The 183212-nt window shown below is 67.6% G+C and carries 163 protein-coding genes, 4 tRNA genes and 3 pseudogenes; 118 read left to right on the top strand and 52 right to left on the bottom strand.

Annotated elements, in window-relative coordinates; all coding sequences use genetic code 11:
* The 3 genes and pseudogenes from LQD00_RS20480 to LQD00_RS20470 all read left to right on the top strand — a co-directional run.
* Nucleotides 1-312: pseudogene (locus tag LQD00_RS20480) on the top strand (serine/threonine protein kinase); the annotation flags it as partial.
* 421 nt (nucleotides 313-733) lie between these two features.
* Nucleotides 734-4276 (top strand): DNA polymerase III subunit alpha, encoded by a 3543-nt coding sequence (gene dnaE / locus LQD00_RS20475; RefSeq protein WP_232719157.1) that lies wholly within the window; start codon nucleotides 734-736, stop codon nucleotides 4274-4276.
* Between the two features lie 214 nt (nucleotides 4277-4490).
* Nucleotides 4491-4760, top strand: coding sequence for a hypothetical protein (locus LQD00_RS20470; RefSeq protein WP_154883628.1), 270 nt, complete (start codon nucleotides 4491-4493; stop codon nucleotides 4758-4760).
* Here LQD00_RS20470 and LQD00_RS20465 read toward each other — a convergent pair.
* A complete protein-coding gene (locus LQD00_RS20465; RefSeq protein WP_232719169.1) occupies nucleotides 4703-5611 on the bottom strand; it encodes an SMP-30/gluconolactonase/LRE family protein in 909 nt (302 codons plus the stop codon). The two genes, LQD00_RS20470 and LQD00_RS20465, sit on opposite strands and share 58 nt — an antisense overlap.
* A gap of 290 nt (nucleotides 5612-5901) precedes the next feature.
* Between LQD00_RS20465 and ilvA the strand changes: the two genes are divergently transcribed.
* Nucleotides 5902-7281: a threonine ammonia-lyase IlvA gene (gene ilvA, locus LQD00_RS20460; RefSeq protein WP_232719156.1), complete on the top strand. Its 1380-nt coding sequence runs from the start codon at nucleotides 5902-5904 to the stop codon at nucleotides 7279-7281.
* A 43-nt stretch (nucleotides 7282-7324) separates the two neighbouring features.
* Here ilvA and treZ read toward each other — a convergent pair whose 3' ends face one another.
* Entirely contained in the window at nucleotides 7325-9025 is a 1701-nt protein-coding gene (gene treZ / locus LQD00_RS20455; RefSeq protein ID WP_232719168.1) for a malto-oligosyltrehalose trehalohydrolase, read from the bottom strand.
* A 374-nt stretch (nucleotides 9026-9399) separates the two neighbouring features.
* Here treZ and LQD00_RS20450 point away from each other — a divergent pair, with 374 nt between their 5' ends.
* The 9 genes from LQD00_RS20450 to LQD00_RS20410 are packed head-to-tail and all read left to right on the top strand — an operon-like array spanning nucleotide 9400 to nucleotide 18714.
* Nucleotides 9400-10257 (top strand): MlaE family ABC transporter permease, encoded by an 858-nt coding sequence (locus tag LQD00_RS20450; RefSeq protein WP_006868314.1) that lies wholly within the window; start codon nucleotides 9400-9402, stop codon nucleotides 10255-10257.
* 1 nt (nucleotide 10258) lies between these two features.
* Nucleotides 10259-11125 carry an MlaE family ABC transporter permease gene (locus LQD00_RS20445; protein WP_005198851.1) on the top strand — a complete coding sequence of 289 codons (867 nt, stop codon included), beginning with the start codon at nucleotides 10259-10261 and terminating at the stop codon, nucleotides 11123-11125.
* A 10-nt stretch (nucleotides 11126-11135) separates the two neighbouring features.
* Nucleotides 11136-12458, top strand: coding sequence for an MlaD family protein (locus LQD00_RS20440; protein ID WP_232719155.1), 1323 nt, complete (start codon nucleotides 11136-11138; stop codon nucleotides 12456-12458).
* Complete coding sequence (locus LQD00_RS20435; protein WP_232719154.1) at nucleotides 12455-13489, top strand: MCE family protein; 1035 nt, start codon at nucleotides 12455-12457, stop codon at nucleotides 13487-13489. The genes LQD00_RS20440 and LQD00_RS20435 overlap by 4 nt, the downstream gene beginning before the upstream one ends.
* Nucleotides 13486-14475, top strand: coding sequence for an MCE family protein (locus LQD00_RS20430; RefSeq protein WP_232719153.1), 990 nt, complete (start codon nucleotides 13486-13488; stop codon nucleotides 14473-14475). The genes LQD00_RS20435 and LQD00_RS20430 overlap by 4 nt, the downstream gene beginning before the upstream one ends.
* Nucleotides 14469-15572, top strand: coding sequence for an MCE family protein (locus LQD00_RS20425; RefSeq protein ID WP_232719152.1), 1104 nt, complete (start codon nucleotides 14469-14471; stop codon nucleotides 15570-15572). The genes LQD00_RS20430 and LQD00_RS20425 overlap by 7 nt, the downstream gene beginning before the upstream one ends.
* Nucleotides 15569-16726 carry an MlaD family protein gene (locus LQD00_RS20420; protein WP_269785235.1) on the top strand — a complete coding sequence of 386 codons (1158 nt, stop codon included), beginning with the start codon at nucleotides 15569-15571 and terminating at the stop codon, nucleotides 16724-16726. Before LQD00_RS20425 ends, LQD00_RS20420 begins: the two co-directional genes overlap by 4 nt.
* Nucleotides 16723-17895, top strand: a complete 1173-nt coding sequence (locus tag LQD00_RS20415; protein WP_232719150.1) for an MlaD family protein — start codon at nucleotides 16723-16725, stop codon at nucleotides 17893-17895. The genes LQD00_RS20420 and LQD00_RS20415 overlap by 4 nt, the downstream gene beginning before the upstream one ends.
* A gap of 27 nt (nucleotides 17896-17922) precedes the next feature.
* The gene (locus tag LQD00_RS20410) at nucleotides 17923-18714 is read left to right on the top strand and encodes a hypothetical protein (RefSeq protein WP_232719149.1); all 792 of its coding nucleotides are present in this window, start codon (nucleotides 17923-17925) and stop codon (nucleotides 18712-18714) included.
* 6 nt (nucleotides 18715-18720) lie between these two features.
* On the opposite strand, the gene treY is transcribed toward LQD00_RS20410, so the two are convergent.
* The 4 genes from treY to LQD00_RS20390 all read right to left on the bottom strand — a co-directional run bounded on the left by treY (nucleotide 18721) and on the right by LQD00_RS20390 (nucleotide 26577).
* Nucleotides 18721-21027, bottom strand: a complete 2307-nt coding sequence (gene treY, locus LQD00_RS20405; protein WP_232719148.1) for a malto-oligosyltrehalose synthase — start codon at nucleotides 21025-21027, stop codon at nucleotides 18721-18723.
* Between the two features lie 20 nt (nucleotides 21028-21047).
* Nucleotides 21048-23492, bottom strand: a complete 2445-nt coding sequence (gene glgX / locus LQD00_RS20400) for a glycogen debranching protein GlgX (RefSeq protein ID WP_232719167.1) — start codon at nucleotides 23490-23492, stop codon at nucleotides 21048-21050.
* Nucleotides 23493-23700: 208 nt separating this feature from the next.
* Nucleotides 23701-25878, bottom strand: a complete 2178-nt coding sequence (locus LQD00_RS20395; protein ID WP_232719166.1) for an acyltransferase family protein — start codon at nucleotides 25876-25878, stop codon at nucleotides 23701-23703.
* A gap of 141 nt (nucleotides 25879-26019) precedes the next feature.
* Nucleotides 26020-26577: a TetR family transcriptional regulator gene (locus LQD00_RS20390; RefSeq protein WP_232719147.1), complete on the bottom strand. Its 558-nt coding sequence runs from the start codon at nucleotides 26575-26577 to the stop codon at nucleotides 26020-26022.
* A 137-nt stretch (nucleotides 26578-26714) separates the two neighbouring features.
* On the opposite strand from LQD00_RS20390, the gene LQD00_RS20385 reads away from it, so the two are divergent.
* Genes LQD00_RS20385 through LQD00_RS20360 form a run of 6 tightly spaced genes read left to right on the top strand, consistent with a single transcriptional unit; the run spans nucleotide 26715 to nucleotide 32008 of the window.
* Nucleotides 26715-28031 carry an adenosylmethionine--8-amino-7-oxononanoate transaminase gene (locus tag LQD00_RS20385; RefSeq protein WP_232719146.1) on the top strand — a complete coding sequence of 439 codons (1317 nt, stop codon included), beginning with the start codon at nucleotides 26715-26717 and terminating at the stop codon, nucleotides 28029-28031.
* Complete coding sequence (locus LQD00_RS20380; RefSeq protein ID WP_232719145.1) at nucleotides 28028-29242, top strand: 8-amino-7-oxononanoate synthase; 1215 nt, start codon at nucleotides 28028-28030, stop codon at nucleotides 29240-29242. Before LQD00_RS20385 ends, LQD00_RS20380 begins: the two co-directional genes overlap by 4 nt.
* Nucleotides 29239-30006 (top strand): dethiobiotin synthase, encoded by a 768-nt coding sequence (gene bioD, locus LQD00_RS20375; RefSeq protein ID WP_232719144.1) that lies wholly within the window; start codon nucleotides 29239-29241, stop codon nucleotides 30004-30006. Before LQD00_RS20380 ends, bioD begins: the two co-directional genes overlap by 4 nt.
* 52 nt (nucleotides 30007-30058) lie before the next feature.
* The gene (gene bioB / locus LQD00_RS20370; RefSeq protein WP_232719143.1) at nucleotides 30059-31096 is read left to right on the top strand and encodes a biotin synthase BioB; all 1038 of its coding nucleotides are present in this window, start codon (nucleotides 30059-30061) and stop codon (nucleotides 31094-31096) included.
* Nucleotides 31097-31145: 49 nt separating this feature from the next.
* Nucleotides 31146-31385 (top strand): biotin synthase auxiliary protein BsaP, encoded by a 240-nt coding sequence (gene bsaP, locus LQD00_RS20365; protein WP_005198868.1) that lies wholly within the window; start codon nucleotides 31146-31148, stop codon nucleotides 31383-31385.
* The gene (locus LQD00_RS20360) at nucleotides 31382-32008 is read left to right on the top strand and encodes a DUF2567 domain-containing protein (protein ID WP_232719142.1); all 627 of its coding nucleotides are present in this window, start codon (nucleotides 31382-31384) and stop codon (nucleotides 32006-32008) included. Before bsaP ends, LQD00_RS20360 begins: the two co-directional genes overlap by 4 nt.
* On the opposite strand, the gene LQD00_RS20355 is transcribed toward LQD00_RS20360, so the two are convergent.
* Together LQD00_RS20355 and map (LQD00_RS20350) are read right to left on the bottom strand one after the other, a co-directional pair.
* Nucleotides 31971-32723 carry an NUDIX hydrolase gene (locus LQD00_RS20355; RefSeq protein ID WP_232719141.1) on the bottom strand — a complete coding sequence of 251 codons (753 nt, stop codon included), beginning with the start codon at nucleotides 32721-32723 and terminating at the stop codon, nucleotides 31971-31973. The two genes, LQD00_RS20360 and LQD00_RS20355, sit on opposite strands and share 38 nt — an antisense overlap.
* Before the next feature lie 32 nt (nucleotides 32724-32755).
* Nucleotides 32756-33526 (bottom strand): type I methionyl aminopeptidase, encoded by a 771-nt coding sequence (map, locus tag LQD00_RS20350; protein ID WP_232719140.1) that lies wholly within the window; start codon nucleotides 33524-33526, stop codon nucleotides 32756-32758.
* 86 nt (nucleotides 33527-33612) lie between these two features.
* On the opposite strand from map (LQD00_RS20350), the gene LQD00_RS20345 reads away from it, so the two are divergent.
* From LQD00_RS20345 to nadC, 4 genes are all read left to right on the top strand, one after another.
* Nucleotides 33613-33888, top strand: a complete 276-nt coding sequence (locus tag LQD00_RS20345) for a helix-turn-helix domain-containing protein (RefSeq protein ID WP_232719139.1) — start codon at nucleotides 33613-33615, stop codon at nucleotides 33886-33888.
* Entirely contained in the window at nucleotides 33885-34406 is a 522-nt protein-coding gene (locus tag LQD00_RS20340; RefSeq protein ID WP_232719138.1) for a DUF1990 family protein, read from the top strand. Before LQD00_RS20345 ends, LQD00_RS20340 begins: the two co-directional genes overlap by 4 nt.
* A gap of 179 nt (nucleotides 34407-34585) precedes the next feature.
* The gene (gene nadA / locus LQD00_RS20335; RefSeq protein ID WP_232719137.1) at nucleotides 34586-35650 is read left to right on the top strand and encodes a quinolinate synthase NadA; all 1065 of its coding nucleotides are present in this window, start codon (nucleotides 34586-34588) and stop codon (nucleotides 35648-35650) included.
* 14 nt (nucleotides 35651-35664) lie between these two features.
* Nucleotides 35665-36567, top strand: a complete 903-nt coding sequence (nadC, locus tag LQD00_RS20330) for a carboxylating nicotinate-nucleotide diphosphorylase (RefSeq protein WP_232719136.1) — start codon at nucleotides 35665-35667, stop codon at nucleotides 36565-36567.
* 180 nt (nucleotides 36568-36747) lie between these two features.
* Here the strand turns inward: nadC and LQD00_RS20325 are convergent, their stop codons facing one another.
* Nucleotides 36748-38334, bottom strand: a complete 1587-nt coding sequence (locus LQD00_RS20325) for an HNH endonuclease signature motif containing protein (RefSeq protein ID WP_232719135.1) — start codon at nucleotides 38332-38334, stop codon at nucleotides 36748-36750.
* A gap of 168 nt (nucleotides 38335-38502) precedes the next feature.
* Between LQD00_RS20325 and LQD00_RS20320 the strand changes: the two genes are divergently transcribed.
* The 5 genes from LQD00_RS20320 (at nucleotide 38503) to LQD00_RS20300 (ending at nucleotide 46080) form a co-directional block, all read left to right on the top strand.
* A complete protein-coding gene (locus LQD00_RS20320) occupies nucleotides 38503-40554 on the top strand; it encodes a heavy metal translocating P-type ATPase (RefSeq protein ID WP_406567077.1) in 2052 nt (683 codons plus the stop codon).
* 687 nt (nucleotides 40555-41241) lie between these two features.
* Nucleotides 41242-42507 (top strand): cutinase family protein, encoded by a 1266-nt coding sequence (locus tag LQD00_RS20315; RefSeq protein ID WP_232719134.1) that lies wholly within the window; start codon nucleotides 41242-41244, stop codon nucleotides 42505-42507.
* Nucleotides 42508-42835: 328 nt separating this feature from the next.
* A complete protein-coding gene (locus LQD00_RS20310; protein ID WP_232719133.1) occupies nucleotides 42836-43468 on the top strand; it encodes a SipW-dependent-type signal peptide-containing protein in 633 nt (210 codons plus the stop codon).
* 131 nt (nucleotides 43469-43599) lie between these two features.
* Nucleotides 43600-44385 carry a signal peptidase I gene (locus LQD00_RS20305; RefSeq protein WP_232719132.1) on the top strand — a complete coding sequence of 262 codons (786 nt, stop codon included), beginning with the start codon at nucleotides 43600-43602 and terminating at the stop codon, nucleotides 44383-44385.
* 39 nt (nucleotides 44386-44424) lie between these two features.
* Entirely contained in the window at nucleotides 44425-46080 is a 1656-nt protein-coding gene (locus LQD00_RS20300) for a hypothetical protein (RefSeq protein WP_232719131.1), read from the top strand.
* Nucleotides 46081-46144: 64 nt separating this feature from the next.
* Here LQD00_RS20300 and LQD00_RS20295 read toward each other — a convergent pair whose 3' ends face one another.
* The 4 genes from LQD00_RS20295 to orn all read right to left on the bottom strand — a co-directional run bounded on the left by LQD00_RS20295 (nucleotide 46145) and on the right by orn (nucleotide 48704).
* Entirely contained in the window at nucleotides 46145-47437 is a 1293-nt protein-coding gene (locus LQD00_RS20295) for an RNA polymerase sigma factor (protein WP_232719130.1), read from the bottom strand.
* A gap of 3 nt (nucleotides 47438-47440) precedes the next feature.
* A complete protein-coding gene (locus LQD00_RS20290; RefSeq protein ID WP_232719129.1) occupies nucleotides 47441-47785 on the bottom strand; it encodes a YciI family protein in 345 nt (114 codons plus the stop codon).
* 144 nt (nucleotides 47786-47929) lie between these two features.
* Nucleotides 47930-48002: transfer RNA gene (locus tag LQD00_RS20285), tRNA-His, on the bottom strand.
* A gap of 102 nt (nucleotides 48003-48104) precedes the next feature.
* The gene (gene orn / locus LQD00_RS20280) at nucleotides 48105-48704 is read right to left on the bottom strand and encodes an oligoribonuclease (RefSeq protein WP_006866715.1); all 600 of its coding nucleotides are present in this window, start codon (nucleotides 48702-48704) and stop codon (nucleotides 48105-48107) included.
* Between the two features lie 70 nt (nucleotides 48705-48774).
* Here orn and LQD00_RS20275 point away from each other — a divergent pair, with 70 nt between their 5' ends.
* A complete protein-coding gene (locus LQD00_RS20275; protein ID WP_232719128.1) occupies nucleotides 48775-50361 on the top strand; it encodes a helicase HerA-like domain-containing protein in 1587 nt (528 codons plus the stop codon).
* A 19-nt stretch (nucleotides 50362-50380) separates the two neighbouring features.
* Here LQD00_RS20275 and cmrA read toward each other — a convergent pair whose 3' ends face one another.
* The 3 genes from cmrA to LQD00_RS20260 all read right to left on the bottom strand — a co-directional run bounded on the left by cmrA (nucleotide 50381) and on the right by LQD00_RS20260 (nucleotide 53965).
* Nucleotides 50381-51187, bottom strand: a complete 807-nt coding sequence (gene cmrA / locus LQD00_RS20270; protein ID WP_232719127.1) for a mycolate reductase — start codon at nucleotides 51185-51187, stop codon at nucleotides 50381-50383.
* Nucleotides 51188-51259: 72 nt separating this feature from the next.
* The gene (locus tag LQD00_RS20265; RefSeq protein ID WP_232719126.1) at nucleotides 51260-53323 is read right to left on the bottom strand and encodes an NADPH-dependent 2,4-dienoyl-CoA reductase; all 2064 of its coding nucleotides are present in this window, start codon (nucleotides 53321-53323) and stop codon (nucleotides 51260-51262) included.
* 93 nt (nucleotides 53324-53416) lie between these two features.
* Complete coding sequence (locus tag LQD00_RS20260) at nucleotides 53417-53965, bottom strand: PadR family transcriptional regulator (RefSeq protein WP_232719125.1); 549 nt, start codon at nucleotides 53963-53965, stop codon at nucleotides 53417-53419.
* Between the two features lie 126 nt (nucleotides 53966-54091).
* Between LQD00_RS20260 and LQD00_RS20255 the strand changes: the two genes are divergently transcribed.
* Nucleotides 54092-55390 carry a uracil-xanthine permease family protein gene (locus LQD00_RS20255; RefSeq protein ID WP_232719124.1) on the top strand — a complete coding sequence of 433 codons (1299 nt, stop codon included), beginning with the start codon at nucleotides 54092-54094 and terminating at the stop codon, nucleotides 55388-55390.
* 73 nt (nucleotides 55391-55463) lie between these two features.
* On the opposite strand, the gene LQD00_RS20250 is transcribed toward LQD00_RS20255, so the two are convergent.
* Both LQD00_RS20250 and LQD00_RS20245 read right to left on the bottom strand, forming a co-directional pair.
* Nucleotides 55464-57119, bottom strand: coding sequence for an alpha/beta hydrolase (locus LQD00_RS20250; protein ID WP_232719123.1), 1656 nt, complete (start codon nucleotides 57117-57119; stop codon nucleotides 55464-55466).
* Nucleotides 57119-57394, bottom strand: a complete 276-nt coding sequence (locus LQD00_RS20245; RefSeq protein WP_232719122.1) for a hypothetical protein — start codon at nucleotides 57392-57394, stop codon at nucleotides 57119-57121. The genes LQD00_RS20250 and LQD00_RS20245 overlap by 1 nt, the downstream gene beginning before the upstream one ends.
* A 255-nt stretch (nucleotides 57395-57649) precedes the next feature.
* On the opposite strand from LQD00_RS20245, the gene LQD00_RS20240 reads away from it, so the two are divergent.
* On the top strand, nucleotides 57650-58159 hold the full coding sequence (locus LQD00_RS20240; RefSeq protein ID WP_232719121.1) for a GNAT family N-acetyltransferase: 510 nt from the start codon (nucleotides 57650-57652) through the stop codon (nucleotides 58157-58159).
* A gap of 233 nt (nucleotides 58160-58392) precedes the next feature.
* Nucleotides 58393-58722, top strand: a complete 330-nt coding sequence (locus LQD00_RS20235; protein ID WP_308196026.1) for a nitroreductase/quinone reductase family protein — start codon at nucleotides 58393-58395, stop codon at nucleotides 58720-58722.
* Between the two features lie 67 nt (nucleotides 58723-58789).
* Here LQD00_RS20235 and LQD00_RS20230 read toward each other — a convergent pair.
* A tRNA-Arg gene (locus LQD00_RS20230) sits at nucleotides 58790-58863 on the bottom strand.
* 144 nt (nucleotides 58864-59007) lie between these two features.
* On the opposite strand from LQD00_RS20230, the gene LQD00_RS20225 reads away from it, so the two are divergent.
* A complete protein-coding gene (locus LQD00_RS20225; RefSeq protein WP_232719120.1) occupies nucleotides 59008-61032 on the top strand; it encodes a cytochrome c oxidase assembly protein in 2025 nt (674 codons plus the stop codon).
* Nucleotides 61033-61045: 13 nt separating this feature from the next.
* Here the strand turns inward: LQD00_RS20225 and LQD00_RS20220 are convergent, their stop codons facing one another.
* The gene (locus LQD00_RS20220; protein WP_232719119.1) at nucleotides 61046-61639 is read right to left on the bottom strand and encodes a chorismate mutase; all 594 of its coding nucleotides are present in this window, start codon (nucleotides 61637-61639) and stop codon (nucleotides 61046-61048) included.
* Nucleotides 61640-61797: 158 nt separating this feature from the next.
* Between LQD00_RS20220 and LQD00_RS20215 the strand changes: the two genes are divergently transcribed.
* The 6 genes from LQD00_RS20215 to LQD00_RS20190 all read left to right on the top strand — a co-directional run bounded on the left by LQD00_RS20215 (nucleotide 61798) and on the right by LQD00_RS20190 (nucleotide 72594).
* Entirely contained in the window at nucleotides 61798-62232 is a 435-nt protein-coding gene (locus tag LQD00_RS20215) for a single-stranded DNA-binding protein (RefSeq protein ID WP_232719118.1), read from the top strand.
* A 271-nt stretch (nucleotides 62233-62503) separates the two neighbouring features.
* Nucleotides 62504-64177 (top strand): energy-dependent translational throttle protein EttA, encoded by a 1674-nt coding sequence (ettA, locus tag LQD00_RS20210; RefSeq protein ID WP_232719117.1) that lies wholly within the window; start codon nucleotides 62504-62506, stop codon nucleotides 64175-64177.
* A 39-nt stretch (nucleotides 64178-64216) separates the two neighbouring features.
* Complete coding sequence (locus LQD00_RS20205) at nucleotides 64217-68959, top strand: NAD-glutamate dehydrogenase (protein WP_232719116.1); 4743 nt, start codon at nucleotides 64217-64219, stop codon at nucleotides 68957-68959.
* Nucleotides 68960-69038: 79 nt separating this feature from the next.
* On the top strand, nucleotides 69039-71321 hold the full coding sequence (locus LQD00_RS20200) for a molybdopterin-dependent oxidoreductase (RefSeq protein WP_232719115.1): 2283 nt from the start codon (nucleotides 69039-69041) through the stop codon (nucleotides 71319-71321).
* A 116-nt stretch (nucleotides 71322-71437) separates the two neighbouring features.
* Entirely contained in the window at nucleotides 71438-71908 is a 471-nt protein-coding gene (locus LQD00_RS20195; protein ID WP_232719114.1) for an acyl-CoA thioesterase, read from the top strand.
* Complete coding sequence (locus LQD00_RS20190; protein WP_232719113.1) at nucleotides 71908-72594, top strand: hypothetical protein; 687 nt, start codon at nucleotides 71908-71910, stop codon at nucleotides 72592-72594. Before LQD00_RS20195 ends, LQD00_RS20190 begins: the two co-directional genes overlap by 1 nt.
* A gap of 7 nt (nucleotides 72595-72601) precedes the next feature.
* On the opposite strand, the gene LQD00_RS20185 is transcribed toward LQD00_RS20190, so the two are convergent.
* Nucleotides 72602-74635 carry a glycoside hydrolase family 13 protein gene (locus tag LQD00_RS20185; protein ID WP_232719112.1) on the bottom strand — a complete coding sequence of 678 codons (2034 nt, stop codon included), beginning with the start codon at nucleotides 74633-74635 and terminating at the stop codon, nucleotides 72602-72604.
* Nucleotides 74636-74733: 98 nt separating this feature from the next.
* A complete protein-coding gene (locus LQD00_RS20180; protein WP_232719111.1) occupies nucleotides 74734-75162 on the bottom strand; it encodes a globin in 429 nt (142 codons plus the stop codon).
* A 150-nt stretch (nucleotides 75163-75312) separates the two neighbouring features.
* Here LQD00_RS20180 and LQD00_RS20175 point away from each other — a divergent pair, with 150 nt between their 5' ends.
* From LQD00_RS20175 to LQD00_RS20165, 3 genes are all read left to right on the top strand, one after another.
* A complete protein-coding gene (locus tag LQD00_RS20175) occupies nucleotides 75313-75912 on the top strand; it encodes an HNH endonuclease (RefSeq protein WP_232719110.1) in 600 nt (199 codons plus the stop codon).
* 152 nt (nucleotides 75913-76064) lie between these two features.
* On the top strand, nucleotides 76065-76313 hold the full coding sequence (gene ctaJ, locus LQD00_RS20170; RefSeq protein WP_232719109.1) for an aa3-type cytochrome oxidase subunit CtaJ: 249 nt from the start codon (nucleotides 76065-76067) through the stop codon (nucleotides 76311-76313).
* Complete coding sequence (locus tag LQD00_RS20165) at nucleotides 76300-76794, top strand: DUF5130 domain-containing protein (RefSeq protein ID WP_006866759.1); 495 nt, start codon at nucleotides 76300-76302, stop codon at nucleotides 76792-76794. The genes ctaJ and LQD00_RS20165 overlap by 14 nt, the downstream gene beginning before the upstream one ends.
* Nucleotides 76795-76885: 91 nt before the next feature.
* Here LQD00_RS20165 and LQD00_RS20160 read toward each other — a convergent pair whose 3' ends face one another.
* Nucleotides 76886-77950, bottom strand: a complete 1065-nt coding sequence (locus tag LQD00_RS20160; RefSeq protein ID WP_232719108.1) for a fatty acid desaturase family protein — start codon at nucleotides 77948-77950, stop codon at nucleotides 76886-76888.
* A gap of 193 nt (nucleotides 77951-78143) precedes the next feature.
* A complete protein-coding gene (locus LQD00_RS20155) occupies nucleotides 78144-79544 on the bottom strand; it encodes a cation:dicarboxylate symporter family transporter (RefSeq protein WP_232719107.1) in 1401 nt (466 codons plus the stop codon).
* Between the two features lie 177 nt (nucleotides 79545-79721).
* Between LQD00_RS20155 and LQD00_RS20150 the strand changes: the two genes are divergently transcribed.
* The 5 genes from LQD00_RS20150 to LQD00_RS20130 all read left to right on the top strand — a co-directional run bounded on the left by LQD00_RS20150 (nucleotide 79722) and on the right by LQD00_RS20130 (nucleotide 83723).
* A complete protein-coding gene (locus tag LQD00_RS20150; protein ID WP_232719106.1) occupies nucleotides 79722-81287 on the top strand; it encodes a sensor histidine kinase in 1566 nt (521 codons plus the stop codon).
* Nucleotides 81284-81970: a response regulator gene (locus tag LQD00_RS20145; protein WP_232719105.1), complete on the top strand. Its 687-nt coding sequence runs from the start codon at nucleotides 81284-81286 to the stop codon at nucleotides 81968-81970. Before LQD00_RS20150 ends, LQD00_RS20145 begins: the two co-directional genes overlap by 4 nt.
* Before the next feature lie 142 nt (nucleotides 81971-82112).
* The gene (locus LQD00_RS20140) at nucleotides 82113-82547 is read left to right on the top strand and encodes a hypothetical protein (RefSeq protein WP_232719104.1); all 435 of its coding nucleotides are present in this window, start codon (nucleotides 82113-82115) and stop codon (nucleotides 82545-82547) included.
* A gap of 280 nt (nucleotides 82548-82827) precedes the next feature.
* Complete coding sequence (locus LQD00_RS20135; RefSeq protein WP_005198919.1) at nucleotides 82828-83232, top strand: hypothetical protein; 405 nt, start codon at nucleotides 82828-82830, stop codon at nucleotides 83230-83232.
* Nucleotides 83229-83723: a DUF5994 family protein gene (locus LQD00_RS20130; RefSeq protein ID WP_232719103.1), complete on the top strand. Its 495-nt coding sequence runs from the start codon at nucleotides 83229-83231 to the stop codon at nucleotides 83721-83723. Before LQD00_RS20135 ends, LQD00_RS20130 begins: the two co-directional genes overlap by 4 nt.
* A 52-nt stretch (nucleotides 83724-83775) precedes the next feature.
* Here LQD00_RS20130 and pepN read toward each other — a convergent pair whose 3' ends face one another.
* Nucleotides 83776-86361 carry an aminopeptidase N gene (gene pepN, locus LQD00_RS20125; protein ID WP_232719102.1) on the bottom strand — a complete coding sequence of 862 codons (2586 nt, stop codon included), beginning with the start codon at nucleotides 86359-86361 and terminating at the stop codon, nucleotides 83776-83778.
* A gap of 29 nt (nucleotides 86362-86390) precedes the next feature.
* Nucleotides 86391-87626: a TetR/AcrR family transcriptional regulator gene (locus LQD00_RS20120; protein WP_232719101.1), complete on the bottom strand. Its 1236-nt coding sequence runs from the start codon at nucleotides 87624-87626 to the stop codon at nucleotides 86391-86393.
* A gap of 206 nt (nucleotides 87627-87832) precedes the next feature.
* On the opposite strand from LQD00_RS20120, the gene LQD00_RS20115 reads away from it, so the two are divergent.
* Nucleotides 87833-88456 (top strand): mycothiol-dependent nitroreductase Rv2466c family protein, encoded by a 624-nt coding sequence (locus LQD00_RS20115; protein WP_006866766.1) that lies wholly within the window; start codon nucleotides 87833-87835, stop codon nucleotides 88454-88456.
* A gap of 47 nt (nucleotides 88457-88503) precedes the next feature.
* Here the strand turns inward: LQD00_RS20115 and LQD00_RS20110 are convergent, their stop codons facing one another.
* Nucleotides 88504-89529, bottom strand: a complete 1026-nt coding sequence (locus LQD00_RS20110) for a M48 family metallopeptidase (protein ID WP_006866767.1) — start codon at nucleotides 89527-89529, stop codon at nucleotides 88504-88506.
* 22 nt (nucleotides 89530-89551) lie between these two features.
* Here LQD00_RS20110 and LQD00_RS20105 point away from each other — a divergent pair, with 22 nt between their 5' ends.
* From LQD00_RS20105 to LQD00_RS20090, 4 genes are all read left to right on the top strand, one after another.
* Nucleotides 89552-90031 (top strand): ribose-5-phosphate isomerase, encoded by a 480-nt coding sequence (locus LQD00_RS20105; RefSeq protein WP_040536043.1) that lies wholly within the window; start codon nucleotides 89552-89554, stop codon nucleotides 90029-90031.
* Nucleotides 90032-90034: 3 nt separating this feature from the next.
* Nucleotides 90035-90838, top strand: coding sequence for an Fpg/Nei family DNA glycosylase (locus LQD00_RS20100; protein ID WP_232719100.1), 804 nt, complete (start codon nucleotides 90035-90037; stop codon nucleotides 90836-90838).
* Nucleotides 90839-90932: 94 nt separating this feature from the next.
* Nucleotides 90933-91370: a cupin domain-containing protein gene (locus LQD00_RS20095; protein ID WP_232719099.1), complete on the top strand. Its 438-nt coding sequence runs from the start codon at nucleotides 90933-90935 to the stop codon at nucleotides 91368-91370.
* A gap of 83 nt (nucleotides 91371-91453) precedes the next feature.
* Nucleotides 91454-92416 carry a PE-PPE domain-containing protein gene (locus LQD00_RS20090; protein ID WP_232719098.1) on the top strand — a complete coding sequence of 321 codons (963 nt, stop codon included), beginning with the start codon at nucleotides 91454-91456 and terminating at the stop codon, nucleotides 92414-92416.
* Nucleotides 92417-92517: 101 nt separating this feature from the next.
* Here the strand turns inward: LQD00_RS20090 and LQD00_RS20085 are convergent, their stop codons facing one another.
* Both LQD00_RS20085 and LQD00_RS20080 read right to left on the bottom strand, forming a co-directional pair.
* The gene (locus LQD00_RS20085; protein ID WP_232719097.1) at nucleotides 92518-93216 is read right to left on the bottom strand and encodes a L,D-transpeptidase; all 699 of its coding nucleotides are present in this window, start codon (nucleotides 93214-93216) and stop codon (nucleotides 92518-92520) included.
* A gap of 289 nt (nucleotides 93217-93505) precedes the next feature.
* Entirely contained in the window at nucleotides 93506-93691 is a 186-nt protein-coding gene (locus LQD00_RS20080) for a hypothetical protein (protein ID WP_232719096.1), read from the bottom strand.
* Nucleotides 93692-93902: 211 nt separating this feature from the next.
* On the opposite strand from LQD00_RS20080, the gene LQD00_RS20075 reads away from it, so the two are divergent.
* Nucleotides 93903-94172: a hypothetical protein gene (locus tag LQD00_RS20075; protein ID WP_232719095.1), complete on the top strand. Its 270-nt coding sequence runs from the start codon at nucleotides 93903-93905 to the stop codon at nucleotides 94170-94172.
* 114 nt (nucleotides 94173-94286) lie between these two features.
* Here LQD00_RS20075 and LQD00_RS20070 read toward each other — a convergent pair.
* Nucleotides 94287-94360, bottom strand: a tRNA-Gly gene (locus tag LQD00_RS20070).
* 198 nt (nucleotides 94361-94558) lie between these two features.
* Here LQD00_RS20070 and LQD00_RS20065 point away from each other — a divergent pair.
* The 5 genes from LQD00_RS20065 (at nucleotide 94559) to clpX (ending at nucleotide 99169) form a co-directional block, all read left to right on the top strand.
* Nucleotides 94559-94632: transfer RNA gene (locus LQD00_RS20065), tRNA-Pro, on the top strand.
* Nucleotides 94633-94718: 86 nt separating this feature from the next.
* The gene (tig, locus tag LQD00_RS20060) at nucleotides 94719-96080 is read left to right on the top strand and encodes a trigger factor (RefSeq protein WP_232719094.1); all 1362 of its coding nucleotides are present in this window, start codon (nucleotides 94719-94721) and stop codon (nucleotides 96078-96080) included.
* A gap of 256 nt (nucleotides 96081-96336) precedes the next feature.
* Entirely contained in the window at nucleotides 96337-96936 is a 600-nt protein-coding gene (locus tag LQD00_RS20055) for an ATP-dependent Clp protease proteolytic subunit (RefSeq protein ID WP_006866776.1), read from the top strand.
* Nucleotides 96937-96991: 55 nt separating this feature from the next.
* On the top strand, nucleotides 96992-97690 hold the full coding sequence (locus LQD00_RS20050) for an ATP-dependent Clp protease proteolytic subunit (protein ID WP_006866777.1): 699 nt from the start codon (nucleotides 96992-96994) through the stop codon (nucleotides 97688-97690).
* 198 nt (nucleotides 97691-97888) lie between these two features.
* Nucleotides 97889-99169 (top strand): ATP-dependent Clp protease ATP-binding subunit ClpX, encoded by a 1281-nt coding sequence (gene clpX / locus LQD00_RS20045; protein WP_232719093.1) that lies wholly within the window; start codon nucleotides 97889-97891, stop codon nucleotides 99167-99169.
* Nucleotides 99170-99254: 85 nt separating this feature from the next.
* Here the strand turns inward: clpX and LQD00_RS20040 are convergent, their stop codons facing one another.
* The gene (locus LQD00_RS20040) at nucleotides 99255-101561 is read right to left on the bottom strand and encodes an FdhF/YdeP family oxidoreductase (protein ID WP_232719092.1); all 2307 of its coding nucleotides are present in this window, start codon (nucleotides 101559-101561) and stop codon (nucleotides 99255-99257) included.
* A gap of 49 nt (nucleotides 101562-101610) precedes the next feature.
* On the opposite strand from LQD00_RS20040, the gene mobA reads away from it, so the two are divergent.
* Nucleotides 101611-102258, top strand: a complete 648-nt coding sequence (mobA, locus tag LQD00_RS20035; RefSeq protein ID WP_232719088.1) for a molybdenum cofactor guanylyltransferase — start codon at nucleotides 101611-101613, stop codon at nucleotides 102256-102258.
* Nucleotides 102259-102283: 25 nt separating this feature from the next.
* Here the strand turns inward: mobA and LQD00_RS20030 are convergent, their stop codons facing one another.
* Nucleotides 102284-102928 carry a TetR/AcrR family transcriptional regulator gene (locus LQD00_RS20030; protein WP_232719086.1) on the bottom strand — a complete coding sequence of 215 codons (645 nt, stop codon included), beginning with the start codon at nucleotides 102926-102928 and terminating at the stop codon, nucleotides 102284-102286.
* A gap of 53 nt (nucleotides 102929-102981) precedes the next feature.
* Between LQD00_RS20030 and LQD00_RS20025 the strand changes: the two genes are divergently transcribed.
* From LQD00_RS20025 to proB, 11 genes are all read left to right on the top strand, one after another.
* Nucleotides 102982-103848 (top strand): SDR family oxidoreductase, encoded by an 867-nt coding sequence (locus LQD00_RS20025; protein ID WP_308196023.1) that lies wholly within the window; start codon nucleotides 102982-102984, stop codon nucleotides 103846-103848.
* Nucleotides 103849-103899: 51 nt separating this feature from the next.
* Nucleotides 103900-106572 carry a valine--tRNA ligase gene (locus LQD00_RS20020; protein ID WP_232719084.1) on the top strand — a complete coding sequence of 891 codons (2673 nt, stop codon included), beginning with the start codon at nucleotides 103900-103902 and terminating at the stop codon, nucleotides 106570-106572.
* Nucleotides 106569-108095, top strand: a complete 1527-nt coding sequence (gene folC, locus LQD00_RS20015) for a bifunctional tetrahydrofolate synthase/dihydrofolate synthase (RefSeq protein WP_308196022.1) — start codon at nucleotides 106569-106571, stop codon at nucleotides 108093-108095. Before LQD00_RS20020 ends, folC begins: the two co-directional genes overlap by 4 nt.
* Entirely contained in the window at nucleotides 108092-108481 is a 390-nt protein-coding gene (locus LQD00_RS20010) for a DUF4233 domain-containing protein (protein WP_232719074.1), read from the top strand. The genes folC and LQD00_RS20010 overlap by 4 nt, the downstream gene beginning before the upstream one ends.
* A gap of 206 nt (nucleotides 108482-108687) precedes the next feature.
* Nucleotides 108688-109164 (top strand): hypothetical protein, encoded by a 477-nt coding sequence (locus tag LQD00_RS20005; RefSeq protein ID WP_232719072.1) that lies wholly within the window; start codon nucleotides 108688-108690, stop codon nucleotides 109162-109164.
* A gap of 38 nt (nucleotides 109165-109202) precedes the next feature.
* Nucleotides 109203-109619 (top strand): nucleoside-diphosphate kinase, encoded by a 417-nt coding sequence (gene ndk, locus LQD00_RS20000; RefSeq protein ID WP_232719070.1) that lies wholly within the window; start codon nucleotides 109203-109205, stop codon nucleotides 109617-109619.
* A gap of 434 nt (nucleotides 109620-110053) precedes the next feature.
* Nucleotides 110054-113542 carry a translation initiation factor IF-2 N-terminal domain-containing protein gene (locus LQD00_RS19995; protein WP_232719069.1) on the top strand — a complete coding sequence of 1163 codons (3489 nt, stop codon included), beginning with the start codon at nucleotides 110054-110056 and terminating at the stop codon, nucleotides 113540-113542.
* Nucleotides 113543-113823: 281 nt separating this feature from the next.
* On the top strand, nucleotides 113824-114135 hold the full coding sequence (gene rplU, locus LQD00_RS19990; RefSeq protein WP_005198945.1) for a 50S ribosomal protein L21: 312 nt from the start codon (nucleotides 113824-113826) through the stop codon (nucleotides 114133-114135).
* 38 nt (nucleotides 114136-114173) lie between these two features.
* Nucleotides 114174-114437 carry a 50S ribosomal protein L27 gene (gene rpmA, locus LQD00_RS19985; protein ID WP_005198946.1) on the top strand — a complete coding sequence of 88 codons (264 nt, stop codon included), beginning with the start codon at nucleotides 114174-114176 and terminating at the stop codon, nucleotides 114435-114437.
* A gap of 95 nt (nucleotides 114438-114532) precedes the next feature.
* Complete coding sequence (gene obgE, locus LQD00_RS19980; protein ID WP_232719068.1) at nucleotides 114533-115999, top strand: GTPase ObgE; 1467 nt, start codon at nucleotides 114533-114535, stop codon at nucleotides 115997-115999.
* On the top strand, nucleotides 115996-117141 hold the full coding sequence (gene proB, locus LQD00_RS19975; protein ID WP_232719067.1) for a glutamate 5-kinase: 1146 nt from the start codon (nucleotides 115996-115998) through the stop codon (nucleotides 117139-117141). Before obgE ends, proB begins: the two co-directional genes overlap by 4 nt.
* A 36-nt stretch (nucleotides 117142-117177) precedes the next feature.
* On the opposite strand, the gene LQD00_RS19970 is transcribed toward proB, so the two are convergent.
* Nucleotides 117178-118056 carry an NAD-dependent protein deacetylase gene (locus LQD00_RS19970; protein WP_232719056.1) on the bottom strand — a complete coding sequence of 293 codons (879 nt, stop codon included), beginning with the start codon at nucleotides 118054-118056 and terminating at the stop codon, nucleotides 117178-117180.
* 21 nt (nucleotides 118057-118077) lie between these two features.
* Nucleotides 118078-118665: a TetR/AcrR family transcriptional regulator gene (locus tag LQD00_RS19965; RefSeq protein WP_232719054.1), complete on the bottom strand. Its 588-nt coding sequence runs from the start codon at nucleotides 118663-118665 to the stop codon at nucleotides 118078-118080.
* A gap of 120 nt (nucleotides 118666-118785) precedes the next feature.
* Between LQD00_RS19965 and LQD00_RS19960 the strand changes: the two genes are divergently transcribed.
* Nucleotides 118786-119637, top strand: a complete 852-nt coding sequence (locus tag LQD00_RS19960) for an alpha/beta fold hydrolase (protein WP_232719053.1) — start codon at nucleotides 118786-118788, stop codon at nucleotides 119635-119637.
* A gap of 49 nt (nucleotides 119638-119686) precedes the next feature.
* Here the strand turns inward: LQD00_RS19960 and LQD00_RS19955 are convergent, their stop codons facing one another.
* The 3 genes from LQD00_RS19955 to ectA all read right to left on the bottom strand — a co-directional run bounded on the left by LQD00_RS19955 (nucleotide 119687) and on the right by ectA (nucleotide 122109).
* Nucleotides 119687-120127, bottom strand: coding sequence for an ectoine synthase (locus LQD00_RS19955; protein ID WP_232719051.1), 441 nt, complete (start codon nucleotides 120125-120127; stop codon nucleotides 119687-119689).
* Nucleotides 120124-121395 (bottom strand): diaminobutyrate--2-oxoglutarate transaminase, encoded by a 1272-nt coding sequence (gene ectB / locus LQD00_RS19950; protein WP_232719049.1) that lies wholly within the window; start codon nucleotides 121393-121395, stop codon nucleotides 120124-120126. The genes LQD00_RS19955 and ectB overlap by 4 nt, the downstream gene beginning before the upstream one ends.
* A 186-nt stretch (nucleotides 121396-121581) precedes the next feature.
* A complete protein-coding gene (gene ectA, locus LQD00_RS19945; RefSeq protein ID WP_232719047.1) occupies nucleotides 121582-122109 on the bottom strand; it encodes a diaminobutyrate acetyltransferase in 528 nt (175 codons plus the stop codon).
* A gap of 164 nt (nucleotides 122110-122273) precedes the next feature.
* On the opposite strand from ectA, the gene rsmD reads away from it, so the two are divergent.
* The 28 genes and pseudogenes from rsmD (at nucleotide 122274) to LQD00_RS19800 (ending at nucleotide 147787) form a co-directional block, all read left to right on the top strand.
* The gene (gene rsmD / locus LQD00_RS19940; RefSeq protein WP_232719045.1) at nucleotides 122274-122834 is read left to right on the top strand and encodes a 16S rRNA (guanine(966)-N(2))-methyltransferase RsmD; all 561 of its coding nucleotides are present in this window, start codon (nucleotides 122274-122276) and stop codon (nucleotides 122832-122834) included.
* A 51-nt stretch (nucleotides 122835-122885) separates the two neighbouring features.
* Complete coding sequence (gene coaD, locus LQD00_RS19935; RefSeq protein WP_232719044.1) at nucleotides 122886-123374, top strand: pantetheine-phosphate adenylyltransferase; 489 nt, start codon at nucleotides 122886-122888, stop codon at nucleotides 123372-123374.
* A 123-nt stretch (nucleotides 123375-123497) separates the two neighbouring features.
* Nucleotides 123498-124346 (top strand): DivIVA domain-containing protein, encoded by an 849-nt coding sequence (locus LQD00_RS19930; RefSeq protein ID WP_232719042.1) that lies wholly within the window; start codon nucleotides 123498-123500, stop codon nucleotides 124344-124346.
* A 42-nt stretch (nucleotides 124347-124388) separates the two neighbouring features.
* Nucleotides 124389-125081 (top strand): YceD family protein, encoded by a 693-nt coding sequence (locus LQD00_RS19925; protein ID WP_232719041.1) that lies wholly within the window; start codon nucleotides 124389-124391, stop codon nucleotides 125079-125081.
* A complete protein-coding gene (gene rnc / locus LQD00_RS19920; protein ID WP_232719039.1) occupies nucleotides 125074-125802 on the top strand; it encodes a ribonuclease III in 729 nt (242 codons plus the stop codon). The genes LQD00_RS19925 and rnc overlap by 8 nt, the downstream gene beginning before the upstream one ends.
* Nucleotides 125803-125831: 29 nt before the next feature.
* Nucleotides 125832-126716: a bifunctional DNA-formamidopyrimidine glycosylase/DNA-(apurinic or apyrimidinic site) lyase gene (gene mutM / locus LQD00_RS19915; protein WP_232719037.1), complete on the top strand. Its 885-nt coding sequence runs from the start codon at nucleotides 125832-125834 to the stop codon at nucleotides 126714-126716.
* Nucleotides 126716-127392, top strand: a pseudogene (locus tag LQD00_RS22905) (HNH endonuclease); the annotation flags it as partial. The gene mutM and the pseudogene LQD00_RS22905, both read left to right, overlap by 1 nt.
* A 101-nt stretch (nucleotides 127393-127493) precedes the next feature.
* Nucleotides 127494-127952 (top strand): OsmC family protein, encoded by a 459-nt coding sequence (locus LQD00_RS19900; RefSeq protein WP_006866805.1) that lies wholly within the window; start codon nucleotides 127494-127496, stop codon nucleotides 127950-127952.
* A 4-nt stretch (nucleotides 127953-127956) separates the two neighbouring features.
* A complete protein-coding gene (locus tag LQD00_RS19895; protein WP_119032562.1) occupies nucleotides 127957-128238 on the top strand; it encodes an acylphosphatase in 282 nt (93 codons plus the stop codon).
* Nucleotides 128239-128282: 44 nt separating this feature from the next.
* The gene (smc, locus tag LQD00_RS19890) at nucleotides 128283-131891 is read left to right on the top strand and encodes a chromosome segregation protein SMC (RefSeq protein ID WP_232719033.1); all 3609 of its coding nucleotides are present in this window, start codon (nucleotides 128283-128285) and stop codon (nucleotides 131889-131891) included.
* The gene (gene ftsY, locus LQD00_RS19885; RefSeq protein ID WP_232719032.1) at nucleotides 131888-133444 is read left to right on the top strand and encodes a signal recognition particle-docking protein FtsY; all 1557 of its coding nucleotides are present in this window, start codon (nucleotides 131888-131890) and stop codon (nucleotides 133442-133444) included. Before smc ends, ftsY begins: the two co-directional genes overlap by 4 nt.
* Nucleotides 133445-133699: 255 nt before the next feature.
* Entirely contained in the window at nucleotides 133700-135034 is a 1335-nt protein-coding gene (locus LQD00_RS19880) for an ammonium transporter (protein ID WP_232719031.1), read from the top strand.
* 50 nt (nucleotides 135035-135084) lie between these two features.
* Nucleotides 135085-135423 (top strand): P-II family nitrogen regulator, encoded by a 339-nt coding sequence (locus LQD00_RS19875; RefSeq protein ID WP_005198965.1) that lies wholly within the window; start codon nucleotides 135085-135087, stop codon nucleotides 135421-135423.
* 115 nt (nucleotides 135424-135538) lie between these two features.
* Nucleotides 135539-138064, top strand: a complete 2526-nt coding sequence (locus tag LQD00_RS19870) for a [protein-PII] uridylyltransferase (RefSeq protein ID WP_232719162.1) — start codon at nucleotides 135539-135541, stop codon at nucleotides 138062-138064.
* 37 nt (nucleotides 138065-138101) lie between these two features.
* Nucleotides 138102-139661, top strand: a complete 1560-nt coding sequence (gene ffh, locus LQD00_RS19865) for a signal recognition particle protein (protein ID WP_154881893.1) — start codon at nucleotides 138102-138104, stop codon at nucleotides 139659-139661.
* A gap of 17 nt (nucleotides 139662-139678) precedes the next feature.
* Nucleotides 139679-140773 (top strand): amidohydrolase family protein, encoded by a 1095-nt coding sequence (locus LQD00_RS19860; protein WP_232719029.1) that lies wholly within the window; start codon nucleotides 139679-139681, stop codon nucleotides 140771-140773.
* 425 nt (nucleotides 140774-141198) lie between these two features.
* Entirely contained in the window at nucleotides 141199-141648 is a 450-nt protein-coding gene (gene rpsP / locus LQD00_RS19855; protein WP_232719027.1) for a 30S ribosomal protein S16, read from the top strand.
* A complete protein-coding gene (locus LQD00_RS19850) occupies nucleotides 141645-141887 on the top strand; it encodes an RNA-binding protein (RefSeq protein WP_004572301.1) in 243 nt (80 codons plus the stop codon). Before rpsP ends, LQD00_RS19850 begins: the two co-directional genes overlap by 4 nt.
* A 26-nt stretch (nucleotides 141888-141913) precedes the next feature.
* Nucleotides 141914-142447: a ribosome maturation factor RimM gene (rimM, locus tag LQD00_RS19845; protein WP_232719025.1), complete on the top strand. Its 534-nt coding sequence runs from the start codon at nucleotides 141914-141916 to the stop codon at nucleotides 142445-142447.
* Entirely contained in the window at nucleotides 142447-143166 is a 720-nt protein-coding gene (trmD, locus tag LQD00_RS19840) for a tRNA (guanosine(37)-N1)-methyltransferase TrmD (protein WP_232719023.1), read from the top strand. Before rimM ends, trmD begins: the two co-directional genes overlap by 1 nt.
* Before the next feature lie 32 nt (nucleotides 143167-143198).
* Nucleotides 143199-143552: a YbaB/EbfC family nucleoid-associated protein gene (locus LQD00_RS19835; protein WP_232719021.1), complete on the top strand. Its 354-nt coding sequence runs from the start codon at nucleotides 143199-143201 to the stop codon at nucleotides 143550-143552.
* Nucleotides 143549-143884: a hypothetical protein gene (locus LQD00_RS19830; protein WP_232719018.1), complete on the top strand. Its 336-nt coding sequence runs from the start codon at nucleotides 143549-143551 to the stop codon at nucleotides 143882-143884. The genes LQD00_RS19835 and LQD00_RS19830 overlap by 4 nt, the downstream gene beginning before the upstream one ends.
* Entirely contained in the window at nucleotides 143881-144873 is a 993-nt protein-coding gene (locus LQD00_RS19825) for a hypothetical protein (RefSeq protein ID WP_232719016.1), read from the top strand. The genes LQD00_RS19830 and LQD00_RS19825 overlap by 4 nt, the downstream gene beginning before the upstream one ends.
* A gap of 162 nt (nucleotides 144874-145035) precedes the next feature.
* Complete coding sequence (gene rplS, locus LQD00_RS19820; RefSeq protein WP_005198975.1) at nucleotides 145036-145377, top strand: 50S ribosomal protein L19; 342 nt, start codon at nucleotides 145036-145038, stop codon at nucleotides 145375-145377.
* Nucleotides 145378-145395: 18 nt separating this feature from the next.
* Complete coding sequence (gene lepB / locus LQD00_RS19815; protein WP_232719014.1) at nucleotides 145396-146247, top strand: signal peptidase I; 852 nt, start codon at nucleotides 145396-145398, stop codon at nucleotides 146245-146247.
* A 22-nt stretch (nucleotides 146248-146269) separates the two neighbouring features.
* Nucleotides 146270-146956: a ribonuclease HII gene (locus LQD00_RS19810; RefSeq protein WP_232719013.1), complete on the top strand. Its 687-nt coding sequence runs from the start codon at nucleotides 146270-146272 to the stop codon at nucleotides 146954-146956.
* On the top strand, nucleotides 146953-147264 hold the full coding sequence (locus LQD00_RS19805) for a DUF2469 domain-containing protein (protein ID WP_005198978.1): 312 nt from the start codon (nucleotides 146953-146955) through the stop codon (nucleotides 147262-147264). The genes LQD00_RS19810 and LQD00_RS19805 overlap by 4 nt, the downstream gene beginning before the upstream one ends.
* A gap of 130 nt (nucleotides 147265-147394) precedes the next feature.
* Complete coding sequence (locus LQD00_RS19800; protein ID WP_232719011.1) at nucleotides 147395-147787, top strand: YraN family protein; 393 nt, start codon at nucleotides 147395-147397, stop codon at nucleotides 147785-147787.
* A gap of 19 nt (nucleotides 147788-147806) precedes the next feature.
* On the opposite strand, the gene LQD00_RS19795 is transcribed toward LQD00_RS19800, so the two are convergent.
* From LQD00_RS19795 to LQD00_RS19775, 5 genes and pseudogenes are all read right to left on the bottom strand, one after another.
* Nucleotides 147807-149108, bottom strand: a complete 1302-nt coding sequence (locus LQD00_RS19795; RefSeq protein WP_232719009.1) for a DUF4185 domain-containing protein — start codon at nucleotides 149106-149108, stop codon at nucleotides 147807-147809.
* A 99-nt stretch (nucleotides 149109-149207) separates the two neighbouring features.
* Nucleotides 149208-149846, bottom strand: a complete 639-nt coding sequence (bluB, locus tag LQD00_RS19790) for a 5,6-dimethylbenzimidazole synthase (RefSeq protein WP_232719008.1) — start codon at nucleotides 149844-149846, stop codon at nucleotides 149208-149210.
* 29 nt (nucleotides 149847-149875) lie between these two features.
* Nucleotides 149876-150055: pseudogene (locus LQD00_RS19785) on the bottom strand (HNH endonuclease); the annotation flags it as partial.
* A gap of 240 nt (nucleotides 150056-150295) precedes the next feature.
* A complete protein-coding gene (locus LQD00_RS19780) occupies nucleotides 150296-151105 on the bottom strand; it encodes a hypothetical protein (protein WP_232719007.1) in 810 nt (269 codons plus the stop codon).
* A 46-nt stretch (nucleotides 151106-151151) separates the two neighbouring features.
* A complete protein-coding gene (locus LQD00_RS19775) occupies nucleotides 151152-152762 on the bottom strand; it encodes an HNH endonuclease signature motif containing protein (RefSeq protein ID WP_232719006.1) in 1611 nt (536 codons plus the stop codon).
* 370 nt (nucleotides 152763-153132) lie between these two features.
* On the opposite strand from LQD00_RS19775, the gene LQD00_RS19770 reads away from it, so the two are divergent.
* The gene (locus LQD00_RS19770; RefSeq protein ID WP_232719005.1) at nucleotides 153133-154641 is read left to right on the top strand and encodes a YifB family Mg chelatase-like AAA ATPase; all 1509 of its coding nucleotides are present in this window, start codon (nucleotides 153133-153135) and stop codon (nucleotides 154639-154641) included.
* Between the two features lie 20 nt (nucleotides 154642-154661).
* The gene (gene dprA / locus LQD00_RS19765; protein ID WP_232719161.1) at nucleotides 154662-155774 is read left to right on the top strand and encodes a DNA-processing protein DprA; all 1113 of its coding nucleotides are present in this window, start codon (nucleotides 154662-154664) and stop codon (nucleotides 155772-155774) included.
* Between the two features lies 1 nt (nucleotide 155775).
* Here dprA and LQD00_RS19760 read toward each other — a convergent pair whose 3' ends face one another.
* Nucleotides 155776-156369 carry a TetR/AcrR family transcriptional regulator gene (locus LQD00_RS19760; protein ID WP_232719003.1) on the bottom strand — a complete coding sequence of 198 codons (594 nt, stop codon included), beginning with the start codon at nucleotides 156367-156369 and terminating at the stop codon, nucleotides 155776-155778.
* Between the two features lie 182 nt (nucleotides 156370-156551).
* Between LQD00_RS19760 and LQD00_RS19755 the strand changes: the two genes are divergently transcribed.
* Together LQD00_RS19755 and LQD00_RS19750 are read left to right on the top strand one after the other, a co-directional pair.
* On the top strand, nucleotides 156552-157418 hold the full coding sequence (locus LQD00_RS19755; protein WP_232719002.1) for a siderophore-interacting protein: 867 nt from the start codon (nucleotides 156552-156554) through the stop codon (nucleotides 157416-157418).
* Between the two features lie 79 nt (nucleotides 157419-157497).
* Nucleotides 157498-158382: a tyrosine recombinase XerC gene (locus LQD00_RS19750; RefSeq protein WP_232719160.1), complete on the top strand. Its 885-nt coding sequence runs from the start codon at nucleotides 157498-157500 to the stop codon at nucleotides 158380-158382.
* Here the strand turns inward: LQD00_RS19750 and LQD00_RS19745 are convergent, their stop codons facing one another.
* Nucleotides 158383-158928, bottom strand: coding sequence for a M23 family metallopeptidase (locus LQD00_RS19745; protein ID WP_406567069.1), 546 nt, complete (start codon nucleotides 158926-158928; stop codon nucleotides 158383-158385).
* Between the two features lie 250 nt (nucleotides 158929-159178).
* Here LQD00_RS19745 and rpsB point away from each other — a divergent pair, with 250 nt between their 5' ends.
* The gene (rpsB, locus tag LQD00_RS19740; RefSeq protein ID WP_005198990.1) at nucleotides 159179-160000 is read left to right on the top strand and encodes a 30S ribosomal protein S2; all 822 of its coding nucleotides are present in this window, start codon (nucleotides 159179-159181) and stop codon (nucleotides 159998-160000) included.
* A 55-nt stretch (nucleotides 160001-160055) separates the two neighbouring features.
* Entirely contained in the window at nucleotides 160056-160880 is an 825-nt protein-coding gene (gene tsf, locus LQD00_RS19735) for a translation elongation factor Ts (RefSeq protein ID WP_232719000.1), read from the top strand.
* On the opposite strand, the gene LQD00_RS19730 is transcribed toward tsf, so the two are convergent.
* Both LQD00_RS19730 and LQD00_RS19725 read right to left on the bottom strand, forming a co-directional pair.
* Nucleotides 160852-162576: an MFS transporter gene (locus LQD00_RS19730; RefSeq protein WP_232718998.1), complete on the bottom strand. Its 1725-nt coding sequence runs from the start codon at nucleotides 162574-162576 to the stop codon at nucleotides 160852-160854. The genes tsf and LQD00_RS19730 overlap by 29 nt on opposite strands.
* Entirely contained in the window at nucleotides 162576-163997 is a 1422-nt protein-coding gene (locus LQD00_RS19725; protein ID WP_232718996.1) for a condensation domain-containing protein, read from the bottom strand. Before LQD00_RS19725 ends, LQD00_RS19730 begins: the two co-directional genes overlap by 1 nt.
* A 284-nt stretch (nucleotides 163998-164281) precedes the next feature.
* Here LQD00_RS19725 and LQD00_RS19720 point away from each other — a divergent pair, with 284 nt between their 5' ends.
* The 5 genes from LQD00_RS19720 to LQD00_RS19700 all read left to right on the top strand — a co-directional run bounded on the left by LQD00_RS19720 (nucleotide 164282) and on the right by LQD00_RS19700 (nucleotide 168366).
* A complete protein-coding gene (locus tag LQD00_RS19720) occupies nucleotides 164282-165307 on the top strand; it encodes an alpha/beta hydrolase (RefSeq protein WP_232718995.1) in 1026 nt (341 codons plus the stop codon).
* Entirely contained in the window at nucleotides 165304-166074 is a 771-nt protein-coding gene (locus LQD00_RS19715) for a glycosyltransferase family protein (RefSeq protein ID WP_232718994.1), read from the top strand. Before LQD00_RS19720 ends, LQD00_RS19715 begins: the two co-directional genes overlap by 4 nt.
* A gap of 33 nt (nucleotides 166075-166107) precedes the next feature.
* Nucleotides 166108-166863 (top strand): UMP kinase, encoded by a 756-nt coding sequence (gene pyrH, locus LQD00_RS19710; protein WP_232718993.1) that lies wholly within the window; start codon nucleotides 166108-166110, stop codon nucleotides 166861-166863.
* 82 nt (nucleotides 166864-166945) lie between these two features.
* Nucleotides 166946-167503: a ribosome recycling factor gene (gene frr, locus LQD00_RS19705; protein ID WP_232718991.1), complete on the top strand. Its 558-nt coding sequence runs from the start codon at nucleotides 166946-166948 to the stop codon at nucleotides 167501-167503.
* On the top strand, nucleotides 167500-168366 hold the full coding sequence (locus tag LQD00_RS19700) for a phosphatidate cytidylyltransferase (RefSeq protein WP_232718989.1): 867 nt from the start codon (nucleotides 167500-167502) through the stop codon (nucleotides 168364-168366). The genes frr and LQD00_RS19700 overlap by 4 nt, the downstream gene beginning before the upstream one ends.
* Nucleotides 168367-168375: 9 nt before the next feature.
* Here the strand turns inward: LQD00_RS19700 and LQD00_RS19695 are convergent, their stop codons facing one another.
* Nucleotides 168376-168822, bottom strand: a complete 447-nt coding sequence (locus LQD00_RS19695) for a LapA family protein (protein ID WP_232718988.1) — start codon at nucleotides 168820-168822, stop codon at nucleotides 168376-168378.
* A 30-nt stretch (nucleotides 168823-168852) separates the two neighbouring features.
* Here LQD00_RS19695 and rlmN point away from each other — a divergent pair, with 30 nt between their 5' ends.
* Entirely contained in the window at nucleotides 168853-169959 is a 1107-nt protein-coding gene (rlmN, locus tag LQD00_RS19690) for a 23S rRNA (adenine(2503)-C(2))-methyltransferase RlmN (protein ID WP_232718987.1), read from the top strand.
* Nucleotides 169960-170028: 69 nt separating this feature from the next.
* Here rlmN and LQD00_RS19685 read toward each other — a convergent pair whose 3' ends face one another.
* The gene (locus LQD00_RS19685; RefSeq protein WP_005199001.1) at nucleotides 170029-170310 is read right to left on the bottom strand and encodes a DUF2631 domain-containing protein; all 282 of its coding nucleotides are present in this window, start codon (nucleotides 170308-170310) and stop codon (nucleotides 170029-170031) included.
* A 114-nt stretch (nucleotides 170311-170424) separates the two neighbouring features.
* On the opposite strand from LQD00_RS19685, the gene puuE reads away from it, so the two are divergent.
* The 6 genes from puuE (at nucleotide 170425) to LQD00_RS19655 (ending at nucleotide 177924) form a co-directional block, all read left to right on the top strand.
* Complete coding sequence (puuE, locus tag LQD00_RS19680; RefSeq protein ID WP_232718985.1) at nucleotides 170425-171411, top strand: allantoinase PuuE; 987 nt, start codon at nucleotides 170425-170427, stop codon at nucleotides 171409-171411.
* A 12-nt stretch (nucleotides 171412-171423) separates the two neighbouring features.
* A complete protein-coding gene (gene dxr / locus LQD00_RS19675) occupies nucleotides 171424-172596 on the top strand; it encodes a 1-deoxy-D-xylulose-5-phosphate reductoisomerase (RefSeq protein WP_232718983.1) in 1173 nt (390 codons plus the stop codon).
* A gap of 34 nt (nucleotides 172597-172630) precedes the next feature.
* Nucleotides 172631-173857 carry a M50 family metallopeptidase gene (locus LQD00_RS19670; RefSeq protein ID WP_232718982.1) on the top strand — a complete coding sequence of 409 codons (1227 nt, stop codon included), beginning with the start codon at nucleotides 172631-172633 and terminating at the stop codon, nucleotides 173855-173857.
* 65 nt (nucleotides 173858-173922) lie between these two features.
* A complete protein-coding gene (gene ispG, locus LQD00_RS19665) occupies nucleotides 173923-175110 on the top strand; it encodes a flavodoxin-dependent (E)-4-hydroxy-3-methylbut-2-enyl-diphosphate synthase (RefSeq protein ID WP_006866855.1) in 1188 nt (395 codons plus the stop codon).
* A gap of 62 nt (nucleotides 175111-175172) precedes the next feature.
* Entirely contained in the window at nucleotides 175173-176009 is an 837-nt protein-coding gene (locus LQD00_RS19660) for a GNAT family N-acetyltransferase (RefSeq protein WP_232718980.1), read from the top strand.
* Nucleotides 176010-176091: 82 nt separating this feature from the next.
* On the top strand, nucleotides 176092-177924 hold the full coding sequence (locus tag LQD00_RS19655; RefSeq protein ID WP_232718979.1) for a penicillin-binding transpeptidase domain-containing protein: 1833 nt from the start codon (nucleotides 176092-176094) through the stop codon (nucleotides 177922-177924).
* A 6-nt stretch (nucleotides 177925-177930) separates the two neighbouring features.
* Here the strand turns inward: LQD00_RS19655 and LQD00_RS19650 are convergent, their stop codons facing one another.
* The 3 genes from LQD00_RS19650 to LQD00_RS19640 are packed head-to-tail and all read right to left on the bottom strand — an operon-like array spanning nucleotide 177931 to nucleotide 180835.
* A complete protein-coding gene (locus LQD00_RS19650) occupies nucleotides 177931-178728 on the bottom strand; it encodes a heme ABC transporter ATP-binding protein (RefSeq protein ID WP_232718978.1) in 798 nt (265 codons plus the stop codon).
* Complete coding sequence (locus LQD00_RS19645; RefSeq protein ID WP_232718977.1) at nucleotides 178725-179831, bottom strand: FecCD family ABC transporter permease; 1107 nt, start codon at nucleotides 179829-179831, stop codon at nucleotides 178725-178727. The genes LQD00_RS19650 and LQD00_RS19645 overlap by 4 nt, the downstream gene beginning before the upstream one ends.
* The gene (locus LQD00_RS19640) at nucleotides 179828-180835 is read right to left on the bottom strand and encodes a heme/hemin ABC transporter substrate-binding protein (RefSeq protein ID WP_232719158.1); all 1008 of its coding nucleotides are present in this window, start codon (nucleotides 180833-180835) and stop codon (nucleotides 179828-179830) included. The genes LQD00_RS19645 and LQD00_RS19640 overlap by 4 nt, the downstream gene beginning before the upstream one ends.
* 144 nt (nucleotides 180836-180979) lie before the next feature.
* Here LQD00_RS19640 and map (LQD00_RS19635) point away from each other — a divergent pair, with 144 nt between their 5' ends.
* The gene (map, locus tag LQD00_RS19635; protein ID WP_232718976.1) at nucleotides 180980-181843 is read left to right on the top strand and encodes a type I methionyl aminopeptidase; all 864 of its coding nucleotides are present in this window, start codon (nucleotides 180980-180982) and stop codon (nucleotides 181841-181843) included.
* Between the two features lie 25 nt (nucleotides 181844-181868).
* Here the strand turns inward: map (LQD00_RS19635) and LQD00_RS19630 are convergent.
* Nucleotides 181869-183212 (bottom strand): RCC1 domain-containing protein (locus LQD00_RS19630; protein ID WP_406567068.1); only part of this gene is annotated, 1344 nt, incomplete at its 5' end.

Raw genomic sequence — 183212 nt, 5'->3', positions numbered from 1 at the left:
CCGACCCCGGGCCGCACCGGCCCCGACAGCGCACGGCGCGAAGGGCAGGTGCCGTCGCGCCCGGCGACCGGCGCGGACCCCGCCGTGTGGCAGCACCCTCCGTCCGGGCCGCACCGCCAGACCAACGATCACCTCCGCGCCGCGGGGTCGGGTCCGATGGGCCGGCCCGCGGGCGTTCCACCGTTCCCGGGTGGGACCGTGTCCTCCGGCGGTCCCAGCCGGTCGAATCCGAACCGCCTGCCCGTGGTGCTGGCCGGGGTGGCGGCCGTGCTGCTGATCCTGATCGTTCTCGTGTTCGTCGTGGCCCTCTAGTGCCGGCGCGCTGAAATCCGCCCCTGAAAAGGACCCTGGACAGCGCCATCGACGACATATCGTCGCCGGCCGTCTCCTGGAGGGTGCATCACAGGGGCGGATTGCAGGGGCGGTTTTCGGGCACCGCGCGTCTGCCCTCGAGCTCACCCCCGACGTCGCGTTCGTCCGACGCTGTGGCCCGCCGTGTCCACGTTGCGAGGCGCACATGGTGTCACAGCCGCCCCATTGGTCACGGCCCGGAGTGCCTTCCGGTGGGTGTCGGTGCGCGCGCCTAAAGTAGACCCGGACTCGGCGACCGGCGCGCACACGATCAGCACAGGATCCGTGAGCACCCGAGCGCGAACCGGCGAGCGCATGACCGGCCGCAGAGCAGCACAAGCAACCAGCGAGCACAGCAACCAGCGAGCACAGAAGAGGCACAGTGACGGACTCGTTTGTTCACCTGCACAACCACACCGAGTACTCGATGCTCGACGGTGCGGCCAAGGTGTCACCGTTGTTCGCCGAGGCCAAGCGGCTGGGCATGACCGCCATCGGCATGACCGACCACGGAAACATGTTCGGTGCCAGCGAGTTCTACAACACCGCGATCAAGAACGACATCAAGCCGATCATCGGCATCGAGGCCTACATCGCGCCCGGTTCGCGGTTCGACACCAAACGTGTCCAGTGGGGTTCGCGCGAACAGAAGAGCGACGACGTCTCGGGTTCGGGTGCCTACACCCACATGACGATGGTCGCCGAGAACGCCACCGGTCTGCGCAACCTGTTCAAGCTGTCCTCGCTCGCGTCGATCGAGGGGCAGCTGGGCAAGTGGGCGCGTATGGACGCCGACCTGATCGCCCAGTACGCCGAGGGCATCATCGCGACCACCGGCTGCCCGTCGGGTGAGGTGCAGACCCGCCTGCGCCTGGGTCACGACCGCGAGGCACTCGAGGCCGCGGCGAAGTGGCAGGAGATCTTCGGCAAGGAGAACTTCTACCTCGAGCTGATGGAGCACGGCCTCGAGATCGAGCGCCGTGTGCGCGACGGTCTCCTCGACATCGGCCGCAAGCTCGGCATCAAGCCGATCGTCACGAACGACTGCCACTACGTCACCAAGGAACACGCCGCCGCCCATGAGGCGCTGCTGTGCGTGCAGACCGGCAAGACGCTGTCCGACCCGACCCGCTTCAAGTTCGACGGCGACGGCTATTACCTGAAGTCGGCTGCGGAGATGCGCGAGCAGTGGGACTCGGTGGTCCCGGGCGCATGTGACAACACGCTCGAGATCGGTGAGCGCGTCCAGTCCTACAAGGAAGTCTTCACCCATCGCGACCGCATGCCGGTGTTCCCGGTGCCCGACGGCGAGACCCAGCAGACCTTCCTGCGCAAGGAGGTCGCGAAGGGGCTCCGCGAGCGTCGTTTCGCCGGTACCGAGGTGCCGCAGGAGTACCTCGACCGGGCCAACTACGAGCTCGACGTCATCATCCAGATGGGGTTCCCCGCCTACTTCCTCGTCGTCGGCGACCTGATCCGGCACGCCCTCGAGGTCGGCATCCGCGTCGGCCCGGGCCGTGGTTCGGCGGCCGGTTCGCTGGTCGCCTGGGCGCTCGGCATCACCAACATCGACCCGATCCCGCACGGACTGCTGTTCGAGCGATTCCTCAACCCCGAGCGCGTCTCGATGCCCGATATCGACATCGACTTCGACGACCGTCGTCGAGGCGAGATGGTCCGATACGCGACCGAGCGGTGGGGCAGCGACAAGGTCGCCCAGGTCATCACCTTCGGCACGATCAAGACGAAGGCTGCCATCAAGGACTCCGCGCGAGTCCAGTTCGGCCAGCCGGGTTTCGCGATCGCCGACCGCATCACCAAGGCGCTGCCGCCGCCCATCATGGCCAAGGACATCCCGGTCTGGGGCATCACCAACCCCGAACACGAGCGCTACGGCGAGGCCACCGAGGTTCGCACGCTCATCGAGACCGACCCGGACGTCAAGAAGATCTACGACACGGCACTCGGACTCGAGGGCCTGATCCGCAACGCCGGCGTCCACGCCTGTGCCGTGATCATGTCGTCGGAGCCGCTGACCGACGCCATCCCGGTCTGGAAGCGCGCGCAGGACGGCGCGATCATCACCGGCTGGGACTACCCGTCGTGTGAGGCCATCGGCCTGCTGAAGATGGACTTCCTGGGTCTGCGCAACCTCACCGTCATCGGTGACGCCCTGGAGAACATCAAGCTCAACCGCGGGATCGACCTGGATCTCGACTCGTTGCCGCTCGAGGACGAGAAGACCTACGAGTTGCTCGCCCGCGGCGACACGCTCGGCGTGTTCCAGCTCGACGGCGCGGCCATGCGTGAACTCCTGAAGATGATGCAGCCCACCGGGTTCGAGGACATCGTCGCCGTCCTGGCGCTGTACCGGCCCGGTCCGATGGGTGTGAACGCCCACACCGACTACGCCAAGCGCAAGAACGGTCTCCAGGAGATCCGTCCGATCCATCCGGAACTCGAGGAGCCGCTGAAGGAGATCCTCTCCGAGACCTACGGTCTGATCGTCTACCAAGAGCAGATCATGCAGATCGCGCAGAAGGTCGCCGGGTACTCGCTCGGACAAGCAGACCTGCTCCGTCGCGCGATGGGCAAGAAGAAGAAGGAGATCCTCGACGAGGCCTACGACGGCTTCGCGGAGGGCATGCGCAACAACGGCTTCTCGCAGGCGGCGATCACCGCACTGTGGGACACGGTGTTGCCGTTCGCCGGTTACGCGTTCAACAAGTCGCACGCTGCGGGCTACGGTCTCGTCTCCTTCTGGACCGCCTACCTGAAGGCGAACTATCCCGCCGAGTACATGGCAGGTCTGCTCACCTCGGTCGGCGACGACAAGGACAAGGCGGCGATCTACCTCGCCGACTGCCGCAAGCTCGGCATCACCGTCCTGCCGCCCGACGTCAACGAGTCGCAGCGAAACTTCGCGGCCGTCGGCGCCGACATCCGCTTCGGTCTCGCCGCCATCCGCAACGTCGGTTCGGGTGTCGTCGGGTCGATCATCAACGCGCGTGAGGAGAAGGGGAAGTTCACCAGCTTCTCCGACTACCTCGGCAAGATCGACGTCACCGCCTGCAACAAGAAGGTGACGGAATCGCTGATCAAGGCCGGCGCCTTCGACTCCCTCGGCCATCCGCGCAAGGGTCTGTTCCTCGTGCACGCCGAGGCCGTCGAATCGGTCATCGGCACCAAGAAGGCCGAGGCGATCGGACAGTTCGATCTCTTCGGCGACGCCGGCGGGGCCGACGACTCGATGGCCGAGGTCTTCGCCGTCAAGGTTCCCGAGGAGGAATGGGACACCAAGCACAAGCTCGCGATCGAGCGGGAGATGCTGGGTCTCTACGTCTCCGGGCATCCGCTGGCCGGCGTCGAACACGCCATCGCCGCGCACACCGACACCTCGATCACGTCGCTGCTGGAAGGCAACATCTCCGACGGTGCGCAGATCACGATCGGCGGCATCATCTCGTCGGTGACGCGCCGGGTGAACAAGAAGGGTGAGCCGTGGGCTGCGGTCACCCTCGAGGACATGGTCGGTGGTGTCGAGGTCTACTTCTTCCCGCGCGCCTACGTCGCGTACGGGATGGACATCGTGGCCGACAACATCGTGCTGATCAAGGCCCGCGTGAACCTGCGCGAGGACAGCATGATGATCTCCGCCAACGACCTCGCCGTCCCCGACCTGGAGACCGCCGGCGCGACCAAACCGGTCGCGTTGACGCTGTCCGCCCGACTCTGCACCCCGGATCGGGTCCAGGCGCTCAAGCAGGTGCTGACGCGGCATCCGGGTATGGCCGACGTGCACGTGACCCTCGTCAGCGACAAGCGGCAGACGCAGCTCAAGCTGACCGAGTCCCTGCGGGTCGCGCCGAGTTCCGCGCTGATGGGCGACCTGAAAGCACTGCTCGGTCCCAGCTGCCTCGGCTGATCCCCGCTGCCTGATCCGAGGAGCGCTGGCGGCGTCCCCCGTTTGGCTGCCTGAGGTGCGAGGAGCGCAAGCGACGAGCCTCGAAGGCCTGGTGAGACGACGCTGACAGGTGACCCATCACAAATATTTCGGGCCCCCGAACATTTCTCTTCGATCGGCGCTATACTCGACGGCACGTCCAGTCACGCTCGGCCGTCGAGGGGAGTGTTCGCAGATGACCACGATGATCGGCATCAACGCGCACCGTCCGGTTCGGCGTGCGCAGCGCACGGTCGAGGTTTTCGGCATCGACTGGCCGGCCCACAAGGCCCATGCGGTTCTCGCGGGTCTCGCCACCGCCGTCGTGACCCTGCTGATCGTCGGATCGTTGCAGGCCACTGCGTGGGTGACGGCGGTGGCGGTTCTCGCGGTGTGGTGGGGTGAGCGCTACCTGCCCGGGAACGCGGCGGTCGCACCCCGATCGAATCCGCCCGGGATCTCGTAGATCCGTCCGTCGAATCCGGCCCGGTACAGGCGTCCGGCCGAGAATCCGCGGTCGCCGCGACCGTAGGAGAGCACGCTCGACGTCGGCAGTCCGCTCGCCAGCACGCAGTAGCGTCCGGGCGAGGTGATGCGGACGATCTCTCCGGTTGCGTTGAACGGCACGACCGGCCGGTCCCGGGAATCGAGTGTCAGTCCATCGGGGGTCGACGGTGCACCCACGCCGAGCAGACTCTGCACCACCCGCGGATTCGTCGTCGAGATCCGGCTGACGCCGGGGTTCACGAAGGTGCGCGAGACGTAGAGCCAGCGGTCGTCGCGGCTCAGGACCGCGCCGTTGGCGCTCGGCAGCGCGCCCCATGCGGCGTTCACCGCGCCGCCCGGTGAGACCCGTCCGATGAGATTCCCGAAGTCGTTGGTGGCGTAGACGTTTCCGCTCGCGGCCACATCCATTCCGTTCGCCGCGGACAGTCCGGTCACCCACGGTCGGAACGCCCGGGAGTTGACGTCCAGGCGGCCGATCGACGCATGGCGAAGGGCGTCGCCGACGAAGACGCGGGGATCGGCGCCGTAACCGACCAGCAGGGTTCCGCCCGGAGTCCAGGCGAGGGCGCCCGCACCGCTGCCACCGGGCACCCGCGCGATCGGGACCGCAGGCGCACCGGGGCCGTTCAGTCGGTAGACGCGACCGGAGACGAGATCGGTGGTGTAGAGCCGTCCACCGGCGTCGACCGTGAGGCCCTCGAGTGCGGCGCCGGGGACGACGCCGACGAGTCGGGCGGGGGCGGCACCCGGACACGACGGGGCGGCCGAGGCGGGCGCCGGACCGACTGCGGTGGAGAGACCCAACGCCATGGCCGCGGATGCCGCGCCGGCAGCGATCCGGGTGAAACGCGAGGTACGCCGGGACCGGCGCGGGGACGGATGGCGAGATGTCATGACTGCTCCCTGTTCAGGTGGCGGGTCGTACGTGCCTTCTCCTCGCGCGTTCGGTGCATACGGTCCGCGTGACGAGTGACGTCGCGGACATACCCACCTGCGGGGCGGGGCAACCCCGGAGTGAGGTCGACAGTAGGGGGCGAGCGCACCGATCTCGCCGAAATCGGTGTACCCGGGCTCCTCGAACGATCCCGTGCAGTGAGAACATGGCAGTCGTGAGTACGCACCACGCCCCCGTTCACCAGCACGATCCGGCACTGAGCCTCGACGCCATCGAGGCGGCGTCGGAGCGAATCGCCGACGCGGTGGCGCGTACCCCGCTCGAGGCCTGCCCGCGACTGTCGGGGTCGGGTGCCCAGATCTACCTCAAGCGCGAGGACCTGCAGACGGTCCGCTCCTACAAGATCCGCGGCGCGTACAACGTGATGGCCCAGCTCTCGGCCGAGGAGCTGTCCCGCGGTGTGGTGGCGGCCAGCGCCGGAAACCACGCGCAGGGCGTCGCTTTCGCGTGCAAGAGCATGAAGGTGCCCGGACGGATCTACGTCCCGACCACCACCCCGAAGCAGAAGCGTGACCGGATCGCCTGGCACGGCGGCGATTACGTCGAGTTGAAGGCCATCGGGGAGACCTACGACGCCGCCGCGGCCGCCGCGCAGGCCGATGTGATGAGCACCGGCTCCGCATGGATCCACGCCTTCGACGACCCGCGGACCGCGGCCGGGCAGGGAACCATCGCGCGCGAGATCGTCGAGCAGCTGGGCCGCGTTCCCGACGTCGTCGTCGCGCCCGTCGGTGGCGGCGGCTGTCTGGCCGGGATGGCCACGTATCTGCGCGGACTCTCCGACGAGGTGACGATCATCGGCATCGAACCGACGGGGGCCGTGTCGTTGAGTGCGGCATTGGTCAACGGCGGGCCGGTCACCCTCGACGAGATCGACCCCTTCGTCGACGGCGCGGCGGTGAAGCGGATCGGCACCATCGGTCACCGGGTGATGTCCGAACTCGGCGCGAGCGTCAGCGATCACCCGATTCTGGCCGACATCTCCGCGACGCCGGCGGTGCAGATCGTCCCCGACGGTCCGGTGTCGCCGACCCCGGGAACGGCGCACATCACGCATGTCGACGAGGGCGCGATCTGCTCGGCGATGCTGGAGCTGTACCAGAACGAGGGCATCATCGCCGAACCCGCCGGAGCGCTGTCGGTGGCCGCGTTGGACAAGCTGCGGCTGCCCGACGACGCGGTCGTCGTGTGCCTGGTGTCCGGCGGCAACAACGACGTCTCCCGATACGGCGAGATCATCGAACGTTCGTTGGTGCACCGGGGTCTGAAGCACTACTTCCTGGTCGACTTCCCGCAGGAGCCCGGCGCACTGCGTCGCTTCCTCGACGAGGTGCTCGGACCGGACGACGACATCACGCTCTTCGAGTACGTCAAGCGCAACAACCGTGAGACCGGTGCCGCTCTGGTGGGCGTCGAACTCGGCAGTCCGGAAGGCCTCGGCGCCCTGATGGAGCGGATGGCGCGCTCCCGTCTGCACTGCGAGCGTCTCGAGCCGGGCTCGCCGGCCTACGAGTACCTGACCTGATCTCTGACCCATGGCTCGAAGCCGCCCATGGCGCGGTGTCGAGCTATGGAACGCGGCGCCCGACGATCACGTTGTGTCCGGGCGAGATCCCGGCGTCGGGCTGCTCCCAGGCCAGCGCGACGTCGAGTGGCCAGGGGAGTGTCACCGGCGCGTCGCCGGGGACGCACACCACCGACCAGTCGCCGCGGTGCATCGCGAACCATCCTGCAGCGTCGTCGAATTCGGCGTCGACGGAGGCGAACGCCGGATCATGCAGCGGCGTTTCGGTTTTGCGGAGCGAGATGAGTGACCGGTAGAACTCGAGCATGCGGGCGTGGTCGGGCCGGGTCGGTTCCGACCAGTCCAGCTTCGACCGCTCGAAGGTCTCCGGGTCCTGCGGGTCGGGCACATCGTCGCTGTCCCAACCGTGTTCGGCGAACTCCGACTTACGGCCCTCCGCGGTCGCCCGGCCCAGTTCCGGCTCGGGGTGGGAGGTGAAGAACTGGAACGGGGTCGATGCCGCCCACTCCTCACCCATGAACAGCATCGGGGTGAAGGGGGACAACAGGATCAGGGCGGCCTTGATCGCGAGCTGCCCGCCGTCCAGGTTCGCGCTCGGCCGGTCGCCGATCGCGCGATTGCCCACCTGATCGTGGGTGCACGTGTAGGCCAGCAACGACGACGCGGGGACGCGATCGGTCGGGATCGGGCGGCCGTGGCGCCGCCGCCGGAACGACGAGTAGGTGCCGTCGTGGAAGAAGCCGCCCGTCAGGACCTTTGCGAGACAGTCGGAACTGCCGAAGTCGGCGTAGTAGCCCTGACGTTCACCCGAGACGAGGGTGTGGACGGCGTGATGGATGTCGTCGTCCCACTGGGCGGCCAGCCCCAGACCGCCGGCCGACCGCGGCAGGAACATCCGCGGATCGTTCAGATCGCTCTCCGCGATCAGCGACAGCGGACGCCCGAGTTCGGCCGACAGGGCGTCCGTCGCGGCGGCCAGTTCCTCGAGGATGTGGACCGCACGATGGTCGGCGAGGGCGTGGACGGCGTCGAGTCGCAGTCCGTCGATGTGGAATTCGGTGAACCAACGCAGTGCGGTGCCCGCGATGAAGGCGCGGACCACGTCGGAGTCGGGCCCTGACAGGTTGACCGACGATCCCCACGATGTCGTGCCCTCGCTGAGATACGGCCCGAAGTCCGGCAGATAGTTGCCCGACGGTCCCAGGTGGTTGTAGACGACGTCGAGGACGACGCCGAGTCCCTTGGCGTGGCAGGCGTCCACGAACCGGGCGAGTGCCGCCGGACCGCCGTAGGTTTCCTGCACGGCGTACCAACCGACCCCGTCGTACCCCCAGTTGTGGGTGCCGTTGAAGGCGTTGACCGGCATCAGTTCGACGAGATCGACGCCGAGATCGACCAGGTGGTCGAGCCTTTCGACGGCGGAGTCGAGAGTGCCCGCGGGGGTGAAGGTCCCGAGGTGCAGTTCGTAGATCACCGCGCCGTGCGCTTCGCGGCCGGTCCAGTCGGCGTCGGTCCACAGCGAGTCGTCGACGGTGAACAGCGCCGACATCTCGTGGACGCCTTCGGGTTGCCGCACCGAGCGAGGGTCGGGACGCACGGGCCCGCCGTCGATCGAGAACCCGTAGCGCACATCCGCGATCGGCGCATCGATCGAGCCGGGCTCCTCGTCGAGTTGCCACCAGCCGCCCGCGCGGCGGGTCATCGGGAACGACGCGGCAGGGGAGCCCACGACGCCGGCGGCCATCGACACGGAGTCGGCCGCAGGCGCCCACACACGGACCTCGCCGAGGGACCGCGGCGACACGAACGGCGCGACCGAGGATCGGAGCGGCAGGATTCCGCTCCATTGGTCGACCGTCCAAGTTAAAGTGCTCTGGTCATCAGCAGTAGTGCGGTCGCTCACACCTGCACGGTATGTCGAACCGGGCAGGGCCGCGACCGGCGCTACTGTGAGCCCACACACAACGGAGATCGGGAGCGGGGTATATTACGGCGACGCTCATGCCCAAGGGGGGCACCTCGAGCAGATCAGCCGAGCGGTGCGCGAGCTGGAGACAGCACGAACGCACGGCGACCTGACGGCCGGTGAACGGGTAAGCCGAGACGCAAGGGTAGGGATTGAGCACAGACGCAGTCACCTCGGATGACGAGGAGGTCGGTCGGAAGAGACCGGGTGCGGTTCGGTCGTGGTTCGACAAACATGTCGTCGCGTCCTTCGACACCTTCGGACGCCAGTTGGGCATGTTCGTCGAGGTGTTCCGCACACTCTTCGCCGACCTGTTCAAGCGGCGTTTCCCGTTCGGGGAATTCATCCGCCAGTGCGCCTTCATGGCGAGCACCTCGGTGTTCCCGACCCTGCTCGTCGCCATCCCGATCGGCGTCATCGTGTCGATTCAGGTGTCCAACATCGCCGGCCAGGTGGGCGCGACCTCGTTCTCCGGCGCGGCCACCGGCCTCGGCGTGATCCGCCAGGGCGCACCCCTGGTCACCTCGCTGCTCCTCGCGGGCGCGGTCGGTTCGGCCATCGCGGCCGACCTCGGTTCCCGCACGATCCGCGACGAGATCGATGCCATGAAGGTGATGGGCGTCAACCCCATCGAGCGCCTGATCTCGCCGCGCCTCCTCGCCACGATGGTGGTCAGCTTCCTGCTGTGCGGCTTCGTCTGCTTCGTCGGCTTCATCACCGGTTATGTCTTCAACGTGTACTTCCAGGGCGGTACGCCAGGTAGTTACACGGGCACCTTTGCGTCCTTTGCGACAACCGCGGACCTGATGTTCGCGTTGGCCAAAGCGGTGATATTCGGCGCGATCGTGGCGATCGTCGCCTGCGATCGCGGCCTCTCGACGAAGGGCGGTCCCGCCGGCGTCGCCAACTCGGTGAACGCCGCGGTGGTCAACTCCGTCCTGCTCCTGTTCACCGTGAACGTGATCCTCACGCAGTTGTTCGCGATCCTCTTCCCGGCGAAGGTGGTGTGAGATGACCGCGTCACGGTATGTGCCACCCGCGCTGAAACCCCTGGAGGCCGCCAAGGCCGTCTACCGCGGTCCGCGCGACGCCCTCGCGGCGATGGGGCATCTCATCACCTTCCTCGTCCGCTCGATCGGCGCGGTCCCGCTGGCCTTCCGGCACTACAGCAAGGAAGTCTGGCGTCTGCTCGCCGACGTCGCGTGGGGCAACGGCGCGATCGTCGTGGGCGGCGGCACGGTCGGCGTCATGGTGATCCTCGGGGTCATGGGTGGCGCGACCGTCGGCATCGAGGGTTACACCGCGCTGAACCTGCTCGGCATGTCACCGGTGACCGGTGGCCTGTCGGCGTTCGCGACGACGCGCGAGATCGCGCCGCTGCTCGCGGCGACGGCGTTCACCGCACAGTCGGGTTGCCGCTTCACGGCGCAGCTCGGTTCGATGCGGATCGCTGAGGAGATCGATGCGCTCGAGGCGATCGCCATCCGTCCGCTGCCGTACCTGGTCACCACTCGCATGCTGGCCGCGGTCATCGCGATCGTCCCGCTGTACTCGGTGTCGCTGGCCGCCAACTACCTTGCCTGCCAGTTCATGTTCATGCTGCAGAGCGGCCAGGGCGAGGGCACCTACCTGTACTACTTCAACCAGTTCATCGTGTCCTGGGACATGGTGTTCTCGTTCATCAAGGTGATCGTCTTCGTGCTGCTGACGACGTTCATCCAGTGCTACTACGGATACTTCGCCGCTGGGGGGCCCGAAGGTGTGGGCATTGCTGCCGGACATGCCATCCGACTCGCGATCATCGTCATCGTGTTCGCGAACCTGGTCATGACACTCGTCTTCTGGGGCACCTCGCCCGGAATCAAGATCTCGGGATGAGGGGGAGCCGGTGAACATCGCGACCGACGGGCGCAATCCCTCACTCCTGCAGTACGTGCTGCGCGGCGTCGCCTTCCTGCTGGTCCTGCTGGTGATTTTCGTCCTGCTGTTCATGCGGTACCAGGGCACCTTCAGCAAGACGGTGGGCGTGACCGCCGACCTCGTCGACGTCGGTGACGGACTGACCTCCGGCGCCGACGTCCGGTACAACGGGCTCATCGTCGGCGCGGTGAAGTCGATCTCGGTTGCCGACTCCGGCGACCAGGTGGACGCCGCGAAGGTCGTCAAGAAGGTCGAGATCGACATCGTGCCCGCGCAGGCCGAGGGCATCCCGGCATCGGTGACCGCGCGGACCGTGCCGTCGAACCTGTTCGGCGTCAACTCCGTCGAACTGGTCCGGCCCGCCGACCCGGGAACCGAACGACTCTCGACCGGTGACTCCATCCCCGCTGACAAGTCGCTCGAGACGATCAAACTGCAGGATGCGCAGAACGAGTTGAGCGCCATCCTCGACGCGGTGCCGCCGGAGGAGCTCGCCCAGGTGCTCGGCGTCGTCGCCGACGCCCTCAAGGGTGGCGGTTCGGTGTTCGGGTCGTTCGTCGGCGTGCTGCGCAACTACTTCGACTCGATCAACGCCCAGTTCCCGCCGGGGGCGCCTCCGGGCTTCGACAACTTCGACGCCGCGATCAGCGGTCTCGCCGAGTCCTCGCCGGAACTGCTCGACGCCCTGGGGCGCAGCGTGATCCCGGCGGTGACCATCGCCGAGAAGCAACGCGATCTCACGGCCCTGCTGTCCGGCAGCCAGGGGCTGCTCGACCAGACCCAGTTGATGTTCGCCCGCAACGGAAACGGCGGTCAGCGACTCGTCACCGACCTGAACCGCATGCTCGGGGCCACGGTTCTCGAACCGAACTCGCTGCCGCAGGCGGTCGTCGCGCTCAACAACCTGGCAGCTCGTGTCCTCACGGTCTTCACCGGCACCAACGGTCGCGTCCAGCTCAACATCGGCGTCAGCTTCGGTGCGTTCGTCCGCTACACCCGGCAGAACTGCCCGGTGTACAACGGCGGTCCGTACGGCACGCTGCGCGGACCGGGCTGTGTCGGGCCGGGAACCGGAACCGGACCGACGATGTCCGGTCCGTTGCAGATCTATCCGTCCGACGGCATGCGCAAGAACCGTCCGGTGGGCATGGTGACCACCCACTCCGACAACAAGACCCTCGGCGCGGTGCTGCGTCGGGAGCCGTCGGCCGCCGACACGATCATGCTCGGACCGCTGGTCCAGTCCATCGATGCACGTGATGCTGCCACCGACCAGGGAGGGGGACGATGAGCGCGGCCTCGGGTTCGATCCGCAAACCGTTGATCGGCTTCACGATCTTCGGTCTCGTCGCGTTGCTCGTGACGTACGTGATCTTCTCGACTCTCGAACGTTCGGTGTCGGGATCGACGAACAACTACACGACGTTCTTCACCGACGCCTCGGGCCTCGCCACCGGCGACGACGTCCGCATGGCCGGTGTCCGCGTCGGCCGCGTCCAGAAGATCGAACTCGACAACGGGCGTGCCCGAGTCGAATTCGAGGTGCAGAACGACCAGCAGGTGTACACCAACACCCGGGCGGCGATCCGCTATCAGAACCTCATCGGGCAGCGATACCTCAACCTGACCCTCGTCGACGGCCGCGACAGCAAGCCGCTGTCGCCCGGGTCGACGCTCGAACTGCCGTCCGAGGACTCCTTCGACGTCACCAAGCTGCTCGCCGGTTTCCAGCCGGTGTTCGAAACCCTCGATGCCGAGCAGGTCAACGCACTGTCGCAGGGTCTTCTCGAAGCATTCCAGGGCAATTCGGTCTCGCTGAGCTACACGGTCGCCGAGGTGGGCCGCCTCGCCGAGGACACCGCCAACCGCGACATCGTGATCGGTGCGATCATCAACAACCTGAGCACCGTCATGCGTGACCTCTCACGTCAGGGCGGTCAGCTCGGCACCGTCATCGAGTCGATGTCGAAACTGATCGCGAACCTCAACTCCAACTCGGCGGCGTTCGGCAGCGCGGTCTCCGACATCGGACGCACCGCAAGCGGTTTCGCCGACGTCCTGACCCGCAGCCGGGACAGTCTCGCCGCCGCCGCGACCGACGGGCGCATCGCCACCAACACGCTCATCCAGAACGGCTCCAAGCTCGACCGGATGGCCGTCGACGCGCCGATCTTCCTCGGTCACTTCCCGCTCGTACTCGGAGAGGGTGCGTACCTGAACATCTATGCCTGCGACCTCGACGTCGCGATCGGTGATGTCCTGCTGCCGCCGGGGATCTTCAACAAGATCGGTGGCACGAATCATTCGGTGGTGTGCCGATGAACTGGTTCCGCAAGAACTTCCGCAGCAACACCCGGATCTGGTACGGCGTGATCGGCGCGGTCGTCATCGTCGCCCTCCTGTTGGGCGTGACGGCATTGGCCGGAGCACATCTCGGGAAGCAGACGCTGACCGCGGATTTCGCCCAGGCCGGCGGGATCCGTCCGGGGGACAAGGTTCGGGTGGCCGGCGTCGACGTCGGTGAGGTCACCGGTACCGAGCTCGCCGGTCAGCATGTCGCGCTCACCATGAAGGTCGACAACGACGTCAAGGTGACGAAGAACGGCATGGCCGAGATCAAGATGTCGACGCTGCTCGGTCAGCGCTACGTCGATGTGTCGCTGGGGGATTCGCCCGAAGCGGCGCCCGACGGCCACATCGAGCGGACCGCGGTGCCCTACGACCTGAACCGCACCATCGAAGAAGGTGCGCCGATCCTGACCGGCATCGACGACCAGACCCTCTCGCAGAGCATCAGCACGCTCAACCGTCAGCTCGCCGGTGTCCCCGCGATCACCGAGCCGACGTTCGAGGCGCTGACACAGATGTCGGAGGTCATCACCAACCGCAAGGACCAGATCAACCAGCTGATCGCCGACACCAAGACGATCACCAACATCGTCAACGACAACCAGGCGCAGCTCGCGGTGATCGTCGGCCAGGGCCGCGACCTGACCCAGAAGATCGTCGCCCGTGAAGAACTGGTGACACGCCTGCTCGACGGCATCGCCGAACTGACCGAACAGGCCAGCGCGGTGGCGGGGGAGAACGCCAACCAGTTCGCGCCGATCATGGCCAACCTCAACACGATCACGCAGGGCCTCGAGAAGAACCGCAACAACCTGCGCAAGCTGCTGGAGATCCTGCCCGTGACGGCTCGAATGACCAACAACATCATCGGCGACGGTCCGTACGCGAACGGCTACCTGCCCTGGGGCATCTTCCCGGACAACTGGCTGTGCCTGGCCCGGGTGGTGGACGGATGCTGAACCCGCAGAAGCTGCGTCGCTCGACGCTCCTCGTGTGCATCTCGCTGCTCGGCGTCCTGGGCCTGTCCGGATGTTCGATGATCCCGGGCAGCTGGAAGGCCGCCTTCGGGCAGGCGATCGAGGTCACCGCGTACTTCGACAACGTCGCCGGCCTGTACGTCAGCAACGACGTCGCGGTGCTCGGCATGCCGGTCGGCCAGGTGACATCCGTGGAGCCGCAGGGTGATCGGGTCAAGGTCACCATGACCATCGACAACGACGTGCCGGTGCCCGCCGACGCGACGGCTGCCATCGTCAACACCTCCATCGTGACCACGCGTCACGTCGAGCTCACCCCCGCCTACGAGGGCGGACCCAAGCTCGAGGACGGTTCGGTGCTGAAGCAGACCAAGGCCCCGGTCTCGGTCGGCGAACTGTTCGACGCGATCGACGGTCTCGTCGTGGGCCTGAAGGGGGAGGGCCCGGGCCCGGGACCCCTCGCGGACATGATCGACATCACCTCGGGCATCGCCACGGGCAACGGCGAGGAGATCCGCGCCGCCCTCGACCAGCTGGGCCAGGCGTCGAACGTGATCTCGGGCAACAGCGATGCACTCGTCGACATCATCGAGACCATCGAGGCCCTGAGCACCACGCTGGTGAAGAACTACCCGAAGATGACGGCGTTTTCGAAGTCGGTCAACGAGGTGTCCGAGCTGCTCGGCGCGCAGTCGCCCGGTCTCGTGGCGACCATGCGCAACCTGAACCAGACGCTGCAGAACACCACCGCGTTCCTGCAGAACAACACCAACACGATCTCGGTCTCCTTCGACCGGCTCGCCGCACTGACCGCGAATCTGAGCGACTACTCGCGGCAGGTGGTCGAGACCATCGACGTCGGTCCGCTGCTCTTCCAGAACCTGAGCAACTCGATCTCCGCCGAGCAGGGCGCCTGGCGCGCACAGGTTCTGCTCGACAAGTCGCTCGTCGACAACGAACTGCTCGCCAAGTTCTGCGAGGCGATCAACCTGCAGAAGGACGGCTGCCGCACGGGCAAGCTGAAGGACTTCGGCCCGGACATGGGCATCTACTCCGCGATGCTGGAGCTGACGAAATGAGAGCGGTGACAAGCGCTTCCCTGCGCGGCACGGTCGCCGGACCGGCACGACGCCGCTCCCGCGCGCGACGTGGCGCGGTGACCGCGTTGCTGCTCAGCGCCCTGATGGGACTCACCGGCTGTGGCGTGCTGCCCGGTCTGACCGTCGAGCAGATCCCACTGCCTGCTCCCGGCGGCATCGGCGACTCCATCCGGCTGACGGCGAACTTCGACAACGCCCTGAACCTGCCGACCCGCGCCAAGGTGAAGCTCAACGGCACGGACGTCGGGCAGGTCGACACCATCGTCGCCAAGGACTACTCCGCCATCGTCACGATGGACGTCAGCAAGAAGACCAAGCTGCCGGTGGGCACGGGAGCCGAACTCCGCCAGGCGACCCCGCTCGGCGACGTGTTCGTGGCGCTGCTGCCGCCGCCGAACGCGCCGAAGGGATTCATGACCGACGGCGACACCCTGACCGGACCCACCTCCGCGGCGGCGACGGTCGAGGACCTGCTCATCGGCATGAGCGGTGTGGTCGACAGCGGTTCGCTGAACTCGCTCACCGTCATCCTCACCGAACTGAGCTCGGCGGTGGCGACCAATCCGTCGGACCTCAACGGCGCCATCCGCGGTCTGACCACCGGCATCCGCAAGCTCAACCAGAGCTCGGCACAGGTCGACCGGTCGCTGGCGAACACCCGCATCCTGACCGGCCAGTTGTCCGACGGACGGGCCCAGATCATGGCGTCGATCAACAAACTCGGCCCGGCGCTCGAGTCGCTGAACGGCCAGATCGGCTCGATCCTGACCACTCTGGACAAGACCCAGCAGGTGACCGCGGCGACCAACGACTTCCTCCGCACCGACCAGGACAACCTGGTCGAGATGCTCGGTCATCTGTCGACCGTTCTCGCCGGTCTGCGGCAGGCTGCGGGTCCGCTCGGTTCGCTGGCCGACAACCTGCACACACTGACCCCGAAGTGGATCAAGTCCACGCCGGGTAGTGCGGCCGCCCTGTCGGCGAAGGTGTACTGGCTCAACCCGGGCGTCGGATTCGACGCGGCGAGCAGGCTTCCCGAGCTCGAAGACGTCGATTCGGGTTCGGCTGCGCTCCAGCAGACCGTCGCCCGACTGCTGGCCCGACTCACCGGAACCAAGGGGTGCTGCGGATGAGCGGCGTATTCGGTTTCCTCCGCAAGCACTCGGTGCTCGTCGGCAACATCGGGCTCGTGCTCGTGATGGTCCTCGGCCTCGGCTACCTGTCGCTCGGCACGTTGCGCTGGGAACCGTTCGCGGGCAAGTACGGACTGACCATCGAGTTCCCGATCTCCGGCGGCCTGCAGGAGACCTCCGGGGTCACGCTGCGGGGGGCGCGGATCGGCGAGGTCGACACCATCCGGGTCGAACCCGAGTCGGTGACGGTGAAGGTGAAGGTCGACGACCGCTACAAGATCAACCGCGACACCACCGTTGCGGCGCTGGGACTGTCGGCGGCCGGCGAGCAGTACGTCGACTTCCAGCCGACCACCTCGGAGGGGCCGTATCTGAAGGACGGCGATGTGATCAAGGCCGGCCAGACCAAGGTCACCGTGCCGTTCTCCGATCTTCTCGAGTCCGCGCTGGAACTCATCCAGCAGATCGACCCGGCTCAACTCCGCTCGGCCGTGGACAATTTGAAGATCGCGCTCTACTCCGAGGACGGCACCAACGATCTCGAGGTCCTGTTCGACTCGGGCGGAACGATCTTCGCCCGGCTCTACACCGCGTTGCCCGAGACGACGAAGCTGATCCAGAACGCGGGCACCATCTTCAAGACGACCGCCGACATCCAGCCCGACTTCGGGACCACCGTGTCGGGGCTGAGCGACCTCATCAACGCCGCCGCAGCCTCCGACAAGGAGCTGCGCACGCTGCTCGATCGCGGTCCGTCGCAGATGACCAGCCTCGCCGGTTCGATCAATCAGCTGACCGATCCGGTGACCGATGTGATGAAGCAGTTCCTCGACATCGCCGAGCAGGGTGCGCTGCGTGCACCGGCCCTCGCGACGCTGATGCCGTCGATCCGGGACGCGAGCATCAAGAGCCTCACCATGTTCCACGACGGCGCCTGGTGGGCGTTCGGTTCGGTGTACCCGCGACCGAGTTGCAACTACCCGGTCACCCCGCGTCGGCCCACCCAAGTCCTCGAGCTGACCATCCCGACCAATCTGTACTGTGTGACCGAGGATCCGAACCAGCAGATCCGTGGCTCGGCCAACGCACCACGACCGCCGGGCGACGACACCGCAGGGCCGCCACCGGGTTACGACCCGAACGCCCGCACGGTGCCGCTCGACAAATGACGACCAGACAAGTTGCGTGACCTGTAGATGACAGACCCTGAGAAGCCAGATCTCGAGAAGAAGACCGATCTCGAGCCGACCGTGACCGACGACGAGACCAGCACCGAGAAGGCGGCCACCGGTGCCGCCGTGACCCCGCGCGGGAAGTCTGCGCGCCGCACCGGTTCCGGTGCCGTGGCGAACGAACCCGCTCCCGAACCGCAACCCGCGGCGGGGAAGAAGGAGTTCTCGCTGACGGTCACCGCGAGCGGGATCAAGCGGGCACTCGGCGCCCTCGTGATCGTCGCCCTGATCGCGGCCGTCGGATTCCTCGGCTGGCGGACCTACACCCTGCAGCGGGAGGACGCGGCCTTCGCCGACGCGAAGACCGCCTCGGCGGACTTCGTCACCAAGCTCGTGACAACCCTCAACGCCGACAACGCGGGCAACTCCAAGGAACTGCTCGGTCCGCTGTCGACCGGGGAGCTACGCAAGCGTCTCGAGCAGGAGCGCGCGGACACCGAGCAGAACGTCGAGGCCCTCAAGATCGAGGTGTCGTCGAAGATCAGCGTCGTCGCGGTGGAGACCGTCGACAAGGACTCCGCGAAGACGGTCGTGATGGCCGAGGTGACCGGCCGAAGCGTCAAACTGCCCACCGGCGGAACCAGTCTCATGGTGTTCCGGCTCGATCTGGACAAGGAAGACGGCAAGTGGCTGGTCTCCAAGGTCGACGGCCCGCCCGGTAGCCCCAGTGGTCAGATCGATCCGTCGCAGTCGTTGCCCGGTGCCGGTGGCGCACCCGCGCCGCAGCCGAGTCCGGCACCGGCGCCGGCAGGTTAGCCATCCTCAGTCGCGGACGAGGATCGCGACCGGGTGGTCGGCGCGCACGGCGTTCAGGTCGACCGTCGCGTCGTGGACTGTTCCGGTCCGGACATCGCGCCAACGAGCGCCGCGCGGCAGCTCGATGACGGTCTCGGCCGCCGATTCGGGCTTGAGGCTGTGGGTGAACCGTGCGGTGACCACGACGACCTCGGGTGCGTCCTCGGCCCCGCGGCTGAAGGCGATCGCGTGATCGGAGGCCGGACCGTCGACCGGCAGGCGGTCGTACGTACTCGCCGGACCGAAAGCCTCGGGATGCCCGGCGCGGACTCCGAGTGCGGTCCGCACGAGCTCGGCCTTCGGATGTTCCAGGGACCGACCGAAATCCACCGGCCGCCGGTTGTCCGGGTCGACGAGCGAGTCCTCCCACCATTCGGTGCCCTGATAGATGTCCGGGACGCCGGGTCCGAGAAGAGCGATGGCCTTGCGCGCGAGCGCTTCCTGCTCGAAGGCCGGGGTGGTCCGGTCGATCAGCTCGCGAACTGCGGTTGCGATCGGTTCGGTGGTGACCTGGTCTATCCACCGCTCGATGGCGTCTTCGAACTTCTCGTCGACCTCGGTCCACGTGGTCCTGAGTCCGGCCTCGCGGCAGGCCTTGCGTGCGTACTCGACGATGCGCGCACGCAGTTCGTCGGTGACCTCACCGTCGAGCGGCCACACGCCGAAGATGTTCTGCAGCAGGAAATAGCACGCCAGGTTGTCCGGGATGTCGGTCCCCAGCCAGACGCGTTCGATCAGGAGCGACCAGCGTTCGGGGACCTGGGAGAGGACGGCGATCCGGGCGCGGACGTCCTCGCCCCGCTTGGTGTCGTGCGTCGACGTCGCGGTCATCGCCAGCGGCCAGTGGCGGGCACGTTCGGCGTTGTGGTCGTGGAACTCGTTGAGCGACACCGCCGGGTTCGCCGGATCGCCGCCCACCTCCTGCGCCGACACCAGGCGGGCCGTGCGGTAGAACAGGCTGTCCTCGACGCTCTTCGCGGTCACCGCACCACAGGTCTGCGCCAGCCGTGAGGCCGCGGCACCGGGACTCCGGGTGGCGCGCATGATGGCATCGAGTGCTCGTGTCAGCGAGGGGTTCTCGGCGGCGATCCGCACGGCGGTCGTCTCCAGGCGCGACCGCAGGGACGGATAGTCGGCTCGGTAGACACCGAGCGCGGCGATGAGCTCGGCGCATGCATCGGCGATGGCATCGGAATCGGCCGCCGGGTCGGAATGGGTGATCGTCCGCACGAGTCGTCGGAGTTCGGTGGGGAAGGACTCGCGCAGCGTCGTCAGTTTGCGCTGATGTTCCACCGATGCGAACCACGTTGCGTCGCCGGTTTCCCCGGTGATGTGCTCGTTGAGCTCGGTAAGCTGGACGACGCCCGACGGTGCCACGAACAAACCGTCGATGATCCGCAGCTGGTCGTAGCCGGTGGTGCCCTCGACCGGCAGCGTCGGTTCGAGAGGCTCATCCGGGGCGAGGATCTTCTCGATGTAGATCAACCGGTCGTCGCCGACGTCGGTGCGCAGTGTGCGGAGGTACTGCTGGGGGTCCCAGAGTCCGTCCGGATGATCGACGCGCACACCGTCGATGAGGTCCTCGGCGATGAGCTCTCGCAGCCAACCGTGTGTGGCCTCGTAGACCGCGGGGTCCTCCTGCCGGAGGCCGGCGAGCTCGTTGACGGTGAAGAACCGGCGGTATCCGATGAGGCCGCTGTTCCACGGCACGAGCTTGTAGTGCTGGCGCGCATGGACTTCCGCGGGGCTCCCGTCACCGGTCCCGGGGGCGACGGGGAAGGCGTGATCGTAGTACCGCAGGTTGCCCTGCTCGTCGATCTTGAGTGGACTCAGGTCGCCGTCGGCGGCGACGACCGGTAATGCGATCTTGCCGTCGGCACCGTTGTCCGCGCTGAGATCGACGTCGAAGTACGACGCGTAGGGTGACCGGGCGCCGTGACGCAGCAGGTCCGCGAACCACGGGTTGGCGAGCGCATCCGCCACCCCGGTGTGGTTGGGAACGATGTCGACGATGATGCCGAGCCCGCGATCGGTTGCCGCCCGGCGTAGTTCACGCAGACCGTCGATGCCCCGGAGGACTTCGGAGACGGCGGGCGGCGGGAGCCAGTCGTAACCGTGGGTGGACCCGGCCGCGGCCGTGCCGATGGGGGACAGGTAGACGTGACTGACCCCGAGGTCGGCGAGGTGATCCAGTGTCGCGGTGACGTCGGTGAACCCGAAGTCGCCGTTGAGCTGGAAGCGGTAGGTGGCCCGCGGCGTCGGACGTGTGTTCATCGTGTCTGTGTCCGCTTCTCTCAGGATGTCGCCCGCAGCACGAGCACCGAGCGGCCGCCCACCGTCACCGAATCACCGGCTGCGGCAGTCAGATCCGAGTCACCGGTCGGGTGGGTCGTGTCGAGTTCGCCGACCCACTCGGAGCCGTACTGCTCCGGCGGTAGATGGAACTCGATGGGTTCGTAGTGGGCGTTGAAGCAGATGAAGAACGAGTCGTCGACGACCCACTCGCCCCGCTCGTCCTTCTCGCCGAGACCCTTCCCGTTGAAGAACACCGCGAGGCTCTTGCCGAAGCCGCTGTCCCAGTCCTCGGACGTCATCTCCACCCCGGCGGGGGTGAGCCACGCGATGTCCCGGGACTGATCGCCCCATCGGATCGGCTTGCCGCCGAAGAATCGTCGGCGACGGAACACCGGATGCGCGGTGCGCAGCGCGATGGCCTTGCGGGTGAACTCCAGCAGATCGGCGTTCTCTTCGGCGAGAGACCAGTCCACCCAGGACAATTCGGAGTCCTGGCAGTACACGTTGTTGTTGCCCTGCTGGGTGCGCCCGATCTCGTCACCGTGGGCCAGCATCGGCGTGCCCTGCGACAGGAACAGCGTCGCCAGGATGTTGCGCTGCTGCCGGGCACGCAGGGCGTTGATCTCGGGATCGTCGGTCGGGCCCTCGACGCCGCAGTTCCAGGAGCGGTTGTGGCTCTCGCCGTCGCGGTTGTCCTCGCCGTTGGCCTCGTTGTGTTTCTCGTTGTACGACACCAGGTCACGCAGGGTGAAACCGTCGTGGGCAATGACGAAGTTGATGCTCGCGAGCGGGCGCCGGCCGGTCGCCTCGTAGAGGTCCGACGATCCGGTGAGCCGGGAGGCGAACTCGCCCAGCGTCGACGGCTCGCCGCGCCAGTAGTCGCGCACGGTGTCGCGATACTTCCCGTTCCACTCGGTCCACAACGGCGGGAAGTTGCCGACCTGGTAACCGCCCTCGCCGATGTCCCACGGCTCGGCGATCAGCTTCACCTGGCTCACCACCGGATCCTGTTGCACCAGATCGAAGAACGCCGAGAGGCGGTCGACGTCGTGGAGCTCGCGGGCCAGGGTCGAGGCGAGATCGAAGCGGAAACCGTCGACGTGCATCTCCAGGATCCAGTAGCGCAACGAGTCCATGATGAGTTGCAGCGTGTGTGGATGCCGACCGTTGAGACTGTTGCCGGTACCCGTGTAGTCCATGTACATCTCGGGGTTGTCGTCCACGAGACGGTAGTAGGCGGCGTTGTCGATCCCGCGGAACGACACCGTCGGCCCGAGGTGGTTGCCCTCGGCGGTGTGGTTGTAGACCACGTCGAGGATGACCTCGATGCCGGCGTTGTGGAACTCGCGCACCATCGCCTTGAACTCGGTCACCGCACTCGCGGGCTGATCGGGATTCGACGAGTACTCGATGTGCGGGGCGAGGAAGCCGAAGGTGTTGTATCCCCAGTAGTTTCGTAGGCCCTGGTCGCGGAGGGTGAAGTCCTGCATGAACTGGTGCACCGGCATCAGTTCGATCGCCGTGATCCCCAGCGACTTCAGATGGTCGATGATCACCGGATGACAGAGGCCCGCATAGGTGCCGCGCAGGTTCTCCGGCACGCCGGGATGGGTGGCGGTCATGCCCTTGACGTGGGCCTCGTAGATGACCGTCTGGTGATAGGGACGGTTGGGCGACCGGTCGTTCTGCCAGTCGAAGTACGGGTTGATGACCACCGAGACCATCGTGTGTCCCAGCGAGTCGAGCCCGGGCATCGGGTACTCAGGGGCGGGCTCGATCTCCGGAAGAGGCTCGAGCTCAAGAGGTTCCGCATCATCGGTGGCTTCGGTGCCGGCGTCGTCGTCGGCGGCTGCATCGCCGGCGGAGGCAACGCTCGCGGCTTCGGTGTCGCCGGCTTCGGCGACCACCTCATCGGCGTCGGTGTCCTTGGGGTCGTTCTCGCTGGCCGCGTTGCCGCCCTCCGTATCGCCGCCCTCGGTTTCGCCGGTGTCCGCCGCAGGCTCTTCGCCGGAGTCCTCGGTCGAGGCCTCGGCGTCGTCTGGGGTCGGCAGCGGATAGGAGAACAGCGAGGCGTCGCCGTCGAAGTCGCCGTGGAAAGCTTTGCCGTACGGGTCGAGAAGCAGTTTGCTCGGGTCGCATCGCAGTCCCCGCGCAGGGTCGTAGGGGCCGTACACGCGGAAGCCGTAGAACTGTCCCGGCACCACGTTCGGCAGGTAGCAGTGCCAGCAGTAACCGTCGACCTCTTCGAGCCGGATACGCCGTTCCTTGCCGTCCCGATCGATGAGGCACAGCTCGACGGCCTCGGCGACCTCGGAGAACAGCGAGAAGTTCGTTCCCGCACCGTCGTATGTCGCTCCGAGCGGATACGGGGTACCCGGCCACACCGGGATGGGTGCGGGTTCGGGTTCGACGAGCGCATCGGCCTGGACCGGGTCGTCCGGCATGGGCACCGGCGGGGTGTCGGTCGTGCTCGGGTCCGGTTGTTCACCCTCGGTCGGCGAAGCGTTACTGCCCACCTGCGGAGACGACGTCATGGGTCGACCCTAGTCGTGTTGCGTCAGGCGGTCATCTCGGACAGCGATCATCCGCCCGAAACGGCCGGTTGGTGGGACGACTTATACGCGGGGCTGGACAGGTTGCGAAAGACGCAGGTCACGGTACCCGTGGGCCGGTCCAGGGCAGTTGGGCCTCCATCTGCCGGCCGAGCTCGTCGGTGAGACTCCGGACAAACGTTGCCGAGAGGTGATGCGGGTCCTTGTAGACGGTGATGTTGCCGACGATCGCGGGGCAGAAGTCGTCGGTGCAGATGCCCCTCGACATGTCCAGCGGATGGAAGTCCGGTCGGGTGGCGGCCAGCTCGAGCGCCGGGTCCTCGGGGGCGAGGACGGCGGCACGGCGCGAACCGCAGCTCTCCGCGTCGCCGCCGTCGGCGAGGCAGATGGGCGTGTCGATGGTGCCCTTGCGGTTCTTCGGCCACGGCGTGTCCCGCATGCCGAACACCGGGATGCCGGCGTCGAGGAAGCGGTCGAAGATCGGGGTGTAGTCCGGCGGTACCCAGTCGCCCGGCTGATAGTCGCGCGGGCGGGTCGAGTTGGTGAACACCGCGTCGGGCTTGTCGGCGATGACCTGTTCGATGACCCGCTGGCCCCAGTCGTAACACTCGGGGTAGGGGACGCCGCGCTGCTTGGGGACCTCGTTGGTCGACAGCGGGCAACCCATCTTCAGGTAGGTCTTGACCTTGAACCCGTTGCGCTTGCCGAGGGTGTCGAGCGCGGAGATCCACATCTCCGCGTGCGATCCGCCGGCCAGCGCGATCGTGCGGGTGGCGTTCGGGTCGCCGTACTCACCCACGTGGATCTCGTTGTCGGTGAAGTCGCTCATGTATCCGTCGGTGGAGGTCTCCGGGTAGTCCTGGATCACTTCCAGCGCGGACGGCTGCGGATCGAGCGCGGGGACCGGCCAGCCGTCGAGCAGTGCACGCGCCCCGGGGTACGACCGCGGGTCGAGGTTCTTGGTGTCGACGACGATGTTGTCGACGTGGTTCTCCCACACCTTGATGCCGACTCCCGCCACCACGCTGCCGAGCAGCAGGATCGCCGTCACCACCGAGGTGTAGGACAACCAACGGGAACGTCCTTCGCGGTTCCCCCGTGTGAGGGCCGCCCGGTCACCGCCGCGGAGCGGGTCCTCGACGTAGCGTTTGGTGAGCCATGCGACACCGATCGACACCGCGAGGATGCCGACTCCCTCGAGGAAGTTCGCGTGGTTCTTGTCCCGCCAGGTCAGATAGAAGATCAGCAGCGGCCAGTGCCACAGGTACAGCGAGTAGGCGATGGTGCCCAGCCACACCGGCCAGGTGCTCGCGAGCATGCGGTTGACGGACGGCATCTCGTCCGGCGCGGCGTGCGAGCCGTGCGGAGCCTTCTGTAGTGCGGTCGCGCCCGCCCAGATGATGAGCAGCGTCGCACCGACGGGGACGAGTGCCATCGGACCCGGGTACTCGTTGACGCCGTCGATCCACCAGCCGCAGCTGACGATGAGCGCGAGTCCGCCGATCGTGGCGAGGTTGCGCACCCAGTTGGGCACGCGCAGGCTCGGCAGCCAGATGGCGAGCAGGCCGCCGACCAGCGGTTCCCACAATCGCGAGATCGTCGAGTAGTAGTTGTAGGGCTGGTTGATCGCCATGCCGCGGTGGGCCCACCAGAACGACCCCAGCGCGACGACGAGGACCGCCGCGAAGACCAGGAACCGGATGACCCGCGGCTCGGCGAACGGGCGCGCGAAGCGTGCGAGGACCTTGAGGACGCCGGCGAACGCCAGGGCGACCAGCAGGGTCAGCAGGAAGAACTGTCCCTGCATCGACATCGACCAGATGTGCTGCAGGGGACTGTTGGCCGAACTCGCGGCCAGGTAGTCCTGCGAGTTCAGCGCCAGGTACCAGTTCTGGTAGTACAGAGCGCTCGCCACGACCTCGTGGCCGACGTTGGCCCAGCGGGTCTGCGGCAGGATGACGACGGTGAGCACCGTGACCGCGAGCAAGACGGTGATCAGGGCGGGCAGGAGTCGCTTGAGCAGTCGTTTCAGCCGCGGCCACGGGTTGAGGGTGTCGCGGAAGGTGACGTTCGGTTTCTGCGCGTAGATCGCATGCCGGAGGAGCGAACCGAGGAAGAAGTATCCCGACAGGGTGAGAAAGACGTCGACGCCGCCGGAGACTTTTCCGAACCACACGTGGAAGCAGGCCACGAGGGTGATCGCGATGCCGCGTAGACCGTCGAGGTCGGTGCGGTAGGCAGGGGTCGTCGGCGTCGAGGGGGCCGACTCCGGCTCCACTACTCGAGTCGTCGATGCCACAGAGAGGTCTTTCGGGTCGGGAACGGTTTCGGCCGGGTAGCAATGTACCCGCCGAAGCTGTGAATTCCTGAGTCGTGGGGGCTGCGACACCCGGTGGACTTGGTCACCGGGTTCGGGTCGTCAGCGACGTGCTCGGGTGCGGGCGCCGTCGAGGATGATCGTCAGCCCGTCGAAGAACTCGCCGGTGAAGTCGCGGCCCGACGGTTCGATGACGCCGAGGCGTTCCATCTGTGCGCGGGTCTGTTCCTCGATGGTCAGGCCGATGACGAGCTGACAGATCGCGACGCTGACGGCCTCCGCGTCCCGCAGCGAGAGCCCGCCGGCATGTCCGGCCGCGACGATGTCGGCGGCGATGGCCTTGGTGGACAGTCCGCTGGCCCAGCTCGACGACACGACCTCGGCGCTGTCGGGTACCTCCAGCAGGGCCGCGCGCATCCCGGTGGCGAGCAGGCGCAGCCGCTCGTCCCACGCCAGGTCGGTGGCCGGGATCGTGACCGCGCCGAGGATGTCGTCGGCCAGAGCGGCCAGCAGGGTCTGTTTGTTGGGGAAATGCCAGTAGAGGGCATTGGGGCGGACCCCGAGTTCGGTGGCGAGCCGGCGCATCGACAGGTCGGCCAGGCTGTGTTCGCGCAGGATGTCGCGGGCAGCGCGGAGGACGTCGGTGCGGCTGTTGCTCACGCGGTCAGCGTAGTGACCCCGATCGGAGCGGTCTGCGCGAGTCACCTGTACACCGTCCAGGCATCCCCTGTACGGTGTTCAGGAATCCTGGACGGTGTCCAGGCGATCCGGGGAGAGAGCATCAGGAGGAGCGCGCCGTGGACCAGGCCGAGATCAGCCGTGTCGACGCCGAGCACATCTGGCATCCCTACGGGGCGCTGCCCGCGACGACCCGACCGCTGGTGGTCGCCTCGGCGTCTGGGGTTCACCTCGAACTGGCCGACGGACGATCGGTGGTCGACGGCATGAGTTCCTGGTGGGCCGCGATCCACGGCTACCGGCACCCGCGCCTCGACGCCGCGGCCGCCGTCCAGATGGGGCGGATGTCGCATGTGATGTTCGGTGGCCTCACCCACGAACCCGCCGCGCGGCTCGCTCAACTCCTCGTCGAACTCACCCCCGAAGGGCTGCAGAAAGTGTTCTTCTGCGACTCGGGATCGGTCTCGGTGGAGGTCGCGGCCAAGATGGCGTTGCAGTACTGGCGAAGCCGCGGGGAGACGCGGCGCACCCGGCTGCTGACCTGGCGTGGTGGCTACCACGGCGACACCTTCACGCCGATGAGCGTCTGCGATCCCGACGGCGGCATGCACTCGATGTGGTCGGCGGTCCTCACTCAGCAGATCTTCGTCGACGCGCCCCCGGCCGACTTCCGCTCGGAGTACGTGGCCAGGCTGGAGGCCGCGGTCCGGGAACACCGCGACGAACTCGCCGCGGTCATCGTCGAGCCTGTCGTCCAGGGAGCCGGCGGTATGCGCTTCCACGACCCTGCATATCTGACCGCCCTGCGTGACATCTGCGACCGTCACGGCATCCTGCTGATCTTCGACGAGATCGCCACCGGATTCGGCCGTACCGGAACACTCTTCGCCGCCGACGCCGCAGACGTCGCCCCCGACATCATGTGCGTCGGCAAAGCCCTGACCGGTGGGTACATGACGCTCGCCGCAACACTCTGCACCTCCCACATCGCCGAGGTCATCAGCGCGGGGGAGGCCGGCGGACTCGCCCACGGCCCGACCTTCATGGCCAACCCGCTTGCCTGCGCGGTGGCCGTCGCCGCCATCGAGCTGCTGCTGGAGACGCCCTGGGCCGAACGCGTGGCGCAGATCGGCGCCGTCCTCGCCGAGGGGCTGGCGCCACTGCGCGAACTCGACGGCGTCGTCGACGTCCGGGTGCACGGTGCGATCGGTGTCGTCGAACTCGATCGTCCCGTCGACATGTCCGCGGCCACCGCGGCCGCGATCGATGCCGGTGCGTGGCTCCGGCCCTTCCGCAACCTCGTCTACACGATGCCGCCCTTCGTCTGCACCCCCGAGGACGTGGCGACGATCGTCCGCGGGATCTCCGCCGCCGTCCGGGCGACGCTCGCCGAAACAGTCTCTGCACCTTCCGAACTCGTGGGAGCACGGTCATGACCATCACCTCGGGGCAATCGGCGGTCGGCGGCGGCATCACGTCAGGCGGCATCACGTCGGGCGGGGTCAACTCGGGTGAGGTCGGACTCTCGTGGCTCGCCGGTGCCGCACGCGACCGTGCCGACGCCGGTCTGCACCGTGACCCCCATGTCCGACGAGTCGGAGTCGACGCCATCAACCTCGGATCGAACGATTACCTCGGGTTGTCGACGCACCCCGACGTCATCGCCGGGGCGCAGGCCGCGGCGGCGCAGTGGGGCGGCGGATCGACGGCGTCGAGACTCGTCGTCGGAACCACCCAGGCGCACGTCGACCTCGAGAACGAACTCGCCGACTTCCTCGGTTTCCCTGCCGCGCTGGCCTTTTCGTCAGGTTACCTCGCCAATGTCGGCGCAGTCACCGCGTTGGCCGGTCGCGGCGATCTCATCGTGAGCGACACCGGCAGTCACGCATCGCTGATCGACGGGTGCCGCCTGTCCCGGGCGCGCGTGGTCGTCGTCGACCGCGGCGATCACGAGGCCGTGCGGGCTGCACTCGCCGACCGCACCGAGGAGCGGGCGCTGGTGGTCACCGACTCGGTCTACAGCATCGACGGTGAGCCGGCGCCCGTCGCCGACCTGTACGCCGCAGCCCGCGCGCACGGCGCGGTGCTGCTCGTCGACGAGGCCCACGCCGTCGGCGTTCGCGGCCCGGGCGGCCGGGGACTCGTTGCCGAACAGGGACTTTCCGGCGCTCCCGACCTGGTGGTCACCACGGTGCTGTCCAAGTCATTCGGGGCGCAGGGCGGGGTGGTCCTCGGACCGGAGGCCCTACGGTCGCACCTGATCGACTGCGCGCGTCCGTTCATCTTCGACACCGGACTCAATCCGGCGGCGGTCGGCGCGGCTCGTGCCGCATTGCAGATACTTCGTGCCGACCCGGCGCTGCCGGACCGGTTGCTGGACAACGCTCGTCACCTGGCGCGCGCCTGCGGCGTCGACGAGCCTGCCGCCGCGGTCATCTCGATCATCGTCGGCGACCCGCAGCGTGCCGTCGAAGCGGCCGCGGCCTGCCGTGACCGCGGAGTCCTCGTCGGATGCTTCCGCCCGCCGTCGGTCCCGCCGGGAACGTCGCGGCTGCGGATCACCGTGCGGGCCGACCTCGACGCCGCGACCCTCGACCACGTCGCCGAGGTGGTCGACGCTGCGCTGCGGGAGGTGGGTGCCCGATGAGCGCGCCGACACCGTCGACCCGCGGTCGCGTCCTCGCCGTCACCGGCACCTCCACCGACGTCGGCAAGACGGTGGTCACCGCCGCCCTCGCCGCTGCGGCACGCGCAACCACCGTCGCCGTGTGCAAACCCGTCCAAACCGGTGTTGCCCCAGGCGAACCCGGTGACCTCGTGGAGGTCTCGCGCCTCGCGGGGGACGTGACGACGGTCGAGTCCTACCGCTACCCGGAGCCGCTCGCGCCGGACACCGCGGCGCGGCGTGCAGGTATGCCGCTCGCCGATCCGGCCGTCATCGTGCGCGCCGTCGACGACCTCGCGTCCACCCACGACCTCACCGTCGTCGAAGGTGCCGGCGGTGTGCTGGTGCGGCTGGGGGAGTCCGCCACGATTCTCGACGTGGCCGCCGAGACCCTGGCGCCGGGCACCGATGACGGCGTGGTCATCGTCGTGGCTCCGGGCCTCGGTGCCCTCAACCACGCCGAGCTGACCGTGGATGCGGTCCGTGCACGGGGGCTCCGTCCCGCCGGACTCGTGATCGGCTGGTGGCCGGAGGAGCCCGACCTCGCCATGCGCTGCAACCGGTCCGACCTCCCGCGGATCACCGGCGTCCGGGTGGTGGGCGTGCTGCCCGCCGGTGCCGCCGCGCTCGATCCCGCGGACTTCCGTCGAACCGCCCCGTCGTGGTTCGACCCCGACTGGCTCGGCGGTTCACTCGACGGCCGGCCGACCTCGCTCGCCTCCACCTCGTTCGCCCAGACCTCGTAGACCGTTCCAGCCCACCCGAACCAGATCCGTTCCAGTACAAGGAGTTCAGCCCGTGACCCAGGCAACCGTCGATACGACCCGCGACGCACAGACGTCCGACGACATCCTCGTCATCGCCCGTGAACAGGTGCTCGGGCGCGGCGAACCACTCGACCGCGAGCAGGTCCTGGCCGTACTGCGCCTGGACGACGATCGTCTGACCGAGCTGCTGCAGCTCGCCCACGAAGTGCGCATGAAGTGGTGCGGACCAGAGGTCGAGGTCGAAGGCATCATCTCGCTGAAGACCGGCGGCTGCCCCGAGGACTGCCACTTCTGTTCGCAGTCGGGTCTTTTCGCCTCTCCGGTGCGCAGCGCTTGGATCGACATCCCGTCGCTGGTGGAGGCCGCCAAGCAGACCGCCAAGACCGGTGCGACCGAGTTCTGCATCGTCGCCGCCGTCCGTGGACCCGACAAGCGTCTGCTGAGCCAGGTCGCGGCCGGCATCGAGGCCATCCGCAACGAGGTCGACATCCAGATCGCCTGCAGCCTCGGCATGCTCACCCAGGAGCAGGTCGACCAGCTCCGCGACATGGGGGTGCACCGCTACAACCACAACCTCGAGACCGCGCGCAGCCACTTCCCGAACGTCGTCACCACCCACACCTGGGAGGAGCGCTGGGACACGCTGCGCATGGTCCGCGAAGCCGGCATGGAGGTGTGCTGCGGCGGCATCCTCGGCATGGGGGAGAGCCTCGAACAGCGTGCCGAGTTCGCCGCCGATCTGGCTGCCCTCGAGCCCGACGAGGTGCCGTTGAACTTCCTCAACCCGCGCCCGGGTACGCCCTTCGGCGATCTCGAGGTGCTGCCGGCGTCGGAGGCGCTGAAGTCGGTGGCCGCTTTCCGTCTCGCCCTGCCGCGCACCATCCTGCGTTTCGCCGGTGGCCGCGAGATCACCCTGGGCGACCTGGGCGCCAAGCAGGGCATCCTCGGCGGCATCAACGCCGTCATCGTCGGCAACTACCTGACGACGCTCGGCCGGCCCGCGGAGGACGACCTCGACCTCCTCAGCGACCTGTCGATGCCGATCAAGTCGCTCAACGACACGATCTGACGTCTCTGCCACTCCCGACAATCTCAGACGATCGGTAGCGTGTTCACTCATGATCGACACCGTCCCGGGGCCGCTCGCCGAACCGTGCAGGTTCGGCGTGTACACCGGCCTCGAACTGGAACTGCAGGCACCCGACGCCATCCCGCCGGCCGCGCGACTGGGGCTTGAACCGCCGCGCTTCTGCGGACAGTGCGGACGCCGCATGGTCGTGCAGGTGCGTCCCGACGGCTGGAGCGCCCGGTGCTCCCGTCACGGGACGGTCGATTCGGCCGAGCTGGGTCGTCGGTGAGTAATCGGGTGTCCGGGCGGCGTCCCGCCCGCTCGGTCACGACCCTGCTCACGGTGACCGCGGTGGTCATCGTGCTCGGCGCGGTCGCCGGCGCGATCTGGGCGCTGGTGACACCGCCGACCACCGGCGTCGTCCTGGAGGGTTTGACCCGCGATGACATCTCCACCGAATTCGGCGGAGTCGGCGCCTTCGCACTGATCATGTTCACCTACGGCGGCGTCGCCGCACTCGTCGCGTGGGCGGCGGCGCGGCCGTGGCGCGGTGTCACCGGTTTCCTCGTCCCCGCTATCGGCACGGTGGCGGGATCGGCGATCGGCGCGCAGCTCGGAATGTGGCTGGCGGGCCTCCGATTCGACGACGACATCGCCGGACTGCCAGTGGAGTCCGTGTACCGCGTGGTACCCGACCTGTGGCTCGACGGTGGTACGCGTGCCGGACACAGTGCCCCCTGGACGCTGCTCATCTGCGCGCCGTTCGCCTTCGCGCTCATCTATCTCGTCTGCGTGTTGTCCTCACGCACTGCAGACCTCGGCGTCGGAGATCTCGACGACGGTCACCTCGACGGCGATCCGGTCGGATCGGACCTCACATCGGCGGACGCAGCGTCGCGAACTCATCCGTGACGCGTAGTTCGTTGTCGGCGAAGGCGTAGAGCGCCGGCGGCCGACCGCCGGAACGGCCCGTCTTGCCGACGGTGCCGGTGGACACCACGACGGCGCGTCGGCTCAGGATTCGCAGCAGATTGGTCGTGTCCACCGGGTAACCGAGTGCGGCGCAATAGATCTCCGACAGCTCCGACATCGGGAACTGCTTCGGGGCCAGCGCGAAGGCGATGTTGGTGTAGGAGAGCTTGGCCGCCAGCCGATGTCGCGCGGTGTCGATGATCGCGGCATGGTCGAAGGCCACCGGCGGCAACGCGTCGACGGCGAACCAGGCCGCCCCCTCGGGCAGGGTCACCGGGCTGTCCGAGCGGACGAGACCCATGTAGGTCGACGCGATCGTGCGGACGCCGGGAACACGTCCCGGATCGGAGAAGACCGACAACTGCTCGAGATGGGCGATGTCGCGGACGTCCATCGTGTCGGCGACGAGGCGTCGGGCGATCACCGACAACGTCTCGTCGCCGGCGACATCGCCACCGGGCAGCGACCAGCGACCGGGTTCGGTGTCGGTGCGCGAGAGCAGGACGCAGAGCGCGGGGTGGACGTCACTGCCGTCCGCGGACGGCGGGGTGCGGACCTGGAAGACGACGCTGAGGACCTCGACCCGCAGAACCGTGCCGTTGGTCGATGCTGGTGAGCCGTCGGAGCTGGAGGGATCGGACCCGGCGGCTGGCATGGCGTCGATTGTATGGGTCCGCCGCCCCGTGCTCAGCGAACCGACGACGTCAACACGCGTGCCGCGCCGTCGGTGACGGCGATCGTGTGTTCGCTGTGGGCGCCGCGGGAGCCGTCGAACGAGCGGATCGTCCAACCATCGGCGTCGAACTTGATGCGTTCGGTGCCGAGCGTGAACCAGGGTTCGAGCGCCAGTGTCAGTCCGGGTCGCAGTTTCATGCCGCGACCGGCCTTGCCGATGTTCGCCACGTGCGGGTCCTCGTGCATCGTGCGACCGAGGCCGTGGCCGCCGAACTCCGTGTTGACGCGGTAGCCGTAGGACTTGGCGACGGCTCCGATCGCTGCGGAGATGTCGCCGAGCCGGGCGTCGGGGCGGGCGGCGTCGATGGCCGCGGCCAGGGCCTCTTCGGTGGCCTGGACGAGACGCTGATCCTCCGGGCGAGGTGTGCCGACGATGACGCTGCGCGCGGAGTCGGCGACCCAGCCGTCGATCGAGACCGCGATGTCCATGGACAGCAGGTCGCCGTCGGCCAGGACGTAGTCGTGGGGGAGTCCGTGCAGGACCGCGTCGTTCACCGACAGGCAGATGACGTTGCGGAAGGGGCCGCGGCCGAACGAAGGCGAGTAGTCCCAGTAGCAGGACTTCGCACCGCGCTCGGCGATCAGGTCGCGGGCGCGCTGCTCGAGGTCGAGGAGATTGACGCCGACGTCGGCCCGTTCCGCGAGGTCGGCGAGCAGGTCGGCGATGAACGCGCCGGTCACCGCCATGGCGTCGACCTCGGACGGTGACTTCAGCTCGACCATTCTGGTTCCCCTCTGTTTGAGTGTTGCTCCGGTATAGAAATACCACATGTTCGGTATACCTATACCGGATCCGCTAGGCTTCGCTCATGGTCCGCAACCCGTTGACCCCGGAACAGATCGCCGCCGGTCGCCGTCTGGGTGCCCGGCTGCGCGAACTCCGCGGCGCCCGTCCACTCGGTGAGGTGGCCGTCAGTGCCGGGATCTCCCCGGAGACGCTGCGCAAGATCGAGACAGGCCGCATGCCGACGCCCGCCTTCGCCACGATCGCCGCACTCGCGCGGTCGCTGGACACGTCGCTCGACGACCTGGCCCGCGTCATCGATGACACGGGTATCGACGCCGAGGTGGCGCGCGCCGGGTGACCCCGCACCCGTCGGGCCTCACCTACGACGAGGTCGGTGCGACCGCCGGGGAGCTGCCGGCGGGTTACCACCATCTGCGTCGCTCGCGCGTGATCGGTGTGGGCGAGCAGTGCTTCACTGCGGCTGCAGAACGAATCCTGAACTGGGACATGCATCGTCACGCAGGGATCGGCGTCGACGCCTCGACCCCGGCTGCCGAGGTCGGTGCGACGGTGACGATGCGGCTGGGGCTCGGGCCGGTGAACATCTCCGCCGTGTGTCGGGTCATCGAGGTGATCGATTCGGCGTCGACCGAATCGGGGGCTGAGCGCGGCTTCGCCTACGGGACTTTGCCCGGTCATCCCGAGATCGGGGAGGAGCGGTTCTGGGTCGAGCGGCTCCCGGATGACTCCGTGGTCGCGCACATCGTCGCGTTCTCCCGCCCCGGTCGTTGGTTCACGCGGCTCGGCGGGCCGATCGGACGGATCGCGCAGTCGAGGATCACCGAGCGGTACCTCGACGCCCTGATGTGCTCCTGACCGGTGGTGCGTGTCCTGCCGGAAGGGCGACGGGAATGGACGGGATGTGGTGAATGTTACGATGCATAGCGTTTTCGACCATGAGTCGAAAACCCTGCCTCGGACACACGGCCCGTGCTCCGGGGACACCGATGACCCGGTGGTCGTAGACGTCCGCCGGGACAGCCAGAGGAGTGGCAATGAGCATCACCAGTGATCGCCCGGCGGCCGTGACCGCGCCAGCAGCCGGGCTCCTCGATGCCGAATGGTTCGACGCACCGGGCGGCTACACCGGTGTGGAACCGACCCAGGAGTGGGCAGACGAGGTCCGACGCCTCGCCCGTGCCCGCAACGCGACCCTGCTCGCGCACAACTACCAGCTTCCCGCCATCCAGGACGTCGCCGACCACGTCGGTGATTCTCTCGCCCTGTCGCGTATCGCGGCCGAGGTCGACTCCGACGAGATCATCTTCTGCGGCGTCCACTTCATGGCGGAGACCGCCAAGATCCTCAGCCCCGAGAAGCGCGTCCTCATCCCGGACGAGCGCGCCGGTTGCTCACTGGCCGACTCGATCACCGCCGACGAACTGCGTGCCTGGAAGGCCGAGTTCCCGGATGCGCTCGTGGTGTCCTACGTGAACACCACCGCAGAGGTGAAGGGCCTGACCGACATCTGCTGCACCTCGTCGAACGCCGTCGACGTGGTCGCCTCGATCGATCCCGATCGCGACGTGCTGTTCCTCCCGGACCAGTTCCTCGGTGCGCACGTCAAGCGTGAGACCGGTCGCGACAACATCCACATCTGGGCGGGGGAGTGTCACGTGCACGCCGGCATCAACGGTGACGAGCTGGCCGATCAGGCCGCGTCGCACCCCGATGCCGACCTGTTCATCCACCCCGAATGTGGCTGCGCCACTTCGGCTCTCTACCTGGCCGGCGAGGGCGCCGTGCCCGAGGACCGTGTGAAGATCCTCTCGACCGGCGGGATGCTCGATGCTGCCCGTGAGACCGGCGCCAGGCAGATTCTCGTCGCCACCGAGGTCGGCATGCTTCACCAGCTGCGCAAGGCCGCACCGGGCGTCGACTTCCAGGCCGTGAACGACCGCGCGTCGTGCCCCTACATGAAGATGATCACCCCGGCTGCGCTGCTGCGCTGCCTGCGTGAGGGTCGCGACGAGGTGTTCGTCGACGCCGACGTCGCGGAGAAGGCCCGCAAGAGCGTCGAGCGGATGATCGCAATCGGTAACCCGGGTTCGGGCGAGTGACCGGAAGCTCTGCTGTGAGTGAGGGTTTCATCGGTCAGTCCTCGGCCGGCGGCGCATTGGAACTGGTCGTCGACGATGAGATCCGTGCTCTGATCCGCACCGCGCTCGACGAGGATCTGCGGTATGGACCCGACGTCACCACGACGTCGACCGTCCCGGCCGGCGCTGTCGTCGATGCCGCGATCGTCAGCCGCGCACATGGCGTCATCGCCGGTGTGCCGGTGATGATCGCGGTGTTCGACGAGGTCATCGGCGAGGGCAACTTCGAGGTGACGGACGCCGTCACCGACGGCAGTGTCGTCCAACCCGGTGCCACCGTCCTGCGCGTCCACGCTCCGACGGCCGCGCTCCTGACGGCGGAACGCACTGCGCTGAACCTCATCTGCCATCTGTCGGGGATCGCCACCGCGACGCGCGCGTGGGTGGACGCGGTTGCAGGCACGTCGGCGCAGATTCGTGACTCCCGCAAGACGCTGCCCGGTCTGCGACTGCTGCAGAAGTACGCGGTCCGCGCGGGCGGGGGAGTCAATCACCGCATGGGTCTCGGCGATGCCGCCCTCATCAAGGACAACCACGTCGTCGCCGCCGGTTCGGTCGCAGCGGCGCTCGAAGCGGTCCGAGCGGCGGCTCCGGGTCTGCCGGTGGAGGTCGAGGTCGATTCCCTGTCCCAGCTCGACGAGGTTCTGCCGCTCGAGCCCCAGCTCGTGCTGCTCGACAACTTCGAGCCGTGGGAAACCCAGATGGCCGTGCAGCGGCGCAACACCAAATCGCCGCAGACCAAGCTGGAGAGCTCCGGCGGCCTGACGCTCGACGTCGCCGCAGACTACGCCCGCACGGGTGTCGACTACCTCGCCGTCGGTGCGCTCACCCACTCGGTCACCGTGCTCGACCTCGGGTTGGACATCCCCGCGCCGTAATCAGCTTGGCAAACTGGTTGCGGGCGCTACACTTTCGCTCCCTGAGGTGCGAGGAGCGTAGCCGCTGGGCTGAGTAGCGACGAAGGAGCGTATCGAAGTCGACGACCACTCCCTGCTCCCTGAGGTGCGAGGAGCGTAGCGACGAGCCACGAAGGGCTGGCGACCATCCCTCGGGACTCGTCACGCACGCGGGTATGCCGCGGCGAGGAGTAGTGAGGCGAGGGTGGCTTCGGCGTCGGAGGCGTTGCGGAGGTCGATGACCTCACGCAGGTGGAGGCGTGTTTCATTGCCGGACTCGGTGTCGGGTCCGTGAATTTCGGTGCGCACTTGTTGGAGGTGTTCGGCGAATCGGCGGGGTATGTCGGGTCGCCGGTTGATGCGTTCGGGGTTGGGCGGTGCGCCGGGTTCGGCGTTGAGCCGCCAGGCGCAGCGGCCTTCGTCGGGTCCTTCACGCACCATGCGGGTGGTGTAGCCGCCGGGTTGGTTGCTGACCATGCGGTTGTGTTTCGGGCAGGCCGGGGCGAGGTCGGTGATGTTGGTGAGTCCGCCGTCGGCCCAGTCGAGTTGGGCGTGATGCATCTCGACGTGTGCGGCGGCGAGGCCGCAGCCGGGGGTGGAGCAGCTTTCGCCGTCGGGTCGGGCGAAGGAGGCGAGGCGTTGTTCGCGGGTGGCGAGGCGTTTGCCGCGGCCGAAGTAGAGCGGGACGGCGGTGGCGTCTTTGAACACCGCCAGCCAGGGTTGGGCGTCGGCGACCATGTTGATGAGCTCGTGGATGGGGATCAGGGTGCCGGTGGCGGTGGTGGCGAAGCCGGCTTCGCGGCGGAGGTCGGTGAGGTCGGCTTTGATGATCAGCTGGGTCGGCAACCCGCGGTGACTCTTACCCAATAGGCCGTCCTCGAAGACAGCTTTGAGCAGTGCGTTCACGGCGTCGTGGTTGAGCTGGGCGGGGGTGCGGTCATCGCGTTCGGCCGCAGCAGCGACGGCGTCGGGGTCGGCGTCTTCGATCGAGCCGTGTGGGGAGTCGGGGTCGTCGGGGTTGTTCATGCCGGGTTTGGCCCACACGGCGAGCAGCATCGTGACCCGGGCGAGCAGTTCCGGAGTCAGGTTAGCGGTCAGTTTGGCAGTGCCGTCGACACGTTGCCGGTGGACCGTCAGGTTGCGGCGGCGTTTGCGGTCGGTGTCGTCGGCGAGTGTGCCGTCGGGATCGAGGTGAGCGAGTAGCCGCGCACCGAGGGCAGCGATGTCGGCCGGGGTGTGATCGACGGCGATCTCGGCCATCTGCCGTTCGGCGGCGACTTTCACGTCGTGGTCGACGGCGTGCGGGATCTGCTCGAGCACCTCGACGACCGCTCGCACGTGCGCAGGCCCGACGCGACCACCGGCGAACGCCTCGGCCAGGGCGGGGTGTTGCGGCGGTAGCTGTTCCCCGGTGTGGCTGGGAAAGGTTGCGGTGGCGGACATCTGGTTGCGGCGTCGGATCGGTTCGGCGACGCGCAAACGGTGAGTCATGAACTGGATGACGCTGCGGTGACCGGTCTTACGGGGCAGATCTCGTTCAGTGGCCTCGACGATCTGTCGGTCACCGGCGAAACTCAGTCGCGCGATGGCACGTTCGGTCTCGGCCGCGACGTCGACGAGTTCGCCATCCGTGCACTGCGTCAGATCGACGGCCTGGATTTCGGCGGTGATCCGGTGCAATTCCTGCACGAGTTCAGAGGCGCGCGAAACCGGGGCGTCGGACTGCGAGATCTCGGTCAAGACGGTCACCCCCCGAAGACGTGCGTCCGAATGTATGTTCGACTGTACCCGTGATCTCGCTGGCTCGCAACGAATTTCGCAGGCGGTTTCGATTGTGGAATGTGTCGGTGGCGTCTGATAAAGAGTGGCCGCAGGTTGGCCCTTACGGCATACGGGTAGGGGGTATATAGTCGACGCATGAGTGCTACATCGACCCATCATGGGCACTACATGGGTACGCACGAAGGTCACCAGCACGCTGGTGGCGAACACGGCGGTCACGCCGACCACGTCGGCCGCTTCCGCCGATTGTTCTGGATCATGTCGGTACTGGCGATCCCGACGGTGGCGTTCAACGAGATGTTCGCCCACCTGATCGGTTACTCACTCCCTCACCACGGGTGGGCCACGTGGATCTCGCCGGTACTGGGCACCGTCATCTACCTCTGGGGCGGCCGGCCGTTCCTGACCGGTGCAGTCGCGGAGGTTCGGTCCCGCGCCCCGGGGATGATGCTGCTCATCGGGCTGGCCATCACCGTTGCCTTCGTCGCGTCGTGGGGCGCGAGTCTCGAGTTGCTGGACAGCGAGCTGAACTTCTGGTGGGAGCTGGCGCTCCTCGTCGTGATCATGCTCCTGGGGCACTGGGTCGAGATGCGGGCGCTGGCCCAGACGACGTCAGCCCTCGACTCGCTGGCTGCGTTGCTGCCCGACGAGGCGGAGAAGGTCGACGGTGCCGGAGTGGTCACCGTCCCGGTCTCTGAACTGGAGGTCGACGACGTCGTACTGGTTCGGCCCGGTGCGTCGATCCCGGCCGACGGGGAAGTGATCGACGGCACTGCGGATGTAGACGAGTCGACGATCACCGGTGAGTCGCGGCCGGTCCGACGATCGGTCGGGGAGCGGGTGGTCGCCGGGACCGTTGCCACGGATTCCGCGGTCCGTGTCCGGGTCACCGCGATCGGTGGCGACACCGCGCTGGCCGGGATCGAACGGCTCATCGCCCAGGCACAGGCCTCGTCGTCGCGGGCTCAACGTCTTGCCGACCGCGCCGCCGGCTGGCTCTTCTGGTTCGCCCTCGCCGCGGCGGCTGTCACGGCGGTCGTCTGGACGTCGGTGCGCATGCCCGACTCGGCGGTCGTCCGGGTGATCACGGTGCTCGTCATCGCCTGCCCGCATGCTCTGGGTCTGGCCATCCCATTGGTGGTGTCGATCGCGACGGAGCGTGCGGCGCGTGGGGGAGTCCTGATCTCCGACCGGCTGGCCCTCGAGACGATGCGGTCGGTCGACGCCGTGCTCTTCGACAAGACCGGGACGCTGACCCGTGGAGCTCCGACGGTCCGCGCCGTCGAACCCGCGGGTGGTCGTACATCGGACGAGGTGCTGATGCTGGCCGCGTCGGCGGAGGCGGACAGCGAGCATCCGCTCGCGGTTGCGATCGTCGAGGTTGCCCGGCGTCGGGACCTGAAGGTGTCGGAGGCGCAGGACTTCACCTCGTCGCCTGCGGTGGGTGTCTCGGCGCGCGTCAACGGAATGTCCGTCGCGGTGGGCGGGCCGAGATTGCTCGACAGACAGGGTGTCTCAGAGCTCCCGATCGCCAGGGCCTGGCGTGACGAAGGAGCGATCATCCTTCATGTGATCGCCGAGGGTGAGGTCGTCGGCGCCTTAACACTGACCGACGAGGTGCGACCGGAGTCGCTCGAGGCGGTCGACGGTCTCCGGCGTCGTGGGGTCGAGGCGGTGATGGTCACCGGGGATGCGCGGGCGGTGGCCGAGGATGTGGCACGGGTGCTGGGGATCGACCGCGTCTATGCCGGTGTTCGGCCGGAGGACAAAGCCGAGAAGGTGGCCGAACTGCAGCGCGAGGGCAAGCGGGTCGCGATGGTGGGTGACGGGGTGAATGATGCGCCGGCACTCGCGCAGGCCGACGTCGGCATCGCCATCGGAGCCGGTACCGACGTCGCCATCGCCTCCGCGGGTGTGATCCTGGCGTCCTCGGACCCGCGGTCGGTGCTCTCGGTGATCGAGTTGTCCCGGGCGAGCTACCGGAAGATGGTGCAGAACCTGTGGTGGGCGGCCGGGTACAACCTGATCTCGGTCCCACTCGCCGCCGGTGTGTTGGCGCCGATCGGATTCGTGTTGCCGATGAGCGTGGGTGCGATCTTGATGTCGGTGTCGACGGTTGTCGTTGCGCTCAATGCCCAGCTGCTCCGTCGGCTCGATCTGTCTCCCGATCGGCAAGCGTCACGCTGACTGCGATCAGATGACCCGACGCCTGTCGTGCCATGGGCTCGAATCCGCTGTCGCCCGGCGGTTCCGAGCCCTGCTTGGTATCTGCGGAAGAGCGCCACGAAGGGTTTGTCATCGAGAACGGCGACATCACGCTGGTGACCTCACTCACACAGGGTCATCCGTCCAAGGCTGGCCTACCTGCATCAGCATCTGAAATACAGTGTGCTGCAATGCCATCCGGTTTCGTATATGAAACGGGCCCTTACGTGCGACGAAAATATTTTCTCGGATTCTTGAAATCGTCCCGTAATAGTCGAATATTCATATCTACTGGCAAGTAACAACGGCTCGGAAAAGGGGGACGAAAGTCCCTCTCCATCCGAGCCTGTTGTTTCATCTCCCCAACGATGTGAAGATTTGTGACATCCCCTCATGAAATGCTCTTCCTCTGCGCGTAAGCCCCGCCACGCGTGCGACACAACAGAAAAACAGTCTCAGTTCGGCCGCTCTCGATCTGCGCGCCATTGGGCAATCGGTCTCGGTGGAATAGCGCTCACCGCGAGTGTTGCGGCAACCGCATTCGGTGGCGCTGGTGCCGGCGTCGCCGCTCCGGCTCCGACGGTTCCCACGTTCAATCTCTTCATTCCCGGGACCTGGGAAACGGATGCGGCTGCTGATCCCACCCATGCAACGGGCGCGCTGGCGGGGGTGGCCGACTCGATCTCGCGGACACACGGCGACTCGGCGACCATCTACTTCCTCCCGTACATGGCCCGCGCCTTCGACAACGGGCGGACGTACGCGGACAGCAAGGCCACCGCGATCGCGAACGCCTCGAAGGTGCTCGCCGACCGTGCGGAAGCCTACCCCGACCTGAAGTTCACGATCAGTGGCTACAGCCAGGGTGCGGACGCGGCGGGGGATCTCGCCGCGGCGATCGGCAACGGCGACGGCCCGATCCCAGCGGACAGGGTGCTCGCGGTCGGCCTTCTCGCCGACCCCGGCAACGGAACGGCCGGCCAGAAGACCGTGGGTCCGAAGCCGCGCGGAATCGGGATCGCCGATCCGCGTCCCGAGGGGATGGGCAAGCTGTCCGGGAGGGTCACGAGCATCTGCGCTCCCTCCGACCTCTACTGCTCTATCGACAAGCGGCGCCATCCTGTCCTCGGCAAGATCGGCACCGTCCTCAGTGAGGGGGCGGAAGAGGTGGCGGACGCCGTCGAGACCGCGATCGACGTCATCGGCGCGATCGCCAGGATCGACTACGCCGGTCTGGGTGCCGATATCGGTCGATTGCCGCAGCTCATCGGGGTCGGAGACCTTCGGTCGGCCCACAAGGTCGCGGGGCGGGTGAACACGCAGCTGCGCCCGTTCGTGAAGCTCGCGGACACGGTCGACTACGCGAAGACTGCCCGCATCCTCGACCTCATCCCGGACCAGACGGGCCTCGCCAAGGTCGGCGCCTCGATCTGCCGTGTGCTCGACCGGGTGGACATCGAGCGGACCGCGAACCTGGTCGGGGAGGTCCAGGAGCTGACGTGGACGGCGGTGGGATCGGTGGGTGCTCGCGTCGGAGCGGCGTCGCTCCCGGACACCGAGGTCTCGGCCGAGGAGGTTGTCGAGTTGGGCAAACAGCTCGCCTCGCTGGTGGCGGATACGGCTGTCGATGTCTCCGACGACGAGGACGAGGGGGAGAAGAAGGGCAGCGGGGTGTTGTCCGAGCTGATCTCGCCCGAGTTCAAGGAGCTCGGCAAGGAACTGGCCAAGATCGTCGCGAAGCAGGCCGTCAGCGACCCCGCGTCGCTCATCCGTGACGCCGTCACTGCGAAGGACTTCTACTCCGGTAACTCGCACACGAACTACGCCAAGCTCGTCGTCGATGAGGCCGGCCGGAGCGCGATCGCCTGGCTGGGCGTCTGGCTGGCGGACACCATCAAGAAGGCGGACGCGGAGGCGGAGCGCGACGCCGAGTAGTCGACAGTTCGGCCGGGTTTGCCAATAACCGTTGTCGAAATATCAATGATCATTGTCGCGAATAACAATGCTTATTGTCATTATCGCAATGGTCATTGTCGAAAATTTCGGGACACTAACGAAGTGGGTCGAACGACCATCGAATAAGTAGTCTGAACGGTCTACAAATAAGACAACGGGCGTATCCAGAAAATCGGTACATATGACCAGAAGGCGGTGAGTCACTTCACACGATTGATCTGCAAGAACTGGTAACAAAAAACGCAAAACAATCTAAATTACTCGTGAGTAGCAATGAGCTACGCCCCCGCAGAATGATGGACGGAAGATGACCAACAACCAGACCCCCACCAGCGCCCCCCCGACCGACGAAGAGCGCAACCGCAAGAGCCGCAAGCGCAAGGCGATCCTCGCCTCCGGTGCAGTCCTCGGTGTCGGCGCGGTGGTCACGCTCGCCGCGTGGAACGACACCGTGTTCGGTGCCGGAACCTTCGGTATCGGCGATACGGCGTGGAACGTGCAGGGCAGCACTAGCGGCGTCGAGGGCTCTTACGCCGAGTACGCGACGAACACCACCTCAGGACCCATCGCGTTCAACGTCGACCTCAACGTCGATCCAGCGCATCTGATGCCCGGTCAGACTGCCAAGGGCAAGTTCTGGCTCAAGGAGACGCACAACAAGATGCCGGCCGACATCGTCATCCAGCCTGCGGCAAATGCCGGGAACACCCTCGGCCAGGCTCTGCTGGTCACCATCAAGGAGGGCTCAACGACACTGCTCAGCAATTCGCCGCTGAGTGCTACGGGTGCTGCAGCAACTGCGGCCAAGTTCACGATCCCCAAGGGTGGCACCAAGGTCGTCGATTTCGAGGTGACCCTCCCGGCGAACGCCAACCCGAGTGCGATCACGGACACGAGTGTCACCGCGCTCTGGGAGATGCGCGCGCAGAGCGTCGGCTGATGATCATGCTCGATCCGGCGGTGCGGTAGTCCTTCCAACCCTGAAGCTGCCGCCGGATCGAGGGTTTCACGCGATACGCGTTGCCCCGCCTGCCCAGCGAATCCGCACCACCAACCCAGAGAGACGGCTCGATGACGACGACCGCGAATCCCGGTACCGACCGACCCGACACGAACGTGTCCGGGATCCGGGACTCGTGGACGGTGACCGCGCCGGCAAGGGGCGTGGCACCCGCCCCGCGTGCGGTGTGGGCGTCGGCTCCGGGGGCGTACATCCCGGCTTCTGACGCGCCGACCATGCCCATTCCGCTGGTGCCGCTGCCGCCGGCAACGGACTCGACGCCCACCGAGTCGCTGTCCGTCGAGTCGCACTCAGCGCGTCCGGGGACGCGCTCGCTGGGGAGTCGGCTCGTCGACTGGGCGCTGAACATCCTCGCCGTGTTCGGCGTCCTGTGCATCGCGCTGACAGTCCTTGCGTTCGTGGGCAATTACACGATCATCATGTTCAAGACCGGCTCGATGGACCCGACCATCCCGCAGGGGTCCATCGCTGTTGTGCACGAGATCCCGGCGACCGAGGTGAAGGTCGGCGACATCATCACCGTCGACCGCGGGGTCGGTCTGAAGCCGATCACTCACCGGGCCATCGCCGTACAGCAACTCGGCGGTGGCGAGGCCCTCATCGAGATGCAGGGCGACGCGAACCCGAACCCCGACCCGGAGCCCTACCGCGTCAGCCAGGTACGCAAAGTCGTCTGGCATGCGCCGGGCCTCGCGAAGCAGATCGTCTGGTTGTCGAATCCCTACGTCCTCGGCGCCATCACCCTTGGCGCGGCACTCCTCGTCTTGTGGGCCTTCTGGCCGAAGTCGGCCACCGGTCGCCGCGAAGACGAGATCGCCGAATCCTTTCGCTCCTGAACGCACTTCCCCCGCAACTCAAAGAGACACACGGCAAGCATGAACCTCACCAATCGCAGCAAGATCCTGATCTCCGTCGTCGGCCTGATCGCTATTCTCGGCGTGGTCGCGCAGGCGACCGGCGTGCTCGCGGCCTGGAACGACAAAGTCTGGGGCAGTACCACGTTCTCGCGTGCTGCTGCGCTTGACGGGTACGCGCGCTCCATTACCGCGCACGCCAAGAACCAGCGACTGATCACTGGTGGAGAGTTCACTGTCAACAGCGCTACGCATACCTACCAGTCCGCAGGGACCACATGGTCTCCGAACCAATCGGATTGGGTCCTGAACTACAACTCGGGGTTCGCCGGTGTCGGTCTGGTGGCTGCGCGGGGCCGCTCGTTCGCGGAGTTCACCCGAAACGGCGGAAACATCGAGGGCGCGGCCAAGTCATGGGCAAAGGAAGTGAAGGCGATCCCGGCGCCATCGTTGATCAACCCGCTGAACTCGGCTCTGTCGGTCCTTGATACGCGCACCAGTGAGTTCTATGCCGAGGTTGACTGCAAGTCGACCGATTACGGGGGAAATGTCACCCCACGAGCGGTCGCGCCCACAGGTAATGGCATCTACCTCGGCATCGAGTCGAACAACAGAATCCCGGTGCCTGCCGCCAATGCTGCCCCTACTGTGATCGACGACAACGCCGTCGGCTACCACGTGGATGGGGTCTTCCAGAGCATCGCTGTCGCGACCGGCAAACGTGCCCTGTCAACGCTGGTTCTGCATCTCGACGTCAAGACCCTGATCACTCGTACCCCTGTATGGGAGATCACCATTCAGTTGGTGCGTGCCGAATGCGCCGTCGGAGAGCCACTTCCCAGCGCGACTCAGACGGTCGCTGCCGGCGCAGCTGCGCGCATGGCCGCCCTCGCCCCGACCTCCGAGAGCACCACGCCGTCCGAGTCCGCGGAGAGCTCGGCGGCGGAGAGCTCCGAGTCGGAGAGCTCCGCGAGCTCGAGCACCGAGAAGTCGCCGTCCGAGAGTTCCTCGTCAGCAAGCTCTTCCGAGAGCGAAGCCGCCGAAACCCCGGTCTTGAAGCAGGGCCCGACGACGCCGACCGATGTCGATGTCGGGGAACGGTTCCCGGTGACTGCGACGGACGGAACCGACCTCGGTACGGCGACGATTCAGAAGGTCGAGTCCACGGCTCCTTCGGACGGTGCACCGGCGACAGTCGCGGTGAAGATGTCCGTGACAACGTCGGATGCCGACGACGACGGACGATTGTCGTCGATCGACTGGGGTGACTTCGCACCGATGGTCGGGGGAGTGCAACAGGCACCCGGGCGGGCGCCGAACGAGGGGCCGGAGTTGCCGGACCAACTGACGCCTGGCCAGACCTACACCGGCTGGGTGACGTTCACCGCGCCCGGCGCGGCCGGCAAGGCGATCTGGAAGCCCGAGGGCACAGCGGGATTCACGTTCGTCCTGCCGGACCCAGAGGTGCCGGTGACCTCGACGACGTCCACGCCCGCACCCATCGCCAACGCGCCGGAGACCAGCGAACCGGAAGCGGCCCCGACCGAGGATGCACCCGCGGCCGAGTCGCCCGCCGCAGAAGCGGAGGACTCCGACCCGGTGCCGACTCCGGAGAAGAAGAGTCGGGCGCGGTCGAGTTCCAGCGAGTCCGCGTCTGATCCCTCGGACGAGGAGTAACCGGTTGACGATCCCGTTGCGTTTGTCCCGTAACCCGGGACAAAACGCAACGGGATCTTTCGTGTCAGGAGTCCTGCGTCAACCCGGCGAGAGCGCTTGCGAGATAGTCGTCTTCGGCGTCGTTGCCGGGTAACTCGAGTGCGCGTCGGTAGGCGGCGGCCGCACCGTCGTGATCGTCGAGCTCCGCGAGCGTGAGTGCCCGCGCGACATGGAACGGACGGTAGCGGTCGAGTGCGGCGTTCGACGCCAACCGGTCGAGCATTTCCAGCCCTCGTGACGGTCCGAAAGCCCGCCCGATGGCGACCGCCCGGCCAACGCGCACGACCGGGCCGGCGTCGTGAGCCTCGAGCAGGCGGTAGAGGACCGCGATCTGTGCCCAGTCCGTCTCGTCGGCGGTTCGGGCCTCCGCGTGGACCGCGGCGATCGCCGCTTGGATCGTGTATGCGCCCGCGTCTTGCTGGGCCGCAGCGGATTCGGCGATCGCCGTGCCCTCAGTCACCAGCGCTCCGTCCCACCGGGTTCTGTCTTGGTCGGGCAGCGGTACCGGACGGCCGTCGGAGTCCACCCGAGCGGGCCGCCGAGACTCGGTGAGCAACAGCAGCGCGAGAAGGCCCTTTGTCTCGGCGCAGGGGAGCAGCCCCTGAAGAGTCCGCGCGAGGGAGATGGCCTCGGCGGTGATGTCGTCGCGGATGTGTGAGCTGCCCGTCGACCGTGCGTAACCCTCCGAATACAGCAGATACACAACACGTAAGACGCCGCCGAGACGGGCGGGTAGGTCGTCGGGGCGGGGCGCATGGAACGGGACACCGAGTGCCTTGATCCGCTTCTTCGCGCGCACGAGTCGCTGTTGGGCGGTCGGAACGGGGATCAGCAGTGCGTGCGCGACCTCCTGCGTGGTCAGGCCGGCGACGAACCGCAACATGAGGGCGATCCGGTCCTCGACCTTCAATACCGGGTGGGTACACGCGAAGAACATGCCGAGACGTTCGTCGGGCAGCGCTTCCTGCGCGATGTCGGCGGGGTCGCCGAAGTCGGCCGGGACGGGTGCTCGGTCCGAATCATTCTGCAGCTGTACCAGTTTCCCGGCGAGGACGTTCTCCCTGCGCAGCGCATCGAGCACCCGACGCTTGGCCGTCGTGATCAGCCATGCTTCCGGCGATTCGGGGACGCCGGTGTGCGGCCAGGTGACCAGGGCTTGGGTCAGAGCGTCCTGCAGGGCGTCCTCGGCACGGTCGAGGTCGCCGAATCTCTTGGTGAGAGTGGCGATGACACGTGTGCGGACGTCGCGGTCGATCATGGCGACCGCTCGACGGGCGACGAGTTCTGCGCCCGCCGAGCGGTCGGATGGCCCGGTCACGGTTCAGTACGGTGCGAGCGGCCGGATCTCCACGTGCCCGCCGGGTGCCGATCCCGGGCTACGACGAGCCCACTCGATCGCCTCGTCGATGTCGGCGACGTCGATGACGTAGACACCGCCGACGAACTCGCGAACTTCGGCAAACGGACCCGACGACGCCACCACACGCTCGCCGGTGCCGTTGGTGTGGACGACCGCGCGTTCGTCCTCGAGGGCGAAGGAGCTGACCACGACGCCGGCCTCGGTGATTTCTTCGTCGAAGGCGAAGAACTCCTCGGGTGTGGCACCACCCTCCTCGCCGCACGCCGGGTCGTCGACATGTCCCATGAGCAGCAGTGCGTATTTCATCGTTCCTCCAGTCATCTGCCGCCGGACCGGAGTGGCCCGACACCATGGTGACGTACGGCCCGACCTGATATCGACAGCCGGCCGAAAACTTCTCACCGGGAGACGAAAAGTGGGAGGTCCGAAATCGGACCTCCCACTCGTCGGGGTGGATGACGGGACTCGAACCCGCGACAGCCAGGATCACAACCTGGTGCTCTACCAACTGAACTACATCCACCATCGGCATCGGATGCCGGGGCTTGCGCGCCCGGTCTCAGAGCCAAGAACACTCTAGCGGGTAGATACCGCAGAACTCCAATCGGTTATCTGACCTGCGTTTTCAGGCGGGTCCGAGATCCTCGACGATCTTCGCGAGCGCATCGACGTCGGGGCCGGGAGCCGGCACGAAGGCCGCCGCGCGGTAATAGCGGAGCTCGCGGATCGACTCGCGGATGTCGGCGAGGGCACGGTGGGCGAGGCCCTTGTCGGGCTGCCCGAAGTACACCTTCGGGAACCAGCGTCGGGCGAGTTCCTTGATCGAGCTGACGTCGACCATGCGGTAGTGCAGGTAGGCGTCGAGTTCGGGCATGTCGCGGGCGATGAAGCCGCGGTCGGTGGCGATCGAGTTGCCGGCCAGCGGGACGGCACCGGGCGTCGTCACGTGTTTGCGGATGTAGTCGAGCACCATCTTCTCCGCCTCGGCGAGCGTGACGGTGGACGCACGTACCTCTTCGGTGAGACCGGAATCGGCATGCATCTTGGTCACCACGTCCGGCATCGACGCGAGAGCCTCGTCGTCGGCGTGGATGACGACGTCGACGCCGTCACCCAGGATGTTGAGGTCACCGTCGGTGACCAGGGCTGCGATCTCGATCAACTTGTCCGACTCGAGTCGGAGGCCGGTCATCTCGCAATCGATCCACACCAGTTTGTCCTGCACCCGACAACCTTAACGAACCGTCCCGACAAGCCCGCGTCAGACGGAGAACAGCGGTCCTCCGCGGGCTATTGTGTCCCTCGTGACCGAAGCCCTCAGCCCTGCTCAGACCATCGCCGGCGGCTACGCCTTCACCTCCACCTCTCTCGAACTCGGGACGGTGTCGGTGGACGGCCAGGTCGACGCCACCGCGTCGGTGCGCATCCCGCTCGCGATGATGAACCGGCACGGCCTCGTCGCCGGCGCCACGGGTACCGGCAAGACCAAGACGCTGCAGTTGCTGGCCGAACAGCTTTCCGCCAACGGTGTGCCCGTGGTGATGGCCGACATCAAGGGTGACCTGTCGGGATTGAGCCGCGAGGGCGTCAGCAACGACAAGATCGTCGAACGCGCACAGCAGACCGGCGACTCCTGGCAGCCCGCCGCTCACCCCGTCGAGTTCGTCTCGCTCGGTGACACCGGCATCGGCGTGCCCATCCGCGCGACCATCACGTCTTTCGGCCCGATCCTGCTCTCCAAGGTGTTGGGGCTCAACGACACCCAGGAATCGACCCTCGGCCTGATCTTCCACTGGGCCGACAAGAAGGGCCTGCCGTTGCTCGACCTGAAGGATCTGCGGTCGGTGATCGCATTCCTCACCGGCGACGAGGGCAAGGAAGAACTCAAGAACATCGGCGGGGTCTCGCGTCAGACCGCGGGGGTGATCCTGCGTGCCCTGACCAACCTCGAGGCCGACGGCGGCGACACGTTCTTCGGTGAGCCCGAGATCGAACCCGCCGACCTCATCCGCCTCGCCGCCGACGGTCGCGGCATCATCACGCTTTTCGAACTCGGCGCACAAGCTGCCCGGCCCGCACTGTTCTCCACTTTCCTGATGTGGATCCTGGCCGACCTCTTCGAGTTCCTGCCCGAGGTCGGTGACCTCGACAAGCCGAAGCTGGTCTTCATCTTCGACGAGTCGCACCTGCTGTTCGACGACGCGTCGAAGGCGTTCATCGACCAGGTCGTGCAGACGGTCAAGCTGATCCGCTCGAAGGGCGTGGGCGTCTTCTTCTGCTCGCAGCTGCCCACCGACATCCCCAACGAGGTGCTCTCGCAGCTCGGCGCCCGCATCCAGCATGCGTTGCGTGCCTTCACACCTGACGATCAGAAGGCGCTCAAGAAGACGGTCAAGACCTACCCGATCTCGGAGGTCTACAAGCTCGAGCAGGTTCTCACCTCGCTGGGTACCGGTGAGGCCGTGGTGACGGTGCTGTCGGAGAAGGGTGCGCCGACCCCCGTCGCGTGGACCGTTGTGCGTCCGCCGCGGTCGTCGATGGACGCCATCGGGGCGGAGGCGATCACCGCCGCCGCCAAGGCGAGCCCGCTGTACGCGAAGTACGGGCAGTCGATCGACCGCGAGTCGGCCTACGAGATGCTCGCCGCCAACACGCTGGCGCCCGGCGAGTCCGCCGACGCGCCCGCGCCGGCGCCCATCCCGGTTCCGGCACCCGCTCCCAAACGTGCTCCGGCACCGAAGCCTGTTCCGGAGGAGCCGGGCATCCTCACCGAGGTGCTGACCAGCAAGCCCATGCAGAGCTTCCTGCGGTCGGCGGCCAGCGCTGCGGGACGCGAGTTCAGTCGCGCGATCTTCGGTACCGGGCGGCGCCGCAAGCGGTGAGAAGTGTTCCGCGCGAGACCTACTCGGCGCTGAACTTCCGGTAGAACCCACCGACGATCGGCGCGACGACGGCGCGCGGGGTGTACCCGCCGGCCACCGACATGGCCTTCGAGAGGGTGCCGGGGACGACGCGCATCTTGTTGTGCGCCAACGCGTCGAGGCTCATCTCCGCGACCTTCGCCGACGAATGCCAGAGGAAGTCGGGGACGACCTTGTCCACGATCGATTCCTCTTCCGGCGTCGGAGTGTGGGTGCGGACGGGCCCGGGCGCGAGCAGCGTGACGTGGACGCCCTGGGACGAGACCTCACCGCGCAGCGATTCGCTGAAGGTGTTGACGAAGGCCTTCGACGCGGCGTAGGTGGCGTTGTTCGGGATCGGCATGTTGCCGGCCGCCGACCCCACCATGAGGATGCCGCCGGCGCCGCGCTTCACCATCTGGGGCAGCACCGCGAGAGTGAGATCGTGAACGGCGTTGACGTTCAGGAGGACCTGGGACTTCTCGTAGGCGGCGTCGAGCTCGGCGACGGGGCCGAAGGTGGCGATGCCGGCGTTGTTGCAGAGGATCGAGATCTCGCGTTCGGCGAACTCGGCGGCGAGGACCTCGACCTTGGTCGGGTCGGACAGATCGACGGCGCGGACCTCGACGGCGACATTGTGCGCCGTGCGCAGTTCGCCGGCGAGTTCTTCGAGGAGCTCACCGCGACGGGCGACGAGGATGACCGAATGGCCACGGGCGGCCAGCGCCCGGGCGAGCTCGCGGCCGATACCGGAGGAGGCCCCGGTGACGACGGCGCGAGCGTTTTCTGAAGGCGGCGGTACCGGCATGGGAGCAATCGTAGCGGCCGCGGCGCCCCGGCCCGAGGAGAGCCGGAGCGCGACGACAGCGTGTTCTCCAGCTCAGTCGATACCGGCGGCGACCTCGGTGCCCTGCCGGATCGCCCGCTTGGCGTCGAGTTCGCCCGCATAGTCGGCGCCGCCGATCACATGGGTGGTGACGCCGGCGAGGGTCAGCGGATCGATGAGCTCGCGCACCGATTCCTGGCCCGCGCAGATGACCACGTTGTCGACCTCGAGGAGGCGGGTCTCGGTCACGTTGCCCTCGTCGTCGCGGAAGCTCAGGTGCAGACCCTGATCGTCGATCTTGTCGTAGGTCGCGCCGCTGATCTGTTCGACGCCCTTCATCTTCATCGTGGCGCGGTGCACCCAACCGGTCGTCTTGCCGAGCGACTTGCCCTGCTTACCGGACTTGCGCTGCACCATGTAGACCTGACGCACCGGCGGCAGGGGACGGGGCTTGGTGACGAAACCGGGCTTCTCCGGATCGTCGGTGACACCCCACTCCTGTTCCCATTCCTTCAGATTCAGCGTCGGCGACTCGTCGGTGGTGAGGAACTCGCTGACGTCGAAACCGATGCCGCCGGCGCCGATGACGGCAACCCGCTTACCGATCTCGCGGCGGCCGAGGACGGCGTCGGCGTACGACATCGCCATCGGATGGTCGACGCCGGGGAAACTCGGGATGCGCGGCACGACGCCGGTGGCGACGATGACGTCGTCGAACTTCTCCGCGATGAGGGTGTCGGCGTCGACCCGGGTGTTGAGTCGGACGTCGACGCCGAGGACCTCGAGCTTGCGGGTGAAGTAGCGGATGGTCTCGTTGAACTCCTCCTTGCCCGGGATGCGGGCGGCGATGGAGAACTGGCCACCGATGGACTTGCTGCCCTCGAAGAGTGTCACCTTGTGGCCGCGTTCGGCGCTCGAGACGGCAGCCGACAGACCGGCCGGGCCGGCTCCGACGACGGCCACGCGCTTGGCCTGGCGCGTCGGACTGAGGACCAGCGTGGTCTCGCGCCCGGCTCGCGGGTTCACCAGGCACGACACCTTCTTGCCGACGAAGGCGTGGTCGAGGCAGGCCTGGTTGCAGCCGATACAGGTGTTGATCTCGTCGGCGCGTCCCTCGCGGGCCTTGTTGGCCAGGTGGGGGTCGGCGAGGAACGGGCGGGCCATCTGGATGGCGTCGACGCGGCCGTTGGTGAGGATCTCCTCGGCGAACTCCGCGGTGTTGATGCGGTTGGCGGCGATCAGCGGGATCGACACCTCGTCGCGGAGACGCTCGGTGAACTTCACGAAGGCGCCGCGGGGGACCGAGGTCACGATCGTGGGGACCTGGGCCTCGTGCCAGCCGATGTCGGTGTTGATCGCGTCGACGCCGTGTTCCTCGGCCTTGCGTGCCATGAGGGCGATCTCGTCCCAGGTCTGGCCCTTGCGAACCAGGTCGGCGATCGACTGACGCAGGATGATCGGGAAGTCGCGGGGGACCTGACGGCGGATCTCCTTGATGACCTCCACGAGGAAGCGCTGCCGGTTCTCGGTGTTGCCGCCCCACTTGTCGGTGCGGTCATTGGTGTGCGGACACAGGAACTGGTTGATCAGGTATCCCTCGCCGCCCATGATCTCGACGGCGTCGTACCCGGCCTTGCGGGTCAGCTTCGCCGACTGACCGAAGGTCTTGATGACGTGCCGGATGATCGGCTCGGTCATCCGCAGGTGCTTGAACGGGTGGATCGGCGACGGCTCCTTGCCCGGCGCGACCTTGAACGGGGTGTACCCGTAACGGCCGGCGTGGATGAGCTGCATGGCGATCTTGCCGCCCTCGTCGTGCACGGCCTTGGTGACGCGCTGATGACGCTTCCAGTCGAGGGTGTTGGTCATCTTGCCGCCCGCGAACATGAGCAGACCGGTACGGCTGGTGCCGAACCCGCCCGTGATGATCAGTCCCGCACCACCTTTGGCGCGTTCGGCGAAGTAGGCGGCGAGCTTGTCGGTGTCCCAGAGACGATCCTCGAGGCCCGTGTGCATCGACCCCATCACCAGACGGTTCTCGATGGTCATGCCGCCGATCTGCAGCGGCGTGAACAGGTGTGGGTAATACGGGTTGGGTTGTGCCGTGTGGGCTGACATGGCGCGACCTTTCATCTCGGTGTCGTCGTGACGTTTCGTGCGTGTATCGCTCTGCCTGGGTGGGGCGTTCGTGCAGTCACCGGCGGCGGTGGTTCACATGCCGGCGAGTTCGCGTTCGAGTGCCGGGATGACCTCGTCGCACCACTCGATGTAGCCCTCCTCCTGCCGGATGCCGCCGCGCAGCACGAGGTACTGGTGGAGTTTGCGGCCGGTCAGGGTGTCGGGTTCGGGGTAGTAGTCCTCCTGAAACCCCTTGAACAACTTCAGTTGTGCGACGTGCTCGTCGCGGTGGGCCTTGAGTTCGCCGATGATGGCGGCGAGGTCGCCGAACTCGGCGGCGCGGAGTTTGACGCCGATGTCGCTGCGGAGTGATTGCCGTGGGGTGGGGCTCATCGCCCACTGCGCCAGCGCATCCCGGCCGGTGTCGGAGATCGTGTAGACCTTCTTGTCCGGGCGGCCTTCCTGGCTGATCGACTCGACGCTGACGAGTCCGTCGTCGAGAAGCTTCTTGAGCGTCCGATAGATCTGCTGGTGGGTGGCCGACCAGAAGTAACCGATGGATCGGTCGAATTGCTGACCGATCTCGTAACCCGTGCCGGGTCGCTCCGCCAGCGACACCAGAATCGCATGTTCGAGCGCCATGTGAGCACGCTAACACTGCAACAATGCACTATGCAACAAGGTGCGTATGAGTCTTGTTGCATATGAAGTGGCGCAAGCACGGGGTAAGGGGAGCGGGCACGCTGTGAGTGCCGCAAACTGTTGCGCATGACTGAACCGGGGACGAGATCCCAGAACCTGCTGTCGTGGAAGCTCACGACGAACACCGTGGTGGCACCGGAGGAACGGCTGACCTGGCCGAAGACCGTGAGTATCGGTCTGCAGCACGTGGTCGCGATGTTCGGTGCGACCTTCCTGGTGCCGGTGCTCACCGGGTTCCCGCCATCGACGACCCTGCTCTTCTCGGGTATCGGCACCATCCTGTTCCTGCTGATCACCCGTAACCGTCTGCCCAGCTATCTCGGCTCGAGCTTCGCGATCATCGCGCCGGTCACTGCGGCGGTGGCCTCCGACGGTGCGTCGTCGGCGCTGGGTGGCCTGGTCGCGGTTGGTGCGCTGCTCGTCATCATCGGTCTGATCAGCCATTTCGCCGGCGTGAAGTGGATCGAGACGCTCATGCCGCCGGTGGTGACCGGCGCGATCGTGGCACTGATCGGCCTCAACCTGGCTCCGGCCGCGAAGAACAACTTCGTCGAGGACCCGGTTCTCGCGACCATCGTGCTGGTACTGCTCGTTGCCTCGGCGGTGCTGTTCCGGGGCCTTCTCGGGCGTTTGGCGATCTTCCTCAGCGTCGCGTTCGGCTATGTGTTGGCGCTCGTCCTCGACTGGATCGACTCCGACAACGACTACATCGACACCTCCGGCATCGCCGACGCCGCGTGGGTCGGCCTGCCCGACTTCCAGACCCCGACGTTCGATCTCGGTGTTCTGCCGCTCTTCCTCCCCGTCGTCCTGGTGCTCGTCGTGGAGAACATCGGTCACGTGAAGTCGGTGGCCATGATGACCGGCAAGGACTACGACGACTCGATGGGTCGCGCGCTCGCCGCCGACGGTCTCGCGACGATGCTGGCGGGCAGCGGTGGCGGTTCGGCAACGACGACCTATGCCGAGAACATCGGCGTGATGTCGGCGACCAAGGTCTACTCGACCGCGGCCTACTGGGTGGCCGGTGCGGCGGCGATCCTGCTCGGCCTGTCGCCCAAGGTCGGTGCGGTGATCGCCGCGATCCCGCCGGGCGTCCTCGGTGGCGTCACGACCGCCCTCTACGGCCTCGTCGGCATCATCGGTGTGCAGATCTGGGTCAGCAACAAGGTCGACTTCTCCAAGCCGATCAACCAGTTCACCGCGGCGATCCCGCTCATCATCGGCATCGCCGACTACACCTGGCAGGTCGGCGATCTCGTGTTCGCCGGTATCTCGCTCGGTTCGGTGGCCGCCCTGGTGATCTACCACTCGATGCGGATCATCGGCGGCTGGCGCGGGACGGTGGTTCCCGACAAGTCCTGACCGGTCGACCTCGTTTCGGCTGCGCGAGCTCGATCGAAGTCGCGTCGTCGAGATGAGGTCCGGCAGTCGGCCGTCACCACGGGAGCCTCAGCGGGATGTCGGGGATCGGTCCCGGTAGGTCGATGTCCCCGTCGGCGCGGTCGTTGAACAGATACAGCCACCACAGCGGTGCGAACGCGGCACCGGGTGGAGGTGGTGGGAGTTCGGGGACATCCGGTTTGCGTTCGACGTACAGGTCGGGTTCCCGGCCGGTGATGACCTTCACCATGTTCCGGAAGGCCGTCGAGTCGGGGTCGTTCCAGTAACCGCCGTGGGTCTTGAACCCGCTGTCGTAGGTGCGGCCGTCGATCGTGACGGTGCCGGTGTCGAGGCGTGTCACGCCCGGCGCGGAATCGGGGTCGGAGCCATGCGGATTGCCGGGCAGGGACTGCGCGAGGTGGATCGGGTCGCCGGGAAAGGTCAGTGAATAGCGATCGACGCCGGCGGGGTGCGGCAGGTCGTGCACGCCGGTGCCGGCCGACGACGCGTAGATGACGCGGTCCGGTGTCAGGCCCAACTGCTCGGCGGTCCCGACCACCACTCCGCCATACGAGTGCCCGATGTAGGTGGTGCTCGCCTCGGGTGCGTGGCGGGCGATCTCGGCGTCGAGTTCGGTTCCGAACAGTTCGAGCCGACGCGCCATGGCGGCGGCGAAGGCCGGACTCGTGGCCGCACGGAGGTCCGCCGGCAGATCGCCGTCGAGGTAGAGGAACACCGGGCCGCCCGTCTGTGCGGCGAGTTCGGCTGCGGTGCGCCGGTTGTCGCCGGCGGCGGTGTCGATGGTGGTGCCGGTGCCGGGGACATACGTCGCCGCATTCCGGGTGCCGGGGCGCAGCGATCCGATCATCTCGACGACGCGTCCCCGCGGTGTGTTCACGAAAGTCACGAATTGCCGCTCGACCGGGCCGGGCGCCAACATCTCTCGCAGTGTTCGGGCGCGACGCCCCTCACCCCGGCCGGCCTGGATCTCGTCGACGAGGGCGTTGCGGATGTTGATCTCGTTGGCCTGGATGCGTATCTCGAAGGGGACGCCCGGAAGATTGCCCATCACATGCGGATTCGCCTGGAGGAGGCGTCGGACGTCGTCAGGTTCCATGTGTTCGACGATCGTTCGGATCTGGGGTGCACCGAGGCTCTCGAGCGTGTGGACCGCCGCGTCGGCGTCCATCGTCCGGCCGCCGGGCAGGGTGACGTCGGGTTGGCCGTCGACCATGGCCGTCAGATCGGCGGCGAACTCGTCGAGCCGGGAGCCGTAGCGTTCGTCGAGGGCGTCGATCGCGGTGAGTCCGGAGGCGATGGTCTCGGAGACCTCGGCGGCGGTCGATGCTCGACGTGGATCCGGATGGGTGACGGTCCCGTCGTCGGCGACGGCGAATCCGGAGGACATCGCCGCGTCGACGATTCGTAGTACGTGATCGCGTGCATGGGACAGATCCGTCCCCGCGCCCGAGGCCTCGTCGGCGATCATCTGCAGCACGTTGCGGACCTCACCGCCGTGGTCGTGCTCCTGCCAGATCTTCTGATGTGCGGCGTCGTGGGTGCGCCCGCGCCAGGACCGTGCGGAATCGAGAGACCGCACAGAGCGGTCGATTCCGGTGTCGACGGCTTCGGCGGCCAGGGTCGCCGCCGATCCGGCGTCGGTGAAGGTCTGCGGATTCCAGGTGCGCAGCGCCGAGATGGTGGGGCGCATCAGCGGGTTCGTAGTGAGTCGAACTTCGATGCCACCCGGGCATCCGACGCGACGGTGGTCGACACGAAGGTGTCGAGGAGTTCGCTCATCGTCAGCAGTCGGTCGCCGATCGACTCGACGGCGCGACGGGCGGGTTCAGCGGTGTCGCGGAGTGCACGCGCTACCCGGCTCGACGAACCCTGGATCTCGCCGATGGCTGCGGTGTCGATCGCGGAGATGGCGATGCCGTTGCCGCGCCACGACCTGACGATGGCCTCGATCTCGTCCGGCGACACCCCGAAAGTGCCGTTGTCCGAATCGTTTCTGCGTTCGGGTAGCGGAAACCACCGGGGTACAAGCGGGATGGGAGAAGGAATGGGGAACGGTACGAACATGATCCTCCGCGACTCGTCGAGGACTGCGACCACCCAGCGAGGTGGTGCAGTTCTTGGACGCGCCGGGTGCCCCGCCGGTTCCGAGAAAATCGTTCGCCCCGGCCACGCGCGGTCGCTACGTTGGGGGCACTTCGACACAGGACAGGGGAGCCACCGATGCCGCAACCGGCTTGGCGCACGAGGACGGAACGGGCCGACGACATCGCGCGCGTCCATGAGATCAATGCCGACGCCTTCCCGACGTCGGAGGAAGCCGAACTGGTCGATGCGCTGCGTGCCGACCCGTCCTGGATCGACGGGCTGTCCTTCGTGTCCGTCGATGCCGACGATCGGCCCGTCGGCTTCGTGCTGCTGACGCGCTGTCACATCGACGACGCCCCGGCGCTGTGCCTCGCACCATGTGCGGTTGCCACCGACCACCAGCGCACCGGAGCCGGTTCAGCCGCGATCATCGCCGCGCTCGACGAGGCGCGCGAGATGGGGGAGAGCACCGTCGTGGTGCTGGGCCACCCCGACTACTACCCACGCTTCGGTTTCCGACGAGCCGTCGACCACGGCATCCGGCTCAGCATCGAGGTCCCTGATGAAGCGCTCATGGTGCTCGGGCTCGACGGGGCCGACATCCCGTCCGGGCAGGTCCGGTACGCGGCGCCGTTCGGTATCTGAGCGGGGCCGGTAGTTCAGAAACAGCAGTTAACAGGCGGTTTAGCGAGGACTATCGTCGGAGTCGTGCCCCTGCACCACGTCGATCCGTACGCGAAACGGAGCCTCGTCTACCGGGCCAACGAGAGATTCGGACGGTCACGGTGGGGCAGAGGCTATGCCCTGCGCTACGGACACCGCTTCGACCCGAGCATCTATCGTGCGACCGGTGGCGCTACCCGTGGATCCTCGGCGCGATGGCCACTGCACCCTTGACGACGATCGGCGCCAGATCGGGGCAACGCAGGGAAGTGCAACTCATGTACTTCCACGACGGGCGAGACCCGATCCTCATCGCCTCGAACGGCGGCGGGAACCGGCATCCGGGGTGGTACCACAACCTGAAGACGCATCCCGAGTGTGAACTCGGCGGCGAGAAGTTCAGTGCGACGGAGGTCACCGACCCGGACGAACGCGCCCGGCTCTTCGGACTCGCGGACCGTGTCTTCTCCGGTTTTGCGGACTACCGGACCGAAACCGCGGCGTTCGGCCGGCAGATCCCGATCTTCCGTCTCGAGCCGCGCTGACTTCCCGAATGCTCAATCAGCGGTAAGGACTGACAAGCGGGAATCCGGTACGGTACCGCGGCGTGAGCGCCCCCGGCAGGATTCGAACCTGCGACCTAGGGATTAGAAGGCCCTTGCTCTATCCACCTGAGCTACGGAGGCTGGCCGGCGCTCGTGACATCAGACACGGGGCGTCGGGCACATGGAGTTTACGACATGACCCCGGCTCCGCCGCAGGTGTGCCGCACACCACGGCCTGACCAGGTCGGAGGGTGTGTCGTCGGCGCCCGGACCTACAGTTGAGGAATGACCCGCTCGTCGACGTCCGCCACGCCGGATCAGAATCGCGACGCGATGAACGAACCGCGCGGCGTCGTCACCGCGGTCCTCTGGGCGTCGGGATGGCTCGCCGCGATCGTTGCCATCGCCGTCACCGCCGTCTCCGCGTCCACCGCGCTCAAGCTGACCGGCGTCCCCGACCCCGGACCGCTCACCACCTACGGCCTGCCGACCCTGACCGCGATCGGTGAGTTCGCGGCCGCGATCGCGCTCGGATGCGCGGTGTTCGCCGCCTTCTTCGTGCCGCCGCAGTCCGACAACGTCCTCGACGTCGGCGGCTACCGCGCCATCCGGATCGCGGCGTCGTCGGCGCTGGTGTGGTCAGTGTGCGCGCTGCTGCTGATGCCGCTGTCGGCGTCGGAGGTCAGTGGGTCGCCGCTCTCGGAGGCGATCAAGCCCGCCAACCTGATCAACGCCTACGGCCAGGTCGCCGAGGTGCGCACCTGGTTCTGGACAGCGGTGTTCGCGCTGGTCGCGGCGATCATCGCGCGGACGATCCTCAAGTGGGGGCCGACCGTCGCGGTCATCGCGTTCACGATCTTCAGCCTGATGCCGTCGGCGCTGGCCGGCCACTCGTCGTCGGGCGGCAACCACGACCTCGCCACCAACAGCCTGATCCTCCACCTGATCGGTGCGACGCTGTGGCTCGGTGGACTCGCCGCGGTGGTCGTCTACTCGCTCGCGTCGGGCCGCTGGCGTGCACTGGCGGTCCGACGCTTCTCGCGGGTCGCGTTCTGGTGCATCATCGTCGTCGGCCTCAGCGGCGTGGTGAACGCCGCCGTTCGAGTGCCCTTCGATCAGCTCTTCTCCGACACCTACGGTCGGCTCGTGATCGCCAAGGTCGCGGCGCTCGTCGTCCTCGGCGCTCTCGGTGCGTGGCACCGCCGGGTGACCATCGCCCAGCTCGAGTCGGACGAGCGGCCGTCGCTGTTCGTCCGGTTCGGTCTCGTGGAGCTGAGCGTCTTCGCCGCCACCTTCGGTCTCGCGGTCGGTTTGAGCCGCACCCCGCCGCCGGCCCTCGACACCGCGAACGTCTCGCCGGTCGAGAACGCCATCGGCTACGACATCGACGGTCCGCCGACCTTCGTCCGGTTCTTCACCGACTGGCGTTTCGACCTCATCTTCGGTCTCGCCGCGATCGTTCTCGCGGTCGTGTACATCCGCGGCGTCGTGCGCCTGAAGCGCCGCGGTGACGACTGGCCGGTCGGCCGCACCTTCGCGTGGCTTCTCGGATGTGTGCTGCTGCTTCTGGCGACCTCGTCGGGCCTCGGGCGGTACGCCCCGGCGATGTTCAGCATCCACATGATCGCCCACATGCTGATGTCGATGATGATCCCCGTCCTGCTGGTCCTGGGCGGTCCGGTGACGCTGGCGCTGCGCGCACTCCCGCCGGCCGGTCGCGGCAACCCGCCCGGACCCCGCGAGTGGATTCAGGCCGGCGTGCACTCGGGGCCGTCGCGCTTCCTGACGCACCCGCTGATCGCGGCCATCATGTTCGTCGGCAGCTTCTACATCCTCTACCTCGGCGGGTTGTACGAGTCGGTGGTCGAGTACCACGCCGCCCACCTGCTGATGAACCTGCACTTCCTGCTCAGCGGCTACCTGTTCTACTGGCTCGTCATCGGCATCGACCCCGCACCACGACAGGTCAAACCGGTCGCCAAACTCGGCATCGTTCTCGGCTCGCTGCCGTTCCATGCCTTCTTCGGCGTGGCCCTGATGATGACCACGGCCGTCATCGCCGAGAACTACTACCGCGGTCTCAATCTGCCGTGGACCTACAACCTGTTCGACGACCAGCGCGCCGGTGGCGGAATCGCCTGGGCAGCAGGCGAGATCCCGCTCGTCGTCATCATGCTGGCCCTCCTGGTCCAGTGGCAGCGCAGCGACACCCGGCAGGCGAAACGCTACGACCGCAACGCGGTCCGCGACCACGACGCCGAACTCGAGAACTACAACGACATGCTCAAGGAACTCAACAAACGAGGCTGAGCTCCAACAGGAATCAGCTCGATCCCGTCGAGACCGCGCAGACGGACGCACCGGCCTGGGCCAGGGCGGCGACGTGCAGCGGGTCGAAACCTGCACCGGCGGCGGACCGAGCATTCGACACAGCCAGTTCCGGCGGGCAGCGCAGGGTCGTCACGACGTTGCGTGAGGCCGCGAGCTCATCGACGATCGCCACGTTGAACTCATTGATCGCCGCGCGGACCGGACCGAGATCCGGGGTGGCGGGCGGCGCGGCCTGTCCGGGCAACTCCCACAGGGCGAACAACCCGCGTTGGACCGTCTTGCTCGCCTCGATCTGGTCACGGAAGACGTTGCGTACGTAGGCGGGGTCGAGATTCCGGTCGACGGCCAGCTGCGACACGGTGTCGAGGACGACCTGTTCACGTGCGGGATCGTCGATGGCTGCACCGGATGCCCACTTCGATGCGGCGACCGCGTCGGCCAGTACGAGGCGACCGGCGACGGCGTCGGTCAGGCCCGACAAGGGAGGGGCCGGTGCCGCCGCGGACATGGGTGGCGCGGACAAAGGTGGCGCGACCAGCATCGTGGCCGCCGCGATCAGACCAACCAGGAACCCTCGCAGTCGCATGTCGCGATCCTATGGGCGGAACGCCAGAGGTGCCGGTGATCTGTGGGTAAACCACGGCGAGTTCTCCACAGCCCGATGACGTCCCCGTCTTGGGCCCATCTCGGGGGTGATGCTGATGCGGCCACACTTCCCGTGGCCGACACCAGTAGGAGACGACCATGTTTGAGACGTACACGACCGTCATCGGAACCGTTGTGTCCGAGCCCCGCCGACGCCAGACCACCACCGGCGAGGACGTGATCTCGTTCCGCGTGGCCTGCACCTCGCGCCGCATCGACAAGCGCAGCGGCGAGTGGACGGACGGGCCGACGCTGTATCTGACGGTGAGCTGCTGGCGCCGGCTCCTCGCCGGTGTCGGCCTCGCCATCGCGAAGGGGCGGCCCGTCATGGCGCACGGTCAGATCAAGACCAACGAGTACCCGACCGCCGACGGGTCACGCCGCTCCGATCTCGAGATGACCGCCGTCGCCGTGGGACTCGATCTGAGTCGCTGCATCGTCACCTACCGCGGCACGCCGTCGTCGGAGCGAGACATCGCGGCCGCCCTGCCGGTCGCCGCTGCGGAGAAGGCGGAAACCCAGACGGCTGCGTGAGTCTCGGTTTCGGAACGAGGTCGCATGCGAGCTCGATCCGGCCGCGCGACGGCGACCGAGGTCGTTCGGCCGGATCGACGTCGCACGCGACCTCATTTCGCCGAGCTCTGCTCCAGCGCCCATCGGCGGTCTCCGGGGAGTCGATGACTAGACTGGGTTGCTGTTGTGCCACGAGGGCCCACCTCCACTGTGCTCATGCCTCCCCGTGCGGGGGGTTTGCGGGAGGGGCCGCGGCAGATGAGCCAATAATCGCTGGTAGAGAGGCTAAGACATGGCAGAGTTCATATACACGATGAAAAAGGTGCGCAAGGCGCACGGCGACAAGGTCATCCTCGATGACGTCACCATGTCCTTCTACCCGGGCGCCAAGATCGGCGTCGTCGGTCCCAACGGCGCAGGTAAGTCGTCGATCCTGAAGATCATGGCCGGCCTCGACCAGCCGTCGAACGGCGAGGCCTTCCTCGACCCCGAGGCCACCGTCGGCATCCTGCTCCAGGAGCCGCCCCTCAACGAGGAGAAGACGGTCAAGGAGAACGTCGAAGAGGGCATGGGCGAGATCAAGGTGAAGCTCGACCGCTTCAACGAGATCGCCGAGCAGCTCGCCACCGACTACTCCGACGAGTTGATGGAGGAGATGGGCAAACTCCAGGAAGACCTGGACAACAACGACGCCTGGGACCTCGACTCGCAGCTCGAGCAGGCCATGGACGCCCTGCGCTGCCCGCCCGCCGATTCGCCGGTCACCCACCTGTCCGGTGGTGAGCGCCGCCGCGTCGCACTGTGCAAGCTGCTGCTGCAGAAGCCCGACCTGCTGCTCCTCGACGAGCCCACCAACCACCTGGACGCCGAATCGGTGCTGTGGCTCGAGCAGTTCCTCGCCTCCTACCCGGGCGCCGTCCTGGCCGTGACCCACGACCGGTACTTCCTCGATCACGTCGCGCAGTGGATCTGTGAGGTCGATCGCGGCAAGCTGCACCCTTACGAGGGCAACTACTCCACCTACCTGGAGAAGAAGGCCGAGCGTCTCGAGGTCCAGGGCAAGAAGGACCAGAAGCTGCAGCGTCGTCTGAAGGAAGAGCTGGCCTGGGTCCGTTCGGGTTCCAAGGCGCGCCAGACCAAGAACAAGGCCCGCCTCGCGCGCTACGAGGAGATGGCTGCCGAGGCCGAGAAGACGCGGAAGCTCGACTTCGAGGAGATCCAGATCCCGACGCCGCCGCGCCTCGGCGACGTGGTGGTCGAGGTCTCCCACCTCGACAAGGGCTTCGAAGGCCGCGTCCTCATCAAGGACCTGTCCTTCACGCTGCCGCGCAACGGCATCGTCGGCGTCATCGGCCCCAACGGTGTCGGTAAGACCACGCTGTTCAAGACCATCGTCGGTCTCGAGGAGCCCGACTCGGGCACCGTCAAGGTCGGCGAGACGGTCAAGCTGAGCTACGTCGACCAGACGCGCGCCAACATCGACCCCAAGAAGAACGTGTGGGAGGTCGTCTCCGACGGACTCGACTACATCGAGGTCGGCCAGAACGAGATGCCCTCGCGCGCCTACGTCAGCGCCTTCGGTTTCAAGGGCCCGGACCAGCAGAAGAAGGCCGAGGTGCTCTCCGGTGGTGAGCGCAACCGCCTGAACCTCGCGCTGACCCTGAAAGAGGGCGGCAACCTGATCCTGCTCGACGAGCCGACCAACGACCTCGACGTCGAGACCCTCGGTTCGCTGGAGAACGCGCTCGAGAACTTCCCCGGCTGTGCTGTGGTCATCAGCCACGACCGCTGGTTCCTCGACCGCACCTGTACCCACATCCTGGCGTGGGAGGGCAACGTCGAAGAAGGAAAGTGGTTCTGGTTCGAGGGCAACTTCGAGGCATATGAGGCGAACAAGGTCGAGCGTCTCGGCGCCGATGCGGCACGTCCGCACCGGGTGACCCACCGCAAACTCACCCGCGATTAATGCCACCCCCGTCCGGCACGGGTGACTAGCATCGGCGATGTGACGTCACTCGTGCCGGACGCGGTGAACCACTACTTCAAGTCCCGGGCCGAAGGCTCCGGGGCGGACAGCGCCGCCGAGCAGGTGATGCGTCACCTTGACGTCGCGACCCGGCGCGATCCCGGCCAGGCGCTGGTCGAGGTCGCCGTCGACGAGGGCGGCGCGGTCGAGATCGTCGTCGTCAACGACGACATGCCGATGCTCGTGGAGGCGGTCCTGGCGACCGTCGAGGCCCACGACCTCTCCATCGACCGCATGGACCATCCGGTCATGCCGGTGCAGCGCGACACCGACGGCCGGCTCGAGGCGATCGACGACGGGTCCGGTACCGCCTGGGAGTCGTGGATTTTCGTCGGCGGCCTCGCCGGACATCCCGGCGTCGACCCGGAGGCACTTCGTTCGGATCTTCTCGAAGTCGTGTTCCGGGTGGGCGATGTCGACCACGACGCCGCCCGCATGCGGTCACGGATGACAACCTGTGCGGCCGACCTGTCGGTGGCGCCGGTGCGCGAGTCCACCGGCATCCGCAACACCGACCGCTACGAGTACTCCAAGCTCCTCGAATGGTTCGCCGGAAACCACTTCCATCCCCTCGGCTACACCAGGGTGGGCACCGACGGCGTCGGGGAGGGCGACGAGCGGCTGGGTGTCTGGCGAACCGACTCCATCAACCGGGACTTCCCGGCGGTGACCACGCGGCCCCTGCTCCCGCGGGCGAGCCGGGTCTACGTCACAACCGGCATCCAACGGTCAAATTTCCCTGTGCTGCTCCAGGTTCCGGCGTTCGATTCGCACGGCAACTACGACGGTGAGCACCGGTTCCTCGGCACGCTGACCTCCTCCGGTCTGCACCAGACCGTGCTCGACGTCCCGGTGCTGCGTACCAAGGTGCACGACGTGCTCGCACGGGCCGGCGTCGACGAGGACTCCTTCGCGGGGCAGTCCATGATCGAGCTGCTGCAGAACTATCCGGTGGTGGAGATGTTCGCCTCCACCACCGACGAACTCACCCGTCGCGTCACCGAGATGCTCGACGCGGTCGCGACCCGGTCGTTGCGACTGTTCGTGCGCACCAACGCCGACGGCAAGACCGCGGTCGCCCTCATCTACCTACCCCGGGATCGCTACAACACCCAGAGTCGGCTCGCCCTCGAACGTGCCCTCATGGACGAATTGCACGGTAGCGCACTCGAATACACGGCTCGCGTGAGCGAGATGCCGCTCGCGCTCCTGCAGGTGCTGGTCTGCATCGAACCGGGCGCCGCATCCGAACTCGGATCGGTGGACACCGGATCGCCCGCGCACGCACGGATGCAGGCGGCGCTCGCGGCGGCGATCCGCGGCTGGGACGAACGTGTCCGGGAACTCGCCGCGAACCTCGGTGATCGTTCCGGATCACTTGCCGGTGGACCGGAACTTCTTCTGCGGCAACTGCCCTCACTTTCGGACGACTACAAGGAGATCCGCGAACCCCAGGACGCCCTCGAGGACCTGATCCACGTCGTCTCGCTCGAACCGGGCGCGCTGGCGGTGACCCTCGACGCCACCGAGGAGCGCGGGCCGGGCGACCACCACCGCTGGCGGTTCACCCTCTACCTGTGCGGCGAGTCGGCGACCCTCACCGATGTCCTACCGGTGCTGCACAGTCTCGGCCTCGACGTTCTCGAAGAGCATCCGTACGAGATCCGGCGGTCCGACGGCACCGCCTGCTGGGCCTACGAGTTCATCGTGCAACTCGCCGCCGGGATGTCGGTGGACCTCGACCATGCCGACGACCTCGAGGAGCGCTTCACCGAGGCGTTCCGTCAGATCTGGCTCGCCGCAGCGGAGGTCGACGACTACAACGAGCTGATCATCCGCTGCGGTCTGGACTGGCGATCGGCGGCGATGCTGCGTGCCTACGGGCAGTACCTGAGGCAGTGCGGATTCTCCTACAGCACAGCACATGTCGCGAATGTTCTGGGTCGTCAGCTGCAGATCACGCGCGGCCTGGTCGACCTGTTCGTCGCGTCCTTCGACCCGGCCGCCGCCGACCCCGAACGGCGCGAGCGGGTGAGCGAGCAACTACGGGCCGACATCGGCACGGTGCTGAGCCTCGACGCCGATCGCATCGTGTCGGCTTTCGCCGCCGTCATGACCGCGACGTCACGGACCAACTACTTCGTGACGGTCGGTGACGGGGATCGCGAGCACCGCCCGGTGATCTCGTTCAAACTCCGGCCCCGAGAGATCCCGCAGACCCCCGAACCCCGTCCGCTGCACGAGATCTTCGTCTACTCACCCCGGGTCGAGGGCGTCCATCTGCGGTTCGGTGCGGTGGCCCGCGGCGGGCTGCGCTGGTCGGATCGAAAGGAGGATTTCCGTACCGAGATCCTCGGCCTGGTGAAGGCACAGGCGGTCAAGAACGCCGTCATCGTCCCGCTCGGCGCGAAGGGCGGATTCGTCGTCAAACGTCCGCCGGCGCCGACCGGTGACGCAACAGCCGACCGGGATGCGCAGCGCGCGGAGGGCATCGCCTGCTACCGACAGTTCATCTCCGGTCTGCTCGACATCACCGACAACATCGACCGCTCGACCGGCGAGGTCATCCCGGCGCGGGGCGTGGTCCGGCTCGACGAGGACGACACCTACCTGGTGGTCGCCGCCGACAAGGGCACCGCGGCGTTCTCCGACATCGCCAACGAGGTGTCCCAGTCGTACGGTTTCTGGCTCGGTGACGCGTTCGCCTCGGGCGGCTCGGCCGGTTACGACCACAAAGCCATGGGCATCACCGCCCGCGGTGCCTGGGAATCGGTCAAACGGCATTTCCGCGAGATGGGCGTCGACACCCAGACGCAGGACTTCACCGTCGTCGGCATCGGCGACATGAGCGGCGACGTGTTCGGCAACGGCATGCTGCTCAGCGAACACATCCGGCTCGTCGCCGCCTTCGACCACCGGCACATCTTCGTCGACCCGGGCCCCGTCGCCGACCGGTCCTACCGCGAACGCCGACGTCTGTTCGAGCTGCCGCGATCGTCGTGGGCCGACTACGACACCGATCTGATCGGCACGGGCGGTGGGGTCTGGTCCCGTGACCGCAAGTCGATCCCCATCAGTGCGGAGATGGCGGCCGCGCTCGGCATCGAGGAGGGCGTCGACGAACTCTCACCGCCCGAACTGATCCGGGCGATCCTCCTCGCGCCGGTCGACCTGCTCTGGAACGGCGGGATCGGCACATACATAAAGGCGTCGGCGGAGACCCACGGGGACGTCGGCGACAAGTCCAACGATGCGATCCGCGTCGACGGTGATCAGGTGCGCGCCAAGGTGATCGGGGAGGGCGGCAATCTCGGGGTCACCGAACGGGGGCGGATCGAATACGACCTCGCCGGTGGCCGGATCAACACCGATGCACTCGACAACTCGGCCGGTGTCGACTGCTCCGACCACGAGGTCAACATCAAGATCCTGCTCGACTCCGCGGTGTCGAGCGATGTGCTCGACCCCGACGACCGGAACCCGCTGCTCGAGTCGATGACCGATGACGTCGCCGATCTCGTTCTCGCCGACAACATCTCACAGAACTCCGAGTTGGGCTTCTGCCGCACCTTCGAACTCACGCGCGTGGAGGTCCATGCCCGGATGCTCGACCAGCTGTCACGAGAACGCGGCGTCGACCTCGAGCTCGAAGCGCTCCCGCACGCGCGTGAACTCCGCAAACGGTTCGACGGGGAGTTGCACCGCGGGCTCACCTCGCCCGAATTCGCGACCCTGATGGCGCACGTGAAACTCGAGGCGAAGTCGGATCTGCTGGCCAGCGATCTCCCCGACAACGATGTGTTCTCCCCGCGCGTCGCCCGCTACTTCCCGGAAGCCCTGCGTGAGACGTACAGCGAGCAGATCAACTCCCACCGGCTGCGCCGCCAGATCGTCACGACGACCCTCGTCAACGACGTCATCGATCACGCCGGGATGACGCACCTGTTCCGGTTGAGCGAGGGCACCGGGTGCACCACCGAAGAAGGTGTCCGCGCCTACGTCGTGTCCAACCTGATCTTCGGCATGGGCGACGTCTTCGAAGGCATCCGGCACGCGCCGGCGCCGGCCGAGGTCGTCGACGGGATGATGCTCTACGCCCGCCGGCTGCTGTTCCGGGCGTCGCGGTGGCTGCTCGCGTTCCGTCCGCAGCCGCTCGCCCTGGCCGCGGAGATCACCCGTTACGCCGATCGGATCACCCAGTTGTCCGCAGCCGTCGACGGCTGGCTGGGGGAGAGCTCCGCGAAGGACATCGCCGATCGCGTGCGTGCCTACGTCGACGAGGGGGTCCCCGACGACCTCGCCCGGACGGTGGCCGTCAGTCTCCACCGGTTCTGCCTCCTCGACATCATCGACGCCGCGGAGATCTCCGACCGCGATCCCGAAGAGGTCGGCGACCTCTACTTCGCGGTGATGGAGCACTTCGGACTCGAGGAACTGCTCACCGCGGTGTCGAACCTGGATTACGGCGACCGCTGGCACGCGCTCGCCCGACTGGCGCTCCGCGACGACATGCACGGCGCGCTACGGGCGCTCACCCTCAAGATCCTCGAGGTCAGTGAGCCCGACGAGTCGAGCGTCGAGAAGATCGCCGAATGGGAGTCCTCCCAGTCGAACCGGCTCGGTCGCCTGCGCAGCGTCCTCGGGGAGATCGAGGAGACCGGGACCCTCGACCTTGCGACGCTGTCGGTCGCGGCGCGACAGCTCCGGAGTGTGATCCGCTGATTCGTCGTGTCCCCTGATCCGTTTCGGCCCCCTGCTCCGTTCGGCCCCGCCGACCCGATGCCGGGCCTAGCCTGACCTCATGACGCGCACGGCACCGCGAATCTGCCCGCTCTGCGAAGCGACCTGCGGGTTGTCCCTCGTCGTCGACACCCACGGCGGCCCGATCGAGGAACACGCCGAGGGGAACAGTCACCTGCGGGAACATGTGACCGGTGCCCGCGGCGACGCCGAGGATGTCTTCAGTCAGGGCTACATCTGTCCGAAGGGGGCGAGTTTCCCGCAGCTCGACAACGACCCGGACCGCCTCGAACGCCCGCTGGTCGCACGGGACGGGCAGTTCGTCGAGGTCGGTTGGGACGAGGCGCTCGACGAGGCCGTCACGCGTCTGCGCGCGGTCATCGACGCCCACGGCGGGTCGTCGGTCGGTTTCTATCTCGGCAACCCGTCGGCGCACACCATCGCGGGCACCATGTACGCGCCGCTGCTCGCGCGAGCCATCGGCACCCGCAACGTGTTCAGCGCGGGCACCCTCGACCAGATGCCCAAGCAGGCGGCGTCGGGTTACCTCTTCGGCCACGCCGGGACCTTCGCGGTTCCCGATCTCGACCGCACCGATCACCTGGTGATCATCGGCGCGAATCCCGTTGTCTCCAACGGGAGCATGGCCACCGCCGCGAACTTCCCCGGCAAGCTGGCCGCCCTCCGTCATCGCGGCGGGCGGCTCACGGTCATCGACCCGGCGCGCACTCGCACCGCCCGCCTCGCCGACACCCACCTCGCACCGCGCCCGGGAACAGACGCGGCGTTGCTGGCCGCCATCGTCACCTGTCTCTTCGACGAGGGGCTGGTCGCCGACGACCTCGGCGGCATCGCGCCCCACGTGCAGGGCGTCGACGAATTGCGCAACGAGACAGCCGATCTCACGCCCGAGCGGGTGGCCCTGTACTGCGATGTGCCGGCCGGGGACATCCGTGCGCTCGCCCGTGAGATCGCGGCGGCACCGTCGGCGGCGGTCTACGGCCGTCTGGGCACCACCGTCGTCGAGTTCGGCACCCTCGGCAGCTGGCTCATCGACGTGGTCAACGTCCTCACCGGCAACCTCGACCGGCCCGGCGGGGTGATGTTCCCGACGGCGCCGACCGCCCCCGCACCCAGGCCGGCCCGGCCGGGGCGCGGATTCCGGACCGGCCGCTGGCGCAGCCGGGTGTCGGGACATCCCGAGGTCGCGGGGGAGTTGCCCGCCGTGGCGATGGCCGAGGAGTTCGAGACGCCCGGCGAGGGACAGCTGCGGGCACTGGTCACGGTCGCGGGCAACCCCGTACTGTCGGCGCCCAACGGCGGCCGCCTGGCCGCGGCGCTCGATGCCGCCGACGTCGTCGTATGCGTCGACCCGTATCTGAACGAGACCACCCGGCACGCCGATGTCATCCTGCCGCCACCTCGCCCCTCCCAGAGCCCGCACTTCGACGCGATCCTCAACAACCTCGCCGTGCGCGCGAACGCACGCTACTCGCCGCGAGTGCTGCCACTGCCCGACGGTCGACCCGACGAGATCGACATCGTGTGCCGCCTGATCCTCGGGCTCTCCGGGGTGGGCGTCGACGCCGATCCGGGCCTGGTCGACGAGCAGGTCATCGCCGCGACCCTGGCCAAGGAGGTGACCGACCTGCATTCGCCGGTCGCCGGTCGTGACGTCGAGACGCTGGTGGAGATGCTGCCCGATGCGCCGGGTCATCAGCGCCGCCTGGACATGCTGCTGCGTCTCGGCGCGTACGGCGACGGTTTCGGGACACAGGAGGGCCTCACGTTCGCCGATGTGTTGGCGGCCCCGCACGGCATCGACCTCGGGCCGATGCGCCCGCGTCTGCCCGGAGTGCTCCGCACCCCGTCGGGCAAGGTCGAGCTGGCCCCGGACCCGCTGATCGGGGATCTCGGCCGGCTGCGCGCCGCGGTCTACGCCGAACATCCGACGGACGACCGGTCCTTGCTCCTCGTCGGACGCCGGCACCTGCGGTCCAACAACAGTTGGATGCACAACCTGCCCGCGCTCACCGGGGGCACCAACCGGTGCACCCTGCAGATGCACCCGGACGATGTGGCGCGACTGGGCATCGACGGCACCGCGACGGTCCGCGGAGCGGGCGGGTCGCTGACCGTCCCGGTGGAGATCACCACCGACATCAAGCCCGGCGTCGCCTCGATGCCGCACGGTTGGGGACACGACGACGCCCGGTCCCGTCTGTCGGTGGCGGCCGCCGAGCCGGGGGTGAACGTGAACATCCTCAACGACGGCGCACGGCTCGACCCGCTCTCGGGGACCGTCGTCCTCAACGGCGTGCGGGTCGAGGTCGGCCCCGCCTGAGCCCCCGCGGGTCCGTGACCGCCTGTCCGGGGTGCCGGGCCCGTCGTGCGTAGGGTTGATCTCGCGGCGCCCGGCGTCGTACCAGCAGATCCGGATCGACAGGGGATGGAACACACGTGCTCAACGAGGACTCGGGGACCGCAACCGCCGACGGCTACGTGGTGAAGGTTCCGGTGAGATGGTCGGACATGGACGTCTACCAGCACATCAACCACGCCCGGATGGTCACGCTCCTCGAGGAGGCGCGCATCCCGTGGCTCTTCCTCGACGGCAGGCCCACCGCGCCGCTGCGTGACGGCTGCCTCGTGGCCGACCTCCACGTGAAGTACCAGGCACAGCTGCGACATTCCGAGGGGCCCATCGAAGTGACCATGTTCGTCGAGCGTCTGCGCGCCGTCGACTTCACCGTCGGTTACGAGGTCCGCGCGGCCGGAGCCGACCCCGCGTCGAAACCGGCGGTCGTCGCCAGCACCCAGCTCGTCGCCTTCGACGTCGCCGGCCAACGCATCGCCCGGCTGACCCCGGAACAGAAGGAGTACCTGAACTCCTTCCGCCGCGGCGACGACCCGTCGGCGAGACAGCGCTGATGGAACGGTTCATCCAGATCGCGGAGTCCGATCGCTCCAACGCGTCGGCCTTCCTCGCCCACGCCCAACGGCTCGACGACGCCGCCGTCGTGCGCGTCGTCGCACGCTCGGACGGTCTCGTCGGACTCTGGACGCACACCGGATTCGAGGTGCTCGCGACCCGCGCGGTCTCCGGGCGGGTGGCACCCGCCGACATCGTCTGCGACGCCGCAACGCTGCACTCCGCGCTCGCCGCGGCGCCCGCGGGTGAACAGATCGATCCCGGATTCTCCCTCGACTCCGCCTGGCGCGGTGCACTTCCCGCATCCGTCGGCTACCGACACGTCGACGATGTGCCCGCGCGCAGCATCGTCGGCCTCGCGCGCGACGGTGCCCGCGTGGCGCGCGAGGAGGGAAGTGCTCACGGACCCGCCACGGGTGTGCTCGACCAGGACGTGCTCGAGGTCTCGACCGAGGACGGTGCGCTGCGCGCGGCGGTCACCATGCGGTCGCTCTTCGCTTTGACCGGAATGGGTTTCATCCGGGACCGCGACGGGCGCGCGGTCACCGAGAGCTCGCCGGTCGAGGACATCGATGCCGCCGAGCCGGTCCGGATCCGCTTGTCCGCGGCCTGGATCCGGGTCGACGCCCGCTACGGATCGGTGTACCAGCGGCGGCACCGCGACCTGTCGGTCACGGTTCTCTAGGCGTTGCTCAGACCAACCAGGCGGCGGCGTCGGGCGGCAGCATGCCGTCGACCAGCGGCGAACTGATCAGCAGCAGCTCGCCCGGTGGCAGCGGAACCGGGACCTCGCCTGCGTTCAGTGCGCAGATGAGGAACCCCTCCGACCGCCGGAATGCCAGGCAGCCTTCCGGTGCCCCGTACCAGTCGATCGAGTCGCCGGCGAATTCCGTTCGGTCGTAACGCAATTCGATGGCCGCTCGGTACAGCGACAGCATCGAGCCCACGTCCTCGAGTTGGACCTCGGCGGTCAGCGACCGCCACGACTCCGGCATCGGCAACCAGGTGTCGGCCGACGAGCTGAAACCGAACGGCGGCTCGGTGCCCTGCCACGGCAACGGAACCCGGCATCCGTCGCGGCCCCGCTCGGCGTGACCCGACCGCTCCCACACCGGATCCTGGAGGGACTCCTCGGGCAGGTCGTCGACATTGGGCAGGCCGAGTTCGGAACCGTTGTAGAGGAAGATCGAACCGGGCAGGGCCATCTCGACGACGAGCATCGCCCGGGCGCGGCGCGTCCCGCGTTCGAGATCGAGTTCGCCGGTCGCGGGGTCGACGGGGGCGTACCGCGTGACCTCTCGGGTGACGTCATGGTTCGACAGCGTCCAGGTGGGCGTCCCGGACACCGACAGGACCGCGTCGAGCGAGTTCTCGATGGCCTCCCGGATGGCCTCGGCGCCGAAGGGGGCCTTGGCGAGTCGGAAGTTGAAACCCAGATGCAGTTCGTCGGGGCGCAGGTACTCGGCGAACCGCTCGTTGTCGTTCACCCAGATCTCGCCGACGTTCGCTGCGCCCGGGTACTCGTCGAGGACCTTGCGGATCTTCCGGTGGATGTCGTGCACCGCATAGTTGTTGAACCGCGGATCGTCGTCGTCGTTCGAGAGCAGCGCGGTCTTGGTCAGATCCATGTCGGGTAGGTCGGCGGGCTTGGCCATCCCGTGCGCGACGTCGATCCGGAAACCGTCGACCCCGCGATCGAGCCAGAACCGCAGTGTCTTCTCGAGATCTTCGAAGACCTCGGGGTTCTCCCAGTTCAGGTCGGGCTGCTCGGCGGCGAAGATGTGGAGGTACCACTGGCCGGGACTGCCGTCGGCCTCGGTGACCCTGGTCCACGACGGCCCGCCGAAGATGCTGTGCCAGTTGTTCGGTGGCTCGTCGCCGTTCTCACCGCGACCGTCGCGGAAGATGTACCGGTCGCGTTCCGGACTGCCCGGACCAGCGGCGAGCGCGGCCTGGAACCACTCGTGCTGATCGCTGGTGTGGTTGGGGACGAGGTCCATCGTCACCCGGATGTCGCGGGCGTGGGCCTCGGCGATGAGGGCGTCGAAGGTGGCGAGATCGCCGAAGAGCGGGTCGATGTCGCGCGGATCGGCCACGTCATATCCGTGGTCGGCCATCGGGGAGGTCATGATGGGGCTGAGCCAGATCGCGTCGATGCCCAGCAGTTCGAGATATCCGAGTTTGCCGATGACACCGGCGAGGTCGCCGACGCCGTCGCCGTTCGCGTCGCAGAACGACCGCGGATAGATCTGGTAGAAGACCGCGGACTTCCACCACGTGGTGTCGGTCGGGTCCAGCTGTGGCACCGACACGGTGGCCGGTTCGATTCGTGCGGCGGCGGTTTCGGCATCCGGGATGAGATCGGCGTCCGGGTCGAGTTCGGCATCCGCCTCGGCCTCGATGGCCTCGTCGTCGAGGGCCTCCGGGTCGGTCGTCGCGGGATCGACGGCTTCCGGATCCGCGTCTGCGGTGTCTGTGGTTGCGCGATCGACGATTTCGGGATCGTCGGCCGCCGCGGCGTCCTGGGTGGGAACGGCGCTCACGGCGTCGCCGGTCTCGGCATCCGATGCGTCTCCGGCGATCTCGGGGGTGTCTCCCGACAAGTCACTCACGTTGCCCTCGGTACCCGTGGTCTCCGGTACGTCGGTGTGTGCGCCGTCGGTCTGACCCCCGTCAGATGGCTCGGCGGGGACAACATCTGGTGTCTCATCGCTCACCGTGGCCATTCTGCCCTACCTGAGTTTTCGGCGAGAAATCCTGGTCAATCGGCGCGTCGTGGGCGTGTCGGGAGTCGGTGGCAGCAAGCAGAAGGACTCCTGCGCCCTCAGATCGGTGAGTTCATCATCGACTGGGCGGCCATCTCCATGTAGTCGACGAGCGCCTGCCGATGCGGTGGGTCCAGGGTCTCGTCGTCGATCGAGGCGATCGCGGTGTGCATGCACCGCAGCCAGGCGTCGCGCTCGATCGGGCCGACCCGATAGGGGTTGTGGCGCATGCGCAACCTCGGATGGCCGCGCTCCTCGGAGTAGGTCCGCGGACCGCCCCAGTACTGCTCGAGGAACATCCGCAGCCGTCGCTCGGCAGGACCGAGGTCCTCCTCGGGATACAGCGGGCGGAGCACCTCGTCCTTCGCCACCTCGGTGTAGAAGACCGCGGTGAGTCGTCGGAACGTCTCCGCGCCGCCGATCTCCTCGTAGAAGCTCCGCGGGGCCGGGTCGGGGGAGTTGCCGGATTCGCCAGTCACAGCCGCCATTGTCCCTACGACCGAGGGGTGCCTCAACGTCGCGGGCCCCCGGTGGGTCCCGGACGGGGGGTCTTGCCGCGGATTTTCCGTGCACGAGGTCGGTGTCCGTGGTGAACTTGTGCAGGTCAACCTGTTCACGCCGACCTGGCGGGAGGGCGAATGACGCACCGGTCACATCACAAGACGGGCGAGGTGACGAGGCTGCACGGCGGTGCCGCCTCGCAGACGGCCGGGTCTCGGCCGCGGACACGCCGCCGGGTGCTGTTGCTCAACGCCACCTACGAGCCGCTGAGTGCGGTCACCATCCGCCGCGCCGTCGTCCTGATCCTGCGTGGACGCGCCGACATGGTCCACGCCGACGAGTCCGGGGGAGCGTTCCACTCGGCCGCGACGGAGGTCCCGGTGCCGACGGTGATCCGTCTGCGCAACTATGTGCGGGTCCCGTACCGCGCGTCCGTGTCGATGACCCGGGCGGCGCTGATGCATCGGGACCGGTTCCGCTGCGGCTACTGCGGCAAACCCGCCACCACGATCGACCACGTCGTGCCGCGTAGCCGGGGAGGCGCGCACAACTGGGAGAACTGCGTGGCGTGTTGTGCGTCGTGCAATCACCGCAAGGCCGACCGACTGCTCAGCGAACTGGGCTGGACGCTGCGGAACCGGCCGGTCGCACCGAAAGGCCGGCACTGGGGGCTCATCGCCGCGGTCAAGGACATCGATCCGGCCTGGATGCAGTACATCGACGCAGGTGCCGCATGAGGCGCGTGGACACGCCGGGAATTGCCGTCCGGGAACTGTCTACGACGCGCTGTAGGGGTCGCTGCACCGGGCCGTGTGATGTGGGCTAGATTGATCAACGATGACCTGTGCCGACAACCGGCCTGGTCCGGCGCGACCATCGAAAGGGTGACATGGACAGCCTGATCGTCCCCATCGGAGTGCCAGTCACGATCGTGACGGTGCTCTTTGTCGTGCTCTGCGTTGTCGCGATGGTGTTCTCCAGCGGGGTCAAGTACCCGAAGGTCAAGGAGTACACCCTCGATCAGCAATGGGAGCATGCTCCGCTTCTCTTCAGTGCCACCGACATCGAACCGATGGCACTTCCGCGGCACGCGGAACCCGGCGACGTTGATGGGAGCTCGGCAAGTGGCAAGTGGTGAGGTTTCGCACGCGAACGTGAGTGCAGAGGTCGCGGCCCGCTCGGCCGCCGAACTTCCGCTGGGCGCCGTGATCACCAACAGCGGACGCATCTCGGCGGCCCGCTACCCGGGTGACACCCCGTCGACGCCGCCCTTCAGCAAGAAGGATCTGATCGCTCTCGACGACACCCTGAAGGCCGCGAGCGAGAAGGCTCTCGTGCGCTTCTCGGTCTACATCGGCGATCTCGACGGTGACCTCGACGCGAGCGCCCGTGCCGTCCTGGCGAAGGCTCCCGAGCCCGCCCACGGCACGCTGATCGCGGTGTCGCCGAACACGCGCGACGTCGTCATCGTCTCCGGTAGCGAGGTGTCGAGCCGCGTCAACGACCGCGTCGCCGCACTCGGCGTGACCGCAGCGGTCACCGGCTTCCGTCAGGGCAACCTGATCGACGGCCTCATCGCGTCGCTGCGTGTGATGGCGACTGCCGCCGCAGCAGGCTAGTCCAGCAGACCACGACGAAGGCCGCTCCACCTCCGGGTGGGGCGGCCTTCTTCGTGGTCGCGTCTGTCGTTGTGCCCGGTCGGGTGTCGGGTCAGCGGTACATGCGGACCAGGGGACAGGTGAACGGATCGCGATCCCCGAGCCCGACCTGGTTGAGGTAGCGGATCACGATGCCGTAGGACCCGACCAGCGAGGTCTCGGTGTACTGCACGCCGTGACGCGCGCAGTGCGCCCGGACCAGCGGCTGCACCTTCTTGAGGTTGGGCCGCGGCATGCTCGGGAACAGATGGTGCTCGATCTGGTAGTTGAGCCCGCCCATCATGAAGTCGGTGGTCGGGCCACCCCGGATGTTGCGCGACATCAGGACCTGCCGGCGCAGGAAGTCCACGCGCATGTCCTTGGGAACCAGCGGCATGCCCTTGTGGTTCGGCGCGAACGACCCGCCGAGCAGGAGCCCGAAGACGGCGAGCTGGACCGCGATGAAGGCGATCGCGAGGCCGGGTGACATCACGAGGAACGGAACCGCGACACCGAGGAGCAGGCGCAGCAGGATCAATGCGATCTCGACGGCGCGGTGCGGGACCGCGGTGCGTGCGGCGAGGCCCTGGAGGCTCGCGACATGGAGGGCGGCACCCTCGAGGGTCAGCAGCGGAACGAAGAACCAACCCTGGCGTCTGGTGAACCAGCCGTACAGGCCCGTCCGCTTCTCCGCGACGGCCGGCACGAAGGCGATGGGGCCATCGGCGATGTCGGGGTCGGTGCCCACCTGGTTGGGGGCCTTGTGGTGCCGGTTGTGCTTGTTGCGCCACCAGTGGAAGGAGAGACCGGCTCCCGCGGCGGCGAGAATCCGCGCGTTCCACTCGTTGGCCCCGGCGGAGGCGAACATCTGGCGGTGGGCGCCGTCGTGACCGAGGAAGCCGAACTGGGTGCTCACCACGGCGAGGAGAGCGGCGGGCACGATCTGCCACCAGGTGTCGCCGAGCAGGATCACCGCCGTCCAGATCCCGACGAACGCGAGGACGGTCAATCCGATCCGGGCGACGTAGAACCCGCGCCGACGGTCCAGCAGTCCTGATGCGCGGACCTCTGCCGCGAGTTCGGTGTAGGAACTCACGAATTTGTTGTCACGGGCCTGCGACACAGTTGAAAGGGACAAGAGTGCGTACCTCTGGCCTTCTGATTGGTGCCAGGTACGCCGGAGGGATCAGCTTTCGGAACTGAGGCGCGTCACGAGAGACATGAACCGGGATTGCGATGCATCAAGGGGCGAGGCCCATCATGCCACGATTCCGGTCGACGGACCCGGCCCGCGCCGTGATGGCGCGGGCCGGGCCTGCCCAGGTCAACGCTCAGGAGCGTGGGGCGGAACCCTCGAGCGCCTTCTCGTGGGTCGCGGCCCCGGTCGAGTTGAGGTCGTCGTCGACCATGTTCGACTCGTCGAACGGGACCCGACCGGCCAGCACCTCGTCGACCTGGTGCTTGTCCACCGTCTTGGTCCAGGAACCGACCAGGAGAGTCGCCACCGCATTGCCGGAGAAGTTGGTGACCGCACGCGCCTCGGACATGAACCGGTCGATACCGACGATCACGCCGACGCCCTCGAGCATCTCCGGGCGGTGAGCCTGGAGTCCGGCGGCGAGGGTCGCCAGTCCCGCGCCGCTGACGCCGGCGGCGCCCTTCGACGCGATGATCATGAACGCGAGCAGACCGATCTGCTCGCCGACCGACAGCGGGTCGCCCATCGCGTCGGCGATGAAGATCGACGCCATGGTCAGGTAGATCGCGGTTCCGTCGAGGTTGAACGAGTACCCGGTGGGCACCACGACACCCACGGTCGTCTTCTCGACGCCGAGGTGTTCCATCTTGGCGATGAGTCGCGGCAGGGCCGACTCCGACGACGAGGTCGCGAAGATCAGCAGGTACTCGCGGGCCAGGTACCGCACCAGGCGGAAGATCGACACGCCGGCGATGGTCCGGAGCAGGACGCCCAGCACGCCGAACACGAAGACCAGGCAGGTGAGGTAGAAAGCGAGCATCAGGGTCAGAAGCTGTTGCACCGCTGCCCATCCGGTCTGGCCGACGACGTTTGCGATGGCGCCGAACGCGCCGATCGGCGCGACCCACAGGACCATGGTCAGCACCTTGAAGACCAGCTTCTGGAAGTAGGAGACCGCGGTCAGGATCGGCTCGCCGGTGCGTCCCATCGCCTGGATCGCGAAGCCGACCAGGAGCGCGACGAACAGCGCCTGCAGCACACTGCCGTCGGTCAGTGCCGAGAGCATCGACTCCGGGACGATCCCCTGGATGAAGTCGATGGTGCCGCCCGACTCGTGGGCTTCCTTGGCGAGTTTGGAGCCCTCGCCGGAGACCGAGTCGATGTCGAGACCCTCGCCGGGCTTGAGGAGGTTGCCGACCACCAGTCCGATGGCCAGTGCGACCGTCGACATCACGAGGAAGTAGACGAAGGCGAGGCCGCCGACCTTGCCGACGGTCGCGGCCTTTCGCACCGATCCGATGCCGAGCACGATGGTGCAGAAGATGACCGGCGCGATCATCATCTTGATCAGAGCGACGAACGTGGTGCCCAACCAGCCGAGGTCCTTGCCGAGCTCCGGGGCCACGAGGCCGACGGTGACACCGGCGACCACCGCGATGATGACCGCGATGTAGAGCCAGTGCGTACGGTCGCGTTTGGCCCGTGGGGCCTCGGCTTCCGTCGTCTCGTCACCGGCCTTCGGGTCTACGTTCATCGGCAGTTCTCTCCTCGTGTACCGGGAACATGGGTGGTTAGGATTGTGAACCGACCAGGTGACCACCGTCACGGTTCTGTTCATTACGTTCACCGCTGCCGGGGAATAGCCCGATATGGGGCTTTGCCAAACACGACACGGCGAGTCACGCACTCGCGACGCAGTTAGGGGCCGAGCATGCGGTGGTTTCCGCGGACGCTGGCCGGTCAGGTGGCGGCGCTCGCGCTGACGGTCGTTGCCGTCGTGGTCGTCGCGGGCAGTGTGCTCGCGGCAATCGATGCTCGCGTCGACGGCGACCGGGCCGCCCGCGACGAGGTCACCGCGGTGGCGGTCAGCCTCGCCCAGGCGCCCTCGACGGTGTCCGCACTCACCTCGCCGGATCCGAGCGCGATCCTGCAGTCGGTCACCGACCGTGTCCGTCGGGAGACGGGCATCGCCTTCATCACCGTGCTGGGTCCGGACCGGACGCGCTACACCCACACCGACCCGTCCCTGATCGGTGCGCCCTATATCGGAAGCATCGACGCGGCCCTGCGCGGCGAGACGATCACCGAGACCTACACCGGCACCCTCGGCCCGTCCATCCGGACGATCACCCCGGTCCGGGGTCCCGACGGCCGGATCATCGGGATGGTCGCCGCCGGGATCACCCAGCGTTCGCTCACGTCGACCTGGCGCGGGGAGCTCCCTCGGATCGCCGTCACCGCCCTGGCGGCCCTGTTGACCGCAGCTGCCGGCGTCTGGTGGATCCGACGCCGACTGTTGCGGCAGACCGGCGGACTGGCCCCGGACGACCTGCGTCTGATGTACGACCACCACGACGCGGTGCTGCGCGCGGTCCGCGAGGGCCTGATCGTCGTCTCCGACGGTCGGCCGGCGCTGGTCAACGCCGAGGCGCACCGCCTGCTCGGCATCGGAACCGGCACCCCCGCAAGCGAACTGCCGGGTTTCCTGACCCGCGGCGACGGGGTGTCCGACGAGTTGCACGCCGAGGGCGGACGGGTACTGCTGGTCAGTCGCTCGCCGGTGTCCGGACGACGAGGCTCGTCGGTCGTCACGATCCGCGACCGGACCGAATTGGCCGAGGCCATGGGAGAGTTGGATTCGATGACCCGATTTGCCGAGGCGCTCCGCTCCCAGGCTCACGAGTCCGCGAACCGGCTGCACACACTGGTCGCACTGGTCGAGATGGGGCGGCCGGACGAAGCGGTCCGACTCGCGACCACCGAACTCGAACTGTCCCAACACCTCATCGATCAGATGGCCCAGGCGGTCGCCGAGCCGGCGCTGGTCGCGTTGCTCCTCGGGAAGAGTACGCAGGCGGCCGAACGGGGAATCGCGTTCTCGCTCACCGAGGATTCGCAGGTGAGCGACGAGGCCACCCAGATCCTGTCTTCGCGCGAGATGATCACCGTGGTGGGGAACCTCGTCGACAACGCCCTCGACGCCTGCGATCCGAACGACCCGTGGGTCGAGGTCGGGGTCGTCGGAGACCATGAGGCGCTCGAGATCGTCGTCGCCGACAGCGGACCCGGGATGGACGACGAACTGTTCCGGCGCGCGACCGCCCGGGGGTACTCCACCAAGTCCGGCGGCGACGACGCCGGCCGCGGACTCGGCCTCGCCCTCGTCTCGCAGGTCGTCTCCCGGCACCACGGGACGTTGACCGCCGAGAACACCTACGGTTCGGTCGTGACCGTGCGTATCCGGGCGGCGCAGTCGGGAACGGGGGAGGCCCGATGATCCGCGTACTGATCGTCGAGGACGAGCCGGTGATCGCCGAGGCGCACCGCGACTACCTCGCACGCATCGGCGGTTTCGAGGTCGTCGGCGCGGTGACGACCGCGCAGGAGGCGTTGCGCTCCGCACGGACGCATGGCGTCGACCTGGTGCTGCTCGACCTCGGTCTCCCCGACGCCCGCGGCACCGACCTCGCCTCCGCGCTGTCCGGGGTGCGCCCGGCCCCCGACGTCATCGCCATCACCGCGCAGCGAGACCTGCCGACCGTGCGCGACGCGATGTCGCGCGGGGTGCTGCTCTACCTGCTCAAGCCGTTCACGTTCGCGGCCTTCCGCGAGAAGGTCGAACAGTATCTGCGATATCGGGAGGCGTTGACCGGTGAGGCGGAGGCGGTCAGTCAGCGCGACGTCGACCGGGCACTGGCCGAGTTGCGTACCGGGGATCACCGGCGGTCGACGAAGAAGGGGTCGGCACCGCAGACCGAGGATGCGGTGTGTCGGGCCGTGCGCGACAGTGCCGACGGGCTCACCGCATCGGAAGTGGCTCGCGCGCTGGGATCTTCGCGCGTCACCGCATGGAGATATCTGGAGCGACTCGCCGACGACGGCGTCCTCGGCCGCGACACCCAGTACGGCTCGGCCGGTCGGCCGCAGGTGCGGTATCGGTGGAGGCGGGCCCGCCGGTGAGCGCCATCGGTACGCGGTATGGCGTTGGTGCTGGACAAACGGCGTAGACTGAATTTCGTCGGGTTGCACGCCGAGAGAATCACTGTTGGCGGCCCCGGTCACTTCGGCCGCATCCAGACGGCGACCGAGTCAGGCGAATGCCATGATCACCACCACTCGAATTCTCGACTCGCTTCCGCGCAGCCGCCTCTTCGGGCACATACGCGACTATCACCGCGCCCGACCGGGTCACTCGTCGAGGCCTCAGACAATCGTGAGCGGGATCCAAGAGCAGGATTCGCGCGACGTGCCGGGCGACCTGCTCGCCGAATGGGATGTCCAGTTCCATCCCGCGACCAGCGCGGCTACGAACGATATGAGCGACGTCGTCGGTGACGTCCTCGCTTGCCGGACCCTCCGGCGGGACCGTCATTCACGGACTGCGGTTCTCGAAGCCGACTCGCACCCGGTGATCCTGCTCGCCACAGATGTTCTCAAGGTCCGCGCCGGGGACGTCTGGGAAAAGGTGATGAGGACTGTCGAGGGTGGCGGAACCCTGTCAGATGTCCTGTTCGAAAACCAGAGACGGGAACCCTGATGTCCGCACGCCTCGATCTACCTCCCATTGCCCGCCGGCTCAACGAGCGACTCCTCGCGCACTCCCGGGCCGGCCGAACCGATGACGACACCGCGGCCATGGTCGGTGACCTGCGTTCCCTGATCGTCGACGCGGTGACCGAGCTGGAGAATGACGTGATCATCAGCAATGACCGATCTCGCAGTGCCGCAAAGCAATCGATTGGTACAGCGGTCCCCTCCGAACTCGCCGGGAGCCGGAACAACCCGGCGGTCCCGGATCCAAGAAGAGAGCTGATGTCATGACAGTCATCATCGGAGTCATCATCCTGGTCGCCGCGGTGATCGCGACGGCGGCCGGTTTTCTCGCCAACAACGGCAGTGCGAACGGTCTCGCACCTGACAGTTTCGCCGTCTTCGGCTACCACGTGAGCGGAACCACGGGTGCTCTTCTACTCCACGGTGTGGTGTTGGGAGCGCTCGGCATGCTGGGGTTGGCCATGATCCTGGTGGGGGCGAGGCGGTCCTCGCGCCGCGGGCACGTCGCGCGCCGCGACCTCAAACGGTCCGAGCAACGCGTCGCCGCCCTCGACCACGACCGGGCGGAGAACGCGAACGGCCCGGCGAACACAGTCGCTGTAACGTCGTCGAACCGGTCGCGCCACGCTCCGCGTACCTGGCGCCACCCGTTGGGTAGCAGGGCGTGAACGCGCCGACCGCGCATCCGCCTCGCCGGTTGCGGTTGCGGCTCAAGCCCGCCGATTCGGTTCGGGGGGCAGTCGATGGCGCGTGGTGGCCGCGAACACGCGACCTGGCAACGGAGCTCCCGGATATCGCACAAGCACTCGACACCCGGTTGCCGCGGCTCGAACGGGTCGGCTACCGGATCGCCGACTGGGATACCCAGCCGAACCGGAAGGTTGGGGTCGACGGCCGGTCGGTGCACTTGGAGGGCTTCGCCACGTGGGCGCCCGGCGAAGTTCGATTCTCTTGTCCGAGCGGGACACTGACGCTTGCCGTCCTCGGTCCGGAGACAGATCCGGACGCGGCGCACGGGATGATGATGCGTGCTGCCGAACGGACCAACACCCAGTCCGCGGAGACTCTCATCGCATCGGCGGCTGTCGCCGACGGACACCGGACCGGTCACGCCCCACCGGCGTGGGACACCCAAGAGACGACGACACCGATCGGTTGATCGGGCGCAGACTCCAGGTGAGCCGATGGGGCGAGGCCGATTCGTTGAAACCTCAGCCCTGCGCGTCGAACTCGCGCGCTCGCAGCGAACGTGCAACGCCGTCACGGCCTTCGGAGATCAGCCGCTTGAGGGCTGGCGGATGGTCACCCGCGACGAACTCCTCGGCGAGATCGAGGGCATGCTGCGTCATCGCCCAGCTCGGGTAGAGGCCGATGACGACGGTCTGGGCGACCTCGCTCGAACGGCGCGCCCACACCTCGGGGATCGCCTCGAAGTACTTCTCGACGTACGGCTCGAGCAGCTCGCCCTGACCCGGCCGCGCGAAGCCCTCGATCATGGTGCGGGTGTAGATGTTCGACAGCGAATCGTCGTCGATCGCCTGCGACCACGCGTCGGCCTTGGCCTCGGGGAGCGGTCGCGACGAACGCGCCGCGGCGGCCTGGCGGGTGCCGGTGGCGGTGTTGTCGCGCTGGGCCTCGGCGTCGATGGTCGGGGTCAAACCCGCGTCGGTGTCGATCGCGCCGGCGGTTGCCAACGCGCGCACCAGCTTCCACCGCAGGTCGGTGTCGACGGCGAGACCGTCCAGGCCCTGCTCGGCCGGGTCCGCACCGTCGAGAAGTGCGCGAACCACGTCGACCTGGTCGTCGTTGAGCTTGCCGGCCAGCCAGGTGTTGACGAAGGCGAGCTGGTGGTCGGAGCCCGCGTCGGCACCCCGTGCGAGTTCCAGCAGCCGGGCGCTGAATGCGGGCCGACCGGTCGAGGACACCCAAGCGGGGTCGGCGTAGGACTCGATCGCGGTGGTCGCCTGTATCAGGACACGCTGCACCACACCGATCTCGGTCTCTGATGCGATCCCGCGCTGCACGAGTTCGACGAAGTCGCGGGCGCGCATCTCGGCCTGGCGGGTCATCTCCCACGCCGCTGACCACACCAGGGTGCGGGGCATGGAGTCGGTGATGTCTCCGATGCGTGCGGTCGCGGTCGCCAGTGACTCGGGGTCGAGGCGGATCGACGCGTAGGTGAGGTCACCGTCGTTGAGCAGCACCAGGTCTCCGCGGTTCACGCCGACGAGGTCGGCCACGTCGGTGCGCTCACCCTCGACGTCGAGTTCGACGCTTCGGGTCTGTTCGATGGCGCCGGAACCGTTGTCGGCGTAGATGCCGACGCGGAGCCGATGTACGCGGGTCTCGCCCGCGCCCGGGGCGGCGCCGTCCTGGACGATCGTGAACCGGGTGAACGCCCCGGACTCGTCGACCTCGAAATCGGGTCGCATGACGTTGATGCCGGTGGTGCGCAGCCACTGGTCGCCCCAGTCCGACAGGTCACGACCGGACGACTTCTCCAGTGCCCCCAGCAGATCCGAGAACGTCGCGTTGCCGAACTCGTGGGCGGCGAAGTAGTCGCGCAGACCGGCGAGGAAATCGTCCACACCGACATAGGCGACGAGCTGCTTGAGCACCGAGGCACCCTTGGCATAGGTGATGCCGTCGAAGTTGACCTCGACGGCGGCGATGTCGGGGATGTCGGCGGCGACCGGGTGGGTCGAGGGCAGCTGATCCTGCCGGTACGCCCAGGACTTCTCGACGTTGGCGAACGTCGTCCAGGCGTTGGTGTACTCGGTGGCCTCCGACTGGCAGAGAACCGAGGCGAACGTGGCGAAGGACTCGTTGAGCCACAGGTCATCCCACCACTGCATGGTGACGAGGTCGCCGAACCACATGTGCGCCATCTCGTGCAGCACGGTCTCGGCACGACGCTCGTAGAGGTACTTGGTGACGCGCGACCGGAAAACGTAGTCCTCCAGGAAGGTCACCGCGCCGGCGTTCTCCATCGCGCCGGCGTTGAACTCGGGCACGAACAGCTGGTCGTACTTGCCGAAGGCGTAGGGGATCCCGAAGTTCTTGTGGTAGAAGGCGAATCCCTGCTTGGTCTCGGTGAAGAGCCGGTCGGCGTCCATGTGTTCGGCCAGCGAGGCGCGGCAGTAGATGCCCAGGGGGATGTCGCCGTGGTCGTCGGAGTAGACGTCGGTCCACTCGGCGTACGGCCCGGCGATCAGCGCGACGAGGTAGGTGCTCATCGGCGCTGTCTCGCGGAAGCGGTGGATACCCGGTTCGGCGGCGGTGGTCTCGACGTGTGCCGCGTTCGAGATGACCTTCCAGTCCTCGGGTGCGGTGACCGTGAGGGTGTAGGTGGCCTTGAGGTCCGGCTGATCGAAGCAGGCGAACATGCGCTTGGCGTCGGCGGTCTCGAACTGGGAGTACAGGTACACCGAGTCGTCGGACTGGTCGACGAAGCGGTGCAGTCCCTCACCGGTGTTCGAGTAGGCGCAGTCGGCGACCACGGTGAGGGTGTTCTCCGCGGCCAGCCCGGGCAGGGCGATGCCGACGGATTCGTCGAAACCGGAGACGTCGAGCTCGACGCCGTTGAGCGTCGCCGAGTGCAGCGTCGGCGCGACGAGGTCGATGAAGGTCTCGGCGCCCTCGGTCGCGGTGAACGTGACCGTCGTGGTGGATCTGAACGTCTGGGTGCCGGGCGAACCGTTGCCGTCGGTGAGGTCGAGTTCGATCTGGTAGTTCGACACGTCGACGATCGCGGCGCGCTCGCGGGCCTGGTCTCTGGTGAGGTTCGGGGCAGTCACGCAGGCCAGCTTATAGAGATTGGCGGTGCTCAGCCGTCCGACAGCAGATCGGCGGGTTGGAGGATCGCGGTCGCGAGTGCGATGAGGGCGTCGGAGATCCCCGGTCGCGCGCGCAGCTCCGGCGACTGCACGATGTCACCGGTCACCCCGATGAACGCGCGGGTGAGGCCTGCGGCGTCGCCCTCGGACAGTTCGGGCGTGCGGGCGCGGATCGCGGCGGCCCATTCGGCGATGTATGCGCGTTGGGCCGACCGCAAGACGTCCTGGTCGGCCTCGGGCAGGTAGACGAGGTCGCGGGTGAAGATCGGGACGATCCGTCCGTGCACGCCGAGCGCCTGCTCCACGTGCAGTGAGATCAGCACGTCGAGGGCGTCGCTCGGCTCGACGCCGTCGAGGTCGTGGGCCGTGAGGAAGAGCATTCCCTCGAGGGCGCGGAACAGGATCGCGCGCAAGACCTCGGTCTTGCCCGGGATCTGCTGATAGAAGGTGGCGACCGAGATGTCGGCCGCCCGCGCGATGTCGTCGATCCGGACGTCGTGGAAACCCCGCTCGGCGAACAGGTCGGTGGCGGCATCGAGGATGCGCTCGTGCCGGTCGGCGGGGCGTCGGGTGGGCGGCGACGGGGATGAGGCGTCGGGTCCGGCTGCGGGCACCTCGCAGTCGACGATCGACCGGGCTATGGCCCGCTGGATCTGCATCACGCGCGCGGGCGGCATCTGCCCGCGGATCACCGAGGTGTTGGAGTACAGGCTCAGGACGGCGAACCCGAGTAGACGGGCATCGGCGTCCGGCAGGTCGGGTCGTACTGCGACGACCTTGTCGGCGATGTAGTCACCGTACTTCGTGAAATAGCCGCGCATCTCGGCGAGTTGTGTGGGCTGCAGGTGCCGTTGTTCGCGGCGCCAGAGGATGGACACGTCGTGATTGGCGGTCATGTCCCCGAGACGATCGAGGAAATGCCACAGTTGGGCCGCCGGAGTCTCGCCGCGGCCGTCGGCCTCGCGCACGAGCTGGTCCACCAGGTCGACCTGGGTCAACAACGCCTGCACGAGGATGTCGTGCTTGCCGGGGAAGTGGCGGTACACCGCGGGACCGGTGAGACCCACCGCGGCACCGATCTGTTCGATGCTTACGTTGCGGTAGCCGAAGTCCTGGAAGAGGATCGTCGCCGCCCGGACGATCTGCTCGGCCCGGAGCCCCCGGGGGTTCGCCCGCGCGCCCGCCGGACCGGGACCGGAGCCCGGATCATTCGGCGTCGACGACATGGACGTTTCCTCTCCGAGAACGGTGGCTGACCCGGACGTGGCCCACCCGAAGGGGTCCTCCCAAGGAACCGTAACCGGATCCGAGCCAGATTTCCGCAGCTCACATCACAAACCGGGAACAGCCCGACGCGTGCCGATGTTGAGCACGGTTGACGGTGCCGCCGGTACGGTCGAGATCGAACACCACTTCTGAGAGGACGTCGACGATGTCAGAGCAGGGCCAGTCCACCACCGATCGGGTCGATTTCTGGTTCGACCCGCTCTGCCCGTGGTGCTGGATCACCTCCCGGTGGATCCTCGAGGCCGAGAAGGTCCGGCCGATCGACGTGAACTTCCACATCATGAGCCTGGCCGTTCTCAACGAGGGCAAGGAGATCCCCGACGAGTACCGCGAGGCGCTGAAGAACGCATGGCGTCCGGTCCGGGTGATCGCCGCCGCTGCAGCGGAGAAGGGCGACGATATCCTCGCGCCTCTCTACGCCGCGATGGGCACCCGGATCCACAATGAGGGGATCAAGGACTTCGACGAGGTCATCGCCGGTGCGCTCGCCGAGCTCGGGCTCGATGCCTCGCTGGCGAAGGCCGCCGATTCCGAGGAGTTCGACGAGGCCATCCGCAAGAGCCACCACGAGGGAATGGACAAGGTCGGCGACGACGTCGGCACCCCGACGATCCACGTGAACGGTGTCGCCTTCTTCGGCCCGGTGCTGTCACGTATCCCGCGCGGCGAGGACGCCGGCAAGGTGTGGGACGGGGCGCTCGCCCTCGCGTCGTACCCGCACTTCTACGAGCTCAAGCGCAGCCGCACCGAAGGGCCCCAGTTCGACTGATTCGCAGCACGATTCGCTCTCCGCGAACCCGCTTCCCGAACCCCCGCTCAGAACCTGGGCGGGGGTTCGATGCCGTTCGGGAGCGAACCGGTCGGGACCGTCGCCGGGTGCGCAGGCGGTGGCACGGCCACGACGTTGCCGCTGCCGATGCCGCGCACGATCCGGCGTGGCCGCAGCAACATCGCGCCGGCCCGGGTGCGGTCACGCAGTGCAGCTGCGCGCCAGGTCAGGACGGGATGGGTCGAGATCGCATTGACCAGGTGCACGAAGAAGCCACGTTCGTGGGTGGCGCGGTCGGCGAACTGGTCGAAGTCGACCGCCGACAGCATGTACTTGCCGGCGGCCAGGACGCCGATCGCGCCCGGAGCCCCCGCCGGCTTCGCGTAGTAGCCGTAGTTGTCCGCGGTGTACTCCTGCGCCCGTGACAGGGCGCTGCCGAGCAGAGGGATGTTGGTGCCGAAGACCGTTGCCAGCTGACGCCAGTACGACGTGTGCCCGGCCGCGATGTGCCCGACCTCGTGTCCGATGATGAACTCCAGCGCCTCGGGACTGCGCGCGGCGCCACCGACCTCGAACAGGTCGGAGTAGACGACGACGAACCGGCGGAATCCGTGGCCGGAGGCGAAGGCGTTGATCTGTCCGTTCCCGAGCACGACGTAGGCGTCGGGAACGTACTCCAGTCCGTATCGGGCGGCGGCCTCGACCACCATCCGGTAGCCCTCCGGGAACTGGGTGGGCGTCATCTGCACGCCGTTCACGCGCGGCGTCGCATAGGTCAGACCGCGGATCACGAACAGCAGCAGCGGAAATGCCAAGGCGGCCAGCAGGATCTGGTCCAACATGCCGAGGGCGACGAGGAGCACGATCGCCGCGTATCCCACCGTTGTGGTGAGGATGACGAGGACGAGGACGGGGATCTCCCACGGATGCAGCTGCGGGCGCGCGGCGAAACGAGCCGCGCGGAGCCAGCGTCGTGACGGGTCGGGCGGTGTCTCCGGGAGCGGGTCGGCGACCCCGGGCACGTTCGGGATCGGGTTCGGCAACGCTCGGGGGATGGGCGCAGGCGTGTCCACGCCCTCAATCTATAGTGGCGCCATGCGTGTCTATCTCGGTGCCGACCATGCCGGATTCGAACTCAAGAACCAGATCGCCGACCACCTGACGGCGAACGGACACGAGGTGGTGGACTGTGGCGCCCACGTCTACGACGCCCTCGACGACTACCCGGCCTTCTGCATCGACGCCGCGACCCGGACCGTCGCGGACCCGGGCAGCCTGGGCATCGTGCTCGGCGGCAGCGGAAACGGCGAGCAGATCGCCGCGAACAAGGTGCCCGGCGCCCGCTGCGCCCTGGCCTGGAGTGTCGAGACCGCGCAGCTCGCACGCCAGCACAACAACGCCCAGCTGATCGGCATCGGCGGGCGCATGCACTCCACCGAGGAAGCCCTCGCCATCGTCGACGCCTTCCTGGCCACCGAGTGGTCGGATGAGGCTCGCCACCAGCGCCGCATCGACATTCTCGCCGAGTACGAGCGCACCGGCGTGGCCCCCGAGGTCCCGCAGCCGCCGGCCTGATCGGTGCCCGAGGGTCATACGCTGCACCGGCTCGCCCGCCGGCAACAGCGACTCTTCGGTGGCCGGCCGGTCCGGGTGACCAGCCCCCAGGGGCGGTTCGCCGACGGTGCGGCCGCCGTGGACGGGATGACCTTTCACGCCGCGGAGGCGTGGGGCAAACATCTGCTCCATCGCTATCGCGACGGTCGTACCGAGCGGATGGTGCACATCCACCTCGGCCTGTACGGCGCCTTCACCGAGTTGACGGCGCCGCTGCCGGAGCCGGTCGGTCAGGTCCGGCTGCGTATCGAGACCGAGGACACCGGCACCGACCTGCGCGGGCCGACGGCGTGTGAGATCTACCACCCTGCCGATCTCGACGCGCTGATCGCCCGACTGGGTCCCGACCCTCTGCGCCGCGACTCCGACCCGGACCGCGCGTGGGCGGCGATCTCCCGCTCGTCGCGACCGATCGGCGCACTCTTGATGGACCAGAAGGTCATCGCGGGGATCGGGAACGTCTACCGTGCCGAGGTCCTCTTCCGTGCCGGTATCGATCCCATGCGCTCGGGGAAGCGCCTTCTCCGAGGCGAATTCGACGAGATGTGGACCGATCTGGTGGCGCTGATGAAGGTGGGCGTTCGCCGCGGCCGGATCCACGTGATCCGGCCCGAGGACGACCACGGGGCGCCGGCGTATGCGGCGAATCGTCCGCGGACCTACGTCTACCGCCGGGCAGGGGATCCGTGTCGCATCTGCGGTACTCCGGTCCTGCTCGCCGAACTCGAGGCCCGCAAGCTCTACTGGTGTCCGGTGTGCCAGACGTGATGCTCCCCTCAAAAGATGTATGGATAGGCGAACCTCAGTAGCATCGCGGGAGTTCGGGATGTACGGCATCCGCGTCGAATCTCTGGGGGTAAGCGTGTCGATCGTCGAGGAATCCCGTGTCCATGCCGGCCTGATCTCGCGCGGTGAGGTGTCGCCACTGAAGGACGTGCCGTTCCACGGTGCTTCGGATGCGCCGATCACCCGACGCGTCCTCGCCGGCGGCGATCTGTTCCCCGAGGCCGAGAAGCGCGTCGTCGCCCACGAGATGCGAGCCGTCTCGGCCGCGACCCGGGACTACTGCGAGCCCCACGTGCACGACTGCCCCGAGATCAACATCCTCCTCTCGCTCGACCACCTGGTCTACGAGATCACGCTGGGTGACGAGTCGTATGTGGTGGAAGCGCCGGCGAGCATCTACATCCCGGCCGGCCTGAGTCACAGCGCGAACGTGATCGAGGGGAGTGGTTTCTTCATCGCGATCATCGAGACCGCGGACTACGTCGCCAAGCCGCCGCCCGGCGCCACCTTCTGACCTCCGTCGGTCGCGAGGCCCCCGGAGGATCTCAGCGAACCCACAGCGTCGTCTGACGTCCGTTCACATGTGCGGTCGTCACGATGGATGAGGTGTACAGCGACGAGCGGACCCGCGACGACGCCCTCGGCGATGTCGAACAACTCGGGAAGATCCAGCAGCCGGAGATCACCGTTTTCGTGGTCGGCGGAACCGGGGAGTCGTACCCGGGTGATGTCCGGACCGAGGTGACCGGTCTTCTCGCAGGCGTGACCGACGAACTCGACGATCGGTTCTCCTGCCGCTGGGTCGCCTATCCGGCGAGTTACGGCCCGGCGCCCCATCCCGGTGGCATGAGCTTCGTCGACAGTGTGGCGATCGGTGCCCGGCGATTGTCCGAGCTGCTCGAACAGGCCACGGGATCGGTCGCATTGCTGGGGTATTCGCAAGGCGCCGTGGTGATCCGGGCGGCGCTCGCCGAACTGGGGGCGCGCCGTCATCCGGTTGTCGACCGAGTGCTCGGCGTCGGACTCGTCGCGGACCCGCACCAGCCGCCGGGCGCCGTACCCGGATGCGACGGTTGGGGTGTCGCGGGTCCCGGTGAACAGCTGCCTTCCGGCCTGCCCGTGATGTGGGTGGGCGCACCCGACGACATGATCTGCAACGCACGCGCCGATTCCCTGGTCCGTGACATCGCCGACCTCACCCGGGCGATGACCTTCGCCGCGATGGGCCGTTGGGGACGCAGCGCATTCGAGGTGCTGCGCCGCAATGCCTTCCAGAACGCCCGCCGCACAGCAGTGCGGCCGTCACAGTGGCGACGGGACATCCGACGACTCGCATCGGCCTGGTGGGAGATCCGTTGCTATCTGCCGTCGATGATGCGGTTCCTCGGTATCGCGTGGGCGAATTCGCCGGGCGGACGCCACACCTCGTACGGGCACGAGCCTTATCGACGCGCATCTGTCACCGATCCCGCCTCGACCGGGTGCCAGGTGATCGCGGGCTGGCTGCAGGTGCAGGCGACGTTCGCGGCCGTTTCCGCGGATCACATCCGCGCTGCGTGACGAGTCGCACGAGTCGTGACGTCGCGACTCGAGTCCCACACCGACGACGAAGACCGGCCACCGTGGCGGTGACCGGCCTTCGAGGTCGGATGTGACGGGGGTCAGTTGCCGTTGTACTGGCCGCCGATGGTGTTGCGGACGACGATCGGGGTTCCACGCGGGACGTTGTCGTAGACCCACTTGCCGAACTCGGTGGTGACGTTGATGCAGCCGTGGCTCACATTGCTGTTGCCCTGCTGCGCGACGGACCACGGTGCCGCATGGATGAAGATGCCGTCCCACGACATGCGGGTCGCGTACTCGACGTAGGTGCGGTAGCCCTCGGCGGAGTCGACCGGCACACCGTACGTGGACGAATCCATGTACATGTCGCGGTACTTCTCCTTGGTGTAGTAGACACCGTTCGGGGTCGGGTGCTTGTCCGAACCCATCGAGATCGGCATGGACTTGACGACCTCACCGTTCTTCCACCACGTGATGGTGTGGGTCTTGTCGTCGGCCAGGGCGATGTACCCGGTCGGGGTCTTCACGTTCGGGATCGCCGGACCGGCGGGCTTCTCCGGGGTGGTGCTGCTCGACGGCGGCTCCGGGGCCTTCGGGGTGCTCGGCGCCGGCGGCGTCGGCAGGCCGGGGATCACGGGGATCTCGACCGGCGGAAGGCCGGGGATCACGGTGACGGGTGCAGCGTTCGCAACGCCGGGGAGGGCGAGAGCCATGGCCAGGACGCCGACGACGATCCCGCTGAGGCGCCGAGTGGAGCGTCGGCGAGACCGCGAGGTCGGCACATTGTTGGTCTGCACTAGTCGTACCTTCGTTCGATGAATATCTCGCGCTGTACATCTGAAAGCGCGAATCCATCGTTACACAACCGTTGTCTAACGGCCAAGGAATGCGGCGGCCCCGCCGGCGCCGCGATCGCAAACGGGACGTGCGAGCTGGCAAAAACCAGTGGTGAGCGCCGTGACCGCAACTCGAGTGATGGTCGTCACAGACCGATGGCGGACTCCGCCGATCATCTCATCGGCGTGCATCATCGTCCCTGTCGCGGTGGTGTCAACAGGATCGGTTGTCCCACTGGGGCGCCGGGACTCAGACGGGTTGCGGGTGCTCTGTGCGCAGATGCCGCACCGGCTGCGTGCACGCCTCGTCCCGGCAGACGAGCATGATGTCGACGCGCTCGAGTCCGGTCTCGGATTCGGTGATGTCCCTGCGTATGTACAGCGGTGCGCCGCAGGTCTGACACTTTCGCTGGGTTTTCGTATGTGTGGATGACATGCCCTCAGCTTACGCGAGTGTGTCGTGTGTCACAGCTGGGTTGCGGCTTCGCGAACACCGCAAACAACGTCGTCGGCCGGAGCAATCTGGAGGTCGGCACCCGGGAAGGACAGGGCGCGTGCACGAGAGTGCACGCAGGTCGGGAGACATTTCCGCGCGGAGGGGGGTGCTGACGTCTGCGAATGGAAGACCGAGAGCAATGAACCGACCCTTGACCACCTTGACGTTCGCTGTCGCCACCGCCACCGCCGGGCTTTTCGGTGGCGCGGCACTCGCGAGCGCCGACACACCATGCACGATGCCCATCGCCAACGGGCAGACCGCTCCATGTCCGCCACCCGTCATCTCGACGGGCCCGGGGGAGAACGGCGCGGTGAAAGACACGCCGGAGACACCGCCTCTGCCGGAGCTCCCGCCGTTCTACGACTACCCGTTTGACTTCTACGAGTTCGGGGAGGGCTTCCCCTTCTGGGAATTCTGAGGTCGACCGTGGCCTGAGGCCGCCGACCGCCCAGAGAAACGAAACGACCCTGGTCCGTTCGTCTTTCGACGGACCAGGGTCGGATCGTGTCCTCGACCGGGTCGAGGGGTGTGGTGGAGCGGGTGACGGGAATCGAACCCGCGTAGCTAGTTTGGAAGACTAGGGCTCTACCATTGAGCTACACCCGCGTGCTCGCGATCACCGGGAACCGGAGTTCGCCGCGTGCGATGAGTGACTGTACATGGCAGCGCGCCGTATTTCTAAATCGGGTGGGGTGGCGGTGCGTCCGGCACCCGTTGGTCGCGGCGCAACCGGCGCCACGTACTATCTTCTGTTGGCCCTGATGTGCGGTCGGCCGTGAGGCCTCCACCGCGACCTGAGGACCGCGGGATGTGGCGCAGCTTGGTAGCGCATCCGCTTTGGGAGCGGAGGGTCGCAGGTTCAAATCCTGTCATCCCGACTTGTCGATGTGACCGTGTGGGTCACGGGGGCACACCACCCGAAACCGAACTTTCATCACCACCCCAGATATAAGGAGCAGTAGGCGTGAAGAGCACTGTCGAGCAACTGACCCCGACCCGAGTGAAGCTCAATGTCGAGGTCCCGTTCGAGGAGCTGTCCGCAGACTTCGACCGGGCGTACAAGTCGCTGGCCCAGCAGATCCGGATCCCCGGCTTCCGCCCGGGCAAGGCGCCCGCCAAGCTGATCGAGGCCCGTGTCGGTCGCGACTCGGTCCTGGCGCAGGTCGTCAACGACGCCATCCCCGCCAAGTACTCGGAGGCCATCGCCGAGACCGAGACCAAGGCCATCGGCCAGCCGGAGATCGACCTGTCGGAGCTGAAGTACGGCGAGTCCGTCACCTTCACCGCCGAGGTCGACGTCCGCCCGGAGATCACCCTGCCCGACTACTCGACCCTCGCGGTCGAGGTCGACGCCATCGAGATCGACGACGCCGCGGTCGACGAGCAGCTCGAGGGCCTGCGCGCCCGCTTCGGCACCCTCAAGGGTGTCGAGCGCGGCATCGAGAACGGTGACTTCGTGTCGATCGACCTCGAGGCCACCGTCGACGGCGAGGCCGTCGAGGAGGCCACCACCGAGGGTCTGTCCCACGAGGTCGGCTCCGGCCAGCTCATCGACGGACTCGACGACGCCCTCATCGGCCTGAAGGCCGGCGAGAGCAAGGAGTTCACCACCAAGCTCGTCGCCGGTGACCACGCCGGCGAAGAGGCTCTGGTGAAGGTCACCGTGCAGTCGGTGAAGGAGCGCGAGCTCCCCGAGGTCGACGACGACTTCGCGCAGATGGCCAGCGAGTTCGACACCGTCGAGGAGCTGCGTGCGAGCCTGGCCGAGCGCGTCGAGCAGTCGGCGAAGCTCGAGCAGGCCAACAAGATCCGCGACGCCGTGCTCGAGAAGCTGATCGAGACCGTCGAGGTCCCGCTGCCGGAGAAGGTCGTCGCCGAGGAGATCGAGGGCCAGCAGCACCAGATCATCCACGCTCTCGGTCACGACGACGAGCAGGTCGCGAAGTTCCTCGAGGCGCAGGGCAAGACCCGCGAGGAGTGGGACGCCGAGGCCCGCGAGGAGGCCGAGAAGTCGGTCAAGCAGCAGCTGCTCCTCGATGCGATCGCCGATCAGCAGGAGACCGAGGTCAGCCAGGACGAGCTGACCCAGCAGATCATCTTCACCGCACAGCGCTACGGCATGCAGCCGCAGGAGTTCATCCAGCAGCTGACCCAGGCGAACCAGGTCGGCGCGGTCTACGCCGACGTCCGTCGCGGCAAGTCGCTGGCCGGCATCGTCGGCGAGTTCACCGTCACCGACACCAAGGGTGCGACCGTCGACACCTCCGAGTTCTTCGGCAGCAATGACGACGCCGAGTCCGACGAGGCGGCCGACGCCGACAACTGAGTCCACCCGGATTCTCCCACGCATCACCGATCGCCGGTCCCCGTTCGCGGGGGCCGGCGATCGGCGTCGAGTGCACCGGTCTGCATTCGCCGTTCACTGTGATGACCCGTTCTGCTCTCAGCGAATAGACGTGTCCTCGGGAGTGCCGGTGGGTGTGGATTGGTTAGTGTCGGAGAGGACGTCATCAGACAGAGAACGTGTGCGACGCCGGCGACGGCGCGCACAGGTCATGACAACAAGGCAAAGGTAGGAACCTGTGAGTGAGCCGACCATCCACACACCCTCGATGAGTTCGGGTGTGGCTGGGTTGAACCTGACCGATTCGGTGTTCGAGCGTCTGCTGCGCGAACGCATCATCTTCCTGGGCACCCAGGTCGACGACGACATCGCCAACCGGCTGTGCGCGCAGATCCTGCTGCTCGCCGCCGAGGACCCCACCAAGGACATCCACCTCTACATCAACTCGCCCGGTGGCTCGGTCACCGCGGGCATGGCCATCTTCGACACCATGCAGCTCGCCCAGTGCGACGTCGCCACCTACGCGATGGGCATGGCGGCATCGATGGGTCAGTTCCTCCTCGCGGCCGGCGCCAAGGGCAAGCGTCATGCCCTGCCGCACGCGCGGATCATGATGCACCAGCCGTCCGCGGGTATCGGCGGTACGGCCGCCGACATCGCCATCCAGGCCGAGCAGTTCGCGCTCACCAAGAAGGAGATGAACCGGCTCAACGCCGAGTTCAGTGGTCAGCCGCTCGAGAAGATCGAGGCCGACGCGGATCGCGACAAGTGGTTCACCGCTGAGGAGGCCAAGGAGTACGGCTTCGTCGACAAGGTGATCTCGCGTCCGGGGCAGTGACCCGGTCCCGAGCATCCCGCCACCTCCGAGCCACACCTACTCATTGGAGCAACAGATGACCAACTCCCTTTCCCTGGACGGCATGCCCGCCGAGGTCGCCGCCGGTATCCCGTCGTCGGCGTTGGCGCTCAAGAACATCGAGGCGCGCTACATCCTGCCGTCGTTCATCGAGCACACCCCGAACGGTCAGCGCCAGTACGACCCGTACGCCAAGCTGTTCGAGGAGCGCATCGTCTTCGTCGGCACCCCGATCGACCAGGTCGTGTCGAACGACGTGATGGCCCAGCTTCTCGTCCTCGAGTCGCAGGACCCCGATCGCGACATCACCATGTACATCAACTCGCCCGGCGGCAGCGTTCCCGACATGCTCGCCATCTACGACACGATGCAGTACGTCCACTGCGACATCGTGACGGTGTGCCTGGGTGAGGCGGCCTCGGCCGCGGCGATCCTGCTCGCCGGCGGAACCCCGGGCAAGCGTGCGGCCCTGCCGAACGCGACCGTCCTGATCCACCAGCCGCGCACCGGTGGCGCCTACCAGGGTCAGGTCTCCGACCTCGAGATCCAGGCCGCCGAGATCGAGCGCATCCGCGACCGGCTCGACGAGATCCTGGCCAGCCACACCGGCCAGGACAAGGCGAAGATCCGCAAGGACACCGATCGCGACAACATCCTGACCGCCGCGGCTGCCAAGGAATACGGCATCGTCGACGAGGTCTTCGAATACCGCAAGAAGTCGATGAAGAAGTCCTAGGGACAACCCACAACCAGTACAGAAGTCGCGGGGATTTTCTGTCGCGACATTTGGCCTTATCGGTCGAAGTTCGAGCGGTGCGCGGGTACCGTCGGGTTACTGGGCATTCGGAGGTCGTCAGATCATCCGTGCCCGGCTGCGTGCGACGCGACGGACCACGACGACAGTCCGGCAACGAGGAAGTAGGTACTACGCGAGATGGCACGAATCGGAGACGGCGGCGACCTGCTCAAGTGCTCTTTCTGCGGGAAGAGTCAGAAGCAGGTGAAGAAGCTCATCGCCGGCCCCGGCGTGTACATCTGCGATGAGTGCATCGACCTGTGCAACGAGATCATCGAGGAGGAGCTCGCCGAGAACGGCGACGTGAAACTCGACGAACTCCCGAAGCCCGCGGAGATCCGCGACTTCCTCGAGAAGTACGTCATCGGTCAGGACACCGCCAAGCGCACGCTCGCGGTGGCCGTCTACAACCACTACAAGCGCATCCAGGCGGGGGAGAAGAAGGACTCCCGCACGGGTGAGACCGTCGAGCTGATGAAGTCGAACATCCTCATGCTCGGCCCGACCGGTTGTGGCAAGACGTACCTCGCGCAGACGCTGGCCAAGATGCTGAACGTGCCGTTCGCCATCGCCGACGCCACCGCGCTCACCGAGGCCGGCTACGTCGGTGAAGATGTCGAGAACATCCTGCTGAAGCTGATCCAGGCCGCCGACTACGACGTCAAGCGTGCCGAGACCGGGATCATCTACATCGACGAGGTCGACAAGATCGCCCGCAAGAGCGAGAACCCGTCGATCACCCGTGACGTGTCCGGTGAGGGTGTGCAGCAGGCGCTGCTGAAGATCCTCGAGGGCACGCAGGCGTCGGTGCCGCCGCAGGGTGGGCGCAAGCATCCGCATCAGGAGTTCATCCAGATCGACACCACCAACGTGCTGTTCATCGTCGCTGGTGCGTTCGCGGGTCTCGAGAAGATCGTGTCCGAGCGAATCGGCAAGCGCGGCCTGGGATTCGGCAACGAAGTGGCGAGCAAGGACGAGGTCGACACCTCGGATCAGTTCGCCGATGTCATGCCGGAGGACCTGATCAAGTTCGGGCTGATCCCCGAGTTCATCGGCCGTCTGCCGGTCGTCGCCTCGGTCACCAACCTCGACAAGGCCTCGCTGGTGAGCATCCTGTCGGAGCCGAAGAACGCACTGGTGAAGCAGTACACCCGCCTGTTCGAGATGGACAACGTCGAACTCGAGTTCACCCAGGACGCCCTCGAGGCGGTCGCCGACCAGGCGATCCATCGTGGCACCGGTGCTCGTGGTCTGCGCGCCATCATGGAAGAGGTCCTGCTGCCGGTCATGTACGACATCCCGAGCCGAGACGACGTCGAGAAGGTCGTCGTCACCGGTGAGACGGTGCGCGACAACGTGTTGCCGACCATCGTCCCGCGCAAGGCGTCGAACGACGAGCGCCGCGACAAGACCGCCTGACGTAAACGGTTCGTAGACACCAAGAATCCCCGCCCGGATCATTGGGCGGGGATTCTTGTTGTCGGATGGCCCGTGGCCCGGCGGGTCAGGCCGGTTCGAGGCGGATGACCACCGCCTTGGACACCGGGGTGTTGGATTCCTTCGCCACCGCACCCAACGGCACCAGCGGGTTGGTCTCCGGGTAGTAGGCGGCCGCGTTGCCCGGCGGGGTGTCGTAGGCGACGATCTCGAAGCCGCGCACGCGACGCTCCTCGAGTCCGTTCTCGCCCTCGAACTCCGACACGATGTCCACCCGCTGGCCGTCGTGCAGCCCGAGTGCGGAGATGTCCGCGGGGCTGACCATCACCACATGCCGGTTGCCCTTGATCCCGCGATAGCGATCGTCATGACCGTAGACGGTGGTGTTGTACTGATCGTGGCTGCGCAGCGTCTGCAGGATGAGGCGGCCCTCCGGGATGTGCACCCACTCGAGCGGGTGCACCGCGAAGTTGGCCTTGGCGTTCGGGGTGTCGAACGACCGGTTGTCACGCGGCGGGTTCGGTAACACGAAGCCGTCGCTGCGCCGGACGCGGATGTTGAAGTCCTCGAACCCCGGGATCACCCGCTCGATGCGGTCGCGGATCGTGTCGTAGTTTCCCTTGAGTTCCTGCCACGGCACCGGGTGATCGGCGCCTAGCGCAGCGGTGGCGAGGTCGCAGACGATGGCGACCTCGCTGCGCAGGTCGGGCGACACCGGCGGCAGTGAGCCCCGGGACAGGTGCACCACCGACATCGAGTCCTCGACCGAGACACGTTGGGCGACACCGTCGATGACGTCCCGGTCGGTCCGGCCGAGGGTGGGCAGGATGAGCGCCGCGCGACCGGTCACGGTGTGCGACTCGTTGAGCTTGGTCGACACCTGCACGGTCAGGGCGCAACGGCGCAGCGCGTCGGCGGTGGCCTCGGTGTCGGGGGTGGCGGAGACGAAGTTGCCGCCCATCCCCATGAACACCCGCACCTTGCCCGCGGCCATGGCGTTGATCGCGGCGACGGTGTCGTACCCGTGCTTGCGTGGACTGACGATCCCGAACTCGGCATCCAGTGCGGCGAGGAAGGATTCGGGCATCTTCTCGAAGATGCCCATCGTGCGGTCGCCCTGGACGTTGGAATGTCCTCGCACTGGGCACAACCCGGCCCCGACCCTGCCGATCATGCCGCGCAGCAACAACACGTTGGTGCCCTCGGCGATGGTCGCGACCGCGTGGCGGTGCTGGGTGAGTCCCATCGCCCAACACAGCACGATGCGCTGCGAGGTCCGCACGGCGTCGGCGAGATCGATGATCTGGGCTCTCGTCAGACCGGTGATGGCGGCGACCTCGTCGATGTCGACGTCGTCGAGCAGTGCGAGGTAGTCCTCGGTACCGGCGCACGACTCGGAGAGGAACTCGTGGTCGAAGACGGTGCCGGGGTTCGCCTGCTCGGCGTCGCGCAGCAGTCGGGCGACACCCCGGAACAGAGCCATGTCGGAGCCGAGGCGCACCTGGAGGAAGTCGTCGGCGAGCTTGGTTCCCTCACCGATGACGCCACCGACCTTCTGCGGGTCCTTGAACCGCATCAGGCCCGCCTCGGGCAGCGGGTTGATCGCGACGATCCGCGCCCCGTTGCTCTTGGCCTTCTCGAGCGTGGCCAACATCCTGGGGTGGTTGGTTCCGGGATTCTGTCCGGCGATGAGGATGAGGTCGGCGGCCTCGAGGTCCGGAACGGTCACCGACCCCTTGCCGATGCCGATGGACGTCCCGAGCGCGGCGCCCGACGACTCGTGGCACATGTTGGAGCAGTCGGGGAGGTTGTTGGTCCCGAGGCTGCGCGCGAACAGCTGGTAGACGAAGGCGGCCTCGTTGCTGGTCCGCCCGGAGGTGTAGAAGACGGCCTCGTCGGGGGAGGACATCGCGGCGAATTCGTCGGCGATGATGCGGTTGGCCTGGTCCCAGCTCACCGGGCGGTAGTGGGTGTCACCCGGGGCGAGATACATCGGGTGCGCCAGTCGGCCCTGCTGGGAGAGCCAGTAGCCGCTGCGGGTGGCGAGGTCCTCGACGCTGTGGGCGGCGAAGAACTCAGGGGTCACCGAGCGCTTGGTGGCCTCCTCCGCGACGGCCTTCGCGCCGTTCTCACAGAACTCGGCGTGCTTACGGTGTCCGGGGGTCTCCGGCCAGGCGCAGCCGGGGCAGTCGAAGCCGTCGCGCTGGTTGAGTTTGAGGAGCGTCTGCGCGGTGCGTACCGGGCCCATCTGTTCGAGCCCGCGCTTGAGCGCCACGGCCACCGCGGGGACACCGGCGGCCCAGGTCTTCACATGCTTGCGATGGACATCGGTGGGCTCGTCGACGCGGGGGGCGCCCTCGGGGGTACGGCTCATGATGTCCATCTTGCCTCGCCGCCGCCCTGGATCACGCACACTGGGTCTCGTGACTCAAGACACGGGATCAGACGGTTCGAAACTCGCGGCGATCGTGCTGGCCGGCGGACGGTCGCGGCGCATGGGAAGCGACAAGGCGGCACTGGACTGGGACGGGGAGCCGATGCTCGCCCGCGTCGTCCGGGTCGTCGCGCAACGGTGCGATCCGGTGCTCGTCGTGGCCGGTGAGACGTCGGCGGCCTTCCGTGGCATCGACGACATCCGGCACCGCGCGGCGCCCGGCATCGACCGGTCCAAGGTGCACTGGGTGACCGACGAACAGGAGGGGGCCGGCCCGCTGGGCGGGCTGGTCGCGGGACTGGCCAAGGCCGCGGCCGACGGCGCCGACCTCGCTTTCGTGTGCGCCACCGACATGCCGCTCATCGCGCCCGAACTCATCGACGAACTGCGACTGGGACTCACCGGCTCCGCCCAGGCGGTGATCGCCCGTGACGCGCAGCGCGACCACCCGATGGCCGGGATCTACCGGACCGACGCCGGTCCGGTGATCGCCGATCTGGTGGCCGGCGGCGAGCGTCGGATGCTCGGCGCGATCGAGGCACTCAACACCCACCGCGTGGGCGTGTCCGACCCCGAGTGGCTCGTGAACGTGAATGCGCCCGAGGACCTGCACCGGTTGCGGGTGACGGCGGGCTGATCGGAGGCGGGGCTGATCGACGAGGTCAGTCGCCGGTGGGCGTCGGCGACCCGGCCGTCGAATACCGGGCGACGGCGGTGCGGACGGCCTCGTCGACCACTTCTGCGACGCGTTCGGCTCCGACCTCCCAGCCCGGCACCAGGAGTGTCGGCCAGAAGACGTAGTTGGAGATCATCCCCAGGAACTGGGTGGCCGCCAGCTCCACGTCGTCTATCTGCACCGTGCCCGCCTCGTGCTCGGCCACGAGGTAGGTGCGCACGGATTCGAAGTAGGGCATCTTCCCGCGTGCGAACTGCGCGTCGGCCAGTTCGGGGAACCGGGGCAGTTCGGCGATGACGATCCGGAACAGGTCCGTCATCCGGGGACGGCACAGCAGTGCGGCGTAGCGGTGACCGAGGACGCCCAACCCGTGGGCGACGTCGCCTGCCGGGGGAGCGGTCTCCTCGTCGTCGACCGACCACGACTCGGTGACCATGGCGTCGAAAAGAGCTGCCTTGCTGGGGAATTGCTTGAACAGGGTCGCCCGCGACACGCCTGAGTGTTCGGCGATCCGCGCGAGCGAGGTCCGGTCGTAGCCGAGCTCCAGGAAAAGGGCCGTCGCGGCCTCCAGGATCACCGAGCGCTTTTCCTGTGCGATGCGCTGGTGGTAGGTCGACACGGCTCTGCCCATGGCCAAGAGCATACGAGGTGAGTGGCTTGACTCACCATGCGAAGGGGCCTAGCGTGAGTGGTGAGTCGATCGGCTCACCACGGACCCCGACCATCACCCGATGCTCCCGGTCGCCCATCTCGCCACCGGAGGACCACCTCATGCACCGCTTCGACGACCAGACCGTGCTCGTGACCGGGGGGACCGGTGGGCAGGGATCGAGCCACGTCCGCGCCTTCCACGCGGAGGGGGCGAACGTCATCATCGGGGGCACCGACGCCGGGCGCGGTACCGCCATCGCCGACGAGCTCGGGTCCCGCGCTCGCTTCGTCCGGCTCGACGTCACAGACGAGAACTCGTGGTCGTCGGCGGTCGCCACCGCCGAGGACGCCTTCGGGGCCGTGAACGTGCTCGTGAACAACGCAGGTGTACAGAATCCGCCGGCGTTGATCGAGGACACGGACGAGGTCACCTGGTCGCGGATCCTGCGCACCAACCTCACCGGGACGTTCCTCGGTGTCAAGACGGTCGCACCCGCGTTGCGACGCGCGGGAGGCGGTGCCATCGTCAACGTCGCGTCGACGATGGGTATGGGTGGCACCGCGTTCTACGCGCCCTATGTCGCCAGCAAGTGGGCCGTACGAGGTCTGACGCGGACCGCAGCTCTCGAACTGGGTCGCGACCACATCCGCGTCAACACCATCCACCCCGGGGTGATCGCAACCCCGTTCATCAGCGAACCCGCGGTCGGCGCCACGGCGGCGATCGCCGATTTCTACTCGCCCGAGCCGTACGCCGTTCCGCGGCTCGGTGAGCCGACCGACGTGACCCGGCTCCTGCTGTTCCTCGCGTCGGCGGAGGCGTCGTTCGTCACCGGGGCGGAGTACGTGATCGACGGCGGACTCCTCCTCGGTCCGGCACTTGCGGCCGAGAGTGCGTGAACCGTGCACGAGTGAGGACCGGGGCGAGGTCACACCCGGCGGAAACATAGAATGGCGGCCGTGACATCACTCGACCCGACATCCGCGCTGCCCGAGAACGAGTTGCCGAAATCCTGGGACCCCGCCCAGCACGAGGCGACGCTCTACCAGGGCTGGGTCGATGCCGGCTACTTCACCGCCGACGCGACGAGTGACAAGCCCCCGTTCTCGATCGTGATCCCGCCGCCCAACGTCAACGGGTCGTTGCACATGGGTCACGCCTACGAGCACGTGCTGATGGACGCGTTGTCGCGTCGCCGCCGGATGCAAGGCTACGAGGTGCTGTGGCTGCCCGGCATGGACCACGCTGCGATCGCCATGCAGACGATGGTCGAGCGCAAGCTGGCCACCGAGGGGAAGACCCGCGACGACCTCGGTCGCGAGGCCTTCATCGAGCGCGTCTGGGCGGAGAAGGCCGAGATCGGTGGCAACATCGGCGAACAGATGCGTCGTCTCGGCGACAGTGTCGACTGGTCGCGCGAACGCTTCACGATGGACGAGGGTCTGTCGCGCGCGGTGCACACCGTCTTCAAGAAGATGTTCGACGACGGGCTGATCTACCAGGCCGAGCGCCTGGTCAACTGGTCGCCGGTGCTCAAGACCGCGGTCAGCGACATCGAGGTCAGCTACGCCGACGTCGAGGGCGAACTCGTCAGCTTCCGTTACGGCTCGCTCGACGACTCCGAACCCCACATAGTCGTCGCCACGACGCGTCTGGAGACGATGCTGGGCGACACCGCGATCGCCGTGCACCCCGACGACGAGCGGTACAAGCACCTGATCGGCACCGAACTGCCGCACCCGTTCCTCGATCGGAACATCCCGATCGTCGCCGACGACTACGTCGACCCCGAATTCGGCAGCGGCGCGGTCAAGATCACCCCGGCCCACGATCCCAACGACTTCGCACTGGGGCAGCGGCACAACCTGCCGATGCCGACGATCATGGACGAGTCTGCTCGGATCGCGGACACTGGAACGCAATTCGACGGCATGGACCGTTTCGAGGCGCGCGTCAAGGTGCGTGAGGCCCTCGCCGAGCAGGGGCGCATCGTCAAGGAGGTGCGTCCGTACCTGCACAGCGTCGGGCATTCGGAGCGCACCGGTGAGCCGATCGAACCGCGACTGTCGATGCAGTGGTGGGTCGACGTCTCGTCGCTGGCCCAGGCCGCCGGCGACGCCGTCCGCGACGGGTCGACCGTGATCCATCCGAAGTCGATGGAGCCGCGCTGGTTCGGCTGGGTCGACGACATGCACGACTGGTGCATCTCGCGTCAGTTGTGGTGGGGTCACCGCATCCCGATCTGGTACGGCCCGGACGGCGAGGTCGTCTGCGTCGGACCCGACGAGGAGGCGCCGGAGGGTTACGTCCAGGAGACCGACGTCCTCGACACCTGGTTCTCCTCGGGTCTGTGGCCGTTCTCCACCATGGGCTGGCCGGAGAAGACCGTCGACCTCGAGAAGTTCTATCCCACTTCGGTTCTCGTCACCGGTTACGACATCCTGTTCTTCTGGGTGGCGCGGATGATGATGTTCGGCACCTATGTCGGCAAGGATCTGGGTCCGGGCAACGAGGTCCCGTTCCACAACCTGTTCCTACATGGCCTGGTCCGTGACGAGCACGGCCGCAAGATGTCGAAGTCGAAGGGCAACGGCATCGACCCGCTCGACTGGGTGGAGCGCTTCGGCGCCGACGCGCTGCGCTTCACGCTGGCCCGCGGCGCCAACCCGGGCGCCGACATCTCGGTGGGCGAGGACCACGCCCAGTCGTCGCGCAACTTCGCGACCAAGCTGTACAACGCGACCAAGTTCGCGCTGATGAACGGCGCCAAGGTCGCCGAGCTGCCGGCGGCGGACGCCCTGACCGACGCCGACCGCTGGATTCTCCGGCGTCTCGACGAGGTGCTCGCCGAGGTCGACGCCGGATTCGAGTCCTACGAGTTCTCCAAGGCCTGTGAGTCGCTCTACCACTTCGCCTGGGACGAGGTCTGCGACTGGTACCTCGAGCTCGCCAAGGTCCAGTTCGCCGAGAACGACGAGAAGCGTTTGGAGACAACCTCCATCGTGCTCGGTGCGGTCCTCGAGCCGCTGCTGCGCGCGCTGTCGCCGGTGATGCCGTTCGTCACCGAGGTGCTGTGGAAGACGCTCACCGGGGGCGAGTCGCTGGTCATCGCGGAGTGGCCGACCCCGTCGGGGCAGGACTGGTCGTCCGATTCGGCGGCCCGTATCGCCGACCTGCAGCGCCTCATCACCGAGGTGCGTCGCTTCCGTAGCGACCAGGGACTGCGTCCCGGTCAGCGGGTGGCCGCACAGTTCGACGGACTGGGTGAGTCGGGCATCGAGCCGCTGCTGCCCTATGTGCAGTCGTTGGCGCGTCTCGATCCCGCCGGACCCGGCTTCACCGCGACCGCGACCATCGAGGTCCGGCTGTCCGTCGGGACCGTCACCGTCGCGATCGACACATCGGGGACGGTGGACGTCGAGGCCGAGCGGAAGCGCCTCACCAAGGACCTCGCGGTCGCCGAGAAGGAGCTGGCGACCACCTCGGCCAAGCTCGGCAACGAGCAGTTCCTGTCCAAGGCCCCCGACCAGGTGGTCAGCAAGATCCGGAACCGCCAGCGGATCGCGACCGAAGAGGTCGAGCGCCTGAATGCGAAGCTGGCGAGTCTGGCCGGCGGCGCGTGAGCGACGAGACCGGCTTCCCCGAGGAGGATCCCGCCGTCGTCGGCGAGGATCCGTTGGGACTGTCGGAACTGCTCGACGCTGAGGAACGGGCGGCGGACGCCGAGCACGACCGTCCGCCGCTGACCGTCCACGACAGCGCCGACGATCTCGCCGAACTCGCCGAGGTCGAGACCGAACTCGACACCCGCTGGCCCGAGACCAGGATCGAGCCGTCGCTGACGCGTATCGCGGCGTTGATGGACCTGCTCGGCTCACCGCAGCACAGTTATCCGGCGATCCACATCGCGGGCACCAACGGCAAGACGTCGGTGACGCGGATGATCGATGCGCTGATGACCGCGCTGCATCGGCGGACCGGGCGCATCACGAGCCCGCACCTCCAGCGGGTCACCGAGCGGATCTCGGTGGACGGCAAGCCGATTCGTGCGCGAACCTACATCGACACCTACCGCGAGCTCGAGCCGTACATCACGATGGTCGACGACAGCTCGACCGCGGCCGGTGGGCCGCGGATGAGCAAGTTCGAGGTGCTGACCGCGATGGCCTACGCGGTCTTCGCCGAGGCGCCGGTCGACGTGGCCGTGGTCGAGACCGGCATGGGTGGGCGCTGGGACGCCACCAACGTCATCGACGGCATCGTCTCGGTCATCACGCCCATCGCCATGGACCACGCCGACTATCTCGGCGACACGCTGTCGGCCATCGCGGGGGAGAAGGCCGGGATCATCAAGGCCGGTGAGCCCGACGCCCTCGGCGCCGTCGATCCGGTCACGATCATCGCCGAGCAGAACCCCGAGGTCATGGACGTGCTGCTGCGTGCAGCGGTCGATGCGGGGACCGTCGTGGCCCGTCAGGGTTCGGAGTTCGCGGTCCTCGGCTCGGCCACCGCCGTCGGCGGTCAGATGCTCACCATCCAGGGGCTCGGCGGCGTCTACGACGAGGTGTTCCTGCCGCTGCACGGTGCTCATCAGGCCGCCAACGCGTCCCTGGCACTCGCCGCGGTCGAGGCCTTCTTCGGTGCCGGCCCGGACCGTCAGCTCGACATCGACGCGATCCGGAGGGGGTTCGCCACGGTCGGCAATCCCGGCCGGCTCGAACGGCTCCGCAGCGCACCGACGGTGTTCGCCGACGCCGCGCACAATCCGCACGGCGCGAACGCGCTGGCCCAGGCGCTGGCCGAGGAGTTCGACTTCCGGCGCCTCATCGGCGTCATCGGTGTACTCGGTGACAAGGACGCGAGGGGACTGCTCGAGGCGCTCGAGCCGGTGCTCGACGCCGTCGTCGTCACCAACAACGGCTCACCACGTGCGCTCGACGCCGAGACGCTCGCGGAGTACGCGACCGAGGTGTTCGGCGAGGAACGGGTTGTCGTGCAGCCCTTCCTGCCCGACGCCGTGGAAGAAGCCATCGCCCTCGCGGAGGAAGCCGAGGGCCAACGAGTCTCGGGTGCGGGCGTCGTGATCACCGGCTCGGTCGTGACCGCCGGTGCCGCACGCACCCTGTTCGGTAAGGAACCGTCATGACCCGGTACACCCCACCCGCCAACGACCCGTGGAAGGGCCTGCGCGGGGTGATGGCGGGGACGATGATCCTCGAGGTCATCGTCGTCATCCTGGCGTTCCCGATCGTCTGGCGACTCGGCGGCGGCCTGACCTGGTTGTCCGGCGGATACCTGGCCCTGCTCGTACTGGCGATGATCGTGGCCGCCGGGATGCAGGGCCGCCCGTACGCACTCAAGCTCGACCTCGCACTCCAGGTGGCGGTGATCGTCGGTGGCGTCTTCCACTGGTCGATCGCTGCGGTCGGTGTGGTCTTCGGGTCGGTGTGGCTCTACATCGTCTACATCAAGCGGGATGTGGAGAAGCGCGTCGAACTGGGCATGCTCCCCGGGCAGGAACCGATCGACTGACACGCCTCTCACCTGGGTGGTCAACGCTGTCCCGGCAGTGGTTTGGTGATCGCAAGACCTGTGGCCGGACCGTTATCGGCGAACCCCGGCGGACTGTGGGAGTTGCTGCAACAATGGCGCAAGCCGTGGGGGAGCGGACTGGTTCCCGCGTGGCTTTCTTTTCATCGCGACTCGCAATCGCAGCGACACCCAACGTGAGGACGTACGTGCAGTTCCTGTTTTCCCGGACCCCCGCCGGTATCGATCGCCCCCGCACCTCCGCCCGCCTCGGCCGTATGGCCGGAACGGCGCTGTTCGGGGCGGCCGCGTTCGCTCTGAGCGCCCCCGCCGTCGCCTCGGCGGAACCCGCTCCCGAGCAGACGCCCCCGGCGCTCGAGGCGTTCGCGGTGCCCGAGGCAGGAGCGCCCGTCCCCGTCTCGCAGGGCGAGTTCAGCTACGTCGCGACCCACGACATCACCAAGCGCGCAGCCGGGATGAAGGCACCCGAGGCCATCGCGACCATGCCGGTGCCCGCCCAGTACCGTCCGGCGAATCTCGCTCTGGCGCAACAATTCGACCTCGCTCTCGCCGGCGCGCTCGCCTCGCCCGGGGGATGTCTCCAGATCGTCGTCGACCCGCAGGCGCGCTCCGGCAGCCTGTTCAACTACGGGTTCTTCCCCGTGGCCGGTGAGTACTGCTCCTGACCGTCGGAATCCGCCGGCCGGTCGATAAGGTGTGAGTCGTGACTGAACGCACTCTCGTACTCATCAAGCCGGACGGCGTCGAACGCTCGCTCGTCGGCGACATCATCAGCCGTATCGAGCGCAAGGGCCTCACCCTCGTCGCTCTCGAACTCAAGACCGCAAGCGACGAGGTGGCCCGCGGCCACTACGCCGAACACGCGGACAAGCCCTTCTTCGGCTCGCTGCTGGAGTTCATCACCTCCGGCCCACTGGTCGCCGCCGTCCTGGAGGGTCCGCGCGCCATCGCGGCCTTCCGTCAGATCGCCGGCGGCACCGATCCCGTGGAGAAGGCGGTGCCCGGCACCATCCGCGGCGATTTCGCCCTGAACACGCAGTACAACCTGGTCCACGGCTCGGACTCGCCGGAATCGGCCGAGCGTGAGATCAGCATCTGGTTCCCCGAACTCGCAGGCTGACCGGGGTCACCTCGGTCCGACTCGGTTCGACGCGCGTGTCAAACGCGCATACTTTGCGGTCATCCGACCCCCGTGTGGGATACTTGCAGGGTTATCGCCGACACACTTTGTCGACGATGGCCGGATGACGCGCCTTGGTTCGGCGCGTCGCGGTGCGGCAACCTCGCACCGCGACGCCCACAACCACAGCTGACCCCGCCGAGGTTCGTGCTGCTGCCAGCAGCCGAACACTCAGGCTTCGCCCTGTGCCCGGTGTCGTGGAAGGCGCCCGGGATGCGGTCATCGACACAGCAAGAGCGTTCTCTGCTGAACCGACACGGCTCAGCGTGATGACGCGCAGACCACACAACACCGGCCATACGTGGACCGGGACACAGAGCAGACCCTCGCGTGGCCGCGTCAGCCCGACGCGCCCGGGGGTTCGAGGAGACTGAGTGACCGACAACGGGTCACCGGCTGACGCGAACGCAGCGCCAGAACCGGTGGAAGAATTTCCCAGCAAACTTCGTGTGCACGCACTGGCCCGCTTTCTGGGCCTGACAAGTCGGCAGGTGCTCGCGCACCTGGCCACTCTCGGGGTGCAGACGCGTAGCCCCCAGTCGAGCGTCGACCGTGAGGTGGCGCAGGCCGTGGCCGAACGGGTGCGGGCGAACGTCGAGGCCGATGAGCCGGGCGTGACCCCGGCCGCCTCGGAGGAAGCCGCCGACGAGCCTGCCGCTGCTGAGCCGACCGTCGTGGAGCCGGCTGTCGAGGAGCCTGCCGCGGAGGCGGAGGCACCGAAGGCGGAGACGCCGAAGGCCGATGAGCCGCCGAGTCTGTTCTCGGCCGCGTCGACGCGGTACGACGAGCCGGTAGCGGCGCCCACCGCCGAATCCGACGCGTCCTACGGCACCCAGCCGTTGTTCCTGCAGCCGCAGGCCCCGGCCGAGAAGCCGAAGACCGCACGCCCGGCCAAGCAGGCCGATAAGCCCGAGCAGGCCCAGAAGACCGATCAGGCCGAGAAGCCGGCGAAGGCCGACGACTCCGGCGCGACGACTCGGGAAGCCAAGGCTCCGGAGACGAAAACGCCCGAAACGAAGGCCCCTGAATCGAAGGCTCCTGAGACGAAGGCTCCCGAGACGGAGACCGCGGACTCGGATGACTCTGACGAGACCGCGGACAACGCGGACAATTCCGATAACTCCGACAACGACGACTCCGGTTCGGGTCGGAGCCGTCGTCGGCGTCGCGGACGTCGTGGCCGCGGCCGCGGGCGCGGCGACCAGGGCGGTGACGGCGAGTCGGGCGATGCGTCGGACGACGACGATTCCGACGAGAACGGCGACAACTCCGAGGGCAAGTCCTCCGTCGGTGACTCCTCGACCGACTCCGCCGACGAGGCGGCCACCGACGAGACTGCTGACGAATCCACATCGGACGAAGCCAAGTCAGACGAATCGAAGTCCGACGAGTCCAAGTCGGATGAGTCGAAGTCGGATGAGTCGACCTCTCGCCGTCGGCGCCGCCGCCGGTCGGGGTCGGATACCTCCGAGGAGGCCGCCGGCAAGGACTCCGCTACCGACGATTCGACGAAGGGCGAGTCGAAGGGCGAGTCGAAGGGCGAGTCGAAGGACGGCGATTCCGACGACGACTCGGACGACAACGACGGCGATGACTCCGGGGACGATTCGGGTGAGGGGTCCTCGACCCGCCGCCGCCGGCGTCGTCGCCGTCGCAAGGGCGGGGGAGACTCCGACGAGGGTTCGCCGGATGATCCGCCGAACACCGTCGTCCACGAGCGTGAACCCCGCAGCAAGCGGGCGCGCGACGAGGTGCAGGGTATCTCCGGTTCGACGCGCCTCGAGGCCAAGCGCCAGCGCCGTCGCGACGGCCGTGACGCCGGTCGCCGGCGTCCGCCGATCCTGACCGAGTCGGAGTTCCTGGCCCGTCGCGAGGCGGTGGACCGCGTGATGGTGGTGCGCGAGCGCAGTGCCAACACCAGCATCTCCGACGGCGACGGCCACGACCATGCCGCGGTGGAGGACTACACCCAGGTCGCGGTTCTCGAGGACGGTGTCCTCGTCGAACACTTCGTCACCACGGCGACGTCGTCGTCGATGGTCGGCAACATCTACCTCGGTCGCGTGCAGAACGTGCTGCCCGGCATGGAGGCGGCGTTCGTCGACATCGGCCGCGGGCGCAACGGCGTGCTGTACGCCGGCGAGGTCAACTGGGACGCCGCCGGACTCGACGGCGGTTCCCGCAAGATCGAGCAGGCACTCAAGCCCGGCGACCATGTGCTCGTGCAGGTCAGCAAGGATCCGGTGGGACACAAGGGTGCCCGCCTGACCACTCAGATCTCGCTGGCCGGCCGGTACCTCGTCTATGTGCCCGGCGGGTCGTCGACCGGTATCAGCCGCAAGCTGCCCGACGTCGAGCGCAAGCGCCTCAAGCAGATCCTGTCGAAGCTGGTCCCCGAGGACGCCGGCGTGATCATCCGCACCGCCTCCGAGGGCGTGAGTGCCGAGGAACTCGGTGCCGACATCGCCCGCCTCGAGGCGAAGTGGAAGTCGATCGAGGAGTCGGTCGAGAGCGCCAAGAAGTCCGGCTCCGGCGCGCCGAAGGCGCTCTACGAGGAGCCCGACCTGCTGGTCCGCGTGGTCCGCGATCTCTTCAACGAGGACTTCAAGAAGCTCGTCGTCGAGGGCGACAAGGCGTGGAACCTCGTGGAGGGCTACGTCAGCTCGGTTGCCCCCGATCTCATGGCGCGGGTGGAGAAGTTCAGCAAGCCGCACGCGGATGCCCCGGACTCGTTCGTGGTCCACCGCATCGACGAGCAGTTGGCGAAGGCGCTCGACCGCAAGGTGTGGCTGCCCTCGGGTGGCACGCTGATCATCGAGCACACCGAGGCGATGACGGTCGTCGACGTCAACACCGGCAAGTTCACCGGTTCGGGCGGAAACCTCGAGGAGACGGTCACCCGGAACAACCTCGAGGCGGCCGAGGAGATCGTGCGGCAGATGCGTCTGCGCGACATCGGCGGCATGATCATCGTCGACTTCATCGACATGGTCCTCGAGTCGAACCGTGACCTGGTGCTGCGTCGCCTCACCGAGGCGCTGGCCCGGGACCGCACCCGTCACCAGGTGTCGGAGGTGACTTCGCTCGGACTGGTCCAGATGACCCGTAAGCGTCTCGGAACCGGTCTGCTCGAAGCGTTCTCGACCCCCTGCACCTCGTGCGGCGGTCGCGGCCTGATCGTGCACGCCAACCCGGTCGAGGTGCGCGGCGGCGACGATTCGGCGAAGTCGGACGGCGCCGGCTCCAAGCGTTCGCGCCGCGGCAAGAAGAAGTCGGAGGCCCCCGCCGAAGCGGCGGCACCCAAGACCGCGCCGCCGTCGACCACGCCGCACAAGCCCGCTGCCGAGCACCCGTTGTTCCGGGCGATGGCCGCACATCACCACGACGATGAACATCCTGAGGGGGCGCATCCCGAGGGCGAGCGCCACGAGGGTGAGCACGTCGAGGTCGAGCAGGCCGTCGCGAATGCCGCCGAGACCCCGGTGACGGCGGGATCGGCGGAGTCGGAGAAGGCGGAGACGCCGGAACCGGTCACGAAGGCCGAGAAGCCCGCGAAGGTGGAAGAACCTGCGAAGGCGGACGAGCCGGAGCAGGCCCAGGAGCCCGCCGAGACCAAGGAGCCGACCGCGTCGCCCGATGGCCAGGCACCTGCCGCGAAACGTCGCCGCCGGGTGGTCCGGCGTCCGGCGCAGACGACGACCGCACCGGAGAACGTGGTGATGACGGCCGTCGACGCGGCTACGGAGGCGCCGAAGACGACCTTCGGTCCCGTCTCCACCGGAGAGCCGGTGGTCGCGGTGCGCCGACGCCCGCGGAAGCGGACGGCGGGCAGGCCTGCCGGACCGCCGCCGGCCGACAGCTGAGGTCCGAGGTGAGGGACCGGCGGGGCGAGTTTGACCCGGCCACCGCCGTTCCCGTAACCTTGGAAAGTCGCCTCCCGCGGAGGGTCTGCGCTGTTCTGCGTGCCACGTGCATCGGAACCGGCACAAATCCCGTGGCAGGCCCTCTGGTGTGAATCGCAGACACTCCCGGTCATCTGACTGGGTGGACTGCGGCCCGCACCGGCACGCACTACACGAACGCCTTCGAATGCGCCTCGGCGCTGACGAAGGGCCCGACCAGACGATTAAGAGGAAGAACTTCGATGGCAACGTACGCGATCGTCAAGACCGGCGGCAAGCAGTACAAGGTCGCTGAGGGCGACACTGTCAAGGTCGAGAAGATCGACGAGAAGGTCGGCTCCACGGTGAGCCTGCCGGTCGCGTTGGTCGTCGACGGCTCGACCCTGACCACCGACGCCGACAAGCTGGCCAAGATCTCGGTCACCGGCGAGGTCGTGGAGCACGTCAAGGGCCCCAAGATCCGCATTCACAAGTTCAAGAACAAGACCGGCTACCACAAGCGCCAGGGTCACCGTCAGAAGCTGACGGTCCTGAAGGTCACCGGCATCAAGTAGTTCGACAAGCTTCGCGAAGACCTCAGGAGGACTGACACATGGCACATAAGAAGGGCGCATCCAGCTCCCGCAACGGTCGCGATTCCAATGCCCAGCGACTCGGCGTGAAGCGCTTCGGTGGCCAGCAGGTGAGCGCAGGAGAGATCCTCGTTCGTCAGCGCGGCACCAAGTTCCACCCCGGCGTGAACGTCGGCCGCGGTGGCGACGACACCCTGTTCGCGCTCGCCGCGGGCGCGGTGGAGTTCGGCAGCAAGCGTGGCCGCAAGACGGTCAACATCGTCCCGGAAACCGCTCAGGTCTGACCCGAGCACTCCGGCACGACAAGCCTTTTCGCAGGGCGGGCAGGGTCATCACGTACCCGGCCCGCCCTGTTCTTTTTTGACGGAAGAAGGATTCGATGTCACGGTTCGTCGACCGCGTGACCATTCACGTCGCGGCGGGCAACGGTGGCCACGGCTGCGCGTCGGTTCACCGGGAGAAGTTCAAGCCTCTCGGCGGCCCGGACGGCGGCAACGGCGGCAACGGCGGGTCGGTGACGCTCGTCGTCGACCCGCAGGTGCACACTCTGCTCGATTTCCACTTCCGTCCGCATGCGAAGGCCGGCAACGGCAAGCCCGGCGCCGGCGACAACCGCGACGGTGCCATGGGCGAGGATCTCGTCCTCAAGGTGCCCGACGGCACCGTCGTCCTCGACGAAAACGGCACCATCCTCGCCGACCTCGTCGGCACCGGTACGACCTTCGAAGCCGCTCAGGGCGGCCGCGGTGGCCTCGGCAACGCCTCGCTCGCGTCGAAGGCCCGCAAGGCCCCCGGTTTCGCGCTCCTGGGTGAGGAGGGCCAGCAGCGTTCCCTCGTCCTCGAGCTGAAGTCGGTGGCCGACGTCGGCCTCGTCGGTTTCCCGTCGGCGGGCAAGTCGTCGCTCGTGTCGGTGCTGTCGGCGGCCAAGCCGAAGATCGCCGACTACCCGTTCACCACTCTCGTGCCGAACCTCGGTGTGGTGCAGACCGCCGGTGACGTGTTCACCATCGCCGATGTGCCGGGTCTGATCCCGGGCGCCTCGACCGGTCGTGGTCTCGGACTGGAGTTCTTGCGGCACCTCGAGAGGTGCGCCGTTCTCGCGCACGTCGTCGACTGCGCGACCCTCGAGCCCGGCCGCGACCCGGTGTCCGACATCGACGCCCTCGAAGCCGAACTGGCTGCGTACAAGCCGGCTCTCGACGCCGACCACGGCCTCGGTGACCTGGCCGAGCGGCCGCGTGTGGTCATCCTCAACAAGGTGGACGTCCCCGACGCCGCCGAACTCGCCGATCTCGTGGAACCCGAACTGGCCGAACGCGGTTGGCCGGTGTTCCGGATCTCGGCGGTGGCCCATGAGGGTCTGCGCGAACTGACCTTCGCGCTGGCGAAGATGGTGCGCGAATACCGGGAGGCGCAGCCGGAGAAGACGCCTCGCCGGGCGATCATCCGGCCGAAGGCCGTCGACGACACCGGTTTCACCATCGTCCGCGACCCCGAGATCGAGGGCGGCTTCATCGTCTACGGCACGCGCCCGGAGCGCTGGATCGCCCAGACGCAGTTCGACAACGACGAGGCCGTTGGCTACCTGGCCGACCGCCTCAACCGCCTCGGCGTCGAAGACGAACTGGTGAAGATGGGTGCCGAGCCCGGCGCCCCGGTCACCATCGGTGCGGTCACCTTCGACTGGGAGCCGAGCACGCCCATGGGCGACGAGGTCCCGGTCACCGGACGCGGCACCGACATCCGACTCGACCGCAACGACCGCGTGGGCGCCCACGAACGCAAGCAGGCCCGCCGGCTGCGGCGCGGACTGCCCGTCGAGGACGGAGAGCAGGACAAGTCGTGACCGCGGAGGCCGGCATCGAGGTGCGGGGCGTGCGGGAGCAGATCGCGCACGCGCGCAGCATTGTGGTGAAGATCGGCTCGTCGGCGCTGACCGACCTGGCCGAGGGGCTCGACCGGGACCGGCTCGACGCCCTGGCGGACGCGCTCGAGGCGCGGATGCGCGCCGGGTCCGACGTCATCGTCGTGTCCTCGGGTGCGATCGGCGCGGGTATCGCCCCGCTCGGTCTCAAGAAGCGTCCGAAGGATCTCGCCACCAAACAGGCCGCGGCCAGCGTCGGACAACTCGCCCTGGCGCACGCCTGGGGGACGTCCTTCGCCCGCTACGGCCGCACCGTCGGGCAGGTCCTGTTGACCGCCGACGACATCTCGAACCGCTCGCATCACGCCAACGCCCAACGCACCCTTGATCGTCTGCGATCGCTCGGTGCGGTCGCCGTTGTCAACGAGAACGACACGGTCGCGACCAACGAGATCCGGTTCGGCGACAACGACCGGCTCGCCGCACTCGTCGCCCATCTCAGCGGCGCCGACGCTCTCGTGCTCCTCTCCGACGTCGACGGCCTGTACGACGGCGACCCCCGCAAGGTGGGCGTGGACGGTCGGCGTGCCCGTCTGATCCCCGAGGTGAACGGCCCCGAGGACCTCGACGGCGTCATCGCCGGGTCCGGGGGAGCGCTCGGCACCGGTGGGATGGCCTCGAAACTCGCCGCGGCCCGCCTGTCCGCCGACGCCGGTGTCCCGGTTCTGCTCGCCGCCGCATCGTCCGCCGCGCAAGCCCTGGCCGACGCCTCGGTGGGCACGGTGTTCGCCGCCCGCGAGGAGCGGTTGTCGGCTCGTCGCTTCTGGGTGCGTCATGCCGCCGACGCGCGGGGCAAGATCGTCCTCGACGACGGTGCGGTGGCGGCTGTATCCCGCAGGCGCCGTTCGCTTCTCGCTGCCGGCGTGGTCGGCGTCGAGGGCCGGTTCTTCGACGGCGATGTGGTCGAACTCGTCGACCAGCGGGGCGTCGTGAAGGCGCGCGGGGTCGCCTCCTACGACTTCGACGACGTCACCTCGATGATCGGTCGCCACACCGAGGAACTCCCGGCCGAACTGCAGCGGCCCGTCGTGCACGCCGACGACCTGGTCGTCGTCTCGCGCTGAGCGTCCGGTTCCACCGGCCTGTCACGTTACACCGACCTAGAGGGCGGCGAGAGCGGGCAGCACCATTTCGGCCCGATGGTCGATCTTCAGTGTGGCCAGCTCGTCGGCGCGGGTGTGTCCGCGGTTGAGGATGATCAGCGGTTTGCCGGCGCGATGTGCCCGGCGTGCGAATCGCAGGCCGGACATGACGGTGAGCGATGACCCGACCACCAGCAGCGCGTCGGCCTCGTCGACCGCCGAGAAAGCGTGCTCGACAAGGGGTTTGGGAACCGTCTCGCCGAAGTAGACGATGTCGGGTTTGAGGATGCCGCCGCAGTGCGGGCAGTCGATCATCTGGAAGTCCGAGGTGTCCGACAGCGTCGCATCGGCATCGGGCGCGACCTCGATCGCTCCGCGGCCCGCGACACGTTCGGCGAATCCCGCGTTGACCGATTCCAGCAATCCGGCGAGTCGGTGTCGGGAGATCCGCCAGTCACAGGTCAGGCAGCGGACCCGCCCGTAGCACCCGTGGAGCTCCAACACGCCCCTCGTCCCGGCCTTGGTGTGGAGCATGTCGACGTTCTGCGTGATGACCGTCGACACCGAGCCTGCCGACTGCAGGTCGGTGAGGGCGAGGTGCGCCGGGTTGGGGAGAGCTGCATCCATGTGGCGCCAGCCGAGGTGGTTGCGAGCCCAGTAGTGACGGCGGAACTCGGGGGAGGACAGGAACATCTCCAGGGTCATCGGCGTGCGCGGCGGTGAACCGGGGCTGCGGTAGTCGGGGATTCCGGAGTCGGTGGAGATGCCCGCGCCGGTCAGGACCACGACCCGACGTCCGGCCAGGATGTCCGACGCGAGCTCGATACGCTCGGCGACGTCGTCGTCGAGCGGCGTGTGTTCGGCCGGGGCGTGGCCGAGCTGAAGACGAGTGCGCACCCTGCCCAGGATAGGCGCGACTCAGACCGCGTCGACCTGGTCCAGCGCCGCGGTGGTCTGCGCGACAAACCATCGTTCCCACCGGTCGGGGGTCCACCCCCGATCGCCGACGAGGCGGAGCCAGACGGTGCGCGAGGCGAGCATCCACATCGAGTCCACGTGCTCGTCGGCCGGCTCTTCTCCGAGGATCAGCGTGAGCGCCCAGCGCACCTCGGCCCAGCGGGTCTGTTCACGCTGGTCCCGCAGGATCGCCGCGTCGTCGTCGGTGACCGCGGCCTGGTCGAGAACGTGCTGGATGGCGGCCGACCGGAGGTGCGCGGCACTGAGCCAGCTCGCGGCGGCCCGGATGCGTGTGGCCCGATCGCCGTGTCCCATCGCCTGGTATTCGGCGGTCTCGCGGACCGGAACGGTCTCGTCGCGGCGCAGTGCCGAGACGATGCACGCGTCGAGCAGGTCGAGTTTGTCGGCGAACTGCCGGTAGACGGTGGGCCGTGTCAGCCCGGCGCGGGCCGCGACGGCGGCCATCGTCGTCGTCACCCAACCTTCCTGGCAGAACATGGTGGTGGCCCTGTCGATGACCAGGGTGCGATTCTCGCGGGCGCGTGTCATTCGTAAATCCGACGAGTAGGACCTGACCACGGGGATCATTCTAGACATAATTCGAAATACACGGTGTAATGCCAATTACGGGTGACCCGCTCCGGGTGACCACCACGGGCGGGAGCGGCCATGACCGGATTCGATGTACCGACGCGTTTGGGGCGCATACGCGTTCGCGACGTCGGCGAGGGACCGCCGGCGGTCCTGTGGCACAGCATGTTCGTCGATTCCGGAAGCTGGGATCGGATCGTTCCCGGGCTCGCGGCCCGACGACGGCTGTTCATCGTCGACGCCCCGTGGTGCGGTGCGAGCGAGAAGTCAGCCGCCGCCGCCGACATCGAGGCGTGTGCGGATGCCGCGCGGGAGATCATCGCGACGGTGGGGGATGTGTGCGGTGCCGAGGCCGTCGACTGGGTGGGCAACGCGTGGGGCGGTCACGTCGGCATGCAACTGGCCGCCGTCGAGCCGGAGCGGATCAACACACTGGTCGCGATGAGTGCGCCGACCCGTCCGATCGACCGGGCACTGCGGCGCCGGATCGGACTCCTGTTGCCGATGTACCGCGTCATCGGTGCGCGAGGCCCGGTGTGGTCGGCGATCTCGACCACGCTGTTCACCGACCGGACACGCAGCGACGATCCGGAGGCGATCGCGGTGTTGCGGCGCGGACTCCGGAATTCCGGGCGGTCGATGATCCCGGCCATCCGCACAGCCATCCTGAACCGTACGGACCTCACGTGGGCGGCTGCGCGGATCACCTGCCCGGTGCTGTTCGTGACGACCGACGACCGCGGCGAGTGGACACCCGAGGAGGCCCGCGAGGTCGCGGACAACATGCTCGATGCCCGCGAGGTCACCATCCGGGAGGCCCGGGTGATCCCGGCTCTCGAGCAGCCGGGCCAGACCGTTGACGCGGTGCTGGACTTCTGGGCGCAGAAGGCAGAAGAATCGCCACTCCCGACGACAACCGCTGATAGCTAGCGATTGCCACCGGAAGTGGCGATCCTGGTGGGTCTTCTCAGGGGGCCGATCAGGAGGCCGCGGTCTCCTCTATGGCATCCTCGGCATGCTTGCCGGCCGGCTGCGGCACGGCGACCAGCGGGTACACGCCGTTCTCGTCGTGCACCTCGGTGCCGACCACCGGGGGATTGAACACGCACAACATGCGCATCTGCGTGTCGGCGGTGACCGTGTGGCGCTCGTGGCCGTTGAGCAGGTACATCGTGCCGGGGGCCAGCGGATGGGTCTCACCGGTCTCCCGGTTGAGCAGGGTGCCGGTGCCCTCGACGAGCCAGACGGCCTCGATGTGGTTGGCGTAGTGGAACTCGTTCACGCTGCCGGCGTCGATGGTGGTCTCGTGGAACGAGAACCCCACGCCGTCACCGCCGAGGACGATGCGCTTGGAGCGCCAGTGGCCGTCGGCGACGTCGCGCTCGGTACCGGTGATTTCTTCGGTGGTTCGGACGATCATCCGATCACCTCCTTGACTGCGTCGGAAAGGATGGACAGGCCGCGGTCGAGGTCCTCGCGCGAGATGGTCAGCGGCGGAAGCAGCTTGACGACCTCATCGGAGGGACCCGACGTCTCGGCGAGCAACCCGGCACCGAAGGCCTGCGCACAGACCTTCCCGGCTGCCGTGTGGTCGTCGAACACCAGGCCGCGAACCATGCCGCGACCGCGGGTCGAGATGCCTTCGTATCGGTTGCAGAGGTCGGTGAAGACCTCGTTGATGCGCTCGCCCTTCGCGTGGATCTCACGGCTCAGGGTGTCGTCGGACCAGTAGGTCTCGATGGCCTTGGCGGCGGTGACGAAGGCGGGGTTGTTGCCGCGGAAGGTTCCGTTGTGTTCGCCGGGGGTCCAGACGTCGAGCTCCGGCTTGAACAGGGTCAATGCGAAAGGCAGACCATAGCCGCTGATCGACTTGGACAGGGTGACGATGTCGGGCTTGATGCCGGCTTCCTCGAACGAGAAGAACTCGCCGGTGCGGCCGCAGCCCATCTGGACGTCGTCGACGATCAGCAGGATCTCGCGACGCTGGCACAGGTCCGCCAGTGCGCGGAGCCACTCGGCGCGTGCGACGTTGACGCCGCCCTCACCCTGCACGGTCTCGACGATCACCGCGGCGGGGCGGTTGAGGCCGCTGCCCGAGTCGTCGAGAACACGCTCGAACCAGGCGAAGTCCTCCACGACGCCGCCGAAGTAGTTGTCGAACGGCATCGGGGTCGCGTGAACGAGGGGGATACCGGCACCGGCGCGCTTCATCGAGTTACCGGTCACCGACAGCGAACCCAGCGTCATGCCGTGGAAGGCGTTGGTGAAGCTGATGATCGACTCGCGACCGGTCACCTTGCGGGCCAACTTGAGTGCCGCCTCGACGGCGTTGGTGCCCGTCGGACCGGGGAACTGGATCTTGTAGTCGAGTCCGCGCGGCTCGAGGATGTGCTCGTTGAACTTCTCGATGAAGTTCCCCTTGGCGACGGTGGCCATGTCCAGGCCGTGGGTGATGCCGTCGGCCTCGATGTACTCGATCAGGGCCTTCTTCAGCACGTCGTTGTTGTGGCCGTAGTTCAGCGAACCGGCGCCGGCGAAGAAGTCCAGGTACTCCCGACCGTTCTGGTCGGTGATGTGGGAACCCTTGGCGGTGGTGAAGACCGCCGGCCAGTTGCGACAGTAGCTGCGCACCTCGGATTCGTGGGTGGTGAAGACGGAATCGTCAAAAGTCTTGTCGAGAAGTTGCATATCGGTGCTTCCTTCTTGTGTGACATCGTGAGTTCGGTGCCCGATGGCGATATGAACTCTAAAATTGGCGTCGCAGAGCGACGTTGCTATCTGTCAGTGCCAACGACGTTGGGGCACTGTGCATTCCGGACTCGGTCAGTAGAGACACGGCTCACGATCTCCGGTGCTGCGGGATCACGCGCGAGCTCAGGGCTCGGGGATCTCCGGTTCCAGCATGTAGAGGTCCTCGGGCTCGTGCGAGTCCGGAAAAGTGTTGGCGGCGAACAGATCACGGCGCTCGAAACGGAGTCCGCGAGCCTTTGCCACCGACTCGAACAGTCGCTGCGACGGGATGTTGTCGGGACTGATCGTGGTGTGCATCGCCACCATTCCGTGGCGGTTCACACGATCGAACAGGTGGTGCAGCATGGACCCGGCGACGCCGTGCCCACGCATCGAGTCGTCGACGGCGACCTGCCACACCATGAGGGTGGAGGGGTCGCTCTGGCGACGGTATCCGGTGACGAAACCGACTGGACGGCCGTCTACTTCGGCGACGATCGAGGTCTCGGCGAAGTCGTGGCACCACAGCACATAGGAGTACGACGAGTTGACGTCGAGAACCTTTGAATCCGAGGCGATTTCCCAGAGGCGAGTACCGTCGGCGACAGTCGGCATCCGATAGTCGACGGTGAGGACAGTTGTTGGGGCCGTTCTTGTTTGTGAAGGGCTCATAACGCTCTCGACGTTAACAACGGGTATCCGGGAAGTCACCCACCAGCAGAAATTGCCCCATCGAACCCCTACCTTCTACCTGCTCAGGCATGCAATGTGAAGTGGGTCACAACCGTGTCACCCGCACGTGTATTCGGGGGTTCGCGGAAGAGCAGAATGGCCCCATGACGAGGATCATCGCGGGTGAACTGCGGGGGAGACGGCTCCGCGTTCCGGACGAGGGAACTCGTCCCACATCCGACCGTGTGCGGGAGTCGGTCTTCAACATGCTCGATGCCCGATTCGATCTCGACGGGCTCTGGGTGCTGGATCTGTATGCCGGTTCAGGGGCCCTCGGCATCGAAGCCGTCTCTCGTGGCGCCGCCGGCGCCACCTTCGTCGACGCGGCTCGGAAGGCCGCCGGTGTGATCGGTGCCAACGTGAAGGCCTGTGGGATCGCCTCGTCGACCACCGTACTGACAAGATCGGTGTCTGCCTACCTGTCCTCGCCGCCGGAGCGGACGTACGACCTCGTCTTCTCCGACCCTCCGTACGCGGTCGACGCGGCGGCGCTGTCCGAGGATCTGATCAAGCTGGCCGAGACGCGACTCTCCGAGGATGCACTGGTGGTGGTGGAACGATCCGCCCGCTCGACCGGTGACATCTGGCCCGACGGCTTCGAGGTCGTCGTGAACAAGAACTACGGCGACACGCGCGTGGAGGTAGGGGAGTTCACCGGCGCCTGACACGTGAGGTGTCGGAGCCGGGTGTCGGGGACCTGACGGTAAGTTCGGGCCATGACGACGGCAGTGTGTCCCGGTTCCTTCGATCCCTTCACCCTCGGTCACCGCTATGTGGTCGAACGCGCCGCGGCGTGTTTCGACGAGGTGGTCATCACCGTGGTGGTCAACCCCAACAAGCGCGGGATGTTCAGTGTCGACGAGCGCATCGCGCTCATCGAGGAGGACTGCGCCGATCTGCCCGGTGTGCGGGTCGATCGCTGGGAAGGGCTTCTCGTCGACTATCTGAAGCAGGAGTCGATCCACACGATCGTCAAAGGGCTGCGTTCGGCGGTCGACTTCGACTACGAGGTCCCGATGGCCCAGATGAACCGCGCCCTCGCGGATGTGGAGACCGTCTTCCTCCTCACCGACCCCCGGTTCGCGCATGTGTCGAGCTCGCTCGTCAAGGAGGTGGCCAAGCTCGGCGGTGACGTCACACCGTTCTTGTCGTCGCACATCCACAAGAACCTGACCGCGAAACTCACCGGCGAGCGGTCCGTCTAGAAGATCACCTGCGAAAACCGCGACACACCCCACGCGCTTCACCAGTCACAGCCGCAACATTCGGCACAATAGTCACAGATTCACCAACTGTTGCAAACAGGCAAGCGCCGGATTGGGGTGGCTGTGTACCGGGTATTTGAGGCTCTCGACGAGCTCGTCGCGATTGTCGAGGAGGCGCGGAGTGTGCCGATGACCGCGGGCTGCGTCGTGCCGCGCGGTGACGTGCTCGAACTCCTCGACGACATCAAGGACTCCATCCCGGGCGAGCTCGACGACGCCCAGGACGTCCTCGATCAGCGCGACACCCTGATCGGTGACGCGCGTGAGCATGCGGAGACGACGGTCGCCAAGGCCGACTCCGAATCCGAGGCCGTGCTCGCACACGCCCGCGCCGAGGCCGACCGCATCCTGTCCGAGGCCAAGGCGCAGGCCGACCGCATGGTCGACGAGGCGAGCTCGCACTCGAACTCGCTTGTCGAGGACGCCTCCGAGGAGGCCCGCCGACTGCAGACCAGTGCCGCCCGCGAGTTCGAGGCCGTCACCGGTCGTGCACGCGCCGAGGCGCAGCGCACCATCGATGCGGCGAACAACACGTATGACAAGTCGGTGGCCGACGGCATCGCCGAACAGCAGCGCCTGGTCTCCGAGACCGAGGTCGTCGGCGCGGCCAAATCCGAGGCCGAGCGCATCATCGACGCGGCGCACGCCGAAGCCGATCGCCTGCGTGGCGACTGCGACGTGTACGTCGACGAGAAGCTGGCCCAGTTCGAGGAGATCCTCACCGGCACACTGCGTTCGGTGAACCGCGGACGCCATCAGCTGCGCACCGGCGCCGGCATGCACGACTACGTCGAATACCCGCGCAGCGTCGACGAACAGGCACGCGACTCCCGTGGCGACAACTCGCGTTCGCGTGAGACCTCGCCCCGGAATTCCTACGACCGTGACCAGGGTTCGCCGCTGGCGGTGTGACGCACCGGACGGCCGACCCGGCAGATGGCGTGGCGGCGGTCGATGATTCGTGATCGCGAGCGTATGGTGCAGTTTGTGTCTGATCATGCTGTGACATCAGAGCCGTCGCACGGACCCGATTCCGCGCCGCGGCGCGATCCATTCGTCCTCGACGTCCGGTCGCTGGGTCGTCGTCCGGGAACCATGTCCGAGGTGCACCGGACGGTGACCACCCCGGACAAGCTCGGGGTCGAGATGATCGGTATCCCGGCCGGCTCGGACGTCGACCTCGACCTCCGGCTCGAGTCGGTGAGCGAGGGAATCCTGGTGACCGGCACCGCGTGCGGCGAGACCGTCGGTCAGTGCTCGCGCTGCCTCGAGCCGATCGACGGCACGGTGACGGTGTTCCTCACCGAGCTGTTCGCGTACCCGGACAGCGTGACCCATCAGACCACCGAGGAAGACGACGTGCACCGGATCGTCGACGACCGCATCGATCTCGAACAGGCGATCATCGACGCGGTGGCGCTGGAACTGCCGATGTCGCCGCTGTGTTCGGAGGATTGCGAGGGGTTGTGCCAGGTGTGCGGCATCCGGCTCGCGGTCGCCGAACCCGGTCATGCGCACGAGCTGATCGATCCCCGATGGGCCGGTCTCGCGAACAAGTTCTCGGAGCTCGCGGAGGACGAGAAGTCCGACTCCGAGAAGAAGTCCGGCGCCGACCAGAACCCCGGCACGCAGGAACGTCGTGACTGAGACCATCCGCGATGACGGCCGTCGTGCCGCGCTGCTCGCCGCCCTCGACACCGACATCCCCGAAGACCTTCTGACGCTGGCGCTCACGCACCGCTCGTATGCCTACGAACACGGCGGTCTGCCGACCAACGAGCGCCTCGAATTCCTCGGCGACTCCGTACTGGGCGTGGTGATCACCGAGCGCCTGTACCTCCATTTCCCGGATCGACCCGAGGGCGAACTCGCGAAGATCCGCGCAAGCGTGGTGAACATGCACGCGCTCGCCGACGTGGCCCGCGGCCTCGGCGACGAGGGCGGGCTGGGCAAGTACCTGTATCTCGGTCGCGGCGAGGAGATGACCGGCGGTCGCGACAAGGACTCCATCCTCGCCGACGGGCTCGAGTCCCTGTTCGGCGCCGTGTTTCTCAGCCACGGACTGGAGACCTCGCAGCGGATCATCCTGCGTCTCTTCGACGAACGCATCGAGAAGGCCGGACAGCTCGGTGCCGGTCTGGACTGGAAGACCTCGCTGCAGGAGCTGAGCTCCGAACGCGGCTACGGCCCACCGCAGTACCAGATCTCGTCCACCGGCCCGGACCACAACAAGGAATTCACCGCGATCGCGATGATCGCGGGGGAGAACCTCGGTGAGGGCGTCGGACGCACCAAGAAAGAGGCCGAGCAGCAGGCAGCGGCCCACGCGTGGAAAGCGCTCACCGAGCGCGCGGAGGCGTCGTCGTGACGTCGGCCTCGTCGTGAACTCGACCGGGCATGCCTGAACTCCCCGAGGTCGAGACCGTCCGCATGGGCCTCGAGAAGCATCTGACCGGGCGGACGGTGACCGCGGTCGAGGTCCTCCATCCCCGTGCCGCCCGTCGCCACGTCGGCGGCGAACCCGATCTGATCGGTCGCCTGGCGGGTAAACACGTCACCGGGGTGCGTCGTCGCGGCAAGTACATGTGGATCGACGTCGCCGACGACACCGACCGTGCCGCTCTTGTCGTCCATCTCGGTATGAGTGGTCAGATGCTCATCGCCCGCGACGGGGCGCCCGATCACACCCACCTCCGGATCCGCGCAATCCTCGACGACGACAACGAACTGCGTTTCGTCGATCAGCGCACCTTCGGTGGCTGGCATCTCGACGACTATGCGGTCTCCGATGACGCCGCCGACATCCCGGTGTCGGTGGCACACATCGCCCCCGACCCCTTCGACCCGGCCTTCGACGCTGCGGCCGTCGTATCGCGTATGCGCGCCAAACACTCCGAGATCAAACGGGTCCTGCTCGACCAGACCGTCATCTCCGGCGTCGGCAACATCTACGCCGACGAGGCGCTGTGGCGCGCCCGGCTGCACGGTAGACGCATCGCCGAGACGATCTCGCGCAAGAAGCTGCTCGAGCTGATCGACGCCGCCACCGCGGTGATGACCGAGGCGGTCGAGGTCGGCGGCACCTCGTTCGACGCGCTGTACGTGAACGTCAACGGCCAGTCGGGGTACTTCGAGCGGTCTTTGAATGCCTATGGGCGCGAAGGACAGCCGTGTCGCCGCTGCGGGGCCATCATGCGCCGGGAATCTTTCATGAACCGCAGCTCTTATTTCTGCCCGAAGTGTCAGAGACCGCCGAGACGCGGAAGTGACGCCGCTCGGTAGCGGATGGCTCCTTGTCTGTGTCGCTGACGCTGTCTCCGCTCGACGGTGCCCGGCTTTCTTGCCGGTGCGGTCCGGGCGGAGCTGCGAGAGTCGGAAACCGTGATGGTGAACGGGATTCCGAGGTGAAGCCGGCGAATCGTCGGGACCTGTGGCGGAATGTGCCGTCGAATCTGGCGCCGGCGGTGGTGGCGATGACCGACATGGTGCACGACGGGATTGCGATGCCTGATCTCGCACCGGGAGCCGAGATCTTGATCCATACCGTTGAAGGTGAGGAACCTGCTCACCTCGATGATGGGCCGGCACTGTCGGAGGCCGGGTTGGAGGAGGCGCACTGCGGTGCTGCGGATCGGAAGGCGTTGTCCAGCAGGGTTTCCGGCGCACCAGGAAAGTTGGCGTTGGCGGAAGCTGTCACCGTGCGTTGCATCGGGGTGAGTTCAGTATCATTGGCCATGGCTCGCAACGGTTTTCGTTCCACATACCAAGTGGTTCGGTGATCGAGGTGAGCCCATCGACACGCGCGCCAGGACTGTGGCAGCCGGACAGGCGGATCGCGGCGGAGGCGACGGTGCCGGTGGGTGGCGGCCAGCTCGACCTCGGATATGCGACCGAGGTGATCTACGCGGTGTGGGAATGGAAGGAACGCAACGCAAGCACGGAGTCGGCAGCGGCCTGACGGCCCGTGGCGACCGGCTCGGGAATTCATTCCGATCCACGGCTCTTACTATGGTCAGCGGTGCCAGCGCCGCCCCGCCGCCTGAGAGGACTCATCCCAGCATGACGATCGAACAGAACACCGCCGCCCCGGCCGGGACCGGTGAGCCGGCACACACCGACCTCTGGGTCGAGCGCACCGGGACCCGGCGATACACCGGGCGCAGCTCGCGCGGCGCCGAGGTGCTGATCGGCTCGCAGGATGTGGAGGGCGTCTTCACCCCTGGCGAGTTGCTGAAGATCGCGCTCGCGGCCTGCACCGGCATGTCCTCGGACCGGCCGCTGTCGCGGCGTCTCGGCGACGACTACGACGCCACGATCCGTGTCAGCGGTGACGCCGACCGGGAGAACGAGGTGTACCCGCGGATCGAGGAGATCCTCGAGGTCGACCTCTCCGAACTCGACCCCGACGCCGCACAGCGACTGCTCGTCGTCGTCGAACGTGCCATCGACGCGGTGTGCACCGTCGGACGCACCATCAAGGCCGGCGCCGAGGTCGACCTGAAGATCGAGACGGACTGACACCGTGACCACCGACACGGTCCGGCTGTCCGCATTCGTGCACGGACACGTCCAGGGCGTGGGCTTCCGATGGTGGACGCGGTCGCGGGCGCTGGAGCTCGGTCTGGTCGGTTACGCGTCGAATCAGGCCGACGGACGGGTGCACGTCGTGGCCGAGGGGCCCCGCGACAAAGTGCTGGCACTGCTCGATGCGCTGCGGTCCGGTGAGACCCCGGGCCGGGTCGATCTGGTCGTCGACAGCCTCGACCCGGCGCGCGGAGACCTGACCGGCTTCCTCGAACGGTGAGCGCTCCCCGAAACACGTCGCGATGGTGAGTAGTCTGTACCGTCGTGCACCTCAAAAGCCTGACCCTGAAGGGCTTCAAGTCGTTCGCCTCGGCGACGACCCTGCGCTTCGAGCCGGGTATCACGTGCGTCGTCGGTCCCAACGGCTCGGGTAAGTCCAACGTCGTCGACGCCCTGACCTGGGTCATGGGCGAACAGGGCGCGAAGGCGCTGCGCGGCGGGAAGATGCAGGACGTGATCTTCGCCGGCACCTCCGGACGTCCGCCGCTGGGACGTGCGGAGGTCACGCTCACCATCGACAACGCCGACGGCGCCCTCCCGATCGAGTACTCCGAGGTCTCGATCACCCGCCGCATGTTCCGCGACGGCGCCGGCGAGTACGAGATCAACGGCAACACCTGCCGCCTCATGGACGTGCAGGAACTGCTCTCCGACTCCGGTATCGGCCGCGAGATGCACGTCATCGTCGGTCAGGGTCGTCTGTCGGCGATCCTCGAGTCGCGTCCCGAAGACCGTCGTGCGTTCATCGAGGAGGCCGCAGGCGTCCTCAAGCACCGCAAACGCAAGGAAAAGGCTGTCCGCAAGCTCGACGCGATGCAGGCCAACCTGGCGCGGCTGACCGACCTCACGGCCGAGCTTCGACGCCAGCTCAAGCCGCTCGGCCGGCAGGCCGAGGTCGCCCGCCGGGCACAGACCGTGCAGGCCGATCTCCGCGACGCCCGGCTGCGCCTCGCGGCCGACGACCTGGTGATCCGCCGAGCCGAGATGGCCGAGCACGCCGCCGTCGAGGACGAGGTCCGGCGCCGTCAGGACGAGGTGGCCGAGCAACTCGACGAGGCCAACGCGCAGGTCACCGAACACGAACAGCATCTCGCCGAGGTCACCCCGGCCGCCGCGGCCGCGAGCCGCGCGTGGTTCCGGCTGTCGGCACTCGCCGAACGCGTCGACGCGACCCGCCGGGTCGCCGCCGAGCGCAGCCGCTACCTGAGCGAGGCCACCGCCGAGGCCACCGGCCCCGATCCCGAGGAACTCGAGGAACAGGCCCTCGAAGCCGCCGAACTCGAGGCCGAGCTCACCGAAGGCGTCGAGATCGCCGCCGAACAGCTCGAGACGGCCCGCGAGGTGCTCCGGGAACGCGAGTCGATCGCCGAGGCGGCGGAAGCCGCACATCTGGCCGCCGTCCAGGCCATCGCCGACCGTCGAGAGGGGCTGGCCCGTCTCGAGGGTCAGGTCGACAACCTGCGGACGCGGTCGGAGTCGACCGACGCCGAGGCCGACCGTCTGACGGCCGCCATCGCACACGCCACCGAGCGTGCGGAAAATGCTGCATCGCAGCAGGATTCGGCTGCCGGTGAACTCGCGCAGCTGGAGGCCTCCGAGCAGGCCCTCGACGAACACCATGAGCGGTGCGTCGCCGCGCTGAACCTGTCCAACGAACGTGTCGCCACCCTGCAGGCCGAGCACCGTGAAGCCGAGCAGTCCATCGCCTCGCTGTCGGCACGCGTCGAGGCCCTCGCCATGGGTCTGGAACGCAACGACGGTGGAGCCTGGCTGCTCGACAACGCGCCTGACGGCCTGCTCGGACCGATGTCGGAGCTGCTCACCGTCGAGCCCGGCTTCGAGACCGCCATCGCCGGTGCACTCGGCCCCGCGGTCGACGGCATCGTCACCGTCGACGGCATGGCGGCCGTCCGCGCCCTCGAAGCCCTCAAGTCCGGCGACGGGGGACGGGCCGCGCTGATCTGCGGCGGCCTCACCGAGCCCGTACGGCAACGCGACGTCGCCCTTCCCGACGGCGCTCGCTGGGCGGCTTCCGCGGTGACCTGCGGGCCGGAGATCCGCAACGCGATCGACACCGTCCTCGCCGACACCGTCATCGTCGACGACCCCGCCCAGGGACTCGAGATCGCCCGCCGCCTCGGCGTGCGGGTGGTCACCCATGCCGGCGACCGGATCGGACCCGCGTCGATCGAGGGCGGCTCGTCGCGACGACCGTCGACGCTCGAGGTGCAGTCGGCCATCGACGCCGCGACCGAGGAACTCGCCGCCACCCGGCGCCGCGTCGAAGAACTGGAAGCCGCACTCGACGGTGCCCTCGCCGAGCAGCGCGAGCGGCGGGAAGCAGCAGAGGAGGCGCTCGCCGCGCTGCACGAATCGGATTCCAGCGTCGGCGCCGCCTACGAGCAGATGGCCCGACTAGGCCACGAGATCCGCACCGCCCGTGCGGAGGCGGATCGCCTCACGCGTCAGCGCAACCTGCTGGAGAAGAACCGAGCAGAGGCCCTGGAGTCCCTCCACGAACTCGAGGAGCGCCTACGGCTCGCCCGTGACGAATCGGATTTGGGACCGGAGATGGCGGCCGACGACTCGGAACGGTCCACGGCCGCGGCGGCGGTCGGGATCGCGCGCGGAACCGAGATGGAGGCGCGTCTGGCGCTGCGCACCGCCGAGGAACGCCTCGCCTCGGTGCGCGGCAAGGCCGACTCCCTGCGTCGCGCCGCCCAGCGTGAGCGCGAGGCCCGGGAACGGGCGCGTCGGCAGGACGAGATCCGCCGGCAGGCCGCGGGTGTCGCAGCGGCGGTCGAACGGGCCGGTGCCCAGGTCGCCGAACGACTCGCGTCCGCGGTCGCATCGGCGCAGGCAGGTCGCGACGAACTCGAGGAGATCCGGATCGCGCGGTCGGCGACGCTCGACGAGCTGCGCGTACGGGCCGGCGAGCTGACCACCACGCTGAACTCGTTGCGCGACACCGTCCATCGCGACGAGGTGGCCCGTGCCCAGGTGGCCCTGCGCATCGAGCAGCTCGAGGAGCAGATCCTCGACACGTTCGCGATGTCACCCGACGACCTGATCGCCGAATACGGTCCCGATGTCCCGATGCCGCCCTCGGCCCTGGAGATGCAGGAGTACGAGGAGGCCAAGGCGCGCGGCGACCAGGTGGTGGCCCCGGCGCCCATGCCGTACGACCGCGCCACCCAGGAGGCCCGCGCGAAGAAGGCGCAGAAGGATCTCAACACGCTCGGCAAGGTCAACCCGCTCGCGCTCGAGGAGTTCGCGGCGCTGGAGGAGCGCTACAACTTCCTGTCCTCGCAGCTCGAGGACGTGAAGGCCGCCCGGAAGGACCTGCTCGACGTGGTCGAGGAGGTGGACGCCCGCATCCTGCAGGTGTTCACCGAGGCCTACGCCGACGTCGAGCGCGAGTTCGGACAGGTCTTCGAGACACTGTTCCCCGGCGGCGAGGGACGGCTCGTGCTGACCGAGCCCAACGACATGCTGACCACCGGCATCGAGGTGGAGGCCCGGCCACCGGGTAAGAAGGTGAAGAGGCTGTCGCTGCTGTCGGGCGGGGAGAAGTCCCTGACCGCGGTCGCGATGCTCGTGGCGATCTTCCGCGCCCGCCCGTCGCCGTTCTACGTCATGGACGAGGTCGAGGCGGCGCTCGACGACACCAACCTGCGCCGGCTCATCAAGCTGTTCGAGCAGTTGCGGGAGAAGTCGCAGCTGATCGTCATCACACATCAGAAGCCCACGATGCAGATTGCCGACGCCCTCTACGGCGTCAGCATGCGCGGGGACGGCATCACGACCGTCATCTCGCAACGCATGCGCGGCGTCAACATGCCCGTGGCTCAACAGGAGGACACCAGCCAGTGAACACCGGAATCATCATCGGGATCGTCATCGCGGTGGTCGTCATCGCCGCGCTGATCGCGCTCGGACTGGTGCTGGCGCGTCGTCGTCGCATCTCGCTGTCCGACACCGAGACGCAGCCGGAGATCGTCGACGGCACCACACGCCAGGTCGACCGGTCCGGGGGCTATCAGGCGGGGTCGGGCTTCAGTTTCAGCCGGGGTGATACGGCCCTGGCCGAACCGCCGTCACGCAAGCCGGAACCGCCGCGCAAGCCGCAGCCCGAGCCCGAGCCGCCGGTCCAGCCGGTCGAGGAGCGCACCGACGTCGACGGCCAGCCCACGGTCGGCGACGACGCCGCGGTGCCGCGCGACTCCCACCGCCGCGGGATCACCGAGGTGTCCCTACCGGACGTGATCGAGCCGGCCGAGGCAGAACCCGAGACCACCGAGCCCGAGACGACCGAGCCGGAGGCAAAGGTCGCAGAGCCGGAAACGGTGGCGCCGGAGGCGGCCGAGGCCCCGGTCGTCGAGGAGCCGGTCATCGAGCCGCCGGTCGTCGAAGAGCCGGTTGTCGACGCCCCCGAGACCGCGACCCCCGAGACCGCGGCCCCCGACGATGCATCGGGCGCGGTGGCGGTACCGCCGCGCGAGGAGATCGCGCCGACTGCCGGGCGGCTGGGCAAGCTGCGCGGACGGCTGTCGCGGTCGCAGGGGGCGATCGGCAAGAGCGTGCTCGGCCTGCTCGGTGCCGGCGACCTCGACGAGGACAGCTGGGAGGAGATCGAGGACACCCTGCTGATGGCCGACCTCGGGACGGCAACCACGATGACCGTCGTCGAGAACCTCCGTACCGAACTGGCCGCCAACCCGGTGAAGAACGCGGGGGAGGCTCGGGCACTGCTGAAGCGCGTGCTCGTCGAGCAGCTCGATCCGACCCTCGACCGGTCGATCCGTGCGCTGCCGCATGCGGGCCGTCCGGCCGTCGTGCTCGTGGTCGGGGTCAACGGCACCGGCAAGACCACGACGACGGGCAAGCTGGCCCGCGTCCTGGTGGCCGACGGGCGTCGCGTGCTGCTGGGTGCCGCCGACACCTTCCGTGCGGCCGCCGCCGACCAGCTGCAGACCTGGGGTGAGCGGGTCGGTGCGGAGATCGTGCGCGGCAAGGAGCAGGCCGATCCGGCCGCGGTGGCGTTCGACGCGGTCGACCGCGGTATCGCCACGGGCGTCGACGTCGTCATGATCGACACCGCCGGCCGCCTGCACACCAAGACCGGTCTGATGGACGAGCTGGGCAAGGTCAAGCGCGTGGTTGAGAAGAAGGCGCCCGTCGACGAGGTGTTGCTCGTGCTCGACGCCACCGTCGGCCAGAACGGCCTGATGCAGGCGCGCGTGTTCGCCGAGGTCGTCGACATCACCGGGGTGGTGCTGACCAAGCTCGACGGCACGGCCAAGGGTGGCATCGTCTTCCACGTCCAGAAGGAGCTCGGCGTGCCGGTGAAACTGGTCGGTCTGGGGGAGGGCGCGGACGATCTGGCCCCCTTCGAGCCGGAGGCCTTCGTCGACGCACTGCTGTGAGACCCCTGCTGTGAGAACCCGCCGATGGTCGCCCGCACTGGTGTGAAATCGATTCGCGATCGGCAACCTCGGGCTAGAAGTGCTCCGACGAAACTGAGACGGCCCTCAGAAGCGTCCTCGCGATTTACCTGAGCGAAATATAAATCGTTCATCGGGTTACGTGCCCGAAACGTGAAGGCACCACTGCTGAAACCGAGTGCCGACAGTCTCTTTGGAGGCGCCGAGCCGTCGGCGCATCCTGAGGAGGTTTCTACAGTGGTTTTGGCGCTGCCAGAAGAAGCGTTCGGCGCATTCGACACCGGCGACACCGCGTGGATCGTCACGAGCGCCGCGTTGGTGCTGTTGATGACACCCGGACTCGCGTTCTTCTATGGCGGACTCGCTCGAGGCAAGTCCGTGCTCAACATGATGATGATGTCCTTCATCTCGCTGGCCACCGTCAGCGTCGTGTACGTCCTCTGGGGCTTCTCGATGGCTTTCGGCAACGGCATCACCGGGGATGACGACATCGCCGGTCTGTTCTCGAACCCGTTCGCGCTCTTCGGGTCCGGCCAGCTGGCCGACGTGATCCCCGGCCCGGACGACACCGAACTGGTCGTGACCGGCGGTATGACGATCCCGTCCTTCGTGTTCATGGGCTTCCAGCTCACGTTCGCGGTGATCACCGTGGCCCTCATCTCGGGCGCGCTCGCCGAGCGCGTCAAGTTCGCCACCTGGACGGTCTTCACAGTCATCTGGGCGACCGTCGTGTACTTCCCGCTCTCCCACATGGTCTGGGGTGGCGGCATCATGTCGGGTGCCGAGAACGGCTTCGCGTCGTGGATGTTCGGCAGCACCGACGGTGAGGCCAACGTCGCACCGATCGACTTCGCCGGCGGCACCGTGGTCCACATCAACGCAGGTATGGCAGCACTGGTCCTGGCCCTGGTCGTCGGCGCCCGCGCCGGATTCGGCCGCACCGCCTACCGTCCGCACAACATCCCGTTCGTCATGCTCGGCGCCGCACTCCTGTGGTTCGGCTGGTTCGGCTTCAACGCCGGTTCCGAGCTCGCGGCCGACGCCGTGACCGGTCTGGTCTGGGTCAACACCACCGCTGCCACCGCTGCCGCGATGATCGGCTGGCTCGCAGTCGAGCTCGTCCGCGACAAGCACGCCACCAGCGTCGGCGCCGCGTCGGGCATCGTGGCCGGCCTGGTCGCGATCACCCCGGCCTGTGGTGCGCTGACCCCCGTCGGCTCGCTGATCCTGGGTGTCATCGCCGGTGCCCTGGCTGCCCTCGCCATCGGCATGAAGAACAAGTTCGGCTACGACGACTCGCTCGACGTCGTCGGCGTCCACCTGGTCGCCGGCCTCTGGGGCACCGTCGGAATCGGCTTCCTGGCCAAGGACGTCGGCCTCTTCTGGGGTGGCGACTACAAGCAGCTGGTCGTGCAGGTCGTGATCGCGCTGTTCGCCCTCGTGTTCACCGGTGTCCTGACCGCGATCATCGCCTTCGCCCTCAAGCCGCTCGGCTGGCGCGTCAGCGATGAGGACGAGAAGAGCGGCATCGACGAGGCAGAACACGCTGAGACTGCCTACGAGCTGGCATGACGCTCGAGCCAAATCGCTACTACGCTGACACCCGTGGAGAGGGATAACAAATGAAGCTGATCACTGCAATCGTCAAGCCGTTCACGCTCGAGGACGTCAAGGCCGGCCTGGAGCAGGCGGGAATCCTGGGCATGACCGTCAGCGAGGTCCAGGGCTACGGACGCCAGAAGGGCCACACCGAGGTCTACCGCGGCGCCGAGTACTCGGTCGACTTCGTGCCCAAGGTCCGTGTCGAGGTCGTCGTGGACGACTCGGCCGTGGACAAGGTCGTCGATGTGATCGTCGAGGCCGCCCGTACCGGCAAGATCGGTGACGGCAAGGTGTGGGTTTCGCCGGTCGAGTCGGTGGTGCGGGTCCGCACCGGCGAGCGCGGCGGCGACGCTCTGTAAGTGAGCTCGTGCCCTTTCTGAACCCCAGCGCGGCCCCGCGTTCGACGATGAGTCGGGCGCGGGGCCGCACCGTTCAACCCCCGAGACCGAGGAGCCTCCCGTAGCCGCCACCGACCTGGCCAAGACCCGCCGGCAGCTCACCGAGTCGAGCCGGAACGGGAAACTCGACGCACCGGCGCTCCGCCAGGTGCTCGTCGACCTGCACGAATTCTGGCTGACCAGCAAGGGCGCCGAACTCGGCATCAAGCCCCACAGCGGATTCGCGATCGTCGCGGTCGGCGGTCTGGGACGCGGCGAACTGCTGCCGTACTCCGACCTCGACCTGATCCTGCTGCACGACGACATGCCCGTCGAGCGGGTGTCCGAGGTCGCCGACGGACTCTGGTATCCGTTGTGGGACGCCAACATCCCGCTCGATCACAGCGTCCGGACGGTACCGCAGGCACTGCAGGTCGCCGGCGAGGACGTGACCGCAGCCCTGGGCCTTCTCGAGGCCCGCCACATCGCCGGCGACGAGGACCTGTCGAGCCTGTTGATCGGTGGCGTACGCCAGCAGTGGCGCAACGACATCCGTAATCGTTTCCCCGAGGTCGTCGCCCACGCGCAGGACCGCTGGCGTCGCGCCGGTGACATCGCGCACCGCGCCGAACCCGATCTGAAGAACGGTCGGGGAGGGCTACGGGACGTACAACTCCTCGGCGCCCTGGCGATCGCCCAGCTGACCGACGGGATGGCCAGCCTCCGACCGGATTCGCCCGGTGCCGGACCACAGGTCGCCTACCAGCGACTGCTCGACATCCGGACCGAGCTGCACCGCACGGCCGGCCGGCCGCGCGAGCAGGTACGCGCGCAGGACGCCGACGAGATCGGCGCCGCACTGCGGATCGGGGACCGGTTCGACCTGGCGCGCGTCATCAGTGACTCCGCCCGAACCATCAGCTATTCCATCGACGTCGGTCTGCGGACGGCGGGCAACGCCCTCCCACGGCGTGGGCTGGCCAAGCTGCGCCGTTCCCCGCTGCGTCGTCCGCTCGACGAGGGCGTGGTCGAGCACAGCGGTGAGATCGTGTTGGCGCGCAACGCGATTCCGAGCAAGGACCCCGGACTCATCCTCCGCGTGGCCGCCGCCTCGGCGCGGACGGGCCTGCCGATCAGCGCATCGACCCTGAGCCGACTGGCCGACTACGCACCGGAGCTGCGGGAGCCGTGGCCGGCCGAGGCGCGCAGCGACCTGCTGGTCCTGCTCAGCTCGGGCCACCACATGGTCGACCCCATCGAGGCGCTCGACCGCACCGGGCTCTGGGGTCGGCTGCTCCCGGAATGGGGTGCGGTGCGCGACCTCCCGCCGCGCGATGCGATCCACACCTGGACCGTCGATCGTCACCTCGTGGAGACCGCGGCCTATGCGTCGTCGATGACGACGCGGGTCTCGCGGCCCGATCTCCTCGTCCTCGGAGCGCTCATCCACGACCTCGGCAAGGGGCGCGGTGCCGACCACAGCATCGTCGGCGCCGAACTCGCGGTCCAGATCGGCAACCGGTTCGGTCTGTGGCCGCAGGACGTGACGATCCTGTCCGACATGGTGCGGCATCACCTCCTGCTGCCGCAGGTCGCGACGCGCCGCGACCTCGACGACCCGGCCACCGCCGAATTCGTCGCGACCACACTGGGTCACAACCGGGTGCTGCTGGAACTCCTTGCGGCACTGGCCGAAGCGGATTCGCGGGCGACCGGACCCGGCGTGTGGGGGGAGTGGAAGGCGTCACTCATCGGCGAGCTCGTCCGGCGGTCCATGCGCCACATCGACGGCATCCCACCGGCCGTGCCCGAGCCGTTGACCCCCGAGCAGCTGGCGATCGCCGCCGAGGGGGACTTCGCGGTTCGGCTCGTGCGCGCCGACGGTCAGCACACCTACGACGTCACGATGGTGGCGCCGGATCAGCCCGGGCTGCTGTCGAAGATGGCCGGGGTGCTCGCGCTCGGCGGTCTGCGCTCGCACAAGGCCTGCGCCCAGAGCCACGACGGCAAGGCGATCAACTCCTTCATCGTCGTGCCGATGTTCGGCAGTCCGCCCGACGCGGGTCTGCTCCGCCAGCAACTCATCGCCTCGGTGAACGGCAAGATCGACGTCCTCGCGCGCCTCGACGCGCGCGAGCGGGATTCACCGATACCCACGATCGCCTCGGTCAGCACCCTGCCCGGGACGATGGTGAGCCTCGGGGCGAGTGCAGGCAGCACCGATCCCGACGTCGACGGCGCCGGTCACCCGAAGAACGCCGTGCCCGCGCTGTTCGCGGTCGCGCCGCCGCGGGTCACCTGGCTCGACGCCCCGGAGCCCGACGCCGCCGAGGGTGCGGTGCTGCTCGAGGTCCGGTCCGACGACCGGATCGGGCTGTTGAGCCGGGTCAGTTCGGTCCTGGAGAGGAACGGCGCCGACATCCGGTGGGCGAAGGTCTCGACCCTGGGCGCGACCGTCGTCGACATCTTCAGCCTGCGACTGGCAGAGGACACCGAGCAGATGCGTGCGACGCTCACCGACGCGATCATCGCGGTGTGCCCGCCGCCGCAGCCCAAGCGCGACGAGGAGGACGGGCCGCAGACGCCCGGCGGGACGGGACGGTCCGGAGTGCCGATCTCCTAAATGGAATGACCGGGGAACCACATGGAAGGATGGACCCATGTTCGATTCCCTCTCCGACCGGTTGACCGGTGCCCTGAAGGACCTCCGCGGCAAGGGGCGGCTCTCCGACGCCGACATCGACCGCACCTGCCGCGAGATCCGGCTCGCCCTGCTCGAGGCCGACGTCTCGCTGCCGGTGGTGCGTGCCTTCATCGCGCGCATCAAGGAACGGGCCAAGGGTGCGGAGGTCTCCGCGGCGCTGAACCCCGCCCAGACGGTCGTCAAGATCGTCAACGAGGAACTCATCGGCATCCTCGGCGGCGAGACCCGCCGGGTGCGGTTCGCGAAGAACCCGCCGACGGTCATCATGCTGGCCGGTCTGCAGGGTGCCGGTAAGACGACGCTTGCCGGCAAGCTGGGCAACTGGCTCAAGCAGCAGGGACACACACCGCTGCTGGTGGCCTGTGACCTCCAGCGTCCGGGCGCGGTCTCGCAGCTGCAGATCGTCGGCGAGCGGGCCGGAGTGCCGGTCTTCGCGCCGCACCCGGGCACCAGCGTCGGTGGGGAGGGAGCACTCGGCGTCACCTCCGGCGACCCGGTCTCGGTCGCCCGCGCCGGTGTCGAGGAAGCGAAGACCAAGCACTACGACGTCGTCGTCATCGACACCGCCGGCCGCCTGGGTATCGACTCCGAGCTGATGAAGCAGGCCTCCGACATCCGCGACGCGACCACGCCCGACGAGGTGCTGTTCGTCGTCGACGCGATGATCGGTCAGGACGCGGTCTCCACCGCCGAGGCCTTCGCCGACGGCGTTGGCTTCACCGGCGTCGTGCTGACCAAGCTCGACGGCGACGCCCGCGGTGGTGCCGCGCTGTCGGTGCGTGAGGTCACCGGTCAGCCGATCATGTTCGCGTCCTCCGGTGAGAAGCTCGAGGACTTCGACGTCTTCCACCCCGACCGCATGGCCAGCCGCATCCTCGGCATGGGCGACGTGCTCAGTCTCATCGAACAGGCCGAGCAGCACTGGGACGCCGAGCAGGCCGAGGCCGCCGCGGCCAAGATCACGCAGGGCGAGCTGACCCTCGAGGACTTCCTCGAGCAGATGCTGATGATCCGCAAGATGGGCCCCATCGGCAACATCCTGGGCATGCTGCCCGGCGCCGGCCAGATGAAGGACGCGCTGTCACAGGTCGACGACAAGCAGCTCGACCGGGTCCAGGCCATCATCCGTGGCATGACTCCCGCCGAGCGGGACAACCCGAAGATCATCAACGCCTCCCGCCGCCTGCGTATCGCCAACGGCTCCGGTGTGACCGTCAGCGAGGTCAACCAGCTCGTCGACCGTTTCTTCGAGGCCCGCAAGATGATGGCCCAGATGTCGGGCCGCATGGGCATGGGCGGGATGAACCGGAAGTCCAACCGCAAGGGCAAGAAGGGGAAGAAGGGCAAGGGACGCGGTCCCACGCCGCCGAAGGTGCGCGGTGGTTTCCCGGGGATGCCGGGTGGCATGCCCGCCGGCTTCCCGGATCTGTCCAACATGCCCGCCGGACTCGACCAGCTGCCGCCGGGTCTCGAGGGGATCGACGTCTCACAGTTCCAACCCAAGAAGAAGAAGTAGCGATGGGCGGCCCGGCAATGGATGGCCCAGCACCGGATGTCACCGCCCGTCACTACCGGGGCACCGATCCGCTCACCGGCCAACCGGTCGAGTTCTGGGTGACCGGTGGGACCATCAGCCACACACCCGTCGCAGACGCCGAGACCGCCGTCGACGCCGGCTGGATTCTGCCGGGGCTCGTCGACGCCCACAACCACGTGGGCATCGCCCCCGGGCTCGGCGTCGACATCGAGCAGGCGCGGGGTTACGCGTACGCCGACGCCCGCGCGGGGACGCTGCTGATCCGCGAGGTCGGGTCGCCGCTCGACACCCACCCGCTCGACGACGACCCGGCGTGTCCGCGGTTCATCCGTTCCGGCAAGCACATCGCCCGGCCGAAGCGCTATCTGCGCGACTACGGCGTCGACCTCGACGACCCCGACGAGCTGGCCGCCGAGGTGGCGCGCCAGGCGCAGGCCGGCGACGGCTGGGTGAAGATCGTGGGGGACTGGATCGATCGCGAGGTCGGCGACCTCGCGCCCCTGTGGACACGAGACCAGATCGAGGCCGCGGTTGCCGTCGCACACGAACACGGCGCAAGGATCACCGCCCACGTCTTCGGCACCGACGCCCTCGTCGACCTCATCGGGGCCGGGGTCGACTGCATCGAACACGGCACCGGGCTCACCGCCGATCTGATCGATCAGCTCGTCGACCGCTCGATCGCCCTGGTGCCCACCATGATCCAGGTGGAGAACTTCCCGGGCATCGCCGACGGCGCCGAGCGGTTCCCGACCTATGCCGCCCACATGCGCAAGTTGCACGCCGACGCACCGAAGGTCTTCGAATCCGCCCGCGAGGCCGGCGTGGCGATCTTCGCCGGTACCGACGCCGGCGGATTCGTCGAGCACGGACGCATCGTCGACGAGATCGAGGCCCTCTCGCAGGTCGGTCTGGGCAACGCCGGGGCGATCGCTGCAGCCTCCGTGCAACCTCGGCAGTGGCTCGGCGCCGACCTTCTCGCCGACGGCGACCGCGCCGACTTCGTGGTCTACGGCGAGAACCCCTGCGATGACCTGGGCGTCCTGCGTCATCCGCTCGCAGTGGTGTCCTCGGGCCAAAACATTTTGTGAGCAACACCACAAGCGGGCCGCTGGTTGCGCTTACCTACTGCCGCGTAAGGTAGCAACCGCGTTGCACAGGTTCGTAAGGGGACGAACCGAACAGCACAGTGCAGACCCCGCCGAAACCGGGGGTGGAAACGGGGTTTCGGTGGGGGTCGCGCAAGCCTGGGGGCCGATTCATCGGTAGGCAAGTGGCGTTTGCGACGTACGGCATGTGGTTGTTCTCGCGGGGTGGACAACCACATGCCGGCTTCTTTTCCGGACGGTCAGCCCGGATTTCTTTCCGGGGCCTCTGGTCTGGCAGAATGGCTCGACGGTTCGTCGGATACGGTCACGGCCGCCCGACGGTCACACCGAAACAGACGCAAAACCGGGTCCACCATTCCGGGTGGATCGCAGAATTGCGCAGTGACCACACGAAAGTAGAAGAAGACATGGCTGTCAAGATCAAGCTCACACGGCTCGGCAAGATCCGCAACCCGCAGTACCGCATCGTCGTCGCCGACGCTCGGACCCGCCGCAACGGCCGGGTGATCGAGACCATCGGCAAGTACCACCCGAAGGAAGAGCCCTCGCTGATCGAGGTCGACTCCGAGCGCGCCCAGTACTGGCTGGGTGTCGGCGCACAGCCGACCGAGCCCGTTGCCGCGATCCTCAAGGTCACCGGTGATTGGCAGAAGTTCAAGGGCCTGCCGGGCGCCGAGGGCACCCTGAAGACCGCCGAGGCGAAGCCGTCCAAGCTCGACCTGTTCAACGCTGCGCTCGCCGCCGCCGAGAACGAGCCGGTCGCCGCGGCCACCACCCCGAAGAAGAAGGCCGCCAAGAAGGACGAGGCCCCGGCAGAAGCTGCCGCCGAGGCCCCCGCCGCCGAGGGTGACGCGTGAGCGCTGTCGTCGCCGACGCGGTCGAGCATCTCGTCCGCGGAATCGTCTCGAACCCGGACGACGTCCGGGTCGACCTCGTCACCGGTCGTCGTGGACGCCTGGTCGAGGTCCACGTGAACCCCGACGATCTGGGTAAGGTCATCGGCCGCAACGGTCGTACGGCCACCGCCCTGCGCACCCTCGTCTCCGGTATCGGCGGACGCGGCATGCGCGTCGACATCGTCGACACCGACCGCTGACAGCCGACTCGCAGGACGCACGCATCGTGGATCTCGTCGTCGGACGCGTCGTGAAGTCGCACGGCATTCGTGGCGAACTCGTCGTCGACGTCCGTACCGACGAGCCCGAACTGCGTTTCGCTCGCGGCTCGGTGCTGCGCGGCCGACTGCCGCGCGGTGGCGGAGAACGTGGATTCACCGTGACAGCCGCCCGGGAACATTCCGGGCGGCTGTTGGTGTCTCTCGAGGGCATCGCCAGTCGCGATGCCGCCGACGCGCTGCGCGGCACCCTGTTCCTCATCGACTCCTCGGAGGTCGAGCCGTCCGACGACCCGGACGAGTTCTACGACCACGAACTCGAAGGTGTCCCGGTCCAGCTCGCCGACGGCACCGAGGTGGGTGTCGTCGAATCGGTGCTGCACATGCCCGGCGGCGAACTGCTGTCGGTGCGCACCCCCGACAAGCGTGAGGTCCTCATCCCGTTCGTGCGGGAGATCGTGCCGACGGTGACCCGCGAACTCATCGTCATCGACCCGCCCGAGGGTCTCCTCGACCCGGACTCGGCCGACGGCGCGAAGTGATGCGCCTCGACATCGTTTCGATCTTCCCCGAATATCTCGACCCGCTCCGGGTTGCGTTGCTGGGCAAGGCGATCGACGCCGGCCGCATCAGCGTCGACGTCCACGACCTGCGGAACTGGACGCACGATGTGCACCGCAGCGTCGACGACTCGCCGTACGGTGGCGGGCCCGGCATGGTCATGAAGCCCGAGGTGTGGGGGCCGTGTCTCGACGACGTGTGCCCCGACGACGCGCTTCTCGTGGTCCCGACCCCGGCCGGTGTGCCGTTCACGCAGGCGACCGCCCAGCGGTGGAGCACCGAGAAACATCTCGTCTTCGCCTGCGGCCGCTATGAGGGCATCGACCAGCGTGTCTTCGACGACGCGGCCCGTCGGGTGCGCGTCGAAGAGGTGTCCCTCGGTGACTTCGTCCTCATCGGCGGCGAGGTCGCGGTCATGGCGATGATCGAGGCAACCGTCCGACTGATGGACGGTGTTCTCGGGAATCCTCGCTCGCACCAAGAGGATTCGTTCTCCGACGGGCTCCTCGAAGGGCCGAGTTACACGCGTCCGGTGAGCTGGCGAGGTCTCGACGTCCCGCCGGTACTCCTCAGCGGCGATCATGCGAAGGTCGCGCGGTGGCGACATGAGCAGGCCCTCGAACGGACCCGCGCCCGCCGGCCGGATCTCCTCGCCGAGCCTGTGAATCCCCACGATGACCCGGAGTCGGATCACCGCTAGGATTCGGCACAACTCGAGCACACGGGGGTGTTATGCAGGGCTATGAGGCCATGGTCGAGGAACTCGACCGTCAGCGTGCCGAACTCGCGCAGACCCGTGCCGCGTTGTCGGAGCTGACCTCCCGGGCGATCAGCCGCGATCGGCTCGTCGCCGTCACCGTCAACGCACGCGGTCTCGCCGTCGACATCTCGATCGATCCCACCGCCTTGCGTCGCTACCGTGCCGACCAGCTCTCCGAACTACTCACCACCCTGATCGCCGAAGCGGACCATGCGTTGACTTCTCGACGCGCCGAACTTCTCGCTGCCGCAACGGGTTCCGGGGTGGACTACGCCGACGCGCGTCTCGACCCTGCCCGTCTCGACACCGCCCGGACCCCCGGATGACAGCCGGAGGCCGCCGGAACCGGATCGCCGCGGACGTGGGTACCGCGGCGGATCTGTCCGCCCGGCTGGCCAATGCCGAGTCGCGGCTGGGCGCCGTGCATTCCGAGCTCGTCGAACTGCTCGCCGACATCGACACCGCGGTCGGGGTCGGGGAGGGCGCGATGGCCTTCCGGCGGGGTTTCGGCCCCGCGAGCGCCGAATCGAGTGAACTGCTCTGCGCCGCGGTCGCGCGTCTCGCCGAGCACCGGCGGGCGCTCACCTCCGGCGTCGAGTCCCTCGCCGCCGCCGACGCCGACACCGCAGCCGCCTTCGACCCCGGTGACCCTCGGTGAACTCGGCGCCCCGACACATCGCGGACGAACTCGCACCCGGCGTGTGGCCGGGTGCGGACCCGACGTCGCTCCGTGAGGCCGCACGACGCACACGAGCCCTCGCCGAATCCGTGGAGCGGGTCACCGACGTGGTCGTGTCTGCGACTGCCGCGTACTCGTCACCGGCCGCCGGCGGCGCGGGCGTCGAGGGGGAGTTCGCCGACGCTCTGGTCGACGGGCTCGGCCGGGTCACCGGCGCCGGGACGCAGTCACTGCCGCACGTCGCCGACCGGCTCCGCGCGATGGCGACGTCGTTGGACACCTACGCCGATGTCGTCGTGGAGACCGAGCAACAGATGACGACGATCGCCCTCGTCGCCGACCGTGACCGGCAACGTGCAGAGGTCTTCGCCGAGGTCGGTGACGACTCGTGGCGGGTGAGTGCGGCGAGCGCCGGTCGTCTGGCCCTGACGGCTGCCGGTGACGACTACACGCAACGGTCGGAGGATGCCGGGCAATCCGCCGGCGGGACCCCGCCCGCGGCGACCAGCGGGATGATGCCGTTCGCACCGATGGGTGCGATGGGCGCTGCCGGAGCGGCCGCCGCCGGGTTCGGTGCCGCCGTGGGCGCTGCCTCGCGCACCGACCGGGACACCGCCGGGGGAGACCTGACCTGGCTGAGGCGTCGCGCCGACACCGTGCAGTCGACGGTGCCGGCGACCATCGCGGGCTGGTTCCGCACCGCCGTCGGCGTCGGCGTCGGGGCCCGCGGGCGTCGCGTGGTCGTCGTCGGGACCAACGATCCGCAGCCGTACCAGCGCGCGGGGCTCGAACTCGCCGACGACGAGGCGCTGACGGCGAACGGGCGGGCACCCGAACTCGCGATCGTCGAGCACATGACGAATTCAGGGATCATCCCCACGGCGATCGCCGCCGCCACGCCGATGGATTCGGCGACGGTGGCGGCACTGCAAGCCGCCGACGTCGTCGCGATGGCCCCCGGTTCGTAGCGCTGACCGGGGATTTCGTCGGACCGGGGTGTCTCTGGCACAATAGTCGGGTTGCCTGTCCCGTGTGACGGGCACCGACGACTCGGAGTATGAACCGGTTCGAAGCCGTATGGCCCGCCAGGTTCCTCTGCTCAACGTTCACGCCAGAATAGGACCCAATCAATGAACACGCTCGACTTCCTCGACAAGCAGTCCCTTCGCGACGATGTCCCGGAGTTCGGCCCCGGCGACACCCTCGACGTCCACGTCAAGGTCATCGAGGGCAGCAAGGAACGCGTCCAGGTGTTCAAGGGTGTCGTGATCCGTCGCCAGGGTGGCGGCGTCCGCGAGACCTTCACCGTCCGCAAGGTGTCCTTCGGCGTCGGCGTTGAGCGCACCTTCCCGGTGCACAGCCCGAACATCGCCAAGATCGACGTCCTCACCCGCGGTGACGTCCGTCGCGCCAAGCTCTACTACCTGCGCGATCTGCGTGGCAAGGCCGCAAAGATCAAGGAAAAGCGCTGACGCGTCTACCCTGACGAGGTGGCCGACACACAGCGACCCAGCGACGATCGCGACCTTGACACCGACGGCAACGACGGTGAGAAGCGTCCCTGGCGGTTGAAGTCCGATCCGGACGAGACCGCGGACGGCAAGAGCAAGTCGGGCTCCGGCTCGCTCTTACGCGAGGTCGTGATCATCGTGGGGTGCGTCCTGCTCCTCACCTGGGTACTGCAGACCTTCATCGGCCGGCAGTACGTCATCCCGTCGGAGTCGATGGAGTCGACTCTGATCGGTTGTGACGGGTGCACCAACGATCGCATCGTGATCGACAAGATGGTCTACCGCTTCGGTGATCCGGAGCCCGGTGACGTCGTGGTCTTCAAGGGTCCGTCGGAGTCGTGGAACGGCGCCTGGGTGTCGCCGCGGTCGACGAACCCGGTCATGCACAAGGCGCAGGATGCGCTGTCGTGGTTCGGTTTCGCCCCGCCCGACGAGAACAACCTCGTCAAGCGTGTGATCGCGACCGGCGGACAGACCATCGAGTGCCGCAACGACGAGGGTGTCGGCGTGAAGGTCGACGGCAAGCCGCTGCGCGAGCCGTACATCAACATGGAGTTGCAGCGCGAGACCCTCGCGGCCTACGGACCCGACTCGGGTGTCAGCGACAAGCTGCCGCCGTGTCTGGGTCCGGACTTCGGTCCGATCAAGGTCCCGGAGGGCAACGTGTGGGTGATGGGCGACAACCGCCTCAACTCGCAGGACTCGCGCTACCACGTCGATGATCAGTACCAGGGCACCGTTCCGGTCAGCGACATCCGCGGCAAGGTCCGAACCATCATCTATCCCTTCTCGCGGATCGGTGGTGTCGGTTCGATCAATCCCCAGCAATGACCATGTGGGGATTGCGCACACCATGAGCCGCTGGCCACCGCGTTCGCCCGTCCGTCGTGCAGCCGGGCTGCGGACCTTCGAATTCGCGCTCTACCGGCAGGGCCTCGGCCCTGTCGCCGGGGTCGACGAGGCCGGTCGCGGTGCGTGCGCCGGGCCGCTGGTGGTCGCGGCATGCGTGCTGAAACCGACGCAGCTGGCCTCGCTCGCCGACCTCGACGACTCCAAGCGGCTCACCGAGAAGACCCGCGAGACGCTGTACCGATCGGTGACCCGGTACGCACACGCATGGAGCGCGGTGATCATCGACGCCGCGGAGATCGACCGGATCGGCATCCACGTTGCGAACATCGAGGGCATGCGCCGGGCGGTCGCGGCACTCGACGTGACCCCCGGATACGTGCTGTCCGACGGGTTCGTGGTCCCCGGCCTGACCGCGCCGTCGCTGCCGGTGATCGGGGGAGACGGGGCCGCGGCCTGCATCGCGGCCGCGAGCATCATCGCGAAGGTGACGCGGGATCGGATCATGGTCGCGATGGACGCCGACCTGCCCGGGTACGATTTCGCGATCCACAAGGGATACAGCACAGCTCTTCACATGTCCCGCATCGATGCGGCGGGACCGTCACCACAACACCGCATGTCGTACCGGAACGTCGCGGCACGAGTGGTCGCCAGCGCAAACGACAACAGGGATAGGCTTACAGGATGAGTGCTGAGGATCTCGAGAAGTACGAAACCGAGATGGAACTCTCTCTGTACCGCGAGTACAAGGACATTGTCGGCCAGTTCACCTACGTGGTGGAGACCGAGCGGCGCTTCTACCTTGCCAACGCGGTCGAGATGATTCCCCGCAACACCGACGGCGAGGTGTATTTCGAACTCCGGATGAGCGACGCCTGGGTCTGGGACATGTACCGGCCGGCGCGCTTCGTCAAGCAGGTTCGCGTCATCACGTTCAAGGACGTCAACATCGAGGAGCTCGAGAAGCCGGAACTGCGGCTTCCCGACGAGCCCTGAACTCTCATGGGGTGAACGTACCCCGAGGCGTCGACGACGCGATGTTGGTGAGTCGGTAGTTCTCCACAGATTCGGCCGCGGCGGGTGTACTCGCGCCGCGGCCGAGTCGTGTTCGGGGACCCTTCAGAGTATGAGCAACCGTCGTGCGCACGTGGGCAAGCTGGGGGAGGACATCGCCGCCGACTTCGTCGGTTCACTGGGGTGGGTTGTGCTGGAACGCAACTGGCGCAACCGATATGGCGAGCTCGACCTGATCGCCGTCGACCCCCGTGGCCCCGCCGGGCCCACGCTGGTGGTCGTCGAGGTGAAGACGCGGGCCAGCCGCACCTTCGACGACGCGGTGATGGCCGTGACCCCGGACAAGCTCGCCCGGATGCGCCGACTGGCCCGTACGTGGCTCGCAGCCCAGGAACGCCGCTGGCGACAGATCCGGTTCGACGTCATCAGCGTGCAATTGGACGGGTTCACCCCGGAAGACCCCGCGGCGGCGCACGTGAGGCACCACCGCGGAGTCCACGAGTGAGTGGTCTTCGAGCCCGGGACTACAGCTTGCCGAGGTCCGAACGGATCAGCATCACGTTGTAGTCGCTCCAGCGTGAAGCGTTGAAGTACAGCTCTTTTCCGGTGCCCGTCAGTGCCGGCGAGCTCGGCAGCATCATCGGTCCGTAGACCACCGGGTTGCCGGGGGACACGATGTTGCGCGGCGAGCTCCACGGGCCTTCCGGATGGTCTGCGGTGCGGAGCCGGATGCCGTTGTCGCCGTCGAGCATGATGTATTTGTTCAGGTACGGACTCCAGGCGACGGACAGTTCACTGACCGGTTGTCGGGCGACGACGCCTTCGGTGTCGTGGATGTCGCTGATGCTGTCGACCCATCCGATGCGCTCGCCGGACCAGTACTGGTACTTGCCGAGGTCGAGGATGTCCTCCGGCTTGAACCGCGCCAGGAATGCAGCGCCGAAACGGCCGTTGGGCGTACCGAACTGGTAGATGTAGTCCTCTTCGTCGGTGCCCGGGCGCCCACGCATGTATGCGTTCTGCTGGAACTTGCCGTTGTTGACGTCGATCGCGCGCAGGTTGCCGGGGAGCTCGAGGTCGATCGGCGCGTTGATGAGGATGGTGTCGGGGTCGCTCTCCCACGTCTGACCGTTGTTGTCGGAGTAGGCGATACCCGAGTAGTTGGTGATCCAGTTGCCGGCCGAACCCCAGGACCGCACCGACATGTAGTTGATGTACTGCCGGAACCCGGTGCCGTGCGGGAGCGAGATCGCCGCGGTGGGGATTGTGGTGACCTCGATGTTCGAGATGCCCAGCGACGGAATGAGTTCCTCGGCGTAGTTCGCCCGGCCCCTGATCACGGTTCCCGAGTTCTGGTCGCCGGCGACGCCGTTCGGGATGGTGATCTTCCCGTCGCTGAAGTCGTCGTCGTTCGTCCGCAGCAGGACGTTGTGCCGCCATTCCTGGCCGGCGACATCGCAGTTGCCGAAGGTGTCGCCGAACGCCATCAACGTCTGCCCGCGGCCGTTGTCCCAGGCGATCCCGAGGTCGGTGCCGCTGATGCCGAAGCGATCGAAGGTGTCGTTGTTGCTGCGCGGACCCGTGACCCAGCTGAGAACCTTGGAGATGTTCCCGTTGTAGACGGGCAACGGGCCCTGGGGTCCGGCTGCAGGGGCATTGGAGCTACCCGACGAACCGGTGCCGAGAAGACTCGAACCGGCGCCGGAGTTACCGCACGGCGCGGCTTCTGCGATGCCGGTACCGGCGGTCAGGACGATCGCGGAGGTACCGATTGCGAAGGCTCCCGCCAGCGCCAGTCGGACACCTTTGGTGAAACGGCTGGGCACTCAAGACCTCCGTGTGACAGGTGTTACTGAAGTTATGGACGTGACTATTGTTACTAGAGTTGTGTCACGGAAGGCCCCGAGATCGGTCACGATCCGGTGTCAGCGGATGAGGTGGCGTTTTTCCGACTCGGTGCGTGACTGCCATCCGACGCGTTCGAGTTCGGGTACGTCGTTCTCGCGTTCGGGATAACCGACGCAGAGGTAGGCCACGAGTTTCCAGGTGGGTGGGACCGCGAGTGCGGCGGCCACCTCGTTCGGTTCGAGAATGGACACCCAACCGATCCCGACGCCGCGGGCCCGGGCGGCCAGCCACAGGGTGGTGATGGCCGTGACGACCGAGTACTCGAGTGTCTCCGGCACGGTTCGGCGACCCAGGCCGTGGCCTTGTTCGGCATCGGGTTCGCAGAACACGGCGAGGTGGACCGGTGCGTCGTCGAGGCCGGCGAGCTTGAGTGACGAATACAGTTGTGCGCGTTCGCCGGTGTAACCGTCGAGCGCTTCGGCGTTGCAGCGGACGAAACTGTCCCGCACAGCCTCTCGTGCCGCCTTGGTCTGCACCTCGACCCACCGCCAGGGCTGACTGTTTCCGACGGACGGCGAGAGCTCCGCGGCCGCGATGAGCTCGGGGAGAAGATGCGGCTGGAGCGGTTCGCGACTGAACCGACGGACATCCCGTCGCCAACGGAAGAGTCGGTTCAGGTCGTCGACGAACGCGTCGTCGAAAATTCCGTCACTCATCGGTTGTCGAGCTTAGCGACGGCGATCGATCAGATCGGCGCGGGTCCGTCCTCTACCTGCAGACGCTCGCGTTCCCGCTTGTTTCGTGCGCGTTCGGCTCGCCGTCTGGCGTGTTTGTCTGCCAGCCGGTTTCGTGTGGGGCGAGGGTCGTCGCCCGAGATCACCCGCGGTGCGGGTGGGGCTTGGGCGGCTTGTTCGAAGCGGGGTCGGGGCGGAACATCACGCGATCGGCGCCGCGTCGCCGTGTTCGTGTCCAAGGGCCTTCCCCGGACCCGGAGAGTAGCAGCGCGATCTCGGCGTCGAGGGTCGGAGCTAATCGACAATTCCGCTGGCACGAGCGAGGTGCAGGACGGGAGCATCGGCGGTGCCGGCGGGTCGTTTGCCGACATGCCGACGTCTTTGACGAGGAATTCTGCAGCTGATCGACGCACTACTCATACGAGTCTTAGCTAGCTTTCGTCTACAGCGGCGGTACGGGGTCCCTGGGTCTCCTTCAGAGGAGGACCATTGGGCGAGAGCTTGCGAAGCGCGAACATCTGAAACTCGTTATTCGTGTTGCGAGCCTTCTCAGCGGTTTTCTCGATACCTAAGAAATTCTTCGGGTCCGTGCCTGCTTCTACCGCAGCTCGTACAGCTGTCGCCGCGGCGACAGCTGCACTGAGGGATCTGAGTGCTTCGCGTGCGATCTCTTTGTCGCGGATGTCGGCCATCGCAACGGTCGCAACGGTTCGGTAATACTCGAACTGAGTCAAGAAGTTCGTGAGCCGGACGAGGCCGGAGTCCGCAAGCTCTCCATTGTTCTCAGCCAGCTCGTCGAGGTAATCGAACGTATAAATACTCGTCTGCGCATTCGCCTTCGTGATGTTCTTGGCGATCGACTTAACGGCATCGACCTCACGGTTGTGTTGCGTCACTGCCAACTGTTCGATATGGAACGTACGAGAAGCATCCATGGACGCTTCGGCCTGGGCGAGCTGTCGAGTATGTCGCTCTTCGACAAGTCGCATCTCTTCGGCTGCGTTCGCTCTTGTTGCTTCGGCCTCTTGCCGCGCTAAGAGTGTCTGGTAAAGCGCGACTACAACCGCGAAGACGGTGAGTAAGCCTGAAAGCCAGGCGGCAACCGGACCCCACTGACCTTGACCCCATCCGTGGAGAAAGCCCCAGATCAGAACGAATGGAATGGTCCCCAGGACGACGCCACCTACTGACACGATGAGCGCCGCCTGCGGCACGGTGAAGTCTTCTTCAGGTTCAGTCACCGGATCGTTGTAGCACTCCGACCGGTCGGGTGTGCGCATGGATCGGTCAGAACGGTGCCGGGCCGTCCTCGACTTCCAGGCGTTCGCGTTCTCGCCGGTTGCGGGCGCGTTCGGCTCGCCGTCTGGCGTGTTTGTCTGCCAGTCGGTTTCGAGCGGGGCGAGGGTCGTCGCCCGAGATCACCCGCGGTGTGGGTGGGGCTTGGGCAGGTTGCTCGAAGCGGATACGGCGCAGGTTGGGGAACAGATCTTCGAGGGTTTCGGCGTCACCGCGGATGCGGTAGCCCTCTGGGGTGACGTACTCGGTGACCAGGCGGCCGTCGTCGTCGCGGTACTGGACGTCGATCCAGTCGCCGAAGGTCTTGTGCAGATGCCCTAAGCGGCATTTGGCGTTGAGGTTCTCACTGGAGGTGAGTCCACCGCGGGTCGGGCGTTGACGGTCGAACTCGGTGACGTGGTCGAGGTCGCAAGTGAAAGAGGACTGCTCGCACCCTGGTTCGGTGCAGTAGCCGTCGCGGATGCGGACGAAGTCGGCACAGGCGGTGGTCGGGCGGTACGGGTCGGACGGCTGGGAACCGGGATAGACGACCACCACATCCGATGACGTTGCTTCGGTAACGTTCGGCGCGGTCGGCTCAGCGATCGGTGCGGCTGCGGGTTGCGGGCGTCTGGCTTCGCGGTCCTGTGCGTCACGCTCGTCGTGCTCGCCTGCCGGCGAGGGTGTTTCGGCCCCAACTCGTGTGGGTGCTGTGCGGACCGGAGTCATGGGTTTGATGGTGGCGTCGGGTCGGTGGGCGAGGTCGCGGACGTGCTCGTCGGAGATGACGCCGTGCCCGTCGATCCAGCCGATCCCGGGTGCGCCGGCCAGTGTCGCGGCATCGGTGACGACGTGGATGACGATCTCGCTGCGCACCGATGCGACCGCCGCTCCGGGTTCGGGAACCTCGGCCGTGCAGTTGTCACGATCGCAGCAGCATTCGAACAGAGTGCCGGTCAGGAGGGCGAACATGGCGTCGGAGTTGCGTTGTCCGACGGTGCGACCGTCGTGCTTGCACACTGAATCCGCCAGCACGCGAACGGCCTTGGCGGCGATACGCACGTTCTCCGCGGCCATCACCCCGGTGATCTCGGCGGTGCCGTCGTCGAGGGTGTGGGTATACATCCCGCGGTTGTCGAGCGCTTCTCTCCGGCGTTCGCGGACCAGGTCTGGGTCGTGACGGAACACCAGGCGGTCGACCATGTCGCGCAGCCGGGCTCGCGTCCAAGAGCCCTTCTTGTTGCGGAGGGTGGCGGCGATCTCGGCGTCGAGGGTGGGAGTGATCGATGAGTCCGGCGGGACGAGCGCCGTGCGGGACACGATCACCTGCAGCTGCCAACGGGTGGTGATCCCGTCGCGCAGGGTGTCCAGTACCTCGGGGAGGTTCTCGTGCAGGGTGATGGTTTCGCCGATGAGGATCTCGGCTTGGCGTCGTGTCAAAGACAATTGGCGCGACACCCGCTGGACGCACTCGGCCTCACCGGTGACAACGATCCCGCCGTCGAAGGTGTTGCGGGTGCTCATGCAGCGTTCGGCGATCGCGTGCACCGTCTTGTATCGGGCCCAGTGTTCGTGGGATTCGCGACGCTGAGACGCCTTGAGTTCGTCCATGAGGGAGTACATGTCGGCTTCATAAGGGTGGGCAGGATCGATCCCGGCGAGAGACCCGCCCGGTAGATCGATCCGATTCCCCGACACCCTGCCCCCAGAAGTGTTGCGGCGCCGACCCGATCGATCGGCTCACCTACTGACAACCAATGTAGACCCGACCACCGACAAACCCGGACCGTCATCCACAGGCATCATCTCGCTACACAGATGCGCCGCAAGAAGGTTGGCCGCGACTTCGTTTCGGAGAAGTCCTTCGACACCGAAGGTGTGCAGGACTGCCGATCAAGCCGGTGATGTGGATATCGGAGAGGTGATCCACAGATCGCTCGTCGGGAGACTGCGGGCCGGTTCGCCGGCGTGATCTTTCGACAGACTGTGCTCCATGTTGGGGCAAACACAGTCGGTGGGGCTCAATGCCTTTGCCGCACGAGTTGTCGACGTTCAGGCGAGCGTCGGATCAGGGCTGCCCGGCTTCGCGGTGACCGGTAACCCCGATCCGTCGGTGCGCGAGGCGCGCGACCGGGTGCGGGCGGCGGTCAAGAACTCGGGGTTCAAGTTCCCCGACCTGAAGGTGACGGTGGCGCTCTCGCCGGCGGACATGCCGAAGGTCGGTTCGGGTTTCGACCTGGCCATGGCGGTCGCGATTCTGGCTGCGACCGAACAGGTGTCGTCGGAGAAGCTGACGTCGACGATCTTCCTCGGCGAACTCGGCCTCGACGGCACCGTCCGGCCGGTCCGGGGAGTGCTGCCGGCGGTGATCGCCGCGCGGCAGGCGGGTTATCGGCGTGCGGTGGTCCCGATCGAGACGGTGACCGAGGCGACCCTGGTCGAGGGCATGGACGTCGGTGGTGCGACGAACCTCGAAGACGTGGTCGCCTGGCTGGAGGGCGATCGCGTACTCGACAACTTCCACCGGACGACGACCACGAAGCCGCCACCGATTCCGGACATGGCCGACGTCGTGGGGCAGCACGAGGCCAGGCACGCACTCGAGATCGCCGCGGCCGGAGCACATCACGTTCTCATGACCGGGTCACCGGGTATCGGGAAGACGATGCTCGCGCGACGCCTACCAGGCATCCTGCCGCCACTGGGTGTCGAGGACTCCCTCGAGGTCACGGCGATCCACTCGCTCGTGGGGGAGCTGTCACCGGGACGCCCGCTGATCACCGAGCCGCCGTTCGTCGCACCGCACCACAGTTCGTCGACGACAGCGCTGCTCGGCGGTGGTACCGGCTTCGCCCGGCCGGGCGCGGTCTCCAAGGCGCACCGCGGTGTCCTGTTCCTCGACGAATGCGCCGAGATGAGCGCGAAAGTGCTGGAATCCCTGCGGGAACCGCTCGAAGACGGCGAGGTGCGGGTGCCGCGGCGGGATGGCGTCGCGACGTACCCGGCGCGGTTCCAGCTCATCCTCGCGGCGAACCCGTGCCCATGCGCACCCGCACACGACGTCGACTGCGTGTGCACCGCTGTCGTGCGACGTCGGTACCTCGGCAAGTTGTCGGGGCCACTGCTGGACCGGGTCGACATCCGTGTCCGCATGGACCCGCCGGGCAACGCCGCGCTGATGAGCGGGACGGGGGAATCGAGTGCCGAGGTCCGTGCACGGGTCACCGCGGCGCGGGCGGCCGCGGTCGAGCGATGGTCCGAATTCGGCTGGCGGACCAACGCCGAGGTTCCGGGAGCCGCGCTACGTCAGAAGTTCCGGCTGCCGCCCGACGTCCTGCGACCCATCGAACTGTTCCTCCGGGACGGGCGCGTGACTGCCCGCGGTGCCGACCGTGCGCTGCGGCTCGCCTGGACCCTCAGCGATCTACGCGGCACCGACCGGCCCGTCGAAGACGATGTCGCACAGGCACTTCTGTACCGAGACCGAGGAGCAACGTGGTGAGCGGGAAGTATCCGGCGGAGATGACGGCGTGGGCGTACCTGGCGCGCGTGGCCGAGCCGCCGTGTGCGGAGGTGATCGCCCTGGTGGACCAGGTCGGTCCGGTCGACGCGGCATCGGCGATCCGTGAACGCCGTGTGCCGGACGGTCACGAACCTGTGCTGGCCGCGACTGCAGCTCGATACGAGTCAGACTGCGCAACGACCGACCTTGACACCGCCGCCGCGATCGGTGCACGGCTGGTCACCCGATCCGATCCCGAGTGGCCGGCCTGGTCGCTCCTCGCCCTCGGTCAGGCCGACACCGCCGCACGCGGCGGCGAGCCACTGGCCCTCTGGGTGCGTGGTCCCGCCCGGCTCGACGATCTGGCCGCGGCCTCGGTCGCCCTCATCGGGTCCCGCGCGGCGTCGTCGTACGGCGGGCACGTCACGCAGATGCTGGCCTCGGGGCTTTCGGGTGAGGGCTTCGCGGTGATCTCCGGTGGCGCCTTCGGGATCGACGGGGCGGCGCACCGCGCCGTTGTCGCGGCCGGCGGGGTTACCGCGGCCGTGTTGGCCTGCGGCATCGACCGCGACTATCCGGCAGCGCATTCCGCGCTGCTGGCGGAGATCGCCCGGACCGGCGCGATCATCAGCGAGTACCCGCCGGGAACGACGGCCGCCAAACATCGCTTCCTCACCCGCAATCGGCTGGTCGCGTCACTGTCGGGGGCGACCGTGGTCGTGGAGGCCGGCAGACGTTCGGGCGCGGCGAACACCGCAGCCTGGGCCCGGAAACTCGGTCGGCCACTCGGTGCGGTGCCGGGACCGGTGACGTCGGCGACCTCCGTCGGATGCCATCGGATGATCGCCGACGGGCTGGCGGTGCTGGTCTCCGATGTCGCGTCGGCGGTGAACCTCGTCCGGCCCGACGGCGGGGGAGACATCGGCCGGGGGAGGGGGAAGAGAACCGATGGCCTCAGCGCCGAGCAGCTGCGCGTGCACGACGCGATCCCGGCCAGGGGTGGCGTGGGGATCCAGGAGATCGCCTTCGCGGCAGGACTCGAGGTGCCGGCCGTGCGGGCGGCGTTGGCACGGTTGGACATCGAGGGGCTCGTGGAAAACGTCGGCGGTCAGTGGAGACTGGCCACCGGATGATTCACTTCCGCGTCAGGATGTCGAGGAAGATGCGCAGGTCGTCGGCCGTCGCCTCGCCGAGCCGTCCGTGCGCGTGGACGAAGCCGATCCCCGCGTAGAGCAGCGTGGTCGCGCGGGCATGGGCCTCGGCCTCGTCGAAGCCGAGTTCGCGCATCGCCTGATGGGACATCTGGAAGATCTGGCCGTCGAGTTCGGAGATCGAGTCGGCGATCGTCCCGTCGGTCTCGGCCCACCGTCGCATCGCGGCTTCCATCCGCCACCTGCGCGGATCCGACACGAGCTGTGCCATGCCCTCGATGCGCTCGATCGGCGGGAGTGCCTCGAGGTCCGCCATCCGGGCCACGGCGGCGGCCTGACCCTTGCGACAGTGGTCGGCGAGCTCGGACTTCATCGTCGCGATGTCGGTGAAATGCCAGTAGAAACTGCCCTTGGTGACCCCGAGGCGGGCGCTGAGTCGGGAGATCTTCAGACCCTCGATGCCGTCCTCGAGCAGGACCTCCACAGCGGCGTCGAGCCAGTCGTCGGCGCCCAGACGCGAGCTGCGGACGGGAGCGTTGTCCACTACGGATCGGGGTTCCACTGGTTGCTCCGGCATGGAATCGCCTCTGGTCGGGGTCTCGCGACGTCTGATCTGAAGAATTGCGAACTCTCGGATCACATCGCTTGATCGTGAGAAAACCTTACAAGGACCCTCCGGCGGCATCCTCGGACAAACCGGCACCGCGTCTTAGGTTCGCCTAAGTAATTGGCGTAAGGTGAACGCGACAAGGAGGTTCCATGGCCAAGCGCGTGAACACGATGACGGTGCTCCGTCGTGAGCAGATCAGCCCGCACTTCGTCCGTCTCTACCTCGGCGGCGACGGGTTCGACGACTTCCAGGTGGCGGTCGGTGCATCCGGTGACGCCGACACCGACATGTACGTGAAATTCATCTTCGCCCCGGAGGGCGTGACCTACCCGGAACCTTTCGACCTCGCCGAGGTCCGGTCGACGATGCCGCCCGAGCAGCAACCGGTCCTGCGCACCTACACCGTCCGCCGCGTCGACCCGCAGGCCCGCGAGATCCTCGTCGATTTCGTCGTCCACGGCGACGAGGGCATCGCCGGACCGTGGGCCGCATCGGTGGAACCGGGGGAGACCGTGCGGTTCATCGGTCCGGGCAGTGGATACCGGCCGAAGTCGGATGCCCCGTGGCACCTCCTCGCCGCCGACGAGGCCGGGCTGCCCGCCGTGGCCGCCGCCCTCGAGTCGCTTCCCGCCGATGCGATCGCCAAGGTGTTCATCGAGGTCGCCGGACCCGAGGACGAGCTCGACCTCATCGCACCCGCAGGTGCGGAGATCGTCTGGGTCCACCGCGGCGGACCGGCCGGCGAGGTCGACGACTCGGTCGCCGGCGACAACGCACCCCTCATCGCGGCCGTCCGCAACGCGGAATGGCTCGACGGCGAACCGCATGTCTTCATCCACGGTGAGGCACAGGCCGTCATGCACAACCTGCGCAGCTACATCCGCAAGGAACGCAAGGTCAGTTCGGCCAACGCGTCGATCTCCGGATATTGGCGCCGCGGCCGTACCGAAGAAGGCTTCCGGACCTGGAAGGCCGAGCTGCGCGCCGCCGAGGAAGCCGCACCGGCCGGCCGATAGGCACGCGGTCGGCATCGATCCGGCCACGGCACCGCGTGTGGGGTTGCGCCTGCTCCCGCCGCGCGATGTGCTGGCGGGCATGCTCGACGACTTCGCCGATCACCTGCGCCTGGAGAAGGGTCGCAGTGAACACACCATCCGCGCCTACGTCGGTGGTGCGCGGGCGCTGCTGTCGTTCGCGGGTGCTCGGGGAGTGGCTGCGGCGGACATCGACCTCGCTCTCCTGCGGGCCTGGCTGGCCGAGCTGACGCAACGCGGTGCCGCCCGCACGACGATCGCGCGTCAGGTCTCCGCGGCGAAGACCTTCTGCGCGTGGGCGGTTCGCGAGGGCATCATGGCCGCCGACCCGTCGCAGCGACTCAAGGCGCCGAAAGCCCATCGCACACTGCCGGCAGTCCTCGCACCCGGACAGGCCGACGCCGCGATCGGAGCGACCGCGCAGGAGCGCGAGCCCGACGACCCGATCGCAATCCGGGACCGGTTGATCCTGGAATTGTTGTACGCCAGCGGGATTCGCGTCGGCGAATTGTGTGGGCTCGACATCGACGACGTCGACACAGGGCGTCGAATCCTGCGCGTGATCGGCAAGGGCGACAAGGAACGGTCCGTGCCCTACGGCGAACCCGCGGCCGAGGCCATCGACAACTGGCTGCGACGCGGGCGTCCGGCGCTGGCCACCGAGGCGTCCGGAGGGGCGCTGCTCCTCGGCGCGCGCGGTGGAAGGCTCGACCAGCGGATGGCACGGTCGGTGGTGTCGGAGGCGGTCCGGGCAGCCGGTGGCCCGGCGATGGGACCGCACGGACTCCGCCACAGCGCCGCGACACACCTCCTCGAAGGTGGCGCCGACCTACGCGTCGTACAGGAACTACTCGGGCACTCCTCGCTGGCGACGACGCAGATCTACACCCATGTGAGCGTCGAACGCCTCCGCGCGGTGCACCGTCAGGTGCACCCTCGAGCGTGATCACGGCGGCTCCGGGCCGAGCGGCTTGAGCCGGACCCGCACGGCCCCGAGCAGACCCAGGGGATTCAGGTACTCGGCCTCGCGTCCCGCCCCGCGCCGAGCGCCCCAGTGCAGACACGCGGGGGTCGGACATCCCGGATGCCGATGCCCGGCGACGAGCGTGCCGATCGGCTCGCCGCGGTACACATGGGCGCCCTCGTCGACGGTCGCCTCGACGGGCTCGTAGGTCGTGATCAGTCCGTCCGGGTGTTGCACCGAGACGACCGGACGACCAGCCACCCGACCCGCGAACCGCACCCGGCCCGCACCGGCCGCGGAGACCACGACACCGGGCACGGCCGCGAGGTCGACGCCGCGATGACCCGGTTGCCACCGTTTCTCCGGCGCATCGAAGCCGGTCACGACGGTGGGGCGGGGTGACAGCGGGGCGGAATAGGGATGCGGCGCGGCATTACCCTGGGACGGTGTCGAGCACAGGATGACCAGGAACAAGGACGCCGCCAACGCGGTGCGGGAACACGAGGTGTGCACTCCTGTTGGACGCACCGGAGCGCGATCCGGATCCATCGCCGGGGCAGGGGGCCGGAGCGTTTTGGTTTTCGCTGGTCGACGCGCGTAAACTCTCGTCCGCACCTCATCGGTTGTTGATGGGGTGACTTCGCGCGCCTGCGACAACACGCCGAATGTGCAGTCCCGAACCCGGTCATCCACCGGAATCGGGTGACATTCCGCCGGCAGGCGCCAGGGTCGGACACCAACCCGGTGCCGACAGACAACTGCGACAAAAGGAAATCTCATGGCTGTCGTGACCATGAAGCAGCTGCTTGACAGCGGCGCACACTTCGGGCACCAGACCCGCCGTTGGAACCCGAAGATGAAGCGATTCATCTTCACCGACCGCAACGGCATCTACATCATCGATCTGCAGCAGACGCTGACCTACATCGACAAGGCCTACGAGTTCGTCAAGGAGACCGTCGCCCACGGCGGCACCATCCTGTTCGTCGGCACCAAGAAGCAGGCTCAGGAGTCCATCGCCGCTGAGGCCACCCGCGTCGGTATGCCTTATGTCAACCAGCGTTGGCTCGGCGGCATGCTCACCAACTTCAACACCGTGCACAAGCGTCTCCAGCGCATGAAGGAGCTGGAGACCATGGAGCAGACCGGTGGCTTCGAGGGTCGCACCAAGAAGGAGATCTTGATGCTGACCCGCGAGAAGAACAAGCTCGAGCGCACGCTCGGCGGTATCCGCGACATGGCCAAGGTCCCCTCGGCCGTGTGGGTCGTCGACACCAACAAGGAGCACATCGCCGTCGGTGAGGCACGCAAGCTGAACATCCCGGTCATCGCGATCCTGGACACCAACTGCGACCCCGACCTCGTCGACTACCCGATCCCGGGTAACGACGACGCCATCCGTTCGGCTGCTCTGCTGACCCGCGTCGTGGCCTCGGCCGTCGCCGAGGGCCTGCAGGCCCGCGCCGGCGCTGCCGGTGGCGACGCCAAGCCGGAAGCAGCCGCAGGTGAGCCGCTCGCCGAGTGGGAGCAGGAACTGCTGACCCAGGCCGCGGCTCCGGCCGGTGGCGAAGCAGCCACCGACGCACCGGCTGCCCAGTAACACCTGCCGCAGCAATTCGGTCCCACCACACTCTTTCGAAGGAGGCTCGCCAACGATGGCGAACTACACCGCAGCCGATGTGAAGCGACTTCGCGAACTCACCGGTTCTGGAATGCTGGACTGCAAGAACGCGCTGGCCAACAACGACGGTGATTTCGACAAGGCCGTCGAGGAGCTGCGCATCAAGGGCGCCAAGGACGTGGGCAAGCGCGCTGAGCGCTCCACCGCCGAGGGCCTGGTCGCCGCCAAGGGCGGCGCCCTGATCGAGATCAACTCCGAGACCGACTTCGTCGCCAAGAACGACGAGTTCCAGAAGCTCGCCGATGACATCGTCACCGCGGCCGCCGAGGCCAAGACCAACGATGTCGAGGAGCTGAAGAAGGCTGCTCTCGGCAGCGGCACGGTCGACGAGGCCATCGCCGCGCTCTCGGCCAAGATCGGCGAGAAGCTCGAGCTCCGTCGCGTCGTCTTCTACGACGGCCCGGTCGCCGTGTACCTGCACAAGCGTGCTTCGGACCTCCCGCCCGCCGTCGGCGTGCTGGTGTCCTACGCCGGTGAGGGCGAGGGTGCCGAGGAGGCCGCTCGCGGCGCCGCCATGCAGGTCGCAGCTCTCAAGGCCAAGTACGCCACTCGCGAAGAGGTCCCCGCGGACGTCGTCGAGAACGAGCGTCGTATCGCCGAGCAGACCGCCAAGGAGGAGGGCAAGCCGGAGCAGGCTCTGCCCAAGATCGTGGAGGGTCGCGTCAACGGCTTCTACAAGGACGTCGTGCTGCTCGACCAGCCGTCGGTCCAGGATTCGAAGAAGACCGTCAAGGCTCTGCTCGACGAGGCCGGTGTGACCGTCAAGGGCTTCACCCGCTTCGAGGTCGGACAGGCCTGATCGCTTCCGGGGTCTCCCCGGACGACGACTCGACCGCCCCGTCTCCCATCGTGGAGGCGGGGCGGTTGTCGTTGCGGCGCAACATGAAAGTGATGCCACCGACGCCGATGGCGAGTGCGGCGAGCACCCACAGCGTCGTGCGGAACGCACCCAGGAAGGTGCGGGCGGTGACGGACTGCGCCGCCTCCTGCGTGTAGGGCTGCGCCTCGGTGGCGATCGCCGCGGCCGCGCTGTTCGTCGGGGTGCCGACGCACCCGGGGGCCGGTCGTTCCGGATGCGGTGAGGTGAGCTGTTCCGACGCGCACCAGGCGAACCGGTCGGCGACGGTCGGCCGGAACATCGGGTCCACCGGCGAATCCTCCAGTGCGACGGTGAGTTCGGCCCGCACTGCGGGCACGCTGGTGCCGGTCTGTCCGGCCACCTGACCGAAGAAGAACATGGTCACCAGCGCCAGGCCGATCGACGCCCCGATCTGCTGCACGGTGGGGATGGTGCCGCTGGCCGACCCGACCGTATCCGGCGAGGTGTCGGAGAGGATGACCGCCTGCAGGGGCGCGACGAACAGTCCGGTACCCACCCCGCCGAGGACCAGGGGAACCAGGATCGCGCTCACCGGAAGGATTTCCGATGCCGGGTCGAGCGTCAGCGCGATCCACGCGAACGCCACCCCGACGGTGACCACACCGCCGAGCAGAACCCGGGGCGCCCCGATGCGGGCGACCGCCCACGGTGACGCGACCGACCCGACGGCGGCACCGCCGGCGAACGGCAACGCGAGGAGCCCGGTGTCCAGTGCCGAGTACCCGAGGCCGAACTGCGCCGAGATCGACACGGTGAAGAAGAATCCCGCGAACAGGCTGAAGAACAACAGCGACATGGCGAGTCCGGCCGCGAACCGGCGCGAGGAGAAGAGCGTCATGCGCAGCAGCGGTGTACCGCCCTGCGCGGCAAGGCGTTTCTGGTGCCAGACGAAGACGACCGACAGGATGCCGGCGGCGCCGAGCATGATCCACAGCGGGGCCGGCCACTGCTGTTCCCGGCCCACCGCCAACGGGTACAGCAGCAGGAACAGTGCGGAGGCCGAGAGCACCATGCCGAGGATGTCCGGCCGGTCGGGATCAGGATCGAGCGCGGCCGGGAGTCGACGCCACGCCAGTACGCACGCGAGCACGCCGAGCGGGAGGTTGACGAAGAAGATGGTGCGCCAACCCCATCCGGCGATGTCGGCGTGCACCAGCAGCCCGCCGACGACGGGACCGAGGATCGCGGCCAGTCCCGCCACCGCGCCGTAGATGCCGAAGACCAGCCCGTGGCGCTCCCTGGTGAACAGGGCGGCGATGAGGGCCAGCGTCTGGGCCGACATCAAGGCAGCACTGACACCCTGTGCACCCCGGAAGACGATGAGCATCACGGGATCTGTTGCGAGACCGCACAACATCGAGGTGAGGGTGAAAGCGACCATCGCGATCACGAACAGACGGCGACGCCCGTACCGGCCGCCGAGGGTGGCCGCGGTGAGCAGGGTGCACGCGAACGACAGTGTGTACACCGTCAGCACCAGGAGCTGCTGTGAGGTCGATGCCCCGAGGTCGACGGTGAGATCGGGCAGCGCGATGTTGACGATGGTCGTGTCCAGCATCTGCATGAACACGCCCAGCAGGCACCCGGCGAGGGCCAGCCACGCCGGGCCCGCCATCACGATGTGAGTGCGGGCAACGACGGTAAGTAGTCACCCTGGTCGGCCACCGCGCTGATGACGTCGACGAAGCGTTCGACGTAGCGCTGCACCGATTCCTGCGCGATGGCGGTGTTCGGGTAGAGGAACGTGATCGAGGTGGTGGTGGGGAATCGGTTCACCCACATGTAGACCTCCTCGCTGCTCCCGCGGTTGCCGAAGAGACAACCGTTCCCGGCCTCGAAGATCTCCACGCCCGGCAGTTTGCGCACGTCGACGTAGGAGACCATCGGCACCGACCAGCCCGGTTTGACGTCGAGGCCGTCCTCGGGTTCGGCGAGCTGCAGTACCCGGTGGAACGAGATGTCGGTCAGCTCTTTCCCGGCGGCGTAGCTCTGCGCCGCCTGCGGTGCGAGGCTGCGGAACGACGTCGTGTCGTCGACCGTCAGCGGAACCGGGATGAGGCTGGTGAACCAGCCCACCGAGTTCATCTCCTCGGCACCGGACCGCGTGCTCTTCGGCGTCATGCCGAAATAGTCGCTCTTGCCGGTGAATTCGGCGTGGACCAGTGCGGCGACGGCCATGATCCCGGCGATGACGTTGGAACCCAGGTCACGACAGACGTCCTCGAAGCGCTGGGCGGCGGCTTCGTCGAACACCGTCGCGTTCATGAGCGCACTCCGCGTGTACCCCTCGGAGTCGGTGCCGAGGGGGAGCGGGAAACTCGGCAGCCGGCCCTCGTTGGCCCGGACCAGGTCGATCCACCGTTCGACGTGGGGTGAGTGCCGGGTGAGCTGCCGCGAGATGGCGCGTTCCCGGGCGCAGTAGTCGATATAGCTTCCGACGGGCGGCAATTCGGCGCCCGCGTCGAATGCGGCGTTCATGTAGAGCGTCATGAGCTCCAGGCAGGTCGACGCCTGCGAGATGCCGTCGGTGTTGAGGTGGTCGACGGCCGCGTAGACCGTGAAACCACCCTCCCATTCGATCGCTCCGAAGGTGAAGCAGTCCCAGTTGAACGGGCCCGACGTCTCTTCCTGTACGAGCGTACAAAGTCGCTCGGCGTCGAGGTCCCCGTGATCGACCGGCACCATCTCGATGTCCTCGGTGGGCACGAGGTGACGAAGCACCGAACCGTCGTCCTCCATGGAGAACCACGAGCGGAAGCTGTCGTGCCGCCGGACGAACTGGTTCACCGCCGTGGTCATCGCATCGACGTCCAACGGGGCGTTGACGTCGAACGCCATGAGGCACAACCGGGCGAACCGGAAACCTGCAGATTCGTTGCGCCACGCAACCTTCAGGTACTCCTCCTGCTGGTGTGAGGCGGGGACGGGGTGGACGGGAGCCAGTCCCGCCGTGGTGACCGAGGCGAGTGAGGCCACCCAACTCGTCAGGTGACCGGGGCGCGGATCCCACTCCTCGATCAGTCCGAACTTAATCATGGTGTGACCACCTCTTTGCTGAAGGGGATTTACTTGCGGGCGATGCAATTTGATTACGAGCGTTGTCATTCGTCTGACTGACAAGTTTCGACGATCGCACGGACGGTACCCGAGATTCGGTTCACCAGAACAGTTTTCCGGCCAAAGTGTCTGATTTGTGTGAGAAAGTCTGAATTCCTGGACATTTGACCGCATTGGACACCGCTCGAATTGTCCGGCAGACTGCCTCCGCATCGATGTGATGTGGCTCGCATCGGCGGTCGTGCTGCAGGAAAGCGGAGTGGATGAACGAACAGGATGTCGCCGGGGTGAACGGTCGCCGTGTCATCGGAGCGGTGGGTCTCGTCGCGTTGTCGGTGCTGGCGATGGTGGTTGGGTTGCCGGGTTCTGCTGCGGCGGAACCGAATCCGGCGTCGATCGTCGCCGAGCGCGTGCAGCGTGCGGGCGAGATCGACCTAGCGGTGAGGTCGAGCGCCATGCGCAACACGATGACCGTGAAAGTGCTTCCCGCCAAAGGGGATCGGCCTGCTCCCACGCTGTACCTGCTCAACGGCGCCGCCGGCGGTGACGGCGGTAGCAGCTGGTTCGACCGCACCGACATCCGCACCTACTTCGCCGATCAGCATGTCAACGTGGTCGTTCCCATGGGTGGCGCCGCGAGCTACTTCACCGATTGGCGGCGCCCGGATCCGGTGCTCGGGGTGCAAAAATGGGCCACGTTCCTCACCGAGGAGCTCCCCGAGGTGATCGACCGTCGTCTCGACGCCAACGGCCGCAACGCGGTCGCCGGGATCTCGATGGCCGGTACGTCGGTGTTCCAGCTCTCGCTGCACGCGCCCGAGCTGTACGAGGCGCTCGGTTCGTTCAGCGGATGTGCGCAGACGAGTGATCCACAGGGGCAGGCCGTGGTGCGCATGGTCGTCGAGGGACGCGGCCACGGCAACACCCTCAACATGTGGGGGCCGCCGACGAGTCCGGCCTGGCGCGCCAACGATCCCTTCGTCCACGCGGAGTCGTTCCGCGGGAAGTCGATCTATGTGTCCAACGGTTCCGGTGCGCCGGGGCGCTACGACACGATCGACGGTCCGGGTATCGACGGGAACGGTTCCAAACTCTTCGACCAGCTCGCCGTGGGCGCGGTGATCGAGACCGCGACGGCCGAGTGCACGCGCAACCTGCAGCGCCGGATGCGCGAGGTCGGGGTGCCCGCGACCTTCCACCTGTACGAGGGCGGCACCCACTCGTGGCCGTACTGGCAGGACGAACTGCACCGCGCCTGGCCCCAGTTCCGCGCGGCACTCGCCGGGTGACGCCCGACGAACTCGTCGGGCGTAAGGGCAGCCGCACCGTCTCGGTGGTGATCCCGGCGTTCGACGGGGAGGTGGCCGTGGCCGCCGTCGTCGACTCGGTCGCCCCGCTCGTCGGGGCGCTTGTGGACGAGATCGTCATCGCCGATCCGGGACCGCGGGCGGAACGGGGAGACGTGCTGTGGCGGGCGCTCGGGACCACCGCCGGCGATCTCGTCGTCTTCCTCGACGGCGACGTGGTGGAACCCGACCCGGCCGACGTCTCCCGACTGCTCGGCCCACTCCTCACCTCGCCGGGCATGCAATTGGTCAAGGGATACCACCGGGACCCGACCGGCGGTGGTCGTGTCACCGAGTTGCTGGTGCGCCCCCTCATTGCGTCGTTGTGTCCCGAACTCGGGGCGATCATTGCGCCGATCGGCGGAGACCTCGCCGGAACCCGGGACCTGCTGAGGTCGATCCCGTTCGCACCCGGCCACGGCGTCGACATCGGCATCCTCCTCGACACCGTCGCCGAGCACGGGATCGATGCCGTCGGCCAGGCCGATCTGGGGATCCGGGAACTGCGGAGTCGACCGCTGGCGGAACTCGGCCCGGTGGCGCGCCAGATCGTCGTCACCCTGCTCGAACGGCTCGGGATCGAGGACTCGCAGGCTCCGCTGACCCAGTTTCTGCCCGAAGACGACGGCTACCGATGTGTGCAGACGTTTCCGGTGGCGCCCCGGGCCGAGGAGTACGCGTGTCGCGAGTCGCATTCGGTGAGGACGTAACATAGTTCACCGAACCGACGAGTGAGGAAGCGAATGAGCGAAGCGCCCGATCCCACCCCATCCGATCTCAAGAAAGCCGAGCGTGCCGGATTCAAACGAGTCCTGTTGAAGCTGGGCGGTGAGATGTTCGGCGGGGGAGAGGTCGGTCTGGACCCGGACGTCGTGGCGACCGTGGCCGATCAGATCGCCGACGTCGTCAACTCCGGGGTGCAGGTGGCCGTCGTCATCGGTGGAGGCAACTTCTTCCGCGGTGCCGAACTGCAGCAGCGTGGCCTCGACCGCAGCCGCTCGGACTACATGGGCATGCTCGGCACCGTGATGAATTGCCTTGCACTGCAAGACTTCCTGGAGAAGCGCGGCATCAGCACCCGCGTGCAGACCGCCATCACCATGGGCCAGGTCGCCGAGCCGTACCTGCCGCTGCGCGCCCAGCGTCACCTCGAGAAGGGGCGCGTGGTCATCTTCGGCGCCGGCATGGGCATGCCGTACTTCTCCACCGACACCACCGCGGCCCAGCGTGCGCTGGAGATCAAGGCCGAGGTGGTCCTCATGGCCAAGGCCGTGGACGGTGTCTACGACGCCGATCCGCGCACCGATCCGAACGCCAAGCTGTTCACCGAGATCACCCACCGCGAGGTCCTCGACAAGGAGCTCAAGGTCGCCGACGCGACCGCCTTCAGTCTGTGTATGGACAACAAGATGCCGATCTTGGTGTTCAATTTGCTCCAACAGGGCAACATCGCCAGGGCGGTGGCCGGTGACCGGATCGGCACGCTGGTGAGCACCTAGTAACCCCGGCGAACCGCACGACAACACGGCCCGCACGAGAACAAGGCCTGCACAGGCCCTACCGAACGGAACAAGGACGAAGATGATCGACGACGCGTTGCTCGACGCCGAGGAGAAGATGGAGAAGGCGGTCAACGTCGCCAAGGAGGACATGGGCTCCATCCGCACCGGACGTGCGAACCCGGCCATGTTCAACAAGATCAACATCGAGTACTACGGTGCGATGACCCCGGTGACGCAGGTCGCGTCGATCAACACGCCCGAGCCGCGCCTGGTCGTCATCAAGCCGTACGAGGCGTCGACCCTCCGTGACATCGAGACCGCGATCCGCAACTCCGACCTCGGCGTGAACCCGACCAACGACGGCACGATCATCCGCATCGCCATCCCGCAGCTCACCGAGGAGCGTCGTCGCGAACTGGTGAAGCAGGCCAAGGGCAAGGGCGAGGACGCGAAGGTCGCCATCCGCAACGTGCGCCGCAAGGCCGCCGACGAGCTCAAGCGCATCCAGAAGGACGGTGAGGCGGGCGAGGACGAGGTCACCCGGGCCGAGAAGGAACTCGACAAGACCACGGCCACCTATGTGCATCAGGTCGACGAACTGGTGAAGCACAAAGAAGACGAATTGCTCGAGGTGTGAGCGAGAAGGCATCCGACCCCGAGAACAAGACCGGCCCGGAGAAGAAGTCACGGGCAGGTCGTGACCTCCCGGCCGCCATCGCGGTCGGAGGCACACTCGGCGTCAGCATCATCCTGATCCTGCTGTTCGCGCCGATGCTCTGGTACGTCCTCGTCGCCGTCGCCTTCGCGATCGCGACCTGGGAGGTCACCAAGCGGTTGCAGACCGCGGGCCACAACGTCGCGTTCTGGCCGCTGCTCATCGGCGGACAGGCCATCATCTGGGCCAGCTGGCCGTACGGGCCCACCGGCGTACTGGTCGCGTTCGTCGCGACCGTCCTGGTGTCGATGGTCTGGAAGTTGCTCGCCCAGGGCATCTCCAACGCGCCGGAGAACTATCTCAAGGACCTCGCCCTCACGGTGTTCGTGCTGGCCTGGCTGCCGTTGCTGGCCTCCTTCGGTGTCCACCTGGTCACACAGGAGGACGGTGCGGCCCGCGTCGCGACCCTGATGGTGGTCGTGGTCTGCTCCGACGTCGGCGGCTACGCCGCCGGGGTGCTGTTCGGCAAACACCCGATGGCGCCGGCGATCAGCCCCAAGAAGTCGTGGGAAGGCCTCGTCGGCTCGCTGCTCGTCGGCACGATCGGTGCGGTCTGCTGCATCACGTTCCTGATCGGCAGTCACTGGTGGATCGGCCTGATCCTCGGTCCGGTGCTCGTGGTGTGCGCAACGCTCGGCGACCTGGTGGAGTCGCAGGTCAAGCGCGATCTCGGCATCAAGGACATGGGCACACTGCTGCCGGGCCACGGCGGCATCATGGATCGCCTCGACAGCCTCCTGCCCTCCGCGTTCGTGGTGTGGGCGGTGCTGACGGCTCTCCTGTAGGAGACCGGCCTACCCAGCGGCTTTCTTCAGGGCCCGACGTAGCTGCAACATGCGCAGGCCGCCGATGAGGGCGACGATCAGCGCACCCGCGATCGCGGCGATCAGCAGGCTGACCCCGAGCGGGAGGTTCACCTCCCAGAAGATCAGCTCGATCCGCTGACTCTCCAGGTTCTGCACGATGAACACCAGCAGCAGGACCAGGATGATCGCGCCGATGACGACGCCGAACCAGGTCGCGCGTGTGCGCGTGTGTTCGACGTCGGCGACGGTCCGGCGCAGACGGTCGCGCTCGGCCAGCACGGCGTCGTGGTCGTCGCCGGCGGGCACCGGGGTCACGGGTGCGGGCTCGGGGACGGGCTCGGGGACGGGCACGGTGTCGTGAGCAGGGTGGGGCTCGCCCTGCGAACCCCACTGGGGGACCGGATTCCCGGTTCGGCGGCGATCGGGTGTGGTCATGGGTTCATCATGACATGCGACAATGGCCCAATGACCTCATTACCGCTGGTGTTCGACGCGCCCAAACGCGGGCTGCCGCCGACACACTTCGCCGACCTCGACGCCGCCGGCCGCGTCGCGGCGCTGGCCGAATTGGGTCTCCCGAAGTTCCGGGCCAATCAGCTGGCCCGTCAGTACTACGCGCGCCTCAACGGCGACGTCGAGGAGATGACCGATCTGCCCGCGGCCTCCCGCGACGCCGTGCGCGAGAGACTCTTCCCGCGACTCCTCACGCCGGTCCGGCACATCTCGTGCGACGACGACTCGACTCGCAAGACCCTCTGGCGGTTGCACGACGGCACCCTCCTCGAGAGCGTGCTCATGCGCTACACCGAGCGCAACACGCTCTGCATCTCCAGCCAGGCGGGCTGCGGCATGGCCTGCCCGTTCTGCGCGACCGGACAGGGCGGCCTCGACCGCAACCTGTCGACCGCCGAGATCGTCGATCAGGTGCGGGCCGCTGCGCGCGCACTGCGCGACGGTGAACTCGGCGAGCCGGGACGCCTCTCGAACGTCGTGTTCATGGGCATGGGAGAACCGCTCGCCAACTACAAGCGCGTCGTCAGCGCCGTCCGTCAGATCACCTCACCGGCACCCGACGGCCTGGGGATCTCGGCGCGATCGGTGACCGTCTCGACGGTCGGCCTCGCCCCGGCGATCCGGCGCCTCGCCGACGAGGGTCTCGCCGTCACGCTCGCGGTGTCCCTGCACACCCCTGACGACGAACTGCGCGACACCCTCGTGCCCGTCAACAACCGCTGGTCGGTGGCCGAGGTCCTCGAGGCCGCACGCTACTACGCCGACACCACCGGACGCCGCGTCTCCATCGAGTACGCCCTGATCCGCGACGTCAACGACCAGCCCTGGCGGGCCGACATGCTGGGTCAGAAGCTGCACAGGGCCCTCGGGTCCCTGGTGCACGTCAACCTCATCCCGCTCAACCCGACACCCGGCTCGGAGTGGGATGCCAGTCCCAAGCCGGTGGAACGGGAGTTCGTGCGTCGCGTCCGCGAGCAGGGTGTGTCCTGCACCGTGCGCGACACCCGCGGCCAGGAGATCGCCGCGGCCTGCGGCCAGCTCGCCGCCGAAGAACGCTAGCGGCGCACACACGAAAAACGCTGAACGGCCAAGCCGTTCAGCGTTTTTCGATGTCTGGTCAGTGGTGGATCAGGACCACTTGCCGCGGTTCATCCACCAGCCGCGGACCGCGAAGTACAGGACGCCGACCGCGAAGGCGATGAGCCAGAGATCTTCGACGTGACCGGTGTGGTTGCCGATCATCATGAGCAGCAGGAAGGCCGCGAAGAAGATGGCGGCACCGTAGAAGGTCTTCGTCGCCGATCCGAACCAGCCGAAACGAGCCGACGGTGCATCGGCGGGCTCACGACGCCAGCCGGTGTCGATGACGTCGGCGTGTCCGCCAGTGTGCTCCACATCGGTGCTTGCCACAGCCACTCCTCACAGCGCGGGTCGTCAGAAGTCTGACGAACGGTAGTAGTTCTCGATCAGCATAGCGGCACAGTGATCTCGACGACCGAGCCCGGTGGGTGATTCGGTGACAGAATGCGGCACATGCCTTCGTCCGAGTTCCGCGCCGGTCCCGGTGCGGGCCGTTCCCTGGCCGACCACCGTGCCGAGGCCTATCCCCGCGACATGGTCGGATACGGTGCCACGCCGCCGAATCCGCAGTGGCCCGGTGACGCCAAGATCGCCGTCCAGTTCGTCCTCAACTACGAGGAGGGCGGCGAGAACAACGTGCTCGAGAACGACCGCGGCAGTGAGACCTTCCTGTCGGAGATGGTCGGCGCACAGTCGTTCCCGAACCGGCACATGAGCATGGAGAGCATGTACGAGTACGGCTCGCGGGCCGGGGTGTGGCGGGTCCTGCGCGCTTTCGACCGCCGTGGACTGCCGTTGACGATCTTCGCGGTCTCCCAGGCGATGGCCCGTAATCCCGAGGTGGCGGCGGCCTTCGTCGAACGCGGTCACGAGATCGCCTGCCACGGTTACCGGTGGCTCAACTATCAGCTGATCGACCCCGAGGTCGAACGCGATCACATGCGCACGGGGATCGAACTGCTCACCGAGATCACCGGGGAACGGCCGCGCGGCTGGTACACCGGCCGGGACTCACCCAACACGCGCCGGCTCGTCGTCGAACAGGGCGGATTCACCTACGACTCCGACAGTTACGCCGACGATCTGCCGTACTGGGTGAAGGTCCCGCGCGGCGACGAGCTCGTCGATCACCTCGTCGTGCCCTACACCCTCGACACCAACGACATGAAGTTCTCGTCGCCCGGCGGCTTCCCGTCGGGGGAGCAGTTCTTCGCGCACCTGCGCGACGCCTTCGACGTGCTCTACCGCGAGGGCGTCGAGGGGGCGCCGAAGATGCTGTCCGTCGGACTGCACTGCCGGCTCGTGGGACGGCCGGCCCGGCTGGCGGCGCTCGAGCGGTTCCTCGATCACATCCAGTCCCACGACGACGTGTGGATCACCCGCCGTATCGAGATCGCGGAGCACTGGCGGAAGGTGCATCCGGCCGGCTGACACAATGGATCCGTGCCCACACGTGTGTTGATCCTCGGTTCGACCGGCTCCATCGGCGTTCAGGCGCTCGAGGTGATAGCCGAACATCCCGACCGCTTCGAGGTCGCCGGTCTCGGTGCGGGTGGCGGGAACCTCGACCTGCTGGCCGACCAGGCCGCCGCCTTCGGTGTTCCGGCATCCCGGCTTGCCGTCGCCGACGAGCCGCGTGCCGCCGAACTCGCCGGACGACTCGGAACGCCGGTCCTCGGTGGCGCCGACGCCATGTGCGACCTGATCGACGCGGTCGCCGCCGACGACGGTGTCGACGTGGTCCTCAACGCGGTCGTCGGATCGATCGGGCTCGCCCCGAGCCTCGCGGCGCTGCGTGTCGGGGCGCGGCTCGCGCTGGCGAACAAGGAGTCCCTCGTCGCCGGCGGATCACTGGTGCTCGACGCGGCGGCCCCCGGCCAGATCGTCCCGGTGGACTCCGAGCATTCCGCGATCGCGCAGTGCCTGCGCGCCGGAACCGCCGCAGAGGTCGACCGACTGGTCCTGACCGCATCGGGCGGGCCGTTCCGCGGCTGGTCGGCCGAACAGCTGCAAGACGTCACCCCCGAGCAGGCCGGGAAGCACCCCACCTGGTCGATGGGTCCGATGATCACCCTCAACTCGGCGACCCTGGTCAACAAGGCCCTCGAGGTCATCGAGGCGCACCTGCTCTTCGACGTCGACTACGACCACATCGACGTCACCGTCCATCCGCAGTCGATCGTGCACTCGATGGTGACCTTCGTCGACGGCGCGACCGTCGCCAAGGCGTCGCCGCCGTCGATGAAACTCCCCATCGCGCTGGCCCTGGGCTGGCCGGATCGAGTCCCCGGATCGTCCACCGCATGCGACTTCTCCACCGCCTCGGCGTGGACGTTCGAGCCCGTCGACGACAAGGTCTTCCCGGCGATCGAGCTCGCCCGGGCGGCGGGACGGGGTGGCGGGAGTCTCACTGCGGTGTACAACGCCGCCAACGAGGCGGCCGCCGACGGCTTCTTCGCAGGTGCGATCCGTTTTCCGCGGATCGTCGAGATCATCGGTGAGGTGCTCGGCGAGGCGGATCAGTGGCGTGTCGCGCCAGGTACTGTGGAGGAGGTCTTCGCCGCCGATCGGTGGGCCCGGGAGCGCGCCGCGCAGCTGGTCGTCGCCTCGTCGTGATCGGTGTGCATCATGATCTGGATGGAGTGAGTACGTGAGTTTCGCGATCGGTGTCACGCTCTTCGCGGTGGCACTGTTGCTGTCGGTCGCCTGGCACGAGTGCGGTCACATGTGGGCCGCACAGGCAACCGGCATGAAGGTGCGTCGCTACTTCGTCGGCTTCGGGCCGACGATCTGGTCGACGCGCCGCGGCGAGACCGAGTACGGACTGAAGGCAATCCCGCTCGGCGGCTTCTGCGACATCGCGGGCATGACCCCGCACGAAGAGCTCACCGCCGACGAGCAGGACCGGGCGATGTACAAGCAGAAGGCCTGGAAACGGCTCGTCGTGCTGTTCGCCGGTCCCGCGCAGAACTTCATCCTCGGCTTCGTGCTGATCATCATCGTCGGCCTCACCTTCGGGCTGCCCGACCTCAGCCCGCCGCCGACCCCGGCGAAGGTGGCCGAGACCCAGTGCGTGTCGTCGACGATCACCATCGCCGACGGCGAACAGACCAACTCGCCCTGCACCGGCGGCGGACCCGCGGCCGCCGCGGGCCTGCGCCCAGGTGACGAGATCGTGGCCATCAACGGGACGCCCGTCGGCAAGGCCGCGGACCTGACCCCGGTGATCCGCGAGTCCACGGGCCCGGTCGTCCTCACCGTCGACCGCGCCGGTGAACGCCTCGACCTGACGATGACCCCCGAGCCGGTCACCGTCACCGCCAAGCGCTCCGACGGCACCACCGAGTCGATGTCGTACAACATGGTCGGCATCGCCTACGACGCCCCGCCGGCGATCAAGGACTTCAGCGGCTTCGACGTGATCCCGGGCGCCTTCGTCTTCACCGGCGACCTGATCAAGGAGACCTGGAACGCGCTGCTGTCGCTGCCCACCAAGATCGGTGCGCTGTGGACCGCGGTGACCGGCGGAGAGCGCGCACTCGACACCCCGGTCAGCGTCTACGGCGCGTCGGTGCTCGGCGGCCAGGCGGTCGAACGCGGCCTGTGGGACATGTTCTGGATGCTGCTGATCAGCATCAACTTCTTCCTCGGCCTGTTCAACCTGGTGCCGCTGCTGCCGCTCGACGGCGGACACATGGCGATCGTCGGCTACGAGAAGGGCCGCGACACCGTCCGTCGCTGGTTCGGCCGGGCCCCCGGCGCCGCCGTGGACTACTACAAGCTGCTCCCGATCACCTACGCCGCGGTGGTGGTGATGGCCGGCTTCATGGTGCTCACCCTCACTGCCGACATCATCAACCCGATCAATCCGTGGTGACCTCCCACAACGAATCACCCAAGACGCCCGACAAGACCCACACCCGAATCACAGAGGTGAATGAGATGAACGCCCCGACTCCTGCCAACGCCGTGCCGATCGGACTCGGCATGCCGGCCGGACCCCCGCCGGTCCTGGCCCCGCGCCGCAAGACCCGGCAGCTGTTCGTCGGCTCGGTCGGCGTCGGCAGCGACCACCCCATCTCGGTGCAGTCGATGACGACCACCAAGACCCACGACATCAACGCGACCCTGCAGCAGATCGCGGAGCTCACCGCGTCGGGCTGCGACATCGTGCGCGTGGCGTGCCCGCGACCCGAGGACGCCGAGGCGCTCCCGATCATCGCCAAGAAGTCCAAGATCCCGGTCATCGCCGACATCCACTTCCAGCCGAAGTACATCTTCGCCGCGATCGACGCCGGGTGTGCCGCGGTGCGCGTGAACCCGGGCAACATCAAGGAATTCGACGGCCGCGTCAAAGAGGTCGCCAAGGCCGCCGGTGACGCGGGCATCCCGATCCGCATCGGCGTGAACGCGGGCTCGCTCGACAAGCGCATCCTGCAGAAGTACGGCAAGGCGACGCCCGAGGCGCTCGTCGAGTCGGCGCTCTGGGAGGCGGGCCTCTTCGAGGAGCACGGCTTCGGCGACATCAAGATCTCGGTCAAGCACAACGACCCGGTGATCATGGTCGAGGCCTACCGCCAGCTGGCCGCCCAGTGCGACTACCCGCTGCACCTCGGCGTCACCGAGGCCGGTCCGGCGTTCCAGGGCACCATCAAGTCGGCCGTCGCGTTCGGCGCACTGCTGAGCGAGGGCATCGGCGACACCATCCGCGTGTCGCTGTCGGCGCCGCCGGCCGAGGAGATCAAGGTCGGCGACCAGATCCTGCAGTCGCTCAACCTGCGTCCACGCAAGCTCGAGATCGTGTCGTGCCCGTCGTGTGGCCGCGCCCAGGTCGACGTCTACAAGCTGGCCGACGAGGTGACCGCGGGCCTCGAGGGCATGGAGGTCCCGCTGCGCGTGGCCGTCATGGGTTGCGTGGTCAACGGACCGGGTGAGGCCCGCGAGGCCGACCTCGGTGTCGCCTCCGGAAACGGCAAGGGACAGATCTTCGTCAAGGGTGAGGTCATCAAGACCGTGCCGGAAGCGCAGATCGTGGAGACATTGATCGAAGAAGCGCTGCGGATTGCCGAGGAATCAGGGGAAACTGGAGACGGCACGCACGTCGGTTCGCCCGTGGTCACCGTCTCCTAGGCTCCACGACTCGAACCGATCGGGCGCTGTCGTGGGTTCCCGTGGGGAAGTGAGGAGCGGTGGTGCTGAAGCTACTGGGCGACAAACCGCTCGGCGCGCGTGATGCGGCTGGCGTCGAACGCGTGCTCATGTCCGATCCGGTGGCGATGTGCATGGTCGCGGCGAGGTTCGAGACCCACGGCATCAATCCGCGTCTGCTCGGCGGTGAACTCTGGACCGCACAGGACCCGTCGACGTCGCTGTGTTTCTCCGGTGCCAACCTGATCCCGCTGATCGGGTCCGCCGACGACCTCGACTACTTCTCCGACCGTGCTGTCGCCGCACCCCGCGCCTGCTCGTCGATCGTCGGCCGCGCCGACCTGGTGTTGCCGATGTGGCAGCAGATCGAACCCGTGTGGGGTCCGGCGCGGGAGGTGCGCCCGGTCCAGCCGCTGCTCGTCCTGTCCGGGTGCCCGGCGGTCCCGTCGGATCCGGCCGTGCGGCTGGTCACCCTCGACGACCTCGACGCCTACATGCCGGCCGCGATCGACATGTTCATCGGCGAGGTCGGCGTCGACCCGACCGCGGGCGACGGCGGACGTTCCTACCGCAGGCGGCTGGCGTCGCTGATCTCCGCCCAACGGGTCTTCGCCCGCTTCGACGGTCCCGACGTCGTGTTCAAGGCCGAGATCGGGTCGCTGTCGCGGCGGGTCGGTCAGATCCAGGGTGTGTGGGTGTCACCGGACCGACGCGGTGAGGGCCTGGGCCTGGGTGGCACCGCGGCGGTCGCCGAGGCGATCGCGACCCACGGACGACTCCCGAGCCTGTACGTCAACAGCTTCAACGAGACCGCCCGTGCGGTCTACGACCGGATCGGGTTCACCGAGGTCGGCACCTTCGCGACCGTCCTCGTCGACTGATCGACACCCGGCCTCAGGTCACACCGCGACCTCCCGCGTGCCTACCCGGTATCGGCGCCCCGCAGCCATAGACTCGACCGCGATGTGGCGCATGCGAACTCGATGGACCCCGGCGGTGATGGTCGCGGTCTGTGCTGTCGTGATCAGCGCGACCGCCGCCTGCTCGTCCGCGGAGGACGACGGCCCGCGCCGCGCCGCGGAACGATTCCTCGAGGCGTACTCCCAGCAGGAACTCGACGCCGCGGCCGCCCTCACCGATGTGCCGCAGACGTCCCGCTCGGCGATGGAGTCGGCGTGGTCGGGACTCGCCGCCGAGGAACTCGAGGCCAAGGCCGGTCGGGTTCGTGTCACCGGCGACACCGCCGAGGTGGAGGTCGACTACACGTGGGCGCTCCCGCGCGGCCGTGACTGGTCGTACGACGCCACGCTGCACCTGGGTCGATCCGACGCCGGTTGGGCGGTGCGGTGGGCGTCGACCGCGGTCCATCCGAAACTCGGAGCGGACCAACGCCTCTCGTTGCAGATCATCGAGGCGCCCCGGGCGACGGTGAACGAGGCCGACGGTTCGGAGGTCATGGTCAACGGCACCGTGGTCGGCGTGAACTTAGACCCGGAGAAGGCCACCGAACAGGGTGCCTCGGTCGCATCCTCGGTGACGAGTGCGGTCGCCGTGCTGCGTCCCTTCAATCGCGACCTCGACGAGCAGCTGATCACCGAACAGGTCACCTCGAACGGTCAGCAGTATCCGCTGGCCCGCCTCACCCACGCCCAGTTCGACCGGCTGCGCGACCAGCTCGCGATCCCCGGCGTCGTCACCAACGAACAAGCCGAGTTGGTCCCCAAGGACCCGAGGTTCGCGCCGGCGCTGCTGACCGAGGTCAAGAAGGTCGTCGACGGCGAGGTCGCCGGTCGGGCCGGATGGCGGGTGGTCTCGGTGAACCCCAACGGACTCGACGCCGACGTGCTCGCCGACCACGACGCCGACCCGTCGCCCGCCGTGTCACTCAGCCTGTCGCGGACCGTGCAGAACGCCGCTCAGCGAGCGGTCAACGCCGCCAACAGGTTCCAGGTCGCGATGGTCGTCGTGCAGCCGTCCACCGGCCGAATCCTCGCCGTCGCGCAGAACCCCAATGCCGACCGGCAGGGCCCGATCGCGACGACCGGCCTGTACCCGCCCGGCTCGACGTTCAAGATGGTCACGGCCGCGGCTGCCATCAACCGCAAGATGGCCGGACCAGACACCACCGTCGGCTGCCCGGGAGAAATCCAGATCGGTCCGCGACTCATCCCGAACTACAACGGCTTCTCGCTCGGCACGGTGTCGATGCTGCAGGCATTCGCCGCATCCTGCAACACCACGTTCGCCAAACTCGCCAGCCAGATGGGGCCCTCGGACCTCGCCCACACCGCCGCGGCGATGGGGATCGGTCAGCGGTACTCGATCGCCGGTCTCGACGCGGTGTCCGGCTCGGTGCCGATCGAGAACGAACTGGTCGCACGCAGTGAGGACGGTTTCGGACAGGGCAAGGTGCTCGTCTCGCCCCTCGGCCTGGCGCTCGTCGCCGCGACCGTCGCCAACGGCTCAAAAGCTCCCGTGCCGCAACTGATCCTGGACAAGCCGACCGAGATCGAGGGGCCGACCCCGACGATGCCGCCGGAGGTCTACCAGCAACTGCGGCCGATGATGCGTGCCGTGATCACCAGCGGTACCGCGTCGGTCATCGACGGTCGCGGAGCGGTGTTCGGCAAGACCGGTGAGGCCGAGTTCGCCGGCGGATCGCACGCCTGGTTCGCCGGTTACCGCGGCGACATCGCCTTCGCCACGCTCGTCGTCCGCGGCGGCGACTCGAACAACGCGGTCGCCGTCACCCGCGACTTCTTCGACGGGCTGGGCCCGGGGTACGCGGTCCGCTGAGCTCGATCAACGGGACGAGCGTTCGGGCAGGATCACCCGGCGCCCGCCGTGGTCGATGACCTCGACCGGATGGTCGTAGGTGCGGCTCAGCAGTTCGGCCGTCATCACCTCGTCGGTCGAACCGATGGCGAGCAGCTCACCGTGTTTCATCACCGCGATGCGGTCGGCGTAGGCGGCCGCGAGGGTCAGGTCGTGCACGACCAGCAGTACGGCGTTCCCGGCGTCGCGGTGGATGCGCAGAATCTCCAGGACCTGCTCCTGGTGGTGGATGTCGAGGGCGGCGGTCGGCTCGTCGAGCATCATCACCGGGGTGTCCTGGGCCAGCGCACGCGCCAGTGACACCCGGGCCTGTTGACCGCCGGACAACTGGGCGAAGGGGCGGTCGATGATGTCGGCGAGTTCGCACAGATCGACGGCGTCGGCGATGACCGCGGGGGAGTCGGCTGCCCTGGGGGTACGCATCCAGGGGTAGCGCCCCATGGCGACGACCTCGGCGACGGTGAACGGGGTGTCCACCCGGTTCTGCTGGGTGACCACGCTGCGGTGTCGTGCGAGCTCGCGCAGCGGGGTGGTCGCAACGTCCCGTCCGTCGATCGTCACGCGGCCGCTCTTCGGGCCACGCGTGCCCGAGAGCACCGACAGCAGCGTCGATTTGCCGCATCCGTTCGGGCCGACCAGCGCCACCAGTTCGCCGGGATGGACCTCGAGGGAGACGCCGCGGACGACCTCACGGCCGCCGAGTTCGACCCGGACGTCCTCGGCGGCGATGCCCGGCGTGCCCGCGGACTGCACGTCGGCGGTCACCAGCCCGCCCCCGCGCGGCTGCGACGCAGCAGGATGAAGAAGACCGGCCCGCCGATCAATGCGGTGAACATGCCGAGGGGGAGGTCGGCGTCGCCGACCATCGTGCGGGCCGCGAGGTCGGCGCCGGTGATGACGAGCGCGCCGCCGATCACGCTGGTGGGCAGCAGGATCGAGTGCTTGGGGCCGACGATGAGCCGCATCACGTGCGGGACCACCAGACCGACGAAGGCGATGATCCCGGCGAAGGCCACGGCAGCGGCGGTGAGGACCGCGGTCAGCACGATCGCCTGGCGTCGAACGGATTCGACGTTGACACCGAGCGACGCCGCCTGGATCTCACCGAGGGCGAGCAGGTCGAGCTTGTGGACCAGGAGCACGCAGGCCGCGACGCCGACGACCACGAGCGGTGCCACCACCCAGATCTCGCTCCAGGTGCGGCCGGCCAGCGAACCGAGCTGCCAGAAGACGATCTGCTCGCGGGCCGCGGTGGAGGCGACGAAGGTCAGGAAGGCGATGACGCCCGCGGCGAAGGCGTTCACCGCGATGCCGGTCAGCACCAGCATGATCGCCGACGACGATCCGTCCCGCAGGGAGAGCAGGTAGACCGCGGCGGCGGTGACGAGGCCGAAGAGGAAGGCCGCTCCGGCCAGCGCCCAGTTCCCGGCGGCCCCACCGGCTCCCGCCGAACCACCCGCGAGGACGATCACCAGGCAGGCGCCGATGGCCGACCCGGAGGACACCCCGATGATGCTCGGCTCGGCGAGCGGATTGGCGAGGACGCCCTGCAGGAGGCACCCCGCGGCGCCGAGTGCGGCGCCGACGAACAGTCCGAGCACGATGCGCGGGAACCGGACATTCCACAGGGCCCCTTCGCCGTTGGGATGCGAGGGCAGCGGTCCGGTCTCGAGGTGGAAATGGTGCGCGATGCTGCCGAGCACCTCCAGCGGCGGGATCTCCACCTGGCCGATCCCGGCCGAGATGATCGCGAACGTCGCGGTCGCGAGAAGCATCACGGCGACGACGACGGTGTTGCGCACCCGGTGCGAGCGGGCGGTCACGGGTGCCGTGGTCTCGGTCTTGGTCTCGGCGGTCCGGATGCTCATGTGTAGATCGCCTTCGCCAGCGCCGAGAGGACGAGTCCGACGTCGGGACCGAAGGCCAGGATCTTGCTCTCGTCCATCTGCACGACGCGGCGGTTGCGGCCCGCCTCGGTGTCGGCGATGCCCGGGAGCGTCAGAACTCCGTCGGGTCCGCCGACCGTGTCGGCACCCTGGGTCATGACGATGAGGACGTCGGGGTCGGCCGTGATCATCGCCTCGGCGGTGATGGCGGTGAACGCACCGGTGAGCTGCGCGGCCTCACCGGCGTCGCGGCCGCCGAGTTCGGCGATCAGGTCGTCGGCGCCCGAACCGGGGCCCGCGAGGAGCAGGAGGTTGCGGCCGCGGATGTAGAGGAAGGCCATCGTCGGGTCGCCGGAGGGGTCGGGGACGAGATCGCGGGCGGCCTCGATCTGTGCATCGGTGCGTTCGACGAGCTTCTCACCCGCCTCGGGGACGCCGAGGGTCTTGGCGACCGACCGCATCAACGTGTTGTTGGACGCGAGGTCGCGGGTGGCAGGGAACACCACCACGGTGACGCCGGAGTCCCGGATCTGGTCCACCGCGGTCACCGGTACCGTCGACTCGCTGACCAGCAAAACCGTCGGGGCAAGGGCCAGAACGGATTCGGCGTTGAGACTGTGCCCGCGATTCGTCACCACCGGCAGTCCGATCGCCGACGGAAAGGCCGTCGAGGTGTCGCGGCCGACGACCCGCGAACCCAGACCGAGTGCGAAGACGATGCTGCCGAGGGTGCCGCTGACGTCGACCGCGATGATCCGGTTGGTATCGGTGACGGTCACCGGTCCGTAGCGGACGGAGTCGACGGTGACCGGCAGCGCCGATCTCGGATCGTCTGCGACGGGTGTCACGTCGTTGCCGTCGAGGGTGGCCGTCTGCGGCCCGTTGCGCAGATGCGCGCCGGGGGAGTGCCGGTCCTGCTCGATCGGGGTGACGAAGCACGCCGAGACGGTCACGACGGTCAGGACCACCACCAGCAAGGCCCGCACCGATCTGATCGACGCGCCCACCGTCACCACCTTCGAATCCGGTCCCGACGCCCAGTGGCGTGGAAGTCTTAGGGCGAGCTTAGTTGTCGCGCCGAAGCCGTCCGCGCACCGGTCCACCCCGGGTGGGCGGATAAAGTGGTTCGCATGCCAGTTCGCAGTGCCCTGACCCCCGGTACCCCGACGCCGATCCGAACCGTCCCCGACTCCATCGAGCGGCCGGAGTACGCGTGGAAACCCACCGTCGACGAGGGCCACGAACCCTGGGTGCAGACGCCGGAGACCATCGAGAAGATGCGCCTCGCGGGCAAGATCGCCGCGAATGCGCTCGCCGAGGCCGGCAAGGCCGTCGCACCCGGCGTGACGACCGATGAACTCGATCGGATCGCCCACGAGTACATGATCGACCACGGTGCCTACCCGTCGACGCTGGGCTACAAGGACTTCCCGAAGTCCTGCTGCACCTCGCTCAACGAGGTGATCTGCCACGGCATCCCGGACTCGACCGTCATCGCCGACGGCGACATCGTCAACATCGACGTCACCGCCTACATCGACGGCGTCCACGGCGACACCAACGCGACCTTCCTCGCCGGGGACGTCGAGCAGGAGGTCGTCGACCTCGTCGAGCGCACCCGTACCGCCACCGAGCGGGCGATCAAGGCGGTCAAGCCGGGACGCGAACTCAACGTCGTCGGCCGCGTCATCGAGTCGTACGCGAATCGGTTCGGTTACAGCGTCGTCCGCGACTTCACCGGGCACGGCATCGGTGAGACCTTCCACAACGGGCTCGTCGTGCTGCACTACGACGAGCCCAACGTCGACACCGTCCTCGAACCCGGGATGGTGTTCACCATCGAGCCGATGATCAATCTCGGCGGCCTCGCCTGGGAGATGTGGGACGACGGTTGGACCGTCGTGACCGCCGACCGGAAATGGACCGCGCAGTTCGAGCACACCCTCGTGGTCACCGAGGACGGTGCGGAGATCCTGACGCTGCCGGACGCCTGACCGGCGTCCCCGCCCACTGGGTGGGTCAGGCGGGGAAGCGCACGGGCTGCGGCTCGTTGCTCGTCGTCGTGGTGCCGTTGCCGAGCTGTCCCTTGGAGTTGAGTCCCCAGCAGTACATCTTCGCGCCGGCGACCGCGCACACGTTGGCCGAGCCGGTGGTCACCTCGGTGACGCCCGACAGCCCGTTGATCCGGTCCGGGGCATGGTCGGGGAGCGCGCTCCGTGAACCCCAGCAGTAGGCCGAACCGCCCGCCGCGGCGCAGGCGGCGTAACCCGTGGTGGAGACCTGTGTCGCGCCTCGGACATCGATCGGCGTCGGTCGTTGGCGGCTGACCTCGGTGCCGTCGCCGAGCTGGCCGGAACCGTTCTCGCCCCAGCAGAACACGGTCCCCGAGGCGCCGCCGGAACCGTTCGCGACCGCGCACGTCGAGTAGAGGCTCGTGCTGATCGAGGTGGGGGAGTCCAGGTCGACTTCGGTCGGGGTGGACCGGTTGGTGGTGGTGCCGTCGCCGACCTGACCGTCGGCGTTGTTGCCCCAGCAGTAGGCGGAGCCCGAGGCGATGGCACAGGTCGTCGTGTGGGAGGTCGAGACCGCCGTGACGTTCGACAGACCGGAGACCCGCGTCGGTGTGGGGATCGTGGGGTCGGTGCCCGCACCGGTCTGTCCGTGCAGGTTGTTGCCCCAGCAGTAGAGGTCGCCGGAGCTGACGGCGCAGGTGGTGAGGCCGACGGCCACCGCGCTCACGTCGGTCAGGCCGGGCACCTTGGTCGGCAGCGTGACGTTCTGGCCGGTCTGTCCGGCGCCCTGGCCCCAGCAGTAGAGGTCCCCCGAGGCGATCGCGCAGGTTCTGCCGAGGCCGCCCATGCCGACGGCGGACACGTCGTCGAGACCGGACACCTTCTCCGGGCGCGGCCGGTCCGTCGTCGAACCGTCGCCGAGGGTGCCGTACTGGTTACCGCCCCAGCAGAACAGCTCGCCGCCGCGCACCGCGCAGGTGCTGTCGCCGCTCGAGGCGATGGACTCGAAGTCGCCGCCCGAACCCGGTGTGGCACTCGTCGATCCGGCCGACGAGCTCGTCGAGGTCGAGGCCCCTGAGGCTGTGGTCGCCGGGGCGTCGTCGGAACCGACCAGGACGATCGCGGTGATCACGAGCGCCAGGACGAGGACGAGGACACCTGCGCCCACACCCCAGAGGAGCCCGTTCCGCTTCTTCTTCGGCGGCGGCGGGGGGAAGCCGCCGGCGAAGACCGGGGCCGGGGTGAGCGGCTGATGCGGGGTGGGCGGGGTGTGCGGCTGGAACGGGGGCTGCTGCGGGATTCGGGGCGGGAACGCCGGGGCCGGGGTGGTGGGCGCCGCGCGACGCGGGCC

The organism is Gordonia metallireducens (assembly GCF_021245825.1).
Lineage (GTDB): Bacteria > Actinomycetota > Actinomycetes > Mycobacteriales > Mycobacteriaceae > Gordonia > Gordonia namibiensis.
This window is presented reverse-complemented; position numbering and strand designations above follow the sequence as displayed.

Coding starts and splice junctions, on each gene's coding strand:
- LQD00_RS20470 (WP_154883628.1), top strand. CDS start 4,491: ATGACCACGATGATCGGCATCAACGCGCACCGTCCGGTTCGGCGTGCG.
- LQD00_RS20465 (WP_232719169.1), bottom strand. CDS start 5,611: ATGGCGTTGGGTCTCTCCACCGCAGTCGGTCCGGCGCCCGCCTCGGCC.
- ilvA (WP_232719156.1), top strand. CDS start 5,902: ATGGCAGTCGTGAGTACGCACCACGCCCCCGTTCACCAGCACGATCCG.
- treZ (WP_232719168.1), bottom strand. CDS start 9,025: ATGGCCGCCGGCGTCGTGGGCTCCCCTGCCGCGTCGTTCCCGATGACC.
- LQD00_RS20445 (WP_005198851.1), top strand. CDS start 10,259: ATGACCGCGTCACGGTATGTGCCACCCGCGCTGAAACCCCTGGAGGCC.
- LQD00_RS20435 (WP_232719154.1), top strand. CDS start 12,455: ATGAGCGCGGCCTCGGGTTCGATCCGCAAACCGTTGATCGGCTTCACG.
- LQD00_RS20430 (WP_232719153.1), top strand. CDS start 13,486: ATGAACTGGTTCCGCAAGAACTTCCGCAGCAACACCCGGATCTGGTAC.
- LQD00_RS20425 (WP_232719152.1), top strand. CDS start 14,469: ATGCTGAACCCGCAGAAGCTGCGTCGCTCGACGCTCCTCGTGTGCATC.
- LQD00_RS20420 (WP_269785235.1), top strand. CDS start 15,569: ATGAGAGCGGTGACAAGCGCTTCCCTGCGCGGCACGGTCGCCGGACCG.
- LQD00_RS20415 (WP_232719150.1), top strand. CDS start 16,723: ATGAGCGGCGTATTCGGTTTCCTCCGCAAGCACTCGGTGCTCGTCGGC.
- LQD00_RS20410 (WP_232719149.1), top strand. CDS start 17,923: ATGACAGACCCTGAGAAGCCAGATCTCGAGAAGAAGACCGATCTCGAG.
- treY (WP_232719148.1), bottom strand. CDS start 21,027: ATGAACACACGTCCGACGCCGCGGGCCACCTACCGCTTCCAGCTCAAC.
- glgX (WP_232719167.1), bottom strand. CDS start 23,492: ATGCCGGACGACCCGGTCCAGGCCGATGCGCTCGTCGAACCCGAACCC.
- LQD00_RS20380 (WP_232719145.1), top strand. CDS start 28,028: ATGACCATCACCTCGGGGCAATCGGCGGTCGGCGGCGGCATCACGTCA.
- bioD (WP_232719144.1), top strand. CDS start 29,239: ATGAGCGCGCCGACACCGTCGACCCGCGGTCGCGTCCTCGCCGTCACC.
- bsaP (WP_005198868.1), top strand. CDS start 31,146: ATGATCGACACCGTCCCGGGGCCGCTCGCCGAACCGTGCAGGTTCGGC.
- LQD00_RS20355 (WP_232719141.1), bottom strand. CDS start 32,723: ATGCCAGCCGCCGGGTCCGATCCCTCCAGCTCCGACGGCTCACCAGCA.
- map (WP_232719140.1), bottom strand. CDS start 33,526: ATGGTCGAGCTGAAGTCACCGTCCGAGGTCGACGCCATGGCGGTGACC.
- LQD00_RS20345 (WP_232719139.1), top strand. CDS start 33,613: ATGGTCCGCAACCCGTTGACCCCGGAACAGATCGCCGCCGGTCGCCGT.
- nadA (WP_232719137.1), top strand. CDS start 34,586: ATGAGCATCACCAGTGATCGCCCGGCGGCCGTGACCGCGCCAGCAGCC.
- LQD00_RS20320 (WP_406567077.1), top strand. CDS start 38,503: ATGAGTGCTACATCGACCCATCATGGGCACTACATGGGTACGCACGAA.
- LQD00_RS20310 (WP_232719133.1), top strand. CDS start 42,836: ATGACCAACAACCAGACCCCCACCAGCGCCCCCCCGACCGACGAAGAG.
- LQD00_RS20305 (WP_232719132.1), top strand. CDS start 43,600: ATGACGACGACCGCGAATCCCGGTACCGACCGACCCGACACGAACGTG.
- LQD00_RS20300 (WP_232719131.1), top strand. CDS start 44,425: ATGAACCTCACCAATCGCAGCAAGATCCTGATCTCCGTCGTCGGCCTG.
- LQD00_RS20290 (WP_232719129.1), bottom strand. CDS start 47,785: ATGAAATACGCACTGCTGCTCATGGGACATGTCGACGACCCGGCGTGC.
- cmrA (WP_232719127.1), bottom strand. CDS start 51,187: ATGCCGGTACCGCCGCCTTCAGAAAACGCTCGCGCCGTCGTCACCGGG.
- LQD00_RS20265 (WP_232719126.1), bottom strand. CDS start 53,323: ATGTCAGCCCACACGGCACAACCCAACCCGTATTACCCACACCTGTTC.
- LQD00_RS20260 (WP_232719125.1), bottom strand. CDS start 53,965: ATGGCGCTCGAACATGCGATTCTGGTGTCGCTGGCGGAGCGACCCGGC.
- LQD00_RS20255 (WP_232719124.1), top strand. CDS start 54,092: ATGACTGAACCGGGGACGAGATCCCAGAACCTGCTGTCGTGGAAGCTC.
- LQD00_RS20250 (WP_232719123.1), bottom strand. CDS start 57,119: ATGCGCCCCACCATCTCGGCGCTGCGCACCTGGAATCCGCAGACCTTC.
- LQD00_RS20240 (WP_232719121.1), top strand. CDS start 57,650: ATGCCGCAACCGGCTTGGCGCACGAGGACGGAACGGGCCGACGACATC.
- LQD00_RS20235 (WP_308196026.1), top strand. CDS start 58,393: ATGGCCACTGCACCCTTGACGACGATCGGCGCCAGATCGGGGCAACGC.
- LQD00_RS20225 (WP_232719120.1), top strand. CDS start 59,008: ATGACCCGCTCGTCGACGTCCGCCACGCCGGATCAGAATCGCGACGCG.
- LQD00_RS20220 (WP_232719119.1), bottom strand. CDS start 61,639: ATGCGACTGCGAGGGTTCCTGGTTGGTCTGATCGCGGCGGCCACGATG.
- LQD00_RS20215 (WP_232719118.1), top strand. CDS start 61,798: ATGTTTGAGACGTACACGACCGTCATCGGAACCGTTGTGTCCGAGCCC.
- ettA (WP_232719117.1), top strand. CDS start 62,504: ATGGCAGAGTTCATATACACGATGAAAAAGGTGCGCAAGGCGCACGGC.
- LQD00_RS20200 (WP_232719115.1), top strand. CDS start 69,039: ATGACGCGCACGGCACCGCGAATCTGCCCGCTCTGCGAAGCGACCTGC.
- LQD00_RS20190 (WP_232719113.1), top strand. CDS start 71,908: ATGGAACGGTTCATCCAGATCGCGGAGTCCGATCGCTCCAACGCGTCG.
- LQD00_RS20185 (WP_232719112.1), bottom strand. CDS start 74,635: ATGGCCACGGTGAGCGATGAGACACCAGATGTTGTCCCCGCCGAGCCA.
- LQD00_RS20180 (WP_232719111.1), bottom strand. CDS start 75,162: ATGGCGGCTGTGACTGGCGAATCCGGCAACTCCCCCGACCCGGCCCCG.
- LQD00_RS20175 (WP_232719110.1), top strand. CDS start 75,313: ATGACGCACCGGTCACATCACAAGACGGGCGAGGTGACGAGGCTGCAC.
- ctaJ (WP_232719109.1), top strand. CDS start 76,065: ATGGACAGCCTGATCGTCCCCATCGGAGTGCCAGTCACGATCGTGACG.
- LQD00_RS20155 (WP_232719107.1), bottom strand. CDS start 79,544: ATGAACGTAGACCCGAAGGCCGGTGACGAGACGACGGAAGCCGAGGCC.
- LQD00_RS20150 (WP_232719106.1), top strand. CDS start 79,722: ATGCGGTGGTTTCCGCGGACGCTGGCCGGTCAGGTGGCGGCGCTCGCG.
- LQD00_RS20145 (WP_232719105.1), top strand. CDS start 81,284: ATGATCCGCGTACTGATCGTCGAGGACGAGCCGGTGATCGCCGAGGCG.
- LQD00_RS20140 (WP_232719104.1), top strand. CDS start 82,113: ATGATCACCACCACTCGAATTCTCGACTCGCTTCCGCGCAGCCGCCTC.
- LQD00_RS20135 (WP_005198919.1), top strand. CDS start 82,828: ATGACAGTCATCATCGGAGTCATCATCCTGGTCGCCGCGGTGATCGCG.
- LQD00_RS20120 (WP_232719101.1), bottom strand. CDS start 87,626: ATGTCGTCGACGCCGAATGATCCGGGCTCCGGTCCCGGTCCGGCGGGC.
- LQD00_RS20115 (WP_006866766.1), top strand. CDS start 87,833: ATGTCAGAGCAGGGCCAGTCCACCACCGATCGGGTCGATTTCTGGTTC.
- LQD00_RS20105 (WP_040536043.1), top strand. CDS start 89,552: ATGCGTGTCTATCTCGGTGCCGACCATGCCGGATTCGAACTCAAGAAC.
- LQD00_RS20090 (WP_232719098.1), top strand. CDS start 91,454: ATGGATGAGGTGTACAGCGACGAGCGGACCCGCGACGACGCCCTCGGC.
- LQD00_RS20080 (WP_232719096.1), bottom strand. CDS start 93,691: ATGTCATCCACACATACGAAAACCCAGCGAAAGTGTCAGACCTGCGGC.
- LQD00_RS20050 (WP_006866777.1), top strand. CDS start 96,992: ATGACCAACTCCCTTTCCCTGGACGGCATGCCCGCCGAGGTCGCCGCC.
- clpX (WP_232719093.1), top strand. CDS start 97,889: ATGGCACGAATCGGAGACGGCGGCGACCTGCTCAAGTGCTCTTTCTGC.
- LQD00_RS20040 (WP_232719092.1), bottom strand. CDS start 101,561: ATGAGCCGTACCCCCGAGGGCGCCCCCCGCGTCGACGAGCCCACCGAT.
- LQD00_RS20030 (WP_232719086.1), bottom strand. CDS start 102,928: ATGGGCAGAGCCGTGTCGACCTACCACCAGCGCATCGCACAGGAAAAG.
- LQD00_RS20020 (WP_232719084.1), top strand. CDS start 103,900: ATGGCGGCCGTGACATCACTCGACCCGACATCCGCGCTGCCCGAGAAC.
- LQD00_RS20010 (WP_232719074.1), top strand. CDS start 108,092: ATGACCCGGTACACCCCACCCGCCAACGACCCGTGGAAGGGCCTGCGC.
- rplU (WP_005198945.1), top strand. CDS start 113,824: ATGGCAACGTACGCGATCGTCAAGACCGGCGGCAAGCAGTACAAGGTC.
- rpmA (WP_005198946.1), top strand. CDS start 114,174: ATGGCACATAAGAAGGGCGCATCCAGCTCCCGCAACGGTCGCGATTCC.
- obgE (WP_232719068.1), top strand. CDS start 114,533: ATGTCACGGTTCGTCGACCGCGTGACCATTCACGTCGCGGCGGGCAAC.
- LQD00_RS19965 (WP_232719054.1), bottom strand. CDS start 118,665: ATGACACGCGCCCGCGAGAATCGCACCCTGGTCATCGACAGGGCCACC.
- LQD00_RS19960 (WP_232719053.1), top strand. CDS start 118,786: ATGACCGGATTCGATGTACCGACGCGTTTGGGGCGCATACGCGTTCGC.
- LQD00_RS19955 (WP_232719051.1), bottom strand. CDS start 120,127: ATGATCGTCCGAACCACCGAAGAAATCACCGGTACCGAGCGCGACGTC.
- ectB (WP_232719049.1), bottom strand. CDS start 121,395: ATGCAACTTCTCGACAAGACTTTTGACGATTCCGTCTTCACCACCCAC.
- ectA (WP_232719047.1), bottom strand. CDS start 122,109: ATGAGCCCTTCACAAACAAGAACGGCCCCAACAACTGTCCTCACCGTC.
- rsmD (WP_232719045.1), top strand. CDS start 122,274: ATGACGAGGATCATCGCGGGTGAACTGCGGGGGAGACGGCTCCGCGTT.
- coaD (WP_232719044.1), top strand. CDS start 122,886: ATGACGACGGCAGTGTGTCCCGGTTCCTTCGATCCCTTCACCCTCGGT.
- LQD00_RS19925 (WP_232719041.1), top strand. CDS start 124,389: ATGATTCGTGATCGCGAGCGTATGGTGCAGTTTGTGTCTGATCATGCT.
- mutM (WP_232719037.1), top strand. CDS start 125,832: ATGCCTGAACTCCCCGAGGTCGAGACCGTCCGCATGGGCCTCGAGAAG.
- LQD00_RS19900 (WP_006866805.1), top strand. CDS start 127,494: ATGACGATCGAACAGAACACCGCCGCCCCGGCCGGGACCGGTGAGCCG.
- LQD00_RS19875 (WP_005198965.1), top strand. CDS start 135,085: ATGAAGCTGATCACTGCAATCGTCAAGCCGTTCACGCTCGAGGACGTC.
- ffh (WP_154881893.1), top strand. CDS start 138,102: ATGTTCGATTCCCTCTCCGACCGGTTGACCGGTGCCCTGAAGGACCTC.
- LQD00_RS19860 (WP_232719029.1), top strand. CDS start 139,679: ATGGATGGCCCAGCACCGGATGTCACCGCCCGTCACTACCGGGGCACC.
- rpsP (WP_232719027.1), top strand. CDS start 141,199: ATGGCTGTCAAGATCAAGCTCACACGGCTCGGCAAGATCCGCAACCCG.
- trmD (WP_232719023.1), top strand. CDS start 142,447: ATGCGCCTCGACATCGTTTCGATCTTCCCCGAATATCTCGACCCGCTC.
- LQD00_RS19835 (WP_232719021.1), top strand. CDS start 143,199: ATGCAGGGCTATGAGGCCATGGTCGAGGAACTCGACCGTCAGCGTGCC.
- LQD00_RS19830 (WP_232719018.1), top strand. CDS start 143,549: ATGACAGCCGGAGGCCGCCGGAACCGGATCGCCGCGGACGTGGGTACC.
- rplS (WP_005198975.1), top strand. CDS start 145,036: ATGAACACGCTCGACTTCCTCGACAAGCAGTCCCTTCGCGACGATGTC.
- LQD00_RS19810 (WP_232719013.1), top strand. CDS start 146,270: ATGAGCCGCTGGCCACCGCGTTCGCCCGTCCGTCGTGCAGCCGGGCTG.
- LQD00_RS19805 (WP_005198978.1), top strand. CDS start 146,953: ATGAGTGCTGAGGATCTCGAGAAGTACGAAACCGAGATGGAACTCTCT.
- LQD00_RS19800 (WP_232719011.1), top strand. CDS start 147,395: ATGAGCAACCGTCGTGCGCACGTGGGCAAGCTGGGGGAGGACATCGCC.
- bluB (WP_232719008.1), bottom strand. CDS start 149,846: ATGAGTGACGGAATTTTCGACGACGCGTTCGTCGACGACCTGAACCGA.
- LQD00_RS19775 (WP_232719006.1), bottom strand. CDS start 152,762: ATGTACTCCCTCATGGACGAACTCAAGGCGTCTCAGCGTCGCGAATCC.
- LQD00_RS19770 (WP_232719005.1), top strand. CDS start 153,133: ATGTTGGGGCAAACACAGTCGGTGGGGCTCAATGCCTTTGCCGCACGA.
- dprA (WP_232719161.1), top strand. CDS start 154,662: ATGACGGCGTGGGCGTACCTGGCGCGCGTGGCCGAGCCGCCGTGTGCG.
- LQD00_RS19760 (WP_232719003.1), bottom strand. CDS start 156,369: ATGCCGGAGCAACCAGTGGAACCCCGATCCGTAGTGGACAACGCTCCC.
- LQD00_RS19755 (WP_232719002.1), top strand. CDS start 156,552: ATGGCCAAGCGCGTGAACACGATGACGGTGCTCCGTCGTGAGCAGATC.
- LQD00_RS19750 (WP_232719160.1), top strand. CDS start 157,498: ATGCTCGACGACTTCGCCGATCACCTGCGCCTGGAGAAGGGTCGCAGT.
- rpsB (WP_005198990.1), top strand. CDS start 159,179: ATGGCTGTCGTGACCATGAAGCAGCTGCTTGACAGCGGCGCACACTTC.
- tsf (WP_232719000.1), top strand. CDS start 160,056: ATGGCGAACTACACCGCAGCCGATGTGAAGCGACTTCGCGAACTCACC.
- LQD00_RS19730 (WP_232718998.1), bottom strand. CDS start 162,576: ATGGCGGGCCCGGCGTGGCTGGCCCTCGCCGGGTGCCTGCTGGGCGTG.
- LQD00_RS19725 (WP_232718996.1), bottom strand. CDS start 163,997: ATGATTAAGTTCGGACTGATCGAGGAGTGGGATCCGCGCCCCGGTCAC.
- LQD00_RS19720 (WP_232718995.1), top strand. CDS start 164,282: ATGAACGAACAGGATGTCGCCGGGGTGAACGGTCGCCGTGTCATCGGA.
- pyrH (WP_232718993.1), top strand. CDS start 166,108: ATGAGCGAAGCGCCCGATCCCACCCCATCCGATCTCAAGAAAGCCGAG.
- frr (WP_232718991.1), top strand. CDS start 166,946: ATGATCGACGACGCGTTGCTCGACGCCGAGGAGAAGATGGAGAAGGCG.
- LQD00_RS19695 (WP_232718988.1), bottom strand. CDS start 168,822: ATGACCACACCCGATCGCCGCCGAACCGGGAATCCGGTCCCCCAGTGG.
- rlmN (WP_232718987.1), top strand. CDS start 168,853: ATGACCTCATTACCGCTGGTGTTCGACGCGCCCAAACGCGGGCTGCCG.
- puuE (WP_232718985.1), top strand. CDS start 170,425: ATGCGGCACATGCCTTCGTCCGAGTTCCGCGCCGGTCCCGGTGCGGGC.
- ispG (WP_006866855.1), top strand. CDS start 173,923: ATGAACGCCCCGACTCCTGCCAACGCCGTGCCGATCGGACTCGGCATG.
- LQD00_RS19655 (WP_232718979.1), top strand. CDS start 176,092: ATGTGGCGCATGCGAACTCGATGGACCCCGGCGGTGATGGTCGCGGTC.
- LQD00_RS19645 (WP_232718977.1), bottom strand. CDS start 179,831: ATGAGCATCCGGACCGCCGAGACCAAGACCGAGACCACGGCACCCGTG.
- map (WP_232718976.1), top strand. CDS start 180,980: ATGCCAGTTCGCAGTGCCCTGACCCCCGGTACCCCGACGCCGATCCGA.